182 protein-coding genes, 1 tRNA gene and 1 pseudogene (2 of these 184 only partly in view) are annotated in these 230,686 nt (G+C 48.9%); 104 read left to right on the top strand and 80 right to left on the bottom strand.

Annotated features, from left to right (window positions below):
- Positions 1-545: the 3' portion of an NADP-dependent methylenetetrahydromethanopterin/methylenetetrahydrofolate dehydrogenase gene (locus Pan54_RS16030; RefSeq protein WP_146504438.1), read on the top strand. Its footprint begins 310 nt before the window's first position; only the last 545 of its 855 coding nucleotides appear in the window; the start codon falls outside the window, past its left edge; the stop codon is at positions 543-545.
- Between the two features lie 123 nt (positions 546-668).
- Here Pan54_RS16030 and Pan54_RS16025 read toward each other — a convergent pair whose 3' ends face one another.
- Both Pan54_RS16025 and Pan54_RS16020 read right to left on the bottom strand, forming a co-directional pair.
- Complete coding sequence (locus Pan54_RS16025; RefSeq protein ID WP_207310157.1) at positions 669-1,151, bottom strand: DUF1499 domain-containing protein; 483 nt, start codon at positions 1,149-1,151, stop codon at positions 669-671.
- A 2-nt stretch (positions 1,152-1,153) separates the two neighbouring features.
- Complete coding sequence (locus Pan54_RS16020; protein ID WP_146504437.1) at positions 1,154-2,026, bottom strand: MBL fold metallo-hydrolase; 873 nt, start codon at positions 2,024-2,026, stop codon at positions 1,154-1,156.
- Positions 2,027-2,183: 157 nt separating this feature from the next.
- Here Pan54_RS16020 and Pan54_RS16015 point away from each other — a divergent pair, with 157 nt between their 5' ends.
- The 4 genes from Pan54_RS16015 (at position 2,184) to Pan54_RS16000 (ending at position 6,146) form a co-directional block, all read left to right on the top strand.
- Positions 2,184-3,287, top strand: coding sequence for a glucose 1-dehydrogenase (locus tag Pan54_RS16015; protein WP_146506470.1), 1,104 nt, complete (start codon positions 2,184-2,186; stop codon positions 3,285-3,287).
- Positions 3,288-3,507: 220 nt separating this feature from the next.
- The gene (locus Pan54_RS16010) at positions 3,508-3,816 is read left to right on the top strand and encodes a GlsB/YeaQ/YmgE family stress response membrane protein (protein ID WP_207310156.1); all 309 of its coding nucleotides are present in this window, start codon (positions 3,508-3,510) and stop codon (positions 3,814-3,816) included.
- A gap of 419 nt (positions 3,817-4,235) precedes the next feature.
- Positions 4,236-5,108, top strand: a complete 873-nt coding sequence (locus Pan54_RS16005; RefSeq protein ID WP_207310155.1) for a class I SAM-dependent DNA methyltransferase — start codon at positions 4,236-4,238, stop codon at positions 5,106-5,108.
- A gap of 99 nt (positions 5,109-5,207) precedes the next feature.
- Positions 5,208-6,146 (top strand): homocysteine S-methyltransferase family protein, encoded by a 939-nt coding sequence (locus Pan54_RS16000; protein WP_207310154.1) that lies wholly within the window; start codon positions 5,208-5,210, stop codon positions 6,144-6,146.
- A gap of 99 nt (positions 6,147-6,245) precedes the next feature.
- Here the strand turns inward: Pan54_RS16000 and Pan54_RS15995 are convergent, their stop codons facing one another.
- On the bottom strand, positions 6,246-7,406 hold the full coding sequence (locus Pan54_RS15995) for a Gfo/Idh/MocA family protein (RefSeq protein WP_146504436.1): 1,161 nt from the start codon (positions 7,404-7,406) through the stop codon (positions 6,246-6,248).
- Positions 7,407-7,746: 340 nt separating this feature from the next.
- On the opposite strand from Pan54_RS15995, the gene Pan54_RS15990 reads away from it, so the two are divergent.
- The 3 genes from Pan54_RS15990 (at position 7,747) to Pan54_RS15980 (ending at position 13,348) form a co-directional block, all read left to right on the top strand.
- Complete coding sequence (locus Pan54_RS15990) at positions 7,747-8,079, top strand: zinc ribbon domain-containing protein YjdM (RefSeq protein ID WP_146504435.1); 333 nt, start codon at positions 7,747-7,749, stop codon at positions 8,077-8,079.
- Positions 8,080-8,675: 596 nt separating this feature from the next.
- The gene (locus Pan54_RS15985; protein ID WP_146504434.1) at positions 8,676-11,609 is read left to right on the top strand and encodes a secretin N-terminal domain-containing protein; all 2,934 of its coding nucleotides are present in this window, start codon (positions 8,676-8,678) and stop codon (positions 11,607-11,609) included.
- Between the two features lie 50 nt (positions 11,610-11,659).
- Positions 11,660-13,348 (top strand): GspE/PulE family protein, encoded by a 1,689-nt coding sequence (locus Pan54_RS15980; protein WP_146504433.1) that lies wholly within the window; start codon positions 11,660-11,662, stop codon positions 13,346-13,348.
- A 96-nt stretch (positions 13,349-13,444) separates the two neighbouring features.
- Here Pan54_RS15980 and Pan54_RS15975 read toward each other — a convergent pair whose 3' ends face one another.
- The 4 genes from Pan54_RS15975 to Pan54_RS15960 all read right to left on the bottom strand — a co-directional run bounded on the left by Pan54_RS15975 (position 13,445) and on the right by Pan54_RS15960 (position 23,646).
- Entirely contained in the window at positions 13,445-16,651 is a 3,207-nt protein-coding gene (locus tag Pan54_RS15975; RefSeq protein ID WP_165441807.1) for a YCF48-related protein, read from the bottom strand.
- Between the two features lie 85 nt (positions 16,652-16,736).
- Positions 16,737-17,693 carry a tetratricopeptide repeat protein gene (locus Pan54_RS15970; protein WP_146504431.1) on the bottom strand — a complete coding sequence of 319 codons (957 nt, stop codon included), beginning with the start codon at positions 17,691-17,693 and terminating at the stop codon, positions 16,737-16,739.
- 346 nt (positions 17,694-18,039) lie between these two features.
- The gene (serS, locus tag Pan54_RS15965) at positions 18,040-19,326 is read right to left on the bottom strand and encodes a serine--tRNA ligase (RefSeq protein WP_146504430.1); all 1,287 of its coding nucleotides are present in this window, start codon (positions 19,324-19,326) and stop codon (positions 18,040-18,042) included.
- Between the two features lie 495 nt (positions 19,327-19,821).
- Complete coding sequence (locus Pan54_RS15960; protein WP_165441806.1) at positions 19,822-23,646, bottom strand: tripeptidyl peptidase II; 3,825 nt, start codon at positions 23,644-23,646, stop codon at positions 19,822-19,824.
- A 393-nt stretch (positions 23,647-24,039) separates the two neighbouring features.
- Here Pan54_RS15960 and Pan54_RS15955 point away from each other — a divergent pair, with 393 nt between their 5' ends.
- On the top strand, positions 24,040-24,408 hold the full coding sequence (locus Pan54_RS15955) for a nuclear transport factor 2 family protein (RefSeq protein WP_146504428.1): 369 nt from the start codon (positions 24,040-24,042) through the stop codon (positions 24,406-24,408).
- Positions 24,409-24,434: 26 nt separating this feature from the next.
- Here the strand turns inward: Pan54_RS15955 and Pan54_RS15950 are convergent, their stop codons facing one another.
- Positions 24,435-24,896 carry a polyribonucleotide nucleotidyltransferase gene (locus Pan54_RS15950; protein ID WP_146504427.1) on the bottom strand — a complete coding sequence of 154 codons (462 nt, stop codon included), beginning with the start codon at positions 24,894-24,896 and terminating at the stop codon, positions 24,435-24,437.
- A gap of 383 nt (positions 24,897-25,279) precedes the next feature.
- On the opposite strand from Pan54_RS15950, the gene Pan54_RS15945 reads away from it, so the two are divergent.
- From Pan54_RS15945 to Pan54_RS15935, 3 genes are all read left to right on the top strand, one after another.
- The gene (locus Pan54_RS15945) at positions 25,280-27,520 is read left to right on the top strand and encodes a bifunctional SulP family inorganic anion transporter/carbonic anhydrase (protein ID WP_146504426.1); all 2,241 of its coding nucleotides are present in this window, start codon (positions 25,280-25,282) and stop codon (positions 27,518-27,520) included.
- A gap of 53 nt (positions 27,521-27,573) precedes the next feature.
- Complete coding sequence (locus tag Pan54_RS15940) at positions 27,574-28,635, top strand: phosphoglycerate dehydrogenase (RefSeq protein ID WP_242631346.1); 1,062 nt, start codon at positions 27,574-27,576, stop codon at positions 28,633-28,635.
- 277 nt (positions 28,636-28,912) lie between these two features.
- Positions 28,913-29,884, top strand: a complete 972-nt coding sequence (locus Pan54_RS15935; RefSeq protein ID WP_146504425.1) for an ATP-binding protein — start codon at positions 28,913-28,915, stop codon at positions 29,882-29,884.
- Between the two features lie 73 nt (positions 29,885-29,957).
- Here the strand turns inward: Pan54_RS15935 and Pan54_RS15930 are convergent, their stop codons facing one another.
- From Pan54_RS15930 to Pan54_RS15910, 5 genes are all read right to left on the bottom strand, one after another.
- Positions 29,958-30,893: a sugar nucleotide-binding protein gene (locus tag Pan54_RS15930; protein ID WP_165441805.1), complete on the bottom strand. Its 936-nt coding sequence runs from the start codon at positions 30,891-30,893 to the stop codon at positions 29,958-29,960.
- 296 nt (positions 30,894-31,189) lie between these two features.
- Positions 31,190-33,844 carry a [protein-PII] uridylyltransferase gene (gene glnD / locus Pan54_RS15925; protein ID WP_146504423.1) on the bottom strand — a complete coding sequence of 885 codons (2,655 nt, stop codon included), beginning with the start codon at positions 33,842-33,844 and terminating at the stop codon, positions 31,190-31,192.
- An 82-nt stretch (positions 33,845-33,926) separates the two neighbouring features.
- Positions 33,927-34,265, bottom strand: a complete 339-nt coding sequence (locus tag Pan54_RS15920; RefSeq protein ID WP_146504422.1) for a P-II family nitrogen regulator — start codon at positions 34,263-34,265, stop codon at positions 33,927-33,929.
- Between the two features lie 230 nt (positions 34,266-34,495).
- Positions 34,496-35,944 (bottom strand): ammonium transporter, encoded by a 1,449-nt coding sequence (locus tag Pan54_RS15915; RefSeq protein ID WP_146504421.1) that lies wholly within the window; start codon positions 35,942-35,944, stop codon positions 34,496-34,498.
- A 421-nt stretch (positions 35,945-36,365) separates the two neighbouring features.
- Complete coding sequence (locus tag Pan54_RS15910) at positions 36,366-37,793, bottom strand: DUF1501 domain-containing protein (RefSeq protein WP_146504420.1); 1,428 nt, start codon at positions 37,791-37,793, stop codon at positions 36,366-36,368.
- A gap of 206 nt (positions 37,794-37,999) precedes the next feature.
- Here Pan54_RS15910 and Pan54_RS15905 point away from each other — a divergent pair, with 206 nt between their 5' ends.
- Positions 38,000-38,638, top strand: coding sequence for a 3-keto-disaccharide hydrolase (locus Pan54_RS15905; RefSeq protein ID WP_146504419.1), 639 nt, complete (start codon positions 38,000-38,002; stop codon positions 38,636-38,638).
- A gap of 127 nt (positions 38,639-38,765) precedes the next feature.
- On the opposite strand, the gene Pan54_RS15900 is transcribed toward Pan54_RS15905, so the two are convergent.
- The 4 genes from Pan54_RS15900 to Pan54_RS15885 form a co-directional block, all read right to left on the bottom strand.
- Positions 38,766-39,338, bottom strand: coding sequence for a class I SAM-dependent methyltransferase (locus tag Pan54_RS15900; RefSeq protein ID WP_146504418.1), 573 nt, complete (start codon positions 39,336-39,338; stop codon positions 38,766-38,768).
- Positions 39,326-40,411: an NAD(P)/FAD-dependent oxidoreductase gene (locus Pan54_RS15895; protein ID WP_146504417.1), complete on the bottom strand. Its 1,086-nt coding sequence runs from the start codon at positions 40,409-40,411 to the stop codon at positions 39,326-39,328. Before Pan54_RS15895 ends, Pan54_RS15900 begins: the two co-directional genes overlap by 13 nt.
- Before the next feature lie 255 nt (positions 40,412-40,666).
- Positions 40,667-41,974 carry a DUF1501 domain-containing protein gene (locus tag Pan54_RS15890; protein ID WP_146504416.1) on the bottom strand — a complete coding sequence of 436 codons (1,308 nt, stop codon included), beginning with the start codon at positions 41,972-41,974 and terminating at the stop codon, positions 40,667-40,669.
- A gap of 131 nt (positions 41,975-42,105) precedes the next feature.
- A complete protein-coding gene (locus Pan54_RS15885; protein WP_146504415.1) occupies positions 42,106-45,507 on the bottom strand; it encodes a DUF1553 domain-containing protein in 3,402 nt (1,133 codons plus the stop codon).
- Between the two features lie 520 nt (positions 45,508-46,027).
- Here Pan54_RS15885 and Pan54_RS15880 point away from each other — a divergent pair.
- Positions 46,028-46,480, top strand: coding sequence for a hypothetical protein (locus tag Pan54_RS15880; RefSeq protein WP_146504414.1), 453 nt, complete (start codon positions 46,028-46,030; stop codon positions 46,478-46,480).
- A 382-nt stretch (positions 46,481-46,862) separates the two neighbouring features.
- Here the strand turns inward: Pan54_RS15880 and Pan54_RS15875 are convergent, their stop codons facing one another.
- On the bottom strand, positions 46,863-47,129 hold the full coding sequence (locus Pan54_RS15875; protein WP_146504413.1) for a hypothetical protein: 267 nt from the start codon (positions 47,127-47,129) through the stop codon (positions 46,863-46,865).
- Positions 47,130-47,736: 607 nt separating this feature from the next.
- Here Pan54_RS15875 and Pan54_RS15870 point away from each other — a divergent pair.
- The 4 genes from Pan54_RS15870 to Pan54_RS15855 all read left to right on the top strand — a co-directional run bounded on the left by Pan54_RS15870 (position 47,737) and on the right by Pan54_RS15855 (position 50,812).
- On the top strand, positions 47,737-47,901 hold the full coding sequence (locus Pan54_RS15870) for a DUF1328 domain-containing protein (protein WP_146504412.1): 165 nt from the start codon (positions 47,737-47,739) through the stop codon (positions 47,899-47,901).
- A 48-nt stretch (positions 47,902-47,949) separates the two neighbouring features.
- On the top strand, positions 47,950-48,132 hold the full coding sequence (locus Pan54_RS15865; RefSeq protein WP_146506465.1) for a YqaE/Pmp3 family membrane protein: 183 nt from the start codon (positions 47,950-47,952) through the stop codon (positions 48,130-48,132).
- A 116-nt stretch (positions 48,133-48,248) separates the two neighbouring features.
- Positions 48,249-49,148, top strand: coding sequence for a diacylglycerol/lipid kinase family protein (locus Pan54_RS15860; RefSeq protein WP_146504411.1), 900 nt, complete (start codon positions 48,249-48,251; stop codon positions 49,146-49,148).
- Between the two features lie 467 nt (positions 49,149-49,615).
- The gene (locus tag Pan54_RS15855; RefSeq protein ID WP_146504410.1) at positions 49,616-50,812 is read left to right on the top strand and encodes a class I SAM-dependent methyltransferase; all 1,197 of its coding nucleotides are present in this window, start codon (positions 49,616-49,618) and stop codon (positions 50,810-50,812) included.
- A 182-nt stretch (positions 50,813-50,994) separates the two neighbouring features.
- Here Pan54_RS15855 and Pan54_RS15850 read toward each other — a convergent pair whose 3' ends face one another.
- Together Pan54_RS15850 and Pan54_RS15845 are read right to left on the bottom strand one after the other, a co-directional pair.
- Positions 50,995-51,405, bottom strand: a complete 411-nt coding sequence (locus tag Pan54_RS15850) for a hypothetical protein (protein ID WP_146504409.1) — start codon at positions 51,403-51,405, stop codon at positions 50,995-50,997.
- A 67-nt stretch (positions 51,406-51,472) separates the two neighbouring features.
- Complete coding sequence (locus Pan54_RS15845) at positions 51,473-52,939, bottom strand: OprO/OprP family phosphate-selective porin (RefSeq protein ID WP_146504408.1); 1,467 nt, start codon at positions 52,937-52,939, stop codon at positions 51,473-51,475.
- Between the two features lie 596 nt (positions 52,940-53,535).
- On the opposite strand from Pan54_RS15845, the gene hisG reads away from it, so the two are divergent.
- The 3 genes from hisG (at position 53,536) to argF (ending at position 57,019) form a co-directional block, all read left to right on the top strand.
- On the top strand, positions 53,536-54,414 hold the full coding sequence (gene hisG, locus Pan54_RS15840; protein ID WP_146504407.1) for an ATP phosphoribosyltransferase: 879 nt from the start codon (positions 53,536-53,538) through the stop codon (positions 54,412-54,414).
- A gap of 284 nt (positions 54,415-54,698) precedes the next feature.
- Entirely contained in the window at positions 54,699-55,904 is a 1,206-nt protein-coding gene (locus tag Pan54_RS15835; protein WP_146504406.1) for an aspartate aminotransferase family protein, read from the top strand.
- Positions 55,905-56,092: 188 nt separating this feature from the next.
- Complete coding sequence (gene argF, locus Pan54_RS15830; RefSeq protein WP_146504405.1) at positions 56,093-57,019, top strand: ornithine carbamoyltransferase; 927 nt, start codon at positions 56,093-56,095, stop codon at positions 57,017-57,019.
- Between the two features lie 70 nt (positions 57,020-57,089).
- On the opposite strand, the gene Pan54_RS15825 is transcribed toward argF, so the two are convergent.
- Complete coding sequence (locus Pan54_RS15825) at positions 57,090-58,169, bottom strand: sialidase family protein (protein ID WP_146504404.1); 1,080 nt, start codon at positions 58,167-58,169, stop codon at positions 57,090-57,092.
- A gap of 121 nt (positions 58,170-58,290) precedes the next feature.
- Positions 58,291-59,601 (bottom strand): xylose isomerase, encoded by a 1,311-nt coding sequence (xylA, locus tag Pan54_RS15820; RefSeq protein WP_146504403.1) that lies wholly within the window; start codon positions 59,599-59,601, stop codon positions 58,291-58,293.
- 136 nt (positions 59,602-59,737) lie between these two features.
- Between xylA and Pan54_RS25915 the strand changes: the two genes are divergently transcribed.
- From Pan54_RS25915 to Pan54_RS15735, 18 genes are all read left to right on the top strand, one after another.
- The gene (locus tag Pan54_RS25915; protein WP_165441804.1) at positions 59,738-59,914 is read left to right on the top strand and encodes a hypothetical protein; all 177 of its coding nucleotides are present in this window, start codon (positions 59,738-59,740) and stop codon (positions 59,912-59,914) included.
- A 371-nt stretch (positions 59,915-60,285) separates the two neighbouring features.
- Entirely contained in the window at positions 60,286-61,641 is a 1,356-nt protein-coding gene (locus tag Pan54_RS15815; RefSeq protein WP_146504402.1) for a Na(+)-translocating NADH-quinone reductase subunit A, read from the top strand.
- Positions 61,642-61,731: 90 nt separating this feature from the next.
- A complete protein-coding gene (locus tag Pan54_RS15810) occupies positions 61,732-63,009 on the top strand; it encodes an NADH:ubiquinone reductase (Na(+)-transporting) subunit B (RefSeq protein WP_146504401.1) in 1,278 nt (425 codons plus the stop codon).
- The gene (locus Pan54_RS15805; RefSeq protein WP_146504400.1) at positions 62,996-63,823 is read left to right on the top strand and encodes a Na(+)-translocating NADH-quinone reductase subunit C; all 828 of its coding nucleotides are present in this window, start codon (positions 62,996-62,998) and stop codon (positions 63,821-63,823) included. Before Pan54_RS15810 ends, Pan54_RS15805 begins: the two co-directional genes overlap by 14 nt.
- Positions 63,824-63,901: 78 nt before the next feature.
- Positions 63,902-64,528 (top strand): NADH:ubiquinone reductase (Na(+)-transporting) subunit D, encoded by a 627-nt coding sequence (locus Pan54_RS15800; RefSeq protein ID WP_146504399.1) that lies wholly within the window; start codon positions 63,902-63,904, stop codon positions 64,526-64,528.
- A gap of 66 nt (positions 64,529-64,594) precedes the next feature.
- Positions 64,595-65,221, top strand: a complete 627-nt coding sequence (gene nqrE, locus Pan54_RS15795; protein WP_146504398.1) for an NADH:ubiquinone reductase (Na(+)-transporting) subunit E — start codon at positions 64,595-64,597, stop codon at positions 65,219-65,221.
- Between the two features lie 179 nt (positions 65,222-65,400).
- A complete protein-coding gene (nqrF, locus tag Pan54_RS15790) occupies positions 65,401-66,627 on the top strand; it encodes an NADH:ubiquinone reductase (Na(+)-transporting) subunit F (RefSeq protein ID WP_146504397.1) in 1,227 nt (408 codons plus the stop codon).
- Entirely contained in the window at positions 66,584-67,684 is a 1,101-nt protein-coding gene (locus Pan54_RS15785) for an FAD:protein FMN transferase (RefSeq protein ID WP_146504396.1), read from the top strand. Before nqrF ends, Pan54_RS15785 begins: the two co-directional genes overlap by 44 nt.
- Before the next feature lies 1 nt (position 67,685).
- Positions 67,686-67,895 carry a (Na+)-NQR maturation NqrM gene (gene nqrM / locus Pan54_RS15780; RefSeq protein WP_146504395.1) on the top strand — a complete coding sequence of 70 codons (210 nt, stop codon included), beginning with the start codon at positions 67,686-67,688 and terminating at the stop codon, positions 67,893-67,895.
- 6 nt (positions 67,896-67,901) lie between these two features.
- On the top strand, positions 67,902-69,104 hold the full coding sequence (lhgO, locus tag Pan54_RS15775; RefSeq protein ID WP_146504394.1) for an L-2-hydroxyglutarate oxidase: 1,203 nt from the start codon (positions 67,902-67,904) through the stop codon (positions 69,102-69,104).
- Between the two features lie 229 nt (positions 69,105-69,333).
- A tRNA-Leu gene (locus Pan54_RS15770) sits at positions 69,334-69,418 on the top strand.
- A 665-nt stretch (positions 69,419-70,083) separates the two neighbouring features.
- Positions 70,084-70,866: an SDR family NAD(P)-dependent oxidoreductase gene (locus Pan54_RS15765; protein WP_146504393.1), complete on the top strand. Its 783-nt coding sequence runs from the start codon at positions 70,084-70,086 to the stop codon at positions 70,864-70,866.
- A gap of 71 nt (positions 70,867-70,937) precedes the next feature.
- A complete protein-coding gene (locus Pan54_RS15760) occupies positions 70,938-71,336 on the top strand; it encodes a hypothetical protein (protein WP_146504392.1) in 399 nt (132 codons plus the stop codon).
- Positions 71,337-71,898: 562 nt separating this feature from the next.
- Positions 71,899-72,894, top strand: coding sequence for an FHA domain-containing protein (locus tag Pan54_RS15755; RefSeq protein ID WP_146504391.1), 996 nt, complete (start codon positions 71,899-71,901; stop codon positions 72,892-72,894).
- A 241-nt stretch (positions 72,895-73,135) separates the two neighbouring features.
- Complete coding sequence (locus Pan54_RS15750) at positions 73,136-73,345, top strand: hypothetical protein (protein WP_146504390.1); 210 nt, start codon at positions 73,136-73,138, stop codon at positions 73,343-73,345.
- Positions 73,346-73,586: 241 nt separating this feature from the next.
- Positions 73,587-74,144 (top strand): RNA polymerase sigma factor, encoded by a 558-nt coding sequence (locus Pan54_RS15745; protein ID WP_242631345.1) that lies wholly within the window; start codon positions 73,587-73,589, stop codon positions 74,142-74,144.
- 70 nt (positions 74,145-74,214) lie between these two features.
- Positions 74,215-74,883, top strand: coding sequence for a hypothetical protein (locus tag Pan54_RS15740; protein ID WP_146504388.1), 669 nt, complete (start codon positions 74,215-74,217; stop codon positions 74,881-74,883).
- A gap of 199 nt (positions 74,884-75,082) precedes the next feature.
- Entirely contained in the window at positions 75,083-78,358 is a 3,276-nt protein-coding gene (locus tag Pan54_RS15735) for a DUF4332 domain-containing protein (RefSeq protein WP_146504387.1), read from the top strand.
- Between the two features lie 182 nt (positions 78,359-78,540).
- On the opposite strand, the gene Pan54_RS15730 is transcribed toward Pan54_RS15735, so the two are convergent.
- On the bottom strand, positions 78,541-79,032 hold the full coding sequence (locus tag Pan54_RS15730; protein ID WP_146504386.1) for a hypothetical protein: 492 nt from the start codon (positions 79,030-79,032) through the stop codon (positions 78,541-78,543).
- 199 nt (positions 79,033-79,231) lie between these two features.
- On the opposite strand from Pan54_RS15730, the gene Pan54_RS15725 reads away from it, so the two are divergent.
- Positions 79,232-79,999 (top strand): trypsin-like peptidase domain-containing protein, encoded by a 768-nt coding sequence (locus Pan54_RS15725; protein WP_146504385.1) that lies wholly within the window; start codon positions 79,232-79,234, stop codon positions 79,997-79,999.
- 128 nt (positions 80,000-80,127) lie between these two features.
- Entirely contained in the window at positions 80,128-80,967 is an 840-nt protein-coding gene (locus Pan54_RS15720) for a hypothetical protein (protein ID WP_146504384.1), read from the top strand.
- A 14-nt stretch (positions 80,968-80,981) separates the two neighbouring features.
- On the opposite strand, the gene dapF is transcribed toward Pan54_RS15720, so the two are convergent.
- The 6 genes from dapF to Pan54_RS25910 form a co-directional block, all read right to left on the bottom strand.
- Positions 80,982-81,818: a diaminopimelate epimerase gene (gene dapF, locus Pan54_RS15715; protein WP_146504383.1), complete on the bottom strand. Its 837-nt coding sequence runs from the start codon at positions 81,816-81,818 to the stop codon at positions 80,982-80,984.
- A 165-nt stretch (positions 81,819-81,983) separates the two neighbouring features.
- A complete protein-coding gene (locus tag Pan54_RS15710) occupies positions 81,984-83,111 on the bottom strand; it encodes a lactonase family protein (protein ID WP_146504382.1) in 1,128 nt (375 codons plus the stop codon).
- Between the two features lie 165 nt (positions 83,112-83,276).
- Positions 83,277-84,095: a pyrroline-5-carboxylate reductase gene (gene proC, locus Pan54_RS15705; protein ID WP_146504381.1), complete on the bottom strand. Its 819-nt coding sequence runs from the start codon at positions 84,093-84,095 to the stop codon at positions 83,277-83,279.
- Positions 84,096-84,188: 93 nt separating this feature from the next.
- Complete coding sequence (locus Pan54_RS15700; RefSeq protein ID WP_146504380.1) at positions 84,189-84,818, bottom strand: trimeric intracellular cation channel family protein; 630 nt, start codon at positions 84,816-84,818, stop codon at positions 84,189-84,191.
- 139 nt (positions 84,819-84,957) lie between these two features.
- On the bottom strand, positions 84,958-85,362 hold the full coding sequence (locus Pan54_RS15695) for a zinc ribbon domain-containing protein (protein WP_146504379.1): 405 nt from the start codon (positions 85,360-85,362) through the stop codon (positions 84,958-84,960).
- Between the two features lie 53 nt (positions 85,363-85,415).
- Entirely contained in the window at positions 85,416-85,574 is a 159-nt protein-coding gene (locus Pan54_RS25910) for a hypothetical protein (RefSeq protein ID WP_165441803.1), read from the bottom strand.
- 109 nt (positions 85,575-85,683) lie between these two features.
- On the opposite strand from Pan54_RS25910, the gene Pan54_RS15690 reads away from it, so the two are divergent.
- Positions 85,684-86,151, top strand: coding sequence for a GNAT family N-acetyltransferase (locus Pan54_RS15690; protein WP_146504378.1), 468 nt, complete (start codon positions 85,684-85,686; stop codon positions 86,149-86,151).
- A 125-nt stretch (positions 86,152-86,276) separates the two neighbouring features.
- On the opposite strand, the gene Pan54_RS15685 is transcribed toward Pan54_RS15690, so the two are convergent.
- On the bottom strand, positions 86,277-87,068 hold the full coding sequence (locus Pan54_RS15685) for a phosphoadenylyl-sulfate reductase (RefSeq protein WP_146504377.1): 792 nt from the start codon (positions 87,066-87,068) through the stop codon (positions 86,277-86,279).
- Between the two features lie 142 nt (positions 87,069-87,210).
- Positions 87,211-88,260, bottom strand: a complete 1,050-nt coding sequence (locus Pan54_RS15680; RefSeq protein ID WP_146504376.1) for a ZIP family metal transporter — start codon at positions 88,258-88,260, stop codon at positions 87,211-87,213.
- A gap of 275 nt (positions 88,261-88,535) precedes the next feature.
- Here Pan54_RS15680 and folE point away from each other — a divergent pair, with 275 nt between their 5' ends.
- Complete coding sequence (gene folE, locus Pan54_RS15675; protein WP_146504375.1) at positions 88,536-89,147, top strand: GTP cyclohydrolase I FolE; 612 nt, start codon at positions 88,536-88,538, stop codon at positions 89,145-89,147.
- A 40-nt stretch (positions 89,148-89,187) separates the two neighbouring features.
- Entirely contained in the window at positions 89,188-89,667 is a 480-nt protein-coding gene (locus tag Pan54_RS15670; RefSeq protein ID WP_146504374.1) for a 6-pyruvoyl trahydropterin synthase family protein, read from the top strand.
- Between the two features lie 65 nt (positions 89,668-89,732).
- Here Pan54_RS15670 and Pan54_RS15665 read toward each other — a convergent pair whose 3' ends face one another.
- Complete coding sequence (locus Pan54_RS15665) at positions 89,733-93,245, bottom strand: PAS domain-containing protein (protein ID WP_146504373.1); 3,513 nt, start codon at positions 93,243-93,245, stop codon at positions 89,733-89,735.
- A gap of 291 nt (positions 93,246-93,536) precedes the next feature.
- Between Pan54_RS15665 and Pan54_RS15660 the strand changes: the two genes are divergently transcribed.
- From Pan54_RS15660 to Pan54_RS15640, 5 genes are all read left to right on the top strand, one after another.
- Positions 93,537-94,436 carry a response regulator gene (locus Pan54_RS15660; RefSeq protein ID WP_146504372.1) on the top strand — a complete coding sequence of 300 codons (900 nt, stop codon included), beginning with the start codon at positions 93,537-93,539 and terminating at the stop codon, positions 94,434-94,436.
- Positions 94,433-94,789 (top strand): STAS domain-containing protein, encoded by a 357-nt coding sequence (locus Pan54_RS15655; protein WP_146504371.1) that lies wholly within the window; start codon positions 94,433-94,435, stop codon positions 94,787-94,789. Before Pan54_RS15660 ends, Pan54_RS15655 begins: the two co-directional genes overlap by 4 nt.
- 110 nt (positions 94,790-94,899) lie before the next feature.
- Positions 94,900-96,756: a DUF5060 domain-containing protein gene (locus Pan54_RS15650; protein ID WP_165441802.1), complete on the top strand. Its 1,857-nt coding sequence runs from the start codon at positions 94,900-94,902 to the stop codon at positions 96,754-96,756.
- 145 nt (positions 96,757-96,901) lie between these two features.
- Positions 96,902-99,364 (top strand): prolyl oligopeptidase family serine peptidase, encoded by a 2,463-nt coding sequence (locus Pan54_RS15645; protein WP_146504369.1) that lies wholly within the window; start codon positions 96,902-96,904, stop codon positions 99,362-99,364.
- A gap of 123 nt (positions 99,365-99,487) precedes the next feature.
- Positions 99,488-99,841, top strand: coding sequence for a hypothetical protein (locus Pan54_RS15640; RefSeq protein WP_146504368.1), 354 nt, complete (start codon positions 99,488-99,490; stop codon positions 99,839-99,841).
- Between the two features lie 3 nt (positions 99,842-99,844).
- Here Pan54_RS15640 and asnB read toward each other — a convergent pair whose 3' ends face one another.
- The 4 genes from asnB to gltX form a co-directional block, all read right to left on the bottom strand.
- Positions 99,845-101,779, bottom strand: coding sequence for an asparagine synthase (glutamine-hydrolyzing) (gene asnB, locus Pan54_RS15635; RefSeq protein WP_146504367.1), 1,935 nt, complete (start codon positions 101,777-101,779; stop codon positions 99,845-99,847).
- A gap of 50 nt (positions 101,780-101,829) precedes the next feature.
- Positions 101,830-102,672 (bottom strand): dTDP-4-dehydrorhamnose reductase, encoded by an 843-nt coding sequence (gene rfbD, locus Pan54_RS15630; RefSeq protein WP_146504366.1) that lies wholly within the window; start codon positions 102,670-102,672, stop codon positions 101,830-101,832.
- 97 nt (positions 102,673-102,769) lie between these two features.
- Entirely contained in the window at positions 102,770-104,464 is a 1,695-nt protein-coding gene (locus tag Pan54_RS15625) for a glutamine--tRNA ligase/YqeY domain fusion protein (protein ID WP_146504365.1), read from the bottom strand.
- Between the two features lie 176 nt (positions 104,465-104,640).
- Entirely contained in the window at positions 104,641-106,227 is a 1,587-nt protein-coding gene (gene gltX / locus Pan54_RS15620; RefSeq protein ID WP_146504364.1) for a glutamate--tRNA ligase, read from the bottom strand.
- Between the two features lie 256 nt (positions 106,228-106,483).
- Here gltX and Pan54_RS15615 point away from each other — a divergent pair, with 256 nt between their 5' ends.
- Together Pan54_RS15615 and Pan54_RS15610 are read left to right on the top strand one after the other, a co-directional pair.
- The gene (locus tag Pan54_RS15615) at positions 106,484-107,920 is read left to right on the top strand and encodes an AGE family epimerase/isomerase (protein WP_165441801.1); all 1,437 of its coding nucleotides are present in this window, start codon (positions 106,484-106,486) and stop codon (positions 107,918-107,920) included.
- A gap of 166 nt (positions 107,921-108,086) precedes the next feature.
- Positions 108,087-108,482 (top strand): GNAT family N-acetyltransferase, encoded by a 396-nt coding sequence (locus tag Pan54_RS15610; RefSeq protein WP_146504362.1) that lies wholly within the window; start codon positions 108,087-108,089, stop codon positions 108,480-108,482.
- Here the strand turns inward: Pan54_RS15610 and Pan54_RS15605 are convergent.
- From Pan54_RS15605 to Pan54_RS15595, 3 genes are all read right to left on the bottom strand, one after another.
- Positions 108,479-109,195 carry a class I SAM-dependent methyltransferase gene (locus tag Pan54_RS15605; protein ID WP_146504361.1) on the bottom strand — a complete coding sequence of 239 codons (717 nt, stop codon included), beginning with the start codon at positions 109,193-109,195 and terminating at the stop codon, positions 108,479-108,481. The genes Pan54_RS15610 and Pan54_RS15605 overlap by 4 nt on opposite strands.
- On the bottom strand, positions 109,158-109,967 hold the full coding sequence (locus Pan54_RS15600; RefSeq protein WP_146504360.1) for a TrkA C-terminal domain-containing protein: 810 nt from the start codon (positions 109,965-109,967) through the stop codon (positions 109,158-109,160). The genes Pan54_RS15605 and Pan54_RS15600 overlap by 38 nt, the downstream gene beginning before the upstream one ends.
- Positions 109,968-110,276: 309 nt before the next feature.
- Positions 110,277-112,379 (bottom strand): diguanylate cyclase, encoded by a 2,103-nt coding sequence (locus Pan54_RS15595; RefSeq protein ID WP_146504359.1) that lies wholly within the window; start codon positions 112,377-112,379, stop codon positions 110,277-110,279.
- 383 nt (positions 112,380-112,762) lie between these two features.
- Here Pan54_RS15595 and Pan54_RS15590 point away from each other — a divergent pair, with 383 nt between their 5' ends.
- The 3 genes from Pan54_RS15590 (at position 112,763) to Pan54_RS15580 (ending at position 115,799) form a co-directional block, all read left to right on the top strand.
- On the top strand, positions 112,763-113,164 hold the full coding sequence (locus Pan54_RS15590) for an acyl-CoA thioesterase (RefSeq protein ID WP_146504358.1): 402 nt from the start codon (positions 112,763-112,765) through the stop codon (positions 113,162-113,164).
- 224 nt (positions 113,165-113,388) lie between these two features.
- On the top strand, positions 113,389-115,158 hold the full coding sequence (locus Pan54_RS15585; protein WP_146504357.1) for a divalent metal cation transporter: 1,770 nt from the start codon (positions 113,389-113,391) through the stop codon (positions 115,156-115,158).
- A 191-nt stretch (positions 115,159-115,349) separates the two neighbouring features.
- Positions 115,350-115,799: a DUF423 domain-containing protein gene (locus Pan54_RS15580; RefSeq protein ID WP_146504356.1), complete on the top strand. Its 450-nt coding sequence runs from the start codon at positions 115,350-115,352 to the stop codon at positions 115,797-115,799.
- Positions 115,800-115,871: 72 nt separating this feature from the next.
- Here Pan54_RS15580 and Pan54_RS15575 read toward each other — a convergent pair whose 3' ends face one another.
- A complete protein-coding gene (locus Pan54_RS15575; protein ID WP_146504355.1) occupies positions 115,872-117,536 on the bottom strand; it encodes a putative transporter in 1,665 nt (554 codons plus the stop codon).
- A gap of 411 nt (positions 117,537-117,947) precedes the next feature.
- Here Pan54_RS15575 and Pan54_RS15570 point away from each other — a divergent pair, with 411 nt between their 5' ends.
- Both Pan54_RS15570 and Pan54_RS15565 read left to right on the top strand, forming a co-directional pair.
- Entirely contained in the window at positions 117,948-118,331 is a 384-nt protein-coding gene (locus Pan54_RS15570; RefSeq protein WP_146504354.1) for a group I truncated hemoglobin, read from the top strand.
- A gap of 243 nt (positions 118,332-118,574) precedes the next feature.
- Positions 118,575-119,111: a peptidylprolyl isomerase gene (locus Pan54_RS15565; RefSeq protein WP_146504353.1), complete on the top strand. Its 537-nt coding sequence runs from the start codon at positions 118,575-118,577 to the stop codon at positions 119,109-119,111.
- Positions 119,112-119,241: 130 nt separating this feature from the next.
- Here the strand turns inward: Pan54_RS15565 and Pan54_RS15560 are convergent, their stop codons facing one another.
- A complete protein-coding gene (locus Pan54_RS15560; RefSeq protein WP_146504352.1) occupies positions 119,242-120,738 on the bottom strand; it encodes a PQQ-like beta-propeller repeat protein in 1,497 nt (498 codons plus the stop codon).
- Between the two features lie 423 nt (positions 120,739-121,161).
- Here Pan54_RS15560 and tatC point away from each other — a divergent pair, with 423 nt between their 5' ends.
- On the top strand, positions 121,162-122,280 hold the full coding sequence (gene tatC, locus Pan54_RS15555) for a twin-arginine translocase subunit TatC (RefSeq protein ID WP_146504351.1): 1,119 nt from the start codon (positions 121,162-121,164) through the stop codon (positions 122,278-122,280).
- A 181-nt stretch (positions 122,281-122,461) separates the two neighbouring features.
- On the opposite strand, the gene Pan54_RS15550 is transcribed toward tatC, so the two are convergent.
- The 3 genes from Pan54_RS15550 to Pan54_RS15540 all read right to left on the bottom strand — a co-directional run bounded on the left by Pan54_RS15550 (position 122,462) and on the right by Pan54_RS15540 (position 125,836).
- Positions 122,462-124,060 (bottom strand): ThuA domain-containing protein, encoded by a 1,599-nt coding sequence (locus Pan54_RS15550; protein ID WP_146504350.1) that lies wholly within the window; start codon positions 124,058-124,060, stop codon positions 122,462-122,464.
- A gap of 65 nt (positions 124,061-124,125) precedes the next feature.
- The gene (locus Pan54_RS15545; protein WP_146504349.1) at positions 124,126-125,517 is read right to left on the bottom strand and encodes a hypothetical protein; all 1,392 of its coding nucleotides are present in this window, start codon (positions 125,515-125,517) and stop codon (positions 124,126-124,128) included.
- Positions 125,504-125,836: a helix-turn-helix transcriptional regulator gene (locus Pan54_RS15540; RefSeq protein ID WP_146504348.1), complete on the bottom strand. Its 333-nt coding sequence runs from the start codon at positions 125,834-125,836 to the stop codon at positions 125,504-125,506. Before Pan54_RS15540 ends, Pan54_RS15545 begins: the two co-directional genes overlap by 14 nt.
- Positions 125,837-126,161: 325 nt before the next feature.
- On the opposite strand from Pan54_RS15540, the gene bioB reads away from it, so the two are divergent.
- From bioB to lepB, 5 genes are all read left to right on the top strand, one after another.
- Positions 126,162-127,187, top strand: a complete 1,026-nt coding sequence (gene bioB, locus Pan54_RS15535) for a biotin synthase BioB (RefSeq protein WP_146504347.1) — start codon at positions 126,162-126,164, stop codon at positions 127,185-127,187.
- 571 nt (positions 127,188-127,758) lie between these two features.
- Positions 127,759-127,974 (top strand): hypothetical protein, encoded by a 216-nt coding sequence (locus tag Pan54_RS15530; RefSeq protein ID WP_146504346.1) that lies wholly within the window; start codon positions 127,759-127,761, stop codon positions 127,972-127,974.
- A 56-nt stretch (positions 127,975-128,030) separates the two neighbouring features.
- Entirely contained in the window at positions 128,031-128,888 is an 858-nt protein-coding gene (locus Pan54_RS15525; protein ID WP_146504345.1) for a sugar phosphate isomerase/epimerase family protein, read from the top strand.
- A 111-nt stretch (positions 128,889-128,999) separates the two neighbouring features.
- Entirely contained in the window at positions 129,000-131,546 is a 2,547-nt protein-coding gene (locus Pan54_RS15520; RefSeq protein ID WP_165441800.1) for a ComEC/Rec2 family competence protein, read from the top strand.
- A gap of 19 nt (positions 131,547-131,565) precedes the next feature.
- On the top strand, positions 131,566-133,488 hold the full coding sequence (gene lepB / locus Pan54_RS15515) for a signal peptidase I (protein WP_207310153.1): 1,923 nt from the start codon (positions 131,566-131,568) through the stop codon (positions 133,486-133,488).
- An 81-nt stretch (positions 133,489-133,569) separates the two neighbouring features.
- Here lepB and Pan54_RS15510 read toward each other — a convergent pair whose 3' ends face one another.
- Complete coding sequence (locus Pan54_RS15510) at positions 133,570-134,007, bottom strand: cupin domain-containing protein (protein ID WP_165441799.1); 438 nt, start codon at positions 134,005-134,007, stop codon at positions 133,570-133,572.
- A 115-nt stretch (positions 134,008-134,122) separates the two neighbouring features.
- Here Pan54_RS15510 and Pan54_RS15505 point away from each other — a divergent pair, with 115 nt between their 5' ends.
- Positions 134,123-134,476, top strand: a complete 354-nt coding sequence (locus tag Pan54_RS15505) for a winged helix-turn-helix transcriptional regulator (protein ID WP_146504342.1) — start codon at positions 134,123-134,125, stop codon at positions 134,474-134,476.
- 107 nt (positions 134,477-134,583) lie between these two features.
- On the opposite strand, the gene Pan54_RS15500 is transcribed toward Pan54_RS15505, so the two are convergent.
- The 3 genes from Pan54_RS15500 to Pan54_RS15490 all read right to left on the bottom strand — a co-directional run bounded on the left by Pan54_RS15500 (position 134,584) and on the right by Pan54_RS15490 (position 137,849).
- Positions 134,584-136,011, bottom strand: a complete 1,428-nt coding sequence (locus Pan54_RS15500) for a class II fumarate hydratase (protein ID WP_146504341.1) — start codon at positions 136,009-136,011, stop codon at positions 134,584-134,586.
- Positions 136,012-136,331: 320 nt separating this feature from the next.
- Positions 136,332-137,165 carry a ParA family protein gene (locus Pan54_RS15495; protein WP_146504340.1) on the bottom strand — a complete coding sequence of 278 codons (834 nt, stop codon included), beginning with the start codon at positions 137,163-137,165 and terminating at the stop codon, positions 136,332-136,334.
- Positions 137,166-137,459: 294 nt separating this feature from the next.
- The gene (locus Pan54_RS15490) at positions 137,460-137,849 is read right to left on the bottom strand and encodes a hypothetical protein (RefSeq protein ID WP_146504339.1); all 390 of its coding nucleotides are present in this window, start codon (positions 137,847-137,849) and stop codon (positions 137,460-137,462) included.
- 647 nt (positions 137,850-138,496) lie between these two features.
- On the opposite strand from Pan54_RS15490, the gene Pan54_RS15485 reads away from it, so the two are divergent.
- Complete coding sequence (locus Pan54_RS15485; RefSeq protein WP_146504338.1) at positions 138,497-139,708, top strand: DegT/DnrJ/EryC1/StrS family aminotransferase; 1,212 nt, start codon at positions 138,497-138,499, stop codon at positions 139,706-139,708.
- 86 nt (positions 139,709-139,794) lie between these two features.
- Here the strand turns inward: Pan54_RS15485 and Pan54_RS15480 are convergent, their stop codons facing one another.
- Entirely contained in the window at positions 139,795-141,333 is a 1,539-nt protein-coding gene (locus Pan54_RS15480) for an SMP-30/gluconolactonase/LRE family protein (protein WP_146504337.1), read from the bottom strand.
- A gap of 243 nt (positions 141,334-141,576) precedes the next feature.
- Between Pan54_RS15480 and Pan54_RS15475 the strand changes: the two genes are divergently transcribed.
- On the top strand, positions 141,577-143,067 hold the full coding sequence (locus Pan54_RS15475) for a pyridoxal phosphate-dependent decarboxylase family protein (RefSeq protein ID WP_242631344.1): 1,491 nt from the start codon (positions 141,577-141,579) through the stop codon (positions 143,065-143,067).
- A 327-nt stretch (positions 143,068-143,394) separates the two neighbouring features.
- Here Pan54_RS15475 and Pan54_RS15470 read toward each other — a convergent pair whose 3' ends face one another.
- From Pan54_RS15470 to Pan54_RS15440, 7 genes are all read right to left on the bottom strand, one after another.
- Positions 143,395-145,674, bottom strand: a complete 2,280-nt coding sequence (locus Pan54_RS15470) for an efflux RND transporter permease subunit (protein ID WP_146504335.1) — start codon at positions 145,672-145,674, stop codon at positions 143,395-143,397.
- Positions 145,675-145,858: 184 nt separating this feature from the next.
- Positions 145,859-147,352, bottom strand: coding sequence for a glycerol kinase GlpK (glpK, locus tag Pan54_RS15465; RefSeq protein ID WP_146504334.1), 1,494 nt, complete (start codon positions 147,350-147,352; stop codon positions 145,859-145,861).
- A gap of 117 nt (positions 147,353-147,469) precedes the next feature.
- A complete protein-coding gene (gene gatB, locus Pan54_RS15460; RefSeq protein WP_242631343.1) occupies positions 147,470-148,981 on the bottom strand; it encodes an Asp-tRNA(Asn)/Glu-tRNA(Gln) amidotransferase subunit GatB in 1,512 nt (503 codons plus the stop codon).
- Positions 148,982-149,107: 126 nt separating this feature from the next.
- Positions 149,108-149,851 carry a hypothetical protein gene (locus Pan54_RS15455; RefSeq protein ID WP_146504333.1) on the bottom strand — a complete coding sequence of 248 codons (744 nt, stop codon included), beginning with the start codon at positions 149,849-149,851 and terminating at the stop codon, positions 149,108-149,110.
- Between the two features lie 481 nt (positions 149,852-150,332).
- On the bottom strand, positions 150,333-150,764 hold the full coding sequence (locus tag Pan54_RS15450; RefSeq protein WP_146504332.1) for a 3-hydroxyacyl-ACP dehydratase FabZ family protein: 432 nt from the start codon (positions 150,762-150,764) through the stop codon (positions 150,333-150,335).
- 272 nt (positions 150,765-151,036) lie between these two features.
- Entirely contained in the window at positions 151,037-151,780 is a 744-nt protein-coding gene (gene ispD, locus Pan54_RS15445) for a 2-C-methyl-D-erythritol 4-phosphate cytidylyltransferase (protein WP_146504331.1), read from the bottom strand.
- A gap of 335 nt (positions 151,781-152,115) precedes the next feature.
- The gene (locus Pan54_RS15440) at positions 152,116-153,369 is read right to left on the bottom strand and encodes an HD domain-containing phosphohydrolase (protein ID WP_146504330.1); all 1,254 of its coding nucleotides are present in this window, start codon (positions 153,367-153,369) and stop codon (positions 152,116-152,118) included.
- Positions 153,370-153,741: 372 nt separating this feature from the next.
- Here Pan54_RS15440 and epsC point away from each other — a divergent pair, with 372 nt between their 5' ends.
- Positions 153,742-154,677 carry a serine O-acetyltransferase EpsC gene (gene epsC / locus Pan54_RS15435; RefSeq protein WP_146504329.1) on the top strand — a complete coding sequence of 312 codons (936 nt, stop codon included), beginning with the start codon at positions 153,742-153,744 and terminating at the stop codon, positions 154,675-154,677.
- A gap of 30 nt (positions 154,678-154,707) precedes the next feature.
- On the opposite strand, the gene Pan54_RS15430 is transcribed toward epsC, so the two are convergent.
- From Pan54_RS15430 to Pan54_RS15415, 4 genes are all read right to left on the bottom strand, one after another.
- Positions 154,708-155,151: a hypothetical protein gene (locus Pan54_RS15430; protein WP_146504328.1), complete on the bottom strand. Its 444-nt coding sequence runs from the start codon at positions 155,149-155,151 to the stop codon at positions 154,708-154,710.
- A gap of 612 nt (positions 155,152-155,763) precedes the next feature.
- Complete coding sequence (locus Pan54_RS15425) at positions 155,764-156,717, bottom strand: DUF1559 domain-containing protein (protein WP_146504327.1); 954 nt, start codon at positions 156,715-156,717, stop codon at positions 155,764-155,766.
- 265 nt (positions 156,718-156,982) lie between these two features.
- Positions 156,983-157,870 (bottom strand): UbiA family prenyltransferase, encoded by an 888-nt coding sequence (locus Pan54_RS15420; RefSeq protein ID WP_165441798.1) that lies wholly within the window; start codon positions 157,868-157,870, stop codon positions 156,983-156,985.
- A 72-nt stretch (positions 157,871-157,942) separates the two neighbouring features.
- Positions 157,943-158,272, bottom strand: a complete 330-nt coding sequence (locus Pan54_RS15415) for a tetratricopeptide repeat protein (protein ID WP_146504325.1) — start codon at positions 158,270-158,272, stop codon at positions 157,943-157,945.
- A 623-nt stretch (positions 158,273-158,895) separates the two neighbouring features.
- On the opposite strand from Pan54_RS15415, the gene Pan54_RS15410 reads away from it, so the two are divergent.
- Positions 158,896-160,548 carry a TolC family protein gene (locus Pan54_RS15410; RefSeq protein WP_165441797.1) on the top strand — a complete coding sequence of 551 codons (1,653 nt, stop codon included), beginning with the start codon at positions 158,896-158,898 and terminating at the stop codon, positions 160,546-160,548.
- 208 nt (positions 160,549-160,756) lie between these two features.
- Positions 160,757-161,830, top strand: coding sequence for a 23S rRNA (adenine(2503)-C(2))-methyltransferase RlmN (gene rlmN, locus Pan54_RS15405; RefSeq protein ID WP_146504323.1), 1,074 nt, complete (start codon positions 160,757-160,759; stop codon positions 161,828-161,830).
- 68 nt (positions 161,831-161,898) lie between these two features.
- On the opposite strand, the gene Pan54_RS15400 is transcribed toward rlmN, so the two are convergent.
- On the bottom strand, positions 161,899-162,210 hold the full coding sequence (locus tag Pan54_RS15400) for a hypothetical protein (RefSeq protein ID WP_146504322.1): 312 nt from the start codon (positions 162,208-162,210) through the stop codon (positions 161,899-161,901).
- Positions 162,211-162,366: 156 nt separating this feature from the next.
- Here Pan54_RS15400 and Pan54_RS15395 point away from each other — a divergent pair, with 156 nt between their 5' ends.
- Entirely contained in the window at positions 162,367-164,016 is a 1,650-nt protein-coding gene (locus Pan54_RS15395) for a glycosyl hydrolase (RefSeq protein ID WP_207310152.1), read from the top strand.
- Here Pan54_RS15395 and Pan54_RS15390 read toward each other — a convergent pair.
- On the bottom strand, positions 163,991-164,227 hold the full coding sequence (locus tag Pan54_RS15390) for an AtpZ/AtpI family protein (RefSeq protein ID WP_146504321.1): 237 nt from the start codon (positions 164,225-164,227) through the stop codon (positions 163,991-163,993). The genes Pan54_RS15395 and Pan54_RS15390 overlap by 26 nt on opposite strands.
- 1,013 nt (positions 164,228-165,240) lie before the next feature.
- Positions 165,241-165,867, bottom strand: coding sequence for a 3-keto-disaccharide hydrolase (locus Pan54_RS15385; RefSeq protein WP_146504320.1), 627 nt, complete (start codon positions 165,865-165,867; stop codon positions 165,241-165,243).
- A gap of 219 nt (positions 165,868-166,086) precedes the next feature.
- Between Pan54_RS15385 and Pan54_RS15380 the strand changes: the two genes are divergently transcribed.
- The 4 genes from Pan54_RS15380 to Pan54_RS15365 all read left to right on the top strand — a co-directional run bounded on the left by Pan54_RS15380 (position 166,087) and on the right by Pan54_RS15365 (position 172,673).
- Positions 166,087-169,491 carry an efflux RND transporter permease subunit gene (locus Pan54_RS15380; protein ID WP_146504319.1) on the top strand — a complete coding sequence of 1,135 codons (3,405 nt, stop codon included), beginning with the start codon at positions 166,087-166,089 and terminating at the stop codon, positions 169,489-169,491.
- 277 nt (positions 169,492-169,768) lie between these two features.
- Complete coding sequence (locus Pan54_RS15375) at positions 169,769-170,653, top strand: MBL fold metallo-hydrolase (protein WP_146504318.1); 885 nt, start codon at positions 169,769-169,771, stop codon at positions 170,651-170,653.
- 17 nt (positions 170,654-170,670) lie between these two features.
- Positions 170,671-171,909: a peptidase T gene (gene pepT, locus Pan54_RS15370; RefSeq protein ID WP_146504317.1), complete on the top strand. Its 1,239-nt coding sequence runs from the start codon at positions 170,671-170,673 to the stop codon at positions 171,907-171,909.
- The gene (locus Pan54_RS15365; protein ID WP_146504316.1) at positions 171,906-172,673 is read left to right on the top strand and encodes an ABC transporter ATP-binding protein; all 768 of its coding nucleotides are present in this window, start codon (positions 171,906-171,908) and stop codon (positions 172,671-172,673) included. Before pepT ends, Pan54_RS15365 begins: the two co-directional genes overlap by 4 nt.
- Positions 172,674-172,743: 70 nt before the next feature.
- Here the strand turns inward: Pan54_RS15365 and Pan54_RS15360 are convergent, their stop codons facing one another.
- Both Pan54_RS15360 and Pan54_RS15355 read right to left on the bottom strand, forming a co-directional pair.
- Positions 172,744-173,040: an FmdB family zinc ribbon protein gene (locus tag Pan54_RS15360; RefSeq protein WP_146504315.1), complete on the bottom strand. Its 297-nt coding sequence runs from the start codon at positions 173,038-173,040 to the stop codon at positions 172,744-172,746.
- 94 nt (positions 173,041-173,134) lie between these two features.
- On the bottom strand, positions 173,135-173,821 hold the full coding sequence (locus tag Pan54_RS15355; RefSeq protein WP_207310151.1) for a metal-dependent hydrolase: 687 nt from the start codon (positions 173,819-173,821) through the stop codon (positions 173,135-173,137).
- A 223-nt stretch (positions 173,822-174,044) separates the two neighbouring features.
- Between Pan54_RS15355 and Pan54_RS15350 the strand changes: the two genes are divergently transcribed.
- The 8 genes from Pan54_RS15350 (at position 174,045) to Pan54_RS15315 (ending at position 183,594) form a co-directional block, all read left to right on the top strand.
- The gene (locus tag Pan54_RS15350) at positions 174,045-174,974 is read left to right on the top strand and encodes an endonuclease/exonuclease/phosphatase family protein (protein WP_146504314.1); all 930 of its coding nucleotides are present in this window, start codon (positions 174,045-174,047) and stop codon (positions 174,972-174,974) included.
- A gap of 255 nt (positions 174,975-175,229) precedes the next feature.
- Positions 175,230-176,954: a sugar phosphorylase gene (locus tag Pan54_RS15345; protein WP_146504313.1), complete on the top strand. Its 1,725-nt coding sequence runs from the start codon at positions 175,230-175,232 to the stop codon at positions 176,952-176,954.
- 577 nt (positions 176,955-177,531) lie between these two features.
- Positions 177,532-178,461, top strand: a complete 930-nt coding sequence (locus Pan54_RS15340) for a hypothetical protein (RefSeq protein ID WP_146504312.1) — start codon at positions 177,532-177,534, stop codon at positions 178,459-178,461.
- A 376-nt stretch (positions 178,462-178,837) separates the two neighbouring features.
- A complete protein-coding gene (locus tag Pan54_RS15335; protein ID WP_146504311.1) occupies positions 178,838-180,178 on the top strand; it encodes a DUF1501 domain-containing protein in 1,341 nt (446 codons plus the stop codon).
- 2 nt (positions 180,179-180,180) lie between these two features.
- Complete coding sequence (locus Pan54_RS15330; RefSeq protein ID WP_146504310.1) at positions 180,181-180,699, top strand: MOSC domain-containing protein; 519 nt, start codon at positions 180,181-180,183, stop codon at positions 180,697-180,699.
- A gap of 161 nt (positions 180,700-180,860) precedes the next feature.
- Positions 180,861-181,877 (top strand): tetratricopeptide repeat protein, encoded by a 1,017-nt coding sequence (locus Pan54_RS15325; RefSeq protein WP_146504309.1) that lies wholly within the window; start codon positions 180,861-180,863, stop codon positions 181,875-181,877.
- On the top strand, positions 181,834-182,868 hold the full coding sequence (locus Pan54_RS15320; RefSeq protein WP_242631342.1) for an RluA family pseudouridine synthase: 1,035 nt from the start codon (positions 181,834-181,836) through the stop codon (positions 182,866-182,868). Before Pan54_RS15325 ends, Pan54_RS15320 begins: the two co-directional genes overlap by 44 nt.
- Positions 182,869-183,093: 225 nt before the next feature.
- A complete protein-coding gene (locus Pan54_RS15315) occupies positions 183,094-183,594 on the top strand; it encodes a PH domain-containing protein (RefSeq protein WP_207310150.1) in 501 nt (166 codons plus the stop codon).
- Between the two features lie 147 nt (positions 183,595-183,741).
- Here Pan54_RS15315 and Pan54_RS15310 read toward each other — a convergent pair whose 3' ends face one another.
- The 3 genes from Pan54_RS15310 to Pan54_RS15300 form a co-directional block, all read right to left on the bottom strand.
- Complete coding sequence (locus Pan54_RS15310) at positions 183,742-185,262, bottom strand: glutamate synthase subunit beta (RefSeq protein WP_146504307.1); 1,521 nt, start codon at positions 185,260-185,262, stop codon at positions 183,742-183,744.
- Positions 185,263-185,502: 240 nt separating this feature from the next.
- Positions 185,503-190,092, bottom strand: coding sequence for a glutamate synthase large subunit (gene gltB / locus Pan54_RS15305; protein ID WP_242631341.1), 4,590 nt, complete (start codon positions 190,090-190,092; stop codon positions 185,503-185,505).
- A gap of 203 nt (positions 190,093-190,295) precedes the next feature.
- On the bottom strand, positions 190,296-191,207 hold the full coding sequence (locus tag Pan54_RS15300; RefSeq protein ID WP_146504305.1) for a LysR family transcriptional regulator: 912 nt from the start codon (positions 191,205-191,207) through the stop codon (positions 190,296-190,298).
- Positions 191,208-191,657: 450 nt separating this feature from the next.
- Between Pan54_RS15300 and Pan54_RS15295 the strand changes: the two genes are divergently transcribed.
- Together Pan54_RS15295 and Pan54_RS15290 are read left to right on the top strand one after the other, a co-directional pair.
- Positions 191,658-193,043, top strand: a complete 1,386-nt coding sequence (locus Pan54_RS15295) for a hypothetical protein (protein WP_146504304.1) — start codon at positions 191,658-191,660, stop codon at positions 193,041-193,043.
- Positions 193,044-193,091: 48 nt separating this feature from the next.
- The gene (locus Pan54_RS15290) at positions 193,092-194,057 is read left to right on the top strand and encodes a phytoene/squalene synthase family protein (RefSeq protein ID WP_146504303.1); all 966 of its coding nucleotides are present in this window, start codon (positions 193,092-193,094) and stop codon (positions 194,055-194,057) included.
- A gap of 35 nt (positions 194,058-194,092) precedes the next feature.
- Here the strand turns inward: Pan54_RS15290 and Pan54_RS15285 are convergent, their stop codons facing one another.
- Complete coding sequence (locus tag Pan54_RS15285) at positions 194,093-194,923, bottom strand: hypothetical protein (RefSeq protein WP_146504302.1); 831 nt, start codon at positions 194,921-194,923, stop codon at positions 194,093-194,095.
- A gap of 292 nt (positions 194,924-195,215) precedes the next feature.
- Here Pan54_RS15285 and Pan54_RS15280 point away from each other — a divergent pair, with 292 nt between their 5' ends.
- On the top strand, positions 195,216-195,476 hold the full coding sequence (locus Pan54_RS15280; protein ID WP_146504301.1) for a hypothetical protein: 261 nt from the start codon (positions 195,216-195,218) through the stop codon (positions 195,474-195,476).
- A gap of 127 nt (positions 195,477-195,603) precedes the next feature.
- Here the strand turns inward: Pan54_RS15280 and Pan54_RS15275 are convergent, their stop codons facing one another.
- The 4 genes from Pan54_RS15275 to aroA form a co-directional block, all read right to left on the bottom strand.
- Positions 195,604-196,635 carry a type II secretion system F family protein gene (locus Pan54_RS15275; RefSeq protein WP_146504300.1) on the bottom strand — a complete coding sequence of 344 codons (1,032 nt, stop codon included), beginning with the start codon at positions 196,633-196,635 and terminating at the stop codon, positions 195,604-195,606.
- A gap of 170 nt (positions 196,636-196,805) precedes the next feature.
- Complete coding sequence (gene yidC, locus Pan54_RS15270) at positions 196,806-198,854, bottom strand: membrane protein insertase YidC (protein WP_165441795.1); 2,049 nt, start codon at positions 198,852-198,854, stop codon at positions 196,806-196,808.
- A 195-nt stretch (positions 198,855-199,049) separates the two neighbouring features.
- Positions 199,050-199,793, bottom strand: a complete 744-nt coding sequence (locus tag Pan54_RS15265; protein ID WP_146504298.1) for a metallophosphoesterase family protein — start codon at positions 199,791-199,793, stop codon at positions 199,050-199,052.
- A gap of 284 nt (positions 199,794-200,077) precedes the next feature.
- The gene (gene aroA / locus Pan54_RS15260) at positions 200,078-201,367 is read right to left on the bottom strand and encodes a 3-phosphoshikimate 1-carboxyvinyltransferase (protein WP_146504297.1); all 1,290 of its coding nucleotides are present in this window, start codon (positions 201,365-201,367) and stop codon (positions 200,078-200,080) included.
- A 214-nt stretch (positions 201,368-201,581) separates the two neighbouring features.
- Here aroA and Pan54_RS15255 point away from each other — a divergent pair, with 214 nt between their 5' ends.
- The 5 genes from Pan54_RS15255 (at position 201,582) to Pan54_RS15235 (ending at position 209,095) form a co-directional block, all read left to right on the top strand.
- Positions 201,582-201,890, top strand: a complete 309-nt coding sequence (locus Pan54_RS15255) for a hypothetical protein (protein ID WP_146504296.1) — start codon at positions 201,582-201,584, stop codon at positions 201,888-201,890.
- A gap of 274 nt (positions 201,891-202,164) precedes the next feature.
- On the top strand, positions 202,165-202,938 hold the full coding sequence (locus Pan54_RS15250) for a hypothetical protein (protein WP_146504295.1): 774 nt from the start codon (positions 202,165-202,167) through the stop codon (positions 202,936-202,938).
- A gap of 869 nt (positions 202,939-203,807) precedes the next feature.
- Positions 203,808-206,153 (top strand): DUF748 domain-containing protein, encoded by a 2,346-nt coding sequence (locus Pan54_RS15245; protein WP_146504294.1) that lies wholly within the window; start codon positions 203,808-203,810, stop codon positions 206,151-206,153.
- 264 nt (positions 206,154-206,417) lie between these two features.
- Complete coding sequence (locus Pan54_RS15240) at positions 206,418-208,100, top strand: hypothetical protein (protein WP_146504293.1); 1,683 nt, start codon at positions 206,418-206,420, stop codon at positions 208,098-208,100.
- Between the two features lie 194 nt (positions 208,101-208,294).
- On the top strand, positions 208,295-209,095 hold the full coding sequence (locus Pan54_RS15235; RefSeq protein ID WP_146504292.1) for a hypothetical protein: 801 nt from the start codon (positions 208,295-208,297) through the stop codon (positions 209,093-209,095).
- A gap of 107 nt (positions 209,096-209,202) precedes the next feature.
- Here Pan54_RS15235 and Pan54_RS15230 read toward each other — a convergent pair whose 3' ends face one another.
- A complete protein-coding gene (locus Pan54_RS15230; protein WP_165441794.1) occupies positions 209,203-209,436 on the bottom strand; it encodes a YciE/YciF ferroxidase family protein in 234 nt (77 codons plus the stop codon).
- 323 nt (positions 209,437-209,759) lie between these two features.
- On the opposite strand from Pan54_RS15230, the gene Pan54_RS15225 reads away from it, so the two are divergent.
- The 3 genes and pseudogenes from Pan54_RS15225 (at position 209,760) to Pan54_RS26670 (ending at position 210,673) form a co-directional block, all read left to right on the top strand.
- On the top strand, positions 209,760-210,230 hold the full coding sequence (locus Pan54_RS15225) for a PA2169 family four-helix-bundle protein (protein ID WP_146504290.1): 471 nt from the start codon (positions 209,760-209,762) through the stop codon (positions 210,228-210,230).
- Between the two features lie 88 nt (positions 210,231-210,318).
- Positions 210,319-210,470: pseudogene (locus Pan54_RS26825) on the top strand (DUF3309 family protein).
- A gap of 32 nt (positions 210,471-210,502) precedes the next feature.
- Positions 210,503-210,673, top strand: coding sequence for a CsbD family protein (locus Pan54_RS26670; protein ID WP_146506459.1), 171 nt, complete (start codon positions 210,503-210,505; stop codon positions 210,671-210,673).
- 307 nt (positions 210,674-210,980) lie between these two features.
- On the opposite strand, the gene Pan54_RS15210 is transcribed toward Pan54_RS26670, so the two are convergent.
- Together Pan54_RS15210 and Pan54_RS15205 are read right to left on the bottom strand one after the other, a co-directional pair.
- Entirely contained in the window at positions 210,981-211,883 is a 903-nt protein-coding gene (locus Pan54_RS15210) for a cupin-like domain-containing protein (RefSeq protein WP_146504289.1), read from the bottom strand.
- Positions 211,884-212,083: 200 nt separating this feature from the next.
- Complete coding sequence (locus Pan54_RS15205) at positions 212,084-213,310, bottom strand: GNAT family N-acetyltransferase (protein WP_165441793.1); 1,227 nt, start codon at positions 213,308-213,310, stop codon at positions 212,084-212,086.
- Positions 213,311-213,546: 236 nt separating this feature from the next.
- On the opposite strand from Pan54_RS15205, the gene Pan54_RS15200 reads away from it, so the two are divergent.
- The 9 genes from Pan54_RS15200 to Pan54_RS15160 all read left to right on the top strand — a co-directional run bounded on the left by Pan54_RS15200 (position 213,547) and on the right by Pan54_RS15160 (position 225,551).
- Complete coding sequence (locus Pan54_RS15200) at positions 213,547-215,544, top strand: PQQ-binding-like beta-propeller repeat protein (RefSeq protein ID WP_165441792.1); 1,998 nt, start codon at positions 213,547-213,549, stop codon at positions 215,542-215,544.
- Positions 215,545-215,817: 273 nt separating this feature from the next.
- Entirely contained in the window at positions 215,818-217,251 is a 1,434-nt protein-coding gene (locus Pan54_RS15195) for a POT family MFS transporter (RefSeq protein WP_146504286.1), read from the top strand.
- Between the two features lie 107 nt (positions 217,252-217,358).
- Positions 217,359-218,183 carry a TPM domain-containing protein gene (locus Pan54_RS15190; protein WP_146504285.1) on the top strand — a complete coding sequence of 275 codons (825 nt, stop codon included), beginning with the start codon at positions 217,359-217,361 and terminating at the stop codon, positions 218,181-218,183.
- Between the two features lie 147 nt (positions 218,184-218,330).
- Positions 218,331-219,008, top strand: coding sequence for a TPM domain-containing protein (locus Pan54_RS15185; RefSeq protein ID WP_146504284.1), 678 nt, complete (start codon positions 218,331-218,333; stop codon positions 219,006-219,008).
- A gap of 443 nt (positions 219,009-219,451) precedes the next feature.
- Entirely contained in the window at positions 219,452-220,768 is a 1,317-nt protein-coding gene (locus tag Pan54_RS15180; protein WP_146504283.1) for a beta-ketoacyl-[acyl-carrier-protein] synthase family protein, read from the top strand.
- 295 nt (positions 220,769-221,063) lie between these two features.
- Complete coding sequence (locus Pan54_RS15175) at positions 221,064-222,452, top strand: sulfatase family protein (RefSeq protein ID WP_207310149.1); 1,389 nt, start codon at positions 221,064-221,066, stop codon at positions 222,450-222,452.
- Positions 222,453-222,538: 86 nt separating this feature from the next.
- Positions 222,539-223,009 carry a transposase gene (locus tag Pan54_RS15170; RefSeq protein ID WP_146504282.1) on the top strand — a complete coding sequence of 157 codons (471 nt, stop codon included), beginning with the start codon at positions 222,539-222,541 and terminating at the stop codon, positions 223,007-223,009.
- 297 nt (positions 223,010-223,306) lie between these two features.
- Positions 223,307-224,650 carry a Gfo/Idh/MocA family protein gene (locus Pan54_RS15165; protein WP_146504281.1) on the top strand — a complete coding sequence of 448 codons (1,344 nt, stop codon included), beginning with the start codon at positions 223,307-223,309 and terminating at the stop codon, positions 224,648-224,650.
- A gap of 61 nt (positions 224,651-224,711) precedes the next feature.
- Positions 224,712-225,551: a hypothetical protein gene (locus Pan54_RS15160; protein ID WP_146504280.1), complete on the top strand. Its 840-nt coding sequence runs from the start codon at positions 224,712-224,714 to the stop codon at positions 225,549-225,551.
- A gap of 47 nt (positions 225,552-225,598) precedes the next feature.
- Here Pan54_RS15160 and coaD read toward each other — a convergent pair whose 3' ends face one another.
- On the bottom strand, positions 225,599-226,099 hold the full coding sequence (gene coaD / locus Pan54_RS15155; RefSeq protein ID WP_146504279.1) for a pantetheine-phosphate adenylyltransferase: 501 nt from the start codon (positions 226,097-226,099) through the stop codon (positions 225,599-225,601).
- A 328-nt stretch (positions 226,100-226,427) separates the two neighbouring features.
- On the opposite strand from coaD, the gene Pan54_RS15150 reads away from it, so the two are divergent.
- Positions 226,428-226,868, top strand: coding sequence for an Hsp20/alpha crystallin family protein (locus Pan54_RS15150; RefSeq protein ID WP_146504278.1), 441 nt, complete (start codon positions 226,428-226,430; stop codon positions 226,866-226,868).
- 26 nt (positions 226,869-226,894) lie between these two features.
- Positions 226,895-227,398, top strand: coding sequence for an Hsp20/alpha crystallin family protein (locus Pan54_RS15145; protein ID WP_242631339.1), 504 nt, complete (start codon positions 226,895-226,897; stop codon positions 227,396-227,398).
- A 47-nt stretch (positions 227,399-227,445) separates the two neighbouring features.
- On the opposite strand, the gene lpxA is transcribed toward Pan54_RS15145, so the two are convergent.
- Entirely contained in the window at positions 227,446-228,222 is a 777-nt protein-coding gene (gene lpxA, locus Pan54_RS15140) for an acyl-ACP--UDP-N-acetylglucosamine O-acyltransferase (protein ID WP_146504277.1), read from the bottom strand.
- Positions 228,223-228,531: 309 nt separating this feature from the next.
- Here lpxA and Pan54_RS15135 point away from each other — a divergent pair, with 309 nt between their 5' ends.
- Complete coding sequence (locus tag Pan54_RS15135; RefSeq protein WP_146504276.1) at positions 228,532-229,656, top strand: FtsW/RodA/SpoVE family cell cycle protein; 1,125 nt, start codon at positions 228,532-228,534, stop codon at positions 229,654-229,656.
- Positions 229,657-229,783: 127 nt separating this feature from the next.
- On the opposite strand, the gene Pan54_RS15130 is transcribed toward Pan54_RS15135, so the two are convergent.
- A complete protein-coding gene (locus Pan54_RS15130) occupies positions 229,784-230,473 on the bottom strand; it encodes a hypothetical protein (protein WP_146504275.1) in 690 nt (229 codons plus the stop codon).
- A protein-coding gene (locus Pan54_RS15125; RefSeq protein ID WP_165441791.1) for a GNAT family N-acetyltransferase crosses the window boundary here: on the bottom strand, positions 230,474-230,686 show its 3' end. Its footprint extends 750 nt past the window's final position; only the last 213 of its 963 coding nucleotides appear in the window; its start codon lies beyond the right edge, outside the window; it ends in the stop codon at positions 230,474-230,476.

The following is a 230,686-nucleotide window of genomic DNA, read 5'->3' as shown; positions in this document are numbered from 1 at the left end:
CTGCGGTCATTTATTCCCAATCTCATATGAAGCTTGAGAAAGCCCAGGCCGTTGTGCTTGGGGGTACTGGTCCTGTGGGCCGACGCGTGGCTCGACTTCTCGCTTTACAGGGAAGCCGTGTTCGAGTCGTTTCTCGCCAACTCGAACGTGCTCAGCAAGTGTGTCGGACTATCGATGGGAAAACGGGATTGTTTGAACCAGCCGCACTGAATGACGAAGTGCCGATTGACGATCTGATTGCTGATGCTGAAATCATTGTCGCTGCCGGGGCAGCCGGGGTGGAATTCTGCAAACTTGAAAACCTGCGAAAATTCAAAAAATTGCAGGTTGTCATCGATTTGAATGCAGTCTCCCCCTTGGGAATTGAGGGAATAGAATCGAGCGACAAAGCTCGCAAAGTCGATCACTTGATTTGCTATGGAGCCGTTGGCGTGGGGGGATTGAAAATGCGACTTCATCACCAGATGATTTCGAAACTGTTTGAATCCAACGATCAGATATTCGATACGAATGCAATCTTTGAGGCAGGGCTGAAACTTCTTTAGACCATTTTTAAATGGTTTCTGCAGCCGCTTGGGCACCAACATCATGAAAACGCTGTGTCTGCTCCTGCCAAACGCTGCAGAATGTTATTGAATAGGCGCTATGTATTCTTTGCATCGATCTGCTTATGACTCTCCAAACTTGCGTGTGAAACCCTGCATTCGTTGTCGGTTCACTCCCAGATCCGAATAACCAACGCGGGCGGCTGAGCGGAAGTGGATCAGTTTTTCGGAATCGTCAATCAGAAACTCGACATCATCGACAAACCGGAACAGAAAACTGCGGCACTCAGCATGCACATAATTGTGCTTCTCTTCCACAATTTTCGTGCGAGGTAACTGTTGCAGGATTTGTGTGATGCGATTCAGTGCAGATTCTTCAGAGCCGGTGTAAGGAATTGGCGGCAGGAGTTTGTCTGCCTGGTCAGTCTGGGTCGAAACGCAATTCGGTGTATCGGGGCAGGGGGCCAACTTCATTTCGGTCACTCCAAGTTCTCCGGGGATGGAAATCGCAGCTCGAACTCGCATCATTACCATAAACACCAGCACTGCCAGAAATGCACAGGCAGCAAATTTTCCGACTGGAGTTTTCGGAAGTCGTAATTTCATATTCACACTCCCAACTGGAGGGCAGGACGAAACGGGTCATGATCAAACAATAGCCACCATTGATTTTCTGTCGCCATTTTTAACAATTCTGTTTTCATCCGTCGCGTCTGCAGCAAATTCACATCGTACGACATGCACCAGGCCATCTGCTGATGAGCGGCTGTCGCACAGAGATCCCCGGCAAACAAGGCTCCCTCATTTTTCGATTCGATCAGCACCGACTGATGCCCCACGGAATGCCCCCCCGTTTCCCACACCGTAATCCCAGGCAGGATCATCTCTCGATCCTCTACCAGTTGTAATTGGCCAGACTTTTCGAGAACTGAGAAATCATCCGGGATGTACGAGCCACGAAGTTCCGGCAACTGGCTGTTGGCAATGTCCCATTCCAGATGATTGACCACATATCGGGCATTAGGAAACGTCGGCTGGAGTTCATTTTTCGAGTTGAATCTCGTACATCCACCAGCGTGGTCAAAGTGCAAATGAGAGAGAATCACAATGTCGATGGATTCCGGGGAAATCTGATGGCGCTCCAGGTTATCGAGCAGCCAGTTCCCTTGCTCAATCCGATGATGCGTCCGAAATTTTTCCGGAAGTTTGGTCCCATATCCGGTGTCGAGCAGGATTTTCTGAGTGTCGGTTTCGATCAGAAAGCAATTCGTTTCCTGTAAAATTCGGTTATCAGAGTCCGGTTCATAGTGTTTTTGCCAGAGAGTTTTTGGGACCACTCCAAAAATCGTCCCACCATCGATCCAGTATTGCCCACCGGAATATGGCCTGAGACGAAATTCGCCAATCTGAATTTCATTTCGCGGATTTTCACTTCTCTGGGATTCTCTCATGGAATTATTCTGATGTGCATTGGACGACACACATTCGCTCCTGTATTCTGAATGATTAATTGACAATTGTCAGTAAAGTTGTCCGACATCATCCACGGGGGATGTGTTCTGATTAGGGCAATCTTACCATTCCTCTTACATCATCTGATCTTACGCCTGAGCGACAAGAGAAAAAGTGAGTTCTTTTATGAAAGCGATCGCCGTCCATCCGGGTAAAGCCCATACCATGCACATGCGTGATATCGAAAAACCGGAACTCGCTTCCATTCCTCATGGCCGTGGTGTGCTGGTTAAAGTGTTGCAGGTTGGAGTCGATGCCACCGATCTGGAAATCAGCGAAGCCCAGTATGGAGCCTCTCCTCAGGGCGATGATTTTCTGGTGATTGGCCATGAAGTCTTCGGAATCGTCGAAGAAGTCGGCGACAAGGTCGATCATGTCAAGCCGGGGGATTTTGTGGCCTGTACGGTCAGACGCCCCGGCAAGTCAATTTACGATACGATCGGTCGTTCCGATATTACGAGCGAGGAAACCTATTACGAACGCGGCATCAATCTGCGACATGGTTTCATGACAGAATATTTTGTCGACGACGCGGAGTTTATTGTCAAGTTTCCCGGACAGCTCAAAGAGATTGGCGTATTGGCCGAACCGGCCAGTGTGTGCGCCAAAGCGATTGAACAAGCCTATGCCGCTCAGCAGAGATTGCAGGTCTGGGAACCCAAAACGGCCTGGGTCATGGGAGCTGGACAAATCGGTTTACTTGCCACGATGATGCTCAAACTGCGTCGACTCAACGTCTGCACCATCGCTCGCTCGCCTGCAGCGGGAAATCTCAAAGCGGAAATTACGGAAGCATTCGGCGCTCATTATGTCAGTACAAAGAACAGCTCTCTGGAAGACGTTGCCAAAGAGTATGGCCGACCGGATCTGATTATCGAAGCAACTGGCAACAGCATGATTGCCTTCCAGTGCATGAACGTGCTCAACCTGAACGGGGCACTTGTTCTGACCAGTGTGACCGGAGGATCCCGTCAGACGGAAATTGAGTCCGATAAAATCAATTTGGAGTGGGTGCTCGGCAACAAACTGATGCTCGGCTCAGTCAACGGCAACTTCCGCCACTTTCAGGAAGGGATCGCAGCACTGGCCTTAGGGTCAGCCATGTATCCCGACACCATCGAAAAATTGCTGACCCACCCAATCGATGGCATGGACAACTACAAACAACTCCTGCCTCTGCTGGCTGATTCCTCCGTACTGAAAGTGTTCGTCAATATCGCCACGGCATAACTCCCCAGTCCTGTACGTCATGCATACCAGTGAAAAGCGGACTCGCACAGGTACCCGACTCAACTGGTGTGTCAGTAGACAATGGAAGCAAAGACTGTATGAGGAGGAAATTAACAACAACAGTTGACGGATGGAAATCTGGAAAATTTGGATCACCAATGTGTTTGCCAGGCAAGTATCGAGCTACAATATCGGAAGCAGATCAATGATTTGAAATTAGATGAGATGGTCGAGTCAAACAGAACATTCGGTTAAAGGGAAAACGATGGGTATTTTCGGAGTCATCAGCTGGTGTATTTTTGGCTTGATCATTGGTGCTATCGCAAGATTTGTGATGCCCGGAGTTCAAGCAATGGGATGGGGGATGACATTAATCCTGGGAATCGTGGGCTCTTTTGTGGGAGGCGCATTGTCCTCTTTGGTTTCGACTGGTGGATCAGAAGGAATTGTCAATCCCGCTGGTTGGGTTATGTCAATTATTGGAGCCCTGCTTGTATTGTTTGTTGCGGGCAAATTGCAAAAGAGTTAGCAATTAGAGTTTTGCAAAACTCCAGTTAGTAACCCTGTTCCAATTGGAAACCGGAATTCCTAATACATCCTGAAAAGGTCTTACGGGGTGGCGGGGGCGCTCCGCTTCAGCGGAAGCCCCCGGACGTTTAATCATTCGGGGGCTTCTCTTCGAGAGCGCCCCCGCCACCCGGCTTTGAATATATTCCGGAATGCATCTGGTGATAATCAGTGTTCAAAAAATGTTGAATTTCTCCGGTTTTCATTGGGAACGCAGTCAGTAGTGCCAAAAGATATATTTTGCGTTTTGCTTGAGCAAATATCACATTACTGGGCAAAAACAGAACATATGAAGGCACAATGCATTGAGAAATACTCGATCAAAGATGAAAAAATAGTCAATTTCTTGAATTCGGGAGCGGTCATTCCAGAAGTGCCTTGATGTTTCTCAGACATCCTTATCATGAAGCCATGAGCTTCACGGTGAAGTCTCATGCTTTGCAAGGTTATTCCCCTCGAACGAATTCAAATGAACCAATGCTTCAACGACATCGCATTCAATTTCCCCCACAGGACGCCAATCACCTCGGACAGGACGAAGTCAGTTTTCACCTTCTGGAAGACGATCGAAAAACCCGTATTCGTTTTCATGATTACGACGAAATCTATCAGCGTCCCGGTTTGTATGAACAGGTCTTTTACGATCGCCTCAAATGCTCCTCTCCCAACAAAGTGGGCGAAATTCTCAAGCAGACTCTCGACGATTTCGGCAAGAATTTCAGTGAACTTCGGGTTCTCGATCTCGGAGCCGGGAACGGGATTATGGGAGAAGTGATGAAAAAATACGGCGTCGCCCGGTTAGTAGGCGTCGATATTATTCCCGAAGCAAAAGCTGCCTGTGTGCGAGACCGTCCCGATATTTATGATGAATATTATGTGGCTGATTTTACAAATCTGGATAACGATCTTGCCGAAGAAATCTCCGGCTGGTCCATCGATTGTCTGACATCAGTGGCAGCTTTAGGATTCGGAGATATCCCGTTGCAGGCTTTCAGTCAGGCACTCAGTTTCGTTCAAACAGATGGTTGGGTGGCATTCAATATCAAAGAAACCTTTCTCGACAAATCTGACCAGTCGGGATTTTCCCGGTTCATTCGTGAACTGATTGCTTCGGAATTTCTCGATATCTATCACATGGAAAAATATCGACATCGTCTTTCGATGGAAGGCACACCGCTCTATTATTTTGCGTTGATTGCACAGAAAACGGCTGATATTCCCGACGATTTCCTGAAGCGTCATGAATTGATTTGAGAAAGTTTCGCAATTTTGGGCGACTCCGGTGTCACCTTTAATGCAGGCTTTTCGATAATCAGATTACAGGGCCTGTCTTAAATTTTGAAAGGGAGCACAATGCCGGATAGTCGAGTTGAGTTGATGTTAGATCTGGAAAAGCCGTTCCTGACCGATGGCGGAATGGAAACGACTTTGATTTTTCATGAAGGAATCGAGTTGCCTCACTTTGCCTCAATCACATTGATGCAAACAGAGCAGGGGCGTGAGGTTCTTAAAAATTATTTTCGCAGTTATTTACAATTGGCGAAGACATACCAGACCGGTTTCGTGCTCGAAAGTGTTACGTGGCGTGCCTCGGCCGACTGGGCCTCTCCTTTAGGATTGACACAAAGTCAACTGCAGCGACTTAACGAACAAAGCGTACAACTTCTGGAAGAAATGCGGGCGGAATTCTGCGACCATCCACTTCCTATTCTATTGAGTGGGTGTATTGGGCCAAGGGGAGATGGCTATCAACCCGGTCAAATGATGACTGCTCAAGAAGCAGAAAAATATCATCGGGGACAGACTCAGCAACTGGTCAATGGGCAGGCTGATATGATCAGTGCGATGACTCTTTCCTATATGGAAGAGGGACTCGGTATTGCACGTGCTGCTCAGTCGATTGAAATTCCTGTCGTGCTCTCGTTCACAGTGGAAACCGATGGTCGGCTCCCTTCGGGAGAATTACTGTCCGACGTGATCAGGCAAGTGGATGAAGCAACTGGCGGGTATCCTCTTTATTATATGATCAATTGTGCCCACCCAAGTCACTTTCTGCATCTCTTCGAAGAGCAGGGAGAATGGATGCAGCGGATTCAAGGCCTCCGAACGAATGCATCGACGAAAAGCCACGCAGAACTTGACGAATCGACCGAACTCGATATCGGTGATCCGCATCAGTTGGGTCGAGATCATATCTCTTTGATGTCTTCTCTGAACAATTTGAAAGTTTTAGGAGGGTGCTGCGGGACGGATCTTCGTCATGTTGATGCGATCGCTCGAAATTGCCTCTAAAGCATATTCAAAAATTACCTGCAGCGTCCGGCAGGAGCAAACTCAGCGTTTTCAGGGCATTTGAGGTCCATGCGACTGCAGATACCATTTGAAAATGGTCTAAAGAGTCACCCAGATTTGTTCGTTTGCGGAAATCGCACCGGCTTCGGCTAAACGAACTCCCGCAGCTGCTGAGGATAGTGTCCAGGGGAAGTCAGCGTCATCGACGCAGTGTCGAATAAACTGTTCCCACTGAATCTTGAAAGCGTTGTCGTACTCGGTTGAGTTCGGCAATATTTGCCAGTTGTCGTAAAAGTGAATTGGCTGTGGGACATCCGGATTCCATGTTGGCCGGGGAGTTGCAGACAGGCTTTGAATCCAGCAATCTCTCAGTCCGGCCACTGCCGATCCTTCTGTGCCATCGACCTGAATGGTTAATAAGTCGTCGCGGCGGACTCGGGTTGTCCAGGAACTATTGAACTGACACGTCAGTCCATTCTTCAAGACGAACAGGGCTGAGGCAGAATCATCAGCAGTGCACTGATAAGGCTCTCCAGACTCGTCAATGCGTTCTGCAATGTCGGTCGTCTTATGAGCCAGCACACGTGCGATGGGGCCAAACAAATCATTGATCAAGTATTCCCAATGGCAAAACATATCGATCATCATTCCTCCACCATCTTCGCTGCGATAATTCCATGAAGGTCGCTGCGGCGGTTGATCCTGATCATGTCCGGAAAAAACCCAGTAGCCGAATTCTGCACGAACTCCCAGAATCTTCCCAAAGAATCCCTGGTCACGCAGCATTCTCAACTTGCGGATGCCGGGCAGCCATAATTTATCCTGGACGACACCGTTCTTCACGCCCGTTTTCTCAGCAAGTGCGACCAGTTCGCTGGCCTCATTCGCATTGATGGCTATCGGTTTTTCACAATAGACCGCTTTGCCGTGCTCCATTGCCGCTCGCAAGATTTCTGGTCTCAAATTCGTACTGGCAGCATCAAAAACAATCTCGACACTCTCGTCGAGCAGGATGGATTCGAGATTTGTGGTGAACTCGATTGCACGTCCAATTTCCTGCATCGAAACCGTTTCGGCCAAGTGCTTCAATTTCACAGCATCCCGTCCGACGAGAATCGGTTCAATTTGTTGCCATTGACCTGTCGAAAGCTTGACACCTCCCTGCTTTATGATGGGAAGAATCGACCGGATGAGATGTTGGTTTGTCCCCATGCGACCTGTAACGCCGTGCATGGCAATTCGAATTGGAGTGAGGGGCATTCATCGACCTTTGAGAATTTTCCTGGAGAGTGTGCGACTGAATCAGCTGGACAGGACTTACTCAAAATATCAGATGACACTCAAGCAATAAACTCTCTCAAGCCTACCGACTTGTCGATTGATTTGCGATCATCCTGCCAGTTGATTCTCTTGGGAATGAATCATCTACGGCTTTCTCAAATAGGCACAATCAACTACAATGAGCTCAGATCATTGAAAGCATATTCAAAAATAAACGGCTGCGTTGGGCAGAAGCAAACTCCGTGTTTTAGGGCATTGGTGTCCAAACGATTGCATAATCCATTTGAAAATAGTCTAAGCACAAACTGGCGACGAAATTATGAGCGATCTCCCCAACTGCCCGGAATGCGGCGGCGAATTCACTTACGAGGACGGCCCCTTGCTCGTTTGTCCAACTTGCTCTCACGAATGGTCGCCTGCCAACGAAGCTGCCACTGCCATCGACAATGCCACGCGCGACGCGAATGGTAACGTGCTGGAAAACGGCGATTCGGTCGTCGTCATTAAAGACCTGAAATACAACGGCGGCGTTGTCAAAGTTGGCACCAAGGTGAAGAACATCCGAATTGTTACTGGCGATCACGACATTGACTGCAAAATCACTGGCGTCGGAGCGATGTCTCTGAAATCCGAATTCGTTAAAAAAGCTTAACGAGACTCCCCGCACAGCATCCAGGGAGTTCACTATCGAGCTTTAAATGTGGCTCCTCCCATGCACGGGCTATCAAACTGCAGTTATCTTGTACCAATTCCCCCTCCCTCGTCATGGGGCCTTTCCAGAGAGTGATCGTTGCTGATTTGTCGTCATCAGGAGCAGAGCTAACTGTCAGTACAGTTCATCGTGTTGTTGACAGGTTGCCACTTCAAGCCAATTTGTGCCTGTCGCAAATGAGGCACGGCTGCCAACCCCTGTATATCACAATTTTTTTGATAAATTCTTCATCAAAATTTCCGACCGAAACTCTCACGCCTGCGGCTGGTTTAATCTCTTGACGACTTGACGACTTGACGACTTGACGACTTGACGACTTGACGGGGAAGGTGTGCGCTGGGTTCATGCTTTTGCGATACCGAGAACGATTACAGTCTGCAAAATCGTTACGATTGACATAGATTGTCAAAATCAACACGTGAATTGGCTTGATTTCCCAGTAGAATCGATCAGACGTCGATAATGATGGATGTCGCCTGCTGGTCAGGTTGGCACTGCTGGATTATTCTTTAAGACGATATCAACTGGTGAAAATCATGTTCAAACAATGTTCTGACTGGATTCGCCTGACTTTTCCTGCCGTTTTTATGATGAGCATACTAACCGTCTCTGTTCAGGCTCAAAATGAACCGCCAGCTGGGAATGGTCAGGAATCGCTGGAATCCTTGCTCGATTTATTCGGTGAAGGGCCTGCACCGGAGAAGCCAGCAACGCCACCGCCCGGTTCACCCGTTGATCCCCCGAAATCTCCCGAGCCTGCCCAGGCAATTCCTGCACCTGCAAACTCGACGGCTTCTCAATCAATGCCAACTGGAGAAACTGTTCGCGAAGCTCCTGCAGGCATGTTGCAATTCAACTTCCGGTTTGCAAACTGGGAAGATGTGTTGCGAACTCTGGCCGATGTGTCCGGTTTGACTCTGGACATGCAGACCACGCCTCCTGGCTCCTTCTCCTACTTTGATAAAGAACCGAAAACGCCGGTCGAAGCTCTCGACATTTTGAATGGATATCTGATTCAACGCGGTTACATTCTGGTACGACGCGACAAATTCCTGATTGTGACCAACATCGAAAATGGAATTCCTGCGAATCTCGTACCGACGATCGATCTGGAAGATCTCCCGAACCGAGGCAGTAATGAGCTGATTCGCATCGTCTTCGATCTGAACAGTTCGCGGGCGGAAGATCTCGTCGAAGATGTTCGCAGCCAGCTCGGACCTCAAGGCGAAGTTGTTTCCATGGGTGCGACCAACCGTCTGGTCGTCACGGGACTCGGTCAAAACCTGCGACGTGTCGATAAATTGCTGGCCGGTTCCAAATTGGCAGCTGGCCCGAACGATTTGAATTTCCGTGCGTTCACTCTCAAACATATTCCAGCTGCAGATGCCGAGCCGACGATTCGCGCATTACTCGGGGTGCAACTTTCGATGGATAGCAATTCCTCGTCTTCTTCCCGGAGCAGTAGAGGCGGTTCCGATCCCCGCTCACAATTCATGGAAATGATGGCTCAGCGGATGCGTGGTGGAGATGACGGTGGCCGTGGTCGTGGGGATTCGGGACGTTCGTCTTCTGACAGCAGTTCCTCATCAACAGCAGGACAGGCCCGTATCACAGTCGATAGCCGTACGAATAGTTTGCTGATCGCTGCCAAACAAGCCGATTTGTTAATTGTCGAACAAGCAATCGAACAAATCGATCTCCCGGCTCGAGAAGGACAGACTCAGTTCAAAGAAACGGGCGGGATGGTTCTGCGAGTTTACGAAATTGAAGAGGGCGAACTCGATGAGATTGCTCAAACGTTGATGGCGATGGTACCGGGCGTGATGATCAATGAAGATGACAGGGCAGACGTGTTGCACGTCGTCGGCACCGAAGCGGCTCAGCGGGAAATTGCAGAGTTGATTCGTACGATTATCGGTAAAGGAAGCTCGAATGATGTCGGCATCGTTCCGCTGTTCCGGCTCGATCCCGACTGGGCCTTGCTGACACTTTCCAACTTATTTGCCAACGAAGCCGAACCTCCGATTATTCAGCCCGATCTTTACGGTCAGAATCTGATTGTCCGAGGCAATTCGGATCACCTCCTGCAGGTCAAAACTTTGATACTGCAGATGTCTCAGGCAGCCGGTAATCAGCAGGAAATCTTTGGCGTGAATTCTGGTCCGGTTCGACAGATTCCACTCGGCGGCCAGGATCCCGCCGATTTATTACCGATGCTCCAGCAGATGTGGAAATCATCTGGTCGTACGCCCCTGCGAATTGTCCGACCTGAGGACCGTGAGCCTGTCCGTCAAGAGACGACTGAACCGAAGTCTCAATCAGAGGAAAACGATTCTGTTCAATTTGAACGAAATATCACACTGACAACAATTCCGGTTGTCTTTCAAGCTGAAGAAAAAGTAGAAGAACCAAAGGCAGAGGAAAAGAAGTCTCCCCCTGTCGAAGAAACAGGCATCTCGCTGACAATCATTGGAGACCAGTTAATTATTTCTGGTCAGAATGAAACCGAGTTGAATGCTCTGCAGTCGATGATCACCAAAATCCTGCAGCAATACGCGTCCAAAACCAAATGGACGATTTATTATCTGCGTTCCTCCGAAGCGACTGCGACTGCAGAAATGCTGCGTCAGTTGTTTCCCGATATTGACGTTTCCGGCACGACATCCTCTTCTTCGACCTCGTCGTTCGGCTCACGCTTGACGACTCAAGCCGCAGTCCAGCCCGTGACAGCTGAAAGCATTCGCATCATTCCTGAAACCCGCAGCAATGCCCTTTACATTTCAGGACCTGCCGATCGTGTTCGGGAGATTGAAGATGTACTCCAAGTACTCGATAGTTCCGAACTTCCCGAATCGTTTCGAAATCGAGTCGCCCGCAGTATCCCCGTAAAATATGCGAGTGTGGATGATGTCGCCGGAGTTCTCAAAGAGGTATTCGTCGATTTATTGCCGCAGCAAACACAGAGTCGACGTGGCCCGGGTGGCGGCGATGATGGCGGGACAAGTCTGGTCGCAGGCGAACTGACTCTCGGCGTCGATTCCAACACGAGCCAGATCATCGTCTCCTGCAATGAAACATTATTCCGTCAAGTTGAAGATCTAGTGAACTCTCTCGATGAAGCGGCTCGTGAAGCCAAGCGGACGGTTCGAGTTGTGAATCTCGACTACGCCAATGCCGCCGATGTTCAGAAGACCTTAGGGACACTCATTCCCAAAGTCACCTTCTCGACAAGTTCCTCTGGCCGAGTTTCGACATCAACGAGCAACTCTAACAACAGTAGTTCGAATACATCATCGGGTTCCCGAGATGGTGGCAGTGATCGCTCGTCGAGTAGCAGCGATGATTCCCGCCGACGTTTCTTTGAAGACATGATGCGTCGTCGCTCTGAAGGTGGCGGTGGCTCGCCATTTGGTGGAGGATCTCCCTTTGGTGGCAGCCGTTACGGCGGGGATCGTGGACGAGGCCGATAAAATAAATTTGACTTCTCTCCTACTCCCCAAATTCTTTGAACGTCACCATCATGAATCTTGAACCCCTCTTGCAGCGAATTTTAACTCCTGAAAACTGGGAGCAATTACAATCGCTTGTCGATGCTGATGGGATGCGAGCGGATGAAGTGGCGATTGAGTCGGGACTTCTCAACGAAGACCAATGGCTGGCAGCTATTGGCGAAGAATTTGGGCTGGATGTGGTCAATTTGCGGAATCAGGAAATCGATCGCGACCTGCTCGCTCGCTTTCCGACCAAAACGATTTTTCGTCATGAATTGCTACCCTATGCTCGACAAAACGGTCATGCTCAGGTTGCAGTTGGTGATCCTGCTCATCTTGAACTGGTCGATGAACTGAGTACGCAAAGCGGGATCCCACTCATTCCCGTTCTCGCGCGTCGTCGTGAAATCGCCGAGAAAATTCGCGAACTTCTTGGTGTTGGCGGCGATACGATCAACGAACTGGTTCGCATTCAAAGCGACGAAGACGATTTCGATCCGCTCGAAGGACTTGATCACGAACAGGGAGAACTAGCTGAGTCTGCCCAGGCACCTTCTGTCATCCGACTCGTCAATGAACTGCTCGTCGAAGCCGTCAATCAGAAGGCGAGCGATGTGCACATCGAGCCTCACGAAAAAGGGCTTGTGATCCGCTTTCGTGTCGATGGGATGTTGCGGGTTCAAGCGGTGCCACCGGAGATTAATCGGTTTGCCGGGGCGATTGTCACCCGCATGAAAATCATGTCTCGACTCAACATTGCCGAGAAACGATTGCCGCAGGATGGTCGTATCAAACTGCGAGTCGCCGGTCGTGAAATCGATGTGCGTGTTTCAATCATTCCGATGATTCACGGCGAAGGCATCGTGCTGCGTCTGCTCGATAAAGATCGCATGGTGTTCGATCTCGAACACGTTGGCATGCCAGCCGAGATTCGTAAGCCCTTCAATCAACTGATCCGACTCCCTCACGGTATCATTCTGGTGACTGGGCCAACAGGAAGCGGAAAATCGACGACGCTTTACAGTGCATTGAATGAAATCAAATCTCCCGAGACAAAAATCATTACTGTTGAAGATCCCGTAGAATATCATTCGTCGGGAATCAGTCAGATTCAGGTTCACTCAAAAATCGGTCTGACGTTTGCCGCTGGACTTCGCAGTATTCTGCGTCACGATCCCGATGTGATTCTGATTGGGGAAGTCCGCGATGGCGAAACCGCCATCTCTGCCATCCAGGCCTCGCTAACCGGTCACCTCGTTTTCAGCACACTGCATACAAACGATGCCCCCAGTGCGATGACGCGACTAATCGACATGGGAGTGGAGCCGTATCTGGTTGCGAGTACTGTTGAAGGCGTACTCGCACAACGGTTGATACGACGACTGTGCCCGCATTGCAAAGTCCCGCATCAGCCTCATGCAGAAGAACTGCCCCCCGATTTCCGCAGCGATATTCCCCGCGAACTCTTTCAAGCCGTCGGCTGCCGCGAATGTACGGAAATTGGTTACAGCGGACGAATCGGTATCTATGAACTGATGCAGAACGACAATACGATTCGTGAATTGACCATCAACCGCGCCTCTGCGGGCGTCATTCGCTCACACGCCATCAAACAGGGCATGTCCACACTTCGCCAATGCGGCTGGGATCTCGTCACTAAAGGTGTGACTAGTGTTGATGAAGTTCTCCGCGTGACTAAGGGCGACAGTTTAAGCTGAAAATACAAGCACGAAGCGCAAGCGAGTGTGTCCAACAGTAATCCAACACACTCGCTTGCGCTTCGTGCTTGTATGATAATAATTGTCAAAAGTGAATTACTTCTTAAGCTGTAGCCAGCCATAAGAACCAAGTTGAAGTTCTTCCTGCTTTTGTCCGCTCCAGCTTTGAATTCCCTGAGCAGGCAGGATTCTGGTAATCGCGACTGACCAGACGGGATCCTGTGCGGGCGGACCGAATGTTTCGAGTTGACTCCTAGGGATCGCAATTTCCACTCGCCAATGGTCCTGATCTCCGTCGCAGGCGACATACCATTCAGGATTCCAGGTTGGATCGTCTCCGCAACGATCGTGAGTCAACCCACGTTGATCGACTTCGAAGACGCAGGATGAAAAATAATCGCGATCAACATCGATGGCGAATTGCATTCGGTCGTATCCGCTCAGGTTGGCATCGTATTGACGTTCCCCTTTGGTTGGGAGATTCTCCGGTAAGCCTTCGCGTCGTGGGCAACTGGCTGCGATATAAAAGTAAGTGTCATCAAAGCTGCACAGGACGATGGGAGTTTCTTCAGAGGTGGCATTCATCACCTGAGGATTTCCAAGTGTCGAAGTAAGTCGAAGCTCTGTCGCGGTTTTCCAGCAGTCTTCCGTAAGTTCAGCATCGAGACGAGGAGCGGCTTCGGTGAAGTGACAAAGTGAAAAGTTCTTGGGAGAGAAGCCGGAACGACTTTGCAGCCAGAATTCCAGCTCGGCAATCGCGAGCCGAGGATTGCGAATCTGATTCTCTCCCAGTTCATCGCCAACGAGATAATTGCCATAGAGTTCATTTGCTGGCCGCGTCGCACCTTGAGCACGCAGAAGGCTGGCAATCGGGAACTGAACTTCTGCAGTGCTCGCGGTATGGGGATGATTCTTCTCCAAAAATTGATACAAGGATACCGCACGTTGAGTCCAGGTGGTATTCCAGTTGGAACGATCGTTTTGACTTCCTGGACTAATCGCAGCATTCGCTTCGGTTTCAACAAAAGCCGGGACAATAGGTGAAGGAGACTCCTCAGCAAATTCTCCGGAGGCTGGGCGGATGTTATTGAGATCGTTCTGAAGCTGATTATGATCGACCTGCTGGCGGACTTTTGTTGCCTGACGTCCCTTGAGTCGCAAGGCTCTCATTTCCTGAGATCCCCACAACTGAATCAGATCGACAGCCGCTGTGGCTGCCAGTGGCTGAGCAGGAAAGTCTTCCACGATTTTCATCAGCACCGATTCAAAGAAATCCCAATCGTGATTATTCCTGTATTCGTTGGCCACTTCATATAACTGAACCGTTGCCTGTTGAGGCGTCATCCCGGCAATGAAGTCGTTCAGTTGAGCAATCGTCTGCCCGGCTTTCATTTCATTATGCATGTCCCGTTTCAGAAATGCAGCCTGATTCCGCTGACGACGTGCGATCGCTTCGCCTTTTGCATCGTCACCTTCGAGTGTAATCATTGCGCGCCGCGCATCGCTACCCGGGCCCAGGACAATCCCTGTGAAGAAATCATTTAAACGCAAGTTCTGGGGGATCGGCGTCTGCTTTGAAATCGAGTAACTCTCAAAGAGTGGCCCCGTCACTTGTCCTGGTTGAATCAATCGATATGAGGGACTGGCAGCCGAGCGAACCGATTGTTGTAAGCCGGTGAGATAATCGTTGTTATCGAGTACGAGATCTCCCCCTTGTCCGGCTCGATTTCGCAGCACGAGCCGCGATACCTGCCAGGGAGCCAGCATCGTCTGTGACTGCAAGTCCGGCATCGCCGTCACATCGGCTGCCATGCGGACGGCATTTTCGACCGCCTGCTGAATTAATAATCCCGCGTGATCGTGAGCTTCCGGGCTATCGATGACGAGGACCGTCGGGCGATAAGTTCGGATATCCCGCACCAGATGTGTCAGGACATACTCCGAAAGCTGACCATCAGTCGCGCGATTCCAACGGGTAATCAACTCGGGTTGATGTTCGCGAATTTGAGGCAGGTCAAGTGGTAACGTCCAGCGAATACTTGTGATATTTCCACCCGCATGTTGTTGAGCCGCTTCCAGTCGAAGAGGTGCAGAGGCATATTCTCCGATTTCAGCCCCTTCCGTTTTACACATTGCGATCACTCCTGTGCGATATCCATGATGTCCCGAATAACGAGCAGTCAAAGAGAGCGAAGCTTCTTCCGGCACAGACGAATATTGCAACAACGCCAGTCGACGAATGCCGCCAGCAGAGAGATTCCAATTGCGACCACCATCAGTCGTTTTGACAATCGTTCCCAGTTCACCAACTGCGTATCCGGTTTTATCATCGACAAAGGTGATTGCATTCAAAGGAGCAGAGGAAGGATTAGACGCGATCTGCCAGCTTTGACCGGCATCTTCGGAAAGCAGGATCGATGATCCGGGATGACCGGCTATCCAGACACGATCTCCCCGCGAGGTGACCGTGCGGAAATCAAAAATGCGTCGTAGCGATTCCGGGATTTCGGTTGCAGGATCCTGCCAGGAGGCTCCGCCGGGTGAGAAGCGAATCAAGCCACCATCTCCAACGATCCAGCCTTTGGCTGTGTCATCGATTGTGACAGCAGTGACTGATTTTGATCCCAGGTTCAAACTCGGATCGACAAACAATCGGTTTCCGCCAAGGAGGGCGATTTGTCCTTGCTCGCCAACCAATACGCCGCTGTTTGGCTCAGCAAAATGTCCGCCCAACCACCGATACTGCTGCGTATGCACCACTCCAGTCCATGTCTTTCCGCCATTGGCTGTCTGCCAGATTCCTGAGGGATTTTTCGAGGTCGACTCGCCGCAAACAACACCTTGACTCAAGTCGAAAAACTGCAGATGTTTGAGGTATCCCAGTCCTACGGGAGCCTGAATCTGCCATGTTGCTCCCCCATCGCGAGTTGCAAGAATGCAGCCTTGAGAGGTTCGTCCATCGACCGCGACGATGCCCCCTGCCACCCAGCCAATTTGGTCGGTCAGAAAGACGACCGATTCCCAATTGCAGGCGACCGGAGTCGGCAGAAATTTCCAGGTCTGACCACCATCAGTCGTTTTGCGAATGCACCCACGATTGCCGACAGCATATCCGATTTCCGGTCCCACAAAAGTGACATCGTGTAATGTCGCATCATCAAGAAGTATGCGTTCCTGAGCAGTAATTGGCGGGCCGACAATTGACTCTTGAGCCAGAGCAATAGCTTCAGACAGAGATGACAGCAGGAGCAGGAAGAGTGCTACTCGTAACTGAAAAGATCGTATGGCAATTTGATAAAGCATGGGATCCATCCGCTTTGAATTAGAACGATTCCTTCGTCCAGTAACTGAGTTGCTGCAGGTCAGACTGTGCCTGACACTTCCTCTCTCAAAAATCCAGATCCGGTGTATTCATCGGTTCTTCATGACCACGAAGTTCGAGGACACTCCGTTTGAGGTATCGTCGCCCCTCTTCAAATTTGGGAATTGCAGCGTGGAATTGATTGTAATATTGAGTAATCATTTCCGGATGATTTTCTCCGTCAATCAGTGCCCGAGTCAATGCCAGTAATGCGGGCTCCATTTTTTCGCGAACTTCTTCAGAGACGTGTCGGGCCGCATTGCGAATCGCTTTTGCTATTCGCTGCACTTCCTGGCGATCCTTTTCACGTTCGACAATATTCAACGTCTTTATCGCAGATGCAGATTTTCGATGAGACAATTGTGTCACATCGACAAGCCGACCGAATGGATTGGTATTCTTCGCCGATTGAATCTCACGATCCTGAGCCTTCTTCAATCCCCTGGTCGCGGCTTCGAGATCCGGATTGATGTTCAAGGCTGTTTGATAATGAATCACCGCCTGGCGATTGTTATTCACATCCAGATACGCATTCGCAAGATTCAAATGAGCTTGATCGAACTGAGGATTCAGTTTAATTGCTTCTTTGTAAGCGGGAATCGCCAGTTCGGGATGTCCGGAATTGCGATGAGCAAAGCCGAGATTGTAATAGGCGTCGAAATTGTGCTTGTCGCGTTGAATCGCATTTCGCAGCGAACTGACCGCTTCCGGAAATTTTTTCATCCGATTGTAAACCGCACCCAGATTCGTCAGTGGGGTTGCACTTTGTGGATGTTCTTCGGCCAGTTGCTGATAGCAGGTACAAGCCTGCTCATACTGTTTCGTGCGAAAATAGCACATTGCCTGCATCTCATATACATCGAGGAGTTCGGACGGATCGCCATCTCCAATCGATTCCAGAAGAACGAGTGCCTCTTCAAACTGACGTTGACGAATCAGGTTTAACGCTGCTGATTTCGTTTCTTCCATAGTGCCCGGTGCCATTAAACCTCCAGAGAAAACTCATTATTCAGTCAATGTTTTATTTTCGGGTAGAGTCAATTGTAAAGCAAAACAATGGAGTGCGTTACTATAATCGGACTCCCAAAATAAAACTCTGAAAGGGTACTCATTGGTCCATTGCGGTGGACATTCCGCGACATGTGCAGAATTGCAAGCGAGAGAGAACCTCCACGCTATCGGCTTTGCACCTTAATCATAAACGAGCTTGGATGCATTGTCCAGATGCAGATGGCACTCTCCCGCAAAAGCACGTCGAAGATTTCAAGAATTGTATCAGTTTGATAAGAACGTGATAATGGGAGTTCTGACTTGTCGCCTAAATCCACCATTATGAACCCGGCTTGATCAGATCAGTTCCGACCCATTTCTGCAGTACCTCTGGAATCTTCACACTTCCATCGGCTTGCTGATTGTTTTCCAACAGAGCAATCAGAGCTCGCGTCACCGCGACTGCAGTTCCGTTCAGTGTGTGAACAAACTGAGTTCCTTTTGTCCCCGGTTGTTTGCAGCGAATGTTCAGCCTGCGTGACTGATAGTCCGTGCAGTTTGAGCAACTGGTCACTTCTCCATATTCTCCGCTTTCACCGCGGCCAGGCATCCAGGCTTCGAGATCGTATTTGCGATAAGCGGGACCACCCATGTCTCCAGTGGCGATATCGAGAACACGATAGGGAATATTCAACCCCTGAAAGAATTCTTCTTCGATGCGTAAAATCATCTGATGGAATTCATTCGACAATTCGAGATCGGGAGCGGTGAATCCAAAGATTTCCACTTTTGTAAATTGATGGACACGATAAATTCCCCGCGTCGCCCGGCCATGAGCTCCGGCTTCTGTACGGAAACAGTGCGAAATCCCGGCGACTTTAATCGGTAACTTTTCGAGGTCGATCACTTCGTCTTTCTTCATTCCTCCCAGCGTAATTTCTGCAGTGCCTACCAGATTCAAATCCGTATTTTCGACGGAGTAAATCTGCGATTCTTCTCCACGAGGATTGAAACCAATCCCTTCGAGAATATCATCGCGCGCCAGGTCGGGAGTCGTCATCACGGTGAATCCCTCTGCTCGCAGCTTTTCGATGGCATACTGCACGAGAGCCAGTTCCAGCAGAACCGCTTCGTTCTTCAGAAAATAGAAGCCATGCCCGGCGACTTTGCTGCCTGCTTCGAGGTCAATCAGATCCAGGCTTTCCGCAAGATCGACATGATCCTTCGGCTCGAAATCATAACTCGGCTTTTCCCCAACTTCGCGAACGGTCACCGAATCATCTTCCGTCCGACCGACCGGAGAATCGGGATGGGTCATATTCGGAATTTGTGTCTGCACTTCACGCAGTTTCAAATCGACGTCTTTCTGCTGCAGCTCAATTTCAGCCACTTCCGCTCGCAATTCCTTGCCCCGGGCAATCAGCACTGGCTTCTCCTCAGCGGAAGCTTTTGGAATTTTTCCTGAAGTCTCTTTCTGTTCAGAACGGAGTTGATCCCCCTTCATAATTAATTCACGACGCTGATCGCGCAAGGCAACCAAGTCGTCCAGATTAATTTTGACGCCACGATTTTCGCAGTTTTCTCGTACCGCATCGAGATTGTCACACAGATATTGCAGATCAAGCATAGTTCAGCTTCAAGTCTAGAAGAGTGTCAGAATTTGCAGAGGGGATTATTGCAGACCAGCCTTGAACTGTCACCACTGGTTGAATTTTCCTGTTCAACTACTTTGAAATTGAGTTTAGGAGCAGTATTCCAACTACCGCAAATTGTCGTGTAAGTTCAATATCGGGGAGCAGTCAAACTGAATGCGGAATAGCGATTTGAGGGCGACTTTTAAAGCTCGAAAGAGCAATAAGGTGCGTTTAAACGCACCATTTTATGAGTGTTATTGCGCGAGTATTAACAATTCCCGTAAAATTCGGAGATCGTGAAAGGTGCGTCAAGACGCACCCTACTGTTGAACTGTAATACAAGCACGAAGCGCAAGCGAGTGTGTCCAATAGGGGCAGACACACTCGCTTGCGCTTCGTGCTTGTATTTCTATGAAAGGTGCATCAAAAAAATCGCATGCCTTCAATAAAGAGGGCATGCGATCAATCAGGTTCACAACAAAATTTGCTTATTTGTATGGAGGATGCTTCTCCGGGAACTTCAGCAGCATCTGTTTTTGCTGCCATTCCTGCCAGGTTTTCCACTCCAGTTGACCGAGCATGTCTAGTCGTTTTTTGTAGTAGAGGAATGGAGCGGAGGCATCGATTTGCTTATCGAGCAGCAGGATTGCCGAAGCGTAACGACCAGCACGGCGTTCGCGACGGACGGATAACAGGAAGTAATCCTTCTCGCTCAAATCGACCCAGGATTCCAAAGCCGCCAAAGAGTCTGCGAAGGCCTTGTCCTGAGCAGCCTGATCTGCGATCGGCGTTTTTTCGATCACATCGGGCAATTCGCGATAACCAATCGCACGCGCCTTGCGATAAAGTGTATCGACAAGTTCGGCCTTCTCTGTCTCCGCCTTTTTTCTGGCTTTCTTCGCCTCCTTATCATCTTCTGGTGATCGACGGCTCAATTGAGCAGCGATCTCATTCTGATCGTAAGTCGCAATCAGTTTTTCAGCCGTTTCGATGACTTTTTCGAGTCGTTCTTTTCGCTTTTCATCCGTATCGAGCAGTTCCAGTTCGATCTTCAACAGTTTGCGAGTACTCTCATCGCCCGCCATTAACGATTCTTTCAGCTTCGTGAATTCCTCGCTGGTGGGATCGAGTGTTTTCAGATAGGTCATCTGCAACTCGCGAACCTGATCTTCGAGAGACTTCTGCTCATCAGATTTCGATGCTGCAGTAGCCGAGCTTTCGGCGGCCGTGTAGTAGTACCGAACTTCGTAATGCGTCGCGGCTTCATCGTCGGCTGAATAAGTGACTGAGCCGACCAAATAATCGCCTGCTGAAATCCCCTTCGGTAGGGAACTCGCTTTAGGCTCATCGACATACACTGTGAGAGAATCATCGCCACTCAAAATTCCGGACGTTCCCCCTGAAGTTTCATTGGCAGCAGCGGCGTGGGAAGACCAGAAATCCAGTGAGATCGGAGAAGACAGTGATTGCTCAATCGTCAAAGGCAACTTTTCAAAGCCGTCGAGCGTATCGTAGTCATGATGTTGCGTGACGACTTCAATTTTGTAAGTTCCCTTTTCCAGGCTGATGGCATCGGCAAACATATCGTTTGTGGTAATGCGTTGCTTATTGGAATCGAAAACGTGATAGATAAACGGCCCCACTTCGGAATCGTATAGTCGATTCTCCCAGGCGAAGATGTGAGGCGTGACCGATGTTTTCTTATCCAGTTTCAATTCATAGGTCAGCTTCAACTCGTAGACTGCACTCCCATTGGGAAGAACATCGCGATCCAGAGTCAACGCTTCAATGTCATGAGATTCCGGCAGAATGACTTTATTCCATTTGGTCAGTTTGGCAGACGGTGAAATCTTCTCCGGCTGCAGTTGATTGGAAATAGTGACTGCTGAAGGACCTTGACCGTAAGCGAGCGTCATCGAGGCATCGTCCGGTTCGCCACCGTGGAATTGCACGCTGTATTTCAGGCGGCTTTCTCCAAGGATCGACCAGTATTGTCCCAACACGACTTCAAGCGTTCGCCCAGGCACAACCCGGAATGCACTGGTCGTTTCCACTTGAGGAGTGACCTGGTAATAGCTACCGGCTTCAACATGTTCGAAATCTTCGCCATCGACAAGTTGCATTGTATGGAGTCGGAAGAATTTCGGCTCTGTCGTATCGACCAGAGACATTTCCAATTCACACCAGGTAGCCCCGGCTGGCACATCCAGAAAATGTCGCTGGAGTTGACCAGGAACGAAATCGTTCTCGTACTCCAGTTTGTAATGATTCTCAGTCAGTTCCGCATCCCGAACCGGAATCACAACGGTAATTGGAATCCGGAACAGAATATTCGATTCATCGCTGTTGGCTTCGTAAGCCAGTACTTCTGCAAAGTGGACGCCGGTTTCGAGTCCCGTTGGATCAACTTCAACATCGAGCCGATTTCCACCATGATTCAAATGCAGCAGATTCCCAACCTTCACGAAATCCGCAGTCGCTTTCAGATTGCAGAACAGGTTCACTTCGAGCCGATTTTCAATCGGGGTCCCTTCCGGAAATTTCGGAGTGACATACACCCGATGAGCAGCAGCGGCTAGCGTCTGATGCGGATCTCGCAAATAGATCCCGCGGCCATTGTTTGCAGCTGGAATAGAGATTTCAAAATTTAGTAACTGGCTGGACTCTTTGGCATGGTTTTCCAGATACGACCAGGCTTTATCAACTTGCAACAGGCCGGGACCAGCCGCAAAGACTTCGGCATTGGGCACGACTTCTGCAGTATTCTGAATCGCCTTGCGAACAGAGAACGGATTGTATTTCAGTTTATTCTGTTTCGCGGCAGAGAGTAACAGAGCAATATTTCCGCAGGCATTCGGCGACGCCATTGAGGTGCCGTTCATCTGCTGATTGGCCTGTCGTGTCCATTGTGGCACTGGAGCGATTGCTCCCCCCGGTGCAAAAATATCGACGCCCATGTCGCCATCCGAAGTTGGTCCTCGTGAGGTCCAGGTGTAGGGCAAGCCAGGCAGATCATCTCGGAGTGAGTACTCGGATTTCATCATCTCTGGCGAAATGTACGCTCCCACTCCCAGAATGACGGACGTTGTTCCGCCAGGGGCTCCGACTGTCGTCAACGCAGGACCAGCATTGCCTGCACTGGAGACGAAAATCACATCGTGATCAGTAACGACTTCGGAATAAAGTTCTGCGATTCGTCCCACATTGGGAGTTTGTGAAGGTTCGCCGTAACTCATGTTGATGAGATCGCATTTATTGTCGATAACCGCTTTCAAACCCCGAACCAGTCCGGGACCGTTTTCCATTCCATCGAGCCGGGTATCGCCAATTTTTACGGAAACAATCTGTGCTCCCGGTGCAACACCATTCCATTCAGGATTCTCTGGATAATAAGCCGAGACAATTCCTGCGACATGAGTTCCGTGTGCACCGGTATCGCAGACGATGGAGAGCAGTTTGCCTTCGTCGTAAATGTTGACACCGAAGTTCATATTGATCGGATCGGCGAACGTGTCGTATTTTCGCTCGACACGGAAATTTGTCAGCACAGCTTCTTCAGCCAGATCACCATCTTCATCGGTATCGATGACCGCTCGATGATGTTCGCCATCGTAAAAGACGACGCAATCGTAAATTGGACCGGCATCAGAATAGTCTTTCAGCAATTCATCGATCAGTTTGACCTGAGCTTCCAGTTCCGCCTGTTCTTTCTTTTCTTCATCTTTTGGCTTGGGATGCTCGGCTTTCCAGCTGGCCAGTTTGTGGGACAGTTTCGCTCGATGCAACTGCTGTTCTGCTTTGAACGTCTTCTCCCGTTCTGCTTTGATGACGGTCACAAGTTCAGGGGGAAGCAGTTCGTAGCCGGACTTCATACCGAGTCGGAACTCGCCGGAAGGGTTTTTCCACTCTGCTGAGAGTTTCAACTTGCGGCCACTCAAGCCTGTCAGTTCGTTATTTTCGGCTTTTGTGGGATCTTCCATGATTACATCGCCACTGCCAGTGCCGTCGATCATGTCAATCACTTTAGGACGACCATCGGGCGTGGTTTGCAATCCTACCGCTCCGGGATCGACACCTGTATCGAAAATGGCGACCACAGTACCCCGGCCATCAGCTTCGGGATGATCTTTCAGGAAGCGAAGAGCCCCGGTTTCTTCTTTGGGCATCCAGCTCAAATCAGTGGGAGGAGCGGACTGTTTTGGAGGCTGCTTTGTGGCTTCCTGAGTCTTTGCATCATTCACCGGTTGGCCGATGACGGAAAAAGCCGGAAGCGCAAGAGCTGTCACCAGCCATAAAATCGAACTACGTCGCATATCTGTTCCATCCGTAAAGCGTAACTTCGAATTTGTCCCGGAAATGAACTCCATATGGATATACCTATCCCACACGAAACTCGCATTTCCGCCAGACTACGAAGATATCCTACTCCACGAAGTCGGACTTTCCAAATCGTTCCGCTGTGAATGACGTGGATTTCTCGAAACACCGGCTGTTGAATGGTGCATGTTGCAAGTGCGAATTCATGAGACATCTGCAGTGAATTGTTAGATGCATCGCAAGTCGATTCAGTTTCTGACATCGCCAGGACGACAACTATCAAAGAGGAAAAACTATGTTATTGCGACTGCGGTTCCCGGCAGTTTAATGTGAAACTCCTCGCTCATTCCAATACGACCTCACCGATTGAACTCACTACAGGAATCACCATGGGTAATACACAAACAGCAACCTCATTCATGCAAATGGTCACAGCGGGAAATATTCAGCAAGCCTATGACGAGTATGTGAGTGATAATTTCATCCATCATAACATCTATTATCCCGGAGATCGCGAAGCGTTACTGACAGCCATGATCGAAAATCATGAGCAGTTTCCAAGCAAGATCCTCGACATCAAGCGGACGATATCCGAGAACGATCTGGTGATGGTGCATTCGTTAATTAAACTGGATACCGAGCATGATGGCGTCGCCGCGGTTCACATTTTTCGATTTGAGAACGATCAAATTGCCGAATTATGGGACATGACCCAAGCCATCGATCTGGATTCCCCGAATGAAAATGGGCTAATTTAGACCATTTTCATTCCAGTCTCCATAAATTACCGAGCCTTGGCATATTCCTGCTCAAACCGCTCCTGCTCTTTCTGAAAGACTTTCAGGCTTGGAAGTCGAGCGGTTTTGTATTGGTTTTCTTCCAGTGAAATTTGCTTGCCTGTGTTTTCATAGACAGTATCCGCGATTTTCTGATTGCTGAAATCGCCTTTCGGTAAATCAACGGCCACATATCCATCCTGCATTTTTGCGGGAGATTGTCCGCGATATTCGTGCGGAGGGAGATAAATGGCACCCGTTGTAATATCGACGGCAAAAGCAATCACTCCCGGGATGAAGAACAGCAATAAGCCAAGGCCATCCAGAGCGACAACTTTCCAATCGAGCTTCCCTCCGGGTTGTCCACGCCGTTCTGGATAAAGGAAAGTGCCGCATCCAGAAATGGCAGGCAATGCAAGGGCACAGGCGACCTTCGTAATGAAACGACGCCGTGAATATTCAAAGCTCATCGAGAAACTCCCGGCATCAATGCCAGCAAGATTGCAGATATGTGAATTAAGGGCCCGCAAAATTCACCAAGGGAGAACTCAGAGAATTCAGTGCGTGTGGTAATGAGAATGAAACTTTGAGGCAAGACATGATTGGAAAGCACTACTTTTACAATTAGTCATCAGCCAATCACAGATCGCAAATGGGGATCATATGATCACACTTCATGTGCTTTATTTCTCATCTCCACAGCCCATTCGAGCGTGAATCCACAAATAACGTGCAAGTGTTTGCACGAATGAGGTCGTTTTACGCAATTCATTGCACGCTCCCCTTGATTGTTGTCTTCAATGGTTAATATGATCCTCTTCACGCTCAACACCCACCTAGAAAGCGCCTGGTCATGGAAACAGAAACGAAGACATCCACTTTGCTCAAAGACCTGATTTCCGGATTAGTCGTCTTTCTGGTGGCTTTGCCTCTGTGTCTGGGGGTTGCACTGGCATCCAATGCTCCTCTGATGTCTGGAATTCTTGCAGGGATTATCGGCGGGATTATTGTTGGACTACTGAGCGGATCTCATACGAGCGTAAGTGGACCTGCAGCTGGGTTAACTGCGGTGGTCGCTGCACAAATTGCCTTGCTGGACGGGTCCTTTGAAAGTTTCTTGCTCGTCGTCTTTTTAGCCGGTGTGATTCAGGTCGTTATTGGACTTCTGCAGGCTGGTTCAATCGCTGAGTTCTTTCCGACGAGCGTTATCAAAGGCCTGCTGTGTGCGATCGGTATCATTCTGATCCTGAAACAGATTCCCCACCTGTTCGGCCACGATAAAGATCCCGATGGTGAAATGTCGTTTCAACAACCCGACCACGAGAATACCTTTTCCGAACTCCTGGCAATGACAGGGGATTTGCATTGGGGAGCTTCGATCGTCGGCATTGCATCACTTGTCCTGCTGGTTTTGTATGGTCGCATTTCGTTCTTCAAAAAGTTGAATATTCCAGGACCTTTGATTGCAGTGTTGTTCGGGACAGGGATTAAATTTGCATACGATCATTTTATGCCTGGCACGAATTGGCAAATTGAAGCCTCTCATCTGGTGCAATTGCCAATCGCAGGAAGTATTTCCGAGTTCACCGGGTTCATGACCATGGCTGATTTTTCCCAGATCGCAAATCCCGTCATTTACACTGGTGCAATCACCGTTGCTCTGGTTGCATCTTTGGAAACATTGTTGAATCTGGAAGCGGTCGACAAGCTCGATCCCCAACAGCGAACCTCGCCCCCCAACCGGGAACTGGTTGCTCAAGGGGCAGGAAATATGGTCGGGGGATTAATTGGAGCAATTCCCGTTACGTCTGTCATCATCCGCAGTTCGGTGAACATCCACTCGGGTGGACGCACAAAGGCAGCGGCAATCTTTCACGGATTCCTTTTGTTGATATGTGTTTCGATGCTGCCTCAGATTTTGAATCAGATTCCACTTTCCTGTTTGGCTGCAATTCTCATTTTAACTGGTGTCAAACTGGCCAGTCCTCAATTGTTTAAACAGATGTGGCGAGGTGGCTGGAATGAATTCATTCCCTTTATTGTGACCACATCAGCCATTGTATTAACAGACTTGCTGATCGGTATTCTTATTGGATTGGGTGTCAGTATTGCGTTCATCCTGAAAAGCAGTTTGCGTCGTCCAATTCGCAGGATTATGGAAAAGCATATCAGCGGAAATGTGCTGAGAATACAATTGGCGAATCAGGTGACTTTTTTGAATCGAGGAGCACTCAATCGAGTTTTCGATGAAATTCAGGATGGCGAACAGGTTCTCATCGACGCCAGCCAGACCGATTATATCGACCCCGATGTTCGCCACCTGATTCATGAGTTCGATGAAATTACTGCTCCTGCTCGCGGAATTACAGTCAGCCTGGTCGGTTTCAAACATGACTATGAGTTTGAAAACAAAGTGCAATATGTTGACTATTCGAGTCGGGATGTTCAGGAGAAAATGAGCCCTGCACAAGCTCTTCAACTCATGCTCGATGGCAATGAGCGTTTTCAATCGGGACGACAGATTTCCCGAAATCTGGGCCGTCAGGTCTCCTCGACTGCAGGTGGACAATTTCCGATCGCGGTCGTGCTCAGCTGTATCGACTCCCGAACCCCAGCCGAATTGATTTTTGATATGGGGCTGGGAGATATCTTCAGTGTGCGTGTCGCCGGGAATGTGACCAGTCCTCAGGTCCTCGGCAGCATGGAATATGGTTGTTCCCAGGCGGGTTCGAAATTACTCCTGGTTGTGGGACACACCCGCTGTGGAGCAGTCACTGCAGCTGTCGACCTGGCTTGCAGTCATCAAAATGCAACGGAGGCAACCGGCTGCGAGCATATTGACAGCATCGTCGATGAAGTCGAACACTCGATTGACGAATCGATCATTGAACGCGTGAGTAAGTCACAAGCCGATCAGAAAAACGAGATCGTTGATGATGTTGCCCGCATGAACGTCCAGCATACTGTCGATAAAATCCGCGAAGTCAGTACTGTGCTGCGGAATATGGAAATCAATCGTGAAATTGCGATTGTCGGGGCCATGTACGATGTCAGCACTGGCCAGGTCGATGTGATCACTCCCTCCATTGCTTAACAGGAACAGAAGGTAATCGTCTCATCGCACTTTAGACACAGGACAATTTCCATGTGTCTTTGTATGATTCTGAGATCGATCCGGAAGTCGTTTCCGGACCGAACACCATCTGGCTTCAGAAGCAAAGTTCCAACGCAATGAGAGTTCGCTGTACTTCTTTGGCAGGAGATGCTGGACCTCATTATCAGATGTTGTCAGACCATGGCTTTACGGTCTTGCCGGGGAATCGTGAGCGGAATTATCGAAATCCTTCCGAGCTGATCGAAGAACTCTCCGAGTGTGTAGCCGTCATCGCCGGCTCGGAACCTTACCCATCCAGTCTCCTCGCCGCTCTGCCCAAACTGCGAGTCATTGCTCGCACTGGCGTCGGGTATGACTCTATCGATTTGCAGACCTGCAACGAACGTCAGATCGCGGTGGCAATCACACCCGGTGTCAATCATCACGCGGTTGCCGAACATACGATTGCCATGTTGATGGCCGTTGCACGTGGATTTCCCGATCGAGATCGTTTTGTTCGAACCGGCACCTGGAAACGATTCAATACTCCCCGAGTGATGGGCAGCACGCTCGGACTGATGGGACTGGGGCGAATTGGGAAAGCGGTTGCCGAGCGGGCGATCGGATTGGGGATGCAGGTCATCGCTCACGATCCGCAAATCGATCAGGAATATATTAACTATCATCAGATTCCATCTGTCTCGGTTGATGAACTTCTCTCCCGTTCCGATTATGTCTCCCTGCACTTACCTGCGGGAGAGCAGACCCGTCATTTCATTAATCGGGAAACGCTCTCGCTCATGAAAGCGGGTTCCATTCTGATCAATACCGCTCGCGGTTCATTGATTGATGAAGCTGCGTTATACGAAGCGATGACGAGCGGTCATCTTCGCGGGGCAGGCCTGGATGTCTTTGATGCCGAACCACTTCCCATTGATAGTCCCTTGCTTCAACTCGACCGATTGCTGCTGAGTGGACATCTGGCAGGCCTGGATGAACAAGCCGAACAGGGAACACTATCGATGTCAGCCGAAACCATTCTGAAATTGTATCGCGGGGAATGGCCGAAAGACGTGATTGTCAACCATCAGGACTTGAAGCAATGGTCCTGGTAGACCTGTACAAAGTGCATTTCTGAAAAAAAATAAAGAGTTCGCGCAGAGTCCTCAAAAACTTCATAAACTATTCTCAGAATTATTGACCGGTTGTGGTTGAATTCCTGAGTGTCATAATGGATTGAGTATCAGGTTGTTCATGACTGTAGCCTCCATAACTGCTTTTATTTATGTATGGAATACTCTCAACGACATTAATATTCGGAATCGAGGAAATGACCACGCGGCTTATCACTGAGGCAATTCAGGACGAACCCGATCATGGATTGGATGACTTATGCATATCATGCTGATCGACGAATCGAAATCGTTTCGACAGTTGGCCTCCATTGTGTTGAAAACTGAGTTTTCCAACGTGAAAATGGATGCCACCGAAGATACCGAACATGCGATCCGCCTGCTGCGACTGGCTTCCTACAAACTGATCGTGATCGACGTTACGCTTTTAGATGCATCCGGATCCGATATCCTGGATCATCTCAATCATCGATATCCTGAAATTCCTGTGCTTGTCACCAGTGTCCAGGGAATCGATCATACGGTTTTACGGGCTTTTGACCGCGGGGCGATTGGACATGTGAATAAAGAGTTAGTCCACGATGAATTGCCGACTCGAATTCAGTCGATCCTGAATTCTGCTCCCAATCCAGAACCGAATTCTTTGTCCAGCACATTGCTGAAAGAACAGACATCCAAATTTTCGATTCCCAATGACCGACACTTGGTCATGAAGATCAATAATTACGTCGCCCAGTTGCTGAAAATATTCAATATCTGCTCGGCTCGGGAACAGATGCGAGTTTTATTGGCTCTCGAAGAGGCACTCGTGAATGCAATTTGTCATGGAAATCTTGAAGTCAGCTCCGAACTTCGAGGTATTGATGATGAGGCTTATACTCAATTGCTGAACGAGCGGTGCAATTCCCCTCAATTCAATGATCGCCGAGTCGAAATTCGTATTACGGTAACGAATGCACTTGCAAAAATACGCATTCGAGATCAAGGTCCCGGCTTTGATGTGTCCAGTTTACCAGACCCACTCGAAGAAAAAAATCTGGGCAGATCTCACGGTCGCGGTGTGCTGCTGATGCGAAGCTTCATGGATGAAGTTCACTACAACCAAACCGGCAACGAAGTCACGATGATCAAATACAAAACCGATCTTGCAAACACGTCCACCGACTCGGCGATCTGGACTCACGTCCAATGCCCGGAAATTCTTCAACTTCGTGCGAACCATAAACAATAGTCTGATTAAAAACAGCCAGTGGAAATGTTCATTCCACTGGCTGTTTTCCTATTCAAATATTCTTGACTTTTTCTTAAGCAGCCCGGCTAACAGGCTGCTCCCGGTTCATTGGGAACAGGACCGATTGGCTTTGATCGCAAAGTACTTGAGTCGATTCTGCCAGGGTTGGCATTGCGACACAAAGTTCACGGCGAATCGCCCGGGTTTGTAATGAGGATTCTCCACAGCCGAAGCTGCGGCGTTCTGCATCTGTATAATGACTGGTGTTCGTTCCAGAGCCGTACCAGCAAATATCAAATTGCTGCGCCAGACGGCGTGCAAATTGAATCCGATTGACTCGCTCCGCTCCTGCGATGTGATACAGTCCAGTCAGATTTTCTTCAAAGGCACGACTCAGAATTGTCGCAAATTCGGAAACAATAATCGGAGTCGCATAGCCGGGCTGCGACCATTGCGAATTCATTTTTCCTCGCAACATATCTTCGAGCATTTCTTCAATCCAGCCGGTGTTCTCGGTGGACTGACACCAGCCAAACAAATGCGTACGAACAATCAATGCCTCAGGCGAAACCGCTTGGACGTGCTGTTCGAGCTTGAGCAGGCGTTGTCCAATAATGGATGTGCAGCACTCTTCTGAAGATTCTTCATGAAACATCCACGGACCCGTCAGCACGGCATCGCTGCTGATAAGCGTGAATGGGATTTTTCGTTCGGCACAGGCAGTGGCCAGATTGGCTGAGGTCTGACATTGATCTTCGGAACCAACGGTTGCCTGAGGATTCCAGGCAGAATCTCCTGCACTGGAGGCATCGATGAGGCGTTCCGGCTTTAAGTCATCCAGCAATTTTCCGATTTGGCTTGTGACGGCTCCGCCTGAAAGAATTTCGCAGTTCGCAATTTCTGGAGCATTTCGCTCGCAAATTCCAATCACGTGGTAACTGCTACTGAACGATTCGGCCAGATTCGAACCTGCAACCGTGTCGACTCCGAAGATAATGAGTGTATTCAAGCGATAGCCTCCCTGCATGTTCAAAACAGAAGTTAATCGATGATCCTAAGACCTGCCGACAAACTCTTGTTCCGTATTAATAATTCCCCTCCATGGGATACATCCGCGGATGACATTCGTCAATTCCACCCGGCGATTGCATGCGTTTCATCGAACGCCTGCGAATTATAATCACGATTTGCAACTTTTACCAAGGGCAATCTGACACTATTTTTTAAGCAATTTTCAGCCTCTACTAAAAACAAGTTTCGTCTCGTTCCCAGTCTCCTCCCTGAGAAGTCGATGTACCTTCAATCCTAACTAATAAACAACCGGTATCCATGACGATCAAATTCATCGATGACATGTTCCAGACGACTTGCGATTGCATTGAGAACATAGTCCTCTTTAATTTTTTTGTTGTTGAGGTCTGTCACATAAAATACGTCCACGACCAGATCTACGTGCGTCGTAATTCTCGCTAGAGTGATGGACAAATCGAGATCGTAAATGGCTTTCGATAATGTGAATAATAAGCCGGGCCGATCATGAGCAAAGACATCGATAATGGTCGCGTGTCGGGAGGTGTCGTTGTCCATCGAGACATGTGGACGTTGATTCGAAATCGGCTGCTGATCACCACGGGTCTGATAACGACGCTGCTTTTGAAAAAGCTGTTCGAATGAAATCGGGCGTTCCACCGCTTTCGTTAATTCCTCACGGACTTTGTCCAAACGACCAGGGAGCGGCCTGTTGGGAGAATCGTTATCCTGTACCAGGAATCGATCACAGATGAATCCCGAACCACTTGTGTAAATGTCCGCAGTTAGAATCGACATTTGAGCAGCCGTCAGCACTCCCGTCATCCGATGAAAACAACGTTCGGTTCCATGCTGTCGCGTCAGGATGATCAACTCGAGTGTATTGGTCTCTTCATCATAACGATCAATAATTTCCAGTTGATGATCGGTAAGTCGCATCGCGATTTGCATATCCTGGACGATATTTGCGGCCGAGGCTGACATCAAATAATGATCCGGCATCTCATTCAATTCACTGGTCAGTCGTTTTTGATCCTCCACGCTGGGATTGGATTTCGCGTACAACTGAATGGCTTTTTCTTTTGTGGCCTTGAGTTGTTGTTCCAGTTCAGGTTTATCAAACTTTCCACTCAGCGAGAGGGATGTCCGCTCGTACAATTCTGCCAGCAATTGCGCTTTCCAATCATTCCAGATTCCCGGGCCGACGGCTTTAATATCACAGATCGTGAGCAGATAAAGTTTCCTCAGTTTGGAGGCTTCCTGCACCGTACGAGCAAATTCAGCGACAACGAGAGGATCGGAGGTGTCACGTCGAAATGCCAGCAGCGACATACTTAGATGTTCGAGCACCAGCATCTCGATCGTACTGGCATCGCTTTCCTGGAGCCCCAGTCGAGCAGCGGTTTTGATCGCAATTTGTGCCCCCAGTTGACTGTGGTCCTGCTCGTAGCCTTTCCCCAGATCATGTATCAGCATCGCCAGACTTAAAACCCACGGCTTTCGCAGTTTTGCAACAATCTCTTTCGTCGGACTTTCCCGGGATAATTGATCCAATCCCTCGAGTACTCGAAAGGTATGCTCATCGACCGTATAGGCATGATAATTATTGAACTGGAGCAATCCTCGGGCGTGTGTGAATTGAGGGATCAAAATTTCCAGAATGCCGCATTCGTAAAGATCGCGTACAATCGTCCCAACGCTGCCGACGCGATTCAGGAGTGAAATGAATTGCGAGGAAGCTTCCTCGCTGATATCTCTGGGTAAGTCGGAAACATGATTTCGAATCGATTCAATCAGTCTCGAAGAGATTCGCACTTTATGCTCTGCAGCGATGGTAAACGCATGCAAAATACTTTCCAGTGATGAAATCACTTCTTTGACATTGTGACTGACAACATTTAATCGTCCGTTCAAAACAATGTAAGTCTCATCAATGATACGGCGGTAAACTCGCGCAGAAACCCGTTCTTGAAATGTGGTTGGTTTGCACAGTTCTATAAAACGACGGGAAGTTCTCGCGACAAAGTCGGCTTTCTGAAAATATTGCTGCATATACCGCTCGACGGCCCGCTGCCCCTGATAATCAGAGATCCCTTCCTGATCAGTCAACCAGAGTTGTTCCTGTCGAGTCAGTACATCCTGACTGCGACCTGCGTGCACATGCAAATTCATGCGAATGGTCGAAAGGTATTTTTGCGTTTCGATCAGAAATTCAGCCACCTCTGGCTTTAATCCCCCGCAATCGGCCAGTGCCTGAAATCCGGTCACTTCATAGCGGGCAAATCCGGCCCAGAGAATCAACTGGAGATCCCTGAGTGTTCCCGGTGACCGTTTGACATCCGGCTCAAGAGAGTACACGGCCAGTGCTGTTTCTTCGATCTCCTTCTTCCGGGATGCTTCGCAATGATCCAGAAATGATCGACGAGATTTCTGCAGCCAGCTTTCAAAGCGTGCTCTGAGTCGGGTATGCAATGCAGCATTTCCCCACAGTAATCGAGTTTCAATCAAAGCAGTTGCGACTTGGGATTCGTCGCGAGCCAGCGAAACGGTATCGTTAATCGAGCGAATCGCCTGCCCCAGCTTCAAACCGGAATCCCAGCATTGTCGTACAAGTTCCGAGCTGAACTTTTCAACAAATGCGCCGCCGTGGGTATCGTAGGTGATCAGCAGATCGACATCGGAATACGGAAACATTTGCCGACGGCCATATCCTCCCACGGCTAGAATCGCAATGTCTTCACGCAAAGATTTGACAGAGGTTTCCGGAATCGCTTTGAGAGATTCGTCAATCAGCAACTCAATGAAATCGTCCATCTTTCGCGTGGTTTGATCAAGCGCCAAATCGACTTCGATGTGCTGCTTCTGGTAGGCCCTTACGACCTCAGACAAGCTCTCCTGCCAGCGTGCTTTGAATGTTAAAAATTCCGACACAGTTCTAAGATCTCACGAAAAAAGCCACTCGCGAGCAACGAGCGGCTCATTGATTAATTGCCGTACATTTAAGCATCTTCAGTTAGATCGATTCTTCACCAGTCTCACCAGTACGAATTCGAATGGTTTCATCCAGACTGGTGACGAAGATTTTTCCGTCTCCGATTTGTCCTGTTCGTGCCGTTCGGATGATCGTATCAATGACCGTTTTAGCAGTCTGATCGTCGACCACGACTTCCATTTTGACCTTTGGCATAAAGTCGACTGTATATTCAGCTCCACGGTACTGTTCCTTGTGCCCCTTTTGTCGACCAAATCCGCGAACTTCAGAGACCGTCATCCCCTGAACTCCTGCCTGAGTCAGGGCATCTTTGACTTCCTCGAGTTTGAAGTGACGAATGACAGCTTCAATTTTTTTCATGAGACTTTCCTGCAAGTGGTGACAGAAACTTCGAGAACAGCAGTTTCTGTAGTAATTCGCGAATCTATTATATCTGACGCATGTTAATCTATTGTTCGGTGTTCGTGACAATTTGAAAAGGGTGAATTGAGCCCGAAATCAGATTCCGGGCTCAATTTCGCCCAATATTGTCAGTAATACCAGAATACCAGAGGAACACTTCTGGATCCTCAATAAGACCGCTGCTTCGGTTACAGGAAGATATATCCTTCTTCGCCGTGCTCTGTTAAATCGAGTCCACGAACTTCGCTATCTTCGGAAACCCGTAATCCGATCGTCAAGTCGATCAGTTTGAGCAGCACGATGCTACCAACAATTGCCAGACCGGCAGCCGCGGCAATACTGACCGCCTGATTGACCATTTGACCGGGATTCCCCTCAATCAAACCGACACGGGCACCAGTAATACTTTTTGAGGCGAAAACACCGGTCAGCAATGCCCCCACAATTCCGGAAATGCCATGCACTCCAAAAACATCGAGTGAATCATCGTAACCCATCGCATTTTTTAGTTTCGTACAGGCGAGGAAGCTGGCGACTCCGCCGCACAATCCAATGACCATCGCCCCGGGAACCGCAACCGATCCACTGGCCGGTGTGATGCAAACCAAACCCGCAACTGCCCCTGAACAGGCTCCCAGAATGGTTGGGCGTCCGAGTGTGAACCATTCCATCAGCGCCCAGGCAATCAATCCAGTCGAAGCCGCCAGATGAGTCGCTGCAAAAGCATTCACTGCCGTAGCATTCGCAGAGGCAGCACTTCCGGCATTAAATCCGAACCAGCCTACCCACAACAGGCAGGCACCAATGAAGGTGTAAGTCAAGTTATGCGGTGGCATCGGCTCTTTTTGGAAGTTCAGTCGTTTACCGATCATCAAACAACAGACCAGAGCAGAGATCCCCGAACTGATATGCACGACAGTTCCACCAGCAAAATCCAGAGCCGGGAACGCAGCCGCTTCATTCCACTCACATAGCCAGCCGCCATCGGACCAGACCCAGTGGGCAATTGGGCAATAGACCAGCAGTCCCCACAGGATAGAATACAAAGCCATTGCAGAAAACTTCATTCGTTCGGCAAAAGCTCCCACAATCAAAGCCGGTGTAATGATAAAGAACATCATCTGAAAAACAGCAAACAGCACAGTGGGAATGCCACCAAAAGCCGGTGTGATGATTTCTCCTGCTGAATCACTCCACTCCGGCAGAACGCCCTTGAGCATCACATGATCAAATCCACCGACAAATCCGCCCAGCATATCAGGAGCGAATGCCAACGAATAACCAACCACGACCCACAGGACAGACATGATTCCCATCATCGCCACACACTGCATCATCACGCTCAGGACATTCTTTTTACGAACCAGTCCGCCATAAAACAGTGCCAGACCGGGACCAGTCATCATCAGAACCAGTGCTGAAGAAGTGAGCATCCAGGCGATATCGGCCTGGTTGAATTCGACTGCCTGAGCTTCCTCGGCAATCTCCGCTTCGGCTGCTCCAGCCTGGAGCGGTGTCGAAGTCGATTCGGGTGCAGGTTCATCTGCAAATGTTAAAACGGGGGTAACAACCCCCAAAGCAAGTAATAGTACCACCCCAGCTAAGCCAAAGCGGTGCAATGTATGAGCGCTATACATCGTGTGATCTCCTTGGAAGATTCTCTTGAATAAATTGTCAATCTACGGAGCGGACGGCTCCCTGGCAACGAATTCCTCTCTCTTGAAATTTACGAAATGTCCCTTCTAGGTCATGACAGCACATTTCATTCCCATAGATAGGTTTGCATCGGAGCAGATGTTACTCTTCACACCTGAGTGTGGAGCTCCATACTATTATTTATGACTTTGAGAAATTGCTTGATTTTTAAAATTTCAATTCAAGTTCAGCAGTGCATAAGAGATGTGCACACATTCGCCACGTCGTTGCTTAGATATTCAGCACCTCATCTGTGTTATGACATCACACAGAAACACGAAACGCAAGCGAGTCTCTTATGCCGCTATTTGACACACTCGCTCGCGCTTCATGCTTGTATGGTGGATCAATCAAATATTAGTTTTACAGCAATTCAGAAATCGGCTGGCCATCTGGCAAAATCGGCATTGGGCGGCCCGTATAGTCGATGATGGAAGCATTATAATCGATTCCCAAATGCCGGTAGACTGTTGCCCATAAATCATTCGGCGAAAGCGGACGGTCCTGAGGGTGCTCCCCTTTGGAATTCGTTGAGCCAATCACCTGTCCCATTTTCAGACCTCCGCCGGAAACCAGCATGGACATCGCACCTGGCCAGTGATCGCGGCCGGGTTGCTCGACTCCGGTCTTAGTACCTTTCCGATGGGATATCCGTGGCGTTCGTCCGAATTCCCCAGTCACCACCAGAAGCACACGCTGATCCAGCCCCCTGGCATACAAATCTTCGACCAGAGCAGTCACGGCTCGATCGTAAATCGGCAATCGTAATTTTGTATCATCAAACAGATGGCAATTGACCGCATGGGAGTCCCAGTTATAGGTCCCGTTCTTTAACCACTCCACGCCGGATTGATATGGGTTTTCCATCACCATTGTCACAAACGTGCAGCCGGCTTCGACAAGTCGTCGCGCCATCAACGCCCGTTGACCCCAGGCGTGATGTCCGTAACGGTCTCGGGTAGCGTCATCTTCACGAGTCAGATCAAACGCATCACGAGCTTTGGGGCTGGTCAGCATATTAACGGCTTGCTCATTAAACCGGTCCATCGAAGTCATCATGCCGCTGTTATCGACTTCACGTCGAATCGCGTCGATATCGTTGAGCAGCATGTTCCGATCATCAAGTCGATCCGCAATTCGCTTGTCGAGCGAGAGATTCTTGATCTCAAATTTTTCCTCACTCGGATCTCCCGGCACATTAAACGGGACATAAGTAGAACCGAGATAAGCAGCCCCGAAGCTATATGTATCGACCCCCGCTCGCCCGGCATTGGTTCCAGAAACATAATTCGGCAGGCCCACATTTCGATGCTCGAACGCTTTGGCAACAATCGACCCAATCATCGGAGCATCATTCACAAAGCCAGTCGGCGTTTTCGGTTTGCGGCCTGTCAGAAATCGTTTATGACCGCCCCCGTGGTCGGCAAATTCGTGTGAGATTGAACGGATAATCGTATAACGATCCGCACACTGGGCGTGCATTGGCATGTGTTCGCAAACATCCAGCCCCGGCACGTTGGTATTGATCGGCCAATATTCTCCACGATAATCGGAGGGAGCTTCCGGCTTAAGATCGTACATCTCCATGTGGGGAGGTCCGCCCGGCAACCAGACGAAAATCACCGCAGGATGATCTGGACCTACCGTCTGACCAGCTTCGGCTTTGAGTCGTAGAAAGTCAGTCAACCCAAAACCACCAATTCCCAGGGCTCCTGCCTGTAAAAAGGCACGCCGCGAAACGGGACCACCACATCGGAAGTTATTTCCAGAATAAGAAGTCTGTGCAGTCATCGGGAGCACTCCGCGAGGTTAAGAGGTGGGCAGTCATCGGCTTCTTTACAGATACGATCAACACTGATAGTCTACATTAAGTGAACAGATCAATCCATGTTGATCATTGATTCTCAACCATTTTTTATGGAAGATCACGAAACAGTTCTGCGCGACAACATCTTTCGGATTAACCGTAAACAAACTGATTTAAAGGAATTTGCCCAATGAAATTCGCAATCCTGGCTCTAACCGTGGGAGTGGCTGCGGGCCTCTCATCAAGTCCTCTCCAAGCCGAAGATAAAGCCGGTTGGATTGATTTGCTTCCCGAGAATAAACTCGAAACTCACTGGCAGACTAAAGGAAACTGGAGTATTAACGACGAAGGTGTTGTCACACTGACGCCCCGACCCGGCGAATCCGGCTGGACCAGGTACGATTCCTACCTGTGGCTCAATAAGCAACATCGGAACTTTGCCTGCTCTTTTGAATATCAAGTCGGAGAACACGGCAACAGCGGGTTTTATTTCCACGTCGCCGATCTAACCAATCCTGTGCAGCAGGGCATCGAAGTGCAAATCTACGATTCTCACGGCCAGGAAAAACTGACCGACCACACTTCCGGCGGCGTCATCCCTAAAATTCCACCGACTGCTCAAAACGCAAAACCTGCTGGCGAATGGAACCATTTTGAGATCATCTGCAAAGACGATCAATTGACCGTCATCCTGAATGAAAAAGTTGTCAACGAAGTCGACCTTTCTCAAGGCCCACTGGCGAGCCGTCCCAAGACCGGCTACATCGGGTTTCAGGATCATGGACTGCCACTCATGCTGCAGAAAATCAAACTCCGCGAACTTCCATAATCAATATTCAATGCCCAAACGTGTGCCACTGCTGGCTTGCCCAGCAGTGTTTTCTCAACGGATGAATCCTTAAAGAAACTGAATAATTTTGAACCGCGGATGAACGCAGGTAAAATTTTATCCGCGTTCATCCGCGTTCATCCGCGGTTCTTTTCACAATCAACAGCCGTGGACTCTTTGGCGAGTTTCCATAATCGAACTGAGTTTCATAGGTCTCTGAATCCAACTTATTCAGAAAAGTCTCAATCGCCACTGCTTCTTCTAGTCCACCCGAGTGACCGATGTAAGCGAGGATTGTCATCACTCCGTTGACGGCAAGAGCCTGTAGTCCTGAACGGATCGCTTTCAAAGTCGAACCGCACCGAGTCACGATTTGATGATCACCTCCCGGCAAATAACCGAGGTTGAACATAATGGCGGTCACTTCAGGAATCTGTTCTTCCGTTAAAATCTCAGTCAGGCGCGCATGGTCAAGCAGATACCAGCTGACATTTTCGCGACCCGCATTTCGGATTCTCTCTTGAGCTTGCACAATTGCATTCGGTTGGATGTCGAAAGCGATAACTCTGCCTTCTGAACCGACAAGTTTCGATAAATACAGAGTATCGTGCCCATTGCCAACAGTTGCATCAAGTACAATATCGCCAGGCTTGACGACCTGCGTAATTGCCGCATGAGCCAAATCCGTCAACTGGGGCATGAGTTCAACTTTCTGCGTCCGTCAATTTCAGGATCAAGTTCACGCCCCGTCGCAATGTGCTCGGCCATTTGCTTTGCCAGCCAGGGAGCCTGCAACGATCCTTTTGATCCGAGTCCATTCAGAATTCCAACGCGAGGCTGTTCAGGATGGAAACAGGCGAGCGGTTTCTGATCATTCATCGCCGGTCGAACAGCCGCCTGATGATTGATGATTTCATGCGGAGATTTTCGTAAGATTCCGCTCAGTGTTTTTAAAATCTGATCACGTCCTTGTGCTGTTGGTTCCTGGTTCAAGTGATCCCAGTCATAAGTAGAGCCCACTCGAAAGTGGCCTTCTTCGTTGGGAGCCAGCCAGATCCCCTGACTGATCACATTCTCGGCAGAAATATTTGAAATCTGCATCGTCAGGATTTCCCCCTTGGCCGGTAAAAATGGCAAGGATGAAAACAGGGGATGAAATCGATCTTCTGCTCCACGACAGTAGACGATACGTTTCGCAGAACATTCCAGCGAATCCAGTACGACACGATTCTGCTCAATCTGCACATCGTGGACGGGATCAATTTCAGCCGCTCGATAACTTTCTTTTTGTCGAAACCAGTCACGCGAAACCTCCAGGAATTTCGCGACCTGCAATTGGCCGATCTCTTTGATTTGCAATCCCCCCTCTGGAGCATGAAATGCAGTGAGATCTGTACCGTCGGAATCGCGAAGTTCGAAGCGAATTGAATCGAGCTTGTCGGCTCGTTTTTCGATGAAGTCAGTACGCTCATGCTCGCTGCGAAAGATGCGCGTATAGTTTCGTAAATTCAGAAATGAGGATTCGGTTTGCTGCTCGATATCCCGATAGAAACGAGCAGCTTCCTCAAAGAATTCCGAATAACGCCAGCTGAGAACAGAACGTTTACCGGTGACCGGAGTCATCAGGCCAGCCGCAATTTTGGAAGAGGTGACCGATTCCTCTCGATCAATCACCATCACGCGTTGGCCACGACGCAATAACTGCCACGCCAGGCATGTCCCGGCTAAACCCTGTCCGATAATCAGGACGTCATATTCGGTTCGAGAGTTCATCGGATTCTCTAAACTCTGTTCCTAATCGAAACCGGACATCCATGGCATATTGAAGAAGGATTTCCGGGTGGCGGGGGCGCTCCGCTTTAGCGGAAGCCCCCGGAATCTCTACGATTCGGGGGCTTCTCTTCGAGAGCGCCCCCGCCACCCGTGTTTAATTGTTATTCGTAGTGAAACTGGTATGTACCGGTGTATTAAAGAGGATTCTGGGGGCTTCGCTTCGCTACGACTCCAGCCACCCCGTTAGATTATTAGTCATGATTTTGCAAACAACTCTTCAATCGGAACGCCGCCATCAGTGATCGGTACAGGGCGATCACCAGCGTATAATTCCAGATGGGGTTCGATGCCCATCGTTGCAAAAATGGTCGCGAACCAGTCTGGCACAGTGACGCTTCTTCCGCCGACAATTTTCTGAGCCAGTTCATCGGTCTCGCCGACGGCTCTGCCGTGCTGCAATCCGCCACCTGCGAGTACGGTGCTGAAGGCTTTTGAGTGATGTCCACGTCCGCCTGCTCCATCGAAACTGGCAGGTCGCCCGAATTCAGAACTGATGCAGATCAAGGTTTTGTTGAGTAGATTTTTCTCTTCGAGGTCGGTCACGAGAGCCGAGAAAGCTTTGTCGAGACTTTGAATGAGCAGGTGTTGTTTTTTCTGACCTTCGCGGTGTGTATCCCAGCCGGTGCCGTTGACGAATGTCAGATTGAATGAGACTTCCACAAATCGAGTACCCCGTTCAACGAGACGACGAGCCAGCAGACAGCGTTGGCCAAATTCTTCGCCGTAGGCATTGCGTAAATCGGCGGGTTCACGATCGAGATCGAACACCGACATAAACTCTGGACCAGCCAGATCAAACCCCTGCTTGACGGCTTTCAGGTAGGATTGCACCTTCACTTCATCCGCGTGGGATTTTTCATAATGACGCGTCAAATCGGCCAGAATCGATTCCCGTCGGCTTTGACGTTCGGTTGTGATTCGTGGTGGTCGAGACAATCCCTTTGGTCCCGATCTCGTATCCGTCAGATACACAAAGCCATACTCGGCTCCCAGAAAACCGGGTTGGCGACCGGGAGTCGGCTGTCCCATTAACACATACTGGGGAACTTTATGGGAGATCGGTTCTTTCTGATTTGTAATGACCGAACCAAGTGCGGGATAGATGATTGTTCCACTTGTCGGGCGACCGATGTGCATACGATACGAAGCCGCGGCATGCTCATCAATGACATCATGATGGACTGAACGCACGACCGTGCAGCGATCCATTATCTTTGCCATATTCGGCAGATGTTCGCACAATTGGACTCCCGGAACGACGGTGTCGATAGCCGGGTAAGCAGAGCCCGGATCTTTCAGTCCATCTTTGGTCACACGCTTTGGGTCGAATGTATCCATCTGGGCGGCTCCACCGCCAAGCCAAAGCATAATGCAATGCTCCGCTTTCCCCAGTTGAAGTGCATGCTTGGCTTCGGCCTCTGAGCCAAACATCACGTTTGGAGTCAGTGTCGTTCCTGCAGCAGTCGCTGCAGTTGCTTTCATAAAGTCACGTCGATTCCACATAGCTGTCTTCCTGATTGATCGGTATTACAAAGAGGACGTCGTCCCCTCGCTGACGCTTCGGGTTAAGATTGTTCGGGGGACTTCTCTTCGAGAGCGCCCCCGCCACCCGGCTATTTCATTCTTTTTATTCCTTACGGAACGAACACAAACTCCGGGGAGTTCAACAACGCCCAGACGATATCTTCGACTTTGACTCGCCATTTCGGATCGAGTCGTTCGGTTGGTTTGTCACCCTGATTGGCCATTTCCTGCTGACGGATTCCTTCGCGGGAAGCGTCTGGATCGAAATGAGCCGTCCATGTCAGGGGTGATCGGACAACTTCCGGTTTGGGAGCAATCGTTACATCGGTTTTACGAGAATCAAATCCCGGTTCGAGCAGAGAACAAAGTTGTGTTTTCTCCTCGGCGGTTGGCTTGCGAGTCAAAATTCTCTGGAACAAATTATTGACAACCTCTTCAGGAGAAGAAGCCTGCAGGCAGACCTCGACCAGCTCTCCATTCTCCGAAATGTCGACGGCTCGATTAATGGCGGAACCATTCGCCAGTGCCAATGGCTGCAACGGAGTGGCAGTCGCTTCCCGGTCGGTAATCGGATCCTGTCGTTCGCTACGCCAGTTGTAAGCCGACATCACATCGACCAGACTTTGAGCCAGCGGCAAGGCCATGGAAGGCCGTTCGCGTTCGTTACTGATCGCCATCAACTCCCAGGCTTTACGAGGTTTGCCAAAATCGATGAAGTTGGCGACCGATTGACGACCATCGTAATTATAAGTGAGTCGTTCAGAAGGGAGTTCTTTCCCGACTGACTGGAAAATGGTATCAATCAGCTGCTCAGCGGTCAGTTTCTTGCGAGTTGGCCCGGCAAATGCCTGTTGAATTTGATATTCCCCAGACAACGCTTCCCGCTGATACAATTTTGAAGAGATGATGATTTTCGTCAGTTGTTTAATGTCATATCCACTTCGCACAAATTCCTGAGCCAGCCAGGTGAGCAATTCGGGATGACTGGCTTCGCCAGTTTCCCAATCCTCAGCAGGCTCGACAATGCCATAGCCCATCAAGCGTTTCCACAACCGGTTGACGACCACTTTCGTAAAGCGTTCGTTTTCCGGATGGGTCAACATGCCAGCCAGCACGGCTCGCGAATTTGCAGAATCTCTCAGGTAGAGTTCCTGATCGAGTGACTGCGGTTTAATCAATTCTTCGAAAGGCCAGGCCGGGGCGATTTGCTCACCCGGTTTGATGGTGACTTTGACCATCATCTTTTCCAGCTCTTCCGGTGTCACATTGAGACTGCTCGACTTCGGAACGGCCAACGGTTTTCCCTGTAGCATGGCAGCCATACTGAAGAGATCCCGTTGCAGTGACTCATGGTAGGGTGCATCGTGACAACGGGCACATTTCATTTCGACACCCAGAAAAGCCGTACCCAAAATATGAGCTTTCGCAGCCATAGGCACATCGTTATTGGAGGCGACTCCAAATCCAGCAGTCCCTCCACCCCAGCGACTCCCTTCCATGAGGACCAGTTCCGTCACAATGCGATCGAATGAACGATTATCGGTGAAGGCGTCGTGCAGATACCAGCGGAATGGTCCCGAGTTATTCAGATTCGGCTTCGTTAAAGCCGGGTTCTCGGCCAGCACATCCTGCCAGTAACCGACCCAGTGGTCAGCCCAGTTTTCATCGTTGAGAAAACGTTCAATGGCATACTCGCGTCGATGCTCAACAGGATCGGCAAAGAACTGTGCAATTTGCTCCGCAGTTGGATTTGTGCCAGTCAGATCTAGAGAAATTCTTCTTAGGAAAGTCCAGTCGTCAATGATCGGAGTCGGTTCATAGCCCGCTTCCTGAAGTGCAGAAATGATGAACCGGTCAATCGGATGGACAATTTCGTTCCCGACAACTTCCGGAATAACAGGCTGCTGCTGAGTTTTGAGCCAGGCTCGATCATTCGCATGCCGCTGAGCCCAGTACTCTCGCTCGGCTGCACTGGATTCCTGTCGCGATTGCTTATTTGTTTCTTCCCAGTTCCGACGTTCGTCTTTTACAAATGCGATCCAGTCGGAATCGGTGAATTTCCATTTTCGCTCTGGCCCAAGCAATACATATCCCTGTTCGGGGTGACCTGTTGCCAGAGTCAATTCCCCGACAGTTAAAGGTAAGCTGCCATGACCTGCGATCGTCATTAAAGTAAAGACGTGCGGCTTGCCATCCGATTCGTAAGTGAAACGTCGTTCGGCATGAGCAGTCGGGCAACTGAGTTCTCCGTGCTCCGGCTCAATCAGTTTGTGCATCGTTCCATGCGCAGAAGAATTCAGACCCATGAACGGAGTTTCCTGCAGCAGTTTTCCATCGACATACAATCGTGCAGAATTCAACGACCGCAAAATCAGTTCTTGTGGTCCGCTCGGCAGAGTCACTTTGGAATACAGGTGCACCAGCAGAGGCCCCTGGCGATCGGTGATGATCCCCCGCTGATTGTATTTCCGCGGAATGCGAGTAATCGCAAATGCATCACGGTTCCAAATATCAGGTGATTCTGTGGGCCGCACTTTCCAACTGCGGGACTCTCCTGCACGTTCGTGGATCGCTACGACCACCCGATCATCAGGAGCGTTCTTGACAGTTTCCTCAACGAGTTGCTGCAGATAATTGACGGCTTTGTGGTGGTATCGTTCTGTGAAAATTTCGGGCTCGACGATCCGGCGATAAATGGCGACTTCGTCGAGTGAGCCTTTGAATCCATTGGAGCCCCCCATCGAGGCACCGATCCAGACATCGTCATCATCGACCATTGGAGGTTCGGTCGTTTCACCCGCCAGATCCCAGGTTCCGGCGGTCGGTTTACCATCGATATAGCCCTGAATCGATTTGGGATCGCCAAAGCGATAGCTGACAGCGACATGATGCCACTCGGAATCGAGAGGCACGGCGGCCTTACTGGTCCAACGATGGCCAGCATCAGCAACTGTGCCCCCTTTGAGCATTCCCTGATCAAAAAACAGAAAACTCAGATTCGCCGATCCATTTCTGGAATCCAGCCGAAATGAGTAATTCTGATTGTTCGCATGAAAGGTGGGATTGTTTAATCGGCCTTTTCCCACAATGTACGCATAAGACTTGGGGATATTATTGTCCGGACGAACCCAGGCTTCGATGGTCAATTCGTCGCCATTGTTGAATTTGAGTGGGCTTTCCCCTTTTAGATCGTCAACTTTCAAATACTGCTTTCCATTTTCGAAGCGAGCTGCGATGTTACTTGTTGAAAAATCTGGATAGGAAGGCTGCCTAGGGCCGGCCTCAAAGGAGGCCCCGCCGACGGTATTCGCTGTGAAACCGGAGGCTGAACCCAGATTAGGAGCCTTGCCGTTCTGAGCGGCATCCATCTGCCAGTAGAATACAGGTTCTGTTTTCTGAATTTGCGCAGGGTAAGCCTCAGTGTTTTCAGCGGCTTGAGATTGTTTCAGCTCTAAGGAAGTTAAGCTTGCAATCACGCAGAAAATAAACAGGAAACTTCGGGAGACCATCATTTGCTCCGAATCTTATTATCAGGAGTGGAACAGGGGGAGGGAAGCTGCATCAAGCTGCGAAAGGGCTTTCCCCGGCAACTTAACGCATCAACATCAGTCTAAACGATTAAGGTTCAAAAGTCACCTGCTTTTTTAATTTTCTTCGAGGAAACGCGTCCGAATTTGAGCAGCAGTGAACCTTCAGTGAGCTAAGCCAGAGCGGCCAGATCCGGACTTCGACTCAGTCCTACAACTGCTAGAATTGATACGAATTACCCAATATTCCAGGGAGATTTAAATGGTCCTGCCGAAGTGGACAAAATTCGAGACAGATGCCTGTCGTTCGTCAAACAGAGTGGAGCAATGCTATTAATCAGGCCGATTCCTACAACACGCTCACATTGCAGAATTCTAACAATCCACACAACTAACACGACAACGTTTTGTCGCATTTTGAATTTTCAATATGCCCGTTTGGTAATGGCGGCCCTGGCCTGCTCATTGGACAGGAAAATGACAAAACTGGTAGGGGAGACTACTGATGACGCGCGGGACACTCACTTCAATCGTAATGCTCACTTTATTTTTGAGCACAGGCTGTCAAACGAATCAGAGATCCAAATCGTCCGCTTATCGGTCTTCTGGAAATTACTCGGCTAAGTATTCCACACAGAAAAAATCATCTTCTCAAATGGCGAACAAAAAACAGGCTCCGAAACGTCTTTCGGATATAGCCAGACAGGATGCCGCGGAAGTAAAACCGAAAGCTCCACCAATCATTGCCTCTCGACGAGCCGAGGAAGAGAAGCCCGTTATGCGATCCGAAGCTCAGGCAACACCACGTTACAGCGAAATCTTTCTGCCCCCTTCGCCAAGCACAAATTCCAAAGAAAGCAGTAAAAGCAATCCTGTCACGGCAGAAAAAAAAATCAGCTCCGATTATGTCCCCCCAGCCGCCCCGGGGATTCGATCGCCCACCATCAGACAACAATAGTTCACATCAGACGTACCCAATAATAAAAACAGCCCGTTGAATTCAACGGGCTGTTTTTATTATTTCTGAGCATGTGGATGTCAAGACTTTGGCTTGTCATCCACGGCTCGTAACGATCAGCTATGATCCAATCGTTATCCAGTTACTCATTTTACACCGCGTTCCAAATGAAAACCGGTGAAGTTCAACAATTTATAAGAACACTGGTTATCACCAGATGAATACTGGAAAATAATCAAACGCGGGTGGCGGGGGCGCTCTCGAAGAGAAGCCCCCGAATGATTAAACGTCCGGGGGCTTCCGCTGAAGCGGAGCGCCCCCGCCACCCCGGAGGTCCTGTTCAAGATGTTACAGGAAACCCTGTTTCCGATTGGAACAGGGTTTAGAATGAATAGTAAAACCCAACTCCTGGTCGAGAATATCCACGGTAGTAGCTACCGTAGCGGTTTCCACCACGATAATAATTGTAGCCCCTGTAGTATCGGGGAGTGTAATTGTACCGGTAGTGAGAACCGTAATTATAACCACGATGGTAGTTATGGTGGTAATGGTTTCCGTGCCGCCAACTGGAGGCTTCCGACTGTGAAATCTGCGGCCCCACCAGCAGTAACCCCGCAACAATTATGGCACATGATAATAACTTAGTCATCACACTATTCCTCTTCACGTATTACTGGATTCGCTGGAGGGGATACTCACTCTCCAAGCATTATCCTACTGAAATCATTTAATCTGCTTAGATAGTCAGGCAATACGCATGCCAATAGGGGAAATATTCGGTTGTGCTTCGTATCCTGTTGCTTGTACTCGTCTTAGGAAAACCGCGATTAGATACACTTCTATTCGGATGGTTAGTGGTTTCGTTTCCTGTTCTGGAGATTCCTCAACCAGTTTGATTGATGATCCTTCAGTTTCTGCAGTTTGACACCACTCCGCAGGCTGGGAATTGATCTCATAGGGATTGCCTATGTCGTCTTGGTGCTTCCCTGCTTGAACAACTCAGTTGTGATCCCACTTCTCAATTGATTGCTAAGCGGTTGAGACGAACGCTGATCGACCTGCAAGGTACCGAAAGGCATGATTTCCAATCTGATTTGCTTGAAAAACCGGCCTGTTCCCTACTGGCACGTAATGTGCGTCATATGAGTTTGCATGTGGCATGTCGAAGTTTACGACATGCAAAGAACACAATAATGCATTTTATATTCACAGTGACCACAAATTCATTGTGTGCACAATTCAAAAGGGAGAACGTTATGTTAGGTTGGGCATTGACTTTTTTGGTAATCGCGTTGGTAGCTGCTGTACTGGGGTTTGGTGGCGTGGCAGGAGCCTCTATGGGAATTGCAAAAATTCTGTTCTTTGTATTCCTGGTCCTGTTTGTCCTGGCATTGATTTTCGGTCGACGAGTTCGGGTTTAAGAATTTGACGAGTTCGAAATCAAATGAAAGGGCGGTCCTATGGATACGATGACATCACATGATTCAACATTGGGTGACGTTCTGAAGATTTTAATTTCAGTCGTCCTGCCTCCCGTGGGTGTTTTTCTCGAAGTCGGATTGGGAAAGCATTTCTGGATCAATATTCTTCTCACTTTATTAGGATATTTTCCGGGAATCATTCACGCGGTGTATATCATCTCCAAGAGATAAATACCAAAATCTATGATGCAAAGACCCGTATGAATTCTCCAATTCTTGCGGGTTTTTTTCAGGCGTAGCAATTGATATTTCCTCATCTCATTATCCTTGCAGGTTAAGGTTTCAAAATGAATCAACAACGACTGGTCCTGTGGAATCCTTATGCCAGTCAAGCAGAAGCAAATATGGAGTTGAAAGCCGATATTCAACAAACTCCTGATACCAGAATCCATGAATTAAGTGAGCAGGATGACCTGAATGATTTTCTGGGGAAGCAATCACATCATCCTCTGCTGGTGATTGCTGGCGGGGATGGAACGATTCACAAAGTCCTGAATCAGGTGGGAGCTTCGAATGAGAATTTTGACTTTGCGGTGCTTCCACTGGGAACGGGAAATGATCTGGCGAATGCTACCTTCGGAAAAATCAGTCCCTGGGATTGCTGGCAGGCCATCGCTGAAAACAGATTGATTTCACGAACACTCGATGTCGGCAAAGTGAAAGTGGATCAGCAAGAACTCTATTTTTTCAACTCGATCGGCGGAGGGATCTCGGCAGAGTTCTCCAAAAATGTGACCAAAGGGGAAAAGAAAACTTTAGGTTCTCTGACTTACCTGAAAGGCTCGCTGGAAGTGATTACTAATCCAAAACGATTTCATGTCAATTATCGGCTGGATGATGGCGAATGGAACGCACGAGAGATTGCCAACTTTTTCGCGTCGAGCAGCAGCATTTGCGGAGGAGGCCTGGAAGTGGCTCCGGGAGCAAAGAATAACGATGGCATGCTGCATTTTATTACCTATCGTGCTATGAACAGCATCGATCGCGTTATCCTGATGACCGACTATCTGGCAGGTCGTTACGAGGAAAACGAAGCTGTGAAGTCTGAAGTCTGTAATCGACTCGAGTTGAATTCTGAGGAAACTCTCAAAGTTTCGATTGATGGAGAAATCAAATCCGGCTGTCATTTCCAAATCGAACTATTCCCACAGGCTCTGGAAATACAAATTCCAGATTTATCAGAGTAAACAGCGACAGCTGATCGATTGAAAGAAAAAGAGCCGCAGATAAACGCAGATGAAAATTTTCCGTGCTACTAACGATTCAAAGTTTTTGTGGCTCGCGCTAATTTTGAAAGATAACCATTTTGGGGTCCAGCGAGTTGATTAAGCCATCTGGGCTAAATTATTGCGCAAGCTCATTTAGACCATTTTCAAATGGTTGCTGCATTCTCTTGATCATCAAATATCCTAAAACGCTGTGTTTGCTCCTGCCGAACGCTTCAGGCATATTTTTGAATATACTCTACTTCATCCATGGTCAAAATGGTCAAAATGGTCAAAAGTAACTTGGACGATGTTCCCAAGGTGTTTCGAATTCCTGTTTCCACTCGGAGAACATACCTTCGGGAACATTCGCTCCAGGTCATGAATCGCGATAACATAACTTATTCGATTTCTGATGCCCCATTCTATTTTACAGATATTTCCTGCTCATGATATTTGCTGAACTTTGGTCGCTGCTGACCGAGAATTTTGATGCTGGTAATTTGGTTTCAATTGCACTCTCCGGTCCTGTCTCAAAAGATAATCAGAAGTTTGAGCGGGTCACGCTGCGTCCCATCTCTCTTAGAGATGAAATTGTCATTCAATGGACAAAGCAGGATCGTGCAAAACAGCAGACTCATGAAAACAGTGGATGGCCAGAAACCGGACGACAACTCGAAGCGATGCTTGAAGCTACTTTCTTGAACGCTCTGGTTCGATTGACATCTGAAGACCTGCAGATTCGGGTTCAAAACGATGGCTCACTGAAAATGCAGCGTCATCGTTCCGCCAAAGTCGTTGCCAAGAAGCCGCTCTCTCACGATGCAAAAAAACAGTATCTGTTTTCTGAAGGGGAGCCGATTCCGTTTCTGGTCGAACTTGGCGTCATGACACCAAACGGGCGCGTGCATCGCTCGATGCAGCGGAAGTTTCGTCAGATCAATCGTTTTGCAGAGTTCATAGCCGATCTCCAGCAGAAACTTCCTCGTGACCGGCCAGTCCGCATTGTCGATTACGGCTGCGGGAAAAGTTATCTCACCTTTGCGATTCGCGAGCTGCTGGTCAATCACTTCCAGCTCGCAGTCCAGATTCAGGCATTCGATTCTCAGTCAGGAGTGATTGAAACCTGCGAAAATACACGGCGAAAACTCGGCATCAACGATATGAAGTTTGAAGTCGCCAGTATTCAGGACGCCCGAATCGAAGCGCCGATTGATCTGGCGATCTGGTTGCACGCCTGCGACATAGCGACCGATGATGCACTGGCCAGAAGTCTCGAACTGGGAGCGGAAATCATCATGGCCGTTCCCTGCTGCCAGCATGAATTGCATCATCAACTCGAAAGCGAAGCTCTTTCGCCGATCCTCAAACATGGCATCTTAAGAGAACGCCTCGCTTCGCTGACGACCGATGCTTTGCGTGCACAATTCCTCGAAATTCACGGATATCGCACCCAGGTGATTGAGTTCATTGAACTCGAACATACCGCAAAGAACCTGTTGATTCGAGCATTCAAATCAGAAATCACGTCTGCTCAGCAGGAAGAGGCGGTGAATGCATTCCAGGAATTGAAAATGTCACTTGGCGTGAAATCATTTCAGCTGGAAACCATTTGTCGAAACTTCGACTGGTCGAAGGTCAAATGACTTTCTGAAGATAAAGACTGATCGTCGCAATGGCTCTCGACAAGACAAGGTCTTGTTTTCACACATTCTGATTGTTGAGGGGCATCGAATACGAATTGCTGCATCAATTATAGAAAGAGCACTCCCGGTGATTCCCTGACCAAGAGTGCTCTTTCAGCGATATGACTCGTTTTTCAGTCACATCACTTGGAACTCACTTCTGGAATACACCCTTCCTGATCGCAGCAGGGGTAGAACTTTTTCAGGTTCCATTTGAACTTACAAACATCGCAATCGTATTTGTAAATTTTCAACTTGCTGACTTTCCGGATTCGTGGGCATCCCAGATCACAACATTTTTGCCAGGGAAATCTGACCGGGGGAATGCAGACAAAATCTTTTTCGACCTGCCAGCAATAATGTTCTTCCTTATCCTGTTCCCAGCAACCATTGCAGGTCGCTTTATAAGGATCGCAGGGTTGCGGGCAGCAAGGGGGGCCACATTTCCCATTTTCAATGCAGGCATCCAGACAGGGTTCGCCTGCCTGCAGAGTGCCTCCGCTCAGAACGAGGAGCAGGAGAGCCGGGATCAGGTATTTATGAATAGAGTTCACAGGAAACCTCCAGGTGATTTATGTGAATTGGAAATTAAATTGCGATGAATCTCAGCAATGTCGAAATTTAAAAATCAGCTCCGAAACGGACACCTGCCGTCAGAGAAGTTCCTCCGGTGAATCCATTCACAGGAGCATGATCTTTAATATCACTGTAAATCAGGTTGAATTGCATGCGGGAATAGGCGGTCCAATACCAGTTCATACCGAAGGTCGCCATATTGCCGACACCTCCGTTAATATCCGCATCGGAAATATCGAGGTAGTCGTAACGTCCAGCAATCTGCCAGGCTCCCCAGCCTCGCCCACGACCACCACAACATTTATCAACCAGAAAGAAGTTTTCGAACGGTTTTACACGACCAATTTGACCGACCTCACGATTGACTGGAATATATTCACCCGTCAGGAAATAGGAAAACTGTGTGTAAAATCCATTGAAGTGGAGATCCGGGCCAGTTCCGGGGGTTGTCATATCTCGTTGCATCCAGATATTCATATACTCAGTGGTCCACTGGCACGCTCCCACATTGAGCATCATTTCCAAAGCGGCAACTTCGTACCAGTTCGCACCGGGGATCCGACCGGTGTCCATCCAGCGTCGTTCGGAACGCTGTGCCATCCTTGTGCGGAATCGACCTTCGTTATCATCTGTGACTCCCGGATCCGCATCGCCATCGGGATTGGCAAACATGCCTGCAAAGCCAAGATGCAAATAACCTCGGCCTCCAGAACTTTCATCGTACCAGGGTGTTCCAGTGGTGCGGAAATGCAGACTGTATTGACCGGCATCAGAACGGTTCGCCCGGTCACCCGCGGAGTTTTCCAAAGTCGCAATTCCGTATTGCCAGTTGAACGATTCATCATCGGTGTAGCCGTGCATCATGATCCCCATACGACGGGCATCTTCGTTGACGGATTCGACAATCAGAGGTCGTTCGAGAAAAATGTTGTAGCGGCTACTGTTCCAGTGATCCAAACCGATCGGCCGTTTCTGGTGTCCCAGATAGAGTTTCTGGTTGTAAGGCAACTCGCTGAACCCGATGTAAACATCTTTAATTGCGGCATCTTCCAGTTCTGCAAAATCAAGTTGCATACGCCAGAACATGTTTTCAAGAATATCTCCCGAGAACTCCATGCGAATTCGACGAAATGCCCAGAGGTCTTCGGGGTCGGTTCCTGTTTGTGGACCGGGACCGGGATGCTCGAAATTGTCGATCCCAGGGCTCGATTCCGAAAAGTTCCAATGATCCCAATGAATTCGACCACCGACTTTGAACGTCGGCTTTTTAAGAGCATCCGACTTTTTCTTTGCTTCCGATTCCTGCAACTTCGCCCAGTTTTCTTCCATTGTGGCGAGTCGATCGAGAATTTCCTGATCGAGTGTCGGAACATTTCCAACGGGTGGAACAGCTGGTACCGGTGTTTCATCATAGGATGCCTGTTGAATCTCCCGCTGATTTTGCTGTTGAGATTCGAGTTGAGCCTCAATTTCCGCTAGCCGAGCCTCGGATTCGACAAAGCGAAGAGACATCTCATGAATCCAGTTATCCGTCTCAGAAATGGGGCTGAACAGGCTTTCCAGCTCTGAATTCGGGGTCACAACATCCAATTCAGCGGCAGCACAAAATGCTGCTGCGAAATACAATGAACATAAGATCGCTGAGAAATACACGGTGAGCTTCACGAAATTCCCTTTCTAAATCCGGTGGCCATCCTGGCACCAGCTGCATGTCTTTTTGTGCACATGTCGAGGGGCAGTTGTCGAACTTGTCGATTTTTCCAATTATCTTCACCGCGGCATGTGCACCGCATGTAGGGCTTGCATCGACTGAAAGGAGAATTTGAGTTTTGATCGATAAACTAATGTTAAGAAATCTTAATAATTCCTTAACATTTGAGTTCCGGTTATGCAGGCTGTTCCGGTTATGAGAGCTTTTAAATCGCTCCAAGTCGGCTTCCAACAGACAAAAATGGGGATCCAGCACTTCCAGAAGAGTCGAATTGTGGTTCCAAGGTCATCTTGGGTGGAATGCGGGAAAGCGGATTGGTAGTCTGAAGCATTGCAGCAATGCGGATTCCACAAATGACAGATCCTACTGACGAATTTCACAGAAAGGTTTCGCCCTGATGGCGGACAAACTCCTCAAACTCGGTATTCCAGCTGGCTCGCTTCAGGAAGCGACCGCCGAACTGTTTCGCAAAGCCGGGTACAACATCAAATTTTCGTCTCGCTCCTATTTTCCGAGCATTGATGATGACGAAATCGAATGCCTTTCCATTCGCGCTCAGGAAATGGCCCGCTATGTTCAGCAGGGCATTCTGGATGCAGGTATCACCGGCCACGACTGGGTCGTCGAAACAGGAGCCGATGTTCATGAAGTTTGTGAACTCGTTTTTTCAAAAGTCAGCAGGCGCCCCGTTCGCTGGGTGCTCGCGGTACCTAACGATTCTGACATCAAATCCGTAAAGGACCTCGAAGGTAAGCGAATTGCCACCGAAGCCGTCGGTTTGACGAAAATGTATCTCGAAAAGCATGGAGTGAATGCCGACGTTGAATTCTCCTGGGGAGCGACTGAAGTCAAACCTCCGCGTCTCGTCGATGCGATTGTCGAAGTGACTGAAACCGGATCTTCACTGCGAGCCAACAACTTGCGGATTGTTGACGAAGTGCTGGAGAGTACCACGCGTCTGATTGCCAATAAAAATGCATTTGAAGACGACTGGAAAGCTCAGAAGCTGAACAATATCGCTTTGATGCTGCAATCCTGCTTAGCTGCGGAAGGTAAAGTCGGACTGATGCTCAATGTCCGGCGTTCCGATCTACAGAAAGTACTTGAAGGCCTGCCTGCTCTACAGCAACCAACTGTCTCGAATCTTTCCGATCCTGACTGGGTGGCCATCAATACGATTCTCGATGAATCGGTCGTCCGAGCCATTATTCCCGCACTCCGGGAAGCGGGAGCGACTGGTATTGTCGAGTTCCCGATTAATAAAATTATCGATTAAATCGGATTGTTTCGAACCTGAAGTTTCATTGGGATGTCCTGTTACTTTCCAGTGAATCCTCAGTAAAATTACAAGCACGAAACGCAAGTTTTGGTCATTGAATTTATTTTTCAGTAGTGTGCCACGGCTCTGTGAGCCGTGTTTTATGCTGTTTTTATTTGACCATTGAATGAAAATAGATAATCGAATGCACGGCTCACAGAGCCGTGACACGATTTGATTGTATTCCTATCGGCTCATGTTGCCTGACCTACAGTATCCATCGTTCCTTGTGAGACCTCAAAATGAGTTCAACAGCCTCCAAATCGAGTGCGGATGTCATTTCTGTTTTTGAGAAATACGTCATCCCCAATTATGGTCGATATCCCATCTGCCTTACGCACGGCGAAGGTTCACACGTCTGGGATGCTGAGGGGAATCGCTATCTCGATCTCTTCCCCGGCTGGGGCTGCAATATTCTGGGCTACAGTCCCCCGAAAGTCGTGCAGGCTCTGCAGGAGCAGGTTGCTCAGCTGATTCACGTCCCCAATACCTGGTACACGGAATCGCAGGGGGAATTTGCGAAGCAAATCTGCAGTCGAAGTTTCGGCAAAGCCTTCTTCTGTAATAGTGGAGCAGAAGCAATTGAAGGGGCAATCAAACTGGCGAGACTGCACACCCCCGAAGAAAAATACAAAATAATTACTTTCCAGAACGGCTTCCACGGTCGAACTCTCGCTGCAGTCACCGCGACCGCTCAACCCAAGTATCATCAGGGTTTAGGACCTCTGGTCGCTGGCTTCTCGTATGCACCGCACAACGACCTTGAAGCGGTGCGAAGCATGATAGACGATGAAACCTGTGGTATCATGATCGAACCTGTCCAGGGTGAGGGTGGTGTTAATCTTCCGGGAGATGGCTATCTGCAGGGACTGCGAGATCTGGCCGATGAACATGGATTAGTCCTGATTTTCGATGAAGTCCAAACCGGTATGGGACGACTGGGAACCTGGTTTGGGCATCAGAAATATGGCGTTCAGCCTGATATCATGACATTGGCAAAAGGTGTTGCTGGCGGTGTCGCCTGCGGAGCCTTTATCGCCCGCGACGAACTCGCTCCAAGCCTGCGACCGGGGATGCACGCCAGCACTTTCGGCGGAAATCCGCTGGCGATGACGGCTGGAATTGCCACGATGCAAACGATTGAAGAAGAGAATTTGCTCGAACACAGTCAGCAGATGTCCGAACGATTCCGTTCTCATTTCGAGCCTTTGCTTGAAGATCTGCCGATTCTTAAAGAGCTGAGAATCGCTGGAATGATGATTGGAATTGATCTGACGGTGCCTGCTGGACCAATCGTAAAGCGTTGCATGGAAAGAGGTTTACTCGTCAATGCAACGCACGATACAGTCGTCCGCTTGCTGCCTCCACTCAATATTTCTATCGAAGATGTTGACCGTGGCTCGGAAATTCTGATCGAAGAATTACGATCTCTGGCCTCAGAATCGTAAGAAACTCTTGCAGAAAGCGGTCCCGGGTGGACATAATGGCTCTTTGCGAGTTTTTTAAGCGACTTGCTTTGCCGAGACATTCCTATTGAGAACTAAGTAACTGACAATATTTCCGTTCAGGCCGGCTGATTTAAGCCGGCCTGTCTGCATTGTTGAATCCAAGAAAATGACTTGATCTGAGACCTGAAATGAAGCACCTCCTTTCTCTACTGGACTTATCTCCAGTCCAAACACAAGAGCTGATCGATCTGGCTGCCAAATTGAAATCCGATTGGAAACAAGGGCAACTCAAACCGCTGCTCGATCGAAAAGTACTCGTCCAGATTTACGAAAAGCCATCACTGCGTACACGGGTCAGTTTTGAATCGGCCATGATTCACCTGGGTGGCTCAGGCATGTTCATGTCTGAAAAAGAAGCCGGCCTGGATGGAAGGGAGTCGCTGGAAGATGTCGCGCGAGTTGTCAGTCGCTTTGCCGATGTAGTCGTCCTGCGAACATTCTCTCAAAAGATGATTGAAGATTTCGCCAAAGTGTCGAACTGCCCTGTGGTGAATGGACTCTCCGATGATTTTCACCCGTGTCAGGCTCTGACCGATATCCTGACCATGCAGGAACATTGCGGCGACATCGAAGGCAAGACGATGGTCTACCTCGGCGATGGGAATAACGTTGCTCGCTCGCTGGCGATTAGCTGTGCAGATATGGGCGTGAAGTTTATCCTTTGCTCACCACAAGGCTATCAACTGGAACCGGAATTCGCTGAAATCTTAGAAAAGCGAGTTCCCGGAGCCAGCTATCAGATCATTGAAGATCCGCTGGAAGCCGTCAAAAATGCGGACGTCCTTTACACGGACGTCTGGGCCAGCATGGGTCAGGAAAAGGAAACGGCCAAGCGACGGGTGGCGTTTGCTCCTTATCAAATTAATGCCGAATTGCTCGCAGCGGCTCCGAAATCCGTCAAATTCATGCACTGCCTTCCCGCCAAACGCGGCCTGGAAGTGACCGACGATGTGATGGAAACTCCCAACAGCATCGTGTTCGACCAGGCAGAAAACCGCATGCACATTGCCCGGGCTGTTTTTGCGTGGTTATTGAAGGTGTCTTCAGATAAATAATCAGTAGCGTTATTGCGAACTAAGGGAGATCATTCTGATTGAATGTCGTTTATCTCGATGCAAGAATCGGTTATGGATCCGGTTGCACTTCATCTAATCGAAAACGGACAGAGACAACAGAGTTTTTGCGATCATCGTCTCTGTATTTGACATAAGTGGTGGCTACAACGGTATCGTCCGGCAGGATTTCGACTCCAGGATAGCCGCAGTCGCCTTTGCGTCCGTATTGATGGAGGAGTTTGATTCTGTAACTGCCATCCCGCTGGTTGACGATATCATCATAGGTGCCAACCCAGGCGACAAAGTCGCCGCGCGAAGAACTGCCGATTGCCTGATCGCGAAAGCAGATCACGAGGCGCCCATCACTTGTGTAGACTTCTTTATGGCGATCCCCCGTGAGTCCCCAGGGAGTATCCACTGGGGTGGACCATGATTTCCCTTCATCGTCGCTGAACATCATCAGGCTGTTGCCTTTGTGGGTATTTTCTCGCAACAGGCAACAGAGTTGGTTACCGTCTGGACTGCGAAACACGCAGGGTTCACAGGGATTCTTTTCGTCCACTGCAGCGACAACTTTGGGATCGGACCAGGAGAAACCGCCATCGGTTGAAATTGTTTGAAAGACTCCCAGAGGAGACCGATCTTTTCCTTCCGGACCTTTGTGATAGAGGCCGAGATAACTGCCGTCTTTCAGTTTGACCATACTGCTGAAGGTCATCACGCATGGAAATCCAAGTGGCGGCATCTCTTTCCATGTTTTCCCCTCGTCTTCACTCATGATACTCGGCATGCCGGGGCCGCTGCGGGTTCCCAAGGCCGCTGAGAAAACCCAAAGCCGGGCTTTGCCATCGGGATCGACCATGCGATAGATACTGGGGCAGTTCTGATGTGTGGAATAATTATCCGGCAAACGCTCATCAACACGTTTCCAGGTCTTGCCAGCATCTTTACTGAGAGCCATCGGCCCTGCAGAGCCCCCATGATTGATGCACCAGACGGCAAACATCGTTTTATCATCGGGCAGCAAAAGTGTTGTAGGGTGCCCCTGATAAACCTCTTCTGTCCCCTCGGCAATCACAACCTGACGATCGGTCTCTTGCGAGATATCGACCAATGGCAGTCGGTCTTCTGCATGAGCCAATTGGTGCATTGTACAGACCGAGAAAACAGCGACAAAAAGCGAGCGCAGTGTCTGTCGAAAATTCATCAGGTTGACCTCAAAAGAATGTCGCAAGAAAATGGGGGCACTGAATGCCCCCGGGATTCATTGACTAAATATATAGGTTAATCAGGTTTTCCAGATATTCCTGACGTCCACTCTTGTTCGCTTCGATTTCGCCTTTTTCGAGCATGTATTTCTCGAGCGAGGCAAAGGTGGCGGAGCCGGATTCGATTTCGGAGCCGACGCCGGAATCGTAACTGGAGTAACGATCGCTGACGAATTTATCGAGGACCCCATCGGCTCGGATCTGAGCAGCGATTTTTGCTCCACGAGCAAAAGTATCCATTCCGCCGATATGGGCGTGGAAAAGATCAACAGGTTCGAAACTTTCGCGGCGAACTTTTGCATCGAAGTTGATTCCCCCCGGAGCCAGTCCACCCTGCTTGAGCAGCACGAGCATGCACTGGGTGGTCAGGTAGATATCGGTTGGGAACTGATCGGTATCCCAGCCCAGGAGCAGGTCGCCTGTGTTGGCATCGATGCTGCCGAGCATGTTTTGGATGCGGGCGTATTCCATTTCGTGCATCATCGAATGACCAGCCAGGGTGGCATGGTTGGTTTCGATGTTCATTTTCACAACATCTTCCAAACCGTATTGACGTAGGAAGTTCACGCAGGCGGCGACATCGTAATCGTATTGATGTTTCGTCGGCTCTTTCGGCTTGGGCTCAAACAGGAACTGTCCTTTGAAGCCAATGTTTTTCGCGTGATCGTTCGCCATGTGCATGAATTTGGCGAGATGATCGAGTTCACGTTTCATGTCGGTGTTGTACAGATTCTGATAACCTTCGCGGCCGCCCCAGAAAACGTAATTCTCACCACCGAGTTCATAAGTGACTTCAATCGCTTTCTTGACCTGAGCAGCGGCAAATGCAAATGCATCGGCATTGCAGGACGTCGCGGCTCCGTGCATATAGCGAGGATTTGAGAATAGATTGGCTGTTCCCCACAGCAGTTTGATCCCGGTCGATTCCTGCTGCTCTTTGAGTCGAGCGACAATTTTATCGAGAATCTCGTTGGATTCTTTCAGGCTGGAACCTTCAGGTGCGACATCGCGATCGTGGAAACAATAATAGTCGACGCCGAGCTTCTGGAAGAATTCGAAAGCGACATCAACACGCTTCAACGCATTATCGACAGAGTCGCTGCCATCGTCCCAGGGGCGAACCATTGTGCCGGGACCGAAAGGATCGCCGCCGGTGCCGCGGAAGGTATGCCAGTAACAGACACTGAAACGAAGTAATTCCCTCAGCGACTTGCCTTCAACGACTTCATCCGGATTGTAATGCTTGAATGCCAGGGGGTTCTTACTGTCGGGGCCTTCGTAGGGAATGGAGGGGATCTCAGAGAAGAAGCTCATGTTCGGTTCCTGTTATCGGGTTCAGCCTTGATTTATAGTCTGTTTTTGTTACTGAAGTAGTAGTCAGACACAGTGACGTATCAACAGATGAAAATCAAGCGATGAACGTATCGCAAATCGACAAGGAGAAAGCTCAATGACGGGTTACACAGTTCACACAGGAACCAGCGAAAAATTTTCCTCTGGTTGGGATCGAATATTTGAGACTGATAAAGGAAAAGAAAAATCCAAGAAAAAGTCAGCTGGCAGCAAAAAGCAGAAGCCAGCCGAGGCGACTGCTGAAAAGAAGTCGAAAAAGAAAAAGAAGAAGTAGGTGAAAGCTTGTCGGTTGTAGGTTGGGTTAGCGAAACGCGCAACCGAACGTCTTGAGTAACTGATTAAAGACGTGACTCTACTCCACTTGTTGGGTTACGCTTCGATAATCCAACCTGCTAACTTTTTATGAAAAGGTTTGCATTTGAGTGCAAGAAAATTCTGCGGCAATTTGCCGCATTATATTAGGTCTCTTCTTGTGGCGTGATTCACTACGATACGCACATTGAAGCATAATTCTTGAATTAGCTCTGCAAATGTTGCGTTCACATCACGGTTGGTCGATTCACACAGAGTTGTGAAACTGATATAAACCGTGCTGAAGCTTACAAAACCTGTGGTGCGACGGCGCGAGCGGAGTGTTGCGTTACGATGATAAAAATTAAAAAAGGTTTAGATGTTCCCATTTCTGGCCAACCGGTGCAGGAGATTTCTCCTGGTCCCGAGGTTGGTCGCGTGGCGTTGATTGGTCCCGACTATGTCGGTATGAAACCAACAATGCTCGTGCAGGAAGGGGATCGGGTCAAATTAGGCCAGCCACTTTTCGAAGATAAGAAAACCCCCGGAGTGATTTACACCTCACCCGGTTGCGGGACCGTTGCTGAGGTGAATCGCGGCGAAAAACGCTATTTTCAGTCGATGGTGATCGAGCTTGATGGCGATGAAGAAGAGACTTTCCGCTCATTTGCCGATTCCGATCTGACGACCCTTTCCCGCAAGGATGTGCAGGATAACCTCGTCAGCTCTGGACTTTGGACGGCTCTGAGAACTCGCCCTTTCAATAAAGTTCCCGCGCTGGATTCTCAGCCGAGTTCCATTTTTGTGACGGCTATCGATACTCAGCCCCTTGCTGCAGATCCGACTGTTGTTATTGCAGAAAATGAAGCCAGTTTTATTCATGGCTTGCAGGTGCTGCGGCATCTGACTGATGGGTCTGTCTTTCTTTGTCAGCCGCCTTCGGTCAAAATTCCAGGGGCATCGCTCGATTTTATTCGAGCAGAAGAATTCGCAGGGCCGCATCCTGCTGGTTTGCCGGGGACACATATTCACTATCTGGATCCGGTTGGTCCGGGCAAAAAGGTCTGGTTCATCAGTTATCAGGATGTAATTGCCATTGGCAAGTTATTTGATACTGGACGGCTGTCAGTTGAGCGAATCATTTCGCTGGCTGGTCCGATTGTGAATGAACCTCGTTTGATTCGCACGCGAATTGGCGCGTCGATCTTCGATATCGTAGAAGATCAACTGAACGAAGCGGATCGCCGTGTGATTTCTGGGTCTGTTTTGTCTGGTCGAACAGCGACAGGGCCTTATTCCTATCTGGGAAGATATCACAATCAGATTTCAGCATTGGCTGAAGGTCGTGAGCGGGAATTCCTGGGTTGGCAGATGCCGGGCTTTGATAAGTTTTCGATCAAAGATGTTTATGCGGCTTCAATGAATAAATTGTTGAATCCCAAAAAGCGATATAATTTGACGACGAGTACAGGTGGCAGCAAGCGGGCGATGGTTCCGATTGGGATGTACGAATCTGTCATGCCTCTCGATATACTTCCTACGTTCTTACTGCGAGCACTGATTGTCAACGATTCCGATCAGGCTCAGGCGCTCGGCTGTCTGGAGTTGGATGAAGATGATGTTTCTCTGTGTACATTCGTGTGCCCTGGGAAGTACGAATACGGTTCGATGTTACGACGAAACCTGTCAATCATCGAAAGTGAAGGCTAGAGCCGCTTTTGTAGCGATCTGAACGCGTAGCATTACGAATAACATGCCAGTTTTTGGTCCGCTCCCTTGGGGGTGAGGAATTTCTGAGTTATGAAACCTTTGCGTCAACTACTTGATAAGATGCATCCGCTGTTCACCAAGGGTGGAAAGCTGGAGCCGTTTTACCCACTTTACGAAGCGGGTGATACGTTTTTATATACGCCGGGCGAAATTACGCACGGTCCTTCGCATGTCCGGGATGCACTCGATCTCAAGCGCATGATGATTACCGTCGTCGCCGCTTTGGGACCTTGTATTCTGATGGCGATGTGGAACACCGGCTACCAGGCGAATCTCGTGCTGGATGCTGGTGGAGTATCCGTTCCAGAAGGCTGGCGTGGTGCTGTTTTTAATGCGATCGGATTGACGGCTAATCCCGATAATCAGCTGGCAAACCTGCTGCTGGGGGCTCTCTACTTCTTCCCTCTGTTCCTGGTCTCCAATATTGCTGGAGGTCTTTGTGAAGTGGTCTTCAGCTGTATTCGGAATCATGAAATCAATGAAGGATTTCTTGTCACAGGCATGTTGTATCCGCTGACTTTGCCTCCAACATTACCATGGTGGCAGGCGGCAATTGGAATTATGTTTGCAGTTGTCCTCGCTAAGGAAGTCTTCGGGGGAACCGGGAAAAACTTTATCAATGTCGCACTGACAGGTCGTGCGTTTCTGTACTTCGCTTATCCTTCGCAAATTTCTGGAGATCGTGTCTGGGTTGCAGCCGATGGCTACAAGCTGGTTGATGGCTACACCGGAGCCACTTCTCTCGGACAACTCGGATCGCTTGATCCAGCAAACGCTTCCATGGGCATGAATGCGGTCACGAATTCCGTTGCAGATGGCGGGCTTGGATTGAGTTGGATGGATTGCTTTTTAGGTGTCATCCCCGGTTCGATGGGGGAAACCTCGGCTCTGGCCTGCTTGTTTGGTGCCTTTGTTTTGATCGCATCGGGCATTGGTTCCTGGCGTGTGATGGCCGCTGTTGTCCTTGGTGCACTCGTCACCTCTGGCGGACTCTTCGCAGCGGGCAGTGAAGGAAATGCAGTTTTTGCGATGCCTCCTTACTGGCATCTGGTTGTTGGTGGATTTGCCTTTGGCACTGTATTTATGGCGACAGATCCTGTCTCCTCGGCCTTCTCATCAGGTGGGCAGTGGGTGTATGGATTCTTGATTGGCTTTATGACCATTCTTATTCGTGTGATTAATCCGGCCTTCCCGGAAGGCATTATGTTGGCAATTCTGTTCGGTAACGTCTTTGCACCGCTGATTGACCACTTCTTCGTCCAGGCAAACATTAAGAGAAGGTTGGCTCGTACTCATGTTACAGCGTGACTCCGTAGGCGGAACCTTTACGATCGCGGCTATTCTGTGTGTCGTCTGTTCCATTATCGTCTCAGCAACTGCGGTTGGACTCCGTCCGATCAAGCAGAAGAATGAGCAATTGGCATTTCAGCGAGAAGTTCTCAAAGTTCTGGGGCTATACGAAGCCGATAAGAACACCCCAGACCAAATTCCGGAACTGTTCAAAAAGGTCAAACCTCTGCTGGTTAATATCGATACCGGCAAGCTGGCAGAAACCGATGCCGTCAATATTGATACGTTCGATTTGAAGGAAGTTTCTTCGAATCCCGAATTGATTGAAGAGATTCCTGCAGAGAAAGATCTGGCTGGCATCGGAACCCGTGAGAAAATCACCAAGATTTATCTCCTCATGAAAGAAGATGGCACCATCGACCAGATGGTCCTTCCCGTTCGTGGCAAGGGATTGTGGTCAACGATGTGGGGTTTACTTTCACTTGATGGCGACGGTAAAACCGTACGTGGGCTCACTTTCTATCAAGATGGTGAAACGCCCGGTCTGGGTGGAGAAATCAATAATGCCCGCTGGCAGGCCAGTTGGAGCAATCCGGAATGTCCGAAAGTCATCCTGAATGATGCCGGTGAAGTGAATATCTCCTTTTATAAAGGAGCTCTGAATTGTGAAACACCCAATAGCGAACATTTATTTGAAGCTCTGGGTGGAGCCACGATCACGACTCGAGGCGTCGAGACAATGATGTATTACTGGTTGGGTGATCACGGCTATAAGACATTGATCGAGAACCTGACTAGTGGAGAAGTTAAAGTCGCACAGGCGACTCGTTAATTATTATTAGATTCGTTCACGCAACAAATATGATCCTTAAGTCCTGTCGCTAACTGGCAGGACACAAAGAGAAAAATCATGGCACGATCGAAAGCAGCTGACGTACTGCTCACTCCAATTTTCTCGAACAACCCGATTGCATTGCAGGTTCTGGGGATCTGCTCGGCTCTCGCGGTGACGAGTAAAATGGAAACGACAGTCACAATGTGTGTTGCGGTGACACTGGTCACTGGATTTTCCAGTGCAGCCGTCGCTGCGATTCGCGATTACATCCCGAACAGCATCCGCATTATCGTGCAGATGACGATCATCGCATCACTCGTGATTATGGTCGATCAGTTCCTCAAAGCGTTTCTGCCGGAAATCGCCAAAACGATGTCGGTGTTTGTGGGGCTGATTATCACCAACTGTATCGTCATGGGACGTGCAGAAGGTTACGCGATGAAGAACAATGCCTTCATGAGTTTCCTGGATGGCATCGGCAATGGGCTTGGCTACAGTGTTTTGCTGCTGATTGTTGGAGTTGTTCGTGAGCTGTTCGGTTCCGGCAAGCTCTTCGGCAATACCATTTTTCCTTCCGTCAACGAAGGGGGCTGGTATGTTCCTAATGGTTTACTGTTACTCCCACCAAGTGCGTTTTTCCTGATCGGGATTTTCATCTGGGTGTTGCGAACAGCGGATAAAGATCAGGTCGAACACGACTAAGTATCGTTTCTCGTAGATAATAGTTATTGCAATCTCATTATTTGACTTTCACGTCGAGAGATCATCATGGATCAATTAGAACATTTCCTCAGCTTGCTCTTAAAAGCGGTTTTCGTCGAGAATCTGGCATTAGCATTCTTCCTGGGAATGTGTACGTTTCTGGCCGTCTCCAAGAATGTAAAAACCGCCCTTGGCCTGGGTGTTGCAGTGATTGTCATTCAGACGATTACTGTGCCGGCCAACAATCTGATTTACACCTACCTGCTCAAGAAAGATGCACTGGGCTGGACAGGAATTGCCTCGCTTTCGGGGATTGATCTCGAGTTTCTCGGGTTGATCAGTTACATCGGCGTCATTGCCGCGATGGTGCAGATTCTTGAATTGATTCTCGATCGCTTCTTCCCACCATTGTACAATGCACTGGGAATTTTCCTGCCACTGATTACCGTGAACTGTGCGATCCTGGGTGGGTCTCTGTTTATGGTGGAGCGAGACTATAATTTTGCAGATAGTTGCGTCTTCGGTTTCGGGTCAGGACTTGGCTGGGCGTTTGCGATTGCCGCACTGGCTGGAATTCGAGAAAAAATGAAATACAGCGATGTTCCCGATGGCCTCAAAGGGCTGGGAATTACCTTCATTACTGTCGGCTTGATGTCTCTGGCATTCATGTCATTTTCCGGAATTCAGCTGTAAAACAAATTTATTAATGTCTATCATTGAGAGAGGGTTTCCTCATTTCGATAGCATTTCGTTGAGTAAACATTGAGTTCGTAATTATTCAGATCTCGGGTTTTGAAAATTGTTAAGCACGACAACGGAGTGCGTTGCAGTTCTTTAACTCCCATTACAAAACCCTGACAGGGTACAATGCTATGTTCAGTACCATATTTATTAGCGTGGCGATGTTTACGCTGATCATCATTTCGCTGGTCGGGGTGATTTTGTTTGCCAAATCGAGACTTGTTCCGAGTGGCGATGTAACGATCATCGTGAACGATCAAAAAGAAATTCACGTCCCTGCTGGCGGCAAATTGCTCGGAGCCTTGGCAGCCGACAAAATTTTCGTTTCCTCAGCCTGTGGTGGTGGTGGAACCTGTGCCCAGTGCAAAGTGCATATCACAGAAGGTGGCGGAGATATCCTGCCTACCGAAAAAGGTCACATCAATAAAAAAGAAGCGCGCGAAGGTTTGCGACTTTCCTGCCAGGTTCCCGTCAAAGGGGATATGCGGGTTGAAGTTCCACCCGAAGTCTTCGAGACGAAGAAGTGGATTTGTACTGTAAAATCCAACCGCAACGTGGCGACTTTCATCAAAGAGTTGATTCTCGAACTGCCTGAAGGTGAAGATGTCGGCTTCAAAGCCGGGGGATACATTCAGATCGAATGTCCGCCTCACGAGCTCACCTACGAAAACTTCGACATCGAAGAAAAATTCCGTGGCGACTGGGACAAGTTCAATCTGTGGAAAGTCAAATCGGTCGTTAAGGAAGATGTTGTTCGTGCCTACTCGATGGCCAACTATCCCGGCGAAAAAGGGATTATCATGCTCAACGTGCGTGTGGCGACCCCACCGCCGCGAGCACCGGAAGGAACTCCTCCCGGCAAGATGTCTTCCTATATCTTCAACTTGAAGCCTGGCGATAAGGTCACCATTTCCGGTCCTTATGGTGAGTTCTTCATCAAAGATACCGAAAACGAAATGATCTACATCGGTGGTGGAGCCGGGATGGCTCCGCTGCGATCACACATTTTTGAACTTCTCAAAACGCTCAACTCAGGTCGAAAAATCTCCTACTGGTATGGTGGACGCAGTAAACGCGAACTCTTCTACCTGGAAGAATTCGAGGCTTTGGCCGAGAAATTTCCGAACTTTACACTGCACATTGCGTTGTCAGAACCGCAGCCGGAAGACAACTGGAATGGACCAGTCGGTTTTATCCACAATGTTCTGTACGATTACTATCTGAAAGAGCACGCTGCTCCTGAAGATTGCGAATACTATATCTGTGGACCACCAATGATGCTCTCAGCGGTTCAGAAGCTGCTGGAAGATCAGGGTGTCGAACCGGAAAATATCGCTTACGACGACTTCGGAGGCTAATCCGCCAATGAATGGCGATCGAATAACACGATTCCACAAATTCGCTCTTTGCCTGATCCTGGCAGAGAGCGTTTTTTGTAGTGGGTGTCAGCAAAATGAAGAGGCATTCAAGCCGATTAAAATCACCGGCTCAACGATGGGCACTTTCTATGAAGTGACCATTGCCGATGATCTTCCCCCGGACCAGATCCCCAAACTGACGAACCGCATCAACGAACTTCTTGAGCAGATCAATGCCGAGATGTCGACTTACGATCCTCAGTCGGAAATCTCGCAGTTCAATCAATCCGAGTCACTCGACTGGTTTCCCGTATCTCCCGGGTTTGCGCAAGTGGTCAATGAGGCGATTATTTTTTCCATCATAACAAATGGAGCCTTCGATCCGACCGTCGGGCCATTGGTCGACCTCTGGCATTTTGGGCCGGAAATTAAAGATCGAAAAATACCGACTCAGGAACAGATTGATGAGGTCATGAGTTACGTGGGCGCTCATCAACTGAAAGCCCGTCTCAATCCCCCCGCCATTCGTAAAACCATCCCCAACCTCCGGCTCGATCTTTCCGCGATTGCCAAAGGTTATGCTGTCGATGTGATTGCTGAAGAGTTGAAAACTCAAGGAGTTCAAGGGGGCCTGGTCAACATTGGTGGCGAAGTCGTCGCGGTTGGACGCAAGGAAGATGGCACGAAATGGAGGCTCGGAATTGAAAAACCGATCGAAGGCAAGCGGGATATCGAACGCATTGTCCATCTGTCCGATGTTGCGATGGCCACTTCAGGAGACTATCGGAACTATTATGAGGTCGACGGCGTCCGCTATTCTCATACAATAGATCCAATAACCGGAAGACCTGTGACTCATCATTTGCGTTCAGTCTCCGTATTGTCCGACTCCTGTCTTGCTGCGGATGTTTATGCAACTGCATTAATGGTGATGGGAATGGCAAAAGCCAAGAACTTTGCTGCGAATCATGAACTGGCAGTCGGATTACAGGAACGTGAAGAGACTCAGGCCGACAATTATTTCAGCCCAGAATTTCTGAATCAAACGAAAGAATAAAATGGCCACATTTATAGTCGCTTTGATTGTCTTTGCAGCCGCGATTGGCGGTATGGCTGCGGGAGTTGTCTTCAGCAATCGCTGCCTCCGCGGCAGTTGTGGTGGATTGAGCAACATGCCCGATGGAGCCAATCAATCGGTTTGCAACACCTGTGCTCCGCATACCCCAGCACCGGAAAAAGAAACCGTCTCCTCTGCGAGTGAAACTTAATCCGTTATGGAATCGTATGACGTTGCGATCATCGGAGGCGGGATCGTCGGATTGGCGACCGCTTATCGCATTCTCCAGAAACGCCCGCAGACACGACTGCTACTTCTTGAAAAAGAAGGCAAGCTGGCCGCCCATCAAACTGGTCACAATTCTGGCGTGATTCATTCGGGGATCTATTACAAGCCGGGATCATTGAGGGCGAAGAACTGTCGAGCCGGGAAACAGCAACTTGAAGAATTCTGTACTAAACACAGTATCCCGTTCGATCGTTGTGGCAAAGTCATCATTGCAACACAGGAGTCTGAACTTCCAGGTCTGCAATCAATTTTCGAACGTGGGCAGGCCAACGGCGTCACCTGCGAACTGATCAGCCGGGAGCGACTAGGGGAGCTGGAACCACAAACCGCAGGCATTGCCGCGATCCATGTGCCGGAAACGGGAATTGTCGATTATGTCAAAGCCTCCGAAAAGCTAGCCGAAATTATCAAAGAGCAGGGCGGCTCCATCCGCACGCAGGCAGAACTTCTGAAAGTCGAGGCTCGCTCGGGTCAACAAGTGTTGACAACCAAAGTCGGTGAGTTCCGAACCAAACAGATCGTCACCTGTGCCGGGCTGCAATCGGACCGCATCGCTAAACTGTGTGGTTGGAATCCACAAGCGAAGATCATTCCCTTTCGTGGCGAGTATTACGAACTCTGTCCACGTGCAGAGCATCTCTGCAGGAATTTAATCTATCCGGTTCCCGATCCCAATTTTCCGTTTCTGGGTGTGCATTTCACCCGCATGATCCAAGGGGGCGTCGAGTGCGGCCCCAACGCTGTGCTCGCCTTTGCCCGGGAAGGATATGCCAAAACAAATTTCAATGTTCTCGACATGTGGGATGCCCTCAGTTTTCCCGGCTTCCGCAAACTCGGACTCAAACATTGGTCAGCTGGTTTGGGGGAAATGTACCGCTCGCTTTCCAAACCTGCTTTTGTGGCCGCTCTTCAAAGGCTTGTGCCCGACATCAAATCGTCGGATCTCATCGCCGCCCCAGCGGGAATCCGTGCTCAGGCCGTCACACCAGATGGCCAACTCGTCGATGATTTTCTGATCGAAGAAGATCATTACGCGATTCACGTCCTCAATGCCCCATCGCCCGCTGCGACTTCTGCTTTGAATATCGGCGTGACCATCTGCGATCGTTTGCTGAAACGCTTTTATGCCTGAATCTGCGAAAACCTAAGAATCAGGTACAGTGACAATGTTCAGAATAGATTGAAGATGGAACTTGGGATGAACATCTCCAGTATCGCTGTGTCCTCAAGCTGGAGTATGGCATTTGTAGTCCACATTATTAACGGACTCGATAAAGATTTGTAGTTTGTGAATGGAAACGGTTCAAATCTTGTCTCAGTCACGATATATTTCTAATTGCCAAGCTCTCACATCAAACACTGGCCGAGTGGCGGAATGGCAGACGCACGGGACTTAAAATCCCGGGAGGGGTTTCCCTCGTGCGGGTTCGAGTCCCGCCTCGGCTATTTGCTAAGTGCTATTAATATAAGGCGTTACACGAAACGTTGTCCCTCGTCGGGATGGCGTTTTTTTATGCCATTCTGTCTGTTCGCATGAGTATTCGTGCGGATTCATGCAAATACGGTGAGGACAAAACGGAAACGATGGAAGACGATAACCGTAAACGATTGCTGAATGATGTGTTGGTTGAATACATCGATTAATTGAAATTGAAAGGCAATTCCCCTAATTATGTTGAGAAATGCGAACGGTGCTCGTTGAGTAATTTTCTATGATTTGAGGATTGGGGTTTCTGAGGTTGCATACGGCTACACCGTCTCCAATCAATATTTTCGAGGCATCCGGCATCAATAGCAACCATCTTGGGGTTACGCCAGCCAGGTCGCAGCTTTGTATCAACTTGCCAAACTCACCAAATCGATGAGGTGCTAATCGCAAAAAGGCTGTCTCAAATCGGGGACAGCCTTTTGATTGAGTCCATTGAATCGATCTTCAGGGCCCATTCAGAACATAACAGCACAGTCGTCTGGCTTTCGATGTTGTGGTGCTTATGTTACGTTAATTCAACAGTGTTTAATTTCAGGATCGCGTTCGAATCTGTTAGCGTTCAAGGAGTGTCTGAGAATCTCTGACAGAAACTTCCTCTATTCAATTTGATAAAGTTGCGACAATGGATCTCACAGGGAAAAATGTCATTATTACGGGTGCTTCTCGAGGTATTGGACGAGGAGCAGCGATCGAGTTGGCGAAAGCCGGTGCAAACGTAGCCGTGAATTATCATTCCGATGCCGAGGCGGCTCAGGAAGTGGTCGCTGAGATCGAGTCCCTTGGCCAAGAGGGTTTGGCGATCCAGACTGATGTTTCCGATCAGTCGGCTGTGGAAGCGATGGTGAGTCAGGTCGTCGAAACCTGGGGACGGCTCGATTGTTATGTCTCGAATGCTGTCTACAGTGATCGGGAAAATATGGTCGATGCTAAACTGGACGGTTTTCGAAAAACGATTGACGTGAGTATGTGGGGAGCTTTTTATGGAGTGCAAGCTGCTTCGCGTCAAATGATTTCGCAAGGGGGTGGTGGAGCAATTACGGTCGTCAGTTCACCGCATGCCGTGATTCCATTGCCGGGAGCAATGGCCTACAACATGGCCAAGGCGGCGATTGACCAGATGGCACGAACTGCTGCAATCGAATTAGCCGAGCATCGTATTCGGGTAAATATTATCCACCCTGGCTGGATCGACACGCCCGGTGAGCGTAAGTTTTTCTCGGAGGAGGATCTCGCAGCTGGTGCTGGCAACATCCCATGGGATCGACTCGGAACTCCTTCGGAAATTGGTCGAGCTATCCTCTACACCCTCAGCCCCGATGCCGACTATATGACCGGCTCGACTTTGCTCATCGATGGTGGAATTTCTCTTCCCTGGTGGGCCGCCAAGCGTCAGGAAGCGAATTGATGCGGTGTTCCGTGTTCACACTTCCACAACAATATTAAGAGATTTCAACTGCAGAAAGAATAAATAGAGAGATGGAGCCTGAATTAAATGAGTCCAGCAATACTGAAATCGCGCGGCCTGATTGTGCGGACGTGATGTCGACAACCAAATGGACTCGGATGCCGGGTAAAGATGTTCGCTGGCATGCCAACGAGGCTCAGTCTCAAAAGCTGTCGGAGTTTGCGGGTGAACTGGGGGCCATTGATGAATTTGTCAGCGCCAACGGTATCCATGCCATTCACGTACTGATATGTGCAGATGGCGGTGTGATATCCTACGAGACAGGTGGTGGGAAATGGCTTCACACCCTTCAAATGAAAACCATTTTTCGACAGAGAGTCTTTGAAATGAATCTGGTTCCCATCGAAAAACTGGGGCAATATCTCAATGATGCAAAGAACACAGAGCAGAACCCAGACTCTCAGGAGTAACATATATTTAAGCGATTATTATGCAATAAAAGGTAATCTGAAAACGCATATTGTCGAATCGCTCGGAATCCCATTTGATTTCGTTGAAAAAACCATACTGTTCTATGAATTCTCAGTGTAATTACTCATATGTTTCATTGACAAGAATCGATTCTGTGAATAGCGTAATAGTATCTAAGAATACTTATTGTTTTGCCAAACAGATTTGGACCAATCTTTTTTTCATTCTTTCGTCCATTTCGTTTTGCAGGCACTCATTTCATTGCGGCATCTACTGCTCTTTTTTCAATCGTTCGTTTTCTTGATTCCTTAATAGGTGTTTAACAGGATTTCAACCTGATTGCCCTGAACTGTCTTACGATTTGACATCGTCTATTTCACGATCCGTCAATATGAGCGAGTTTCTGGCATTTGCGAATGAACGTCCACTACTCAGCGGAGTTGCATTCGTTCGTGGTCCTTTCGAATTCAGTTTTCCCTTCGAAAACTGGACCACTCCGGTTTGTACAGGTTAAATCTGATTACCTTTGGGATTACAGAGATTTGTGTGTTGGAGTTACTAATGCTCACTGCGGATTTACGGATCTTATCTGGAAAACACGAGGGGAAAGTCATTTCCCTGACGACGAAAAAATTTCTGATTGGTCGTGGTGAAGATTGCCACATGCGACCCAACAACGACTTGGTCAGTAGACACCATTGTGTATTCACACTCGATGAATACTCGGTTCGACTACGTGACCTTGGCAGCACGAATGGTACACATGTCAATGACGAACCATTGAAAGGTCAAACTGTACTGAATACGGGCGATAAAATCCGTATCGGGAAACTCGAATTCTCCATTACGGTGAAAGAAGGGGCGCCCGTTGCAGCGGAAGTCGCCTCCGAGCCTGGTGAGCCCCTGGAATTGTCGGGAGAAACGATTTCGGAATCTGACCAGTATGAAGACTCCGAATCAGATGGTGACTCAACAGGAACAGAAACGATTCACGATCTTTCAGATTCTCCTACTGATACACAAATGATGAACGAGGGGGATACTCAATTCTTCCCACCTCAACAGCAGTATCCCGGGCAGCAACCTCTTCAATACGCTCCTGGTTCGATGCCACCTGGTTACGGGTATCCTCAGATGCCCGGATATCCTCCACAGATGCCGATGGGGCAATTCCCGTATCCTCAGATGCCAGGATATCCGCAACAATATCAGATGCCTGGGTATCCTCAGGGATATCCAATGCCAAATCAGCAGATGCCCGGATATCCTCAACAGCAGCAACCTCAACAGCAGCAACCTCAATACCAGCAGCCACAATATCAACAGCCTCAGCCCGAACAGGACTATGAAGTCGAGGAAGAGGAGCCTTCTGCCAATAAGAAGTCGGGATCTGAAATTCCAGTCAAGCTTCCAGATCCCTCTGAAACGGGTGCAAAAGAAGAAGCTAAGGTAGAAAATGCAGGCAGGGAATCTGCAGGGAAATCTTTTGCGGAGGAAAATCCTTCTTCAAAAGCAGGGGACATCATTCAGCAATATATGCGTCGGCGACCGTCTTAACCTGAAATTATTTCTAGCACGGGTACGATTCGGTACGCGATGCAGAATTCCGAGACGACTCGCAGAATTCTGCAGATTGGCTTCATATCGGGAACAAGTGTTTGTTAAACTGATGGTCAGGTGGCAATGTATTGTTTTCCTTTGCCAGCTGGTTTTGCTTAAAGACTGAAATCAGCTAAAAAATCCTGTCTTGCTGCAGATATTGCAGGCAATCAGTTCATTCAAATGAGGAGTGTGAGCCGTGGCGGATGCAAATGTGAATGCGGAGGTTCAACGTCGGTACAGGGAATTCATCGATCTGCTCCCGCTAACGATTGCCCTGGCTGGACTTCCTCACAGTGAAGCCGGTCGTTACTACGGCGAAGAACAGATCGAAAGTCGGCTTTACACCGTTCGACACGCATACAAAGCCGCAAGAGCGATTGCCCGCGAATCTGTACAGAAGTCCTAGTGGTCTTTCCAGTTAAATATCAGGGTAGCACTGGCTATGCCAGTGCCTTGTCGCTTCAGTATTCGTCTCGACTTGCAGTGGCAAAGCCAGTGCCACTCGACCCGAAATCCTGGCTGGCATGCAGCACGAGAACAGGTCAATTGTGCTATACATTTGAATGTGAACAGGGATTTGTCGACCAAATTGTCGATTTTGACAGCAATCGAAAAACTGACCCAATAGATTCGAGGTAATACTTTTGATGTCAGACTCAAACACACTCTCAAGTGAACTTCGTGTTGTTCGCGGGTGTCTCACCGGCGATGGCGAGAGTGTGCGTACGTTTGTTCGTCAATTTCGGGATTCGGTTTATCGAGTCAGTTTTCGAATTCTGCGGCATCATGAAGACGCAGAAGATGTTGTTCAGGAAACATTTGTCCGAGCAATTCGCAGTCTGCACCAGTGGGATCAAACACGCCCTCTGCGACCGTGGTTACTGACGATAGCCGCGAATCGATGTCGGACAGCACTAGCAAAACGTAGTCGTTCGCCTATCGTCACCAGTCAAGACTTTGCAGAGAGTGCCTGCGATTTGTCTCCAGACATGGAAGAGCGTAGCGAACTGGCAGAAGAGTTGGAACTTCACCTTCAGGCTCTCAAGCCTGATTTGCAGGAATGTTTTCGCCTGTTTTATACCGAACAATTTTCATGCGCTGAAATTGCCAAACGCATGAATCGGCCCGAAGGAACGATTAAAACCTGGTTGCACCGAGCACGTGGGCAACTCGCTCAGGCTCTGCAAAGACGAGGACATGGTTAGCCTTATTGGCGAGACTACGGCCATGTAAGTCTTGTATTTATTTATCGAAACTTCCGAGAGATTATCACCTGTGAACCCACAAACGTTTCAAGCACAACTCGAAGTTGCGATCGAAAATCGTGACAGGAATGCATTGAGTGAACTCGAACGCATCGCAGGGGACGATCCTGATACTGACATGATGTGGCAAGATCACTTGCTGATCGAAAATGCCGTTCAGCAATGGCAGCAAATTTCCCGTCCGTCACAAACTCTTATTCCAGCAACGTCGCCGTCTCTTGTGCCACTCCGTCAACGTTTAGCAGCAGCAACGACAGCAGTTGTTTTACTGGTCGCAGCCGCCAGTTTCTTTCGCTCGCCGGCGCCTCAACAGTCAGTCACAATGACAACAGCGATTCAGGAAGTGGCTGCCTCTATAGAAGAACGGCCTCAGCACAATACGGCTGTTCAAGACGATCAACTCTTTGTGAGAAACGAATCTGCTCCTGCATTTTCGAGCACCACCGGAATTCAGGACCTGCATTTACCGGTTTCGGTCGTTTCAAACATGCATGCTCAATTGAGTGAAGAGGTTTATCAGGCCTGGAGTTTAATTTCTCGACTCCCAGATGATGCTGTTCAGGTTTATGAGCAACTCGAAGGCATCGTCCCCAAAACTGCTCCGGTAACTTTACCCGCTCCAGAAGAAACAGATGAGCAGGATTTTCTTCCCGCAAGCATTCGCAGTTTGCTATCGTAATTGATCGTCTGCCAAATCGATCTTGCTGTATTTTCCCGTATTGATTTAAACTTCGATTCGCGCACGGGGGGTGCGCAGGCAGTGCGGTGAACGGTTAAGCGGGAACAGCTTATTATCGATTATTCACGGAACCGCAGGGATATTATCAAATAGTCCTGGCTGCCAAATCATAAATGGGCTTGATTCAGGGAAGATCAACATGCGTTTGGAACGGATTTCCATCACTCGTCCAGGGACCGAATTTCAGTTAAATCTGGCCGACTTTCGTCCCGGTTTCAATCTGGTTTACGGCACAAACGGAGCCGGAAAAAGCACCACCTGGAACTTCCTGCGAGATTCTCTGTTCGGAGAAAACGATCGCCGGGGGGCCAATGATTTCCTCAGTGGTCAGGTCGAGCTCTCCCATAATAATGCACGAGCTTCAATTGGTTGGACTCAACCACAAGATGCCGACTATTCCGAACTGTCAATCTCACCAGAGACTTCGCGAACAAAAAAAGAATTTTATGAAACGCTCAAACAGTTTCGCGAACCATTGTATCGCAACCTCTTTTTTTCCTGCATGCGGGATCAAGCCAATCTTCAGAATCTGATCGATGCGGCTCGTCGGGATGGAGTCAGCCTCGAATCGCAGTCACTGACAACCAATGAAGGCAAATGGACGCTTAAGAATCAATTGTGCCCTCAAGATTTCTCCAGGGATTTATCGCATGAAGAGCATCGTCTGCTGGAACTGTCGAAAGAGCTTAAGGCCCTTGAGCACAAACACAATGAGGAAACTTACGAAGCACAAGTCAAAATCAAACAGAACGAACAGGAACTTCAACATGCACGTGCGGCAGTCGTTTCTTACACCGAAGAACTGACTCGATTACAAACCGAGATTAAACTTCACGAGGAGCAAAGTCAGCGTGCCCAGCAAGAAAATTGCGAACGCACAGCCAGCTTATACCAAAGCTGGAGCCAATCGTTTACAGATTACGGCCAGACGCGACAACAACTCGAACGTGCCCAGACTGTATTAGCCGATCTGCAAGCCGAAGCGGAACGCTTACAGGAACTTTCTCGCAGTTCGAATGCTCCTTTTCTGCAGAATGTCGAACAGGAACTGATTAATACTCTGCAGCAGGATGTGCGACATATTCTGAACGATTCACAACCCTGCCCCGATTGCGGCAAACATCATCTGGACAGCTGCGATGCTCGCTGGCAGATTTTGCGTCAGACCATTCGCGAGCATTCGTCTCAATTAGCCAGCTTGTCAGAGGAGCACTGTACTGCTCATTGTCAGTGCCATACGACTGAACAACTCAAAGCCAACGAAGCTCAGCAGGTTTCACTCAAAAGTTGGATCGAACAACTTCAGTCGCGTCACGCCAAGTTAAAAACGATGTGGCAGGAACTCCAGGGCTTGTCGGAATGTCAGACCGCGGAGCAGTTTTTATGTGGTTGCGTGAAACATGAAGCCGCGCTGAGGCACCTTCAGGAATTGGCTCATGCTCATCTCGACCCCACGGGCCTCAAACTCTTCACCCAGTTACTGGAGCAGTCGTCTCTCGTTCGATCTCTCCAATCTTCGCTCGATTTGCTGATGAAACAGCAGAAAGAACTTCTGCAGAAGAAAGTTGCAGCCGAGCAGGATTATCAAAGGTTGCTCAATGCTCGCGAAGCATTTCAAGCCTTTAACCTCGATACCACATTTGAACTTCGCCTGAGCGAGTTACGAACACAGATTCGAAATTGTGAAAATCGGATTGACGAATTGAAGGGACGATCAAAATCTCTGCAGACCTCATCTGAAGTCGTTGCCCGTTTGCAGGAACTGGAGAAGCGTGGGATGATTTCTCCCGTGCTGACTCGCACGTCGATTCATTTGTGCGAACATAGCGATGCGAAATGGCGATCCGTCCGTATCAATTCGGATAACCGCAAACTGGAAGCTCTCTCTGCAGAAGCGATCTGGCATCCCTGGGACCAGCTCAGTTGTGGAACTCAGCAATTCATCTCTACGATGCTTCGGCTCTCGATTGCAAGAGAATATCGTCGTCGCGGCATTTCATTCGCACTAGTACTCGATGATGTACTGGCGGACCACGACTACGAACAGCAACAATCGGCGATTCGGATACTCAGTCAGTATGCCTTCGAAGGTCAGCAGATTATTTATCTGACTTGCCATCAGCACGTTGCCAACACGTCGGCTGCAATCGGAGCCCATATTCAACAGATATTCAAATCTGGTCAGCCAAAATTCAATATCACGTCATCCCGAACTGCAGCACAGTCATTCATGATTCGTGCCTATGCAAACAATCAGGAAGTGACTCGAAAATTGAAACCGAATCCTCAAATCACTACGAATCTTAAATCCTTGAAATTCCAGACGGAAATTCCTGAACTCAGTAAGTCAGTGGTTGAAACTTTCGGATTAGCCCCCGGCGACTCGATCAGTCGATTACCACAGATTGGTCGTAAGCGGGTTGTTCGATTGCAGTCTTTGAAGGTTCGAACGATTGATCAGCTTTTAAATGTCCGTTCAGGAGCTGATCAATTCTGTAAGAGAGTTGGCATCAGCCCTTCTCGCCTTCGTCGCTGGCAGGCCACCGCTCGTTTGCTTTGTTGCACACCGGGGCTGAAACCAGCAGAAGCTCGCCTCCTCGCCCTTTGCGATATTCGCGATGCAGACTCGCTGGCAGGTATCGATGAAGATGCATTAGTTTTACGGCTTGAAGGTTTGCGAACATCGAATCGTAAATCTGCTCGGGCTTATCTCAAACATCAATTTAACCGCAGCCATGCTCAAAACTGGAAGCAGGCAGCCAGACAACGACGAAGTTACGAATCGATTCCTCGAAATCTATTTACACCGAATCGAACACCTGCGATCAATCGTCCGATACAAACACGAAGAATTTCCAGGACGACCGATTTTAAGCGACAGCACACGACGCGAATCGAACCAAAAGCGCATACAGCAAGACATGGATCATTGATCAGCCGCAACGAAAGTGTTCCCGTATCGAACGAGAATTCTACCCTGCGATTCTATCTATCGAGGCAAAGTGATGTTGTCGATGCTCCGTCGATCGGTCCAAAAACAGCACGGCGGTTAAATCGAGTCGGTATCAAAACCGTTAACGATTTCCTGATTGCAGACGTGGAGAAGGTAGCCTCAAAGCTGGATGTGAAGCATATCTCAGCACAAATTTTGCGAGAATGGCAGGCCCAGGCCAGACTTGTCTGCTGCATTCCTGAATTGCGTGGACACGATGCTCAAATTCTCGTCGCTTGTGGTGTCGATGATGTGGTTAAACTGACGTCAAAGCGAGCCGAAGAATTGCTGGAGGTGGTCATACCGTTTTCCAACTCGACTCTCGGCAAGCGGATTCTTCGCTCCAGTAAACGACCTGACTTGCAGGAAGTGAAGAACTGGATTCAATGGTCACGCTCTTCACGACAACTCGATGCTGCGTGAGAGAAAGATCGAGAGATTCATAGAAAAACTCCCCTGCAGAATATGTTTATTCCACAGGGGAGTTTTATCATGAAAAGAGTCTTGAATTGGGTGCAGACGGACTGAGAGGATCTGCGGTAAACTCAGTTTGCCTGTTTACATTCAAGGTTCTAATCGATGACCTCCAATTGTCTTCCGCTTCCTTATGGACTGGTGGATGGCTCTGCTGGTGGAGTCGTTGTCTCTGCCTTTGGAGCTGAGATCAGTTGAATTTCTTTCACAACGATAATCACACCATCCTGCTTAGTCGCATCGTTTTCTGTGATTAATTTGACTTGGTCACCTGGTTTCAAGTCGACAATCTGACTTGGTTCTTCAGTATTGGTTTTGTAAACTAGAACTCCTGCATCGACGGCAAACTCTTCGGCTTTGCCTTCACCATAATCCACTTTGATTGCCGTTGGTGAAATCTCGACAATGGTTCCTTCAAACGTTTCCTGCTGCGCAGTCGCTTCGGGAAGTTCATCCATTTCTTTCTGGTTGTCAATTGCCTCTAAACGGTCAGCGGTTTTTCCCTGAATAGCACTCCCCGCTTCTCCTTCAGGTGCAGTAGCTTCGTTTACGACAGGTTGACAACCTGTCACTGTTGCCGCAATTCCTATTGAGAGTATGATTTCAGTAGTTCTCTTCAGCATGATTTCTCTCCTAGCCTACCTCAGTCAAACATTTTTTCCACGAAAATGAATTTGATTGAGATTTATGTAAGTTGTAATCCAGATAAATACGCAACTCAGAGGCCAAAACCTGTTAAATTGAGTTTGCATTAAAAAATTAACTGCTGTGATCTGTACCGATAACTGCCACCGTAGTGAGTTTGATTAGGAAGCGATGTTCATGGCTGAGTCCTTACTGCTTGCAGTTACGAGAATTACGACGATGAAGGGAGATAAAATTCTCTCAGAGGCGACGGGATTTTATTTCACGCGTGATGGTGTTGTGTTTTTGATCACCAATAAGCACGTAGTGAGAGATGAGCCGACCAGCCATCAGCCTGATCGCTTATTGATCGATCTACATCCCGATTCACAAAATCTCGCCAAGCTCACTCAATTCACTCTGCCATTGTACCAGGAAGGACGACCATTGTGGAAAGAGGCCTCTGACAGGACTTCAGAAGTCGATATCGTGGCAATTCCTCTGGATGTGTCCAGGTTTCCAGAGAATTGCGAGTATGTCTGTTTTGAGATGGAACACATTTCTGAAAATCTGGATCATGTCGAGATTGGAGCATCTCTGTTGATCCCTGGTTTCCCCTTAGGTTTTCATGATGAACTCCATCATTTGCCAGTCGCACGGCACGCAATCGTCGCTTCTTCGTTTGGGTTGCGATTCAAGGGAATGGGTTATTTTCTGTCGGATGGGAGAACTCATCGAGGCTGCAGTGGTGCTCCCGTTGTAACTCAAATGGTCAGCGACCCCAAACACAAACTCCCCTGGCGTTTACTGGGTGTCCACTCCTCTCGATTTGATGTGCGGCGCGACATTCGAGCCGATGAAGCCCTCGGCCTGAATTCGGCCTGGTACTCAGACATCATCTTAAAAATGACAGATCCCGAGAAAATGGAGGAGAAAAATAAGGATACGACATCGGGTGGTGAGTGATTACGCGTTTGTTTTCAATTGGATAAGTCCTCCATGAATAACTCCCCTACACTTAAAGACTCAAAACTTGAAGCCTGTCCTGCATTGTGATTGTGGTCTATCATGGCGAAATGAAAATGGGCTTCTTCATGTCGCGACTGTTACTACTGGTGAACGGGCTAAGCCTGGATGCTCCACTGGTATCAATCGCATGGCAAGAGATTGCGGCTCGTCAATTGCATGTCCCTCTGCAGAGTTCCGAACGGCTCTTGTTATTTTTAGCGACATGGCTGGTATATGCCGGTGATCGCCTGCTGGATAGCCGAGGTGTGCTGACTTCTGTTGTCGAGATTCCTCGTCATCGGTTTGTCGCACGTAACTTCTGGCCACTGCTGAGTCTGTGGGTCATCCTATTCATGGCAACTGCGGTCATGACATGCCTATTATTGAACCTCACTGCAATTCTGATTGCCGTATTAATTCTTGGACTTCTCGCTGGCTACTTCGGAATCTGCTTGCGGCTTCCTTCTGCTCGCTGGGTGATTCCTCGAGAAGTGATTGTCAGTCTGTTCTTTATTGTTGCGGTTTTATTTTTTCCTATCTTGGAAGCCAGATCTACCGTCAATCAGGAACTGGGACTCTCTTTGTTTCGATTTTCTTTGCCTGCTGGTGGACTGATTTTGCTGAATTGTCTCGGCATTGCCAGTTGGGAAGCGGAGAAGGATCGACAATCTGGTGAATCAACTCTGGCGACGCGGTTTCCAGCTGTCGTCAAGTTCTTCCCGGGAATTGCCATCGCCACCGGAATTGTCTTTTTACTGATAGATCGATTGCTTGCTCACGAATGGAACATCTTTGGCGTCTCAGTTTGCACTGCTGCTGTCTTAATTGGATTTCTGAATTCCGAAAGAATTCCTCAGGACCTCAAACCAATTCTGGCCGATGCCATGCTGATCGTACCTTTTGTCATACTCTCAATTTTGTCCTGAGAGAAGTGAAAAGATTATCCATTCCATTCACCAGAGAAGACTTCGGTGGCAGGGCCAGTCATGAAGACTTCGTTGGTTTCTTCCGACCACTCGAGTTCGAGATTTCCTCCAAGCAGGTGCCCGGTCACTTTACGGCTCATCTTGCCAGTCAGCACACCAGCCACAGCTACCGCACTGGCACCTGTTCCGCAGGCCATTGTCTCCCCTGAGCCTCGCTCCCAGACACGCATATTGAATTCCTCTGGAGAAATCACCTGAATGAATTCGGCATTGATCTTTCTGGGGAACACTTCGTGTTTTTCGATTTGCGGGCCGATTTTAAGCACGAGATCGTCAGTCAATTCGTCGACGAACGTCACGCAATGGGGATTACCCATTGAAACACAAGTGACCTGCAATTCCATTCCCCCGACGATCAGCGTCGCATTGACGGGTGGATCACCTGCCAGCAATGTCGGGATTTTTGCAGATTCCAAAATCGGTTCGCCCATATTCACGCGGACGCGCTCGACGATGCCATTTTCGGGAAACAGTTCCAGATGCAACAGACCGGTTCCGGTTTGAATCTGTAAATTATCTTTCTTTGCGATGCCATGATCGTAGAGATATTTGGCGACACAACGAATCGCATTCCCACACATTTCGGCTTCGCTGCCATCGAGATTGAACATCCTCATGCGGGCATCGGCGTTCTCGAAAGGCTCGATGAGCACAAGGCCATCTCCTCCAATTCCCTTGTGTCGATCACTGACGGCTCGCGCGAGTGCCGGGGCTTCGGTTGGAAGCGTTTCCTCAAACAGGTTGACATACACGTAGTCGTTCCCGGCTCCGTGCATTTTCGTAAACTTCATTGTGGGATCCGTGAATTGATATCGTTATTGAATGACTGGATAGCCGTCCCCTCGCTGACGCTTCGGGTTAGGATTTTCAGCAGGGTGGCGGGGGCGCTCTCGAAGAGAAGCCCCGAGATTGTTAATCATGGGCTTCCGCATGCGCCACCCATGAGTTGGGGGTGTTTAGTTCTTCTCGACAAACACAATACACATCGGGCGACTCACTTCAAGGATGTTGCCCGTCGGTTCGAGTTCTCCTGTTTTTTGATTCACTCGAAAAGAAACGATGTTGTTCGAGTTCATGTTCGCAGCCAGATAGATGGAACCTGTTGGGTCCATACCGACAAATCGGGGATGATCACCCTGGGTCGGTTCATACTCGATCAGCGTCAGTTTGTTGGTTTTGTCGTCAATCGAATAAACAGCTGTGCTGTTGTGGCCTCGGTTGGAGCCATAAACAAACTTTCCGGAAGGATGCACGACGATTTCGGCTGTGGTGTTGTTTTTGCCGTCGTAGTCTTTTGGCAAAGTCGGCACGGTCTGAACTTCTGTCAGTTCCCCCGTTTGAGGATTGAAGGACAGGACACTGATCGTCGAATCGAGTTCGTTGATTGAATAAACAATGTCTTTCTTTGGATGGAAGGTCACATGCCGAGGGCCGGCTCCGGGAGCGGCTTTCCAGTAGGAATGCTCTTTGATTCCCGCGTTTTTATCCACGCTAAAGACTTCCACGTGATCGTTCCCGAGATCAGCCACGAGCAGATATTTGCCATCATGACTGAAGGCAACACCATGGGGATGCGGCTTGGTTTGTCGCTTGGGATCAACGCTGCTTCCATGATGTTTCACCTGTGAAACCTGAGCTTGAAGTTCACCAGATTTGTTCAATGGAATGGCTGTCGTTCCGTCACCACCGTAATGACAAACAGCCAGAGCCTTACCCTGTGGCGAGACTTCAATATGAGTGGTGCCGTTATCGTGAGTAGAGACGAGTCCGCTCGATTCGAGCGAGCCAGTTTTTTGATCGATCTGATAGGCCCGCACACCGCCGTCTGGAATTCCCTCTGCTCCATTTTCTGATGTAGCCGCATACAGGATCGGGAGAGTCGGATGGGCGTCCATGAATCCAGTCTGCACATTGTCGGCTGCGACTTCGAGTTCGCCAAATTCACCAGTTTCCAGATCGAGCGAAGCCCGATAAACGACGGGCAGCTTGCCTCGACTGGCGATATAAATCCACTGTTCGGCTGCCGGAAGCGAACTGGATAACATTGTGATCAGAGCAAAAGCAGCCGATGTAATCAGTTTCATGAGTTTCCCTTATGAGATATTCAACCGAAGTGGAGTCTAACTGCAGGGTGGCACGTCCCAGAACGCAGTGATGGGCGTGGTGATTGTGCAAAACCACGCCCTTCGCTTCGCTCAGAGCGTGCCACCCTTTTGTTTCAGTCAGCATACCCAAGTCAGCGTCTCGGCTCAATTCTCGCGAAGTTCCTGGGAACGTTTTGTGGCAGCGATAACCGCTTCGATGGCAGCCGAGCGGAAGCCGTTCCGTTCAAGAGCCGCCAGTCCGGCAATGGTTGTGCCTCCCGGGCTGGTGACGGCATCTTTCAATTCGCCGGGATGTTGTCCCGTATCCAACACCATCTTAGCGGCTCCTAAAACGGTTTGAGCTGCGAGTTTTGTAGCCGTTGCCCGAGGGAGTCCGGCAAACACACCGCCATCACTGAGGGCCTCGATAAACTGGAAGACATAAGCTGGTCCGGAACCGGAAAGCCCCGTGACGGCATCGAGCAGTTTTTCAGGAACCTGCTCGCAGGAGCCAACCGATTGCATGAGCTGCATGACGAGTTGAGTTGTTTCTTCAGAAACTCCCGCAGCAGTCGCCAGTCCAGCCGCTCCTTCACCCACCAGACAGGGAGTGTTGGGCATGATGCGAATCAGGTTTTCTTTTCCATCCAGGAAGAGATTCAGTTGCGACAAGGTGACGCCGGCAGCAATAGAAATAATCGTCTGCTCCGGTTTGAGCAATGACGAAATTTCTTTCGCAAGATCAGGGAGATGTTGGGGTTTGACAGCTAGAAAAATCAGCTGAGATTTTTCAATCAGTTCAGCTACCGAATCGACGGAATTTGCCCGAGTGTTCTCAGAGAACCGTTTTCTGGCTGCTTCGAGATGATCGTAGGCAAATATCTGATCCGCAGAAACTGCGTTACTGGAAATGAATCCTCCTGCCAATGCCGTCGCCATTTGACCGGCACCAAGGAATCCTATTGTTGTTGAGGTGATTGACATTGAGCTGTTTTCTGTTTTTGTCAGTGAATGAATGATCGGACTCTATTATGCCGAATGGATTGGGACCTGTCTTGTGTGAGTGAATTTTGATCGTCAGGCTTGTTCTTTCGACTCAACTTCATCCTCAGCAAAATGCGGCAGACGCCAGTCCCAGCGGTCGGCGGCCAGGCGGAGCAAAACAATTCCGGCAATCGCGATTGGAACGGCGTAGGCTTCTGGAAGGGAGGAGGCATTGAGCAGGAACATCAGCCAGCAGCCGAGAAAGGAACAGGTCGCATAGAGGGGAGCCGGCCGGAAGAGGCTCGGAACGCGATTGCAGATGACATCGGCAATCACCCCACCAAACGTTCCCGTCACAACACCCAGCATTGAAGCAATAAACAGCGACGTCCCCGCTTCCACAGCTGCCAATGCGCCGGCAATACTGAAGAAACCAAGCCCGATTGCATCTGGAAGATTCAACCAGCGTTCAGTTTTTTCCGGCAACATGGGAATCAATGAAGTGACAATCGCCAGCACAAACACAATCACGGCATAGTGATCATTCGCGATCCAGAACAGAGGATTTCGATCCAGAAACAAATCCCGCAACGTCCCTCCGCCAAAGGCCACCATAAAAGCGAGACTGAACACACCGACCAGATCCATGCCATGCCGACGCGCGAGCAGCACCCCATAAATGGCACTGGAGACAACGGCAATCAGTTCAATCAGCTGGTACATGGGATCAACAAGGCATGTCAGACAGGGGAGGCGTAAGGATCAGAGTTTTCGTGGACTTGTTCATTCGTTAGACGGGATCGTACCGTTCTTCAGGAGTCAATGATATGAAGGGCTCCCCAGTCAACGAATCCGCTTCCGTTCAGAACCCAATGATATGATCCAGGCCACCTGAAAAGAGAATCCAATAAGTAAATAATCCCAGTACAACCAAAAACCGAGAAAACGAGAGCAACCGATCAGAGGACTGACTCAACTCAACATTCCTGAGCAGGATTTGTAAATAAATTGCATAGAATGAAAAAGGTATTATGACCAAGCCGATGATGGATGCTCGAAAGGCACGGGTTGCCATCGCATCACCGTTGATTGCATCTTCAACAGGAACCGTTTTGATCTCAGATTTTTCAGTGGAGGCATCATTTCCTGTGGTTGTGTCAGGGGCTGAAGCTCCACACGACCAGCAGACTTCGAAACCTTCGTCATTTTCTGATTGACACTGAGGACAATTCCAGGCAGGGATTTCAGTAGACGTCTCTTGTGACATTTCCTTCAATATTGAAGTGGCACGTTCAACATCGTCAGAGGCGACCAGTAATTTTACACCCCCAGGGCTGATCCATAATATGACATTAAGATGCCAGCCACGGCTCCCGAAACGTAGGCTCTAATCCCATGGTCTTCCAAGGATCCTTGAGCAATACTGGCTTCGTAAGAATCTCCATAACTGGCAATCTTCACAAGATCCTGATTCACCATAAGAATGCACTACCAGTCAGAGATGCAATAGAGTAATTGAGACGCACCGATTCACTGTACATACGGGTTTCCCGGAAAATCAACTCATTCCAAAGGATGAATACAAGAGATGATTCAACACTATGCCGGGCAATCGAACGAAATTGCCGAGTTGTTTTACAGGTCAATTCACGAGATTGCCTGCAGTGCTTATTCCGAAGATCAGCTCAATGCCTGGGCGCCGTATCCGATTGATTACGACCGCTGGAAATATCGCTGTGAATTGAAGCGGCCGTTTTTGTATGTCATCGAGGAGCAAATCGCAGGGTTTATCGAGCTTGATCCTGATGGTCACATCGACTGCCATTACGTCCATCCCAACTTCACTCGCCGGGGCGTGGCGACGGCTCTGTTAAATCACGTCATGGAAATCGCACTGCAACTGGAATTCGATCGCCTGTTCGTCGAAGCGAGCCATGTCATCCGCCCGCTTTATGAGAAGCAAGGTTTTACGGTCGTGAAAGCCAATCAAGTGGAGCGACATGGCATCGTGCTGGAGAACTGGATTATGGAGCTTCCCAGAAACCCAAAATCATAACATTCAGAGTGAACTCCAGTCGTATGCAGCACAAAATTTTAAATGTTCGCGTGCTGCAGGAGCAAACAAAGCGATCTTGGTTAATGCGCGTCCATGCGACTGCCCCCAGTCGAGCAGAATGCTCGTTAGATCATGAAGTCGTTTTTGATGCCGAAGATGCGGTCGATTTCGTCCTGCGAGAGTTCAATGTAATTGTGTGTCGGATCGTTGACGTCGGTTGGGTTGATGCCGCAGTACATGGACCACGGACCCAAATGTCGCCAGCGTCCTGCTCGTTTCGGTTCGCCTGGCATCACGGGCGTTGTACAGCGATTGCAGCCGACTGTTGCGTAACCCTGATCGTGCAGGGGATTGGTGATGATATTGTGTTCGTTGACATACTCATCCATCTGCTCATCGGTGAAGTTTGCCAGTGGATTGATACGCAGCACGTTCATATCGATATCAATTGTCAGAATCGGATTGTTAGCCCGCTTGCCCCCGTCTGCACGACGCAAGCTGCTGACGATGCCGCTATATTCGCCGGCAACTCCCTGAAGCGGAACCACTTTCCGCATGTGACAGCATTTTTCCTGCCCGTCGGGAGACAAGTACAACACGCCGAATTCGTCGGTTTGCTCGGCCATTGTTTTTTCGGGTGCGAGAGTACGAACCGTCAATCCGTATTCGGATGAAATGCGATCCCGAGTTTCGAGTGTTTCCTGGAACATCACCCCGGTATCCACGAAAAGGATTGGGATATCGAGTTTCAGCTGGGAAATCATGTGGCTGATCACATTTCCTGATCGCTGCATTGCAGATAAACCAGCAATGCGATCTCCGAAAGTGACAGCCGCCCAGCTGATTAATTCCTGGGGAGTTCGCTCTTCGAAGTTGTGATTGAGGTTGGAAAGCTCAGCTTGTGTCAAACGCGGCATCGTTTGTTTCGTCCGATGTCAGAATAATTCAGAAAAGCAGGGCTTATTGAGACCCAGTAATGACGATTTCAGATAACAAATCTAATGGGATTCGTGTTTTGCTGCAATTGAGACTTCAAAGACCGTCAAACGTTACTGCGAATTATAAACGAGGATGCACGGGGTCAAGAAACATCAGACTCCAGGCCAAAACCATGCCAGCCATCAAGGTGAATGTCAAAGCCCATTGATTATGTGCATGAAACTGCATTTCCGGCAGCAGATCGCTCAAGGAAATACAGAGGAAAACACCCGCTGAGAACGCCATCAGATAACTGATGAAAATGGCATGAGAGTGCAGTCCGAGGATTCCCCACCAGGCCAGAAAGGCTCCAACCGGACACATGATTGCAAAGGAAATGTTTACAATTGTGCAGGAGGCTGGTTTCCAGCCCGTGTTCGCCATAACGGTCGTAATTGATATGGCATCGAGAGGCTTGTGGAGCAGAACCGCGAGAAATGTCGCCAATCCCCAAAATTCCGGGCCGGTCCCTTCTCCTGGAGATCGCAGGCAACTTGCTGCTAACGCAACACCATCCAGCACAGTATGTAAACCGAGTCCCAGAGCAATCCCGATCCAGGAAAATTTGCGACGCGAAGGCTTTTCAGCCTTATTATTGGCGACTGCAATGGGCTCTGTAATCACATGCAGATGGTCGTGGTCATGATCGCATTCGCCATGGACATGATCGACGGCTACGGAATCGATCGTGACATCGTGCTGATGAAAGTGAAATGCCCTTAATAACAGGAACATAATCAGAATTCCGAGACCGACGCCCGTCATCACAATTGGCAAATCAGCAGGGGCACTGTCGATGACCGCGTGCAGTAAGAGATGAAACAGAGCGACACCGAGCATCAAACCGCCAACAAAACTCATCAATAACTGCATGCGCGTATGTGTCAGCTTAATGCGGGAGGGCAAATAGCCACCAATCATTGAGGCCAGCACAATAGCACAACTGTAGCCAATGAGCAGCAGAAATCGGCGATTGAGGTCGGCATCGGAATATTGCAGAGGAGTCGTATCGATATCGTTACGAATTTCGATCATCTGTTCCGGTTGAGCCAGAACTGTGCCAGAGAGATGGCACATTCCACACAGGAAAATCATCGTGAGAAAGAACGGAATTTTGCCAGCGCGAATCATGCGTTGTGCTTGTTAATTGGGGAAAAGCGAAAAAAAGACGATATCCCGCAGAGGTTACAATGAAGCGATCCTGAAAGATAGGGAGTCGAAGTGACCCATGTGGGCTTATTGATGCGTTCTGACGGAACACCTCAGTTGGAGCGAGATGGACCATCTCCATTAGGAATTTCGGTGAATGGTTCATGTTTTTTGAACCGGGAGTGCCTATAATTGATTCAATTGAAATTCAATTGGAAACTCACAAACTTTGCTTACTTTGATATACACTGGTTGCCATGAATCCTAGCTGTGATTACAACAATGACCAAGAAGTTGCTTTGCCAGAGTCGAATGTCGATCTGGAAGCGATTAAAGGGGCCGTCCGGACAATATTAGCAGCCGTCGGGGAAGATCCTGATCGTCCTGGACTGCTTGAAACGCCTCGTCGTGTTGCGAAAATGTATGCGGAGATGTTTTCGGGTTTAAAGCTCGATCCCGGCCGCCATCTGCAGACGACATTTCCAGAGACGTATGACGAGATGGTCCTCGTCCGAGATATTCATTTCGCCAGTATGTGCGAACATCATCTGCTCCCCTTTACCGGGGTTGCTCATGTGGCTTATCTGCCGAATGGGAAGGTGACGGGACTGAGCAAACTGGCGCGAGTGGTTGAAGAAGTTTCCCGCCGACCTCAGGTTCAGGAACGGATGACGCAGACGATTGCCGATCTGGTCGAGAAAGAACTTGGTTCCAAAGGAGTAGCAGTTGTTGTGGAAGCTGAGCATTCGTGTATGTCGATTCGAGGAATTCGCAAGGCTGGTGCCATGACCGTAACGAGTGCATTGCGGGGGCAGTTTAAGGACAATCAGGCGAGCCGTTCGGAAGTGATGTCGCTGATAAATCAATGATCTCACCGAATGGTTGATAACATTTTCAGTTAGTTTCAGTATGATTATCCAGAAAAGCTATAAATTTTATGCCGCCCATCGCAATGAAGAATTGCAGGACAAATGCAGCAATCTTCATGGCCATCGGTACGGCATCGTTTGCCACTTTCAGGTGGAAAGAGATGGGGCGATTTCGACACTATTTGGCGATTTCGATCATTTTCTCGAACCACACTTCAAAGAGAATTACGATCATGCCATGCTGATTCACCAGCATGATCCTCTCTACGAAACCCTGCAGGGACACATGAAGCGGACCGGAGAGAATCTCCGTCTGAAAGTATTTCCAAATCCGACCAGTGTGGAAAATCTGGCATTCATGCTCTTTTCAGAAATCCGTGAATTCGGTCTCGATCTTGTTCAATTGGATGTCCAGGAAACGGACACCTCGATTATTCAATACACCCTGAATGACTGGCGAGCCGACCAGGAGCGATTTGAAGCTGGGGCCCCTCACCATGCAACAGTAGATTCTCCTTAATTGATGAGATTCTGACCTCGCAGCATTCAATGTGAGGATAAAATGGCTTGTCTGAACGGTTAATTTCAATCGTTGATGTATTGCCGTAGTTCTTTGAGTAATTCTTCCAGCTTCTTCATTAACCGCGTGATTTTCTCGGTGTCAATTGTGGGAGTTTCCGCCTCGCATTCCAATTCAATTTCACGCGAGAGTTGCATGACTTCTTCGGCTCCGAGACTGGAACAAACCCCTTTGATCAAATGAGACAATCTTCGAGCAGTCGAAAAATCACTGCACTCTGCTGCCGTCTCAAGGTTGTGTTTATGTGTCGGACATTCTTCCAGGAATGCTTCGATCACGATTTTCAGCAAGTCGTGATCGTGGGCGACCGTCTTCAACGCTTCTTCGGGACGAAAATGGAGGTATGCTTTCGATTCATCTGTATCACGCAGTGACTCAGAATCTGAATGGCTGACATGCTTTGCTTCGGTGTTTGGATAGAATTCGAACAATACTTCGTGCAATTCATTCGTACGGATAGGTTTGGAGATATAGGCATCCATGCCAGCATCCAGACAACGTTGCCGATCACCTTTCATGGCATGGGCGGTCATCGCGATAATGGGAATGGGATTCCGATCAAGATGGATTAACTCGTTATTACGTTGCCGAGTGCGAATTTCGGCAGTCGCTTCCCATCCATCCATTTCCGGCATTTGAACATCCATTAGAATAACATCGAACGATTCCGACTCGAGTTTTTGAATTGCTTCTCTGCCGTTGCTGGCAATTTCGACCTTATGATTCCATTTCTCAAGCAGTCCCCGGGCGAGCATCTGATTTGCAAAGGCATCCTCGGCGACCAGGATCTTCAGTGAGATCATCTTATCTGAGGGGTTCTGTGTGTGATGGACTTTTTCTTCGAGTCGATTGATTCCAAACGCATTACCAATCGCATCGAACAATTCGGATTGTTTAACCGGTTTCAGGAGGTGAGCAGCGACATCCATTTTCGCAGAGCGTTCCGAGTCGCCAGTTCGATCTCCCGAAGTGAGGACCATAATAACGGGCTGTTCCAATTCTTCCGATTCGCGAATTCGTTCGATCAGCATGAAACCATCGACATCGGGCATGTTCACATCCGTTAAGACGAGGGGAATGGGAGAGCCCGCTTTTTGGGCATCTTTCATACTCCAATACGCTTCCGCAGCACTCGGAACGACAATCGGAAACATGCCCCGAACTCGCAGCATCTCTTCGACGATCTTTCGATTGGTCGAGTTGTCATCGACCACGAGAACACTCATGCCAATCAATTTTTCGTGAGTCGCAGTGGCACTGCGAAACTCCATTTCTTCCGCTTTGGGAAATTCGACTTCAAATGAAAACTTGCTCCCGTGATCGAGTTTACTTTCAACCGTAATTGACCCTCCCATGAGATTGACCAGACGAGACGTAATCGCTAATCCCAGGCCCGTACCACCGAAACGCCGCGTCGTTGAAGTATCGGCCTGCTCGAATGCTTCAAAGATGAAGTGCCGTTTGTCTTCAGAAATGCCGATGCCGGTATCGCGAACCAGAAATTTTACAAGTGCATTTTCTCCCCGATCCTCGGCTGAAACTTCGACCACCACTTCACCACGTTCTGTAAATTTGATTGCGTTTCCAATCAGGTTGACCATAATCTGCCGCAAGCGTCCAGGGTCTCCCGTAATACCGTGCGGCACTTCTGGAGTGATATGCAAAGCCAGTTCGAGTTTTTTTCGATGAGCCCGCACGGCGATGGACTTTGTCGTATCGCCAATCATTTCATGCAAATCGAACGGGATATGATCGAGTGTGAATTTGCCAGCTTCGATCTTTGAAAAATCGAGGATATCGTTGATCAACTCGAGGAGAACTTCTCCCGACTCACGCACCATACGCAGATAATCCCGCTGAGATTCATTGAGTTTGGTATCTTCGAGGAGTTCCGTCATTCCGATTACGGCATTCATCGGGGTACGAATTTCGTGGCTCATATTAGCGAGGAAATCGCTTTTTGCGCGATTGGCAGCATCGGCCTGATCGCGAGCGATAGTCAACTCGCGTTGAGCCATTTTGAGGCTGGTGATATCGCGTCCGATTCCCACCAGACCAGTCACTTCACCGTCTGAGTTTCGAATTGGGACTTTAGTTGTGAGGAAATAAGTGACGTTGCCATGGCTGTCTTCGTTCACCTCTTCTCTTGCAATTAGTTTGTCTCCGCTTCGCATGACCCGCTGATCGTCTTCTTCAAAGCAGGCCGCCAGTTCGGGAGGAGTGAAATCATAATCGGTTTTCCCAATTAATTGATCGGGATGATCCAATCCAAAATATTCGGCTAATGCCTGATTCCCCATCGTGAAGTGTCCTTGACGATCTTTATAAAAGATCACATCAGGCAAACCATTCATCAATGCTTGTGAGAGATCGCGTTCGCGTTCAAGCGCCTGTTCTGTCAGTATGAGGCTGGTAATGTCGCGGGAAATTCCGAATGTCCCGATGATATTCCCCTGAATATCCCGGAGTGGCATTTTTGTGGTCGAGCACCATGTGTCCTGCCGGTCGGCCCAGGTTTCGCATTCGATCAGTGAGACCAGTGGCTCACCTGTTTCCAGAATACGAAGTTCATCTTTCCGTGTCTGTTCGGCATGTTCGGAGGTGAAGAAATCGTGATCGGTTTTCCCCAGTGACTCTTCAGGAGATGCCAGATTGAACTTCTCAGCCATGCTTTTATTTATACGGATAAAGCGGCTTTCCCGATCTTTGAAATAAATCGAGTCTGGGATATTGCTCAACAGCGCATGCATTAACGCCGACTCCTGCTCGAAAGCGGCTTCGGTATTTTTTCTCCGGGTGATATCCCACATCATCAGCTGAATGCCAATAATCTCTCCACTTTCGGAGTAGATCGGAGCCTTGATCCGCTCCGTCCAGCAAGTGGCACCGTCTCCGTTTTTGATCTCCTCGGCATCAGTCAGCACAACTCCGGTTTCGAGAACTTTACGATCATCTTCTTCATATTTGCAGACGAGTTCTTCAGGGAATAAATCCCGATCTGTCTTACCAAGCACTTCTTCAAGTTTGAGTTTCCTCAACTCGAGATACTTTCTGTTCGCAAACGTGCGACGACCCTGACGATCTTTTAAAAGCAAACAAACCGGGAGGAGATCGAAAATGGAATTGAAGTCCACTGGCTTCTGGTTTGGGGCCTGTAATTTCTGACTGGTGATAGTCGCAGTTGCGATATAGACATTGCCTTCTGGTCCCTGCGACAAGGACCGATGTTCACAAACTTCGAGAATCACGTTGGCTGAAGACTGGATCTTGTACGAGATTGGCTCTTGTGAATCTTTCAAGTAGAAATCACAGTAACGATCTGTATCCTCAGGATGGATAATGCTCCGCCACCATTCCGGATTCCCCTGCAAGTTTTCGAGGGAATGACCCCAATGCATAAGTGCCAGTTCGCTGGCTTCCAGTAAGTTTCCCGTTTGTTGATCACTGACCCAAAGCAGGATGCCAGGATGACTGGCAATCACTGACAGGTTTTTCAACAGAGATTGTGATCGAGACATGAATTTTCCTCGTCGTGGTGTAGCCGACTGAACACATCAACAATTGACCATACCAGATTTTATCGTAAAAGGGGTATCAGAATTTTGCGAAAATAGATTTCTGAAACCGAGATTCCATTACGACGATATCGATCAAAGCGATGTTCTCGGAAGTTATTGACGACTTTTCGGGTCGCGACAAGCTTGTAAAGTCACCGTAACGCAGAACAATATAGAAAGTCGTTGACGCTCGGTGAGGATCAAGATATAAACAATTGATAGATTAACCTGCATTGATGCTTGGAGTACGTTATGACATCTATTCTGGTTGTTGATGACTCTCTGTTTGATCTCAAACGGGCTCAACACCTTCTTCAAAAACAGATTCCTGATTCGCAGATTCTTACGGCTTCGGATGGCGTAATCGCGCTGTCAATTGTCGAAGAATTCCATCCTCAGGTTGTCGTAACAGATTTGCAGATGCCTAATATGAACGGGCTGGAATTGGTGATGGAATTGCAGGAACGCTTTCCTCTGATTCCTGTCGTGCTCATGACAGCCGCAGGCAGTGAAAAAATTGCAGCGGAAGCTCTGACTAAGGGCGCGGCCAGTTATGTGCCCAAAAGTCAGTTAGCAGTCGATTTAGCCCCAGTGGTTTCCCGTCTGCTGGGGCTGGCACGCGAAAAAAATCATCAGCAGAAATTACTGATGTCGCTTTCTGAAGCGACTTTCATCATGGATAACGACCGGAATTTGCATTCCACGTTCGTGCAAGAGTTTCGACACTCTCTCGAAATGAGAAAAATGTTCTCAGAGAACGACTGCTTTCGGATCACGACCGCTATTGATGAAGCGCTTTCCAATGCGTACTTTCACGGAAATCTGGAAGTCAGTTCCAAGCTGCGCGAGCAGGATCTGCATTCCTTCGAAGCACTCGCGATGAAGCGTCAGTCTGAGGAGCCCTATCGTGATCGACAGATTCGTGTCCATATTCGGTTCGATGCCGGTTTGACGGTAACGATTAGCGATGAAGGCCCCGGTTTCGATCCGAAAAGTCTACCAGATCCATTTTCAGATGGTTTTGCAGAACGCCCCTGTGGTCGAGGGGTTTTACTGATGAAATCATTTATGGATAATGTACAATTCAACAAGCGAGGGAATCAGGTTATACTTTTCAAAAACAGCAGTTCACTAACGGGTGTCTCCTCATGAGTCGACAAGCTCACTATTCAATTACCCGGGACAATCAGACACTTATTTTTAGTATGTGTGAATGGGCTCGTTTTGAAACCTCGGATTATCGTAAAACAATCCAGGAAGATCTGCAGCGTCAGGATTTTGAGGGTTGTCAGAATGCGATCGTGGACTGTACGGGTTTAAAATATGCGAACTCGCTTTTTTTGGAATCTCTGTTGTATATCGCAGCCGAGATGAAACGCAGGGGCGGGAAATTCTGTGTCTGCGGAGTCGAGCCTTTTGTTGGCGAACTGATTCAGATCACACATCTCGATCAACGCTGGCCCATCTACCTGAATTGTGATGAGGCCAAAGCAGCTTTGTCGTAGTTCGCCATCGGATGTTCCATTGACCAAATTCAGCTTTTACCTTTCTTCTTGCTCAAGTTAGGATTCCGATGAGAATACGGTCAATTTGCGCTTGCATGGTTGTATTTTTCTTGTCAACGATCAATACCCTGGAGCAGTCTTTTGCCGAAACGCTCCCAGAGATGCAGATTGAAGGCATCTGTGAACCGTGGCGGAAAATCACGTTTCAGTTTGCGGGTCCAACTTGCACTGAAATGTCTGAGGAACCCAACCCGTTCCTGGACTATCGGCTCACGATGACTTTTCAGCATGCACCATCGGGCAAAACGTATCGCGTGCCCGGGCATTTTGCAGCTGATGGTAAGGCAGGGGAAACTTCTGCGAAGGAAGGCTCCATCTGGCGGACTTATTTTAGTCCCGATCAATCCGGACTCTGGACTTGGGCCATCGAATTTGTGGAAGGACAGGATGTCGCTATCGATTTGAAATCAAGTGGAAAAAGGGTTGTTCCTTATAATGGCTGGAAAGGACAATTTGAGGTCTCGTCAATATCGAAACAGGCACCGCTGGCCTATCAACGCGGACGTCTGGTTCACACCGATTCGCGATATCTGCACTATTTGCAGCATAGGGAGATTTATATCAAAATGGGGCCAGACTCTCCGGAAACCTATCTTGCCTCTCCCGATTTTGATGACACCATTTCTCGGTCAAAAAAAGGTCCACTCCTCACCTGGAAACCTCACGAACAGGACTGGCGAACCGGAGATCCGGTCTGGAAAGACAACCGCGGCAAAGGATTAATCGGTTCGCTGAATTACCTCAACGCAGTCGGCTGCAATGTCATCTCGTTCCTCACCTACAATGCCGGTGGAGATGGCGATAATGTCTGGCCTTACGTTTCCCGTGATGAAAATTTTCACTTCGATTGTTCCAAACTCGATCAATGGGGCATCGTTTTCGATCATGCTCAGAATCAAAATTTATTGTTGCATATCAAATTTCAGGAAACCGAAAACGATGACAATCGTCATGGTGGGAAACGTGACATCAAACCAACTCCTACCGCCCTCGATGCTGGTGAAACGGATCGGGAACGGAAAGTTTATCTGCGCGAGCTCGTCAGTCGGTTTGGAAGCCTGCTCGCTTTAGAATGGAACCTGGGTGAAGAGAATACTCAGACGTTTGAACAGCAATTAGCGATGGCTGAGTATCTGGCTGAAATCGATCCTTACGATCACCCTATCGTGCTGCACACCTATCCGAACGAGCAGGATAAAGCCTACGATCCCTTTCTGAAAGTTGATTCGCCATTGACTGGCTTGTCGCTGCAAAATTCCTGGTCGTCGGTTTACGACCGCACCCTGTACTGGGTTGAAAAATCTCAGAAATATCATAAGCACTGGGTGATCTGCAACGACGAACAAGGCCCGGCCAGTTTGGGTGTGCCTCCCGATCCAGATTACGACGGATTCGATGGCATCGCCCAGGACAACGGAAATGGATATGACCTCAACGATATTCGCAGCGAAACACTTTGGGGGAATCTGATGGCTGGCGGAGCCGGGGTGCAGTATTACTTTGGCTATAAACTGGCAGAGAATGATCTCGTCTGTGATGATTTTCGCAGTCGGGCCATGTCTTGGAAATATGGTCAAGTCGCTCTGCAGATTCTAAAGGATTCAAAGTTTCCGTTGGCGGATTCTCTGCCCAATGATTCGCTGTTGAACGGAAATTCGAAGCGGGATCATTGCCTGACTGCCTCCGGTCAACTCTGGTTGATATACCTCTCAAGAAAATCTCCTGAGGTTGAATTGAACTTGCCAGACAAAAAGAGTTCTTACGAAGAGATCTGGTTCGACCCACTCAACGGCGAACAGCTACCAATTCAGAACACTTCTGCCTCAGAAGATAAGCCGTTTGCTCTTGTGAAACCAAAGGAGAAGTCGGATCAGGACTGGGTTGTGCTCGTTCGATTACGAAAGTAATCAATCGCGACAACTTCAGTGTCGATAGCCTGATTTTCAGATCGCAAGTTGGATTCGTTCAGTTTCATCGGATAAAATCCATAGGCGTTCTGGTCTGCTTGTGTCGGGCCTGCTAATTATGAATTAAATCTGTTGAATTGATTTTATGAAATTTCGAGTGCTTCCCTTGTTAGTCTGTTGGGGCATTGTTTTCTGCCCGAATCTTGAGACTTTGGCTGTTCAGAAGACTGCTCCCCGTTGCTACAAAATGCGGATTCAACCCGAGTGGAGTGAAGACGGCACTCAATTCTGGTATCAGAATCATCTGGGAGTCGATGCCTGGGAAATCGTATTTGTTGATGCTGAGATTGGAAGTCGTAAACTTCTGATCAATACCTCAGAAATGAAATCGCATCTGCAGGAAAATAATTTTGAATACGATGGTGCCCAATCCTGTAAATTCTATGGTATCAGTTATGACTATGATCGACACATCTGCTCCTTCACATTTCAACGGCAACGTTATGTATTTGATGTTGAAAAGTCTGAGTTGAAATTGTTTGGGACCAGCGATATTGCGCATTCGACGAATGACTCACAACGACTTGAAAACGACGAGGCCCGCAGTGAAAATTCCGGTGAGCATACGGAAATCACCTTTGTGAATCGGACCAAACTCCTGCTGACATACAGCTGGATTAACAGTTCGGGGCAAAGTGTTGCTTATGGCAGCATCAAGCCGGAGGCTCGTCAATCTCAGCACACTTATGTGGGGCATGTCTGGGAAATCACCGACTCAGAAGGTGGATATTATGGTCGGTTTCGCGGACATTCTGCTCCAATATCAATTGAAATCCGAGAGCGAGTTGAACGAAAGCAGCGACGAGAACCGAGAAATCCGCGTGTCTCGGGAATGTCTTCACCCGATGGTCTTTGGCTGATCAAAAGTGAAGCAGGCAATCTAATACTTCAGAGTACGCATACGACGGCAAGACGAGAACTGACCACAGATGGTCGTCCAGGAAATCCTTATCAATTTATGGGCTGGTCACCAGACAGTCTGTCAATCATTGCCACCAAAGTCTTTCCCGTAGAGTACGAGAAAGTTTACACCTTGGAATCATCTGCCTCTCAAGGTTATCGCGGCATCCTGCACCAACAACACTATGCCTTGCCGGGGGATGAAATGACACGCTACGAGTGGCACCTTTTTAACATCGAACCGGAAGAACATCATCAACTCGATCTCCCGTCGATTGATTTTGGGAGACCGCAGATTCATTGGACCAGCGATCAGACGTTCGTAGTCCCTAAATATGATCGCGGTCACCAGCGATTTCGATTGACGGAATGCAATACATCCACTCAAAAAACGCATACCATCGTTGACGAACAGTCAGAGACATTTATCTGGTCGGCTCACGGTCCGAGTTTTTCAAAGACAAACTACCTGAAATTGTCGAAGGAAATGATCTACACCTCAGAGCAGAGTGGCTGGAGGCATCTTTACCTGGTCAATCTTAAAGAGCCAGACTTGATGCAGCCGATCACTTCAGGCGAATGGGTGGTTCGTGAAATTGAATCGATTGACGAAGAAAATCGTCAGATCCTATTCGCGGCCAGTGGACGACATGCTGACCAGGATCCTTATTATCTGCATTACTACCGCGTCAATTTTGATGGCACTGAGTTGACTGAACTGACCGAAGGAAATGGCACTCACTCGATTGAGTTCTCTCCTGATCGACAATTTTTGATCGACTCATATTCCCGTGTCGATCTCCCTCCCGTTCACAATTTGCGAAGTGTGATTGATGGAAAATTAATCTGTCCTCTGGAAGAAGGTGACAATCAGGAATTGATCGAGGCTGGCTGGAAACACCCAACAGTATTTCACTCGGCTGGACGCGATGGACAAACCGAGATCTGGGGATTGATTACTTTTCCAGATAACTACGATGAATCGAAATCCTATCCGGTTCTGGAAGATATTTATGCCGGACCCCACAATTATCATGTACCGAAAACATTCCGGCAGTCACGTTGGTATGAGCAGGAAACTGAGGCTGGTTTCATTGTTGTCAAAATTGACGGTATGGGGACCGCTCATCGATCAAAAGCATTTCACGATGTCTGCTGGCACAATCTGAAAGATGCAGGATTACCAGATCGAAAGCTGTGGATTCAAAGTGCAGCGGAGAAGTTTACCGGAATGGATACGAGCCGTGTCGGCATTTATGGCACCTCAGCAGGGGGGCAAAATGCGGTTTCGGCGTTGCTGTTTCACGGTGAATTTTACAAGGCAGCGGTCGCCTCCTGTGGCTGCCACGATAATCGCATGGATAAAGCCTCCTGGAATGAACAGTGGATGGGCTATCCTATCGGCCCACATTATGCAGCTTCCTCTAATATTGACCATGCAGAAAAACTTGAGGGAAATCTGCTGCTGATGGTCGGAGAACTGGATAATAATGTTCCCCCCGAATCGACCTATCGCCTCGTCGATGCCCTGATTAAAGCCGATAAAGATTTCGATTTTCTTTTACTCCCCGGGCAAGGTCATACAAACGGCGGTCCCTATGGAAATCGCAGAAGAATTCAGTTTTTCAAGGAACATCTGCACCCATAAAACGCTAACGCTTGTAATGGATTGTTAAACTTTTCCGATTGTAACAATCATCCGATTACGACGATCTTGCAGCTTACTCGACATGTTCTCGACTTCCCCATAATGACGGTCGATTTCAAGGGTATGAATTTCGAGAACTCCGAATTGATTGAAGATCATCCCCTCTGCCTGACTATTCTTCAGGTGTACGCAGAGAATGCACGTCTGCAAAAAGAGGATAAAGAGCGTAAAGATTCTAAATGGCAGGATCGAGCTTCTGCTCTCGTGCCACAAACAGAAGAGGACTCTACCGAATCGGAAGCGTGGTCAGAAGCTCACGGTCTTCTGATCGCTTACGGCTTGCTCGACATCGAACTCGCCGGACGTGAGGACGGTATTCAGTATCGCATGACGACCGATGGTGAACGCCTGCTTAAAATGTATGAGCAGCATCAGAAGATGCTTCAGAATCAAAGCGAAAATTCTCAGGCTGCCTGAGATTCAAGCTGACATCGTCGCTCGATACCATTGCTGAAAGACCAGCACATCCCACAACAGGTATTGTGAGTTCTGTTTGCCCAAGCAGTGTTCTTCCCAGCGGGATCGTATGAGTGCAGTATTGAGCAAGCCGTGCTCATTCAGGCTTTTCTCAGAGAGCAAATCCTCTGCCCAGTCCCGCAAAGATCCTCTCAGCCATTCCCCAATCGGAATCCCAAATCCGACCTTTGGACGATCAAACATATCTGCAGGAATATATCGTTCGAGTAGCGTTCGCAGGATTCGTTTCCCAGAATCTCCCTGATAACGGTAATGCTGAGGCAGTGTCCAGGCAAACTCGACGATATGATGATCGAGCAAAGGCACTCGTGCTTCCAGCGAAACGGACATACTGGCTCGATCGACTTTGGTCAGAATATCATCCGGCAAATAAGTCGTGGTATCCAGTGCCATCCATTTCAGTTTGGCGAGATCAAGGTCGGGATTGGGAGCCCCGAAGCCCAGATCGAAACTTGGATCGAATGCTTCCTGCGCCATGATTTCATTAGTCGACCAGTGACGGTGCAACTGGGCATAAAGTTCTTCCGTCGATTCGATGCGAGCAGCAAACGTCAGCTTTTGCAGAAGCTCCGGCAAGATCGAATGCGGCACACGACTCGTCAGATTATCGAGTACAGAAGAGGTCCACTTGCGTGCAGGAATTTTCTGTAGCTTATTCCAAATATTATCCAGGTGAAAATATCGATGATATCCCCCGAACAATTCATCGCCCCCATCTCCTGATAATGAAACGGTGACGTACTCGCGAGCGAGTTTTGAAACCAGGCAGGTGGGGATTTGGGACATATCCGCAAATGGTTCATCATAAATTTCAGGAAGTTGCGGAATGATATTCCGGGCTTCGCTGGGAGTAACGCAGAGTTCAGTATGAGCCGTGCCTGTGTAATCGGAAATCCGATGTGCAAACGGAGCCTCGTCATACTCGTGTTCTGTGAAACCAATTGTGAAGGTACGGATCGGTTGCGAATGTTTCTTCTGCATCATCGCAACAATCAAAGAGGAATCGACTCCTCCGGATAGAAATGCCCCCAGAGGAACGTCCGACAACATGCGATAGTCGACTGCCTGCTTCAGTAAGACTTCTAATTGATCGACTGCTTCTTCGTATGAACCAGAGAATCGATTGGTCTGCCCAACGAGAATTGCTTCCTGTAATGTCCAATAAGCTTCCGGTTCACAATTCGTACCAATGGGATGATCGCTGACCTCCTCGCTAAAATCTCCCAGTGGAATCTCCAGCAGCATTCCCGGCTGTAACTTTTTAACCCCCTGAAAAATCGAGTAAGGAGCCGGGATGTAGTTATGACGCATTAACAGAGCAACCGCAGACGGATTCACCTCTTTCTTAAAGCGGGGGTGCTGATGAAATGCTTTTAATTCCGAAGCAAACACAAACTCATTACCGGCTTGCCCATAATACAACGGCTTGATACCAATGCGATCTCGCACGAGCGTCAACTTGCGTTCTTTCCGACTCCAGAGTGCAAACGCAAACATACCTCGCAATCTGGGCAGAGTTTCACGGAGCCCCCAGTGTGAGATCGCCGCCAGAAGTACTTCGGTATCCGAGGTACCACGAAAACGAACTTTCAGCTCTTTGAGTTCCGCGCGAATCTCTTTGAAGTTGTAGATTTCCCCGTTATAGACCAGTACATATCGACCACACGCAGAAAGCATCGGTTGATGCCCTTGCTCGGAAAGATCGAGAATCGCCAACCGGCGGTGCCCTAAAGCAACTCCCGAATCAACATCCGACCAGACACCATAATCATCTGGCCCACGAGTAGCCAGCACATCAGCCATGTTGCCAGCCACCGTGGTGAGATGCTCAGAAGAATGCTCTTCTGGTCTCGCTAAAAATCCAACAATCCCACACACAGGCTGATCCGTCTATTTTTTAAGTTTCGTTTCCACAATTCAATTATTGCTCAAGCCATCTCACTTCGCAGATATTCTTTGAGGGCGTCTTTAATCGTCCGGATGCGGGAGTTGGTTTCTTCGCAGTATTTGCTGCAGTCCAGTACGCTATATTGAGGACGTTTGGCAATAGCTCCGTATTCGGTACTCGAAATGGGAGTTAAATCCGCATCCATTCCAGTAATTGTGAAAATCATTTTTGCGAACTCATACCAGGAGACCTGCTCCCGATTTACAAAGTGAAACAGGCCAGTGGCGTGAATGGTTTGAAGCTTGAGGACTGCTGATGCCAGATCCTTAACCGATGTCGGCGCGCAAAACTGATCGTCGACCACTCGAATCGGTTTCTCTTCACGTGCCAGTCTCAGCATCGTTTTGACAAAGTTTCCATTCCCTCCTCGCCCGTACAATCCACACGTGCGAATAATCAGACTTTGCTGACATTCTGTCTGCACAAAATATTCGCCCGCCAGTTTCGAAACGCCATACACACTTCTCGGATCAGGCAAATCCTGTTCCGTTAGTGGACGAGCTGGCTTTTTCTTGATTCCATAAACGAAATCCGTACTGATGTGGATCAAACGACTTTTGTGTTCTGCACAATATTGAGCAAGATAGCGTGGACCTAAAGCATTCGTCTGCCAAGCAGCTTCGGGTTCATCCTCTGCCAGATCGACCTGATTATAAGCGGCACAGTTGATAATGCAGGTTGGCTTTAAAGGATCCAGTACTGCTGAAAATAATTCTCGAGAAGTGATGTCAAATTCTTGCCGTGAAAGCGCATTCGCCTCCGGCAGCAACTGAGCCAGTTCACTTCCCAATTGCCCGCGACACCCCAAAATCACAGTCGACATAATTTTACTTTTTAGCTAAGAGCATTCTGCCTTGCGGGGTGGCACGTCCCAGAACGAATTGATGGGCGTGGTGAGAATCGGTAACTATTGAAGCGATTTATTTCTTCTTAGCCTTGGCCCAGGTGTCGCGGAGGGTGACGGCTCGATTGAAGACCGGTCGTTCTGTCGTGCTCGTGCGATCACAACAGAAGTATCCCATGCGCTCAAACTGAAAGCGTTCCCCTTCCTGAGCCGAACTGAGCTGAGGCTCCAGCTTGGCATGTTCGAGCAATTGTAGGGAATTCGGATTCAGATGGTCCTTAAAGTCGCCTCCCTCTGGAACATCGTTCGGATTTTCGACCTCAAATAGATGGTCGTACAATCGAACTTCAGCATCAACCGCATCGGCAACGGAAACCCAGTGCAATGTCGCTTTGACTTTGCGGCCATCGGGAGCATTGCCCCCTTTGGTTTCCGGATCGTATGTGCAATGAATTTCGGTGATTTCACCCTGATCATTTTTGATGACTTCTTCGCACTTGATGAAGTAGGCGTATCGCATGCGGACTTCTTTGCCGGGCGAGAGCCGGAAGAATTTTTTGGGAGGATCTTCCATGAAGTCTTCACGTTCGATGTAAATCTCGCGTCCGAATGGAATTGTTCGTGTGCCGAACGATTCATCCTGCGGGTGATTGACCGCTTCCAGTTCTTCCGAAGTCCCTTCCGGATAATTTGTGATGACGACTTTTATGGGATCAAGCACAGCCATCCGACGTTCCGCACGACGATTCAAATCATCGCGTAAAGAATTTTCAAGCACAGAAATATCGGTCGTACCCGGATATTTTGTGACACCAATCGTGTGACAGAAATTCCGCAGAGATTCCGGCGTATAACCGCGACGACGTAACCCGGCAATGGTCGGCATCCGCGGATCATCCCAGCCTTCAACCAGTTTGGCCTGGACGAGTTCGAGCAATTTGCGTTTGCTCATCACCATGTAAGTCAGGTTCAGACGGGCAAATTCGTACTGTCTGGAAGGGAAAATATCGAGATGTTCGATATACCACTCATAGAGCGGGCGATGAATTTCGAATTCCAGTGTGCAAATCGAATGTGTGATCTTCTCAATCGAATCGCTCTGTCCGTGAGCCCAGTCGTATATCGGATAGAGGCACCACTTATCGCCTGTGCGATGATGGTGCGTGTGCAAGATGCGATACATGATCGGATCTCGCAGATTCATATTGCCAGCTGCCATATCAATTTTGGCACGCAGCACGTGAGCTCCATTCGGGAACTCACCGGCTCGCATCCGCCGAAACAAATCGAGATTCTCTTCTACACTCCGCTCGCGAAAAGGACTCGGAGTTCCCGGTTCATTCACAGTGCCGCGTTGAGCTCGGATTTCATCCAGGCTGCCACTATCGACATATGCCAGCCCTTTCTGAATGAGAGCTTCTGCCCATTCGTAAAGTTGCTCGAAGTAGTCGCTCGCGTAATGTTCTTCGTCCCATTCGAAGCCCAGCCAGCGGACATCCTCTTTGATGGAATCGACGTACTCGGTCTCTTCCTTGGTCGGATTCGTATCATCAAATCGCAGGTTACAGCGGCCGCCGAATTCTTTGGCGATCCCAAAGTTCAGACAAATCGCCTTCGCATGTCCGATATGCAGATACCCATTTGGCTCCGGTGGAAAACGGGTCTGCACGCGGCCATCATGTTTGCCAGATTTGAGATCCTGAGCCACAATTTCCCGAATGAAATCGAGTGGCTTAGCAGGTGTGTCGTCTGTATTATTTTCCGCTGACATCGTGCGTATCCTTACGCGAATTGAATGATTATTATGTAGGACGATTAATACTTTCCTTCTCCCTGAGGAGAAGGTGGCCAAATGCCGGATGAGGGGGGGGGCTGCGACCTCCTCATTCAAGATCGCACCGATATGCCCTCACCCTAACAATATTGCATTGTAAGCCATCCGACGACTTATTGAGAATCAGAGCTGGTCTTTAATTTCAGAGTTCTGCGAATTCGTTTTACGCAGCGGTCGGTTCCGAGCAGCTCCATAGCATCGAACATGCCCACCCCAGCTGCTTTGCCTGTGACGGCGACTCGCAACGCATGAATGATCTGGCCGATGCCGATTTCTTTGTTCTCTACAAACTGGTGCACGAACTGATCGAAATCCTCAGAGGTTTGGCAATTGGACGTCGTCAGTTCCTCAGCAAGTTCTGCGAGTAGAGTGCAGGCATCTTCGGGTTTGACAACTCTCTTCTTAAAAGCCTTTTCTTCGTACTTCAATTCGTCGTCGGTCACGAAAAATTCATCGAAGCGGAGAATATCGCTCCAGACGACCAGGCGTTCTCCGACAGCCGCGACGACTTTTTCAATATAATCGTGTGAATATTCTTTTTCGCCCGCATGCACGTAACCAGCAGTTGCCAGATACGGAATGCAGTTCAATGCTTTTTCGCTGAGAGGAACTTTCCCCATCCATTCAGCCTGAAAACTGAGGAGCTTATCGGGATCGAAGCCAGCTGGAGATTTGACAATCCTTTCAAGCGTGAAGTTTTCGATAATCGTTTCCCGGCTCATAACTTCCGTTTGATCATCGAGTGACCAGCCGATTCGGGCCAGTGCGTTGAACACGGCATCAGGCAAGTAGCCAATCTTTTCGTAATACTCGACCATCACAGGATCGAGCCCGCCGTTGTTTTCCAGTCCGAGTAATGGAAAGATAAAATCTCCATGTTGAAACAGCTTTTTGAATTTGGGATTTTTCCGATACTGCTCCAGCTTGCGTTTGCTCAATTTCTCTTTCGTGCCGGGGGCTGCGACATAAGGGATGTGAGCAAAAGTCGGTCGTTCAAATTCCAGAGCATCAAACAGCAATGCCTGAACGGGAGTATTGGAAAGATGTTCTTCTGCTCGGATGACGTGAGAAATCTGCATCGAGGCATCGTCGATAACGGAGGCGAAGTTGTATAACGGCAACCCATTTGACCGCATGATGACGGGATCAGGCATCGTTGAAGGATCGAATTCAACGTGTCCGCGGACAGCATCGTCAATCACAATTTTCTTGTCAGTATCCCGAGGGACGAGAAAGCGGATGACGTAATTGTCTCCCCGATCGATTCGTTCCTGAATGGTTGCTGAGTCCAGATCAAAATCGTTGCGGTTATTGATGTAGTTCCGCTTTTCTTTTTCAGCCGCTTCCCGTTCTGCCCGGCTCTGGTCGGGAGTTGTGAAATCGTAGAATGCGAGCCGTTTTTCAATCAAAGTTTGGCAATGCTTCTGATAAAAATCAGTTCGTTCCGACTGAAAATAGGGCCCGAAATCTCCTCCAGTTTCGGGACCTTCATCCCACGGGATGCCCAGCCAGCGGAATGCCTGCAGGATTGGTTCGAGAGCTGATTCGACATTGCGTGCCTGATCGGTATCGTCAATTCGCAGGATGAATGTCCCTTGATGATGTTTGGCGAAAACCCAGTTGAACAGAGCCGTTCTCATGCCGCCAATGTGCATGTAACCTGTCGGACTGGGGGCAAATCGCGTGCGAATCGCTTTCATGGACGCGTGTTTTCGTTGGTGGAGATGATCAGGTAGGACAGGCATCTTGCCTGTCTGAATAATAAGTGACGTCAAATTCCTTCAGGCAGTGCCTGACCTACAGCTTTGTATCAATCTGCTGCGAAACCGTAACAAGGGAAACGACAATCATCAATAGTTTCCGGTTCACACTCCCAAGTCAATTCAAGGCATGGTAATATGGCGATCCATTTTACGAAATCAATTTGTCACCTCAAAAATTGCGAGAGGGTCTGCAATGCCACTACGAATGCTGTTTTCCGGATGTGTACTCCTCTGTTTGATGTCCTCTCCCTGCCTGGCTCAAGTGGAACGTGAGCAGGTGCTCAATACCCTCGAACGTGCTTGTGATTTCTATATCGAAAACTGCTCCAAGCACGGCGGCTACGACTGGCGGTACAGCAAGAATCTGAAATTGACGGAAGGGGAAGCGGAGACAGATGAGAATACGATCTGGGTACAGCCACCCGGCACCCCAGCCATTGGCATGAGCCTGCTCGATGCTTACGAATTGACGGGAAAGGAAAAATATCGAGATGCGGCTCTAAAAACAGCTGAAGCTCTGCTGCAGGGGCAGATGCAATCGGGAGGCTGGTATTACTCGATTACTTTTGATGAGGTGGAACGCAAAAAATGGGGCTATCGCGATAATGAGTCCTTTAAACTCAATCCATCTCGTAAAAATAAGACGAATATCACCACGCTCGATGATGATACGACTCCCGCAGCTGTCCGGTTTATGGTTCGAATGGATGGCACTTTGAAGTTTAAGAATTCCAAAATTCATGACAGCTGTATGTTCGCCCTGAATGCCTTGATTCAAGCTCAACATCCGGTCGGAGGCTGGGCGCAGAACTGGGATCGACATCCGAGCAAACCGGTCTGGCCGAAGTATCCCGTATTAAATGCGTCCTATCCTGAGGAGTGGAGCCGGGAGTGGCTAAACGACTGGACGGGGAAGTATTATCTCAACGATAATGTCACCGGGAATATGATCTCGACAATGCTGCTCGCCTGGGAAGTTTATGGGGATGACGAATATTTGAATTGTGCGAAACGGGCAGGAGATTTTCTTGTGCGAGCCCAAATGCCGATTCCTCAGCAAGGCTGGTGTCAGCAGTACAATGAAGAGATGCACCCCGTCTGGGATCGAAAATTCGAGCCTCCCGCTCTAGCAAGTGATGAAACCCAGGAAACAATCGAAACGCTGATGATGCTCTTTGAGAAGTCAGGCGATAAGAAATATCTGCAACCCATTCCGAGTGCTTTGACCTATTTGAAATCGTCTCTGCTGAAAGACGGGCAACTGGCTCGATTTTACGAATTAAAAACGAACCGCCCGCTCTACTTAGAGGTCATTGATGGCAAGTACCATTTGACATATGACGATTCCAATTTGCCCACACATTACGCCTTCAAGATTCCAGCGAAAATTGAGAAGTATGAGAGCGAGTATCGCAGATTGACAAAGGAACCGATCCGTCAGAAATCTCCCCGAAAACCTTCACAGGATCGAATTCAAAGTATCATGTCTGGTCTCGATGAACGTGGTGCCTGGGTCGATTCAGGAAACATGAAGGGGTACAACAAAGCCTCTAAAGAAGGCGTGATTGAATCCGAGACATTCGTGAAAAACGTCCGCGATTTATGTGATTATCTAAGAGCGACAAAGTGAGTTGGTCCAGGGTCTTGGATCTAGAAGTAGGGTGCGTCCTGACGCACCTTGCCCGTGAGCAATCGAAAGTTTCTCTCCGTTAATTCACATTTCGAGATCTTCTATTTCAATTCATTGTCTGCAGCATGGTGCGTCAGGACGCACCCTACAAAACTAACCTCAACCAATGCCTGATATTCACTACGAACAATCACCCAAACTCAGTGTCGATGACTATATCGATATTCTAAAACGTTCGACCCTTGCTGAGCGACGACTGATAGATCAACCCGAGTTGATGCAGGAAGCGGTCGAGCAAGCCGATGTGATTGTGACTGCTCGTCAGGATGGACTGCTGGTTGGTATTGCCCGATCACTCACCGATTATTCCGCCTGTGTTTACGTAGCTGATCTCGCTGTGGACGAAAAGTTTCAAGGGCAGGGGATTGGTAAGCGACTGCTTGATCTCACGCATGAAATTAGTGGTTTGCATACGAAAATGATTCTTCTGGCTGCACCGAAAGCAGAGACGTATTATCCACATATCGGCATGACTCAGCATTATTCCTGTTGGATACGTTAACGCTTAATGCCACCAAAGGCTGCAAAACAGGAGTTTTTGTGGAGGAGTTCCACCTCGGCAAATCCAACCTGTTTCAGTAATTCGAGTTGTTCCACCAAAGGTCGTGGAGTGTCCTCGTATTCGATGTAATCGAAAACGTGCTGGCGATAGGCATCGTCTTTCAAGCCCGTCAGATATTCACCGTAACGTTGCCACATCAGTTCGTGGACTTCATGACTGGAGGAGAGGACGAGATCGAAAATCCAGAAGGAACCACCGGGACGGAGAGATTGGTAGATCTTCTCAAAGACAGCCGACCACTCTTCGTCTGTTCGTAAATGATGAAGGACTGCTGAGGCCAGGACGATATCACAGGAGTTGACTTCCAGAGACAGCTCACGCAGGTCAGATTGGATCGTCTTCACGACTCCTGTCGTCTGGCTGGCGACACGTTCTTGTGCACGGTCCAACATCGGCTGGCTCAAGTCCACCAGAGTGACATCCAGCGTTGGTAGATGTTCCAGAAGTTTGAGGGAATAGTTTCCCGCGCCACAGCCCAGGTCGAGCAGGTGTGTTGCCTTCGGCGTGCAGGCAGCCGCGGCTGAGCAAACCAGATCCATTGCTAATGGGGCGTCGATGGTAGCCGACTGACCCGTTTCGAGATTTGAAAATCGTTCGACATCGTGATCAAATCGTTCACGAATCTGCTCCACGGTCGCTTTTTCTGCGCTCATCTTCTTCCTCTTCGTATTCAATTTCTGATTGTTCAACAATCGTTTCGGCATGCTCATCAACGGCTTCTTCATGAGCTTCGTCGCCCTGTTTACCGCTTCTGCGCTGGTCGAGTTCCTGGATGCGATGGAGCGGGCCGTAAAGGATCAAAGTATCTTCCGGCTTAATGATCGTACCGGCATCTGGTGCCCCCAGGTAAGTGCCGCCACGCCTTTGCAGTCCGAGGATAAGTATGCCTTCATTGGGCAGCCTTAATTCCCGTAAAGATTTCCCTGTGAGCCAATCCTTAGATTCCACCACCATTTCGGAAACCGCATAGCCTTCCTGCAATTGGAGGATGGCAACATAATCGCGGACTTCCAGCTTGCCGAATTTTCGAAGCGACCAGGAAATCAATCGATTCAAATGCCGTTCGATAAAACGACTGCTCGAAAAATACCAGAGGAAAGCCAGCCCGCTCATCAACAATATAAAAGTCGTGTACTGCATTCCGGAACTGTTGACCTGCATTACTGAAATCATAATGGTCGCGACAACGGTAGCAATTCCGACATTTCCGAGGAGCATGAGGATCATGAGAATTCGTCGGCGAACCGGATGATTGACCATCGCTTCGGATTCAGTCGTAGTGAAGCCGACACCAGTGAAAGCCGAGCGGGCCTGGAAGCGGGCCATTTCCCGGGAGATGCCCGTAAGCATGAGTGCCATGGCCGCAATGCGCGTCACCATGAGCGATAGAAACATCGTGACGAGTAAGGAAAATATCGCAATCATTGCTGCCAGTTTCGTAATCAAATGGGATTAGTGGCATATCTTATAACAATCGCAATTGATCGTCGAGATTCCCGAACCGGAATAGTCTGAACTGGTTACTTATCGACTCAAACCGATAAGTTCGAGCAGTGGCTACCGACCGAAGGTCTGTCGCCCACATGCTCAGAAGAAATTTTCCAGAATGCTAAGAAGCTAAAGGTTTCGTCTTAAGGTGAGGGTTGTCGTCATGGTTGTCGGAAAAATAAAACCCCAAGCATAGAAGATGCTTGGGGTTGTGAATTGGCCTGGCGGTTTTGAGGTACGTAATTGTTAGTCCTGGCTCAGAAAGTGAGATCGCAAAGTGCTATAGGCATATTGGGCACGCAATTTGAACATTTCCGGGTTGGCGGGGATTCCAATCGGTGTGATTTTTACATTCAATCTCTGGGAGTTTGACCGGCTGCCATGGGCACTTAAAGCCGCCCTGGCATCGATCTCAACACGAACCGGTTGGTATTCGGCATTCTTACCCCAGCGTTTAAAGAACCTTTTGCGTCCGAACTGAAACTGGACATTGCCTTCCTGAACTTTGAGTAACTTCGCATGATTCTGCTCTGCAAATCCCTGTAATTTGAGGATCAGGAAGTTGTCGAAGAGCACACCATTGATTGAGGCTTCAAACACAAACCCTGCCCGGGAACTTTCCGGCTTATTTTCCTGATGAATATCGGATTGCTGAAGCAAGGTGGATCGATTTCGTCCCTGGTCCTTCGATTGATACAACGCTTTGTCTGCACGCATGAGAACACTTTCGAGTGAATCTCTCTCTTCGACCTGTGAGACACCGAATGACGAAGTGATTTTCAAAGACGTTGCAGTTTCGAATTTAAGTTTGGCAATTTCCAGGCGAAAACGCTCTGCGCGTTTGAACGCCTGACTGGCTGTCAGCCCTGGACAGACAATCACAAATTCTTCGCCGCCGTACCGAGCTACAAATTCACTCGCATACGCTTCTTCTCGTAATAGCTTTGCCAGTGTTACCAGGACATCATCCCCTGTGGCATGGCCGAAGGTGTCGTTGATTGACTTGAAGTGGTCGATATCCAGATAAACCACCGAGAAGAGATTTTCAATGGGATCGTCTTTAAAGTTAGCCATTGCCCGAGAAAGTTGATTTTCCAAGGTGCCCCGATTCGCGACACCTGTTAAAGCGTCCCGACTGGCCTGCAGTGAGAGTTCTCGAAATTTAGCCGACTCCACACGATTCCGCTGCTTGCGTCGATAAAATTCTCCGACACCAATCAGTTCCTCATTGAAGTCAAACATGGGGATCGATTGAACCTCCAGTTCTTCCCAGAGATTTTCAGGTTGTGGAACTTTAATCGTAGTGGTTGACGGCATTTTATCTGTCATAGTCCTGTATACAGGCAGATTGTCATCGCTGAGGAGATTCTGATAAGCATCAGCCTGCGGACATAATTCTCCATTCCATAACTGACCAGACCAGTCCCGATCAGCTTGCTGGAAGATTTCCCGACAACCTCGATTGGCCAACAGGATTTTGCCTTCGACTCCCACAATCACAAACCCATCGTATGCCTGTTCGAGTGTGTAAAGATGGCTGAAGATATTACTGAGAGAAGTCATCGCCAGAGAAGCTCCACTCTGGGCAGTCATCCCATTCATTGCCGATTCTTTACCGACATCCTGAAGGGCGGCCTCGCCACCATTTTCAACCCAGCGAATTAATGTCTGCACGATGCTCGCATCGTACATGGAACCGGCGCGTTCATTGAGGATTTTATTGATTTCCGGTCCCGATTTCGCGTCACGATAAATCTGATCGCGCGACAGTGATTCATAGGCATCGGCAACCGCCAGCAGGCGACCTGCCTGTGAGAGATCTTTTCCCAGAGGGCGGAGATAATCTTCCATTCTGGAAAATGGCAGACGAGATTCCACAATGATATTCCGTATTCGTAGTGGAATACAGCAGATATCGAGGATATCTTCTGCAATTGAAGTTCGTAACGACATTAACGATGCTTCTTCAATGGTATATCTGCCTGGCTTGAACAGGATGTGATCGGGGATCCCGATCTTGCCGATGTCGTGCAGCATAGCCGCCAATTCAATCTCACGAATCGCTTCTGCATTCCAGCAGAGTTGCTTGGCCAAACCGACGACAATCAACGAAACGCGACGAGAATGCAGAAACGTATTTTCATCCCGAAAGTGCAGACAGGTGAGCAGATCTCGCAAGATTGCTGGAGAGATTGCATTCGGAGTCGGTGTTTCTTCTTCGATGGCTTCCAGTTCAATTGCGTGCTGATGCAATTCAACCAGCGCCAATAAACCCCGTTGAGATGAGGCATACCGAGCTCCCCGAGTCGTTCGACCAGTTTTTCGAACGGAAATGTCATCCAATAACATAGAAACGATCCTCAAATTAACACTACTTGACCAGCTGCCAGATGCCGAAATCGTCTGCGTTGATATTCAATTTTCACGCAGGCTGCTCAACGCTAGGTCGTAGAATTCAAGTGACAAATAGAAGATTGCCGTGGGCAGGAAGATTTTGAGGAATCTGGAGCAATCGTTCCGGTTGTGCGGCTACCCTTAATCAGCCTTCTGTTCAATTCCAGAATTCTGAAAGTGGAATTGTCGAATTGAATCTGTCATAGTTTATTTTTCAAAACTAAAAACTTGTGGGCGTCAGGAGTTCAGTCAGTCGTCCAAGGCTCGAATCTTTCGGCAGCAGTCGAGAGGTATTCAGTCACTCAATTCAACAAGAAATAAGGGAATGTCTGAGACCGATGCCCGATATCACCAGTAATACAACCCGTATTCGTGTCCGTTACAGTGAAACGGATGCGATGGGGTTTCTCCATCATGGAAACTACCCCGCTTATTTTGAAGAAGCCCGGACAGATCTATTTCGTGTGAACGGTGGTGATTACAGGGCAATGGAAGAGAGAGGGCTGTTTTTTGTTGTTGTTTCAATGAATTTCCGCTTTCGGAACCCGGCTCGCTATGACGATCTCCTCCATGTGACCGCCACCATCGACAAGGTCTCGGCTGCAAAACTGGAGCACTCGTATCGTGTGATGCGCGGAGAAACCCTAATCGCCGAAGGCTCTACGGTATTGGCCATGGTCGATGCACAGGGGGTCGTTCAGCGAATCACAGATGATCTTCCCGGAACTGCAACCGGATAAAAGACTTCACATTCCAGGTGTAGTCCGTGCTTGTTTTGTGGTCACACTGCGGATAGTCTGTTATTCCGCATCAATGATTTTTCATCTGAACGATTATTGATCTCTAATGCAGACATGAGCAATGCTCATGGAGTATTGAAAATGCATTCGATGCACTTTCAATGTCGAGCATAAGCGTATAGATCACAAGTATTTAAGAACATACACCGCAGCAGGCTAATTTTATGAACGATCCCCAGGCAGATGCCGCAACCGAATCCACTGAACTAGCTTATCTCAAAGAGTTGCAGGCCAAACCATTCCTGAAACGGATGTTGGGCTACTTTTCCCTTTCCGGACCAGGTTGGCTGCAAGGTGCCATTACTCTCGGTGGTGGCTCACTTTCGGGCAGTTTATACTTAGGTGTACTGGCTGGTTTTGGCCTGATGTGGCTGCAACCACTGGCAATGATTATGGGAATCATCATGCTCAGTGCAATTGCTTATGTCTCCCTCTCGACGGGCGAACGGCCTTTTGATGCAATCAATAAGCACATCAATCCGGTCCTCGGCTGGGGTTGGGCGATTGCGACCATGATGGCCAACTTTGTCTGGTGTATGCCGCAGTTTGCTCTCGGGACCGCTGCCATTCAACAGAATTTACTGCCTGGCGTCTTCGGAGCCGGGGCAATGGATGACTTTACCAGCAAGCTGATCATCGTCATTTTCCTGCTGATCTCAACAGGAACCATTATCTGGTTTTACGATTCCGGCAGCAAAGGAATTCGTATTTTCGAATTGCTGCTTAAGATCATGGTTGGAATTGTCGTGCTCTGTTTCTTCGGCGTCGTTCTGAAAATGACCTTCAGTGGAGAGGGACTGGATTGGGGGAGGATTCTGGCTGGTTTCATTCCCGATCTCAGCCTGATGTCGCGGCCATCCGATCAATTCACTGCGATTCTGGCGCAAACAGGCGAGTACTCTAAATTCTGGACTGATAAAATTGTTTCCGAACAACAGCAGGTCATGATTACCGCTGCTGCAACGGCCGTCGGGATCAATATGACATTCCTGCTCCCGTATTCCATGCTGAGAAAAGGCTGGGGACGCGTGCATCGCGAACTGGCGATTTTCGATCTCGCTTTTGGATTGTTCATCCCCTTCCTGCTGGCGACCAGTTGTGTAGTGATTGCTTCTGCAACTCAATTTCATGCTCAGCCCGCTCCCGGATTTATGGGTGAAGTTGATGAACAGGGAAATGCAATTGCACCAGCTGGCAATCTCGTCGGTGGCTACAACAAACTGGTAGAGAAACGACTCGAACAGCAAGTGTCTGCTGGAGAGTTCGCAATTTTAAAAGCTGACCCCGCTGCGATGAAAGCAGCCGTCAGCGATCTTCCTGCAGCCGATCGTGAACTGGCTGCTATGCTGGTTACTCGAGATGCGTTCAATCTGGCAGGTTCACTCAAAGAATTGACTGGCCCGATCTTCTCACAAGTCATTTTCGGAATCGGCGTGCTCGGCATGGCCGTCTCCACGATTATCATACTGATGCTGATCAACGGTTTCGTGATCTGTGAAATCTTCAAGTTGCCTCACACGGGAATGTATCACCGAGCAGGCTGTTATCTGGCTGGTTTGTCTGGTGCACTTGGACCGTTCCTGTGGTCGGGTGACGCCAAACTCTGGCTGGCCGTACCGACATCAATGTTCGGAATGGTTCTATTACCAGTTGCTTACTTTACTTTCATGTTCATGATGAATTCAAAAAGCCTGATGGGAGCAAGTCGACCAAAGGGAGTTCAGCTTGTCGTCTGGAACATTCTGATGCTGACCGCCTCACTGCTGGCTGCATTCGGAAGCTTCTGGAGCATCTACTCCAGCCCTTATCGCATGGTTGGCTTTGTGGCGATGGGTGTATTTATCGGACTGGCGGTGGTGGTTGGCATAATCCGCAAACCTTCCGAACCTATGCTGATCGCTGGAGATTCCGATACAACAGGTTCTGCATCCTGAGTCGAGTCATGACTGGCTCGGGGCGCCTGTTTCGGATGTCACTAACATGATTCGGATTGGGCGGCACATCCCAGAACAAAGTGGTGAGTGTGGTGATATCACATCGCCACGCCCTTCGCGATGCTCAGGGACGTGCCAGCCTGCTGAGTTTAAAAAGCCCCTGTGACACAAGGATTGAAGGAAAAAATATCATGAATCGTTGGGGAGCCTTGGGAGCAGTTCTGGCATTTTGGGCCGTTATTTTTGGTGCCTTTGCTGCTCATGGTCTGGAAGATCGATTCATCAAGCTCTACGGAGACCAACCACCCAAAATGGTCATGGGGCACCCCATTCCTGCTGCTCACAAGTATCTGCAGGATTTCAAAACGGGAGCAGAATACCAGTTCTGGCATGCTTTCGGATTGCTGTTCATCGGTGCTTTTTATCCGCATCATTCGCGTCGGTTGCTCAATGCTGCAGGCTATTTCTTTGTCACTGGCATTCTGCTTTTTTCAGGATGTCTCTATCTGCTTGCTTTACTGAACCAGCCCTGGCTCGGCATGATTGTCCCGCTTGGAGGACTTTCATTTCTGATTGGCTGGTTTTTGCTGGCAATTGGGTTATGCAAGTCGCAGGAAAAAGAGATTGTTTTGAATGGATAAGCCCCACTCCCGGAATTGTTTGTATTAGACAAGTTCCAAGGACCGTCACGGAATCTGGACGACATTGTCAGGCTACCCGCACAACAGCAAGACAAGAATTTGGGCAACAAGGATTCTTAACATCATGGCCAGAGGGTAGACGGCAGCATAGGCGATCGAAGCCCCCTCGGCCTGGCATAAGGATGATGCAAATGCGAGTGCAGGGGGGTCAGTCATGCTGCCGGCAATGACGCCTGAGAGTGTCAGGAAATTGAGCCGGAGCCAATAACGGGCGACCAGACCGGTGATCAGTAACGGAACCATTGTGATCACAATACCAGCCAGCAACCAAATTGCACCTGTTGACGTGAGCACGGTCTCCATAAAATTCCCGCCCGCATTGAGCCCAACACAGACCAGAAACAGGATGATTCCCAGTTCGCGGATTGAATGATTCGCATTACTGGGAATGTACCAGACAAGAGTGCCCAAGTTTCCGATCAGACTGAACAAAATCGCTACCAGCAGCGGACCACCGGCCAGTCCAAGACGAACAGGCACAGGCAATCCTGGTAAGCTGATTGGAATCAAACCACAGATGACGCCCACGGTCAGACCGACAAAAAAGGGAATGAACTGAGTATGGTCCAGTTCTTTGGGTTCATTGCCGAGAAAACGGGATGCCTGTATGAGATTCTCTGTATTCCCAACGATACGTAGCAGATCGCCGAAGTGGAGTCGCGTCGCTCTGTTTGGGACCATCTCTACACCGGCTCGAATCAACCGCGTGGCATTCACGTCATATCGCTGATGCAAACCCAACTCACCTAAAGAATCTCCCAGAATTTTTTTATTGGTGACGATCACTCGTTGCCAGCTGGCATCGCCACGGGCTTCCATCAAATTCTGATCGGAAACCTGTCCGACGATCATCTGAAAGCGATCCAATTCGGAAGCCGTTCCAACCGTCAGAATCACATCTCCGACTTCGACCGGTGTCTCATCAGCCGCAGGATGAACGACATCTTCCTGCTTCTTCCAGATCCGCGAGATCATCACATGCGTTTCCTGACGCCCGGGGATTTCTCCCAGAGGTACTCCGCTCAAGTTTGCATTCAGAATCAACAGATTTCTTCGTTCCAGGGGAGGGGCTTGTGGAGCTTGATCGATCAGTTGCTTTTTCTCCGCCTCCAGATCGATATTAAATATCCGCTTGAGAAGTAGAATCGAAGCGATGATGCCGACGATGCCTCCAGGATAGGCTACCGCATACCCTAAAGCGAGGAGACTGCTCGAACCCTCCGCATCTGTCGACTGTTCCGCAAGCACCTGCTGTGCCGCTCCCAGTGAAGGAGTGTTTGTCGTTGCCCCGGAAAACAAACCGGCGGCTGCCTCTCCCTGGATATTGAGAAGAAATGCCATCAAAACGGTCAGCAAAGCTCCGCTCAATACGATGAGAATCGCCAAGGCATTCAGACGAACTCCCTGATGTCTCCACAGATCAATAATACTCGGACCCAATTGGATTCCGATTGTGAACACGAACAGAATCAGACCGAACTCTTTCGCGAAATGCAGAATCTCTGGTTCAATCACCACTCCATAATGGGCAAAGGCAATTCCAGTGAACAGGGCACCGGCAGAGCCGAGGCCGATCCCACGAAACTTGAGACTGCCAAGCGCCAAGCCGGTTGTTGCCACAAGTGAGATAACGAGTATGGATTGACTCGTCGGAGTTAGCGAATTCAGCAAATCCATAGTACTATCGCTGGCCAGGATGGTTCGTCAAGGTGAGCAACCAGACAAAGGGGACGGTTCGATTTGTTAAGACTGTTTTCGTATTATGTCTTCAGGCTAAATTTTGACTATGAGGCTCCCAAATACAAGACTACCGGAGCCGAGAATTTTTGACTTCAACGAACCCTTATGAAGTCAGCAGCGATTACTGGTTATTCTCGACATGATGGATGAAGTGCGACAAATCCGTACGTTCGATCCAGTTCAAATTTCCTTTCCCGCCGGTTACAATTGAATTGTGGTGAGATGATCTCAGGGAACAGAACTCTCCAATGATTGTCGCAAAACAGATGACAGCCAGTTGCCTGACAGTATTTCATTCACAAACAGGATTTATTCAAAGCGATCAACCACTCTCCCAGGAGTAGCCAGATGAATTCCAACGAAGAGACGCTGTATTATCGACTTGGAGGATCCAAAGAAATCCGGCAGATTATCGACGACATGTACGATCTTGTTTTAGCAGATCCGCTGTTAAGTGGTTTTTTTGAAAACGTCGACATGCCGAAGCAGCGCCAGATGCAATCTGAGTTTATCGCTGCTGCACTCGGGGGGCCGGAAAAATATGGCGGGCTCGATCTCCCCTACGCCCATGCCGGACGGGGCATCACTTCAAAACACCTGACCGCTTTTGTAGGACATTTACTCACGGTTCTGGAAAATCGCGGTGTTTCCGACAATGACATTCATGGTGTAGTGAGTCGGATTAATACCTACGCGAACGACATCACCGGAGCGACCTCTTCGGACGGTTAACTCTGACGTCTGGTTCTGAGTAATGTAGATATCGTAAGCGAAATCATCGGTTTCATTACAGAAACTTCACGCAATCGAATTTGTCTGTCAACAGATCGCTTCTCCCGGAGTTATTATCCCACGCATGTTTGAATTTGCATTCTAAATCATTAACCTGTATGGCCTATTAGCCGCCATCTATGGAAAAATAATTCAGTTTTGGCTGGGAATGCCAGCCGCACTTCACAGGAATGAGTTTTAATTATGAGTAAAAATTACCGGGCCGATGTAGACGCCGCGATCGCGGAGATGGATTTCGACAAGAACAATTATCAAATCGAATTCGATACCACAGCCGGCAAAATCCTGCTCGATATGTGGCTGGATGTCGCTCCAGGTCACTGCAAAAACATTCTCGGCCTGACAAAAATCGGCTTTTACGATGGCATCATCGCTCATCGAGTGATTCCCGATTTCGTCGTTCAGATTGGCTGCCCAAACGGCACAGGAACAGGTGGGCCGGGCTATACCATTCCTCAGGAATTCAACGACAAACCCCACGAAGCCGGTGTTTTGTCGATGGCCCGCACGAGCGATCCGAACTCTGCCGGTTCTCAATTCTTCATCTGCCTGGGACGAGTTCCCCATCTGGATAACCAGTATACCGTTTTTGGAAAAACAGCAGACCAGGATTCTCTGGATGTCGTCCTGAAAATCGGTGGCGTCGAAACCAACTCTGCCGATAAGCCTCTCGAAGAGGTGAAAATCAAATCGAGCCGCGTGATTGAAACGGCGAAGTAAATTGGTTGAAGGTTGAGGGTAAAAAAGGGAACGGGAGGTATTTAACCTCGCGTTCCCTTATTGTTTTGATCAATCGTGGGTGGCTGGGGTCGTAGCGCAGCGAAGCCCCCAGAATGTTAAGTGCTAACAATCACCTCTGCGAAACCTGTTGTGATGCAGCCCTCAAATCGTAACAGACGAGTCGATCACTCAATCGCAGATACAGAAATCCATCCGCAAATGCTGGGGTGGCGCATTTGAGAGGACCGTGCCGTCCGACGTTTTGCTGATAGTCCTTCAACGCTTTCTTACGAGCCTCGGCATCGAGGTCGTTGCTGTCCATCTGATAAAGCTCTCGAAAATGACTCGTCGGCGCCAGCAGATGATTCTTGTCGATCTTGGCATCGAACCGGGTTACGAATTCATCTGGGTTCAAGGAGAATCCCAGTATGCCATCGTAGGCGTAAAATCCAATATCCCCCGCTGCAATGGGTGAACCCCATTGCGGATTTTCCATATCGAGATTCGCCATCCACATTTGCTGACCCGTTTCCAGATCCACACAAGCCAGTTTGCGTTCCCCCTGCACGTAGACGGCTCCATTGGCAACAATCGGCGTACTCCCTTTGTCGGTCACTCGCTGAAAGACCCATACTTGATCCGCTTCCTGAGGCGTCATCTTAAAGCAGGCCAGCCCCTTCTTGCGGCTATTGCCATAAATCAGCAACTTGTCACCTGTAACAACGGGCGAAGCACTTCCGCCCTCCGCAGCGACTTTCCAAATCACTTCGCCAGTTTGTGGATTCAAGCAAACCGCATCGCCGCCATTGCCAATAGAAATCACATAGTTCTTTCCCTGATGTGTCCAGGCGGCCGGCGAAGCGTGTTTACTTTTCGTCTGCTCGGGATCTCCTGACCAGACGATGGATCCAGAGTTGAGATCCAGCCCGAATAAATGCGTCGCATTAAATACAGCGATTTGATCGACCACCAGAACCGAAGCCTGGTAAAATTCGTCGCTGAACTCGCCGGGCAGTTTAGTTTCCCAGAGTTGCTCACCAGTTTTCGCATCAAGACATCGAGCCGTCCGACCTGCTCCGAGAATTAATAATTTCCCGGCCACGATCGTTGGACATCCCGATTGGGGAAATCGGGTATAGGTCGATTCACTCTGGTTGACCCACTCTTCCTGACCAGTCAATGCATCGTAAGCCAGCACAAATTCACGAAACTCATAAGCCTTGGCCCGCTCGGCATCCTCGGCTCGGCGATTCTTTTCGTATTCTGCATATTCTTCATCAGAAAGAGGTGTTCGCTTTTCAGGTGACAAATACGGAAACTGTTTCTCTCCCGGCGGATCCCCCACCAGTTCTTTCTTATGGGCAAACAGATAGACCTTACCATCCGCCACCACAGGAGATCCCCAGCCGCCGCCTTTGGCAGAAGGAATCGAGTCGGTAATCCAAGTCGGTGTTAACCCCAGAGCCGGTAATTCAGAGATTACAGCAGGGGTAGTCGCAACATAGCCAGTCCGGTCAGGTCCCCGCCATTGATTCCAGTCGGCTGCACAGGCTGAATTCGCAGAGATCGCAATCAAACAACAGCAGGAAATGCTCAGAACCGCAGAGAATTGAGAAAGTAGCCGCATGAGATTCTCTCCTGAATCATAATTTCAGTACTCAACTATCCGTAAAATACGGTTCATCAGTTGACGGAATATTGATGATATCAAAACATGTTGACTCGCTATTTACCAGTCATCGCATATTTCTATGATTTTGCAAGATTGACCCTTTCGCATTCGGGAATCATTTCCATGACCGATTTGCGTTGCATCAGGCCGGTTTCCTGTCCATAATAGATCTTCCTGTAGTCTGGGTTATTAAATTTCAACTTCGTCGCTGATATTGAGGAAGTTGAAAATCACCTGGACGGCAGGTTGCGAACATTGCTCTCCGGGGTAAATCTCCTTTTGCCCGACCGAGTACCCATCACGTTCTCCGGCAAATCTCCAGGCACATTTCCTCACGGAATTTGCGCCACCATTCCTGTGCGAAGAAGTGAAATAATCATGGCACTCCGATCCAAAGACCTGTTTGACGACTCCAGCATGAGCTTCGGGGATCACCTCGAAGAGCTGCGCTATTATTTGATACGAGCATTGCTCGGCGTGATTCTCGTTTCGATTTTTACGCTCATTTTCGGAAACAAGCTCGTCGCACTGGTCCGCAGTCCGATCGATCGAGCCTTGATCCGACACGGTCTCGGCGAACACCGGATTGATGATCTCGGCGATGACTCATTCATCGAACGCTTTGTCAGCTGGACGACATCGCTCACCGAAGGCAAGAAGAAAACTGAGGAAGAGCTTGAAGAAGAAGCGACGGGGATCCCCCGAGCCAATGCCCGATTGAACGGCCCGCAAATTGATGTGCAAATTCCTCAAGCCGACCTGCTGAACGCACTTCACAAAGCCGATCCAGGAAAATTCCCAACTCCCGTAGGGACATCGTCCACAGACCCTAAAGCCAAACCTGCAGAAATCACCCTCCGAATTCGCGCACCCGAGTTCTCAATTTTTCGAGAAGTGGTCAAGAAAACCAATCGACCAGTCACCCTGAATGTACAGGAAGCCTTTTTAACGTATGTGAAAGTGGCCCTGGTCTCTGGGGTTGTGCTCTCCAGTCCCTGGATTTTCTTCAACGCCTGGATGTTCGTCGCTTCCGGTTTATACCCGCACGAACGCAAATTTGTTTATCTCTACGGCTCCCTCAGTCTGGTGCTTTTCTTAATCGGAGCGGTATTCTGTTTTTACGTCGTCTTCCCGTTCATCCTGGAATTCCTACTCAGCTTTAATGCCTGGCTGGACGTCCAACCTCAGATTCGGCTTTCGGAATGGGTTTCATTTGCGGTCTTCCTGCCGCTGATGTTCGGCATCAGTTTCCAGTTACCACTCGTCATGGTTTTCCTGAACCGTCTGAACATCTTCACCGAAACCGTTTACCGCGAACAGCGCCGCATGGCGATTCTGGTGATCGCTGGTCTTTCCATGATTCTCACACCCTCCGACCCGGCCAGCATGTTACTGATGATGTTCCCGCTGATATTCCTCTACGAATTCGGGATTTATCTCTGCAAATTAAATCCTGCTGCCAATCCCTTCGAACGGGAAGGCGAACTTTCCACTTGATGGGAGGTGCCCGTAATTGAACATGGGTGGCTGGCGTCGTAGCGAAGCGAAGCCCCCAGAATACAAGAATAAAAAAACGAAGCGCAAGCGAGTGTGTCATGTCCGATTGAACACACTCGCTTGCGCTTCGTGCTTGTATATTTTACCTTGATACAAAATCAAGTCATGGGGAACGAATTGATCACTGCACTTCAGAATCCGGAACCGATTTCTCCACCGCCCAATGCAATCCATTCTTCAACATTGTCCGAAACGCAGGCTGCTTGAAGTCGTCGACATTGCCGAGTGAGGTGTAGAAAGATCGTCCGCCGTCTTTTCGCTTGAATGTCCAGGCGACCGGTTCTTCGGGATAGCCTTCGATTTTCGCAAACATGAGTGGAGTCGTTCCCTCAGCCAGGGGCATCACTTTGTAGAGAGACCAGCCTTGAGGAAAGATCAGACTACGATCGATGCCTTTCAAAATCGGATGCTCGACATCCTGAGCGATTCGGACGGATGATTTCAAATCGTTTTTGTAATGGTTGTGATAGTTGCCGCCGAAAACGTCCTGATCGAAAGTTTCCCAGTCGCCGTATCCCTCAGGGGGGGCTTTCTTGATGTAAAACGCATGACTGGCCGTCCGAATGCCGACTACCGGTTTTCCACTCGCGACATAATCCCGCACAATCTGCATGTCATCTTTAGGCAGCACACGACGGCGAACAGAAATCAAAGCGATGTCGGCTTCTTTCAATTTCTCGATGCCGGGAATCAGATTGCGGTCCTCTTCCGCAGCAAACGCATAACTGACACGAAAGTCTTTGCCCAGTTCTTCCTTCGCGTATGGAGGTAATGATTCTGCCGTATCGTATTCATCTTCAGCGATCACCATAACCAGATGCGGCCGTTTATCATTCTCAAAGCGAACAGGAACACCCCCAATCAATTGATCACTCGAAATCGTCGGGCAAACGAACCGTTCAATGTGGGAGATGATCAGATCCGTGCCCGTAAAGTGACTCACATAGGGAGCAGAAGCTGGGTTGTACATGGTGTCAGTCAAATCGCGAATCAGCACGGCGTTCTTGCCATTGCGGGCCATTTGACGTAAACCGAATGGTCGACCAAGCACACACATATTGGTATGCACGCCAGCAATCATCACATTTTTGATGCCGCGACTTTCCAGAATACTCCAGACTTCATCCCCACGATCCGAAATGAAATCCTGCTCGGCATCGATTTCAATTCCCGGATGTTCTTTCTTCCAGGGACGCTTCGGATTGCGACCTTCCGCATTGAGTTGTTTGATCCACTTGGATTTTTGCTCGGGAGTGTCGTCATTCCCGCCATCGGTTTGATCGATCGGATAAACCCCGGCTTCCTCGGCTGGAATCTGATAGCACCATTTGTTGATCTCTTCAGGAATCTGCTCAACTTTCGCCAGAGTGGCAGCCCGTTGCCGAGCCTTGTGATCGGCATAGTTATCCATGCAACCACTTGGAGCATGAATGATCGTCACGCCATTTGCACGAGCCTGCTGAACGACTTCATTGAGTCGGGGGACAATCTGTTCGAGACGCAAAACTGCATTCTGACAGGTGTGCGAATCCCAGACATCGCACAAAATCAGAGCCGTCTGCTCAGGCTGCCAGGTTTCGGCATGAACCGTCTGATGATATCGCCCGCTCCCCGCTTTCGTTTCCTGCTGAGACCGCAACGAAAGTTCAATAGGCTCGGCGAGAACAGAAAGAGGTAGAGCCGCGATTAGAAAGACGGCCGTCATGAAAATTTTCAGCATCGGTATTCTCCTGCATGAGTTGGGATCAATTGAGAATACCGGGTTGGAGAACATCCTCCAAGTGTTTAGTAAAATCCGCCACCGGAATTCGATCCTCTAAATTGTCCACCATTGCCAGGAGGCGTTCCCAATCCTCCACCATAACCTGAGTTTTGAATTTCAACATCTGACCAAGGATACTCAACCAAACGTGTGGCCATGTTAGACTCATCCAAATTCAGCACTGGAGTCAGATCGATCGTCAAAGACTTATCATCGGGAAGTCGACCGACATAATTATTTTGCCCAGGAATAGAGTTGACTTCTACTGAAGTGCCTGCGTGTGGACGATAAAATAAGTGATCGTAAATGGAATAATTCGGAATCGAACTTTCAGGCGCTTCATAGCGTGCCGGAGCTGAATAATATTTTGTTACGGAGTTATCCTGCAAAGTCCGATGAAGACAAATTTGAGCAAGAGCATATTTTCCAGGCAGGCAATAAAACATTTGATTTTTCACGCTGGCTACTACGTCAATTGCTGAGGTCTCATTGTCGCCGCGTATTTCCAGAACATTCCCGTTCGCATTGACAGTAACGATAACAATATCACTCATGCGCCCCCATGTATTTGTTTTCATCTCGATAGGATCGACATCCACGACGAACAGCAAAAGCACTTGATCATCATTTCTCAATGACTGTCCATCAGTTGTATTGAACTTAATTTCTAATGGTAGTTGTTCCGGCAGCTCAGAAAAAATTTCAAACTCATAATTTTGCTCACGACCTGGCCCTAGCAAAAATTGACGATTTGCCCCAAATCCAGCGGGTCCAGTCAAACTGAATTGATATTGTCCTGCTGGCAAAGACCCAAAGTTATGACTTTCCCCCGGCTGCAATTTGACAGAATCTGAAATCGAGCCTCCAAAGTTTCCCGGTGAGATGATGGAATTGCTGATTAGTCGGATTTCAATTTTTGGTGGCGTTACATTTTCTGACGATTTCAGTGGCAATGCAGAGACAGTGAATTCTGCCCAATCCGAGGCTATTCCAGATTCCTCCTTCTGATTCGAGTTCGATTTGAACTGTTCCATCATCATCTGCGTCTGCGCCATCATTGCTTCGACTTGCGAGCGATTCATTTCCGCCTGAGTCGACATGACATTCCACATCACACCGATCATGCAGAAGCAGAGAATTGCCACAATCGCCGTGAGGGCCAGTGAAATTTTATTCGTCATCAGTTTGCCTTTCATAGCTTCGTACCAGAGATTCAGAGCGATGTCAGCCGGGTTGCCGAAGTGTTTGAGGACGCGTTGTCGAGCGATGTTGGCATCGTCACAAAGCAACAGTTCGCGCCGGAACGATGCTTCGAGGTGGTCTCGCAGTTCGCAGATAATTTCTTCGCGAAGAGTGGCCGGTTCTTCCTCGTGGTGTGGAGGTAGCTTCGCAGTGATCTCTTCATGCCAGTCCACAATTGGCCCCCAGAATTCCTTGAATGCCCGCAGAGAATTCTGACCACGTCTTTCTCTTCTGTGCGAGTTCTTTCTGACCGAGAGCCGTGATGCGATAGTATTTTCGCTTGCGGCCCTCGACCTGCTGCCAGAACGACTCCAGCATTTTTTTACGTTCCAGCCTGTGCAGGCCGGGATACAAACTTCCCTCTTTGAGCAGAAACCGCTCGCCCGAGCGGATTTTGACCGACTGGGTAATTTCGTACCCGTAGCTCGGCGAATTGGCCAGCACTTCCAGAATCATTAATTCGAGGGTGCCGGAAATGAGTGTGGGATCCATTTTAATTTCCTCCTATGCATCGACTCCCTATGTATAGCCGGGCTATGTATCAATTGTCAACAACAAATTCAAAAATTTTGATGGGATTGCAAAATACAAGCACGAAGCGCAAGCGAGTGTGTCCACGACTCCCCGATTAATCGACTCACTCGCTTGCGCTTCGTGCTTGTATCAATTAAAGACTTCGAAAAGGAAAACCGTGCACGGTTGGACTGGATGCTCAACTGAGATAGACTGCTCGGAATGATTTATTATTGACCCACGGCTCATTCTCCAAAATTTCTTTCTGGAGAACTGAACCGCCAAATAACGAGCAGATCTGAATATGATTTCCCAATCTCAAGCGATTTCCTGGAACGACCTGGCAGACTCCGTCTTAAACGGTGGCACCGTCGATGATGCGACCGCCCATGCGATTCTGGATTGTCCGAATGAAGAACTGCTCGGATTATTGCAGGCCGCATTTCGCGTCCGACATCAATATTTTGGGAATCAGGTTCAGCTCTATTATCTGAAAAACGCCAAAAGCGGACTTTGTCCCGAAGATTGCGGCTACTGCTCGCAGTCGAAAGTGTCCGATGCTCCGATCGAAAAATATGCCTGGCTCAATGAAGAAAAATTATTAGCCGGGGCTCGTCAGGCAAAAGAAAATCAAGCCAAAACCTACTGCATTGTCGCCAGCGGACGCGGGCCGACGAATCGCGAAGTCGAGCATGTCGCCAAAGCCGCCAAGCGGATCAAAGAAGAATTGGGCATGCACTTGTGCTGCTGCCTCGGACTTTTGAAACCCGAACAGGCACAGATTCTCGCCGATGCCGGTGTCGATCGCATCAATCATAACCTGAATACCTCCCGCGAGTTGTACGACAAAATTTGTACAACACATACTTATCAGGATCGCATTGATACCTTGAAAGTTGCTCAGGCAGCCGGGATGGAATTATGCAGCGGAATTATCGTCGGCATGGGCGAAACTCATGATGATCTCATCCGCGTGACGAACGAACTTCGCGAACTGAATGTAAAATCAATACCCGTCAACTTCCTGACCTCGATCGAAGGCACGCCTCTCGAAAACGTGTCGGAACTCGACCCCCAGCAATGCCTGAAAGCCCTCTGCCTGTTCCGCTTCACAAATCCCTCGACGGAACTGAGAATCGCAGGCGGACGCGAAATTCATCTCCGCACCCTGCAGCCATTCGGTCTTTACCCCGCAAATTCGATGTTCGTGAGCGATTATCTGACAACCAAAGGTCAGACCCCCTCCGAAGATTACCAGATCATCAAAGATCTCGGCTTCGAAGTCGTGACTCAGGGATTTGAATCCGAAAAACCAACAGAGTTGGTCTGAACGACGCACAGATGATCAGATCGTTTGATTGATTCCAATCGATTAAGAGTTGCGGGGGCGCTCCGCATTAGCGGAAGCCCCCGGAAGTTCAACGATTCGGGGGAGGCTTCCCTTCGAGAGCGCCCCCGCCACCCTTCGACTCACATAGAATGGGTAGCCCAGATAGCTCCGCTATCTGGGTGGACGAAGTCCACAAGAGGCCTTCAGTTTGACGATGGGGTTTCTCGCAGTCTTCTTGCTGCTGGGCCCCCTGAAAGAATATTTCGGGTCTATCCTGCATTTTGTGCTGATTCTAATAGTTCGTAAAATTCCGGGCCGAATGTCACAAAGTGACTGAAAGGATGCTCTCATGAAGCTCCATTACTCAAAATCCGCCCGGATTTCTCGGAGTCTGATTGCTCTTCATCTGTTGGCGATCAGTTGCTGCAGTTAATTAATCTATTGGAGCTGGCACTCTTTCGCCGGGCCGCACTCTCCCAATAACTCACCGATTGTAATACCAGTAGGATTTATCGTTCTCTGGCTGCTCTCAAACCTCTCATTGATTTTCAAATGTGGACCAGTTGCACCAATGACAATGATGGGGGCACTTTTCCCATTCCTGAATAACTTTTACGAATTATGGGGCTACTTTGATCCAGCAAAAATGATGTTGATTGGTCCACTCTCTGGGATGATTCTGGGGCTGCTGTTGGAAAACTATCTCTTCAAAATCAAGCAGCCCGAAGATCCCCAAATTGAAAACTTTGACGACTCAACTCCTCCGCTTCCCTTGGCGAATGAGTGACTCTCTGATTATGCTACTTCTGGTAAGTTGAGCTCAATAACATAAGAGGAACAGCGATGACGGATGTTTGGCCGATTGGTGTGTTTACTTCTATTGATGCCGGTTTCGGTGTGCACCTGGATGTGGTTTCCGAATTGGGGATTCCGACGATTCAAATTCATACCCCCCATGCCGACCAGCGGACTCCTGCCCGGGCGAAAGAGTTCCTGGCTCAATGTCAGGCTGCCGGCATTACAGTAACCTGCGTCTTCTGTGGATTCTCGAACGAGAGTTACGCCGATATCGCCACGACTGCCAAGACTGTCGGACTGGTTCCGGAAGTAACGCGACAGGAACGTGCGATCGATGCTCAACTGACGGCTGAATTCGCCCGCGAACTCGGTTGCGATACACTCGGCATGCATATTGGCTTTGTGCCGGAAGATCGGAATTCGGAATCGTATCGCGATTTGATTGCCGTCACTCAGGCGTTGCTCGATGAACTCGAAGAGCATGGCCAGAAACTGCATCTGGAAACCGGTCAGGAAACAGCCGTGCATTTGCTCAGTTTTCTGAGCGATGTGAATCGCAAAAACATCTTCATCAATTTCGATCCGGCCAACATGATTCTCTACGGCACAGGCGATCCGATCGAAGCTCTCAAGAAAGTTGCCCCGCACGTTCGCAGCGTCCATTGCAAGGATGCTGTCTGGGCAGAAAACGAAGAAGATCGCGGCACAGCCTGGGGAAGTGAAGTCGCTCTTGGCAAGGGCGATGTCAATATGAAAGAGTATCTCACGACTCTCAAAGAAATCGGCTACAAAGGCCCGCTCACCATTGAACGCGAACTTTCCGAAGACCGCGCTCAACAGAAAATCGACGTCGGCGAAGCGGTTTCGCTGCTTGAATCACTTCGCGCAGAATTGTGGTCGTAAACAAAGAATTACAAGCACGAAGCGCAAGCGAGTGTGTCAAATAATGTGACTACCGTAACTCACTCACTTGCGCTTCGTGCTTGTATGCTGTTTTAATTGAGGATTGTCACAGTGAATCCACACGAGAAGAATGAGGATTCGACTTGCAAGCCGACTCCTCGTTCTCCCGCTTTGGTTGTGGCAATCCTATTTGCTTACGGAATCGTAGTTGACCGAGTTCTCAGTAGCCGCTTTGATTTCTGGCGCTGGGAATTGCTGGTCTTTCTGGAACTTTTTCTACTGATTAGCTGGTTGATTCTCCAGCGGCTTCAGGGGCAACTTGCGTTGACCTTTCTTTGCGGTGCAGTGACGATTTGCGGAGCCAGTTGGCATCATTGGTTCTGGGAATTGATTCCTCCGAAGCATATCCGAAATTATGCCAGTGAAGAGGCGACACCCGTTCTATTGGAGGCGACAGTTCTTTCTGAGCCGATCTGGAAAGAAAACCAACTTCCCGATTTCGCTTCAGCCTGGCCAGGTTCCGATCGGACGATCTTTCACATTCAATCCGAGCAAATTCATTTGACTGATCGCACGCTTCCCGTCAGCGGACGCATCCGACTGACAGTTTCCGGAGCTTTTAGCGGAGTTCAAACTGGAGATCAAATTCTCGTCGTTGGGAAAATGCGAAATCTGCCACCGAACCGCAATCCTGGGACTTACGATTTTGCAGAAGATCAACGAAGAGACTCGATCCTGACTACGCTCTTTTGCGAACATGCAGAGGGCGTTCAGGTTCTCAAGAAAGCAGACATTCATATTCTTAGCTGGTTTCATCAAGGCTTGGATGATGTCCGCATCCGAATTCGTGAAGTCTTTCAGCAGACATTGCCGACAGATTCGGCTGCGATGGCGAATGCTTTGATTCTGGGGGATCGTACCCAGCTGGATGATGAGGTTAACACTGCGTTTCGCCGTAGTGGCCTGATGCACCTGCTTTCGATTTCCGGCCTGCATGTTGCATTAATTGGGGCTTTGGCAGGTTGGTTGGCTTGCCTGCTGGGGGGAACGTCTCGGTCGTTTAACCAATTTACTTTGGCGGGTATGACGCTCGCCTGGATTCTCGCCGAGTTTCGACCGCCCGTGTTTCGAGCCTGGTTGCTGGGGTTGATGTTATTCTGGAGTTGGACGAGTTTTCGAAAGATCAGAACCGTTCAAGCACTTGGATTAGCGGGTTGGATCTGCCTGATCGTCAACCCGAGTTGGCTGTTTGATGTGGGGACGCAGCTTTCTTTTCTGGCCATCGTCGCCATCCTCGGCTGCTGGAAATGGATGCCGAGTCTGTTTCGTAAGCAGGAAGAAACGCAATTGCTAGCTTCGGAATCAACGTCCGATTCTCCCACTTATTTTCAATTGGGTCTCCGTAAAGTGATTCTCTTCCTCAAACAAACGGCGTTCATTTCTCTGGCGATCACCCTGTTTCTCCTTCCCATCCTGACGGCTCATTTTCATCTAGTCTCTCTCGCAGGTATTCCTGCGACGGTGCTGGCGTTGCCGTTACTGGCGATTGCACTTCCGGGATTGATCCTGACAGCAGTGATCGGATTTTTCTCAACCACAATTGCCAGTCTAATCGCAAACCCCACTCATTACATTCTCATGCTGATGAGCGAATTAGCAGAACTTTTTTCTCATGGTCCACTCCAGTGGTTGCCATCCGGTATGAATTCCTGGATTGTTGCTTGTTTCTGTCTACTCACGGGTTTGCTGGTATTTCTCCCGAAACAGACGACCATGCCATTGAAAGCTGGGATTTCAATAAGCTGGTGCCTGCTGCTGGTGGTCGGCTTATCTCCGATATCAAATTCATTCTTTACGCAGTCGCTGGAGTGTCGCGTATTGAGTGTTGGACATGGCAATGCCTGTTTAATGCGTTGTCCGAATGGCCAGACCATCCTCTTTGATGCTGGTTCAATGGAAAACGGCCGCTTTGCCTCATCCGCCATCACCGCCAGTTTGAGTGATCTGGGATGCAATAGGCTTGACGCCATCATAATCTCGCACACAGATACCGATCACTTGAATGCGATTCCGTTTTTGATGGACGAAGTCCCGATTCACACCATCTTTTTGAATCCAGTTGGATTAAACCCCAGACATCCCGGTTTGTCAGCCATCGTTGAAAAAGCAGCAGACCAGCAGATTAAATTGCAGTTGTTGCAACCTGAAGACGAAATCAAACTGGATAAAAATGTGCGAATATCCACACTCCAATGCGGCACATCGCCTCTCCCATATTCGGCCAGCGATAATGAACACTCCATCGTGATGGAAGTCGAATACGCCGATCGTCATCTGCTGTTTCCGGCTGATGTTTCGGGGAACGGACAAAAACGCTTATTCGAAGAGACCTCTCCCGGATACGATTTCTTCGTCGCTCCGCATCATGGCAGTATTAAAGATAATGCGCCAGATTTTGTGAAATGGGCTGCTGCGGAGATTATCGTCTTTTCGACCGGTGATGAAGATCATCGAGACTATTTGACAGAACTCTATAATCCACAACAAGTTCTGTGGACGACTGGTGGAGCGGTTCGCTGTCGAATTGATGCTCAGGGCCATTTTTCAGTTGAACAATGGCAAAGAAATCAGCACTGGGGTATCCCGTTGGAGAACTGAACAGTCTTATGTGGGTCCGATGTTGTCCAACGTCTGGCATTGCATTAGCGTACAGGATATTATCAATAAGGAAACCTGCTTTTGCCTGCCTCAAAATCTCACGACTCGTGATCAGGGAACGCATCACGAGGAAAGTTATAATATGAACGAACCTGCCAAAACTGAAACTCCCGTGGTTTCTACAAAAACTGAAAAGTCAGTAGAGACGAAACCCTCTAAGGGAAAACCGAAAGAAAAAGAGACGGCTCGAGAAACGATCGAATCGATTGTCTTTGCATTTGTGCTGGCTTTTCTATTCCGAACATTCGAGGCAGAAGCGTTCGTCATTCCGACCGGTTCGATGGCTCCCACTCTGTTCGGACGGCATAAAGATATGCAATGTGAGCAGTGTGGTTACACTTTTCAGTTCGGGGCCAGTTCCGAAGTGACTCGCGATGGAACGGTGCTCATTCCCAACAGCCGAATTCACGAGGCACGCTGCCCCAATTGCCGCTTCAGTAATCCTTCCGCCTTTGCATCTCCTCCATTCAAAGGAGACCGGATTCTCGTTAATAAGTTCCAGTACGAACTGGGGACACCAAAACGATTTGATGTCGTCGTTTTCAAATATCCGGAAGACTCGAAAACCAACTTCATCAAACGACTCGTCGGCTTGCCGGGAGAAACGATTCGGATTCATCATGGCAATTTGTACCGTGTGACCGAGAATGGACGTGAAGAAATCCTGCGGAAAGATAATCCCAATAAACAGCGGGTTATTCAAATTCCTGTTTATAACGATGCATTTCCCTGCGAGGCTTTGAAGGAGGCTGGCTGGCCAAATCGCTGGGCGGGTGTTGATAGAACAAATGCAGAGGGCTCCATTGCAGGCTGGTCAGAAGCACCCAATACCTGGAAGTTGAATGAGGAAAGTCGGTCCTATCAATTGACAAAAGAAGGGCAGAAGCCGAATCAGCCGACCTGGTTGCGTTATCGTCATTTTGCGCCGAAAGATTCGACCTGGATGAGCATTGAAGCGAATGACCCTGTCGAGCCTCGTCCAAGATTGATCGGTGACTTTTGTGGTTATAACACTGTCGTCGAAGATACGCTCAGAAGATCGAGCACAGACGAATTATTCTGGGTGGGTGATTTAAACATTACAGGTTCTGTCGATATTGATGAGATTCAGGAAGGAGCCAATTTCACCATCGAGCTGACCGAAGGGATTCACTGGTATCGCTGTCATTTGAACCCCAATACCGGCGAAGCTCGGCTGGTGCGGGTGGAAGCGGGATTGAATCCAGATGAAGAAATTGAACTTGCCACTGCGAACACATCGTTCAAAGGAACAGGAAGTCACACCTTCTGGTTTGCGAATGTCGATGATCGACTCTGCCTCTGGATTGATGATGACCTGATCGACTTTGGAGAAGCAGCCAATTATGAAAGCAGTGAACTGCACGGCATGATGCCCGACGCGTCCGATTATACGCCTGTAGGAATTGCCATGCAGGGCATGACTGGGTCCGTTTCTGACTTGAGAATCTTGCGTGACATTTATTATCGAGGTAGCGGTATCTCACTCGAAAATGGAGAATTGCTGCTCGACAACGTGTCCGAATGGCAAAGAGCGTACCGGAATCATGGCAAGGAAATTGATTTCTATGAAATCCAAATTCCCGAAGACAATTTCTTTGTACTTGGTGATAACAGCCCGATGAGCTCCGATGGACGCTTCTGGGAAACGACACATACCGTTCCTCGCCAGGCATTTGTTGGCAAAGCGTTTTACATTTACTGGCCCCATGCAATTCCGATCGGCGTCGACAGTGGATATGCCGTCACACTCAGCTATCACAAGAAGTTCACCCGCCAGGGAGAAATTGTGACTGACCGCAGCTATCCACTTCACTACGGACCGTTCTATCCCAACTTCTGGCGGATGAAGCGGATTCGATAAAGTCGTTTTTTCTACGATCTGAAAGCTCCCCTGGCATTTGTCAGAGGAGCTTTGTCTTTTTGATAAGTACAGAATACGAGATCAGACAATACTTTGAGCAGGCCACTCGACTTCACCCGGAACAATTTCTCCATCCCCAATGGTATGGCTGGTTAAACTGTTTTCAGTTGCCTGAATACAAAGATAACACAGAGGTTCCTCTTGGCTGGCCCGATAAGTCCGCACACCAGCAGGGCGAACATTCAGCACGCTACCTTCCTGAACTGGAAATATCTCACCATCGATCTGAAATTCGCCACGTCCTGAAACCACGATATAAATTTCTTCCTGCTGATGATGTTTGTGATGGAATGGATAAGATTGCCCGGCCTCTACTCGATTCATAGAAATCTCACAGCCGGTCGTTTTTAGAAGATCTCCCAGAAACAATTTTCCCTTCCCTTTCAATTGGCCAAGTTCAAAAACATGCTGGCCAAGATCATTCCAACTTCCGGCTTCGAATATGGTATAATTACTCATCAACTTCTCCTGAATTGTGTTAATTTTCACACACTTGCATAATGCAAGCAACTGACGTACTTGCATTATGCAAGTGTCTGTCTTTATGACAAGTCCAAAACCCAAAGTATCCGTCATGAAACCTGAATCTCATCGATCCCCCTGTCCGGTAGCCTGTACACTCGATTTGATCGGCGACAAGTGGACCTTACTCGTAGTTCGCGATCTGGCCCTGGGCAAGTCCCATTTCAGCGAATTTCAGAAGTCTCCTGAGGGGATCGCGACCAATATCCTCTCCAACCGTCTGGCCCGATTGCTGGAGCATGGTATTGTGGAGAAATACCCTTCAGAGACCATTCCGAGCCGTGAGGCTTATCGACTGACTAAAAAAGGAAAGACTCTCAAACCAATTCTCAAATCCATATTTAATTGGGGACTGAAATATATTGAAGGGACTAAACCCTTTGATGAAATGGAACAGACTTCATAACCGACTTACTTGTATTTCTGCTTCCTGGTCACTGCAACTTCAAGACGAAAAAAGGCGTGGTCATTAGTTATGACCACGCCCAAAGTATTTCTGTTCTACGTAATTCACTAATCGACTTGAGGCTCTGTCATTCGCATTGGATCCAGGGCTTCCTTGAGTGTCTCCTCATCCAGAATCTTCTGTTCGCTACACAGTTCGCGAATAGTTTTACCAGACTTGAAAGCTTCCTTAGCAAGTTTGGAAGCCTTTTCGTAGCCAATGTGAGGATTCAGGCTCGTCACCATCGACAAACTTTTTTCGACAGCTGCGTTGCAGGCTTCTTCATTGGCTTCCAGGTCATCGCTGCAGAATTCGACAAAGGCATCAGAGGCTGATGCCAGTAAATTCACACTTTCCAGTGTCGTTTGAGCCATCATGGGCATCATGATATTGAGCTGGAAGTTTCCGCCTGCTGCTCCGCTGATTGTGATCGCTCCGTCATTTCCAATCACCCGAGCCGTAACCTGCATCATACTTTCGCACATGACGGGATTCACCTTCCCCGGCATGATCGAACTTCCCGGCTGACGATCCGGAATAATCACTTCATTGAAACCACACCGAGGTCCCGAGCCTAACCAGCGAATGTTATTGGAGAGATTAAACAGAGTGGTTGCGATTGTTTTCAATTGACTGTGGCATTCCACCAGACCATCCCGCTGGGCATTGGCTTCAAAATGATTTTCAGCCTCCACGAAATCGATAGCTGTCTCATCCGCGAGTACTTTAGCGACGCGGGAACCGAATTCAGGATGTGTGTTAATCCCCGAACCAACGGCGGTCCCACCGACCGGCAATTCCAGAATTGACTCCAACGCCAACTTTGCCCGCTGTACGCTCAACTCAAGTTGACGTGCAAATCCACCAAATTCCTGGCCAAGACGTAAAGGAGTCGCATCCGCCAGGTGAGTTCGACCAATCTTGATGATCTGGTCCCACGCTTCCGACTTCTTTTTCAGAGACTGTTGAAATTTTTCGAGCGCGGGAATCAGTTTCTCTTTGATGGCAATCCCGACGGCGACATGAATGGCTGTCGGGAATGTATCATTCGTACTTTGTCCCATATTGACATGATCGTTGGGATGCACTGGTTTTTCAGCAGCAAAGCGATCACCTTCCAGAATTTCAATCGCTCGGTTACTGATCACTTCATTGCAATTCATATTGCTCGAAGTTCCAGATCCTGTCTGAAAAACATCAATCGGAAACTGATCGTCATAGTTTCCGGCAGACACTTCCTGAGAGGCTTTCAGCATCGCTTCAACTTCTTTGTCCGAGAGCGGGCGTTTTCCAGTGCCGGTTAATTTTCCCAAATCCCGATTCGCTGTTCCACACGCAAATTTCACCAACCCCATGGCATGGATCAAATCGGTATGAAGTGTCCATCCGGAGATTGGAAAATTCTCGACGGCTCGTTGAGTTTGTGCTCCATAATACGCTGATTTTGGGACCTGGACTTCTCCCATGGAGTCACATTCAATACGGAATTCAGACATCATTTCTCCTATTCGGCAAACGCTGGCAGCATCAGCATCGACTGGGGATCCGCAATATTTACGGCTAAGCCGAAATTACGTCACAGTCTTGTGTATGATTGATTATTGATGAGATCATTACCATGAGTCTCATCATTCGCTCGATCCATGATAACGATTTCAGGCGACAATCGCACATGGCCAGCATGAGAATTCGATGAAGGAATTCCGATGCTTATGAGACATTAATTGAATGATTCTCCAATCGTCATGCGCAACATACCAAAGAAAAAAGCACAGACAATTTGTCTGCACTTTGAAATTCTTAGCGGGTAACGAAATCAAGCTGCTGAAGAAAGTGGATTATGCTGATTTTTTGCGCAGGCCAGAACTTCCTGAACGAGATTTCCGTAATCGTGGGCTCCGGTCGAGTCGGGAGCGTATTCGAAAATGGACTGAGCATAACTGGGAGCTTCGGCAAGACGGATGTTTCGGCGGATGCGACTATTAAATACTTTCGCATTTGCCCAGGGTGCCTGTGGATCACTTTCTTCCAGGAATCGCATCAAATCATCGGTTACGTCAGCTGCCAGTCTCGTACCTGTTTCATACAGGCAAAGCATCATGCCCGTGATTATCAGATTACGGTTCAAACGTCTTTTGATCAGGGCGGTCGTTTCCAACAAACGCGATAACCCTTGTAGACTCAAATAGTGTGGCTGAACAGGGATTAAGATTTCTGTGGCGGCTGTCAATGCGTTAATCGTTACCGTGTTCAACGCTGGCGGGCAATCCATGATGACATAGTCGAGAGGTTTGTCACGCTCTTCTCGCGCAAACTGCTCCAGAGCCTGCTTAAGAATAAATTCTCGCCCCTGTGCATCGACCAACTCAACTTCAACCGCTGCCAAATCAATATTGGCAGGAACGACCCAGAGATTGGATTTGACCAACTGGCGAGTTTCGACCAGTTTCCGTTCCCCAGAGAAAACCTGATAGATCGTTTGCATCCCCTGGTTAATATCGATCCCCAGATGGGATGACGAGTTTCCCTGGGAATCGAGATCGATCAGGCAAACCCGTTTTCCCAGACGAGCCAGTCCTGCTGCAATATTAACACTGGACGTTGTTTTACCAACGCCGCCCTTTTGATTCATGATGGCGATAATTCGCATCGGAGTCCTTCCCTCTTTGTTTTAATGTCGCTCTGCTCATCCTCAAGCGACCGACTTTCAAGCAGCAGAACTATATCGCTCCTGTGTCCAAAGGTGAATAGCGATCTGAAAACAGCAGTCGTTACAAAATGATCATTGAATGGCCTGAAATACAAAGGATTTTAATAATCTCCCACAACAGGGTTTAGAAAAATTCATAAAAAAAGCAGAAGGTCTTAGTAGACCTTCTGCTTGAGCAATCAGCTAAGAATCACAAGGATTCATTTCCTGCTTATATGATCATTCCAGGAATGATCAAGCAAGATTAGCCACGGCTTCCGCTAGAACCCCAGCTTCCGCTTGATCCGCTTGATCCTGAGCTGCCACGTCGTTTGAACAAACGTCGTCCGCCGCTTGAACCACTAGATCCGCTTGAACCTTTTGATCCTGAGCTGCTGTAGCCGCTTGATCCGCCGCTAGAGTCCGAGTCGCCGCCGCTTGAGCCGCCACTTGAATCTCCGCCGCTTGAACCGTGGCTGCCTGAGCTGTGGTGATAACCACCGCTTGAGCCATGGCTTCCGCCACTTGAACCGCCGGAAGAACCCCAGCTGCCGTGACTTCCTGAGCTACCGTGACGTCGTGCTTCTGCGTTTGTTGTGAACGCAAATGCCAATGTCGCGACTGCTGCCAAAAAGAACATTCCACTCTTACGCATCTTACTTCTCCTTCGTTGCCTGTCCTGCAGATCCTGGAACGAAAATAATTGTGTCATCCAACATAGATAACACGACCCACGTGGCCGGTGCAGGTGCCCTCGATAGCCAAAATATGGCATATCAGCAGGACCAGGTAATATGGAGAACCCACACTTTACAATCACCGCTACCACTTGTTCATCACGAGTTTAACTCTGGGGAAAAGGGCCTTCAAGGGTTGTTTAAGGATTTTGGGACATTTTGATAGTATTTAGTGCTTGGGTTAAATATACATCATATTGCTGACCAGGAAGGGAATTTTTCCATAGAAACTTTGAAATATGAGTGAGGAGATCCTGTGATTTTAATCGGGATGGCAAATTTCAACCGATTTGAATGAGTATCTATTGATGCGACGAGGTTTGCAAGATTTACAAAAAAGGACCATCAGAAGGCATTTCTTACCGTCTGAACTCAGATTCACAGAAACTATTGACAGAACTTACCGTTCAATTTACCGTCTCCACAAATTCACAGGAGCAACACGATTTGAGACAATCATCTCAATCACCATTAACCTGCTGAATCGCTCAATTAGTGTCAGATCACGAATGAATCGTGTTCTCATCCCTCAAATATTTGCGAATGGAGTCGCACATGACTAAGCCCGTGGCTTCGACTGTCCCATTTCCCACCTCTTCTTCTGCTCATGATCCAATTCCGTTGATTGATCTGAAGCCTCAATATCAAAGTATCAAGCAAGAGATTGATGAAGCCGTTCAGCGTGTCTTTGAAAATCAGACATTTGTGCTGGGTGATGAAGTCTCCAAATTTGAGTCTGAAATTGCCAGTTATTGTGATTCTCGCGAAGCAATCGGATGTGCGTCCGGTACGGATGCATTAATTCTGGCGTTGCAGGCGCTTAATATTGGACCGGGTGATGAAGTCATCACTTCACCGTTCACCTTTTTCGCGACCGCCAGTTCCATCGAGCGTGTTGGAGCCAAGCCGGTGTTTGTCGATGTCGAAGAAAATGGTTTCAACATCAATCCTCAGGCTATCTCAGCGGCTGTCACTTCCAGAACCAAGGCCATTATGCCGGTTCACATTTTTGGACAGTGCGCCAAAATGGAAGAAATCAATCGAATAGCCACGAAGCACAATCTGGCAGTTATTGAAGATGCTGCTCAGGCGATCGGATCGGAATATCGTGGACGTCGAACCGGCGTTCTGGGCACCATTGGCTGTTTCAGTTTCTTTCCGACAAAGAATTTGGGTGGAGCCGGCGATGGTGGGATGATCACGACTGACGATGCTCAACTGGCGACTCGGTTGAAGCGATTGCGTGTTCATGGCGATGCCGGTCGGTATCAGCATATCGATCTTGGGATGAACAGTCGACTCGATTCGCTGCAGGCAGCCGTCCTGTCAGTGAAATTACGATATCTCGACAGCTGGACCGAAGGCCGGCAACGTAACGCCAGCTGGTATCAGGAGCTGTTTGATCGCGAACAATTGGGCAGTGTGATCCAGTTGCCAAAAACATTGCCCGATCGCCGTCACGTCTACAATCAATATTGTGTTCGTGTTCACGATGGCCTGCGAGACGAAGTCTTGAATTCTCTGCGTGAACAGCAAATTGGTTGTGCCGTTTATTATCCACAACCACTGCACCTGCAACCTTGCTTTGCCCATCATGGATACAAAGAAGGTCAGTTCCCGATTTCCGAACAACTCAGCCGAGATATCATGGCTCTGCCCATTTTTGCCGAACTCAACCTCGGTCAACTCGAACGAGTTGTCTCTGGAGTTGGCAAAGCCGTTCGCTCTGCTCAATCGAAATCATCGTCGATATCCAAAGCCGCTTAGAATTGCTCGTTGATCATAATAAAACGCCGCCCCAGAATTCAGGGCGGCGTTTTTTATTTGTCACAGAATGTAGCAAGCAGTAAAGATTAATTTGCAATCTTGTACTCTTTCTCGGATTTCACATCCGCTCCGAAACTTTTGCGGAAATCTTCGATGACCCCATCAACTGTTTTCTGTGGCCCGACCAGTTTCAGGAAGTAGTTTCCCTGATCCTTGATTTCCAGAATCACGGCCAGCATCCGATGATCGGGTGCGTCAATGGTTTTGCGCAAGAATGGAGGACCGTCTGGCTTCTTATACAGACCAGCGATGTTCGCCATATGATATTTTCCCTGCTCGGTAGTCCCTTGTGTCAGTTTCAGCTCCAAACCTTCGGAATCAAATTGATTAATCCAGCGAGTGATGTTGTCATCGACTGAACCTCCGAATGGCGGGAAGACAACGAGTTCGGCTGATCCGTCTGCACCTTCAGCAGCAGGAATGGAGAACTGAGCCAGACGCAAACGGTTATCAGGAGGCTGATTTTCCCAAGACTCTGGTATCGACAAAGTTAGTTCACCCAGATTGACATCGTTCGTCTTTGTTTCTTTCTTTTCCTCTTCAGCCAGCATCACAGGAACGCCCGGAAGATTGGGCTCAATACCTGTCACTTCAGCCAGTTCAGGTCCCTGCTTCGGCAACGCAATGCCGGGTACTCCCAGTTCAATCTTATACAAACCAGTACGGGCGGTAATGTAAAGCGTCTTGTTCTCAGGACCACCAAAGGTGCAGTTCGCTGGTTTTTCCGGTGTCGCAATTCGTCCAATCAAATCGCCAGCGGGATTCAAGACGACAATCCCATCGTAAGTTGCATAAAGATTCCCGTGGATATCGTGAGTCATTCCATCAGGACCGCCATTGCCATCAATTTCAGGATCGCCCTTGTAAATCAAATGGCCGGCTGTCACCTGACCGGGAGCCTGAATACTGTAGCGATAAACTTCGCCCCGATTGGGCTCAGCTACATACAGCAGTTTTCCATCGGGAGAGATTGTCACCCCGTTTGGTCGTTCGAGATCTTCAATGATTCGAACTGTTTTACCATCCGGATGAATGTAGTACACCGCCATCATTGGCTGAGGCAGTTCCATCTCAGGACCATAATAAGGATCCGTAAAATACATCCCCCCCTGGCTGTCGATCGCCAGATCATTTGGGCCGTTCATCCGATCATTATTGAAAGTGTCGACCAGATATCCGAGAACTTTTCCTTTTGCATCCATTTTCATGACATGCCCGTCACCCATCTGGCAGGCATAGATGAATCCCTGCTGGTCGCACATCAGACCATTACAACGACCGACGGGAGTGGCAAAATCGGAGAGTTTGCCGTTTGCATCGAATTTAACAATGCGATCGTTCGGAATATCCGTAAAGAGGAGAAATCCTTCGGGATGCCAGGCAGGTCCTTCGGTAAACTTGAAGCCTTCTGCTAGTTTCTCCACTTGGGAGCCTGGCGGCAGAATCTCGTCCCATTCCCCTGCCATTGCAGAAGCGGATAGTAAAGAGGTGAGGACGACCGGAACAACAAGTGTCGACGTGATACAGCTGAGCAGGCCCGATTTGAGCATTTCCATGGATTTCATGGCATTCCTCGCAATAATAGACAACGAAACGACAGAGACAGAAAACTCCAGTCACGCCGGTGACCGAGTTTCAACCAGGAGATTTTGCGGGAGGCTTCCTGATCGAACCTGTCAATTCCTGACGATTTGTATAAACTTAGCCCGCAATGAATGAACTTAATTAAGATTGTGAACGAAGCTACGCCGATTTTCAATGCGCGGGCTCAATCCTGCACAGATTTCTCCTCACGGACTCCAAAACGCGTGACAGAATTTTCGACCATTATTACTCCATCCACCAATCACAAGACTGGTCTGACGTCGGGAAACAAATTTCTTGATCCCCGCGGCAAGAACCTGCTATCCGTTCAGAATCTCCTCCATCAATTGGTCGATGGTCTGACCGAAGAACTCTCAGCAGCAGTCGAGTTAGCTCCCGTACCAACAGAGTGGATGAGCATTCCCCAATCGCAACTCATTCCCGATCAACCGGTTTCCGATACAGAACTCCTGGAAACCTGCAGACAGTTGGTTCGTGGTTCGATGAATCCTGCTCACCCACGTTACATGGGGCACATGGATCCCCTGCCCTCAATCAGTTCCGTGATGGGCTCTCTGGTGACTGCTGCGGTGAATAACAATGTCCTCAGTCGGGAAATGTCGCCGATTTTTTCCGAACTCGAACAACGCCTGATGCGGGAACTCGCGTTACGCTTCGGACTCCCCGAAACCGCAGGCGGCATGCTTCAAAGTGGAGGAACACTCTGCAATCTCCAAGCCTTGACCGTTGCCCGCAACAGTCAACTCGGGTTGAACGACGTCCACAGGAATGGATTGATCCAACTGACAAGTCAGCCCGTTATTTTTGCTTCTGAACTGTGTCACAGCTCGGTTCAAAAATCTGCCATGATTCTCGGCTTGGGGACTGCAGCCGTCATCCCGGTTAAAGTCGATGATCAATGCCGCATGTGTCCCGAAGCCTTGATGAACGCAATCACCCTATCCCGTAAATCAGGACAACTCCCCTTCGCCGTGGTTGCCACGGCTGGCACAACTGTCACAGGAAATATCGATCCTCTCCCAGCGATTGCAAAAATCTGTCAAAACGAAAACCTCTGGTTTCACGTCGATGCCAGTTATGGTGGAGCGGCTATTTTTAGCGAGGCACACAAGTCGTGCCTGCAAGGAATTGAGCGAGCCGACTCGATCACGTTCAATCCACAGAAATGGTGCTATGTCACTAAAGCCTGTGCGTTGGTTTTGTTCCGAGAAGAAAAAATACTCGATCGCTACTTCCGCGTCGCCCATCCCTATATGAGCCTGAACGAAGAAGATCACAAAATTAATCTTGGCGAATGGGGCATCCAGGGAACCCGCGCCCCCGAAATTGCCAAGTGGTGGCTGACACTCCTGCAGTTCGGGAAAAGCGGTCTCGAAAAACTAATCGATCACAGCTACGACATGGTCAATCGTTTCAATCGGCTGATCGATGAACGCGATTACATCGAACGAGCCTCGATTTCCGAAATGAATATTGTCTGTTTTCGGGATACACGCGGCAGTCAGAACGAAGCGGCTCTGGGCGAAAGAAATCAGCGTCTACAACGCGGCTTGATGAAAGACTGCCAGACCTTCGTCTCACTCCCCCGTTTCCGAAATTCCCGCTGGCTCAAAGCGGTCCTGCTTAATCCCTTCACGACAGTGAATGATCTGCAGGAAATCTTCGAGTACATCGATCAATTCGAAGGAGATTGAGGCTGCAGATTTTTTCAAGCACGAAGCGCAAGCAAGTGTGTTCTCACGTCTTTTAAACACACTCGCTTGCGCTTCGTGCATGTAGAATCAAAATAACTGTCATGATCGGTATGAAATCCAAAATGGTGACGTGTGGATGGGGGCGTGGTGAAGCGCCCCCACCAGAAATATTTGTCAAATACGGCCTGAATATAATAGCAAGGCTCTGATGGATGGGCACCGTTTTATGCATGCCATTGAGAGGACAGTGGCAATAGAGTTCTTTAATTGAGCTCCAAATATTTTCCTCTGAGAACTCTGTGGCTTAAGCTTTAATTCTTTAATAGCTCAGTCCGTGAGCACTTCTTTCTGCCCATAAAGCCCCGTCAATAACAACGGCAACAGAATCAGATTGCCGATCAAGCCTCCCAGCATGGCGATACTGACGAGCACACCAAAGTAAATCAGCGGTACAAATTCTGAGAGCGTCAGTACCGAAAACCCACAGATCAGTGCGACATTTGAGAACACGAGTGACAATCCGACTTGTGATTGAGTCAACTTCAGTGCCTCTGCATGTGTTCGTCCCGATTTTTTTTCGCGAAAATAGGACGAGAGATAATGGATACTCGAATCGACGGTCAATCCAATCGAAACACTGGCGATCATAGCCGTGCCAATGTTGACCAGGGAGCCAATCCAGCCGAGTGTGCCGACGAGAATGACAATGGGAAACAGATTCGGCACTAGTGAAATCAAACCGACTTTCCAGCTGCGAAAAGCGATCGTCATACCTATAAAGATGCCGCAGGCGGCCAGCGTAAAACTGACGACCTGATCACTCAGCAAACTCAATATGATATTCGCCAGCAGCACATACAGTCCTGTGCATTTTGCATCTGGAAAATATTTTTGTGCGGTTTGGGTCACTTCCTCAATCATCTGTAATTTGAGTTCGGCTGGCAGACGTTCGAGAGCTCTTAATAGAATCCGCATCCGCTTTTCTTCTGGATTGAACAGACTCGGTTCGAACTCTGGCTGCATTTTCTGGAGTGTTTCGCGCTTTGCATCCAGCGTTCGACCCGCTACCGAAGGAATGAAATCGATGCCATCCGTATAGGCGATTACTTTTGTCAAAGCGGAATGCCCCTCAATTTCAATCGCTTTGAGTTCCTCAGAGAGTTCGCGTAATTTGTCAATCGCTGCTGGATCGGTCACATCGGCAAATGGGAAATTGACTTCGTAATTTCCTGCTCCTCCGAGATTGGCTTCGACAAAATTGAGTGCCTGCACAATCGGGCTGTTCTCTCGAAAGTTTTTGCTGAAGTCAGTTTCAATCCTCAGAAAACTCAAGCCGATCAATCCAAATATCATCAGCAACAATGCCAGACTGGCAATGGTTTTGGGAATGCGAAACACCAGCCTGAGCAATTTCAGCAAACCGCCTGTGACCCATTTTTCCCAGCCATATTTGAGGGGGTCGATACTGAAATTTCCCAGCAGGACTCCACCGGGAATAATTGTAAAAGCTGCCAGTAATGTGAACAGCACACCTAGCACCATCATGATGCCGAAGCTGCGAATTGGCACAATATCGCTGGACAACAACGCTCCAAATCCAATGGCGGTTGTCGCACAAGCCCAGCAGATAGCCGGGAGTAGTGTGGAAAGAGTCATTCGCAAAGCGAGAATCCGTTCCTGTTCCCGCCTCAATTCTCGGAAATAAATCGTGATGTGCATCACGGTCGCGATGCCGATAATCGTGACCAGTGAATTGAGCATTGAACTGACCATACTCAGTCGCATACCGGAAATGACCAGAAAGGCTTTCGTCCAAATGAGAGCGGCCTGCACCATCACGAGGGGCAAAATCATCCAGCGCAGACTGCGAAAGAAAAAGAAAATCACGGCCAGTAAAATTAATGAGGAGACGAGGCCCAGTATGGCTCCATCCTTCTCGACCACTTCAAACATATCGTGAACCTGGACTGGCTCGCCAACCACATAGGCAGGCGGATTATGGCTGGCAGCCAGTTCGCGAATGTTAGCTAGTGTTTCGGCCCGCGAAACGGAGCTTAATTCTTCAGGCTTCAAGCGAATAACGACCGCTGTTGTGACTCGATCTTGACCAACCAATGCCCCCTCTGCAAAATTGAGAGCAGACTCTCGAACCGTCGGAATTCTCATGAACAGATTGCCGATGAAGCCAATGTTCTTCGGCTGCAGCACGGCAGAAAGCGTTTGCGTACTTTCTGGATTCACCCCGTCCAACTTCCCAAGAGTTTTTCCAAAGGCTTCAATCTCGATCAAAGATTCCGAAGTGAGCAGATCGTCCTGCTTCCAGGCGAGCATCACAAATTCATCACCACCAAACAGGGACTTACTTTCCTGATAACTGAGCAGCAATGGATGATCGAGTGCAAATAACGATTCAATGGAACGATCCAATTGCAATCGTTGCGAATATGGATAGGCGAGAGCCGTGAGCACAAATGCAAAGACCAGCAGGCTGATCCGCCACTGAATCAGAAAAGAAGCGGTCCGTTTCCAGAATCCGGTATCAACAATCGTAACCGACGGACTTTCAGCCGGGAGATCAGTTGTTGAAGAATCCGGCTGCGTTGTCATAAGAATTGGCTCTGAGACTATATAATTAAGTTCAGCTGATCACATCGGAGCGATACTTTACGGAATGATAGCATTCCCACAGCAGAATAAGAGCCTCAATCCATGCAAATGCAAGCACGAATCGCAAGCAAGTGAATCCAACTGCAGCTCACTCGCATGCGATTCGTGCTTGTCATTAAAACTTTCAGGAACTTTCCCAACCCCGTGAACGTTCCACCGCTCGGGTCCAACCTCGATAGAGTTTATCGACTTCATCTGATGTCATCGCTGGTTCAAAAGCCTGATCGATGACCCATTTTTTAGTTAATTCCGCCTGGCTTTCCCAGAAACCAATTCCCAGTCCTGCCAGATAAGCGGCTCCCATAGCCGTTGTTTCCAGAATGACAGGTCGATGAACCGACGTTTGCAGAAGGTCAGCCTGAAACTGCATCAAAAAGTTGTTACTGGTCGCTCCTCCATCGACGCGAAGCTCGGCCAGTCGAATTCCCGAATCCCGATTCATCGCATCGAGGACATCCCGCGTCTGATAGGCAATCGACTCCAAAGCCGCCCGAACCAGATGAGCTTTTGTCGTCCCTCGGGTTAATCCAATTGCTAATCCACGTGCCTCGGCATCCCAGTAAGGAGCGCCCAGCCCAACAAACGCCGGCACAAAGTAAACTCCATGCGTATCTTCAACAGAGGTTGCCATCGCTTCCGACTCGCTCGCGTGAGCGATGATTTCCAAGCCATCCCGCAACCATTGAATCGCGGCTCCGGCTATGAAAATCGCTCCTTCCAGACAATAGGTTGTCTGTCCATTGATTCGCCAGCCGATTGTCGTAAGCAAACCATTTTCAGAGAGTCGCGGCTTCGATCCGATGTTCATCAGCATAAAACAGCCGGTGCCGTAAGTGTTCTTTGCCATGCCCGGCTCATAACAGATCTGGCCAAACGTAGCCGCCTGCTGATCTCCTGCCGCTCCGGCGATCGGAATCGACTTTCCAAAAATCTCAGGATCTGTCTCGGCAATCAGGCCACTCGAATCGACAACCTCAGGCAAGATGGCAGCCGGGATGTTGAGCATCTCCAGCATTTCGGGACTCCATTCCTGTTGATGAATATCAAACAGCAAAGTACGCGAAGCATTGGAGATGTCAGTCACATGTTTCCGACCGCCGGTTAGTTTCCAGATGAGATAGGAATCGACAGTTCCGAACAGAATTTCTCCGCGTTCTGCTCGAGAACGCAATCCTTCAACATTCTCGAACAGCCAGGTCAGTTTTGTGCCGGAAAAATAGGGGTCAATTAACAGCCCTGTAATTTCACGCAGTCGATCTCCAACGCCAGCTTCTTTCAGTCGCTGGCAGATTCCCGAGGAAACTCGACTTTGCCAGACAATCGCGTTGCCGACTGGTTTGCCTGTTTCTTTCTCCCACAACAACGTGGTTTCACGTTGATTGGTAATTCCGATCGCTGCAACTTGCTCGGCTGAAATCCTTGAACGACGGAGCACTCTTTTCGCGACCGTCAACTGAGACTCCCAGATGTCAGCCGGATTGTGTTCGACCTGACCGGGAGCCGGGTAAATCTGCCGATACTCCTGCTGTTCAGTCCCGACGGCTCGCCCATCATGATCGAACAAAATCGCCCGACTCGAAGTCGTCCCCTGATCGAGTGCAAGAATATATTGGGACATTGAGTCACCTTTTCAAGGCATACAGTAATGTAGGTCAGGCACTGCCTGACGAAATGTGTGAGCCAATTTATTAATTGTCAGACAATAACTGACCTGCAACAGCTCGCTGATTGATTTTCAATTCCCACGTGCCAGAATCCGGTCGATCAGCATCTGCCGAACAGTTTTCGGATCTGCTCCCTTGAGTTCTTTCATCACCTGACCAATCAATGGCCCGACGGCCTGCTGTTTACCGCCCTGCACATCGGCCACGACCTTTTCATTTTTGTCGATAATGGCATCGATAATCCCTTCGAGTGCTCCTGTATCGGTAACGAGTTTCAGGCCCTTTTCGTCAATAAGTCGATCGACATCAGCCGGTTTGGATTGCTGGCCTTCATTTTCAAGTAAAGCCGCAAAGACATCCCGTGCGCCTTTGTTTGCCAGATCCCCCGCCACAATTCGTTGCAGCAGTGTTCCCAAAGTTTCCGCATCGATTGGGAATTCACTGAGGGTGCAGCCGCGGTCGTTCAACTCGCGTTGAACATCCTGCGTCACCCAGTTGGCGGCTTGCTTGCCATCACCACTGGTTTTGGCAACCTGCTCAAAGTACTCGGCGAATTCGACACCCTGATCGACAATCACGCCGGCATCGTATTCCGAAAGTCCGAATTCGGATTGAAATCGTTTCTTGCGAGCCTGCGGGAATTCGAGCAGATCGGCTCGGATTTTCGCCAGGAATTCTTCACTGACGGTGACGGGTACAAGATCGGGATCGGGAAAGTAACGATAATCGGAGGCTTCTTCTTTTCCACGTTGAGCAAACGTCACCGATTTATCTGCATCCCAGCCCCGAGTCTGCTTGGCAACATCGCCAAATGTCTCACCTGTTTTCTGCCAATGCTTATACTGTCGTGTCGACTCATACTGAATCGCCGCTTCGACTCCACGAATGCTGTTCATATTTTTGACTTCCACAATCGGAGTTGCAATCACCGAACCATCTTCCTGCGGGATATGCAGGTTGACGTTCGCGTCGCACCGCAAACTCCCCTCCTGCATGTTGCAGTCGGAAACGCCGAGATAAGTCAGCAACAATCGCAAATCTTCCAGATAGCGACGGGCCTCAAAAGCCGAATTCATATCTGGCTCGGAGACAATTTCGAGTAGTGGTGTTCCTGCTCGATTCAAATCGACCAGACTGTCACCACCGCGGCCCGATTCATCGTGCATGTTCTTCCCGGCATCTTCTTCAAGATGCACCCGGTTAATCCGAACCCGTTTCAAGTCGTCCGTCAAATCCGATTCCACTTCCAAATACCCATTATTACTGAAGGGCAAATCGTACTGACTGATCTGATATCCCTTAGGAAGATCGGGATAGAAATATTGTTTACGATCCCACTTGGTGTGCCGGGCGATTTCGCAATTGAGGGCCATCGCGGTGCGAACAGCCAGATGAAACGCCTTGCGATTCATCACAGGCAGCGTACCCGGCAGGCCGATTGTCACGGGATCGGTCTGAGTATTTGGGGCATCGGGATTGAACCGATTGATGCATCCACTGAAAAGTTTGGTTTGCGTGAGCAATTGCGAGTGGACTTCAAGTCCGATTACGAGTTTGTAAGCCGTCATACGTCTATCATTCATTGAGAAATCAACTTGCTTGAATCCAGTAACGGAATCAGCATGTTTCAAAGATTACATCGAGAATGAATAGTTTATCGGCCTCTATCAGTGTGTAGCAACCAAGAGCGGAAGTAAGCCTCACTCGGTTCAATTCTGCTTGAAATTTCGCAGCAGGCCCTGCTGATCAAAAGCCGATTCCGGGAAGCAGTTCAGCATTTTACGGACAAGAACCTGCAATGGATTGAGCGATTCACCTTTGCGAATTTCGGCAATCAGATTCCAGTTCAAATCAGCACTGGCAGGGGATTGATCGTGCAATTTCAGTTCCGGAAACACCACCGCCAACGGCTGTTCGCCCCAGGTGTGTGCCCGTTTGGATTCAAAGAGGACATCGTCGATCTGATATTTGCTGGCTAGATGACCGCAGAGAAAATCGGACCACATTTCCGCGTTTTTTCGCATTTCATTGAGTGTCCGCATTCGTGCGGCATCAATTTGATGGCCCGCCAGTATTAATTTCAGGCAACGAATCCGCACCTGCATTTGAGCGGCCAGCACACTGCGGGCAATCGGTTCGGCATGCCGTGCGTTTTGCTCGACATCAGCTGCCTTAAGGATCGTGAACCAGACCCGATGCAGAATATCGGCACGAAAAACATCCCGCACATCCGGTTCATATTCCAGCCAACATTGACGCTGTCGAACCTGGGTGCCCGTCTGCAGAACCTTCTGACAAACCGCCAGGTTTTGCATCCAATCATTTGTCATATCACGAGAATAAGCCCAGTAGCTGTGCAGGGGACTATCTTCGAGTAGTTGAGGTTGCTTAATAATATGGTCAGCATGTGCCATCAATTGAGCAGCCGCATCGACAGTTTGAGATAAATTCAAAGGACTATTCCAATCGCAGTTTCAAAATCGATCTGATAAATAGCAATCAGGCTACTTCAGATCGATTTGTTGTGAGCATTAAGCAGCAGAATCTTGCTGACTGGAGATGAATAGAGCAGATTCAATGCCAGAGAATCCCTGGATCACAATTAATCGGGTTGGGCAATATTTTTTGTTCAATCTCAACCCGAAGCGTCAGCGAGGAGACGGCGTCCCCAACAATCCATGCCTGCCCCTCGCTGACGCTTTGGGTTAGGGTAATTGAAGTAACAGCTTACCCTTAATGGTGTTAGGGAAATACTAGAATCAGGTGCCCTAAACGCACTGAATCATGATTTGGATAATTATTGGAGACAGAATCATTTCCCCACTGAATGAATTTCAGAGATCTCGGCAGGAATCTCCTGATGCAATTTTGCAACATGGGGGCGCCAAAGTCGCAACGCTTCATCATTTTTTCAGGAAGCGTTTTCTCAAGCGATTACCCAGGTGAATCGGTCGCAGTGGCCGCGAAATCGAGCCGGGTGCAGGTTTGCCCGTCGACGACAATTTTCCCGGTCATATAAAAGGTATCTTTGAGTCGTTCGGTCACTTCGACATAGACATTGGCTGTGTCTCCGGGGCGAACCATGTGCTTGAACTTCACGTTGTTGATGCGAGTCGCGACAGGAACCTTATCGGCTTCGAGAGCATGCTTACGAGAAATCAGGATCGCACCAGCCTGCAGAGCCATTTCAATTTGAAGAACCCCTGGCATGATCGGGAAATCGGGGTAATGACCCTGGAAAACAGGCAGGTCAGGATTGATGTAAGTCGTTGCGTGAATGTTGTTTTCGCTCAGTTCGAGCACTTCATCGATCCACAAAAACGGGTCACGATGAGGAATACATTCTTTAATCTGTTCTTGATCCATCCCGAAGGCCTTTGCTGATACCGGCGCTGTCAATATCGAACGTCAATGCTTAACTGATATTACGATGCTTGGAAATTCGCTTCTACTGGTATTATGAGACTTCAGACTCAGGTTGCAAGATTGCACAAATTCTGATTGTCAAAAGTTCATGTTCTGATCATTGAAATTGAACTGAAGTATTTTTACAAGCACGAAGCGCAAGCGAGTGTGTTTACTTGCAATAAAGGACTCACTCGCTTGCGCTTCGTGCTTGTATATGATATCTCCAAAAATCAAAACAATCCCGATGGTTCATCGCTGAAGGGATGCAACGTTTTTGGGAGGGATTCCTTCGGCAAGTGGTCGACGAGTGCTTCAGCCATGCTAAAATCATCGGCGGTCGTGACCTTGAGGTTCATTGCCGAGCCTTCGACAATATGGACGGGAACTCCCAGACGTTCGACGAGTTGAGCTTCATCAGTCGGCTGGAAATCGCCTCGTTGATCGTAGGCTTTCTGCAAAAGATCCTTGCGAAAGACCTGCGGCGTTTGAGCCAGCCACATTTGATCTCGGGGGACCGTTTCTTCAATCCTACCGTTATTCACCCGTTTCATGGTGCTGGTGACGGGAATTCCGAGAATAGCCGCGTCATTTTCAGCTGCGGCTGCGAAAACTCGATCGACCCATTTCTTCGTCAGCAGGGGACGAGCCGCATCGTGCACGGCGACAAAATCGATGTCATCTCCCATATGAGCCAGGCCATTCAAAACAGAATCGGCACGCTCGGCGCCCCCATCGACAACTTCGATATCCATGAAGGCCAGGTTTGGCTGAAATTTGGTTGTGAAGTATTCCCGATCTTCCGGAGAGATCACCACAACCGTTTTGGCAACATCATTGCGATTTACAAAATGCTCAACCGCTCTCAGCCAGATCGCGCGACCTTTCAGATCGACGAAGGGCTTCTTTCGCTGGTTTTTTGAAAATCGGCTGCTTTTCCCGGCTGCGGGAAGAATGACTCCAAATTTGCTGGACATGTTGCTCACTCCTGTTGTCTGAGACCTCAAGTTGGCCTGATTATTTCAAGCCAGCCGAAATCACACAATGCAGTGACTCTTGTACATGTTGCGTGGCTGTTTTTCAGCGATCCCTCGGGAAATATGGAGCCTCAATTAGGTCAGAAGTCAGGTCGCTTTGCTCTCTGGGTGGACGAAGTCCGCAAGAGGTCTACAGTTTGAGGGAGAATTTTTTAGAGAACATCTTACGACTGCGCCGCCCCGAAAGAATCTTTTGGGGCTATCCAGACAAAGGCAGTCACTGAACGACAGCAAATACATCCATTTTCTCAGACTGATAAACGGTGGGCAGACCGTTAGTCCGAAGACAGTTTTGCATTTACATTTGAAGTCGATTTGTTTCCCAGGATCGGGAATCGATGTTTCATGAATTTTGGCTGAGGAACTTTCCAGCCATTCAAATTTCGACCAGAAACGAGCGGATCTGCAATCTCTTCGGTCGGTTTAGGTTGGATTTCTAAAACTATCTGGAGACATTTCAACCACTCAATATCCCAGCGATTTTGTTTTGCTTCCTGTTTTAAAGCATCATCACAAACCTGTAAGTCTTCTGTCCACTGATCGGTGTTCATCATGGAAGTGCGGGTTTTGAGTTGGTGCTGAAACAGTTCCGTCCAGCGAGTGATCAACCCGAGAATACGATCTTCAGCATGCAAATCCGATGCACGAACTCCAAACGGGATTCCGGTTCCATCAAGACATTCGTGGTGTTGTCGTATCATTCGAGACAGACCAGGACCATAGCGTTTGATATTCCCCGTGAGGGCAGCTGACCATTCGGAATGATGACCTTTCCGTATAATGTGATCTGAGAGTTGAGGATGCCAGAATGCGGTATCTTTCAAGAGGGCAGCCGCAATTAAAGGCTCTGTTTTGACTTTTAACGTTTCTGTGCGAACTAACTTCGCACAGAGATACGATGCTTGCAGAGCATTCGCGAGCGGCAATCGACGCACTGATGGAGTCGTATTCAATTCATAATCAGCGATGGAACTGCAGAGCGTTAACCAGAGTTTCTGATCAATTGTTGAATCTGCGGCTGCATTGATGACCGATTGCACGAGAGTCTGAACCCGCACAAATCCGACACTTTTCCCGGATGAGAGAGCAGAGAGAAGTTCATCGGTCGCGTTAAACAAATTGTCCACACGGTTATGTAATTCCAGTAACGTCTCGACATCACTCAGCAAAATGTCAAGAGCCTGATGAAGTTGGGCGGCTGCCAGAAACACTTCGATCGATTGCCAAGCTGGGGAAGTATCGGGAATGAGCCGACGGCGAAGTTGAATCAGATCGAGTGTCTGTCTTTGCAGTCGATGGGCTTGTGTGGAAATCGCAGATTTCTGAAGAGTAATTCGAGCAGTCCCAGAAAGTCGCTTGAGAAAGGCCTGCTCCCGAGCTTGCGGAGACTGCCCCAGTTTTGTTTCTCGCACCCGGCAACCCGATTTCGCCTGAAGGGAATTCTCCAGGAATTTTTCCCAGATTGGAATTCCAGCCAGTGGTTCGGGCAGAGATCCACTTCTTGCGAATTTTGTGAATTCATCTCGCATTGTTCAATAAATGCCCGTGTCATGAAAAGAGGTGTCACCGTAATGCATGGATTCACGCATTAATATTATCGGCGAATAAAACGATTGGTATCGCAATAAACTCTGCAAGTTCGAACGATCCTGCAGAATCTTTAAGACCTTCCCCGGAATTTTACTGAACAGCCGATTCCTGCATGACTACAATAGGTATGGTTTGCAGGGATAACTCCGGTCGGTTAAGTCAGATAAACTTTAGCGACTGCAGAGTTTTTCCCGTGGCGACGACCGGCAAGAATGAATCTGACAGTTCAGCAGAAATTATAGGATGCCGATAACTTGTGTCAGTCTGTGCAACTTTTCGCACTAAGTTCAAATGATAAAAAGAGGCTCATCATGGCGAGCGATTTTCGTCGAAAAGAAATCCTGCCCGAAATCACCGAGCAGATTGTGGCCAGCTATCACGAGATCGGTTCGATCAACCATCTCGGACATTGTCCACTCCCGAGTTATAACGAAATCACTTCGTTATTGGCGGATCTATCCGAGATCCTGTATCCCGGATATCGTCGGCGACAGAATCTCCATTTTGGGAATGTGCCATATCACGTGGGTGATTTGATTGACACCCTGCACGATACACTGACCCAGCAAATCTGCCGAGCCTTGCGTCACGATTTCACCACTCGTAACGATGCCGATTGCGAAGCGATTATCGAAAAAGATTTTGAAGCGGAAGCTCAGGAGATTACGATCAACTTTTTGAAGACGATTCCTGAACTCCGTTCGATTCTCTCCAAAGATGTTCAAGCCGCTTACGATGGCGACCCGGCTGCAAAGAGCCTGGATGAAATCATCTTTTCCTATCCAGGATTAGAAGCGATTACAACACATCGACTGGCTCACGAACTGTATCGTCGCAATGTCCCCTTCATTCCACGCATGATGTCGGAGTGGTCTCACTCGAAAACGGGGATCGATTTACACCCCGGAGCCAACATCGGCCATTCGTTCTTTATCGATCACGGAACCGGTGTGGTTATCGGAGAAACCTGCGAGATTCATCCGCACGTGAAAATCTATCAAGGAGTGACTTTGGGAGCCCTCAGCTTTCCGAAAGATGGTGAAGGGAAAATCATTCGCGGCACCAAGCGACATCCGACCATTGGCGAAGGGGTCGTGATTTATGCCAACGCAACTGTACTGGGGGGCGATACGGTCGTCGGAGCAAACTCAGTGATTGGTGCGAGCGTTTCTCTGATGAAAAGCGTACCACCGAATACAATTGTGACTATCGAGAAACCATCTCTGAAATTCCGTGAAGCATCGTAGTGAAGCATTCTGAATTATAGCGGGTCAATATTATTCCCTCTTCAGTTCGAAGTTCTGCACGAAGGGTGAAGTATGATCGACTTCAACGAGAAGTTCGGTCTTCTCTGGATCGCTGTATTTCTCTGGAATTGCTTCCCGAGCGTTCATCGCCATTGCCATCGCATCGTCGGTCCCTTCGGGAACAGGACTTCCGTCGGGCATCTGTAATTTTGTGATGGTGACTTTATAAGATCCTGGAACGATCCCTTTTGGCTGGCTTTCCAGGCTTCCCGGCTGGGGCGTGATCAAATCGTAATCACCGGTAATCACCGTGACCCCAGTCCCGATTCCACCAGATTGACTCAAATCTGCTGGAATAAAGTTGACAGTAGCACCGGAAACGGGATTGCCATCTATCGTTACTTTCCCGTTTACGATCACCAGATCTGCAAAAAAAGCTGGTTCCGTATCGCTTTGGGAACAGCCAATCGACAATCCACATAGAGTCATTAATACGAATACTAAGTTTTTCCTTATGAACATCGGCACCTCAAGCATTAGTAATTCTCACAGTTCGTCTGGCAGAAGTCGATCGTTATTTGGGAGAAATTGTCGACAAGCGACATTGCAGAAAAGTTATGCAATATTGCCTGACCTAAAAATCTAGACCATATTCAAATAGTTTCTGCAGTCGCTTGGACATCAAATGAACTGAAAACGCTCTGTTTGCTCCTGCTGAACTCTGCAGGTCATTATTGAATTTTGTCTGCTAGATTTTTCGGCTTAAAACTTCGTGTTGTGTGCCACTGGCTTCACCAGTGAAAGTCGAGACTGAAACTAAATTTTTGATACACTGGAAAAGCCAGTGCCACCCTAATTCTTAGTTGGAACAGAATACTAGTGCAGCGTTCCAATTCAATTTTAGGGTTGGTCAAGTCGCAAGGAGCGACAACGGAGCGGGTTACGCCGAACGATGCCCTAATTTAAAGCTGTTACACAGCACTAGTGCGTCATCGACACTGATAATTCGGGTGGATAGTGCTATCAAGCACAACAACGGAGTGCGTTACAATTATTTGAGGCCGAATTCTAAGCCCTGCAAGGGCACTAGAATTCATTCAATACCTGACCGTCGTTGATTATTTCGAGATTTAAGCGAATACTGTAATCCGTATTTTCACTCAAAAAGCGAACACCTCCGTCAGCGAGTACCATTTGAATTCCTCCCTGATGATAACTTCCGGTCCAACCCCAATCGCCTAATCTTGGCTTATGGTCAACCCCGGAGCGTACTGTCGTATTGGGAGCTTGTGAAGAAAGACTCAAGCCAACCTGTACCCAGCCACGAGCGGCCCAGTGAGCATTCTGTCCATTTCCACAGCAGGCCTGTCTGGTTTCGAGAACCATTGCGGTGTTGGTCGTTCCATCTGAAATATCACGAATTTTGCATTTACTACCGTCTTCAAACATCGGACGAGAAGTTCGTTTCGTCCAATAGTTGCAAACATCATGATCTCGAAGAGCCGTGAAATCGTAGTTCGTTCGATGGACTGCAGTTTGTCCCGGAGGGTCGTAATAAGTGGGGCTGAGAGATTGTGATACTGGACCAGGATCAGAAGGACACAAAAAGATATCCAGGTCACGGTCGATCAACGTTCCATTAAATGTTGCGTCTCCACCTGCCAGTGGAATCGAACTTTGGACTTTCACATTAAAGGCCTTATTGAAATCCAATTGATCATATAATGCGCCCTGCTCCAGACTTGGCAATAACATGACCAGCCCATTCATGTTCATTGCAGTTACTCCAGCTGTTCCTTTTGTGTCGTCACAATCCCCACCAGCCACCTGGCCCGGAGGAAAAACAGAATGAGTGTCATGATAATTGTGCAGTGCTAAACCAATCTGCTTCATCTTGTTTTTACAGGCACTCCGTCTGGCCGCTTCTCGGGCTTGCTGGACTGCTGGTAATAATAGTGCTACCAATATCGCAATGATGGCTATCACAACGAGTAGCTCAATCAGGGTGAACGCCATTCGTGAATTGTTTCTCTGTTTCATGTTCCACTCCTGATCAATGATTTATTTAAGAAGATATTGACGTAAGAGCAGATTTGGGGCCAAGAATGTAAAATTCAGAGCATTTTTATTAAAGTGTTACATTTAACAGCCAAAGTGATATTTCGTGACATTTAAGAATATGTCAACATTTTGATTTCAAGGTCATTTATGCCCTACGCCTTAGCAATGATGCAATTCGGTAAGGCACATTGACGATCAGGCAGCCAAATCAATGGCTTCATTTGAATCCATAACTGAAAATTGATCATGTCATGGGGATGTAGCGGGACAGGATGATTCCAGGGATCATCATTAACGCGGCTGCAACGGCCATCGGCATTGCGTGAGGGCCGCCGTGGGCGATGATGACGATTGCTTCAAGCATCGGAATCGTGAGCAACATTGCCCGAACCGTCTGCTGGACCTGTGCCGGCTCGCGAGATCGAATAGCCGGTAGCGCTCTGCGGAGTACTTGAAATGCGATCAATATCAACATCACGACCACCAGCATGACTGCAGATCCTGTTGAAAGCACCGCTGCTATTCCCCCCCATGCCAGTAATGCCAGCACAGAGAGTATCAATCCGACTGTCAAAGGCCATGCTGCACTTTTACTTGCTTCGCTGCGTGCGAATAGCGTGATTCCGCAGACGTAGAGTGTCATGATTGCAGAGACAAGCAGTGCAGGATGAACGCCCCACTCTTTGAATGAGGTCACGCAAGCTGCTCCCAGCAGGACGTTGAAGCCACGGCAAAAACCCATTAGTAAGGGGCCTGCAGGTGTTTTTTTTCCGCCAGCATCGTACGCAAGAATTGTCCCCGCAAGTGCCAGACTCACGAAGAAGGCGGGCATTGAAACCAGCATTGCGGCACAGATTCCCGCGAGCATCAAAACCGAAGCCAGCAGGCGAGCCATTTTGGGTTTGATTTCTCCAGCTGGCAGTGGACGAGTGGGGCGTTCGACAAGGTCCTGCTCGACATCAAACAAATCATTCCAGACCATTCCGGAAAGGTACAGACATCCCGAAGCCGCCAGTAGTCCCGTTAATTCCAGAGATGCAATTTGCCCCTGTCGCACAATTGCATACCCGGCCAACACATCCGGAAATGTGGTGAAGACAGCCGGGATTCGCAATAAACGCAACAACGGCATCAAAGACATTATTTTATTTGGCCCTCAAACTCTTGTCGATGTCTCAGTCTGGCTTTCCGGAATTTCACAGTGTTAGTGAGATCCGCAGCCACCAGCTCCCATGTTATTTGATTGTGCTAACGCATCTTCCGCTTCGTTAATCATGCCACATCGCTGGGAAATGACAGAAAGCTGTGCGTGTGAGAATGGGTCATCAGGTTCGATTTCCACAACCTTTTTCGCATGTGCTAATGCCTGCTCGTTGTGTCCCAGTTTCTGCAGATGGACCGCTAGAGCCGTGTGAGCAAGAACATATTTATCGTCCTGAACCAGAATTTCACGAAGTTTGGCGACTGCTCCTTCGAGATCGCCCACATCTTTCAATTTGGTGGCTTCATCGTACAGAGTATTTAAGTCAGACATTCATTTTTCCTTATCAGATAGCGGGCGATAAGCCCAGCGGATTTCAGGGATCGCGAATTAATACTTGATTGTCACTAAATATTGTACCCGGTTACGAAGAGGAATCCAATTCTTAACCGTCATTCCGATCAGCTGTTCCAGGTCACATAGGCTGCAGATCATTCCTGAAATATTGAAAGTCACTTTTCTCTAACAGAGTGCGCCCACTCAAAATAATGAGAATGATGAATTCATTGTGATACGAATTCGATCGATCGTGAAATTGAAGAGCGACTTCTCCTGCTGTCTCAATTATTTCTGTCTCAATTGCCTGCGCGTCGTTTTCTTATCTCGCGTTTTTGCCTTGAGGCACTGTGTCATTCCTGCTTTTTCTCTGGAGTTTAGGAGATTTATATAAGATTCAATGCTTATGTGTTCAGTTTTTTTATCGTTGCCTCGCCGTAATTTTGCGAGAAGTTCGGGTTGTAGTGGATGGCGCGATTGAGTCTGCAGAAAACAGTCTTTGCGAATGTGTCGAATTGAACTGAGGTGCCGAGAGTGGCCGAAGTTAGGATTGTACACCCTGAGACTATTATCCGTTTGTGAACAGTTGAATCAACTGAGACATGACACAGGAAAGACATATGCGACAATCGTCCGCTGCTCATTTGGGACTTCTGCTAGCTGTTTTGGCTCCGGTTGGCTGTTCGAGTTCGCATTCTCATTTAGAGATGATCGATAATCGGGAGCTGCCTGCTCAGCATCAAATCGCTGAGCTCAAGTCTGCTAATCCGGAAGCTGCAGAGCCTCAATCGGCACCTGATACTGCCGCTATTGCAGAAGCTACGGCTCCGACAGATGCGGCCGTAGCGACCGAAGTGGCTGAGAATGATGCCGTCATCCCGGAAAGCGAAGAAATCGTGCTGGCTTCAGCTCTCAAAGATGAGTCAGAGGAGAGCACGAAGTCGGAATCTCAGAAAGTTGAACTGGCGATAGGAGAAGCGTCTGAATCGAGCCCCGATGATTCCAACCTCAGTGATTCCAACCAGACCTGCCTGACCGAATATTCTGTTGGAGCAGGTTCGAAAATGACGCTGAATGAGCTGGAAAATCTGGCTTTAGAAAACAATCCGACTTTGAAGCAGGCCAATGCTTCAATTGTTCGGTCTCAAGGTTTTTACGATCAGGTGGGGCGAGGTGCCAACCCGATTGTTGGCTACTTCGGCAGTCAGATTGCGGATCAAAACACCGATCAGCATGGTCTGTTTTTCGAGCGGGAGTTTGTGCGGGGTGGCAAGCTGCAACTGAATCGCCAGGTTCTTTCTCATGCCACTGCCGCACAGCAATGGGAATTGGAAACTCAACGGATGCGAGTGCTGACGGATGTTCGCATCCGCTTCTTTGCAGCAGTTGCCGCTCAGCAGGAACTGGCCGCGGCGACGGAGTTTGTTGAAGTGACGACACGGGGTGTTGAAATTACCCAGTTGCGGAAGGATGCACTCGAAGATACCCAAATCGAAGTGCTGCAGTCGAAAACGCAGAATCAGGAAGCGATTCTGGTACAACAGAAAGCTCGTATCGCTTATGAAACGGCCTGGATGGAATTGACGGCACTGGTTGGTCTGCCCTGTCTGGGTCAGGCTGAGTTACTTCCGCCATCAAACATTTCCGCACATTCTTTGAATGAGTGCAGTCTTTATGAAATGATTATGTGCAACAGTCCAGAGTTGGCCACTGCGAAGCAGCGAGTCGCTCAGGCACGCGCCAAGTTGAGTCGGCAGGAAGTTCAGGCGATTCCTAATATTACCGCTCAAATTGGAGCCGGCTTCGATAATGCGACGAATTCTGGTTTAATCAACCTCCAAATTGGTGGTCCGATCCCCATCTATAATAAGAACCGGGGCAATATTTCCGCTGCATATGCAGAGTATTGTCGAGCCACCAATAATGTGACCCGCATTCGCTGCGATATCAAAGCGCGACTGGCACGTGTGATCCAGCAATACGAAGGGGCTCGCGTAACGGTGAATCGTTACGATAATGAAATTCTGCCGCAAACCAATGAAGCCCTCCAGCTTTCCAGCGAAGCCTACGACCAGGGAGAGCTCGGCTTCCTGCAGATCCTCGTCATTCGCAAATCTTATCTGGATGCCCGATTCAAAGCCATTGCGGCCCGGAAAGAACTGGCTCAAGCCCAAGCGAAACTGGATGGACTTCTGCTGACAGGCGCTTTGGAAGAACCTCAAGACGTGACCGAAGACGATTCCCTGCGAGGTCAAACATTTAGCGGGCAGTAAGTGACACGAAATATTAGACAGGCTTCCACAGCCTGTTTAATAGAACGATGTCGAATTCTGACAGGCAGTAAGCCTGTCCTACGGGATTTCTGGTCATTTCAAAGTGTTTTAACGGGGAATCAGGCAAACAATCCGTTCGGCTCTTGAAGTTATGCAGGGCTGTGGGCACAATTCAGGAGGTTAACGACTTTATCACTCTGGATTGTTCATGATTGCCCCACTTCCCACTATTTATTCGCTTTCCTATGCCGAGCTTCAGGCGTGGTGTGCAGAGCGTGAGATTCGCAAATTCCGAGCCGAGCAGATTTTCCGCTGGGTTTATCAGCGACGTGCTCGCTCGTTTGCTGAAATGACCGACATTCCAGAATCGCTCCGCGAGCAACTCTCACAGGAATTCGTGTTCTTTCAGAGCGAAATTGAATCGCATCAGATCGCCTCGGATCGTACCGAAAAACTGCTTCTCAAATATCGCGATGGCGAATTTGTGGAATGTGTACTGATGCGGGAGCCGAAGCGGAATACGATTTGTATCAGCACACAAGTCGGTTGTGCGATGGGATGTGTCTTCTGCGCAAGTGGATTGGCGGGGTTGACGCGCAATCTCACGACGGCTGAAATCGTTGAGCAAATTGCACGCATGGTGCATCTGCAGGATGACGATGAGCAATTGACGAATGTTGTTGTGATGGGAATCGGCGAACCACTGGCCAATCTGCCGAATCTTTTGCCTGCTCTCGATCGACTTCATGAGCCGATTGGCTGGAATATGGGGACTCGACGCGTGACTGTTTCGACAGTTGGTTTACCGGAAAAAATTCGCCAACTGGCAAACGCAGGAAAACGCTACAGTCTGGCGGTTTCACTGCATGCCCCGAATGATCAACTGCGAAACGAGATTGTGCCTGTCAACAAGAACATTGGTATCAAATCCATTCTCGATGCCGCCGACGACTTCTTCGATATCACAGGTCGTCGTGTGACCTTTGAATACGTGCTACTGGCTGGCAAAAATGATTCGATTGCTCATGCCCGAGAACTGGCTCAACTGCTGCGGGGACGTCAGGCTTTGGTGAATCTGATTCCGATGAATGCTATCAGTCAATTGTCGATCCACGGCTCGACTCAAGAGACTGCTCGTGAATTCGTCCATATTCTTGAACAGTCAGGAATCACGGCAACAATTCGCAAGCGAAAAGGGGCAGATATCGATGCCGCCTGCGGCCAGTTGCGATTGCCTCACGTGCATCAGCAGGAGTTGCACACGCTGGAAAAGACTAACTGAGGTTTCGTGCTTGTAATTAGCGGTCTGCATGGTACAGCAGTCGAAATCGATCAACTGCATTTCAACAGTCAGGCACTGAGTTGCTCGGATTTTTCCGTGTCAATTTCCGGGAATCGATCGCGGTATAACCAGCGATGCCACCAGTTGGCACGCTTCAAGTTTGGATCCGTCTTTGAAAGCTCGCGGATTTTTCCGCGGCGGGTCTGGACGATCAAATTTCCTTCTTCGGTAAAATCACTGACCACCCAGAACTTTTCGACGACGTAGTTATACTCATCACCGTGAGCACTCGGGCTCACTTTCGTCGCGCGTAAAGTCGGATGGGATGACTGTTTTGTCATCATGTAAATGACAGGATCACCGATTTGAAATTGATTCATATTGCCCATAAGACTTGTATGATATCCAAACTTGAGTGAAAGAAAAATGCACGATCGTTCATTATAAGTCAACTTCCTCTCTTTGGGAAGAGGGTTTTCAAATCCTTTCTCACTTCTTAACCTGATCTCTCCGGGAATTCACGAGACTTTCATGGGATGTTGAGAATCAACTGGCGATCAATCACCCAACTCTCACTACTCACCTCTAATCACTCGTCTTTCACAATGTACAACAGCTTTGCTTCCACGTTCAAAACCATGGGTGATGTCGATGTGCTGTGGCACGATGGCATTTATCACCTGTTCCATCTCGTGTTGCCGAACCACGATTTTATCGCGCACGCGATCAGTAAAGATGGCCTGAACTGGAAGCGAATCCAGAATGCGATTTTTATTAGCGATCCCGGTTCCTGGGACGACTACATGCTCTGGACGATGCACGTCAGTCCGGATCCTCATGAGGTGGGCTGGTGGCGGATGTTTTATACGGGCATTTCCCTGAAAGATGAGGGAAAGATTCAGCGAATCGGCCTGGCTCGAAGTTGTGATCTGATTGAGTGGCATAAAATCTCGGACAAGAAATTCCATTTGCCGGAAAATATGAACTGCAAACCGTTTCAGCCCCTGTGCTCAACTTCGCCTTACTACGAATCCGAACCCGCTCACGACCATGCCTGGGTCAGTTTTCGCGATCCTTATTATTTCCGGGACAATGACGAAGGGTATTTGTTGACCGCTTCCCGTGTTCCGTATGGCCCTACAATCCGCAGAGGCTGCGTCGGGATCGCCAAAGAAACAACTCCCAACGAATTCGAAGTCCTCCCACCGCTTCATCATCCGGGGCAATACGATGACATTGAAGTTCCAAATATCATCAAATTCGGTCAGCGTTATTATCTAATCGGCAGCATTCGCGAAGATGCGAAAATCCGTTACTGGTATGCTGATGATTTGAAGGGGCCTTGGAACAACTATTATGAAAACGTGCTGCTGGCCGGAGGGAATTATGCGGGGCGAGTCAGTTATGATGACCAGGGGCCACTCCTGTGGAACTTTTATACGGCTGATTCTTCCATTCGTAATCGAAAAAATCTGATGCCGCCCCCGAAGCGAATTGTCCAGCGTCCCGATGGTCGCCTGGCAATGCAGACGATTGAAGCGTTTGATGACATCGTCGAAGCAATGCTCAAACCCCCGCAACTCAACCCAATTGCGCTGCTGTATCATCACGAAAACAGTTCGGTCACCTATCATCCGGAAGTACAGGATTACGAACTCCGCTCCAATGCCGGCTTTCAGGGATTCCTGTTTTCGCCCGTCTTTGACTGTTTCCGCTTCAAGACAAAAATCCGTCTCTCCGGTGAGGGTAAGTGCGGTTTTCTGTTTCGCATCGATCCCGAATCCAGTGATGGTTATTACCTCTCACTGGATTTGTTGAAAGGTGTCGCCCAGTTACGATCCTGGGGGCATCGGAACGAACATGGTTCTCAGGAAGCCTTTGCTTACAGACTATTGCAGGCTGCATACTGGCGAAACACGGATGCGATGGATTTCGAGATCAGCTTGCTGGTGGTCAATAATTACATCGAATTTTCACTCGACCATCATGTGTTATTGAGCTTGGCTGATGAATCATTTTCCTGTGGACACCTGGGGGCTTATGTCGAATCGGCTGGTTTAATTCTGCATCATCCAACTGTCGAGCGAATTCAAACATTAGCGCACCCGACTGACGATTTACCCATTGGTCCCAAACATGCCACGGCTCCAGTCCCGACTCCTAACGATCCGACGTCATCCGAATAAGATACTGAATGCCGAGCACTGCTCCTCCACCAAAACCAAGCAGAGCAAAGAACGTGATTGCCAGCCACCGGTCAATCGCATAGCCAATTCCGCCAAAAATCAGCATGAGTGCGACAGCCGTCGTGACGTGAGAAATCGTCCGCATTGCCTCGATGAAGGGTGACGTCGGTTTGTCGTCGGCTGAGTTTTCCGGCTCGGATGCGTTTGTCATGAATTGATTGTATCAGAAGATGATGGATGATCAGCACCAAAATATACGGTTATTACTTCCACACGTTATAACCAGGATCGAATGTGAGCCCCGTGAGGATTCATCCTCATTCTGTTTACGTTGCCGGTTAATGATCTGACCGTAGTGGCCTGAAACAATCCAACAATGGGTGGCTGGGGCGCTCTGCTTTAGTGGAAGCCACCGAAGGTCGTATGTTCGGGGACTTGTCTTCGAGATCGCCACCGCCACCCTTGCTTAACTTTGGGTATTGATGACAAATTTGGATATCGAAAATAAGTCCGGCGTTTTTTATTGCGAACCTCCGGAAATGTCCTGTGTCAGTGCCGTGGTGATTGCATCCGGGGGGCAGCGATGTCCAGTCGTTTTTTTGGATTGAACGAGTTTTTCGATTTTCTTCCAGAATCCGTATTGTCAGAGTTGGTTCCGGGTGCAAGAATCTCAGTACATGGGCCGCGTTGAACGCGACGTGGCAGGACAATTCGTCGCGAAGAGGCTGATTGGCTTGTCGGCCGAAGCGATTGATTCGATTTATAGAGAGGAGGTGGTTTTGTGACAAGTGACTGTTGTTGTAGCCAGAGAGGTGGCACCGCTTAACACGGGCGGACGGTCGGCGGGCTGTTGCCCGAGTGCCACCGTCTCGTCAGGATCACCTTCAAGTAGAATTTCGGAATTCTGACTCCTCTGCCGATGAGTTGGAATTCTTTCAACGGGCTTCTGCTTCGATCCGAAACGAGGTTATCAACGCAGGACGTTAGTCCCGCGCGAGTACAGCCTCGGCCTTCCTTCGGGAGGGCCGAGGTTTTTTTGGGATAAACGCAATTGCACAGGGTACTAAAGGGTGCACAGCACCAACTTTCGAGCCTGTATTCAATAACTCCGAGACCAGTGTAATCCATTCAATGACGTCATGATCGTCATCATCAGAAAAACGCTCGCCTCGGTGGGCACAGTGTCCAAAATTTTAAAAGAATTGCGGTCGATCGATTCTGCAATCAGTCCGCTAGAGGCTGGACTTCGACCTTGCGGATGTCGACTTTGCTGCCGGGGTCATGTTGCTGGAATGCGAAGTGGCCTTCTTTGAAGGTTTTGTCGAAGTCGAGATATTCGTAGAGTTCGTTACCATCGATTGTGATTTTGATACGCGTCATTTCGCGACCACGCCAGACATCATCGCGAACTTCCACTTCGTATGTGAACCAGGTATCCGGTTTCACATGCTGCTGGTAAACGTGACACATGCCATAAATTGAGCCGGTGCGGATGGGATCGCGGTGGGTGCTGTCGATTTGGGCTTCGTATCCATTGGAAAACCCAGGTTGAGCGGTGGTTCGGAAATACATGCCGGAGTTGCCGCCGTCATTGATTTTCACTTCGGCTCGATAGTGAAAGTTTTTGTAGGGGCCTGTCGTCGTCACGAGCATCGAGGCATCTCCGGAACCACTGATTGCTCCGTCAATCACTTTCCAGTGACTGGTCTCTTTGCCAACTTTTTTCCAACCTTCGAGTGTTTTACCATCAAATAAAGAGATCCACTTGGCATCTTCAGCCGAAACACTCGCTCCAGTCGCAACAAACATCAACAAAGCAAAAACAGAGACACGCATTGTAAATAGAGACATCAATCATTTCCTGAACACGGGACAACAGGTTAATCACCTGCAAGTGGTTAAACTCGGAGACCGCATCGGTCTCACATCAGTGTATCGTGATCCATCACGAACGCAATTGCCGGGAAGCTCCTCTAAGTAATCTGTTCATTCATGGGGCTTCGGTCTAAACTTTGACAGAGTCATCAATCCGCTTACTTTTTAAAATTCTCTCAGGCAGATCGTTTTCCGATGTCGTTACCACGTTTCAGTGTCAACAATTCCGTTCTCGTCAATATGTTGATGCTCCTGCTGCTGTTTGCCGGGACTGCTCTCGCGTTCACGCTGGTGCGGGAGATGTTTCCGGAAACGAGGCCGGATCAGGTGATGATTTCGGTTGTCTATCCAGCTGTCCAGCCGGATGAACTGGAGAAAGCGGTCACGATTAAAATCGAAGAAGCGATTCGAGATCTCGAGGATATTGAAAAAGTCGAATCGACCGTTCAGGAAGGCATGAGCCAGACTGTCGCGACTCTCTACAACGAAGTCGATGATATCGACACAGTTCGCGACGAAATTGATGCGGAAGTCCGGGCTATTAATAATGAGTTGCCGGACGATATTGAAACGATCACCGTTCGCAATGTTGAACCGATGCTGCCTGTCCTCTCGGTCTCCCTGTTTGGCGAGGGAAGCGAAGCGAGCCTGAAGAAAGCGGCTCGCGATTTGCGGGATGAACTGCTCGAATTGCCGGGGGTGAGTGATATCACGATTTCCGGGATTCGGGATGATGAAATCAGTGTTGAAGTTCGCCCGCTGATGCTATTTGAGTATGACTTAACACTTGAAGAAGTCGCCGCGGCTATTCGTGCGTCCAATCTGGATGTTTCGGCTGGAAATCTGAAAGGGCCGCGTGCGAATGTGAATGTTCGCACGCTAGGCGAAGAAATTGAGGGGAGCGAACTGGGCGATATTGTCGTCAAGAATACGCCGAGTGGAAAGAAAATCTATCTGCGCGATGTGGCCGAGATTCGAGATGATTTTGTCGATGTCGATATCGAAAGTTACTTCGAAGGGAAGCCTTCGGTCACGCTGATTATCCAAAAGACTAAGTCTCAGGATGCGATTCAAATTGCGAATCTGGTACGTGCGTTTGTGAAAGGAAAGCAGCGTGAGGAGTTTGATGCCTATGGTATGCAGGCCGCTGCGAAACAACCTTGGTTAACCCGCCCTTTCGCGATTGCCATTGCACAATTTTCCAAGTTTATTAATACAATCAGTGGCCGCCCGGATCCTCAGGCGATTTATGACCACAGCTATGAGAATCCGTTTTCGCACAATTATGAGATTGCCATGCATGGTGATCTCTCTCGATTCATTCGTGGTCGCCTTGACCTAATGACTCGAAACGGCATGTCTGGTCTTGTCCTTGTTCTCATTTCTTTGATTCTCTTCCTGAACTGGCGGGTTGCGTTCTGGGCGGGGATGGGGTTGCCGATTTCCTTTATGGGCACATTCCTGGTGATGTGGCTGTTCGGTGTGTCGATCAATCTGCTGTCGATGTTCGGGCTGATTATCGTCCTGGGAATCATCGTCGATGATGCGATTGTGATTGGCGAAAATATCTTTCGACACGTCGAAGAAGGTGAGGAGCCGACGGAGGCGGCGGTGAAGGGAGCCGAGGAGGTGATGTGGCCTGTGATTGTCGCGGTCTCTACAACCATTGCCGGGTTTGCTCCTCTGCTATTTATCAAAGGCCGGATCGGCGACTTCATGCGGGAACTTCCCCTCGTGGTTCTGGCGGCTCTCTCCGTTTCTCTCATCGAAGCGCTGTTAATTCTGCCTGCGCACTTGAAGCATTTAAAAAAGCCCGACCACAAAAAGCATGAGGAAAAACTCTCAAAATCCGGCATTGGACGCATCTGGTCGAAAGTAGAAGCGTTTCAGGAACGCATCATGCAGAATGTGTTGATGCGTGTTTACGAAACAATTCTGCGAGGCGCCATGAAATGGAGATACGTTACTATTGCCGCAGCAATGGCGATGGTGATGATGTCGCTCGGCTTAGTGATTGGCGGCATCGTTCCGTTCGTATTCATACAGAAAATGGATAGTGAAACGATTACCGCCGATGTCGAATTACCCATCGGAACTGTTGTTGATACCACCCGCGATACGATGATTCGAATCTCAGAATTTGTTAAAGATGTCCCTGAGGTGACGAGCATACAAACGACGGTTGGATCACAGATCAACCTCGGTGGCACGGGTGCCTCAGCCGGTAGTCAGCAATCGCATTTAGGCCAGGTGATTGTCGAACTGATGGAAGCGGATGAACGGGAACGCAAGGGTTTACGTTCCAGTGAAGAACTGCTCGTCGCATTTCGCAAAATGACAGAAACTCTTTCGGGAGTCAATTCCGTCAAATGGGAAGCAATGAATGGAGGGCCAGCCGGGAAAGATATTGAAATCAAGGTGACCGGCAACAACTTTGAGGAATTACTCGAAGTGACCAACGCGATGAAGAATGAACTGGCATCGTATGATGGCGTTGTCGATCTGGATGACGATTACGATATCGGCAAACGCGAAGTTCAATTGCGACTGCTCCCCTCGGCTCGCTCAACAGGTATTACCGTCAATGAACTGGGTGGCTTTGTCCGACATGCGTTGTATGGCGTCGAAGCCCGTCGGGTGACGCGGAATCGGGAGGATGTCAAAATCATGGTTCGATTGCCCGAAGAGTTTCGGTCCGAGGTTTACAATCTGGAGGCTCTGCGAATACCTCGACCGGTCAATCCTCTCAATGCTGTCGCGATGAATGATGAAGCAGGTTTTCGTTGGATTCCGATTTCTGAGGTGGCCGAACTGAAAGAAACGCGAAGTTACACGAGTATTCATCGTTCTCAGCAACGTCGTTCGATCTCCATTTACGGCGACGTGGATGCAACTGCCAATAATGCGAATGCGGTGATGACGCAGTTTCAATCCGATTTTGTTCCCAGAATGCTGCGGGAACATCCCGGCATCATCATTGACTTTTCCGGTACAACCGAAGAACAACAGAAGTCGTTCAGCAGTCTCGGACTGGCGATGCCAGCTGCATTCCTGATGATTTATATGATGCTGGCCGGGCTGTTCAAATCATACTTCCAACCACTGGTTGTGATGTCTGCCATTCCGTTCGGAATTCTGGGTGCGATTATTGGACACTGGATCACCGGGAATCCGATTACAATTCTGAGCTGTATCGGTTTCCTGGCGCTCTCGGGAATCCTGGTAAATGATTCGCTGGTACTGGTCGACTTTATCAATACGCGATTGAAACGCGGAATAGATCCCCTCGAAGCCAATGTGATGGGAGCAAAACTTCGACTCCGCGCGATTCTTCTGACAACTCTTACCACGGCAGCCGGGTTGACTCCGCTGATGTTTGAGACAAGTTTTCAGGCGAAATTCCTGATTCCAATGGCCGTCACGTTAACTTATGGATTGATTTTTGCCACCGCATTGACATTAATCATTGTGCCCTGCCTGAATATGATTTTCATCGATATCTTTGCGGCTTTAGACCGATTTCGAGCGTCCCTTGGCTTGACTCATGAAGATGTTGCTCTGGTCTATGCGGCCACGACGAGTGGAGGAGAATCGGAATAGCTGGGCCTTTGACGAAATGGATTGGACTGTTCAAACTGCAATCGGTTGCCGACGAGTCAGCCTCTCCGTAAAGTAGTGATATTCACTGGGTAGATTCCAGGGCATTTTCAGGCGAGCCGAGTCAGTCATGACTCGGGTTTTTTCACGATTATTGTGCGGTCGTCCTGAAAAATGTTATTGATTAATCCACCTACCCGAGTCATGACTGACTCGGCTCGCCTATCAAAATATTTCTGGCCCGCTCTGCGGAACCGATACATCAACTCAAGTCACTCCCATGGACGAAAATCCCGCTCTTGATGACATGACCGAACTGGAAACGGTTGTCAATAATCTTCCACTTCGTACGGTCACGCATGCGGGTATGACCGTCGAGGGTTATTCGCGGGCAGCGGTGCAAAGTTACTGGCGGATTCCCGAGCTGAAAATCGGATTCGATCTGGGTGGCAGTCCGTGGTCGTTTATGGGGACGCCGACTTACTTCATTTCTCATGCTCATTTGGATCACATGGCGGCTCTGCCTCCGTTTGTTGCCCGGCGCCGCATGATGAAAATGGAGCCTCCGACCATTTATGTTCCCGCCGAAGTACAGGAAGATACCGAGCGCCTTCTGCGAGCCTGGCAAAAGCTGGATCGTGGTCGGATGCTTTGCAATTTGATTGGTGTCCAGGCGGGCGATGAAATCGAACTGAGCCGCGAGCATGTTGCCACCGTCGTGCAGACGAAGCATACGGTGCCTTCAGTCGGCTACATCATTTGGGACCGCCGCAGAAAATTGAAACCAGAGTATCAGGGGCTGGCTGGCGATGAAATTCGCGACATTCGCATGTCGGGAACCGATGTTACGCACGAAACTCGATATCCCTTGGTTGCGTACATGGGGGACACGGCTCCTGTCGGTCTCGATAATTGCGAAGATGTTTACAATGCAAAAATCCTGATCACGGAAATGACGTTCTTCCGCCCCGAACATCGTAAATCGAAGATTCACAAATTCGGTCATACGCACCTGGATGACATTATCGATCGAGCAGAGAAGTTCAATAATGAGATGATTATCCTCTGCCACTTCAGCACGCGATATCACACATCGCATCTGAAAAAAGCCGTTATGAAAAAGTTGCCCGACTCCATCAAAGATCGTGTCATTCTCTGGATTTAACACTTACGGAATTAATTATGCCGACACTTCTGGAACGTTTTCTGACTTACGTTTGTATCGATACTCAGTCGGATGAAACTTCTCCTTCTGCGCCGAGTACCGAAAAGCAATTGGATCTGTCCCGATTGCTGGAGCAGGAGTGCCGGGAACTTGGCCTGAAGGATGTTTCGCTCAGTCCTCATGGTATCGTGCTGGCGACATTGCCAAGTAACATTTCTGAGAAAGTCCCGACGATTGCCTGGGTTGCTCATGTCGATACGTCTCCCGAGTATTCCGGCACGAATGTCAATCCAATTGTGCATGAAGAGTACGATGGCGAGGACATCGTGCTGCCGGGCGATCCGTCCAAAATCCTGAAAGTAAGTGAGAATCCCGAGTTGTCGCAACTGGTTGGGGAATCGATCATCACGACCGATGGAACGACTTTGCTTGGTGCAGATGATAAATCGGGAATTGCGGTCATCATGGCGGCTGTCGAATATCTGATTGAGCATCCTGAGATTCCGCACGGGCCTGTTCGAGTCTGCTTTACAGTCGATGAGGAGATCGGCCGTGGGATTGAGAATATGGATTTCGACGCTCTTGGCTCAGTGTGCGCCTACACGCTCGATAGCGATGGGCGTGGTCGAATCGACTCCGAAACATTTTCTGCAGATCAGGCGACAATCATTGTTAGAGGCATCAATACGCATCCTTCTGTGGGAAAAGGGGCGATGGTGAATGCGATTCGCATCCTGTCTGCCTTTATTGATCGGATACCTCAGCTGACACTCAGCCCGGAAACAACGGATGATCGTGAGGGTTTCATGCATCCGTATCACATTTCGGGAGGCGTAGCCGAAGCCTCTGCTCGCATTATCTTGCGAGATTTCGAAACTGAGAATCTTCACGCTCAGGCGAAACTGCTCGAATCGATTGCGGAATCCCTTCGCTGCGAATACCCCAAAGCGGAAATCGAAGTGCAGATCAAAGAACAGTATCGCAACATGCGAGATGGTCTTGAGAAAGAACCACGAGCATTGCCGTTTGCCATTGAAGCAACGGCTGCAGCCGGTCTGGAACCGCATCAGGATATCATTCGCGGCGGAACCGACGGTTCTCTGATGACAGCAGCTGGTTTGCCGACGCCGAATTTGTCGTCCGGACAACATAACCCCCACAGTCCGCTGGAGTGGACCAGTGAAATCGAAATGGAGTCGGCTAAGATGGTCCTCGTCGAACTGGCTCGTCGCTGGGGGCAGGAACGACTCTCATGACGGATGAAGCTGGCGGATCGAAATTACTGCTCGAACTCCGTGGTATTGATGTTCGCTTCAAGAACAATGCCGCGAATACGCTGCAGGGAATTGATCTGAGCATTTCCGCAGGAGAATCGTTTGGAATTGTCGGCCCCTCAGGTTGTGGAAAGTCGACGTTGTTACGTGTGATTGCAGGGTTGCTGCCTGAGAATGCAGGCCAGCGAATTTTACATCAGCCGGAAATCGCCAATCCGGGTCGAATCGCAATGGTCTTTCAAGATGCCCGGCTGCTTCCCTGGCGAACCGTGCTGAGTAATATGGCCATCCCCTTCGAACTGGTGAATCAACCTGTCAATCGAGAGAAAATTGAATGGCTGCTCAACAAAACGGGCATCTCCCCGGCTGATTACGAAAAGTATCCGACACAACTTTCTGGCGGCATGAAAATGCGCGTCGCTGTCGCCCGTTCTCTGGTGCTGGATCCCGAATTGCTTTTGCTGGATGAGCCCTTTGCTGCGGTCGATGATTTTTTGCGGGAACAACTCAACGACGAACTGATCGGCTGGCAGCAGGAATTTGGTTTTGCGACCGTCCTCGTGACGCATCATTTAGGAGAGGCGGTTTTTCTGAGCCAGAAAGTCAAATTGATGTCTGCTCATCCGGGCCAGATTGTGGAAGAGGTCACAATTCCCTGGACGACAAGGAATGAGGCGTTGAGGGAATCGTCTGAATATGTTTCGCTGGTGGCGGAGATCAAGCATCGCTTGCGGAAAAAGCAGTGACCTTCAATATTGATCAGCGATTCTGGGGGCTCCGCTGCGCTTCGACCCCAGCCACTCACCATCCAAGTGATTAGTCTTTGGAAATCAGGTTTGGTCCTTGACCAAATTTTTTGACGTATTTTCCGTCCCCGGATTTCTCGTACTTGGTAAAGCCGAGGTCGTTGAGTTTTTTATCGTCTTTGACGCTCCGTTCCATGTTCATGCCCATCCAGCGGGAGCCGATGGCGGGAGCAGTAATGACGCGACGGACCGGTTCCCCCGTTTCTGGATGAGCAGTCAGCGGATCTTCAGCCATGCGCTGGACGACTTCAAATCGTTCCCCAGGTTGTTTGTCTTCGCGGACGACTTCGTAGAGATAAACGGGCATTGAAGAACTCACACATAAAATGAGACTAGAATCAGGTCGATTCTTAATTCTACACTAGAGGAAAGCCAACTTGAAGAGGCTTATGAAAAATCTCTCAGTTCACTGTCCACGACTCTCCCGGTTGCAGCACTTTCGGTTCCGACTCTGTGTGATTGAGAATTCCATCCGACCAGGCTTGCGTATGCTGCTCAATAATAGGCCAGGTGTTGTAATGACAGGGAATCACCGTCGGTGCCCTCAGAAACTCGGCTGCTCGAATGGAATCTGCAGGCCCCATCGTGAAGTTGTCTCCGATGGGCACAACAGCCACATCCAGTCCCTCATCGGCAATCAAAGTCATGTCGTAAAACAGGCCGGTATCTCCTGCGAAATAGATGACTCGATCTTCCGCTTTCACGATTATCCCAGCCGGGTTGCCGCCATCGGAACCATCGGGCAGTTGAGAACCATGATGGGCAATCGTCAATTTGATCTTGCCAAATTCGAATTCATGTTCGCCTCCAATGTGCATCCCATGAGTCTTTTTCACGCCCTGATTCGTCAACCAGTTCGAAATTTCAAAATTGGCAATGACCAGAGCCTCCGTCCGTTGTGCGATTTCGACCGTATCGCCGACATGATCTCCATGTCCATGCGTCAATAGAATCACATCTGGCTTCATATCCTCAGCCAGCATGTCTGTGAGGGGGTTGTCATTGAGAAACGGATCGATCAGTAATGTGTGAGACGAAGTTTTCAGCTGGAAAGCAGAATGTCCAAAGTAAGTGATTTCAATTGGCATAATTAAACGCTTTTTTCGTGTTTGCTCAGTAGTCATCCATCGAGATGATCATTTTGATGAACTCGACCTGCTTTCAGCATAACCACACTGCAGAGCACGTCAATAAGTCATCGAATGTTGAACTTCGAGAGGTCGCATTTTTTGAACATCTGCTATCATAATTGATTCAGGAACAAAAATTTGCTGAATTTCATTTGCGACTCTACATGCAGGTTCTCGTCACATGGCTATCACAATTTCGATCTGGGCACTTCGAATTGCGGCACTGGGCATAATTTTTCTAAGTGCACTCCCTTTTCTGCCTGTGGGCGCGTGGTGGGTGAGGATTTGCGATTTTCCGCGCGTTCAACTTCTGGCACTTCTCATGCTGGTGCTGCTGATAACCTGCATTCTCCGCTGTTACTCCAAATGGCAAACAATAGATACAGCCCTGTTTGTTTTGATTGGCATCACAGGGCTCTGGCAGATTTCCTTCATTTTGCCCTATACCATGATCTGGTCCGAAGAGGTTCCCGGAATTACAGAGATTCCAGAGGGTAATCCATCGTTTCGGATTGTCATTGCGAATCTGGAAATTGGGAATGAGGAGAAAACAGCTGTAGTCGAAAAATTGAATGAATTTGATCCCGATATTTTACTGACGATTGAAACCGATCAGCCTTGGATGGATGAGTTGACGAATCTGGATCGCGAATTGAAGCTGCATTCTCATGTGGTTCGAGATGCCGAGCTGATGCTGATTGCAAAAACCGTTTCTGAAAATCAGCAGGATTCCTGGATCGTCACTGGCGATTTTAACGATGTCGCCTGGTCGCATACAACGCGATTATTTAAGCGCGTCAGTGGGCTGAAAGACCCTCGCATAGGCCGTCGAATGCTGAATACCTTTCACTCTGAATACCCACTTCTGCGGTATCCGCTTGATCATGTCTTCGTCTCCAACGGATTTCATCTGGAGTCGCTGGATCGCGCAAAAATGCCCGGCTCCGATCACTTCGCTGTCATTGCCGATCTCGTTTACATCGCCGAAAAAGGAACGGAACCGGAACCGGAAGGCAATGATCAGAAAGACTCTAAAGAGATGATTGAGGAGGGGATTGATGATGCTCAGGAGAAAAGCGTAGCGGCTCCGGAAGCGGGGACTTCTGAATGAAGTGGGATATTTTCGCAGCAGTCGAGCTACTTCTCTGAGCGATTCTGCAAGAGTATTCAACCGAAGTTTTTGAGAATAATTTCTACTCGTGACTAACTGGACACGATAACAGCCTGCATTCAGACTCGAATTTTTTAGGACAATTATTAACGTGTCAGAATCTGTAACAATGGTATAAAATCTGCGTCTGTTCTGCGTATCCATCAGCCAAGCTTATTCTGCCATAAAAGTTCCTAAATATAGCACGACCATATAATGCCTGAATCTTCAAATCTTCAAGAGTCCATCCAGTATCATCTGCAGTTTCTTTATCCTCAGGAAAATCATCTCCAACTGGTGGATCAGATTGCTGCAATTTTTGCAGACTACGAAAAGCCTGTTTCTCTCAAGGAGATCTGGAGTGAGCAGGATGCTCTGTTAATCACTTACGGAGATACTCTTCTGCATGAAGGGGAGCGTCCGCTGGAGACTTTGCAGCGATTTTTGAATGAAAAAGTCGGGGAAACGATTTCCTCTGTCCACATTCTTCCATTCTCGCCGTTCAGTTCTGATGATGGGTTTTCCGTCATCGACTATCTGAAAATTAATCCCAAACTGGGGGACTGGGAAGATGTCGCAGAGATCGGCAAAGAGCATCGACTGATGGCCGATCTGGTTATCAATCACACCTCGGCCGAAAGCGAATGGTTTCAGAATTATCTCGCTGGAAAATCTCCGGGCAAAGACTATTTCATTGAAGTCGAAGAGGGAGAAGACCTGACAGAGGTCGTGCGTCCACGGGCTTCACCCTTGCTCAGACATGTCGAAACGCCTGACGGTCCGAAGTCGGTCTGGTGCACCTTCAGTCACGATCAGATCGATCTCAATTTTCGCAACCCGGAAGTCCTGTACGAGTTCCTGCGAATCATTCGCAGATATCTCGAAGAAGGGGTCCAAATCATTCGGCTCGATGCCATCGGCTATTTGTGGAAAGAAATTGGCACCACCTGTATTCACCTGCCCGAAACGCACGAAATGGTTCGTCTGTTACGGACACTGCTCGATATTTATGCTCCCGGCACAATACTGATTACCGAAACGAATGTCCCCAATCATGAAAATCTGACTTACTTCGGCAACACCAACGAAGCCCACATGATTTACAATTTCAGCCTGGCTCCTCTGCTTCTGCACGCTCTTTTGGCGGGGACATCGAAGCACCTGAAAACCTGGTTGATGAGCATGCCCCCGGCTCCAGTCGGATGCACGTATCTGAATTTTACCGCGTCCCACGATGGCATCGGCATGCGTCCGGCTGAGGGTTTAATTTCGGAACCCGAGCAGGCCGAGATGATCGAGTCGATTCGTAATGCCGGCGGACTCTGCTCAACCCGCAAACTTTCCGATGGCAGTGAAAAGGTCTATGAAATTAATGTCACACTGTTTGATGCTCTCAAAGCGACGATTCAAGGACCAGATGACTATCACATTCCGCGTTTTCTCTGCTCACAGACGATCATGATGTCCCTCGAAGGGATTCCGGCTTTCTACATTCATAGTCTGCTCGCAACGCCCAATGATGCTAAAGGTGTCGAACATACCGGACGTTTTCGTTCCATCAATCGCAAGCAGCTCAACTACGACGAAATCTCCGCTGAACTCGATAATCCCTCTTCGTCCCGTGCCAATGTCTTTCACGAAATCCTCCGCCGCATGAAAATCCGCGGGCAGCAACCTGCCTTCTCGCCTAACGCTACCCAGTTCACACTGCACCTCAATTCCCACTTTTTCGCATTCTGGCGGCAAAGTGTGAATCGTCAGCAGAGTATTTTCTGCGTGAATAATCTCACCTCAAAAAAACATAAACTTCAGTTGTCTCAATTGAACCTGATCTCGACCGATAACTGGGTCGACCTGCTCTCAGAGAAAAGCCTGCAAAATCGAACCGGAATTGTGACTCTGGAACCCTACCAAACAATGTGGATTACGAATCGCAAATAAATGGTTGTGATGTTTTGAACCGCAGATCTAACCAGTGAGGATCTCTCCTCAACCTACTTTATGTTTGTGATTAATGAACCACCAAGACGCCAAGAGGTTTAGGAATCATGAAAATCGATACACAAAACATGCTGATGAATTTGAGGCATTGCTGTTACACGAACTCTTAGACCATTTTCAAATGGTTTCTGCAGTCGCTTTGACTCCAAATGACCGTAAAGCACTGAGTTTGCTCCTGCCGAACGCTGCAGGTGATTTTGAATATGCTCTGGAGCATTTCCATAATCAATTTTCCGCGTTCTGACTGAGCAAATGCAGCGATTTAGGGAAATAATCGTCCGTGCGAAGGCACACTGCATTTAGAAATGCTCTAATTCATTATTTTCACGAGACTTACATCTATCGAGGATAAGCATTTAGAAAGAGGAATTGCATCACAAGGCAGGAAAATATATCCTACCGCTCCGATGACGTCGGAAATTGACGATTGTCTGCAGGAAAATGCGACAGGATGTTTGCATGAGGCAGACAGCAACAGGAGCGTTTTAGCTCACGACCTAGGGACAGGGGAACGATTATGGAATGGAAACCAGCACGAGTCTTGCAGCTATTCGGCTCGATCATTGCAATTGCCTGCACCACATGTTCGCTTGCCCAGGCTCAGGTTCAGCTCAAATATCGCTACGAACCAGGTCAAACCCGCTACTACGAACTGAAGCAAACTTTGGGTACGGTTTCCCACGTTTCCGATCGTGAAATTAAGAATCATATTGCCCAGCATCTGCAGATTTCGACCACTGTTAACGAAGTCGAAAAAGATGGCTCGGCTGTGCTGGCCAAGTCGATTGTTCGCGTACAGATGGAGGCGACTCAGCCTGGCGTTGATGAGCCCATGACCTACGATTCTGCCAGCGGTAACGAAGCGACCGGCCCGTTCGGAATGATTGCCAACACCCTGTCTTCGCTGGTTAAACAGCAAATTTTGATTACGGTCTCCGAAAATGGCGAAATTCGGAAAGTCGATATTCCTCAGGAACTCCTGCAGCAGTTTTCCGGGAATGGTCCCGGTTTAACCGGTTTGAATACGCCAGAAGGTGTCGAAAAAATGCTTTCTCAGGGCAGCATTGTCTTTCCTGACAAACCCTTAAATGTTGGCGATCAGTGGACGCGTAATATGAGTACCGAGTTGCCATTCGGAAGTATGAAATCGACGATTGTCTTCACCTATGCAGGACGGACAAAAGATGGTCTGGATCGTATCAATGCGGCTACAAAAATCTCTCTGGAACCAAAACCGAACAGTCCGTTTCAAGTCCAGATGAAAGCGTCTGAAGGCGAAGGGGTCTATCTGTTCGATACCCGGCGTGGCTGTATTTTAGCCAGTGGACTAATGCAAACGATGAATCTCGAACTCTCGGCAATCGGCCAGAAACTGGAACAAACGGTGACGACAGACATCTCAATGCGACTCGTCAATCCGAACCAAACCGCTCAAGGCTCAAACTGAATGGCACTCGCTAATCCGGGTGAATTATGCTTTTATTGAGTCGTGTGGCGAATATGCCACTTGAATGGATTACGTTTACATTTGACTTCTCATTGGGTCGATGAATAACATATAAGTAATAGCCGAACTGTATATTGCATGAGATTGCGTTCCGTATCCTAAGCTTGTGCAGACTGATTCATGTTAAAGATGTAAGAATCCTTTTTGACTCACGTTGAGTGATCCTTCTGGTATCAGCCAGCATCAGGTTGAAGCGGGAATCTCTCCTTCAGTTATTAATCGTTATTGATGACCAATTCCGAATGATAACTGGATAACGACCTCCAGCATCTGCAATAGGATGTTGCCCTCCCCACTTTTCTTCTGGAGTGCTTCGATGTTGAATCTGAATGGTCCAAAATTCAAACTCTGTGACGGATTGACAAGACGTTCCGTCCTGCAGATTGGCAGCCTGGCGATGGGCGGAATGGCCTTGCCTCAGTTGCTGCAAGCCGAGCAGGCTGTAGGAGTTAGCAACAATAAAAAAGGTGTCATCATGGTCTTCCTGCCGGGAGGCCCGCCGCATCAGGATATGTGGGATATCAAAACCGATGCCCCTGCGGAAATCCGCGGTGAATTCTCAGCAATCGATACCAACGTCCCTGGCATTCAAATCGGAGAGATGTTCCCCCGCATCGCCCAGGTGGCCGACAAGTGCGCCTTCATTCGTTCAATGGTCGGCGCGACTGGTTCGCATCATGCATTTCAATGTTTGACGGGAAATTCCGATCGTCAGCAACCCCCCGGCGGCTGGCCTTCCATTGGTTCTGTTCTGTCCAAAGTCTATGGATCGCGAGATCCAGCAGTCCCTGCCTTTGTCGGACTCTCGCCCAAAACCCGTCACGCTCCCTGGGGTGATCCCGGCCAGCCCGGATTTCTGGGTGTCGCCCATGCTCCGTTTCAGCCGCATGGTGAGGGAATGAGCGATATGACACTCAATGGCATCTCCGCCGATCGACTGGGAGATCGTAAATCCGTTCTAAATTCTCTGGACACCTTCCGCCGCACAGCCGATGCATCTGGAATGATGGAAGGCATGGACGCGTTTTCTCAGCAGGCCTTCGGCATTCTCACTTCCAGTAAATTAGCCGATGCTCTGGATGTTGAACGCGAACCTTCTGAAGTTCGAGATCGATACGGACGTGGTACCGCTAAACTGGTCGCTGATGGCGGGCCGAAACTTCTCGATAATTTCCTCGTCGCTCGACGTCTGATTGAATCCGGCGTTCGTTGTGTGACGCTCTGCTTCAGTCGATGGGACTGGCACAGCGGCAACTTCAAGAGGGGCCGCGAAGATATGCCAATGCTCGATCAGGCCCTGAGTGCCTTGATTGAAGACCTCGAACAACGCGGCATGCTCGATGATATCAGCGTCTGCGTCTGGGGAGAGTTCGGTCGAACACCAAAAATTAACAGCAAAGGCGGCCGCGATCATTGGCCCCGCGTTTCCACGGCTCTGCTGGCTGGCGGCGGAATGCGAACCGGTCAGGTCATCGGCTCGACAAACCGACTCGGCGAATATGCTCAGGATCGTCCCGTCCACTTTCAGGAAGTCTTTGCAACGCTCTACAAGCAACTTGGCATCAACATCGATGAACTGACCCTCAACGATCTGCAGGGGCGACCTCGATACCTGATCGATCACAATGTTCATCGGCCGATTCGCGAATTGGTTTAAAGATGCCGACCATTCAGGAACTCCTCCAAACGCCGTTATTACCCGGGCGTCTGGAATGGATTGGCCTCAGTCCCGGGCGGCGGGAACCGATTCAATCTGTTGAGCGAGTGATGCTGCAAGTTGGCACCGGTTTAGATGGTGACCATCATTCCCGTTCTGGGAAATCGAAGCGGCAAGTGACGCTCATTCAAGCTGAGCATTTGCCGATCGTAGCTGGTTTTCTGCAGCAGGATTCGATTGCTCCGGAACTGGTACGTCGGAATCTGGTGGTTTCAGGCATCAATCTGCTGGCTTTGAAAGAGCGTCACTTTCGTATTGGATCCGTCATTCTGAAGGGCTCGGGACCTTGTGCACCCTGCTCGCGGATGGAAGAAAACCTCGGTATTGGCGGATATGCCGCCATGCGAGGCCACGGCGGCATCACTGCAATTGTCGAACAAAGTGGTGAAATCAGGGTTGGAGATGAAGTTTTCGCCTTAAATGACATCACAGAGTCGTCGAACAGTCCCGAGTCTGCTTGACCGGTTTTGACTGCAGAACCTATACTTCCGGTTTCCACCCATCTTATCGGAACGGTTTTCGGTCGAATTTCTGCCGAGAATGTCCGTCTGGCAGATGATGCAGACACCAATGAATCTGGCAGAAAGATTTTGTCAGGTCAGAAATTTCAGTAGCAAACACTATGAAAAGCGAACATCGGCACGAATTGGCCCAAAACGATCTGGAAGTTGGAATTGAACGACTTCGCGACAAATCCAAAGACTTCATGGAAGTTCATGGAAATCGAATTCTGCTGTGGGCTTCAATGATACTGCTGCTGATTGCAGCAATTGTATTTTACACCCGCACATCCGCTCGCACCAATGTCGAAGGTTGGGCTGCGTTGACGGGAGCGAACAATGCCGAAGAACTGGCAGGTATCGCCGACTCCTATCAGGGAACTCCAGTGGGCGACCTGGCTCAGTTGAAAGTCGCCGAAGAATATCTCAATACCGGTATTCGCCTGATGTTTACTGATCGTGAAGCGGCATTGACTGAACTCGATGAAGCAAAATCGGCGTTCCAGAAACTGTTGAATCAGACAGGAATTCTGCCGATTACCAAAGATCGCGCCCTGTTCGGACTGGCTCGCACTTTTGAAACCACTTCGACAGGCGATTTTTCGGAAGCGATTAAAAGCTACAAAACGCTGATCGACGAATCTCCAGATTCACCCTACAAAGAACTCGCTGAGGAACGGATCAAGACACTTGGCAAAGAAAATGCGAAAAGCTTCTACAGTTGGTTTGCAGAACAGAAGCCAGAACCGCAAGATATGGAGCAGCCTGAAGATATGCTGCGAAATCTGAATCTGGATTTGGATGGTTCACTGCCAACTCCAACAGGAACATCGTCAGCTCCGATGGATCCTGAAGCGACATCAACACCAAATCCAACATTGACCGTGCCGACCGCTCCAGATTTTCCACCAGCCATGACGAATCCGGCTTCAACTTCAGAAGCAGGTACGTCGACCGAAACCAGCGCACCGCCAATGCCGGCTGACGCTTCATCCTCCACTCCGCCTGCAGAAGTTGGAACATCTGAGCCAATGCCGGCACCACCAAAAGCAACAGAGCCAGAAGCGACACAACCGAAACCGGAAGGTACAACGAGTGCACCGGTTTCTCCTGCAGAATCTGCAACCGATGCCAAGTAATGAATCCTCGGAAAATGTGGTCGAACATGTTGTCGAAGAGACCGAGGTCGAAAAACGACTCGATCACTGGCTGGCAACTCAATATCCAGAGCACTCTCGTTCCCAATGGCAGAAACTCATCTCTGCTGGCAGCATTACGATTAATGGCCAGACGGTCAAACCGTCTCACAAACTCAGCTTAGGGGAATGCCTGTCTGGCCCATTTCCCAAGCCGGTGATCGCCGAAATCCCCCCAGCCCGAGAAATCGACCTCGATATTTTGTATGAAGATGAACTGATTGTTGTCCTCAACAAGCAGGCCAACCTGATCGTGCACCCCGGCAAGGCAAATTACGGTGGCACGCTGGCCAATGCTCTGGTTCATCACTTTGAAAAGCTAAGTGGCGCGGGCGGAGCACATCGTCCCGGCATCGTGCATCGACTCGATCGTGATACGACGGGTGTGATTGTGATTGCTAAAGACAACAAGACACACGATCATCTCTCGGCTCAATTTGCCGATCGAACGGTTGAAAAAGAATACCGGGCCTTTGTCTGGGGACGGCTCGAATTTGACTGCGACTTTATCGAAACTCATATTCGTGCGCATTCAAAAAATCGTGAGAAAATGGTGGTTTGCGGGCCAGATCCAGAAGCCAGAATTGCACAGACTCAATATGAAGTCCTCGAACGCTTTAAGGATATCACCTACATCAAACTTCTTCCCAAAACGGGACGCACCCATCAACTGCGCATCCACATGCAACATCTGGGGCATGCGATTGTTGCCGACCGATTGTATCGCGGGCAATCGAATCTGCTGTTGAGTTATGTGATAGGCTCGAAAGAACATCTCAAAGAAGATGCGGTATTGATTGAACGCCAGGCTTTGCATGCTTATCGCCTGCAGATCGAACATCCCGGCACAGGCGAGCGAATGGAATTCATCGCTCCCTTTCCAGCCGATATGCAACGCACGCTGGATGCCCTCGAAAAATATTCACGCAGCTAAAAGATCAATTCTTTTGAACCTTCATAAAAGTTTTGCGTTGATATTAATTCGCGTATTCGACAGCAAGTATTGCAGTTCGTCATTGAAAGCTCATAATGAGGAAGCGACTTATGACTGTATCTTGTACAAATTGAGGAGTTTTTCAGACAAATCTTCTCAGGAGTATCCATTTCCGTTTGAGCGATACGCTCTCATTTTTTTTTCAACATTTCAGGAGCGACATCAGTGAATCAGACATCGAGCGATGAGAATGAATTGAACAAGGACAAACTGCCCGACCGGGAAGAAGACATCAACAGTTATCATCCGGCCATGTTTGCCAATCATCCGTTTCATTATCTCTTTATCTGGCTGCTGATGATTGGTGGCGGGATCGGCGCGGTGATGGGGATGTTCATGGGAAACTTCCTGTTGGGGATCTTCGGTTTACTCGCACTGATCTGCGGTGGAGTTGCATATGGTTGGTGGTACCTGAATGTGAAATTCAAAGTATTAACGGTTACCGACAAACGCTCACTGTATCGACAAGGCATTCTCTCCAAGCGAACTAATGAAGTTCAGCACGACGATGTTCGAAACATCAAAATGGACCAGACGTTTTTGCAGCGAATCCTCAATGTTGGCGATATCGCAATCTCAAGCTCTGGTCAGGATGATATGGAAATCGTTGTCAAAGGGGTTGGCAACCCGCAGGAAATCGTCGATCTTGTGCGTCGTTTCCAGTAATCAGTAGGCCCCCCAGAGTATACGAAACTCTGGGGGTCTGGCTGAGGTTTCGCCCTTGGCAATCTGGTGAAAACTGCACATCAAATCGGCTGTAACCACGCCCATCACTTTGTTTCGTGGTGTTTCACCCACAAACCTGCATGTGGTCTACGGGAGTTGAGTCGAGCCCATCAGGAAGCGGTCGCATTCGCGGGCCGCTTCACGCCCTTCGTTGATGGCCCAGACGATGAGACTTTGACCGCGACGACAATCACCAGCAGCGAAAACGCCTTCAAGATTGGTCGTATACTGACCATATTCGGCTTGATAGTTTGAACGGTTATCCGTTTCTATTTTCAACTGCTCGGCGATTTTCTGTTCTGGGCCTTTGAACCCCAGAGCCAGAAATACGAGATCGGCTGGCCACTCTTTCTCGGTCCCCTCGATAGGTGAGAACGGCGCTCCGTTTTGAGAAGGTCGAGACCAGTCGAGTTGAACCGTTTTCACGCCACGCAGGTTCCCATTTCCATCATCGAGGAACTCGACGGTTTGAATGGCATACTCGCGTGGATCGTTTTGTAACGTTTTATTTCCATTCTGAGAATAATCGAATTTCGCAGCGGCTTCCTTATGACCGTAATCAGTCCGAAAGATACGCGGCCATTGGGGCCACGGATTATTCGGGGCCCGCTTATCGGGAGACTGCGGGACAACTTCAAAGTTGACCAGGCTTTTACAACCATGACGCAGACTTGTGCCGATGCAGTCGTTTCCGGTATCTCCCCCGCCGATGACGATGATGTCTTTATCTTTGGCGGAAATGTAATGGCCATCACTCAAATTGGAATCGAGCAGGCTTTTTGTGTTGGCGTGCAGGAATTCCATCGCGTGATGAATGCCCTTCAATTGACGTCCAGGTGCGTTTGCAAAGAAATCGTTCGGTACTGTCGAGCCGGTAGCAACGATGATGGCATCGAACTTCTCACGCAATTCCACTGCTGAAACGTCCTTGCCAATTTCAGTACTCGTGACAAAGGTGATGCCCTCTTCTTCGAGCAGCTTGATGCGTCTTTCAACGATAGGCTTTTCGAGTTTCATATTTGGAATGCCATACATCAGCAATCCGCCGATACGATCGGATCGTTCGTAAACGGTGCAGTAATGGCCTGCCTGATTCAACTGATCAGCCGCAGCCAGACCGGCTGGTCCAGATCCGATGATGGCAACCGATTTCTCAGTTCGGCTTTTCGGAATTCGCGGTTTCACCCAGCCTTCTTCATAACCGCGATCAATGATCGAGCGTTCGATATTTTTTATGGTAACAGCTGGTTCATTGATCCCGAGCACGCAGGAGCCTTCACAAGGAGCTGGGCAGACGCGACCTGTGAATTCTGGAAAGTTGTTCGTTTTATGCAGACGATCGAGCGCGTCTTCCCATTGATCACGATAAATGAGATCGTTCCATTCGGGAATAAGATTGTTGACCGGACATCCAGCAGCCATGTTGGCCATCATGCCACCCGTATGGCAGAATGGCACGCCGCAATCCATACAACGAGCCCCTTGGTTACGCAGTTCCACAACGGGCAACTGTGGAGCAAATTCCTGCCAGTCGTGGAGTCGTTCGAGTGGATTCCGTTCCGTCGGAGTACTGCGATTAATTTCTTTGAATCCGGTCGGTTTTCCCATGTTCTGCTTTACGCTTTCGTCTCAATCTACTGATGTGCCGTAAGTCAGGCATCGCCTGACGAATTCGACTCTCGGATTTTGTCAGGTTACTTTTCGCTCACCCAACCTGGATATCTAATCTCATTTCGAAGAGGGTTCCTGATTCATAATGAATTTGTCTGGTCTGACTCGCTTGCGCTTCGTGCTTGGATTTCATCCAATACAAAATCAAAATTCATCAACAACTCTATGTCATCAACCTCAAACAGCAGCTGGCTGTTTTTTTTCGGCTTCTTCTTTTGCCAGTTCTGCCAGAGCTTCTTTGTAAGCAGTTGGCATCACTTTGACGAAGTTTTTCACATTTTTATCCCAGTCGGAAAGGATTTCTTCGGCAATAAGAGATCCCGTCAACTGCTGATGATTCTCGACAAACTTTCGCAACTCTGCCGATTCCTCGGGAGTTTCAACCTCTTCAAGCCCTACCAGTTCCAGATTACAATTTGGTCGGAAATCTTCCACATCCTGGTAGACATAGGCAATTCCGCCCGACATTCCAGCCGCGAAGTTTCGGCCGGTCACGCCAAGAATAATCGCCTTCCCGCCGGTCATGTATTCACAACCGTGATCGCCAACACCTTCGACGACTGCAGTGGCACCAGAATTTCTCACACAGAATCGTTCGGCTGCCACTCCACGCAAGTAGAGTTCTCCAGAAGTCGCTCCGTACAGACAAACATTCCCTGCAACGATGTTCTTGGAAGAATCGAAGGTCGATTCTTCCGGTGGATAGACCACAATTTTTCCGCCGCAAAGTCCTTTGCCGACATAGTCGTTGGCATCTCCTTCGACTTCGATGGTAATTCCCTTCGTCAACCAGGCCCCGAGCGATTGACCAGCTGAACCATGACACTTGATACGGATGGTATCTTCAGGTAATCCCTCTGGTCCCCACTTCTTGGAGACTTCGTGGCTGAGCGTTGTCCCGAAGGCACGATCGATATTTTGGATGTTCATTGGCAAGTCGACAATATCGCCATGTTGGATTGCAGCTTGCGATTTGGGAATGAGAGTCGTTTGATCGAGTACGGCTTCCAACTCGTGGCTCTGATCCCGCGTGCAGTAGAAACCTGCATTTTCATAAGGAGACTGAGGCATTGCCAGAACGGGAGACAAATCCAGATGTTTCGCTTTCCAATGATTTTCGTTGGGTACGAATTCGAGCATATTACTCTGGCCGCACATCTCGTTGATGGTACGGAAACCTGCCTGAGCCATGTAACGTCGACAATCTTCTGCAACCATAAAGAGATAGTTGACCACATGATCGGGAGTCCCGGCAAACTTGGCACGAAGCTCTTCATCCTGCGTAGCAATCCCGACCGGGCAAGTATTCAAATGACACTTTCGCATCATAATGCAACCCAATGCAATCAATGGACCAGTAGCAAAGCCAAACTCTTCGGCTCCGAGCATACAAGCGATTGCGACATCGCGACCCGTTTTCAGCTGACCATCCGTCTGCAAACGAACTCGGCTACGCAGGTCGTTCATGACGAGCGTCTTGTGAGTTTCAGCAAGTCCCAGTTCCCAAGGCAAACCGGCATGTTTGATACTCGTGAGTGGCGAGGCCCCTGTTCCACCGTTTTCGCCGGAGATCAAAATGTTGTCTGCATGTCCCTTGGCGACGCCGGAAGCAATCGTACCGACACCGACCTCGGAAACCAGTTTCACACTGACTCGAGCAGAGGGATTCGAATTTTTCAAATCGAAAATCAGTTGGGAAAGATCTTCAATCGAGTAAATATCATGATGAGGAGGAGGGCTGATCAAGCCCACGCCTGGAGTCGAGTGTCGAGTTGCGGCGATAATCTTATTGACCTTCCCCCCCGGAAGTTCGCCCCCTTCACCCGGTTTGGCACCTTGCGAAATTTTGATCTGGAGTTCATCTGCGTTTGTCAGATACCAGCTCGTCACGCCGAATCGCCCGGAAGCAATCTGCTTGATGGCGGATCGCTTGGAATCCCCGTTCGGCATTGGCAAGAAGCGGTTGTAGTCTTCGCCCCCTTCACCGGTATTGCTTTTTCCTTGCATACGATTCATCGCAATCGCGACCGCCTCGTGAGACTCGGCGGAAATTGAGCCATAGCTCATCGCTCCAGTGCAGAATCGTTTGACAATTTCACTGGCCGGTTCAACTTCACTCAGCGGAATTTCGACTCCGGTTTTAACTCTTAGCATCCCCCGCAAGTGGCAGTTGCGTGTCGCTTCTTCATCGGCCTGTTCAGCGAATTCGTAGTAGGCGTTCTTATCGCCAGTGCGGGCGGCATTTTGCAGTTTGGAAATCGTATAAGGATTCCAGGCGTGCTTCTCGCCACTGGATCGCCAGGCAAACAGGCCTTCATTCGGCAGTATCGGCAAGCGATTTTCCTCACGAGCAGGAAAGCCCAACGCATGTCGTCGCAGATTTTCCTCGGCCAGTAAATCGAGAGTCACCCCTTTGATACGGCTGGCAGTGCCGTTAAAACATCGATCGATAACATCGGTATTCAAACCGACGGCTTCAAAGATCTGAGCCCCCTTGTAACTGGCCAGTGTGGAAATTCCCATTTTGGCAAAGACTTTGAGCATTCCCTTAGCGACGGCCTTGCGATAAGCCTTGACGATCGTTTCGTCGGTCCAGTCACCTTTGAGGACACCATCTCGCATCGATTTTTTCACGGCTGCGAAGGCCATGTATGGATTGACCGCATCGGCACCGTACCCGGTCAGCAGGCAGAAGTGATGCACTTCGCGTGCTTCACCCGATTCGACCACGATCCCCAGATGAGTTCGCAATTCATTATCCACCAGATGGTGATGCACCGCACCAGTCGCCATCAGTGAACTCATCGCGACGCGATCAGCTGACATGGCCCGATCTGAAAGAATCACAATTGAGTAATGCTGATCAATCGCTTCGAGTGCTTCCTGGCAGATACGATCGAGAGCGGACTTGAGTCCCTTGGCTCCATCACTACGTGGATAAGTGATGTCGATGACCTTCGTCTTCCAGTGACGGTAATCGAGATCCTTGAGAGCAGAGAGTTCGGAATTCTTCAAAATTGGATGTGGCACGGCCAGTCGATGGCAATGCTCCGGCGTGCTGTCCAGTAGATTCCCTTCAGGACCAATGAAGCATTCGAGTGACATGATAACCTCTTCGCGAATCGAATCGATCGCGGGGTTGGTCACCTGGGCAAACAACTGCTTGAAGTAGTCGTAAAGCATCCGCGGATTTTCGCTCAGACAGGCCAGAGCGGTATCGTCTCCCATCGAGCCAACCGGATCGCGTTTTTGACGAAGCATCGGCAGCAGCATGAAGTTCATGGTTTCGGAGGTATAACCGAATGCCTGCATTTTCTGCAGCAATTCGTCTTCATTTTTTGCATCCTCGGGAATTTCGTGCCGAGGAAGTTCGCTCAAAGTGATCCGTTGTTCTTCAAGCCATTTTTGATAAGGACGGTAAGTCGAAATTTTGCTTTTGACTTCCTCATCGTCGATAATGCGTTTTTCATCAAAATCGACAAGGAACATTTTTCCTGGCTGTAACCGGCCTTTGTATTTTACATTTTCCGGTTCGACCTCGAGCACGCCGACTTCGCTGGCCATCACGACTTTATGATCGTGCGTCACATAATATCGGCTCGGGCGGAGTCCATTGCGATCAAGAACGGCACCGATGAAATGACGACCATCCGTGAATGAAATTGAAGCGGGGCCATCCCATGGCTCCTGCATCGCAGAGTGATACTCGTAAAACGCCTTCTTTTCCTGAGACATGGAATGGTGATTTTGCCAGGCTTCTGGAATCATCATCATGATGGCTTCGGGTAATTTTCGACCGGATTGTGTTAACAATTCAAGTGCGTTATCGAAAGAGCCTGAGTCTGAACAGTGCGATTCGATAATTGGGAACAGCTTGTTAATATCGTCGCCAAAGAGTTCACTTTTCATCATCCCCTGACGGGCAAATGTCCAGTTTTTGTTGCCCCGCAGAGTGTTGATTTCTCCGTTATGTGCCATGTAGCGACAAGGCTGAGCTCGATCCCAACTGGGGAGCGTGTTTGTGGAAAACCGAGAATGCACCATCGCCAGATGTGTCTTGAAACTTGGTTCCTGAAGGTCCTTATAATAGGGCATGACCTGACTCGGAGTCAGCATCCCCTTATAAATAATAACCGAAGAAGAAAGCGAGCAGGCATAAAACAGCAACGCTTCCGGATGCTCTTCGGGCACTCGCAGTTTGTGGCTGGCTGATTTACGAATCAGGAACAGCTTTCGATCGAACTCCTTTTGCTCCAGTCCATCTCCAGCTGCAACGATCAACATTTCCATGACGGGCATACAAGCCAGAGCGGTAGGTCCGACATCAGCAGCAACAGGATCGACAGGCAGGGGGCGCCAGCCGACGAGTTTCTGGCCGTTTTCTGCAATCAAATCGTTCAAGACCTGCTTGCAATATTCGCGTCGCTGCTCATCCTGTGGCAGAAAAATGATACCTGCGGCGTATTTACCAGCTTCGGGAAGTTCCGCTTTAAACTGCTCTTTGACGACTTTACGGAGAAATTCATCTGGTAATGCCGTCAGCATCCCGGCTCCGTCACCTGTATTTTCTTCGCACCCACAGGCTCCGCGATGGGTCATATGGCGGTTGATCCGATCGGCATCGTCAATTAATTGATGCGAACGTTCCCCATTAATATTTGCGACAAAACCGACGCCACAGTTTTCATGTTCGTAATCCGGTGAATACATATCGAATGCCACCGGATAACTGTCTTTGCGGAACGGAGAGCTGGTTGTGTTCTGCATGGTCTTCATCATTCATCGTCTAAGTTAATAATCGTCCTTACGAAATGCGGAGTCCTTCGCAGTCCGTCTATGAGACGGCTCAAAGTTGCGGATTAACACCGCACGAAACGCCAGCATCCTGCTACGTTTCACTGAGTCTCCCTGTCCGGGAGGAATATTGGAATGCCTTCTTCTTATGTATGACACAGAGAGTCGTACTCATCTCAGTGATCAGCAGTCACACCCAATTCGACTTGGCACTCATTCAATAAAACTTCTATGAACTTTTGTGTCGCCAGCGAAAGCTCGCGACCTTTTCGGTGAATCATCCCCATTGGCCTGACCCAGGAAGTCCCTTCGACTTCAAGTGCCTTCATCCGTCCTCGTTGACACTCATCCCGCAAGGTCGGTTCCGGTAGTAATGCAACCCCCGACCCCGATTCGACATCTCGCTTTACATATTCAATGTTGTCGAACTCGTGCACGGATTCGACGCTGACTCCGACTTCCCGAAACCAGCGATCGATCGCCTTATGTATAAATAGATTCGGTTTAAAACCGACGAATCGAACTCCATCGAGTTCTTCAGGCTTGATTGAACTGCGGTCAAACCAGGCATGATCGGGGCCGACCGCAATGACCATCGGCTGATCCTGCCAGTGGAGGCAGTCAAACATTCCTTTCGATTTGGGAAATGAAACCAGTCCTAATTCGTCCTGTTCCTGTCCCACACGTCTGTAAACCTCATCAGGATGCACAAAATCGATTGAGACTTCAACCTCAGGGAACTCCCGTTCGAAGTGATCGATCGTTTCGTTGATCTGAATCAGTCCGACTGAATAAATCGCAACAACACGAACGCGACCAACAATTTTATTCCCTAAACCCCGAACCCGATCTTCGACCTTGCGAAAAGATTGCAGCAAATTCCGACAGCCATCGAAGTACAGGTGACCAGCAGCGGTCACCTCGAACGGCCGTTTGGAACGATCTATCAACCGCATTCCCAGTCGCTTCTCCAGTTGCTGAATTGCCTGACTGACGGCTGACTGAGAAACTTTCTGCTGTTCTGCAGCACGCGAAAAACTTCGCAGCTCAACCGCGTTACAGAACATTTCCACATTTCGCAGATGCATACCAGGACCCAGAGTATCAGTGTTTCTTATGAAAGACTCGATGCACTATCAGAAACTGTTTGTCTGGAGGATTATCGGCTTCTGGCAGTCATTGTCAACCCGCGAGTCAATTCAACATTGTCGCATCTGAAAAACATTAGGTCTCGTGAGTTTATACAGCATATTCAAAATTACCTGCAGCGTTCAGCAGGAGCAAACACAGCGTTTTTAGGACCTTTGAAGTCCATGCGACTGCAGATACCATTTGAAAATGGTCTAAATCCCTGCATTGCCTAATTCGGTGGCTGAATTGTCGATTCGTCCAAAAACATGAGAAATTGCCTGGTTGTTGACCTTCTGTCCACTTCTGGTTCAACATTTCCCTATAAACATTACCCGTGAAGTCTTTTCCGTACTTAGTTGGTACTCGGCATCCTTGAATCTGCTGCAGATTCTAGATAAACTTCCGCGATGAACGAAAAGAAAACAAACGAAGGCTCTGAACAGAAATCCTCCTGGAAATCCTTGGCAGGAAGCCTGTTCGGTATCCATTTTGATGATCAATCCGATCTCGATGACCTGGACATCGATTCCGTGGCTGAAGTTGTCGAACAAATGAATCCGATTTCTTCGACTTCCAATGCAAAAAGTGAAGATAACGAAGAGATTGACGACGAACTCGAAGACGACTTTGACTTTTCCTTTGATGAAGACGACGACGAAGTTCTCGAAGAAAAAGTCTCGGAGACTCCAGTCTCCGCTACCGCTAAAAGCAAATCCGTACAGAATCAAGAGCCCAAAAGCCTCGATTCCACACCCTCAGAAATTGAAGTGAGAAATTTGCGCGCGACTTTCGATGATGAAGACCCGTTTGGTTTGGGAATTGTCGACACTGATGATTTATCAGACCTGGATGATGATGCAACTCCTGAAGAGGAAGCGGTTTCTGAAAAGGCACCACTGATCGAGGAAGCTCAGACTGAAAAAGATGAGTCTTCTGAGTCCGTTCCCAGTGGGAGATCTGGCAAACCGAAACGCGTACGTCGACCTACGCGTAAGCCAAGACCAAAGTCGGAATCGATCGAATCAGAAGAAGTCGATACAGAAGTTGTCGCAGAAACCAGGAAATCAGGCTCGACTGCAGATCAGGACGATGATTTCTGGGAAGCACTGGATGATTGGGACTGGGATAAAAAAGACCAGCCGAGAAAAAGACCTGCACGTGCTCAAGTTGATGACGACGATGAAGATGATTCTCCTGCTGAAACAACTTCGGAGGATCAGACGACTGATAACGAAGAACAGCCACGTAAACGGGGCCGACGACGACGTCGTCGCGGCGGACGCTCTTCGCAACGTGAAGATCGCCCTGTATCAGCTGAAGATGACGATCAAAAGAAAGAAAAATCATCTGCCCAGGAGGAAATCGATGCCTCTCTGATTGATGAACTCTGGGGTGGCGATGAAGAGATCTCAGAAACGAAGGCTCCTGCGGCCAAAGAAAAAACCGAACAGGACAAACCAGATGATTCCGAATCGCGCCGTCGGCCGCGCCGCTCTCGAAGGGGACGCGACAAAGAGTCAACTTCAGTTGAAGAAGTGAAATCCGAGCAGCCCGTAATTGCTAAATCGGCTGCAACGGATATTGATGACGACACGGATGATACCGATAACATCGAAACCAGGCCCCCTTCACCACAATACAAAAGTATTCCGACCTGGAGTGATGCGATCGGTATGATCGTCAAACGAAGAAACAGCGATCGTGGAGCTCCACGATCTGACTCCGGCAGAAGTGGAGACAGAAAAACTTCCAGTGGAGGTCGTAGACGCTCTAACCGGAGCCGAGAAGAGTAAATCGACTTCGTCAAATCCTCTTGGCGTCCACTGTTATGGGAAGTCCTCATGCCTGCTGAACGGTCCGACTCTGTTATTGCGTCGTACCGGTATGCCGTTGATGTGACTCGGGCAGCAGGCAGCAATTTTCATATCGCTTTTCGAATATTGCCCGAACCGATGTATCGGGCAATGTGTACGATTTATGCCTACATGCGGATTTCCGACGACCTTGTCGATGGCTCGCTCTCCGAAAACACATCCTCACTGCCAGAGACATCTGCGGTACAGTCACTTGCAAACTGGCAACAATTAACTGCGAATCTCAAAAGCTCGCATTCGACAAGCCATCCCCTTTTTCCTGCTCTTGAGGATGTGCTCGGGAATTACCCGATCGAAGTCAACTGGCTGCTCTCCGTCCTCGATGGAATGCAGAGAGATCTGAACTGGTCTCCATTTGCCGACTTCGAAGAGCTTGCCTGTTATTGCGATCAAGTCGCAGGGATGTCGGGGCTGTGTTGTCAGGCGATTTGGGGAGCGGATCTGGAACAGACCCAAAAACTGGCATTAACGTGTGGACGTGCTTTCCAGATGACAAACATCTTGCGAGATGTCCACGAGGATACCATCCGCGGCCGTTGTTATTTTCCACAAAACGAACTCGATCACTTCGGCTGTCAGAATACAAACTGGGACGATCCCCAAATCCGCTCAAACTGGTTGGATTTGATTGCATTCCAAGTGAAACGAACAGAATCATTTTATCGGGAAGCTAGTGAACTGGAGCGTCACCTATCAGGCCCGGGACGTAGAATGTTTCGAATTATGTTCGTGACTTATCGAGCGGTTCTGCGAAAGATATCTCGAAATCCTCAACTTGTATTTCACCAGAAGGTGCGCGTCTCCAAAAGCAGGAAATTAATCATCCTGCTAGCCGCTCCTTATCTTTCCGTATTGAATTCGGAATCTCACGCTAATGCACAATGTAGTAACTCTGCGATATTGAATGCAAAAGTCCCCTCAACCAACGGCTAAGGGGACTAAGCGATCATGGACCGACTGCAGTGGCTTTACCAGGAATAGTTACTTCCGGGATAATTACCAGAGGCCGTTCGTGTCGGATTGGTAATCGTGCGGTATCCATCCGAGTAAGCATCGGCTTGATAGTATGGATTCGGGTTTCGCTGTTGAACTGGGCTCCAGGGACTAAACATCGATTGCTGGTCAAAATCGGCTGGAGTCGGGACTTTCTGGTCCATCTGTGGTGCACTTGGAACAGTCAACGTCGGTTGTGAACCAGGTGTCTGGATCCCCTGGTATGTCGTACCGGGATTATTGTAGATCATGTTAGGGTCATATCCGCCGAAGTCGGTACATCCTTGAGGAACAACCGGAGGACAGACTGGTGCAAAGCTGCGAACGCAACGTGGTTCCCAGACCGTTGAAACCCGACGACGCGGAACCATCACCTGTTCAGCGACATTGCGATAACAGACCTTGTTGCGGATTACTGTTTGAGGAACATAACTCACAACGCGTTTGTATGTTGTCACTGGCACCTGCACGCATTCGGCAACTCGACGACATCGAGTTTGAGGGACCATTTCCCAACTGGCAACACGCCGGGGCTGCATTCGCATTGTCATCTGAGGCACAACCGGTGCGGCACACACTGGAGCACAGGGTGTCGGTGGAACATAAGCTGGCGGACAGGAACAATCGTTTCTTTGGCAGCGATTGCAGAAAATTGGTGGAAATAGTCTTGGGCGACAGCCACGACAATTACCACAACCTCCACAGGCACGGGCAAGTCCGGGAAATACCTGGGCAACAACTTGCGATTGTTCAATTCCAATCGCACAAACGGAAAGACATAATGTCAGCAAAATGGGCCATCGCATGTGACGGGCTCCTGGTCGGTAGGGTCGATTGAGGGGAAATGGGGGATTTCGAAGCGAGTTTTGGCCAAGGGATGGCCGAGGTGGGAAAATTGAACGCTTGCATTTGGGCGTATCGCTCAATTTAGTATCTCGCTTATCGTTAGTATCGTCTCGTTCTTTAGACTTCTTGAGTTCTTTCTTCAATAAATCAAAAAAAGACTCAAGAATTCCTCCATTTGCGAATGATTTCCACATTCATTATTCTGAGACCATCTTCACATATTTATCGTTACTCATTATCTATCATGGAATTATGACAAATCTGGATTACACAGGACGAGAGCAGGAACTCGCTCGATTAATTCTTCAGCCTTATCGTAAAGTTTTCGAATACACGGCTCCTGAGCGAACAATTCACCAGTTACGGGAAGAATTTCTCAAGTCCAGTGAAGAGGCAACCATCGCAGACTTCACAGCTGGAATGAGAGTCTTGCTGGAATGCCGATATATCCAGAGGCTCAACGATGAACGTCTCGAACTGACCCCGGCTGGTCGTGAATGGATGACGGAGTAAACCGTATACATTAAGTGGGTGGCGGGGGCGCTCCGCTTTAGCGGAAGCCTCCGGAAGTTCTACGATTCGGGGGCTTCTCTGCGAGAGCGCCCCCGCCACCCTTGTTTTGACGAGCCAGGAATCATGCTTACAGCAATTCGTTGATCAGTCCTATATACCAGAACATCACGCTGAAGATTACGAAGATGATAAAGCCGGCGACAATCACCCAGACTGTCCAGCCGAGGGCTCCTGCGAGAGCATCGAGAGCTCTGCGGGCCTGATCTTCGAATTGCGGGCTGAGCCGATCGAGCATTTCCGGCACTGTTCCAGATGTCTCGCCAACGTGGATCATCTCAATCACATCGCGGGGAAACAGCTCAGATTGCCGAAGAGCTTCCGTTACGGTGTAGCCTTCCTGGATCCAGTACACGATTCGAGGACCTTCTCCGATGAAGGCTCCATTGTTGGTCGCCATCATCGAGGCTTCGATACTTTCATCAATGGGCATTCCTGCATTCTGCGTGAGATGGTAAGCCCAGGCAAAGCGGGCAATCGCAAAAGACCGCATGCAATAGCCGAGGACGGGAACTCGCATCAAAATGCGATCCATATATTTTTGACCGGCGAAGTTCGCGCGAAGAAACTTAAACAGAATAAACGCCCCGGCTGCAGTTCCAAAAACCATTCCCAACCAGATTAATGCACCGGAAGTTCCCGTCAGTCCCCAACCGAGAACATCAATTGCTTCACCACCTTGAGCGTTGGCAATCCAGCCCAGGAGAAAAATGAGGCCGGCAATGACGAAGACGGCCATGATCAATTGCAGAATCGGCCAGGCAATGGCCGAGTAGAAATCTTTTTTCAGACGCAGCAGATTGTCGTAATGATTGGCCAGTCCGGTCAGAATCTCAGGTAAAGCTCCGGTTCGCTCGGCCACATCGACCATGTTGACCATCAATGTCGGAAAAATATCCTGATCTTTCAGTGCGGTTGCAATGTCGGATCCCTTTTGGAGTTCTTCAGCAATCTGCATTGTTGCCCGACGGACTCGAACGTCCGCGGCTTTCTCGCCAGCGATTAAAAACGATTTATGAGCCGAAACCCCGGTTTCGAGGAGCGTACTCAACGAACGGCAAAGCAAAGCGATCGGTCTGAGGGGCAAATTTTCGCCGAACATGGGGCTTGCCGGGTTGAGGATTTATGGTTGAGAGTTGAATGTTGAATGTTCAGCGTAAGATAAAATTTGCCCTTTACAAGCACGAAGCGCAAGCGAGTGTGTTGAAATGCGATTTGACACAATTGCTTACGCTTCATGCTTGTACTAATTAGTCAAACGTATGCTCGCGATTATTTCGACTTCGATTTGCCTTTTTTATTATCTTCAACGGGTTTGAGTTGAGACTTCTTATTCGACGGATTAGCCGCGGCATCCAGAGCCGCCATCTTGTTTTGCAGCCAGCCAGCCTTTTTATCGCCAGCGTCCTGATTCACAGGTTTCTTGAAGTTCTCCGCTTTTTTCTTACTTAGCGTTTCAGCAGTCGTATCATGGAAGTCGAGGATTTTTCGTTCGGCGATTGCCCACATTGAGGACGCAATGAAGTAGATGCACAAACCCGCTGGCACTTTGTAGAACATGAAGCCGATGAAGATCATCATGTAGCCCATCATCTTCTGTTGCAGGGCCTGTTCTTCGTTAGCAGGAGGCGGAGCGAACATCTTCTGCTGGACGATAAACAGGCAGACGGTCAGCATCGGCAGCAGATTGAAGCTGGAACCCAGCCAGGGTAATGCAAATGGCATCGTGAAGAGATGATCGGGAGCGGCCAGGTTGTCGATCCACAGGAACTGAGCCATCCGCAAATCGACCGAAATATACAACGATTGATACAGGCTGATGAAAATCGGAATCTGCAGGATCATCGGCAGACAGCCGGCGAAGAATCCGCTTTCCTTCATCAGATCCATCTGAGCTTTGGCCAGTTTTTCTTTGTCGTTCTCGTATTTCTTTTTGGCTTCCTCAAACTTTGGCTGCAACTCTTTCATCCGCTTAGCAGCCAAGGCGTGCTTGCGAGAGATGGGATACATACAGGCTCGCACCATCACGGTCAGCATGATAATGGCAATGCCGTAGGGAAGCATCAGACTGTTATGAAAGAAGCCGAGAATCGCCATCATGATTTTGACAAGCCAGCCGAACCAGCCATATTCAATCATATCTTCAGCACTGAACGGCTGCAGCAGAGCAATCCGTTTGGGACCGGCAAATAGGGTGTATTCTTGAGTAACAGTTTGCTGAGGCGCAATTTTTACGGGATTGGATTCCAGAGAGAAACTAATCTGGCTGTACTCTTTTTTCGTTCGTTTTTTCAGCAACAACGGCTGAGCGATTTTGATCCAGTTATTCTCTGTCTGATCTTCCTGAGGGGCTAAGAGAGTGGCAAAGTATTGCCCATCGACTCCCAGATATCGTAGAGGAGCCTTGAAGTTTTCAATTTCTCCTGCGGCTGCCTGTTTGGCGATTTCGCTGGCCTGAACCTGTTCGTGCCGGACACCACTGCCGCTATCAAACCCGGCTTGAATGGCCAGATAGCGACGCGTGTTTTCTTCATTCTCAAGCGGAAAGCCGACAGGGCCCTGCAGGTCGTATTGCAATTCGAGAGGTTGATCGCTCAGGTTGGCAAAATCGAGTTTGACGTTGAGCTGATAACCTTTGGAGAACGTATCCCTTTTGGCAGGATCGCCAGGTTCAAACGAGTATGTTTTCCGGAGCAGGAGTTTTCCATCGGGTGAGGGATATTCGAAGGTTACAGAATGATCGGTCAACGATGCATCATCGACTCTCCAGTTGACCGTTTCGAGAGTCTTGCCGTACTCCATGAGCAAATGATCGACGGATCCGCTTTTCATATCGAAGCTGACGCGTGAACTTCCCTCGACAGTTCCGAGTAAATGCAGTGGCTGATTCCGGTCCGTCAGTTCGCGATAGCGGGGATCATTCAACTGCAGTGACAGCACCGCTGCTCCCTGTGAAGTCAAATCGACCTGCATGTAATCTTTCGATTTCAGGTCACTGCTGCCCAGGGTAATCAGACGCGAAGGGAATTCTTCGAGTTTGATTTCCTCGGGTTTAGGATCTGCTTGAGCAGTTGTATCGGAATTGAGTTTCTCTGCGGAACTTGCACCATTCTGAGAGAGGTTCGGATTAGACGGACTGCTTGTTCCGGCAGGGGGGCCGACCTCGTTTTGAGCCTCTTTTTCTTTTTGAGCCGCGATTTGCTGGGCGGCTTTCCGCTTCGTCAATTCCGGAAAGAAAAACGGCAAGCCGTGATTGAACCAGAGGAACATCACGCCCATCGAGAGCAGAAAAAACGTTACCAGACGCCGTTGTTGATCCATCGATCGAAACTCTTCTTCAAAAATAGTATCTGCGAAAATCAATTTCCGCAGTAATCTAACCGTGATAAAGTCTACTGGGGAGAAACATGTCGTGAACTGCGACACTTCGGACATACATCAGCATTACGCCATAAGTCTATGACGGGAGGATATCCACAATCGATGTCCGGAAACCGCAGGTCCTCATACAGCTTATCAGCGACCTTCTCCCAGTCGATCTCCCAAAAAATTATCGAGTTCGGGAATCTGATAAATCTTCTCAGCCGTCTTCTTATAATCGTAAACGACGCGTTGAAAATGAATCGTTCCCTCATCCACGATAACGTAAGATGAGCGGGAATCTCCATTTCTTGGTTGGCCAACTGAGCCAACATTGATCAACGCTTTGTGCTCTCCGAGTTCGTAACGGAAATCAATCTCTTCAGGTGCAAGAAAATTGAGATCATCCGTAAAAACGCCTGGAATATGTGTATGCCCCTGGAAACAATGCCGTTCCACCAGGCTGAAAATCCGTTCCATTTTGCGTTGATGATAAATATCTTCTGGGAAGACATATTCATTTAATGGATTTCGTGCCGAGCCATGCACGAACATATACTTCTCTTCCCGACGTAAACGGGGTAATTCACCCAGGAATTCCCAACGGCGCTCGTTCTTGGACTGATCGCCAATCTCGAGTTGTTTACGCGTCCAGAAAATCGCCCGTTCTGCTCCTGCGTTGAAGCCTTCGGGATCGAACATCGCCGCCTGATCGTGATTGCCAAGGATGGTGACCTGTGCTTTTTCCATCACCAGATCAATACATTCGCCGGGATTGGGACCATATCCAATGATATCTCCCAGGCAATACAATTTCGAAATATCTTTACTGGCGATGTCAGCCAGTACGGCCTGCAACGCTTCGAGATTTCCGTGAATGTCACTGATGATCGCGAACAATGCGTTATTTTCCTACTCGATAATGACTTGCGAAAACGTCCAGTGTATCCAAGACTGTTCATCAGGGTCAATAAACGGACGAAACAATCCCCCATCCTCGCTAGGAATTTCTCGGGAATACAGGGATTCTGCTCTGGTGAGCCGGGTCAATCATGACTCGGGGAGATCCTTTTGTTTACGACTTTCATATTATCACACATCGATATGATCCCAGCAATTTAGAATCACTTTCAACAATGATCGTGGGAATATCTGTGCCATAACTGGCATGGCTCGCCTGATATTCACATGGAAGATTCACACAGTTTCTGCAGGTCCTCAAAATAGTGAGGGTAGGTTTTTGCCGTGCAGTCGGGGTCTTCAATTTGAATGCCTGGCGTCATCAGGCCGATCAGACTGAAGCTCATGGCCATGCGGTGATCGTCGTATGTCTTTATGCTAGAAGGTGTTATGGGGCCGGGGTGAATAGTAAAGCCGTCTGGATGTTCTTCAACGTGGATGCCCAGTCGCTTCAATTCCGTCACGACCGCGGCAACACGATCCGTTTCCTTGATTCGCATATGGGCGACATTCCGCACGTGGGTTGGACCTTCTGCGAACACGGCCACTGCTGCGAGAGTTTGGGCAGTGTCGCTGATCGCATTCATATCGATGTCAATGCCCTGGAGTTTTCGTCCCTGAACAGTGATGGAATTGTCTTCCCAAGTGACTTCGCAGCCCATTTCCTCGAGTACATCGACAAAATGAACATCTCCCTGCATGGCTCTGCGGCTCAAACCCGGGATGGTGACTTTTCCCTTAGTGATGGCAGCTGCCGCGAAGAAATAGCTGGCAGCAGAGGCATCGGGCTCAATCTGATAATCACAGCCCCGATAAACCTGCGGTTTGATATGATACGATTGCAAATCTTCCGTCTGGACATCCACACCAAAGCGTTTCATCACATCGAGTGTCATTTCGATGTAGGGAATCGAAACGAGCTCCCCTTCCACAATGATTTCGAGAGGCCCCTGGGCATAAGGGGCGACCATCAGCAAACCGCTTAAATACTGACTCGACAGTGAACCGGCAATTTTTACGGTTCCACCAGACAGACCTTGCGTTTGGATCTTCACCGGGGGACATCGATTCCCGTTTATGCACGTCGCATCGACATTTAAAGCCTGCAGGGAGTGGATGAGATCCTCAATCGGACGTTCCCGCATCCGCTTATTTCCATCCAGAACATAAGTTCCCGAACCTGTCGCACACATCGCGGTAAGGAAACGAATACTCGTTCCGCTGTTTTCCAACCAGAGATCGGCTTGACTGGCCGGAATTTTCCCGCCACAGCCTTGAATGGTGATTGTATTGTGATCGTCGCGGCTCCAGGAAATGCCCAGTTTCTTCAGGCTCTCCAGCATCACGCGGGTATCATCACTTTCAAGTGTTCCTCGCAGTATGGACTTTCCTTCTGCCATGGCAGCGATAATTAAAGCGCGATTTGTGATACTTTTTGAGCCTGGGGGCGTAATTTCCCCAATGATGGGGCGTTTTACGGGCTGGATTTCGAGTGATTTGAGGTCAGAATTCATAATTGATCGTAATTTCAGGACGAGCTGAGTTGTCTGTGTGTTATTCGTGCTTGTATTTGCAGAACATCATAGAATCCCCATTGCAATGTGGGAAATGAAACCGGTCTTGTCGCCATTGCAACTTTCTGGGAGACTGCCCCAAGATGATACGAACCTCATCTGAGCGGGAAATTTACGGAGAGATTCCGCACATCGTGACAAGGATGTTATGGCTATGACGAAACTGATTTCGCTTTTTGCTGGAATCCTCATCGGAGGGGTTCTGGTCTACACGGGCTTCAATTATCACATTGTGAAGACCGACAAGACAACATACATGATTTCCAAGCAGAAGTCGGAACTGGCTGATGTCTATGTTGATATTCGCGACTGGGACTACCAAACCTGGGCGAAGCATCCGAATCTGGCTCAGGCAATGACAGAAGCTGGTCATGGCGATCTGGTGCAGAGAAGCTTGACGGAAGACGTCCTCGATACGATTTTCCGAAAAATTGGTGGAACTGAACAACGCACGCGAAAATAAGCACAAGTAGAAATTGTTTCAATTAAAATAAGGGTGGCAATGGCTCTGCCAGTGGCACACAACCCAATGGCTATATTGGAATAATACAAGAATGCGTCTTTCATACTAATATTTTGTGTTCATGAAGTTTCAATGCACGATAACGGAGTGCGATACAGTTAAAAGAGACCCAAATCTAAGCCCTGAAAGGGCATTTGCGATTCTCCCCACGAAAGCCCCTCCAGTGCAAATTTCATCCCTCTTTCATGCTGAATGGCCCTTATGTTCTTCCTGCTTGCGCTGGGTTATACTGTGCGTCGTTTGCTGCGGATGCAGTTCCGGGACATTTCGGGCAAATAATGATGACGTTCCTAATCGATACAACATCAAAACCGAAAATGTCGTGCTGCACAGCGATGTCAAACTGGATGAAGACCACGAACTGATTCAGAATCTCAAGCAGGTACGTCGACAAATCGCTGATACACTCGAGTTGAAACTCGGTGAGAAAAAAGTCGAAGTCTACCTGTTTAAGGATGAAGAGACGTATCACAAATTTCTGGCTAATAATTATCCCGGCTTGCCGCCCCGACGAGCTTACTTTGTTGGCACTTCAACCAGTCTTTCCATTTACACCGTCTGGTCTGAACGTATTCTCGTCGACTTACGACACGAATTTACGCACGGTGTGTTGCACGCATCTTTGCCTAAAGTTCCGCTCTGGCTGGATGAAGGACTAGCCGAGTATTTTGAATTGCCAACCGCTCCCGGCATTCCTCGAGCCGACTACCTTGAGGATTTATCGGGACTGATGAAAAATGGCTGGCGTCCCAATTTGCAACGGCTCGAACATCTTGATGAGGTCGGCGAGATGCAGCGTCTCGACTATGCGGAATCTTGGGCCTGGGTGCACTGGATGCTGCATAATAATCCACAAACCCGAAGTGCTTTGATTGAGTACGCCAATAATCCAAGTCAAGCGGTCGGGTTGCCGCTGTCTCGACGCTTACGTCAGTTTCATCCGAATCCCGAGTCGGCTTTAGCTGAGTGGATTGCCGCCGCGAAGTAGAATTCCGAAATTCTTGTGTATCAATTTTACATGATCTAAAAATTTTTACAGGTATAATTTGTGCACAGAGTGCACATGTAAGGTTAGCGAAACGCGTAACCCATTCTACATTTCATTTGAAATACCGTTCCGAACCTCAGATGACCCTAATCAGTTCGCCGGAACCAAAAATTATTGGTTTTCATAATTTGCGCAAGCCTCAAAACGCTGAACCGTTCGTAGCACAGTTTTCTTTTTTCAGGCAGTGTTGTACCTGAAAGATTGATTATTTTTGCTGCAAATTCTGTCCCCTGAGTTCTCCCTCTTTCGCTTAAAGAGTATGAGCAAGTGGTTATCTGTTAAGCCACTTCGCATTTTCAAACTCTCCTTTAAAGACGAAGGAATACGATCATGTCTAAGGTTACTGCACAGAAAACCGGTTCATTGTCTCTGGTTAAAGAAGTCAGCAAATTGCGATCCAGCAAGCAGGCTCCTCAGGGACGCTGCTGCAGCTCTTGTCGAAGCTGTCGCAACTGCCGAACTTGCCGCTCTTGCCGATCTTGCCGTGGCTGCCGCGGTTGCGGATGTCACTGATCTGCAGTACGTGCGAGGAAATTTAACCGACCGAAAACGGATGAGTTTTCGGTCGGTTTTTCACATAATAAAAGCTGGAAATACAAGCACGAAGCGCAAGCGAGTGAGTCAGGTGAACTATGGACTCACTCGCTTGCGCTTCGTGCTTGTAACGACCTGAAAAATTTAAAAGCCGCACGTTCCTGTCTCGTTTAATTTCTCACCTTGATTTTCTCACGAATACGCCACACTATTCATAAGAGAAGGCTCGCATATCGGCCTGAATGAAATAGCAGCCGGAATTGGAGCGGTGAAATATGGTTCAAGTCACAATTGAACAAATCGAGGAACAACCCAAAGCGGACATAGCTTCCAAGCCACGAAAACGTCGCTGGCCTCGTCTGCTGCTGGGAATGTTTGTGGTGCTGTTCGTTGTCCTTGTGGGGATTGCGGCGATGTTGCCGCAGATTTTGTCGACCACGGCAATGAAACAGCAGATCGCAGATGAATTGATGCGCGACTTTGATGGGACTCTGGAAATCGACAATGCGAATCTCGCGTGGTGGAAGCCGGCTCAAGTGAGTGGGCTGACCGTCCGTGATAAGCAGGGAGGAGCCCTGGCAAAAATCGCCTCGGCTGAAGTCAGTACCCCGTTGTGGAAATTGCTCTGGAGTGGACCGGAGTCGCTGGAACTGAAAATCAAAGGGCCGGAACTCTATTATGAGGTGAGTGCCTACGGCGAAACCAACTGGGAGAAAGTTTTCGGAGCGTCTGGCTCCGGGTCCTGGAAGTGGCCGGAATTAAAACATGGTTCTAATCCGATCAATCTCAAAATTGTCGATGGCAAAGTCACCGTCTTCGACCGGGTGACTAATCGCAAGGTTGAAGTCGACAATATCCAGATTCAGTTGCAGAAGTCTGCAAAACTTCTATCTGGTTTATTGACCAGTGAAACAATTCTGACGACAGATAACAAAACTCCTCAGCCTGCTGGCAAAGTCAGTGCAAACTTCCAACTCGCGATGGCGAATAACCAGGTCACTGCTGGAGATGTGCAGGGCCAGATTGAAAAGACGCCATTAGAATTGCTTCAACCCTGGCTGAAGCAATTTGCACCGCATCTGCATCTGGCTGCGTCCAATACAGATGGCCAATTCAATACGAAATGGACGGGGAATTTCCAAGACGGCTTCAAACTCGCATTCGATGGAAAACTTACGGCCCAGGATTTCAAAATGAAATCCAGTGAATGGATTCCCGGCAACGAATTAACGTCATCCAATTTCTCTGGCAGCATCAAGGTCGACAACACACTCCCAACGGCTCCCGGCAAGTTTAATCTCCGCTGCGACATGGCGAATTGCGTTGTCTCTCCCATCGTTGATAAAAAGCCATCTTCCCCTGCTGATACTCCTGAAAGTCCAACTGCAGCAGCAATCGCACCGCTATTGCTGGGAAACGTGGAATTACTCACTGAGGGAACTATTGGAGTCGCCGCTAATAGCATCGAACTGGATTCCTTGACGCTAAAAACCAAACCAGGGCAAATTTCGATGGCGGGAACTATTCTCGACCGCAACACTCGTCCTTTGCTTGATCTGTCCGGCACCGGTCAGGGCAATATCATGCCGTTGCTTCAGCTAGCCGCTCCGAATTTACAGAATGTCATTGATGTCGAGAAACTCTCACTTTCTGAATTTGCAGTGAAAGGACATTTACCAAGAGCAGAAACTAAGGCTGAACCAAAGATCGCGGAGAACTCTCAAACGAAATTGCCAGAACCGGAAACAACGAAAGAGAATTTATTTGAAGAGCAACCTCTTTCAGCAGTAGCCCTGTGGACATGGGATAATCTGGAATGTTATGGCATCGAATCGGAACGAGGCGAATTATGGACAAAATACGCTGAAGATACTCTAAAAATTGTCCCGGTTACTGTTCGTATCGGTGCAGAAGGAAAGTTTGCGGGGGTGTCTCGCATTGAATTTGGAAAGGGAGACCAGCCGAATCGGTATATAATGGAACCGGGCATGGTACTCGAAAATGTAGAATTCACAGAACCGATGTGCCGCAGCTGGTTGAAATATGTCTCTCCTGTTTTTGCAAATGCGACGGAGCTCTCCGGAAAATTCTCACTGGGAATTAAATCGCTGGTGTTCGATATGCAAACAGGTTCTCCTGACAAACTTGAGGGATCGTTACTGGTCCACTCCTGTCGACTCGGTCCCGGGCCGATGATTGTCTCAGCGACTGCTCCCATTTCCGGTATTATGGGACTGGCGGGCGGAAATGCGGACACCAGCTTTCTAAAAGAGGGAGCCAAATGGCTCGAACTGCCTGAGCAAAGCATTCAATTTGCCCGCCGGGGCGAGCGTATCTATCACGATTCACTGACATTCCAGGCAGGGAAGATTGCCGTTGTCAGCAGTGGTTCGGTTGGATTGGATCAAACGCTCGATATCACCCTGACAATTCCTCTCGATTTACTTCCTGAAAAAAACGGGGCATTTGCGCAGTTCCTGCGGAGTCAGCCAGTGGAAATCAAAGTGCAGGGAACGTTCGACAAGCCACAGGTGGTCAGTGCACCCCTCAAGAAATTGGGAGCGGGAGCGGTTGAAGGTCTCTTGAAAGGCTTGCTGAATCGACGAAGAAAAAATCCGTGAGTCTCTCACCCAAAGAATTCTCTAGCAGGTCTATTAAACTTGCAAATCTGTTACGTCAGGGCATAATCAATTCTTATCGCGACTGGGACTTATTCTATTTCCTCCCCGTTCTATCTGTCGCAGAATTATTCTGGTTGCATTTCTTTATTGTTGAATTTCTCTTCTGTCGGACATGAACGTCCTAAAACTTTGCTTTGGTTATGATGTTCGCTCGATGCTTCCGTCATCGAGTTTTAATTCGAAGAACTCGTCAAGGAGAAAGAAATGCGCTCACTAATCCTGTCAATGATGCTCGCTGCTGGTTTATTGATAATCAATCAGTCGAATCACATTCAGGCTGATCCTCCGAACAAGGGTAAGGAAACAACTCAAGAGAAACCTGCGAAATTGGAATCGAAAAATTCATCTCGCGATGCCGTTCAACTGAAGTTGATGAAAGCCTTGAACGAAAAGCATGATTTTCAGTTTGTTGAAGTTCCACTCGAAGAGGTGGCCCATTATTTGAGTGATTTGTTGAGCATTCCTGTCGTTCTCGATGCCCGTAGCCTGGATGATGAAGGATATAGATTTGACATGCCGGTATCATTTACAGGTGAGCAGATTACGACACGTTCGATGCTGCATCATCTTTTCAAACAGAGCTATCTAGATCTCGGCTGGACCACTCGGAATGAAAGTCTCGTCATTGGCAGTCATTGGGAAATGGAAGAAAGCCAGGTGACGCAACTTTATCCGGTCAACGATTTTGTCCCTCATACTCCGCCTGCAACTGCTGGAGAGTTATCTCCGTTTGGTAGGGATGATGACGTCGGTGATGATATGGGTGGCTTCGGTATGGAAACCGAGTCAACTGCGGATGAAGGTCGTTATGACGACATGGAACATTTGATCCAGGTCCTGCAATATCCTTCCAATCATTGTTGGAGTAATGAAGATGGCGAAGGGGGAGCAATTTCTCCTCTAGAATTTCAATGGGGAAATTTGATTTCGGTTAAGCACAATCTGCAGGCTCAGCAGGAAGTTACTGTTCTGCTGGAAACTTTAAGGATGATTGACAGTGCCAATCAGGTGAATAAAACAGGCTCGCAGCCAGTAGATTCTATTGCACAATTAGCAATGGAGTATCAGGAGATTGTCGAGAGTGCTCGAACCAAGCATGAGGAAGCATTGAAACAGAAGATTTCACTGGAATTTTTAGAGACACCATTGAATGAAGTCATCCGATTTCTTTCCGAAACTACAAAAATTCCTTTCCAGCTTGATATTGTTGCATTGGAAGATGAGGGTATCGCTCCAGGCAATCCCATGACATTTGCTTGTCAAGACATCTCGCTGCAGTCAGCTCTCAAGCTGCTGTTCTCTTCCACTGGTGATTCTCTCGATTACGTCCTCGATTATGAAGTATTGACAGTAACGACAGAGATTGCGGCAGAAGAAATGATGCGAGTTCAGGTTTACGATGTCTCTGATTTGATTGCTCAGAATGAAATTCCCGCCACTCTTCTGCCCGAATATTCGAGCGGAGTTTATGGAGGCTCTAGTTTTGGTTACGGATCAGATTTCAATGGTGGCTTTGGTGGGACCAGTCCCAATATGCCTCAGCAAGGTAGTGGGGGAGGGTTATTTCAGCTCATAGATCCAAAAATGAAACCAGCTTCCGATACATCGGAAGCGTTGATGCCTTCCGAGGTCGTCATGCTGAATCAGTTTGATGACGGAATGGCGGGAACTGGTGGTTTTGGCGGAAACTATGCTGTGACCAACTGGTTTGAAGATGCCATCATGAAGTCCACGCCCGGCCCGTGGGAATTAAACGATGGCACCGGGGGAGCAGTCATTTTCCATCAAACCCATAATGCCCGCGTGCTGATTGTTCGTCAAACGCGAAGAAACCACGAAGCCGTGACTGAATTTTTGACATCATTACGAGAACTCAAGAGTAATTGAAAATACTCCTATCTCTGGTGTGGCTGGAGTCGTGGCACAGCGTAGCCCCCCAGAATTCTAGATCCACAACTTTATCTAACTTTCTGCATTTCAATTTTTTTTTGATTTCTCAAGGAAGATTCTTCCAGTTGCTTCGTTTCCTTATTTGAAGCGGAAAATCAAATCAAAATTAATGAGATACAGGAGTCGGAGCGATGAAAAAGTTGATTGGGGTTGGGATCGGAGCGGCTCTGTTGTTTGCCGTCGTCGGGTTTTCTTTTGCTGAGATCAGCGAATACACCCAGGTGGTTCGCAATCGGGTGCATAACGGAGTTAAAGAAGCGATTCCGATGTCTGTCGAAATCGATCGACTCGAAGTCCTGCTTGGAAAACTTAACCAGCAGGTCGCTTCCCAGAAATATCTGGTCGCCAAGGCGAACATCAGTCTGCAGGATGCTGAGTTGGAACAGGAACGTCAGGAATCAAAAAGTAATAACCTGCTGACCGAGATGAAACATCTGCGAGGTTGGTTGGATGCCAGTGAATATGCGACGATTAAAGTTGGTTGTCAGAAGGTGAATAAAGACGATATCGGCCAGGCTTTGCGACACAAGCTGGCTGCCTGGAAAGAATCGACCGCAACAACCGAGGCTTGTGCTGAGGCGGTTTCTGCTCAGAAACAAGCAGTCGTAGCTCTAAACAAGCAGTTCACGGAATGGCAAAATCAGCGGAAATTGCTCGGACATCGACTCGAAAAACTGAAAGCTCAGGCGGTCGCTCAACAACTGAAGCAGCGAACAACTTTGCCGGAGCTTGATCAATCAGATCTGGCTCGTGCGAATGAACTCGCTGACGAAATCGAAAAAGAAATTCGGATTGCCGAAGCTCAGGAAGCATTAGGAACCGATCCTCTGGATCAATTACTCGACGAAGAACTTACGGAAGATACGGCTTCCCTCGAAGCGGAAATCGATGCGATATTGGGTAAGAAAACGCTGGTCAGCAGCGAAGGATAAGTCCCTGGAATCTACTCGAATCTACAATAATTAGAGCCGCTGAAATTGCCTGGAGTTGGCAATTTCAGCGGCTTTCTTCGTATTTAGACAATCAAATTAACCGTGAATTACACCATCGCTTCCTGATTGATGCTGCGGGCAATCTCAGTCAGTTTCTTATCGGCAGATTCTTCTTTATCAATATTCTGCTTGAGGAGTTTCAGGGCATTCTTGTTACCCAGCTTATCGGCCCAGTTGCAGAGGGTGCCGTAGATGGCGATTTCGTAATGCTCCACCATTTGAGCACAGGCAATCATCACCGCATCTTTGATATCCGCATCAGCCAGGTTATCGAGAGACATGCTTTCATCTCCTGTCAGAGGGGTAGGGATTGTGTAATTGGTATAAGAATGAAGCTTTTGTGCCATCTCTTAAATGCATTTTGGAGATCATGTTACAGAGGGTATTGAAGAGAAATTGCTTGATTGAAACTCATAATACTCTGTGAATGCTGCTTAGCCATCCTCCAGTTTGATCGAATGGCTACCAATATGACTCTAATTTCGAGCGGATTAGAGGAGATTAAATGTTCCCGAGACTAATGGCACACACTTTGCATATTCAATTCATTACAAGCGTATCAAATTCACACGACCCAGATAATTATTTAATGCAGGAGCAAATCATGGCTTTGGAAACGAAACACAACCTCAAAGAAGAGACTGTCGAGAAAATTCAAAAACTGATTCGGGCGAACATCGATTCTTATGATGGATTCCGCGAAGCGTCTGAAGAGATTGATGATAAGAATCTCTCAGCATTGTTCAGTCAAATTGCACACGATCGTTCCAGTCTGGCGACTGAACTGCAGAACTATGTGGAATGGAATGGTGAAGAAGCTGAGGACGATGGTTCGGTGGCAGCCAGCGTGCATCGCACTTGGATTGACATTCGTGGCAAGCTGAACGGCGGCGATGCCTACGTCATCCTGATTGAAGCCGAGCGTGGAGAAGATCACATCAAAGAAGCTTATGAAGATGTGTTGAAAGAGACCGCTGGCAGTGCCTTGAATGATGTGCTGACTGAGCAATATTCGATCGTTAAAGCTGGACACGATAAAATTCGTGATCTGCGAGATCGATATAAAAATAAGTAAGAGAGAGAGCGGTTCAAGGAGGATTCCATGAGACAGGTTGTCGTTGACACAAGGTTGCATTGTAGATTTTCAACTCTTGAGAAAAGCGATATCAACGATCTTGCTCATCATCCTCATTCTGTTATTGCTGGGAGCAATCCCGGCTTGGCCACATAGTCGAAACTGGGGTTATGCCCCAGTGGCGGCGTTGGTCTGGTTGTTTTAATTGTAGTGATTCTTGTTGTGCTGGGGCGAATTTAAGATCACCGGTATGCTGCAAGAATGTACTCGAAATTGAAAGGGTCCAGGCCCAACAAAAATGGGGCGATCTGACGGACGACGATCTGGATAAAATCGATGGTCGCCGTGAAGAAGTGGTCGGAGTCATTCAGGAACGATACGGCAAAGACAAAGAAGAAGCCGAGCGGGAAGTTCAAGAATTCGAATCGTCCTGCAACTGCTAAAGAGAAGTCGTCTCTCGTCTGCAGGCCCGGAGAAATTCGAGCCTGCTTTCTTTACGAAGGGAAAAGCGATGTTGATACCAATATTCAGTCTGGTTGCAAGTGCTTCGTTGTTTGCATTTGTTTCAATGAATTCAATGTAAATACGTATTACTCGCAAATCTGAGGGCTCCGTTCCGCTTCGACCCCAGTCACCCTCGATTATACAAAAAGTAAAAACACGACAGAACCAGACATCACAGATAAAAAACATCTGTGTAAATCCGTGTGCATCCGTGGTTTAAAAATCAATTAACGGCGCACTACATTATCACTTCCCAATGAAGCTGGCGGCTTTTCGCCAGACGCGGAAGGCTTGGTAGCAGGCATTGTCGCAAAGGCGATTCGTACCGGGGACTGCTGGATTGCATCCCAGTTTACGGAAGCCGGAGTTCATGCGGTACAACGCACGTCGGCGATCGAGATCGGGGGTGCGGAAGGTGATGCTGAATGAGATGGAGACATCATCTGCATTTTCAACCCAGTGCGGGAAAGTGACCGGGAAATGCAGGGCCTGGCCCGGTTTGAGGCGGTAGGTCCAGCAGCGTTCTTTGTTCTCTTCGCTGATGACGAGGTTTCGTCCGCGATCACAGTAAAAATCTTCGAGCTCGCGGGGGTTCAGCAATGTGGGATCGTTGCCGTCATACAGACGAACGATTTTTTCGCCGCGAATCTGCAGCAGAAAATTATGTTCGGGATCGATGTGATAGGGCGTGACAGAGCCGGGTGAAGTGATAAAAGCGAACGCGTGAGGCTTCATCATGCCGGGAGCGATTTTCTCGGTCAGCGGAGCGACCTGAGCCAGGCATTCATCGAGCAACTGCTTATATTCGGGATCCTGCTCAATGTACTTCATGACTAACCAGGATTTGCATTCGGCGATCCGGCGAATGGTCTCATCAGCGGAGAGGCCGTTCATCGGGGTTTCAGCATGGGAGATCGAAACAGGCAACTGGCCGGCATTATATTCGATTTGATCCGCAGGAAGTTTCTGTGCCAGTTCGAGCAGACGTTCGACGTTAAACAATGGATGATCGCACAAATCGTGGGAAATGAGGAACGGTCGTTTCGAAAAACAGTGCTCGAACTCTTCCTGATTCCAGGAGAGCCATTCGCCGGGTTTGGAATTAGTTTTGACTTCAGTCGCAGGTCGTGTTTGAACGGCATCGATCATCGGACGCTTCTTCCTCTTAAAAATAATCATTACAGGCGATGCCTGAGGAAATTGATTTGTTGAGATATAGGGTGGCGGGGGCGCTCTCGAAGAGAAGCCCCCGAATCGTTGAATTTCCGGGGGCTTCCGCTAAAGCGGAGCGCCCCCGCCACCCCAGGTTAAATTTATTTATTCGGCAACGATATGGCTTCACAGTAGTATCAAGATTGTCGGTTTAACATCCGCTTTAAATAGCGCTTGATTGAACGGAGCATTGGTCGTGTGCTGCAGTACATTTCTCCCAGAAACCGGCCCGTCGGGATATAAATGCTTTGCATACCAATTCGATACTGCCAGAGTCTGTTGATCATCGGATGAGCTTCGGACGCACAGGAGTCCATCCACTCCAGTTGAGTCTGGTTGTGAAAGTATTCGATGTTTTCGAGTTCCAGCAGGACGCCGGGAGAGAACTTGGAGTACTGCTCATCAAATGCAATTTTCCAGGAGTAGCTGCCTTCGCCCGAAGACAAATTGCACTTCACAGCTATCGGCTCGTTATTCAGAAACAGGCCCAGCATTTGAAGTTTCCCCAGCTCCATCGCGTTAGATGTGACGTCTAGAAAGAATTGGGTAGCCCGATCATCCTGAGCGATTGCAGTGCCGTTTTTCCCTTTCCAGCTCGTACTTTCCAGGTTCAGATAACTGTTTTGCCAGTAGTGAAGTTGTCCGGTATTCTGCAGGATGCGAAACTCAACCTGCCCTTTTTCATTCAGACGTCGTCGCCGACGTTGCATGTCGCGTCGATAATGACCGCGCCCCGTAAAGTAGTCGTTCAAATCCTGTTTGCGTCTCAGAATGGCTCGCGTCGATTGCTCGACATTGCAGGGCAACAAATTCCGCTGATTGAGAGCCGACGTCAACGCATGTTGAAAAGGACCTTCTGACTGTGTGCGTTCAAATTGCATAATTGGAATCCGTGCAATTTGGGTCCATTTTAAAAATGCATGCATCGCTTCTTCTGCAAACTCGGAATGCAGCAATGGCAGCGAAAGGTAGAGATAATTATCCGTGATCAGCTTCCAGCAGGCTTGCGGAAAACATCGCAACTGTGTTTGTTCGAGCGGGAAGAAACCGCAGAGGATGTCGGGATCGGTGATGCGTTTGTTTTTCTGGTAGACGAGTATGAACCGGCATTGTTTTTCAGAGTGAAGATGTCCGATCGCTGGCAATAAAAACCAGGGTTCGTAAAAGACATTCTTGACAACAGCATTCGTACACAGGGCAGACCAGTCTACGCGATAAGCGGCTAAATTTTCGAGAGAATCGACCACTTCGATCCACATCGACTCATCAAGCGGAATCCGCGATGTAAAAGGGCGTGTTGATTCATGAGACTGTGAGCCAGTCTTGTTCGATTTTGCAACGTATTCCTGCGTCGTGGCCGGCATGGAAATCATTTCAGGTGTGAATTCGAGGGATGTCCTCTGAAATCTACGTCGCAGAATTGAGTTGTCAAAACCAGGAATGGCTGAGATTACTTATGCAGGGAGTCAATGGAGATGGGAATGTCACATCATTCTGGTCATGATGAATATAATGACTGAATGGATCGGAAAGGCTGCGTCGATTTTCAACGACCTACGATCTGTTTCCCGGTCTGAATCAAAAAATCTTGAGGTTATTCGTGAGCCGAAATCCCTGCCTGAATTTAGTAATCGCTTTTAGCATTCTGATACAATCTGCAGCAAGTTCGTCGGCTCAGGACGAGAATCCATTTTTGCCGGAGTATATTCAGGAAATCGGCTGGCCTTCTGTACGTGGTGTGAATCATGATGCCTACTCTGCAGAGATTCATCTCGCGGACAGTTGGCCGGTAGAAGGTCCACCCGTGTTGTGGGTGAGAGATCTCGGGCAGGGTTACTCCGCGTTTGTGGCGGAGGAAGATCGTGTTTATACACAGGCTCAATCGTTGCATGGGCAGTATGTGTATTGTCTGAATGCACGGACTGGAAAGACAATCTGGAGTTATCGATACGACTGGCCTTATGAAATTGCTGGCGTCTATCCCGGACCTCGGGCAACGCCAACTTTGGCGCAAGGACGAGTGTTATTCGCAAGTCCAGCAGGGGGGATTGGATGTCTGGATGCGAAGTCGGGAAAGAAACTCTGGTCGCGAAATGTCATCGAAGAATTTAAAGGAGAAGGAGGGACCGGGTTCGGCTATTCCAGTTCGCCGACGGTTGTCGATGATTTAGTCCTGCTGCCCGTTGGAGGTGCAGGGGCGAGTCTGGTCGCACTCAACATTGATGATGGGCGGACAGTGTGGGCTGCTGGTGATGAGCCGGGGAGTTATAGCCCAGTCATGCCGATTGACCGCAATGGTCGACAACTGGTTGTCGGGTATCTGGAAAATGCTCTGGTGATTCACGATCTGAAAACTGGCGAGTTGCTCATCAATATGGAACTGTCGCATGGGTACGACGAGCATTCGGCCTGGCCGCTTTATCGGGAACCCTACCTGTGGATTGCTGCTCCGTTTCAGGCGGGATCACAACTCCTTGAAATTCCAGAGGATTTCTCGGGACAGCCAACTCTGAAAACCGTGTGGCGTTCGAAAACTCTTTCGAACGATGTTCTGTCGAGTGTATTTGTCGATGGTGCTATTTATGGATTCGATATTTTCGATCCCCAATCCAAAACGCAACGACCATCGCGAGGGAAATTTCGTTGTGTTGATTTTCTGACAGGAGAAGAACTCTGGGGGCAGGGTTCGGGAAAGCCTCAGCGTTCGAACAATGATATCTCCGAGGAAATTGGACAGTCAGGAATTGTTGTGGCAGTTGGCAAGCTCATCCTGTTGAATGAGCGTGGCGAGTTGATTTTGCTCAGACCGTCTCGGGAGAATTGTGAAATTCTTGACCGATGCGATGTCCTAACGGGAGAACTGACCTGGACGCCGCCTATTTTGCATCGTGGTTGTATCTATGTACGGAATCAAACACGAGCGGCCTGCATATATGTGGGTGAACCTGAGTTGCTGGGAAAAGGGCAGAAGCGGATGAGTCTCGATGAGATTCCGCAGACTCAATACTCAAACTGGTCGGAAAAAGTGATTCCCGTAGAGCCGGAGTTTGCGTTTGATCTTCCCTCGAACGAGTGGTTGTGGAACTGGTATTTCTGGTCGCTCGGCTTATTGATGGGAAGTTTATTTCTGGCAGTCATCCCAGCCTGGCTGGCATTGCCGGGTCGACGCTGGTTGACCTGGATTATCTGCTATCGATTTCTGGCATTGACGCTGGGAGCATTGGGAACGACCTGGTTGAGTTTCTGGACTCAGGAGTTTGTGTTTACCTGGCCGTTGTGTTTGTTCGTGTCTTTTGAACCGGTTCTTTCCAACGTCAGTTTTTCTCGGCAGAAGTCCAAATCGTTCTGGAGAGATCGACTCCCCGTGATCGGTTTTGTTGCAGTCTCAATCGTTTACTACTGGCTGTGTAAACGATTGAGCCTGGTCTTTGAATGGGCCTTTCTGGCAGGTCCAATTCTGGCAATACCGATCGGATTGTGGGAGTGGAGAGTCAAACAGAATTTGGTGGTACGAGTGATGTTGATCGTGTTCCTGAAATTGTTGACCTTCAGCTGTTTTTGGGGAAGTGGCGTGTTGGTGTTCTGGCTGCGGTATTAATGAAGACGAATTTGAACCGCGGATGGCCGCAGATAAACGCGGAATTGTAAACGACATGTTACACACATTTCGTCAGGCATTGTATGATCGACTGGTCTGTGACGAATCGCGTGGAAATTGTCTGAGGCTACAACTTCCCTCGACCAGTTCGCCTTGGTTTCCTATTCTAGTCCTGATTTCCTATTCTTTCAGTGGAAACTGCCTAAGCTCATGGATTAGAACCAGAGGCAGGCTTCTGTTTTCTTCGGATCTCAGCAAAGAGAGATTGCAATAATGGACGGCAAAAAACATCACGCGACGGCTCCCTACGATATCGAAACGATGCCGCCGGGCATTCCTTATATTGTCGGAAACGAAGCAGCAGAGCGGTTCAGTTACTATGGTATGAAAGCCATTCTAACGATCTTCATGACGAAGTATCTGATCGATGTGACTGGTGAACCGGATCCGATGTCCAAAGAAGTCGCTCGCGAGTGGCTGCATAATTTTGGATCGGCTGTTTACTTCTTCCCAATCATTGGAGCTATTCTGGCTGACTGGCTGGTCGGTAAATATCGGATGATTCTGTCCTTATCAATTGTCTATTGCCTGGGACATGCTGTCATGGCGATGGTTGATATCCCTCAAGTTACTGGATTGAATCCGAGAACGACTTTGTTAATCGCCCTGGCATTAATTGCTGTGGGGTCGGGTGGGATTAAGCCGTGCGTCTCGTCCCATGTGGGGGATCAGTTTGGGGCAAAAAACCAGCATTTGCTGCCTCGCGTTTTTCAATGGTTTTACTTTTCCATCAACTTTGGATCGGCAATATCGACTCTGTTGATACCTGTGTTGTTGGAAGCGTTTGGTCCGGCTGTCGCCTTTGGTGTTCCAGGAGTGTTGATGGCGATCGCGACATTCACATTCTGGTTGGGGCGAAATAATTTCGTCCATATTCCTCCTTCTGGGAACAAATTCTTTTCAGAGACATTCTCAAAAACGGGCCTGCTGGCCATTCTGAACCTGATTCCGCTTTACCTGTTCATTGCCATGTTCTGGGCACTGTTCGATCAAACCGCATCCGCCTGGGTCACCCAGGCACAGTCGATGAACAGAATGGTATTCGGGTATGAAGTCCTGCCCTCTCAGTTGCAGGCAATCAACCCGTTTCTGGTGATGCTCTTTATCCCTCTGTTTTCGTATGTCCTTTATCCGTGGATGGGGAAATTCTTTGCCGTTACCCCGCTGAGAAAAATTGCGATTGGCTTGTTTCTGACAGTTCCCGCCTTTGCTTTGCCCATGTGGTTGGAAATGCGAATTGCCGCCGGTGAAAACCCACATATCATCTGGCATTTCTGGGCGTATGTCATCATTACAGCAGCCGAGATTATGGTTTCGATCACGTCCTTGGAATTTTCTTATACTCAGGCTCCTAAACGGATGAAATCGTTCATCATGGGACTGTATTTGATGTCGGTTTCTTTGGGTAACTTCTTCGTCGCTCGAGTGAATCATTTCATTCAAAATGAGGACGGGACCAGTAAGCTGACCGAAGTGGAGTACTATCAGTTCTTCACTGTATGCATGTTTGTGACTGCGGTCCTGTTTACGATCTTCTCATTTTTCTATCGTGGCAAAACCTACATTCAGGATGAAGAACTGGCAGTCGATGCCGGAGAGATCGTACCTGAGGAAGAAGTCAATGAAGAAGGCACTACTGGAACTTAAGGGGCTCAGAAACTGGGAGGTTTTTCAGGTTTTCATGAACCTCCCAGGTCTTCGATACGTTCACCCTGTTGACTCTGCTCATTAATGACTCTGAGGATGCCCGATCGATGATTGATTTTGTATCTCCAATTTTGAAACCGAAGCGAACAGCGTTGCTGCTGACAGTTTTGATGTTGGCAGGATTTGCCTCGGTCGTGACTGCTCAGGAAAATGCAGGGTTGATTATCAAACTCGATCCTCCCGGTCAGCGGGATTTCGTGCTCGACAAAGCCGACATGATTACGCCGGAAGATGAAGCGAAGATCAAAGAACTGGCCGATAAACTCCTGACCGACAAAGCCGCTCCACTGGTTGTGGTGACGATCAATTCGATGGCGGAGTATGGTGCCCCCGGATTAAGAATCGAAACATTTGCTCGATTATTATTTGATCAGTGGCAAATCGGCCCGGAAAAAATTGGAGAGACTTCCTGGAACAAGGGAATTCTGCTGCTTGTTTCCGAGAGCGATCGCAAAGCTCGGATTGAGTTGGGAGCCGGCTGGGGGCGAGAAAAGGATGATCTCTGTCAGAAAATTATGGATGAGCAAATTGTCTCTCGATTTAAGCAGGGGCAGTTTTCAGAAGGAATTCTTGCCGGAGTCGAGTCGCTGGAAAAGATGGCCCGCGATCTCAAACTCCCTGCTGCCCCGAAACCAGCCTGGTTTTATCCGGTTTTAATCGGTGTGATTGGACTGGGGATTTTTACGATTTTCTCGCTGATCCGCAAAGGAGCCAGTGGTTGGGCCTGGCTGTTCTGGGGAGCGGTGTTCGCTATCATCGGAACGGTTTTGTATCACATGGCAACCAATTCTGGAGGAAGTTCCGGCTACTCCGGTGGCTCGTTCGGAGGAGGCGGTTTCTCGGGCGGCGGCGGAGCTTCGGGAAGCTGGTGATTTTCAAGGCGGAAGGTTGAAGGAGGAAGGCGGAATTGATCGTCAATTTCAAAGTATTATAACAAGCTTTACAAGCACGAAGCGCAAGCGAGTGATTGTATGGCATGATGTCTCTGGCCCCATGACTCTAGACCCTAGACAAACTTCATGAAACGTGCACAAGAATTGTTTTCACCAGAAGATCATCAGGCGATTACTGCTGCCGTTGTCGCTGCAGAGCAAAAGACGGCTGCGGAAATCGTGCCGGTTGTTGCGAATGATTCCGGGCGATACGACCGAGCAGAGGACAGTGCCGGATTATGGCTCGGCTTGATTGCGTTCATCATAACCTGGGCAATGTATCCAACTGTTCCGGTCGAAGTGGGTGACTGGTCGGGGAATCATCCCGTCGTGCAGCTTGCCGCCTATGTGGTTGTGATTGTTGTGGGCTATATCCTGGGTGCTTCTCTGGCGACTCAGATCCCTGGATTACGACGGTTGTTTACACCAGCCGAACAAATGTCGGATGAATGCTGGAAGGCTGCCCGGGCAATTTTTTTCGATAAACGGGTGCATCACACGGCTGACGCCACCGGCGTGCTGATCTATTTTTCACTGTACGAACATCGAGCAGTTGTTCTAGCCGATCAAAATACACTGGATTTACTGGGGCAGGAACGGATCAATGAACTCTGCCGTGAGATGATCGAGCAGGTGAAATCGGCAAATCTTACGGAGGCAATGACGAAAACTATCGAAACGCTGGGAATCGAGCTGGGAAAACTGCTGCCCCGACAAGCCGATGACGTCAATGAACTGTCCGACGCTCTGGTTATTATCGAGTAAGAACCGCTAACAATAACTAATTTCTCAAAATAACCTGGGGGGGCGGGCGCTCCGCATTAGCCGAAGCCCCCACCATCCGGCGAAGCTCTTATCATTTTGAGTAAGTTTTTAATAAATCTTTATCTTGATTCGGGAACCCCGCCATCTGCGCAATCTCGCCTTTTTCTCAGTCCGATGCGGAAAGTTGTTACGATCGATACCTCTTTTGCTGATTTTGCGTTCGGAAAAGTTGGAATCCCTTGCAAATGCTGCCTAGATTGCGTCTTCTTGCAATTTGACTCATGATGAGAATTCACTCACAATATCGCGAAGACTCTATTATCATCGTGAATTAGCCGATGTTAAATTCATCAGGCACTTTTGTGAGAGTCCGCATGGATTTTCACGTTAACTTTCCGAGTCAAAATTGTTTTTTTGACTTTCTGTAAGCGAATTTCGGGTTTATGAACGAATCAACAAATCAGCGCGTTAGTATTACCGGAATGGGAATTGTCAGTGCCTGTGGCAATGATATCGACACCGTCGAAAAAGCCCTGATGAATGGAGAATCTGGAATTGGTCCCTTCGACCTGTTTCCGGGCATCGCTCCTCCTGGTCATATCGGCGGACAGTGCCACGAATTCACCGATTCTTCGATGAAAAAAGAATATTTGCGACCGCAGCGAAAAAGCATCAAGGTAATGTGCCGCGATATTCAATTGGGTGTTGCCTCTGCAAATCTGGCGTTAGCACAATCCGGAATGGAACCTCCGACTCCTGATGAAGATCGCACCTGGCTCGGTGTCGAATTCGGAGCCGACCTGATGCTTTCTCCTCCAGATGTACTTTTTGATGCTGCAGCCGCCTCTCGAAATGCGGAAGGAATACCAACGGACACGGTATGGGGAGGCAAGGGCCTGCCGAAACTGGAGCCTTTGTGGCTGCTGAAGTATCTCCCGAATATGCCAGCTTGTCATATCAGCATTTATGCCCGTGCCTGTGGTCCGAGCAATTCGTTGACACTTGAAGATGCCAACGCCAATTTAACACTTGGGGAATCACTCCGCATCATTCGACGTGGTCAGGCTGAAGCGATGATTGCCGGGACAACCGGTGCCCGTTTGCATGTGATCAAATCGATCAATCTGACCGGATTGCATGAAGTTGCCGATCCCAAAGGTGCAGACCCCAAAACAGTTCTCAAGCCTTTCGATAAAAATCGGGGGGGAGAAGTCCTAGGCGAAGGTGCTTGTGCCTTTATTCTGGAGAAGGAAGATCGGGCGCTGAATCGTAATGCAAATATTTACGGTTACGTCCTGGGAATTGGTAGCTCTTGTGTCCGTACTGTCAAAGAGGGACCCAATCCCCGACAAGCTGTCGTGAATGCATTGCGAGCTGCGATGAGAAGTGCTGGCATTCAACCGGAAGAAGTCGGTCACATCAATGCTCACGGTTGTGGTTCCATAAAGATTGATGCAGCCGAGGCCGCTGCAATTCGGGAAGTCTTTGGGGATGATCTGGGGTCTAAAATTCCCGTGACTTCTCTGAAGCCGTTCTTCGGGAATTGTGGTTCAGGATCAGGGGCATTGGAAATCGCCGGTTCGATTCTCGGACTGAAAAATGGGATCATCTTCCCAACACTCAACTACAGCACACCCGATCCGAACTGTCCGCTCAACATCGTTCATGGAGAGCCGTTGAAGACTGACAACAAAATCTTCATCAACGTCAACATCACCCGTGCCGGTCAGGCCAGTGCGTTGGTTGTTGAGTGCGTGTAGTTTGCATCTGTGACAGGGAAATTGTTCATCCAGAAACCGAGCCGCGTCAGGCTCGGTTTTTTCTTTGGTGATTCAGTAACCGGCACCTTCCCATATAAGCCCAAAGATTTTACAAGCACGAAGCGCAAGCGAGTTAGTCAAGCACATGGCAACTCACTCGCTTGCGCTTCGTGCTTGTATGGCCAGAAAAATCTGAGTCAGGAATTTATGACTCATGTATGATTTCTGATTTGTTTTGCGTTACACTCGGTTGATCAAATCACCTGAAATGTTTTGCTCAACAAAGAGGAACGTTATGCGTCAATTCCTGCTGGCCTGTCTGCTGTTTTGCTCAATGCTCTCTACTCCAGTGGAGGCCTCTCCGAACTTTGTGGTCATTTTCTGTGACGATCTGGGTTATGGCGACCTGTCCTGCTTTGGGCATCCAACGATCCGCACACCCAATCTGGATGAGATGGCTGCTGAAGGTCAGAAGTGGACTAACTTTTATGTGGGAGCCAGTGTCTGCACGCCCAGTCGAGCCGCACTAATGACCGGCAGACTTCCGATTCGAAACGGCATGATGTCCGCCAAACGACGTGTACTATTCCCCAATTCCAACGGCGGCCTGCCTGCCAGTGAAACAACAATTGCCGAACATCTCAAAACGAAAGGCTACGCGACTGCCGCGATTGGCAAGTGGCATCTGGGGCACAAAGAACAATTCCTGCCGACCAATCACGGCTTCGATTCCTACTGGGGCATTCCCTATTCCAACGATATGGATGCGGTCAAAGGATTCCCGAATTATCGTCAGAAATCCAAGGACGATCCGAACTATTATGCCCCCATCGAGCAATATCAGGTCCCCATCATTCATAACACCAAAGTTGTTGAACAGCCAGCGGATCAGCATACGATCACTCAGCGATATACCGACCATGCCGTCGAATTTATTAATGAAAACAAAGACAAACCGTTCTTTGTCTACCTCGCCCACAATCTGCCTCACATCCCCTTATATGCCGGCGAAAAGTTTCTTGGTAAAAGTAGCCGGGGGATCTTTGGCGATGTGATTGAAGAGATCGATCATGGCGTTGGTCAGATTCTCGATACTCTGCGTGAACTTGATCTCGACGAAAACACGCTCGTCGTTTTCACCTCCGATAACGGTCCCTGGTTGCCATTTGAAACACACGGCGGTTCTGCGGGTTTACTGAGAGAAGGCAAGGGGTCCACCTTTGAAGGGGGAATGCGTGAGCCGACCATTTTCTGGATGCCCGGCACCGTGCAACCCGGCGTTCAACTCGAGTTGGGTGCGACGATGGATTTACTACCGACGTTTTGCTCGATGGCGGGAGTCGATTATCAAAGTGATGCGACACTCGATGGATACGATCTTTCTGCACTACTGAAGGGTGAATCGAAAACCAGTCCAAGAGATCGTGTGTTTTACTGGCGTGAAGAACAGATTTATGCCGTCCGCCAGGGACCGTGGAAAGCTCACTTCATTACCGCTGGTTGCTATGGCATCGGCCCGAAAAAAGAAGTGCACGAAAAGCCCGAACTCTACAATCTCAGTCAGGATCCTTCTGAGAAATACAACATCGCTGCTCGACATCCTGAGATCGTCCAGCAATTGACAGAGTTAGCCGAAGTACATCGCCAATCGATTGAGCCGGTCGAAAATCAACTGGAAAAGTAGTGTCCCCATATTAACCCGAAGCGTCAGCGAGGGGACGGCTTATTTTTTTAATTTGCGTACTAGCAGAAATTAAAAAGTAATTTCCCATGCAGGATCCAATCGCCTTCTTTCTCACATGGGTCACTTATGGAACCTGGTTACCGGGTGATGCCAGAGGGTGGATAGATTACAAAGGTGGCTGGCAGGAACCAGATCGAAGCCAGGAACGTAACGCATTGTTTCAAATGACAGAGAATGCATGCCAGCTGAGTCCGGAACAACGTCAAATCGTTGAAAAACAGGTTCAAGAAACATGCAATTTTCGCACGTGGACGCTCCATGCAGTCAACTGCCGTTCCAATCACATTCATGTTGTTGTCTCAGCCATTGATGTTAAACCTGAGAAGATTAGAAACGATCTCAAATCCTGGACAACAAGAGTCTTGAAGAAATGCTCCAACACAAATCGAGATAAGTGGTGGGCCGAGCGTGGGAGTATTCGCTATTTGTACGATGAGGATAGTTTGTTTAACGCAGTCCAATACACGCTTGAAGCACAGGAGAGAAAGCGAGATTAGCCTACTATCTTAATTTGAATATTTCTCAAATGAATCATCATAACCCGAAGCGTCAGCGAGGGGACGGCGAATGAACTATCTTCGGCTTATTTTTTTTGATTCAATCTTCATACAAAAAATAAAAAATTTGAAATGCTATGCGTTTAACCGAAATCTACTTTCACACCGTCCCCTCGCTGACGCTTCGGGTTAAGATGGTGTAGACATTTTTACTCATTGGTTGACGAATGACTTCCTCAACGACGAGAATATTATCAGCCTGCTTACTTCATTCCCGCCAGACAGGAAATATACGCGATGACCAACCTCAACCGCCGCGACTTGTTGAAGCAAACTGCTTTTGCCTCTGCTCTCTATCTGACCGCTTCCAGCCCCGTTCGTGCTCATTCGGCTAATTCGAAATTGAATCTGGCCTTCATTGGAGTTGGGGGACGCGGTAATGCGAACTTAAGGACCATTACCGCTGAGTCTGATGTTGAAGTGGTTGCGGTGTGTGATGTCAATCAGCACAGTTTGGAACGAGCCGCGAAAACTCATGCCAATGCTCGGTCTTATGTCGACTTTCGCGAACTCTATAACAAAACGGATGATATCGATGGCGTTGTCGTCAGCACGCCAGAGCATATTCACGCTTATGCGACTCTCCCCGCGTTGAAAGCCGGCAAGCATGTCTATTGTGAAAAACCACTCACATGGAATGTTGAAGAGTCTCGAATCATTACCGAAGCGGCTGCCAAGGCAGATGTTGCGACACAGATGGGAACGCAAATTCATGGCATGCCGAACTATCGTCGTGTTGTCGAACTGATTCAATCCAATGCGATCGGCCCGGTTCGAGAAGTGCATGTCTGGGTTTCTCGCGCCTGGGGATTGCAATCGGCTGAAGACGCCAAAAAGAATGGCGACATTGTGCACGTCACCGAACGCCCCACCGAAAAAATGACGCCTCCACCCGAGTTGAACTGGGATCTCTGGCTGGGGCCTGCTCCGTACCGTCCATTCAATACTGCTTATTTCCCTGGACCAAAATGGTATCGCTGGTGGGACTTTGGAAATGGAACGATGTCGGATTTGGGAAGTCACTGGAACGACCTTCCATTCTGGGCACTCAAACTCGATGCTCCGCTCACGATTGAAGCCTTCGGCCCCGAACCGCATCCAGAAATTGCCCCCGCTTCGATGTCAGCCGTCTATGAATATGGCTCCCGCGGCGAGATGCCAGCTTGTACGGTCCATTGGCATCAGGGCGCTAATAAGCCGGAAATCTGGAAGGCGGGAGGTATCCCACAATGGGGGAATGGAGTTCTCTTCATCGGCGATGACGGTATGGTCCTTTCCGATTACGGCAAGCACATCCTGCTGCCCGAAGACAAATTCCAAAACTTCGAGCCGCCGAAACCATTCATCCCCGACTCCCCCGGCCATCATGCCGAGTGGGTTCAGGCCTGCAAAACCGGCTCAGAAACGGGTAGCCCCTTTAGTTACGCTGGTCCATTGACAGAAGCCAATCATTTAGGGAATGTCGCATTCCGGGCAGGCAAGAAGTTGGAGTGGGATGCGGCAAACATGAAAGCGACGAATTGTCCAGAAGCGGATCAGTTTCTTAAGAGAACGCCGCGTGAGGGTTGGTCGCTGTCCTGAAATGCAGCTACTGATAAAGTGACTTACATTTTCAATTGAATTCATGCAAAGGAGTGTCGTCATGAGATTGAAGTTATTGTTTGCTTTTGTTTGCCTGTGTTTCATCAGCATCGCTAACGTCTCTGCTGATGAAATTTCTCAAGTTGATCAATTGAGTCCACAGTCGACTTTAGAACAAGCATTGCAGGCCTTGGAAAAGGGAGATGCTGCAACATATACGACCTATCTCAGCGATGATGAAGTTAAGTTCCAGGCTGGATATGCCTTGTACCTGAATTCAGTCTGGGAGGTGGTCCAGAATCGGAATCATCACCGACTGGATCCCGAAACATGGTTAGTGTCGCAGAACCTCAAGGCTTTAATCAAAAAACATAATCGAATCGATTATGATGCTGATCAAAACAGCTTTTTTAATCCTGCGATTGCATTGAATGGATTTCGCCAGAATCTTCCCAAAAACAAAATAGGACTCCCCGGCGTCGAAGATCAAGTGATTGAAGACCAGATATTATTTCGACCTTATTGCATCAGTCTATCCGGTCGGTTGAAAAACCCGGCTGCCTTTGTCGTTGAAGCGATTCAGATTCTCGAACTTCCCACAAAAGTGATCAGGCAGGGGAAGCCAAGCAGTTCTGGAGAGGATTCGTTACAGAAAATGGTTGAGGATATTCAGAAGAAGTCCTGGACATTCTATGAGCGTGGTCAATTTGCGATTGCGATTTTGCCCGAAACGAAAACGACGATAGCCGCTCCACCAAACTCAAACAGCTTAGAGTCTCAAGGACAGACCACCACAATTCACAAGGAAACCTCAATCGAGTTCGTGCAAGAGGAGGAAGAATGGAAAATTAATCGTCTGTTCCCGAGAGACATTCTTGAGATTACGCTCAATAATTATTAATGAAGATTTCAAATCGTAATAAATGTCTCATTCGCTGGACTCAGGACTCAGGCGAATTTTTTGAGCAATGGCTTGATGATCTGTTCAGGAATAAATTGTTCAAGTTTGTCGGCTGCCGAATCTCGTCCCATTTGTGCAATCTGCTTGATGAGCGAACTTGAAATATGAGAGTACCGCTCGCTGGCCATCAGGAAAACGGTTTCGATTTCCGGTTCCAGGGCATGGTTGGCGAGTGTCATCGTGAACTCGGTTTCAATATCGGACAGTGTTCGAATTCCCCGCAGCATCACCCCTGCCTGTTGCTGCTTGACGAAGTCAACGGTCAATCCAGAAAAGCAGGCGACCTTCACATTCTCTAAATCGGACAAAATATCCTGAATCAATTCGAGACGTTCCTCAGATGTAAACAGAGGATTTTTTTCGGGATTGATGCCGATCCCCACCGTCAACTGCTCGAAGATTCTGGCCCCCCGACGCACGACATCGACATGCCCGAGGGTCATGGGATCGAAACTACCGACATAAACGGCGTGTTGGGAATTGAGCATCGAGCGAACCTTATTTGAGCAGCATGTAGTACTTGGAATCAGTATAGCATCGAAAACCAATCGCAAAGATGCAAGGATTTGCATAGAATTCTGCCAGAAAGGCAGTGGTTCCATGAATGAAGCTATGATCTTTTCAAGACAGACTTCACTGTTTAACTCGTTGACGGTGTTGGGTTTAGGCAAATGGAGCCTTGATCTGGAAACCTTTTTTCGATGGCATGACATTTGCGTCGTCTGTAGAATACAGTCTGTAAATCGTTTTGTGGCAGTCGGTTAAGTCTGATCAGGTCAGGTCAGATAAGAATCGAAATTTCCGGAGGAAGTATTCATGCCTGTGTTTCGCTGGGGGAATGCCTGGGGCAGCATGCAGGAGTTTGAGCGGGAGATGGACCGCTTGCTTCAGAGCATGAATATCACCATGCGAAGTGTACGGTCTGCCCGCTCATTTCCAGCCGTCAATTTTTACGAGCATGAAGACAAATTCCTGATGACCGCTGAAATTCCGGGCGTTCAGCCGGAGGATCTTGAGCTGAGTATCTCATCTGGAGTTCTCATCATAAAAGGCAAGCGACAACTAGAACCTGCGATTCCTCAAGATCAGTTTCGGCGTCAGGAGCGGATGCAGGGGAGCTGGGAGCGATCGCTCTCGTTACCCGAACGCGTGAATGAAGAGGGACTGGAAGCCGAGTTGAAGGATGGCGTGTTGACGATCACGCTGCCACGGGCACCTCAGGTTGCACCGCGTCAGATCCCGGTCATTACTTCCTAACGTATGTATTGAGAGAAGGCGAATTTGTGAACGAATTTGAAGATCAGGACAATTCTCAGCAGGGCTCCTCCTCCGATTCACAGTCTCATCAACTGTCGATTCGAAGAGACGATTCTGCAGAGAGTGATCCCGTGCAATCGAAAAGTTCCGAGGTCTCTGTGACGGGGCAGTCCACTCCTCCAACACAAGACCCTCAACGCCTGCTCTTCACCCCGCCCATCGACATTTTCGGCACCGAAGAAGGACTGGTCCTCCGAGCAGATCTTCCAGGCGTCTCCATCGAAGGTCTCGAACTGCAGATCGAAGACAATAAACTGACCTTATTCGGCCGCGTCAAAAGCAAAATTCCTGAGCAGTCTAAATTGCTGCATCAGGAATATCAGGTCGGCGATTTTTATCGCTCATTCATTTTAAGCGATGAAGTCGATTATGATCGGATTTCCGCAAAAATGACCCACGGAGTTCTGGAAATCACACTCCCCAGAATTCCCCGCGCTCAACCACGAAAAATTCACGTTCAATCCGACTGATAGCCAGGAATTGTTTCATCAGAAACCTCTAATGGGATTCATCCCGCTTATGCGGCTCCTTTTGTTAATCCGCGAGCACTGGTTTCGTTCAGGAAATCGAGGAGTGGATTAACCGCTGAGCAAAATGCACGCTCATTAAGGATTTCCATTGCATGACGATGGGTGTGGCCATCACGATACATAATGCGGAAAGCGGCTTTGATATCTTTTCGCTCATCCGGATTGAACCCGGCTCGCTTCAGTCCGACCAGATTGATGGCGATAATTTCGCCTGCGTGGTTGGTCATCGTGAATGGAGGAATGTCCTGGACGATCTTGGAGAGTCCACCAATCATGGCATAGCAGCCGATGCGGCAGAACTGATGCACGGCTGCATTCCCTGAAATCACGGCTCGTTCCCCGACATGCACATGTCCGCCGAGCAGTGAACCGCTGATCATAATCACGCCGTTTTCGAGTTCACAATTATGGCCGACATGCGAATTCGTCATCAGGAAACAGTTGTCATTGATGATGGTCGATGCTCCCTCCCCGGTGCCACGATGAACACTGACACCCTCGCGCATAATGACATTATTGCCAATCGTGCAATACGAGGTTTCACCATGAAATGCTCGATCCTGAGGAAGATCTCCGATGGAAACCCGCGAATGAATCTTGCAGTTTTCTCCGATTGAGGTGTGTCCGTAAATGTTCGTAAAGGGGCCGACCTGAGTCCCTGCACCTATGGTCACGGGGCCTTCGATGACGACATAAGGTCCAATGTTGGCGGTGGGATCAATTGTTGCTTGAGAATCGATAATGGCGGAGGGGTGAATAGACACAGCAGAGTCCTTCCTGCGGGCATTTCATTGAGAAATGGTCGTCAATAATTTGAATCGTCATCGGTTCCTGCATTGCGTCCTGGCAATTCGCAGTCCGAGACGGGATGGGGAATTATCACGAGTTCAGAAAATTCGGTCAATGGGAGTCTTGAAGGGGCAAAATCAATCCCCGTTGATCTTTATAGTAGAATCGCGATATTCTCTCTCTTGATGCAGATTTCGGTATACCCTGTGGGAAAGCAGTTTTCTCACAAAACGTCTAGCAGAACCAGTTTCATCAAAAACGGATTTTTCGCGAATTGAACGGTGATGCAAGATTCTCAACTCAGCTGGTCTCGATTTCCCTGGCTCCTGGTCTTGATGCAATTGGCACTCATGGCGATTGGCCTGCTGGCCATTCAGCGGGGGGATGAACTGGCCGATGATGGGGGATTGTTCCAGCGACACCTGTTTTGGATCATCCTCTCGATTCCCGCCACGATTGTTGCGATTGTCGTCCCGATCCGTTTCTGGCGTGGGAAAGCCTATTATCTGTTTTTGCTTTGCCTGGGATTATTGATCGTCCCCTACTTCATGCCCGCCAAAGGGGGTTCGCATCGGTGGATCCCGCTCGGTCCGATCAACTTTCAACCTTCGGAAGTCGCCAAGCTGGTTTACATGATGGCTCTGGCACAGTACCTGATGTATCGGGACAACTTTCGCAAATTCTGGGGATTGATTATTCCGTTCACAATGACGCTTATCCCGATGGGGATGATTCTGAAGGAGCCGGATTTGGGAACTGCCTTGCTCTTCCTGCCAGTTCTGTTCTGCATGTTATTCGCAGCCGGGGCTCGATTGACACACTTGCTGCTGATCATTTTTCTGGGAATCGCCTCGCTGCCTGTCGGCTGGACGATGATGTCAGCCGAGCAAAAATCCCGCGTGACTACGCTGTTCACCCAGGAAGATGGAGGGCCTGCTCCCCGAGGTGATGGCTATCATCTGCATCAGTCCAAGCAGATGCTGGCGCTGGGCGGCATTTGGGGAAGTGCGGTTGCAGGACAGCCGACGGATGACATGTATCTGTATCATCTCCCCGCCTCACGCACGGATTTCGTCTTCTGCCTGATTGGTGAATACTGGGGACTGTGGGGCTGCCTGGGAGTGATTCTAATCTATCTCATCCTCTTTGCTCAGGGACTACAAATCTCAGCCTCAACCGAAGAGCCCTTTAGCAGACTTTTAGCAGTTGGCATCGTGGCCATTCTCTGCACTCAACTTATCATCAACACCGGCATGACCGTCGGCCTGACTCCCATCACAGGCCTCACTCTCCCCCTGATCAGCTACGGAGGCTCCAGCATGCTAATGACCTCCTTCAGCCTCGGCCTCCTCATCAACTTCGCCATCCGCCCCAGCTTCGAAGTCTCCGGCCAAACCTTCCGCTACTAGCAAGCATTCTGCTTGACCGGGGCAGTCGCTTGGGCGCCGAGAGACTGAATAGCGAATTTTGCTCCTGCAGTTCGCGTATTCAGCGTCTCATACATAAAATATTTTTGGACATGATCAGCTATTGAGGTTATTTGGGTTCCAAAATTCTGGAATTTCCTGGGTGTTGAGCGAGCGGGACATATTCACTATGCCAGAATATGAACAGGTCGGATAACCATGCGGTTTCCCATGTTGATGCTTCTTTCTTACTCCAGATTCGTATTCCAATTAAATAAGCTGCGGCGCGGATAATGAACTGATCTTTGGTTTGAAATGAGATTTCAGCAAATCGTTGGACATATTGATCATCCCACATTTCCAGATCATTCATGATGAGTGTGTGATCAATATCATCCGACTCACTTGCTCGGCCGGGAGGATAACAGAACGGATTTTTATCAACTTTACTTCGCAATTCAAACATAGCACCGAGAGCCGCAAACGCAAAGAAGAGCCTGTTTTCGTGATATTCTTCCAGCTTGAGTTCCGCATCAATACTTTCAAATAATTCAGCAACTTCATCTTCATCAAGTGAAAGCAAATCTTGCTTATAGTTCATCAGGCCGTTAGCTGTGATTGCCGCATTGGGACTCACTAAATCCAGTGTCTCGATAAACTTTTGATGATTACATTTATCGCAGTAGTCAATCAGTTTGCGAGCCAGTTCCTGAACATTTTCCACAGCGGTTACCCTCAAAGTTGCATAGTCAACTTTAACCAAATCCACGTAGCTCGATTGGTTCGCGCTATCGATCACACCGTAAGGTAGTGAGTTCAATTAGAGTTTCTGACGATACACGATGCCAGTATCGATTTGCGTAAAGCCGGCGCCTTCGATCAGTTTGACCATGGCTTCATTTTCGAGGGGAGCGTGAATTTCCAGCAGGGTGATCATTTCGTCTTTGAGTCGACGTCCGACTTCAACGAGCAGGGCCTGGCCGTAGCCTTTGCGGCGATGGTCTTCCATCACAAACAGATCCAGCATCCCCAC

The sequence above is a fragment of the Rubinisphaera italica genome (genome assembly GCF_007859715.1).
Taxonomy (GTDB): Bacteria; Planctomycetota; Planctomycetia; order Planctomycetales; family Planctomycetaceae; genus Rubinisphaera; species Rubinisphaera italica.
This window is presented reverse-complemented; position numbering and strand designations above follow the sequence as displayed.

Excerpts from the sequence above, each read along its gene's own strand:
- Pan54_RS16025 (WP_207310157.1), bottom strand. The coding sequence starts at position 1,151 with ATGAAATTACGACTTCCGAAAACTCCAGTCGGAAAATTTGCTGCCTGT.
- Pan54_RS16015 (WP_146506470.1), top strand. The coding sequence starts at position 2,184 with ATGAAAGCGATCGCCGTCCATCCGGGTAAAGCCCATACCATGCACATG.
- Pan54_RS16010 (WP_207310156.1), top strand. The coding sequence starts at position 3,508 with ATGAGATGGTCGAGTCAAACAGAACATTCGGTTAAAGGGAAAACGATG.
- Pan54_RS16005 (WP_207310155.1), top strand. The coding sequence starts at position 4,236 with ATGTTTCTCAGACATCCTTATCATGAAGCCATGAGCTTCACGGTGAAG.
- Pan54_RS16000 (WP_207310154.1), top strand. The coding sequence starts at position 5,208 with ATGCCGGATAGTCGAGTTGAGTTGATGTTAGATCTGGAAAAGCCGTTC.
- Pan54_RS15995 (WP_146504436.1), bottom strand. The coding sequence starts at position 7,406 with ATGCCCCTCACTCCAATTCGAATTGCCATGCACGGCGTTACAGGTCGC.
- Pan54_RS15990 (WP_146504435.1), top strand. The coding sequence starts at position 7,747 with ATGAGCGATCTCCCCAACTGCCCGGAATGCGGCGGCGAATTCACTTAC.
- Pan54_RS15985 (WP_146504434.1), top strand. The coding sequence starts at position 8,676 with ATGTTCAAACAATGTTCTGACTGGATTCGCCTGACTTTTCCTGCCGTT.
- Pan54_RS15980 (WP_146504433.1), top strand. The coding sequence starts at position 11,660 with ATGAATCTTGAACCCCTCTTGCAGCGAATTTTAACTCCTGAAAACTGG.
- Pan54_RS15975 (WP_165441807.1), bottom strand. The coding sequence starts at position 16,651 with ATGCTTTATCAAATTGCCATACGATCTTTTCAGTTACGAGTAGCACTC.
- Pan54_RS15970 (WP_146504431.1), bottom strand. The coding sequence starts at position 17,693 with ATGGCACCGGGCACTATGGAAGAAACGAAATCAGCAGCGTTAAACCTG.
- serS (WP_146504430.1), bottom strand. The coding sequence starts at position 19,326 with ATGCTTGATCTGCAATATCTGTGTGACAATCTCGATGCGGTACGAGAA.
- Pan54_RS15960 (WP_165441806.1), bottom strand. The coding sequence starts at position 23,646 with ATGCGACGTAGTTCGATTTTATGGCTGGTGACAGCTCTTGCGCTTCCG.
- Pan54_RS15955 (WP_146504428.1), top strand. The coding sequence starts at position 24,040 with ATGGGTAATACACAAACAGCAACCTCATTCATGCAAATGGTCACAGCG.
- Pan54_RS15950 (WP_146504427.1), bottom strand. The coding sequence starts at position 24,896 with ATGAGCTTTGAATATTCACGGCGTCGTTTCATTACGAAGGTCGCCTGT.
- Pan54_RS15945 (WP_146504426.1), top strand. The coding sequence starts at position 25,280 with ATGGAAACAGAAACGAAGACATCCACTTTGCTCAAAGACCTGATTTCC.
- Pan54_RS15935 (WP_146504425.1), top strand. The coding sequence starts at position 28,913 with ATGCATATCATGCTGATCGACGAATCGAAATCGTTTCGACAGTTGGCC.
- Pan54_RS15920 (WP_146504422.1), bottom strand. The coding sequence starts at position 34,265 with ATGAAAAAAATTGAAGCTGTCATTCGTCACTTCAAACTCGAGGAAGTC.
- Pan54_RS15915 (WP_146504421.1), bottom strand. The coding sequence starts at position 35,944 with ATGTATAGCGCTCATACATTGCACCGCTTTGGCTTAGCTGGGGTGGTA.
- Pan54_RS15910 (WP_146504420.1), bottom strand. The coding sequence starts at position 37,793 with ATGACTGCACAGACTTCTTATTCTGGAAATAACTTCCGATGTGGTGGT.
- Pan54_RS15905 (WP_146504419.1), top strand. The coding sequence starts at position 38,000 with ATGAAATTCGCAATCCTGGCTCTAACCGTGGGAGTGGCTGCGGGCCTC.
- Pan54_RS15900 (WP_146504418.1), bottom strand. The coding sequence starts at position 39,338 with ATGCCCCAGTTGACGGATTTGGCTCATGCGGCAATTACGCAGGTCGTC.
- Pan54_RS15895 (WP_146504417.1), bottom strand. The coding sequence starts at position 40,411 with ATGAACTCTCGAACCGAATATGACGTCCTGATTATCGGACAGGGTTTA.
- Pan54_RS15890 (WP_146504416.1), bottom strand. The coding sequence starts at position 41,974 with ATGTGGAATCGACGTGACTTTATGAAAGCAACTGCAGCGACTGCTGCA.
- Pan54_RS15885 (WP_146504415.1), bottom strand. The coding sequence starts at position 45,507 with ATGATGGTCTCCCGAAGTTTCCTGTTTATTTTCTGCGTGATTGCAAGC.
- Pan54_RS15880 (WP_146504414.1), top strand. The coding sequence starts at position 46,028 with ATGACGCGCGGGACACTCACTTCAATCGTAATGCTCACTTTATTTTTG.
- Pan54_RS15875 (WP_146504413.1), bottom strand. The coding sequence starts at position 47,129 with ATGACTAAGTTATTATCATGTGCCATAATTGTTGCGGGGTTACTGCTG.
- Pan54_RS15870 (WP_146504412.1), top strand. The coding sequence starts at position 47,737 with ATGTTAGGTTGGGCATTGACTTTTTTGGTAATCGCGTTGGTAGCTGCT.
- Pan54_RS15865 (WP_146506465.1), top strand. The coding sequence starts at position 47,950 with ATGACATCACATGATTCAACATTGGGTGACGTTCTGAAGATTTTAATT.
- Pan54_RS15860 (WP_146504411.1), top strand. The coding sequence starts at position 48,249 with ATGAATCAACAACGACTGGTCCTGTGGAATCCTTATGCCAGTCAAGCA.
- Pan54_RS15855 (WP_146504410.1), top strand. The coding sequence starts at position 49,616 with ATGATATTTGCTGAACTTTGGTCGCTGCTGACCGAGAATTTTGATGCT.
- Pan54_RS15845 (WP_146504408.1), bottom strand. The coding sequence starts at position 52,939 with ATGTCTCTTCGCTTTGTCGAATCCGAGGCTCGGCTAGCGGAAATTGAG.
- hisG (WP_146504407.1), top strand. The coding sequence starts at position 53,536 with ATGGCGGACAAACTCCTCAAACTCGGTATTCCAGCTGGCTCGCTTCAG.
- Pan54_RS15835 (WP_146504406.1), top strand. The coding sequence starts at position 54,699 with ATGAGTTCAACAGCCTCCAAATCGAGTGCGGATGTCATTTCTGTTTTT.
- argF (WP_146504405.1), top strand. The coding sequence starts at position 56,093 with ATGAAGCACCTCCTTTCTCTACTGGACTTATCTCCAGTCCAAACACAA.
- Pan54_RS15825 (WP_146504404.1), bottom strand. The coding sequence starts at position 58,169 with ATGCACCAATTGGCTCATGCAGAAGACCGACTGCCATTGGTCGATATC.
- xylA (WP_146504403.1), bottom strand. The coding sequence starts at position 59,601 with ATGAGCTTCTTCTCTGAGATCCCCTCCATTCCCTACGAAGGCCCCGAC.
- Pan54_RS25915 (WP_165441804.1), top strand. The coding sequence starts at position 59,738 with ATGACGGGTTACACAGTTCACACAGGAACCAGCGAAAAATTTTCCTCT.
- Pan54_RS15815 (WP_146504402.1), top strand. The coding sequence starts at position 60,286 with ATGATAAAAATTAAAAAAGGTTTAGATGTTCCCATTTCTGGCCAACCG.
- Pan54_RS15810 (WP_146504401.1), top strand. The coding sequence starts at position 61,732 with ATGAAACCTTTGCGTCAACTACTTGATAAGATGCATCCGCTGTTCACC.
- Pan54_RS15805 (WP_146504400.1), top strand. The coding sequence starts at position 62,996 with ATGTTACAGCGTGACTCCGTAGGCGGAACCTTTACGATCGCGGCTATT.
- Pan54_RS15800 (WP_146504399.1), top strand. The coding sequence starts at position 63,902 with ATGGCACGATCGAAAGCAGCTGACGTACTGCTCACTCCAATTTTCTCG.
- nqrE (WP_146504398.1), top strand. The coding sequence starts at position 64,595 with ATGGATCAATTAGAACATTTCCTCAGCTTGCTCTTAAAAGCGGTTTTC.
- nqrF (WP_146504397.1), top strand. The coding sequence starts at position 65,401 with ATGTTCAGTACCATATTTATTAGCGTGGCGATGTTTACGCTGATCATC.
- nqrM (WP_146504395.1), top strand. The coding sequence starts at position 67,686 with ATGGCCACATTTATAGTCGCTTTGATTGTCTTTGCAGCCGCGATTGGC.
- lhgO (WP_146504394.1), top strand. The coding sequence starts at position 67,902 with ATGGAATCGTATGACGTTGCGATCATCGGAGGCGGGATCGTCGGATTG.
- Pan54_RS15765 (WP_146504393.1), top strand. The coding sequence starts at position 70,084 with ATGGATCTCACAGGGAAAAATGTCATTATTACGGGTGCTTCTCGAGGT.
- Pan54_RS15760 (WP_146504392.1), top strand. The coding sequence starts at position 70,938 with ATGGAGCCTGAATTAAATGAGTCCAGCAATACTGAAATCGCGCGGCCT.
- Pan54_RS15755 (WP_146504391.1), top strand. The coding sequence starts at position 71,899 with ATGCTCACTGCGGATTTACGGATCTTATCTGGAAAACACGAGGGGAAA.
- Pan54_RS15745 (WP_242631345.1), top strand. The coding sequence starts at position 73,587 with ATGTCAGACTCAAACACACTCTCAAGTGAACTTCGTGTTGTTCGCGGG.
- Pan54_RS15735 (WP_146504387.1), top strand. The coding sequence starts at position 75,083 with ATGCGTTTGGAACGGATTTCCATCACTCGTCCAGGGACCGAATTTCAG.
- Pan54_RS15730 (WP_146504386.1), bottom strand. The coding sequence starts at position 79,032 with ATGCTGAAGAGAACTACTGAAATCATACTCTCAATAGGAATTGCGGCA.
- Pan54_RS15725 (WP_146504385.1), top strand. The coding sequence starts at position 79,232 with ATGGCTGAGTCCTTACTGCTTGCAGTTACGAGAATTACGACGATGAAG.
- Pan54_RS15720 (WP_146504384.1), top strand. The coding sequence starts at position 80,128 with ATGTCGCGACTGTTACTACTGGTGAACGGGCTAAGCCTGGATGCTCCA.
- dapF (WP_146504383.1), bottom strand. The coding sequence starts at position 81,818 with ATGAAGTTTACGAAAATGCACGGAGCCGGGAACGACTACGTGTATGTC.
- Pan54_RS15710 (WP_146504382.1), bottom strand. The coding sequence starts at position 83,111 with ATGAAACTGATTACATCGGCTGCTTTTGCTCTGATCACAATGTTATCC.
- proC (WP_146504381.1), bottom strand. The coding sequence starts at position 84,095 with ATGTCAATCACCTCAACAACAATAGGATTCCTTGGTGCCGGTCAAATG.
- Pan54_RS15700 (WP_146504380.1), bottom strand. The coding sequence starts at position 84,818 with ATGTACCAGCTGATTGAACTGATTGCCGTTGTCTCCAGTGCCATTTAT.
- Pan54_RS15695 (WP_146504379.1), bottom strand. The coding sequence starts at position 85,362 with ATGTCACAAGAGACGTCTACTGAAATCCCTGCCTGGAATTGTCCTCAG.
- Pan54_RS25910 (WP_165441803.1), bottom strand. The coding sequence starts at position 85,574 with ATGGTGAATCAGGATCTTGTGAAGATTGCCAGTTATGGAGATTCTTAC.
- Pan54_RS15690 (WP_146504378.1), top strand. The coding sequence starts at position 85,684 with ATGATTCAACACTATGCCGGGCAATCGAACGAAATTGCCGAGTTGTTT.
- Pan54_RS15685 (WP_146504377.1), bottom strand. The coding sequence starts at position 87,068 with ATGCCGCGTTTGACACAAGCTGAGCTTTCCAACCTCAATCACAACTTC.
- Pan54_RS15680 (WP_146504376.1), bottom strand. The coding sequence starts at position 88,260 with ATGATTCGCGCTGGCAAAATTCCGTTCTTTCTCACGATGATTTTCCTG.
- folE (WP_146504375.1), top strand. The coding sequence starts at position 88,536 with ATGAATCCTAGCTGTGATTACAACAATGACCAAGAAGTTGCTTTGCCA.
- Pan54_RS15670 (WP_146504374.1), top strand. The coding sequence starts at position 89,188 with ATGATTATCCAGAAAAGCTATAAATTTTATGCCGCCCATCGCAATGAA.
- Pan54_RS15665 (WP_146504373.1), bottom strand. The coding sequence starts at position 93,245 with ATGTCTCGATCACAATCTCTGTTGAAAAACCTGTCAGTGATTGCCAGT.
- Pan54_RS15660 (WP_146504372.1), top strand. The coding sequence starts at position 93,537 with ATGACATCTATTCTGGTTGTTGATGACTCTCTGTTTGATCTCAAACGG.
- Pan54_RS15655 (WP_146504371.1), top strand. The coding sequence starts at position 94,433 with ATGAGTCGACAAGCTCACTATTCAATTACCCGGGACAATCAGACACTT.
- Pan54_RS15645 (WP_146504369.1), top strand. The coding sequence starts at position 96,902 with ATGAAATTTCGAGTGCTTCCCTTGTTAGTCTGTTGGGGCATTGTTTTC.
- Pan54_RS15640 (WP_146504368.1), top strand. The coding sequence starts at position 99,488 with ATGAATTTCGAGAACTCCGAATTGATTGAAGATCATCCCCTCTGCCTG.
- rfbD (WP_146504366.1), bottom strand. The coding sequence starts at position 102,672 with ATGTCGACTGTGATTTTGGGGTGTCGCGGGCAATTGGGAAGTGAACTG.
- Pan54_RS15625 (WP_146504365.1), bottom strand. The coding sequence starts at position 104,464 with ATGTCAGCGGAAAATAATACAGACGACACACCTGCTAAGCCACTCGAT.
- gltX (WP_146504364.1), bottom strand. The coding sequence starts at position 106,227 with ATGAAAGCGATTCGCACGCGATTTGCCCCCAGTCCGACAGGTTACATG.
- Pan54_RS15615 (WP_165441801.1), top strand. The coding sequence starts at position 106,484 with ATGCCACTACGAATGCTGTTTTCCGGATGTGTACTCCTCTGTTTGATG.
- Pan54_RS15610 (WP_146504362.1), top strand. The coding sequence starts at position 108,087 with ATGCCTGATATTCACTACGAACAATCACCCAAACTCAGTGTCGATGAC.
- Pan54_RS15605 (WP_146504361.1), bottom strand. The coding sequence starts at position 109,195 with ATGAGCGCAGAAAAAGCGACCGTGGAGCAGATTCGTGAACGATTTGAT.
- Pan54_RS15600 (WP_146504360.1), bottom strand. The coding sequence starts at position 109,967 with ATGATTGCGATATTTTCCTTACTCGTCACGATGTTTCTATCGCTCATG.
- Pan54_RS15595 (WP_146504359.1), bottom strand. The coding sequence starts at position 112,379 with ATGTTATTGGATGACATTTCCGTTCGAAAAACTGGTCGAACGACTCGG.
- Pan54_RS15590 (WP_146504358.1), top strand. The coding sequence starts at position 112,763 with ATGCCCGATATCACCAGTAATACAACCCGTATTCGTGTCCGTTACAGT.
- Pan54_RS15585 (WP_146504357.1), top strand. The coding sequence starts at position 113,389 with ATGAACGATCCCCAGGCAGATGCCGCAACCGAATCCACTGAACTAGCT.
- Pan54_RS15580 (WP_146504356.1), top strand. The coding sequence starts at position 115,350 with ATGAATCGTTGGGGAGCCTTGGGAGCAGTTCTGGCATTTTGGGCCGTT.
- Pan54_RS15575 (WP_146504355.1), bottom strand. The coding sequence starts at position 117,536 with ATGGATTTGCTGAATTCGCTAACTCCGACGAGTCAATCCATACTCGTT.
- Pan54_RS15570 (WP_146504354.1), top strand. The coding sequence starts at position 117,948 with ATGAATTCCAACGAAGAGACGCTGTATTATCGACTTGGAGGATCCAAA.
- Pan54_RS15565 (WP_146504353.1), top strand. The coding sequence starts at position 118,575 with ATGAGTAAAAATTACCGGGCCGATGTAGACGCCGCGATCGCGGAGATG.
- Pan54_RS15560 (WP_146504352.1), bottom strand. The coding sequence starts at position 120,738 with ATGCGGCTACTTTCTCAATTCTCTGCGGTTCTGAGCATTTCCTGCTGT.
- tatC (WP_146504351.1), top strand. The coding sequence starts at position 121,162 with ATGGCACTCCGATCCAAAGACCTGTTTGACGACTCCAGCATGAGCTTC.
- Pan54_RS15550 (WP_146504350.1), bottom strand. The coding sequence starts at position 124,060 with ATGCTGAAAATTTTCATGACGGCCGTCTTTCTAATCGCGGCTCTACCT.
- Pan54_RS15540 (WP_146504348.1), bottom strand. The coding sequence starts at position 125,836 with ATGGATCCCACACTCATTTCCGGCACCCTCGAATTAATGATTCTGGAA.
- bioB (WP_146504347.1), top strand. The coding sequence starts at position 126,162 with ATGATTTCCCAATCTCAAGCGATTTCCTGGAACGACCTGGCAGACTCC.
- Pan54_RS15530 (WP_146504346.1), top strand. The coding sequence starts at position 127,759 with ATGACAATGATGGGGGCACTTTTCCCATTCCTGAATAACTTTTACGAA.
- Pan54_RS15525 (WP_146504345.1), top strand. The coding sequence starts at position 128,031 with ATGACGGATGTTTGGCCGATTGGTGTGTTTACTTCTATTGATGCCGGT.
- lepB (WP_207310153.1), top strand. The coding sequence starts at position 131,566 with ATGTTGTCCAACGTCTGGCATTGCATTAGCGTACAGGATATTATCAAT.
- Pan54_RS15510 (WP_165441799.1), bottom strand. The coding sequence starts at position 134,007 with ATGAGTAATTATACCATATTCGAAGCCGGAAGTTGGAATGATCTTGGC.
- Pan54_RS15505 (WP_146504342.1), top strand. The coding sequence starts at position 134,123 with ATGAAACCTGAATCTCATCGATCCCCCTGTCCGGTAGCCTGTACACTC.
- Pan54_RS15500 (WP_146504341.1), bottom strand. The coding sequence starts at position 136,011 with ATGTCTGAATTCCGTATTGAATGTGACTCCATGGGAGAAGTCCAGGTC.
- Pan54_RS15495 (WP_146504340.1), bottom strand. The coding sequence starts at position 137,165 with ATGCGAATTATCGCCATCATGAATCAAAAGGGCGGCGTTGGTAAAACA.
- Pan54_RS15485 (WP_146504338.1), top strand. The coding sequence starts at position 138,497 with ATGACTAAGCCCGTGGCTTCGACTGTCCCATTTCCCACCTCTTCTTCT.
- Pan54_RS15480 (WP_146504337.1), bottom strand. The coding sequence starts at position 141,333 with ATGAAATCCATGGAAATGCTCAAATCGGGCCTGCTCAGCTGTATCACG.
- Pan54_RS15470 (WP_146504335.1), bottom strand. The coding sequence starts at position 145,674 with ATGACAACGCAGCCGGATTCTTCAACAACTGATCTCCCGGCTGAAAGT.
- glpK (WP_146504334.1), bottom strand. The coding sequence starts at position 147,352 with ATGTCCCAATATATTCTTGCACTCGATCAGGGGACGACTTCGAGTCGG.
- gatB (WP_242631343.1), bottom strand. The coding sequence starts at position 148,981 with ATGAATGATAGACGTATGACGGCTTACAAACTCGTAATCGGACTTGAA.
- Pan54_RS15450 (WP_146504332.1), bottom strand. The coding sequence starts at position 150,764 with ATGGATCAAGAACAGATTAAAGAATGTATTCCTCATCGTGACCCGTTT.
- ispD (WP_146504331.1), bottom strand. The coding sequence starts at position 151,780 with ATGTCCAGCAAATTTGGAGTCATTCTTCCCGCAGCCGGGAAAAGCAGC.
- Pan54_RS15440 (WP_146504330.1), bottom strand. The coding sequence starts at position 153,369 with ATGCGAGATGAATTCACAAAATTCGCAAGAAGTGGATCTCTGCCCGAA.
- epsC (WP_146504329.1), top strand. The coding sequence starts at position 153,742 with ATGGCGAGCGATTTTCGTCGAAAAGAAATCCTGCCCGAAATCACCGAG.
- Pan54_RS15425 (WP_146504327.1), bottom strand. The coding sequence starts at position 156,717 with ATGAAACAGAGAAACAATTCACGAATGGCGTTCACCCTGATTGAGCTA.
- Pan54_RS15420 (WP_165441798.1), bottom strand. The coding sequence starts at position 157,870 with ATGCCGTTGTTGCGTTTATTGCGAATCCCGGCTGTCTTCACCACATTT.
- Pan54_RS15415 (WP_146504325.1), bottom strand. The coding sequence starts at position 158,272 with ATGTCTGACTTAAATACTCTGTACGATGAAGCCACCAAATTGAAAGAT.
- Pan54_RS15410 (WP_165441797.1), top strand. The coding sequence starts at position 158,896 with ATGCGACAATCGTCCGCTGCTCATTTGGGACTTCTGCTAGCTGTTTTG.
- rlmN (WP_146504323.1), top strand. The coding sequence starts at position 160,757 with ATGATTGCCCCACTTCCCACTATTTATTCGCTTTCCTATGCCGAGCTT.
- Pan54_RS15400 (WP_146504322.1), bottom strand. The coding sequence starts at position 162,210 with ATGAATCAATTTCAAATCGGTGATCCTGTCATTTACATGATGACAAAA.
- Pan54_RS15395 (WP_207310152.1), top strand. The coding sequence starts at position 162,367 with ATGTTGAGAATCAACTGGCGATCAATCACCCAACTCTCACTACTCACC.
- Pan54_RS15390 (WP_146504321.1), bottom strand. The coding sequence starts at position 164,227 with ATGACAAACGCATCCGAGCCGGAAAACTCAGCCGACGACAAACCGACG.
- Pan54_RS15385 (WP_146504320.1), bottom strand. The coding sequence starts at position 165,867 with ATGTCTCTATTTACAATGCGTGTCTCTGTTTTTGCTTTGTTGATGTTT.
- Pan54_RS15380 (WP_146504319.1), top strand. The coding sequence starts at position 166,087 with ATGTCGTTACCACGTTTCAGTGTCAACAATTCCGTTCTCGTCAATATG.
- Pan54_RS15375 (WP_146504318.1), top strand. The coding sequence starts at position 169,769 with ATGGACGAAAATCCCGCTCTTGATGACATGACCGAACTGGAAACGGTT.
- pepT (WP_146504317.1), top strand. The coding sequence starts at position 170,671 with ATGCCGACACTTCTGGAACGTTTTCTGACTTACGTTTGTATCGATACT.
- Pan54_RS15365 (WP_146504316.1), top strand. The coding sequence starts at position 171,906 with ATGACGGATGAAGCTGGCGGATCGAAATTACTGCTCGAACTCCGTGGT.
- Pan54_RS15360 (WP_146504315.1), bottom strand. The coding sequence starts at position 173,040 with ATGCCCGTTTATCTCTACGAAGTCGTCCGCGAAGACAAACAACCTGGG.
- Pan54_RS15355 (WP_207310151.1), bottom strand. The coding sequence starts at position 173,821 with ATGCCAATTGAAATCACTTACTTTGGACATTCTGCTTTCCAGCTGAAA.
- Pan54_RS15350 (WP_146504314.1), top strand. The coding sequence starts at position 174,045 with ATGGCTATCACAATTTCGATCTGGGCACTTCGAATTGCGGCACTGGGC.
- Pan54_RS15345 (WP_146504313.1), top strand. The coding sequence starts at position 175,230 with ATGCCTGAATCTTCAAATCTTCAAGAGTCCATCCAGTATCATCTGCAG.
- Pan54_RS15340 (WP_146504312.1), top strand. The coding sequence starts at position 177,532 with ATGGAATGGAAACCAGCACGAGTCTTGCAGCTATTCGGCTCGATCATT.
- Pan54_RS15335 (WP_146504311.1), top strand. The coding sequence starts at position 178,838 with ATGTTGAATCTGAATGGTCCAAAATTCAAACTCTGTGACGGATTGACA.
- Pan54_RS15330 (WP_146504310.1), top strand. The coding sequence starts at position 180,181 with ATGCCGACCATTCAGGAACTCCTCCAAACGCCGTTATTACCCGGGCGT.
- Pan54_RS15325 (WP_146504309.1), top strand. The coding sequence starts at position 180,861 with ATGAAAAGCGAACATCGGCACGAATTGGCCCAAAACGATCTGGAAGTT.
- Pan54_RS15310 (WP_146504307.1), bottom strand. The coding sequence starts at position 185,262 with ATGGGAAAACCGACCGGATTCAAAGAAATTAATCGCAGTACTCCGACG.
- gltB (WP_242631341.1), bottom strand. The coding sequence starts at position 190,092 with ATGCAGAACACAACCAGCTCTCCGTTCCGCAAAGACAGTTATCCGGTG.
- Pan54_RS15300 (WP_146504305.1), bottom strand. The coding sequence starts at position 191,207 with ATGCATCTGCGAAATGTGGAAATGTTCTGTAACGCGGTTGAGCTGCGA.
- Pan54_RS15295 (WP_146504304.1), top strand. The coding sequence starts at position 191,658 with ATGAACGAAAAGAAAACAAACGAAGGCTCTGAACAGAAATCCTCCTGG.
- Pan54_RS15290 (WP_146504303.1), top strand. The coding sequence starts at position 193,092 with ATGCCTGCTGAACGGTCCGACTCTGTTATTGCGTCGTACCGGTATGCC.
- Pan54_RS15285 (WP_146504302.1), bottom strand. The coding sequence starts at position 194,923 with ATGCGATGGCCCATTTTGCTGACATTATGTCTTTCCGTTTGTGCGATT.
- Pan54_RS15280 (WP_146504301.1), top strand. The coding sequence starts at position 195,216 with ATGACAAATCTGGATTACACAGGACGAGAGCAGGAACTCGCTCGATTA.
- Pan54_RS15275 (WP_146504300.1), bottom strand. The coding sequence starts at position 196,635 with ATGTTCGGCGAAAATTTGCCCCTCAGACCGATCGCTTTGCTTTGCCGT.
- yidC (WP_165441795.1), bottom strand. The coding sequence starts at position 198,854 with ATGGATCAACAACGGCGTCTGGTAACGTTTTTTCTGCTCTCGATGGGC.
- aroA (WP_146504297.1), bottom strand. The coding sequence starts at position 201,367 with ATGAATTCTGACCTCAAATCACTCGAAATCCAGCCCGTAAAACGCCCC.
- Pan54_RS15255 (WP_146504296.1), top strand. The coding sequence starts at position 201,582 with ATGACGAAACTGATTTCGCTTTTTGCTGGAATCCTCATCGGAGGGGTT.
- Pan54_RS15245 (WP_146504294.1), top strand. The coding sequence starts at position 203,808 with ATGGTTCAAGTCACAATTGAACAAATCGAGGAACAACCCAAAGCGGAC.
- Pan54_RS15240 (WP_146504293.1), top strand. The coding sequence starts at position 206,418 with ATGCGCTCACTAATCCTGTCAATGATGCTCGCTGCTGGTTTATTGATA.
- Pan54_RS15235 (WP_146504292.1), top strand. The coding sequence starts at position 208,295 with ATGAAAAAGTTGATTGGGGTTGGGATCGGAGCGGCTCTGTTGTTTGCC.
- Pan54_RS15230 (WP_165441794.1), bottom strand. The coding sequence starts at position 209,436 with ATGTCTCTCGATAACCTGGCTGATGCGGATATCAAAGATGCGGTGATG.
- Pan54_RS15225 (WP_146504290.1), top strand. The coding sequence starts at position 209,760 with ATGGCTTTGGAAACGAAACACAACCTCAAAGAAGAGACTGTCGAGAAA.
- Pan54_RS15210 (WP_146504289.1), bottom strand. The coding sequence starts at position 211,883 with ATGATCGATGCCGTTCAAACACGACCTGCGACTGAAGTCAAAACTAAT.
- Pan54_RS15205 (WP_165441793.1), bottom strand. The coding sequence starts at position 213,310 with ATGCCGGCCACGACGCAGGAATACGTTGCAAAATCGAACAAGACTGGC.
- Pan54_RS15195 (WP_146504286.1), top strand. The coding sequence starts at position 215,818 with ATGGACGGCAAAAAACATCACGCGACGGCTCCCTACGATATCGAAACG.
- Pan54_RS15190 (WP_146504285.1), top strand. The coding sequence starts at position 217,359 with ATGATTGATTTTGTATCTCCAATTTTGAAACCGAAGCGAACAGCGTTG.
- Pan54_RS15185 (WP_146504284.1), top strand. The coding sequence starts at position 218,331 with ATGAAACGTGCACAAGAATTGTTTTCACCAGAAGATCATCAGGCGATT.
- Pan54_RS15180 (WP_146504283.1), top strand. The coding sequence starts at position 219,452 with ATGAACGAATCAACAAATCAGCGCGTTAGTATTACCGGAATGGGAATT.
- Pan54_RS15175 (WP_207310149.1), top strand. The coding sequence starts at position 221,064 with ATGCGTCAATTCCTGCTGGCCTGTCTGCTGTTTTGCTCAATGCTCTCT.
- Pan54_RS15170 (WP_146504282.1), top strand. The coding sequence starts at position 222,539 with ATGCAGGATCCAATCGCCTTCTTTCTCACATGGGTCACTTATGGAACC.
- Pan54_RS15165 (WP_146504281.1), top strand. The coding sequence starts at position 223,307 with ATGACCAACCTCAACCGCCGCGACTTGTTGAAGCAAACTGCTTTTGCC.
- Pan54_RS15160 (WP_146504280.1), top strand. The coding sequence starts at position 224,712 with ATGAGATTGAAGTTATTGTTTGCTTTTGTTTGCCTGTGTTTCATCAGC.
- coaD (WP_146504279.1), bottom strand. The coding sequence starts at position 226,099 with ATGCTCAATTCCCAACACGCCGTTTATGTCGGTAGTTTCGATCCCATG.
- Pan54_RS15150 (WP_146504278.1), top strand. The coding sequence starts at position 226,428 with ATGCCTGTGTTTCGCTGGGGGAATGCCTGGGGCAGCATGCAGGAGTTT.
- Pan54_RS15135 (WP_146504276.1), top strand. The coding sequence starts at position 228,532 with ATGCAAGATTCTCAACTCAGCTGGTCTCGATTTCCCTGGCTCCTGGTC.